Origin of the sequence: Asanoa ishikariensis, assembly GCF_900107455.1 — a bacterium.
Lineage (GTDB): Bacteria > Actinomycetota > Actinomycetes > Mycobacteriales > Micromonosporaceae > Asanoa > Asanoa ishikariensis.
On sequence record NZ_FNQB01000004.1, the window covers coordinates 570,340 to 793,155 of the forward strand.

Here is a 222,816-nt window from a genome sequence, read left to right on the forward strand (position 1 = left end):
CGAGCAGCGCGGCGAAGATCCCGGTGCGGGTGCCGAAGCGGCGGAAGACGGTGCCCTTGCCGAGCCCGGAGCGCTCGGCCAGCGCGTCCATGGTCAACTGCTCCGGGCCGACCTCGGCCAGCATCTCCCGCGCGATGGCGAGCAGGTGCTGCCGGACGAGCAGACCCTGAAGGCGACCGTGGTCGCGCTCGAGGAGCACGGCTTCAGCGTGGAGGTCGTCGACGACCTCGACGCCGCGCGTGCCGCCACGCTGGCCCGCATCCCGCACGGCGCGTCGGTGATGACCAACACCTCGGTGACCCTCCAGGAGTCCGGCATCGAGGACGCGATCAACGACGGCGGGCCGTACGACTCCGCACGCGCCAAGCTGCTCGCCCTGGACTGGCAGACGCAGGGCCAGGAGATGAAGGTGATCGCCAACCAGACCGACTACGCGCTCGGCAGCGTGCACGCGATCACCAGGGACGGCACGTTGGTCATCGCCTCGGCGTCCGGCAGCCAGTTCGCCTCGTACGCCTGGGGAGCCGCCAACGTCATCTTCGTGGTCGGAGCCCAGAAGCTCGTGGACACGCTGGCCGATGCCCACGAGCGGATCTACCAGCACAGCCTCAAGCTCGAGGACGTCCGCGCCCAGGCCACCTACGGCCAGCACAGCAGCGTCGGCAAGGTCCTGGAGATCCACCAGGAGCTGCCCGGCCGGATCCACATCGTCCTGATCCGGACGCGGGTCGGCTTCTAGGCGGCCACCGACGACGAGACCTCGAAGGTCAGGGCGCCCTCCCGTTCGCCGACCGTGACCTTCTGGCCCGCGGAGACCCGCCCGTCGAGCAGCATCTCCGAGAGCCGGTTGTCGACCTCGCGCTGGATGGTGCGGCGCATCGGGCGGGCGCCGTACGCCGGCTCGTAGCCCCGGTCGACCAGCCACCGGATCGCCTCCGGGGTGAACTCGGCCGTGATGTCCTGCGCGTGCATCCGCCGCCGGGTCTGCTCCAGCATCAGGTCGGTGATCGCGACGAGCTGCTCCGGGTCCAGCCGCCGGAAGATGACGATCTCGTCGATCCGGTTGATGAACTCCGGGCGCAGCTCCTCGCGCAGCCGGCGGGTGACCCGGTCCGCGAGGTCGCGGTCCGCGTCGCCGCTGCCGGCCGTGGCGAAGCCGACCGACGGCTGCTCCGCGGTGATCAGCTCGGAGCCGAGGTTGCTCGTCATGATCAGCACGGTGTTCTTGAAGCTGACCGTGCGGCCCTGGCTGTCGGTCAGCCGGCCGTCGTCGAGCACCTGGAGCAGCAGGTTGAACACGTCCGCGTGGGCCTTCTCGATCTCGTCGAGCAGGACCACCGAGTACGGGGCCCGGCGCACCGCCTCCGTGAGCTGACCGGCCTCGTCGTACCCGACGTAGCCGGGCGGTGCGCCGACCAGCCGGCTGACGGTGTGCCGCTCCTGGAACTCGCTCATGTCGAGGCGGATCATCCGGTCCTGGTTGCCGAACAGCGTCTCCGCCAGTGCCCGGGCGAGCTCGGTCTTGCCGACGCCGGTCGGCCCGAGGAACAGGAAGCTGCCGATCGGCCGGTTCGGGTCGCCCAGCCCGGTCCGCGAGCGGCGGATCGCCTGTGCGACCACCCGGACCGCCTCGTCCTGCCCGACCAGCCGCTCGTGCAGGCGCGACTCCAGGTTCGCGAGGCGCTCCTTCTCCTCCTCGCTGAGCTGGCGGGCCGGGATGCCGGTGGCCCGCGAGACCACGTCGGCGATGTCGTCGGGCGTCACCTCCGGCACCCGGCTCTGCCCGTCGGCGTCCCGCTCCTCGATCTGCTTGCGCAGCCCGGCGACCTCGTCACGCAGCTCGCTGGCCCGCTCGAAGAGCTCCGCCGCGACCGCCTGGTCCTTGTCGCGGCAGAGCTGGTGGATGCGCTGCTCCAGGTCGCGCTCGTCCTTCGCCACCGACCGGCTGCGCAACTGCACCCGGGCACCGGCCTGGTCCATCAGGTCGATCGCCTTGTCCGGCAGGAACCGGTCGGCCAGGTAGCGGTCGGACAGCTCGGACGCCGCGATCAGCGTCTGGTCGGCGAACCGCACGCCGTGGTGCGCCTCGTAGCGGTCGCGGAGCCCGCGCAGGATCTCGATGGTGTCCTCGACGCTCGGCTCCGGCACCAGGATCGGCTGGAACCGCCGCTCCAGCGCGGCGTCCTTCTCGATGAAGCGCCGGTACTCGTCGAGCGTGGTCGCGCCGACCACGTGCAGCTCGCCGCGCGACAGCGCCGGCTTGAGGATGTTGGCCGCGTCGGTCGCTCCCTCGCCACCGCCCGCGCCGACCACCGTGTGGATCTCGTCGATGAACACGACCAGGGCGTCGGAATGGGTACGCACCTCGTCCAGCAGGTTCTTCAGCCGCTCCTCGAAGTCGCCCCGGTAGCGGGTGCCGGCGACCAGCCCGGTCACGTCGAGCTGCACGAGGCGCTTGCCCGTCAGCGTGCGCGGCACCTCGCCGTCGATGATCCGCTGCGCCAGCCCCTCCACGATCGCGGTCTTGCCGACCCCGGCCTCGCCGATCAGCACCGGGTTGTTCTTGGTGCGCCGGGCCAGCACCTCGACGCACTGCTCGATCTCGTCCGACCGCCCGACCACGGGGTCGATCCGGCCTTCCCGCGCCATCGCGGTCAGGTCCCGCCCGTACTGGTCGAGGGTGGGTGTCTCGGTCTCCTGCTGCTGTGGCGCGGGCTTGGGCACGGTCTGCGCGCCGGGTCGGGACGCGGCCTGCAGCGACTCCGGGTTGATCCCGTGCATCGCGAGCAGCCGGCCGGCCTCGGTCTCCTGACTGAGGGTCAACGCCAGCAGGATGTGCTCCGGACCCAGGTACGAGGACCCGAGCCGCCGGGAGATCTGGTGCGCCTGGAGCAGCACCCGCTTGGCCGCCGGGGTCAGCGCGGGCATGCCCTCGACCGCGTTGCCCCGCCGGTCGCGCTGTTCGATCTCGCCGGCCAGCGTCGCCGGGTCGGCGCCGGCCCGGGCCAGCAGCTCGTTGAGCGGAGGTTTCTGGGTCATCGCCCAGAGCAGGTGCTCGGTGTCCAGGTCGGTGCTGCCGAGCTGGGCTGCCTCACCCGCGGCCGCCTGCAGCAGCTCGCGGGCGTCCTGGCTCATCACCTTGCCCAGGTCGAGCCGGGCCCGGGGTTGCCCGGGGGAAAGGAACTGGGCCATGAACTCGTCGAACGGGTCGCCGCCGAATGGCCCGTTTCCCCAGTAACCGGTAGACATCTGACTCTCCTCGGGTCGAAACCACGATTGCCGGCGCCTACCCGTTCAGGGGGCCGGCAAACCGGCAACGCGGCGGGCGGGAAGCGCGGTGACACTGAGTCGAAAGCGCACGATCCGGGGCGTGTAGCGCGCGGTGCAGCGGGCACCCGACCCGCATGGCCCCAAAAGAGATGGAGGGCGACAACCGTCGCCGTCGCCAGTTGGCCCGGGAGGCCCGCAACGCGGACCGCAAGCCCAGCGCGGAGGGCGTCACACTGGGTGCCTCGAAGCAGCAGGAACACCAACAGGAGAAACGCCGGTCGGGACCCCAGCCCGTCGGCCGGCACAAGCCCCGTGCCGGGTCCGCCGAGATCACCGAGCCCGCGACGCCGGAGGCCACGTGGCCGCGTCGCCCGGCCGGGGTCGACGACAGCACGGACGCCGGCGCCGGCCCCCGGCTGCGCTACCGGGAGATGGTCACGGAGATCGCCAGGCTCACCGGCGACGAGTTCGCGGTGGCCCGGGAGCTGACCCAGGCCGTGGTCGGGGTCACCGCCCGGTCACTCGACGAGCCCGACGGGAAACGCCTGGTCGCGGTCCTGCCGGGTGAGCTGGAGGTGCCGCGGGCGCTGAGCGGCCCGCCGGAACGCGACCTGACCATGTTCCTGCGCGAGGTCGGCCGGCTGGTGGAGCGGCGGCCCGAGCAGATAAGGGTCAAGGTGCAGGCGGTGTTCGCCGTCCTCGGGGACGCCGGGGTCGACCTGCCGCTGCCGGCCGAACTGAGCGAGCTGTCCGACCCGCTGCCGCCGGAGGAGCGCACGACGGCCGGGCGGCCGTTGCCGCTCAGCGACGCCGACGTGGTCGCCGCGCTGCGCGACCTGCCGGAGTGGTCAGGTGACCAGCACGCCATCAGCCGCACGATCGAGCTGCCGCCGGACAACCTCGACCGGGTGCTGCCGAGGATCGAACGGCTGCGCGCGACCGGGCGGGCACCGCACATCGCCCGGCCGAACGCCCGGACGGCGACGCTGACCGCGTACACGTCGGCGACCGGCACCGTGACCGACGCCGACGTGACGCTCGCCCACCGCGTGAACAGCGCGATCGACGAGGCCGGAGCGGGGATGGCCGGCTGATCCGACAAGGCGGCGTGCGAGGATCCCGGCATGCTCCAGGAGTCGGTGTTCGACAGCGGTGACCTCGCGGTCGGCGACCGGTTCGACGCCTGGTGCGAGCGGATGGGCTCGACCCACGCGCCGATGCGGCTGGAGAGCGACCACGCCGCCGACTACCGCGCCCACCAGCGGCTGATCGACCTGGGCGCGGTGTCGATCTGGCCCACGACCTTCGACCAGCTCGTGTTCGTGCGCACGCCGGAGCTGATCCGGCGGTCCGACCCTGAGGTCTATCACCTCTCGCTCGTCCGGGCCGGTGCCGCCAAGGCGTCCTGGGGCGAGAGCCGGGCGGCCTACGGCGTGGGCGACTTCCACCTCAACGACTCGTCGCGACCGTACGAGATCTGGACCGGGCAGGGCCCGACCTCGGCGGTGGGCGTCGAGATCCCGAAGGCGCTGCTGCCGCTGCCCGCGCGCACCGTGCAGCAGGCCGTCGGCCGGCGCTTGTCGGCCCACGCCGGCCTGGGGGCGCTGCTCGCGCATTTCCTGACCGACCTGGTCGCCGACACGAGTCCTTACGGGCCGGCCGACGGGCCACGGCTGGCGACGATCCTGGTCGACCTGGTGGCCGCGCTGGTGGCGCAGGCGGTCGAGGCGGACGGGCCCTGTGGGCACGCGCTGCTGCCGCGGGTCAAGGACTTCATCCGGCGGAACCTGCACGACCCGACCCTGACCCCGGCCCAGATCGCGGACCGGCACCACATCTCCCGTGGCTATCTGCACCGGATCTTCCAGGCCGAGGGCGAGACGGTCGCCGCGTACATCCGGCGCAACCGTCTCGAAGGCGCACACCGGGACCTCGCGGACCCGGCCTGGGCCGGCTCACCCATCCACGTCGTGGGCGCCCGGTGGGGCTTTCCGCGCGCGACGGACTTCACGCGCGCGTTCCGTTCGGCGTACGGCATCGCGCCCTCGGAGCGCCGCCGCATGGGTCCCCGGCCGGAGCCGGGGACCCCGCACCTCAGCCCTGGCGGTTGAACAGTCGCTTCGACCAGAGGTAGCCACCCAGCGCGATGACGGCGCACCAGGCGAGCGCGATCCAGGCCTTGTTGCCGACCGGCTCGGCCATCAGCAGGGCACGGATGGTCTCGATGATCGGCGTGAACGGTTGGTACTCGGCGAACCAGCGCAGACCGGCGGGCATCGAGTCCGTGGGCACGAACCCGCTGCCGAGGAACGGAAGGAAGGTGAGCGGCATAGGCAGGTTGCTCGCGGTCTCGACGCTCTGGCTCACCTGGCCGAGCGCGACGGCGAGCCAGACGAGGGCGTAGGCCACCGCGATCAGGAAGCCGGCCGCGGCCAGCCAGCCACCCGGCCCGGCCTTGGGCCGGAAGCCGACCAGTATCGCCGCCCCGATCACCACCACCAGGCTGAACACCGCCTGCAGCACACTGCCCAGCACGTGCCCGGTCAGCACTGAGACCCGGGCGATGTGCATGGTCCGGAAGCGGGTGATGATGCCCTCGGTCATGTCCATGGCGATCGAGATCGCCGTGCCCTGGATCGTCGCCGTCACGGTCATCAGGATGATCGCGGGTGCCACGTAGTTGGCGTAGGCGGCGCGGCCGCCCGCGCCCGCCACCGTCCCGTCGAGTCCGGCGCCCAGCGTCCCGCCGAGCACGTAGACGAACAGGAGCAGGAAGACGACGGGCATCGCGATGAGCGTCACGGTCATCGACGGGTACCGCAGCATCCGCTTGAGGTTGCGGCGCAGCATGGTCGCCGAGTCACGCAGCGGATAGGTGCGCAGGTCCAGCGCGGTCGTGCTCATCGGGCGGTCACCTTGTCCTTGGTGGGGTTGCCGGTGAGGGCGAGGAAGACATCGTCGAGGTCGGGGGTGTGCACGGACAGCTCGTCGACCTGGACGCCCCGGTCGTCGAGCAGGCCGATCAGGGACCGCAACGAGCTCAGGCTGCCGTCGCTGGGCACCCGCAGGGCGAGCGCGTCACCGTCCCGCGCCGCCTGGGCCAGGACGCGCCGTGCGGCGTCCAACTGCTCCGGGTCGCCGAACCGCAGGAGGACGTGCCCACCCGGGATCTGCCGCTTGAGCTCCTCCGCGGAACCCTCGGCCACCACCCGGCCCTGGTTCAGGACCGCGATCCGGTCGGCGAGCTCGTCGGCCTCCTCCAGGTACTGGGTGGTCAGGAAGATGGTGACGCCGCCGGCCACCAGGTCCCGGACGATCTGCCACATGTCCCGGCGGCTGCGCGGGTCCAGTCCGGTGGTCGGCTCGTCAAGGAAGATCACCTGCGGGCTGCCGACCAGCGTCATCGCCAGGTCGAGCCGCCGCAGCATGCCTCCGGAGTACGTCGAGGCGGGCTTGCCGGCCGCGTCGGTCAGGTCGAACTGCTCCAGCAGGTCGGCGGCCCGCCGGCGGCCCGCGTCGCGGGCGAGGTGGTGCAGATCCGCCATCAGCCGCAGGTTCTCGGCGCCGGTGAGCAGCTTGTCCACCGCGGAGAACTGACCGGTGACGCCGATCGCGGCCCGCACCGCGTCCGGCTGGCGGACGACGTCGTACCCGGCGACCCGGATCTCGCCGGCGTCCAGACCAAGCAAAGTGGACAGTATCTTGACCGTGGTGGTCTTCCCGGCGCCGTTGGCGCCGAGCAGCGAGAAGACCGTTCCGCGCGGGACATCCAGGTCGATTCCGTCGAGTACGACCTGGTCACCGAAGGACTTCCGTAACCCGGTCACGGCTATCGCAGGGGAGTGTGTGCTGGCCATGGTTCTCTTCTCTGGGCATCGCGACAGGACCGGCGGCGAGGTGGGCGGCGATGCCGTCGTCCAGGTCCCCCCGTGCCAACCTGGACGACGGCCGTGCTGCGCGCACCCGCAGCGACTGCAAGGTTGCCGGCCCGATGCCCGGATGTCCTTAGCGCACAGTGCCCAACCGCCTTGGCACTGGATGCACCAGGTCAGCGGCGGGTCGTGCCGAAGCGGCGCTGATACGCGGACGGGCTGACGGTGTGGGCCTCTCCCTCGTCCGGTCGGGGGCCGCCAAGGCGTCGTGGGGCGAGAACCGGGCGGCCTACCGCGTGGGCGACTCCACCTCAACGACTCGTCGCGACCGTACGAGATCTGGACGGGGCAAGGGCCGCACCTCGGCGGTGGGTGTGCCTTGGTGCGCTGTTCTCCGCACTTCCTGACCGACCTGGTCGCCGACACCAGCGTGTACGGGCCGGCCGACGGGCCACGGCTCGGGACCGTGCTGGTCGCGCGTTCCGTGCCGCGTACGGCATGCCACCCTCGGAGTGCCGCCGCGCGAACGTCTAGCGGCGGTGCCTTCGGCGCTGCCGAGGTCCAGGTTGCCCCGTGCCGACCTGGACGACGACCGTGCCGTGCGCACCGCCGCCACGCGCCCACCACGGCAGCCGTGCGTCCGCGCCGGTGATCACCGTTAGCGCGGCCCCGGTGACAGCGGCGGAGATGACCGCGTTCGTCATCCTCATCGACTCTCCCGTGGTGGTGCGGCCTGACGTCGACAACGGTGCCGGGCCGCCGACCGAATGTCGTTAGCGCACAGTGCCCAACCGGCTTTGCCCTGGATGCACTGAACTACCGATCTTTCCCCCGGACCGGACAAGTCGGCCCGGCGGGACAGCGGGCCAATCATGAACCCCAATACGCTCACCCCTGCTCTGGTCATCGAAGCATGGGGGGACGTCGATGAAATTCAAGAGACGGATGCGGCATGCGCTCGCCGCGGTCGTCGTCGCGGCCGTTGCCGCGCAGGCCTTCGCGACACCGGTCCAGGCCGGCCCGAAGTCCTGGGAAGCCGAGGTCGCGAAGATCCCGACAACGGCGTACACCCGCGACGCCCTGACGTCGATCACCGAGTCGCTGAATGCGCTGATCCCGCATCTCGGCAACGGGCCTGGGCAGGCCCGCGTCGACGCCGTGCTGGCCGACGTGGAGACCGCCTACTTCGACGGTGCGCGCCTGAAGGGCACGGCCGAGGGCGATCCCGCCTTCGACAACCTCAAGCAGCTCGCGACGTTCCTCAAGAGCCGGATGGGCGGCGCCAGCGCGCCCAACGGCGACGCGGAGCTGGCCCACCTGGCCGCCCTGGTCGAGACGCTGACGGCCACCCGCCTGCTCGCCGATGCCGCGATCCAGGACGCCGAGGCGACGATCGGCCCGTTCCGGGCCAGCCCGCCGCCCGGCCCGTCGCCGCCGGGTCTGGCCGCGGCGTTCGCCGACCTCGACGCCGCGCGCGGCGACCTGGCCAAGGCCGACGACATGCTGCGCAAGGCCAACCCCGCGCCGGCGACTGTCAACGCCGGCCGGGCCTGGCAGCAGGGGTTCAACGTCCTGACCCGGCTCGGCATCACCTACGAGGGCGACCACGACGCCGACGGACTGGTCGACGTCGTCGAGCTGCGGTTCGGGGCCAGCCCGCTGCTGGTCGACTCCGACGGTGACGGGCTCACCGACAAGACCGAGATCGAGCAGCTCGCCACGGACACCCGGCCGAACAATCCGGACTCCGACGGCGACGGCGTCAACGACGGCGCGGAGGACACCGACGGCGACGGCCTGACCAACCTTCGTGAGCAGGAGCTGGGCACGAAGCTGACCGACCCGGACACCGACGGTGACGGCCTCGCCGACGGCGCCGAGGTCGAGCGCGGTCGCGACCCGCTCGTGGCCGACAACCCGCCGCCGCCCGTCAGCGAGCCGACGTCGCCGGTGCAGACCACGCCGACCGACGTCGACACCGACGGCGACGGCATCGCGGACACCACCGAGCGCGACGACTCCGAGACCGATCCCGCGAACCCCGACACCGACGGTGACGGCCTCAGCGACGGGATCGAGATCGGTGAGCACCTGACGAACCCGCTCGCCGCCGACACCGACGGTGACGGGCTCGCCGACGCGTACGAGCTGGCGCACGCCGAGGACCAGGGCCTGGATCCGCTCACCCCGGACGAGCGGGTCAGCAAGTGGACCTACGTGACCGACTTCGTGGTCGGTCTGATCGCCGGTGACTTCTCGCCCAAGGACTCGATGGCGTGGCTGGCGGGCTACCTGTGCTCCGGCGGGCTGAGCCTGATCCCGGTGGTGGGCTGGGTCCTGGGCGGCCTGGCCGACCTGCGCGACACCGTCGCCGGGCTGATCAACCAGGACTGGGTCGGCGCCGGGCTGAGCGTCATGGGCCTCGTGCCATACGTCGGTGACGCCATCGCGATCCCGGGCAAGGCCGCGAAGTTCGTGGCCCGCTACTTGCACCGGCTCGACAAGGTCATCCATTTCGTCGCCAAGTACGACAAGATCCCGGACAGCGCCAAAGAGGTGACGTTCCGGCTGATCCTGCTCGGCAACTACGGCCGGCTGACCGGCGCGGGCTTCTCGCGCGAGGTCATCCTCCGGCTGGCCCGCCGGGCCGACAACAGCCTGGGGCGGCTCGCCGACGCGTTGACCACCGCGGTCACGCCACCGCCGTCACCGATCCCGTGGATCCGGGGCGCGGACCGCGGCGAGGACTACTTCGCCGACGTGCTGATGAACGGCGTGCCGGGTCTGCGCAACAACGCGGGCCGCATCGAGACCCCGGGCGTGCCGAGGCCGGGTTCCGCCCGTGAGCCGGACTTCCTGGAGACCGGCCCGCCGCGCAAACTGCACGAGGTGAAGACCGGCAAGCCGTATCCCGGCCACTATCTCAAGCAGTGCGACCAGGACCGGCATCTGCTCGACATCGGGGAGGTGGCCGAGGCGACCTGGCACTTCCTGCCGCACGCCAACGGCTCGCTCGACATCCCGCAGGACCTGCTGGACTGCCTGCGGCGCAACCGGATCCCCTACAAGATCTACGCCTCGATAGATCGCGTCTTCTGGCCGTGACCCGTCGCTCTGGAGCCCGGCGGCGACGCCGGGCTCCAGACCTGGAGCTAGTTTGGATCCCATGAGCTGGTTGCGACGCTCCCGCCCGGCCTACGCGGTCGACGGTGTCGAGCCCGCGCGCATCGACGGCTGGGACGTGTTCGAGGGCGACGCGCTGGCCGGGCGGTCCGTGGTCGCCGAGGCCGTGGCGCGCCTGCCGCAGGACCCCGCGCTGGCGGACCTGCCGGCCTACCTGTCGGTGTCCACGAAGGACGGCGGCGAGTGGACGCTCAGCTTCGACGACGGCATGCTGGTCGTCTTCGGCCTGTCCCGTCCCGGCAGCGACGTGTTCGAGCAGGCGCTCACGGCCGTGCCCTGGACCGAGGTGGTCGAGCGGGTCGACCGCGAGGTCTTCCTGTTCACCACCACCGAGCCGCTGGCCGCCGACGTGGTGCTGGCCCACTGCCTCGACGTCTGCGGCGAGGTCTTCCGCACGCCCTAGTCAACGGCGGGTCGTGCCGAACCGCCGCTGGTACGCGGACGGGCTGATCGACAGCCGTCGGGCGAAGACCCGCCGCATGCTCTCGTAGCTCGGGAAACCGGCCATGGTCGCCGCCTGGGTCGCGGTGTAGCCCTGGTCGAGCAGCGTGCGGGCCAGGTCGAACCTGATGCTCTCCACGTAGCGGGCCGGGGTGGTCGACAGCTCGTCGTGGAAGAGCCGGTTCAGGTGCCGGGTGCTGACGTTGAGGTGTTTCGCGAGCTCACCCAGTGAGTGCTCGCCCTGCGGGTTCGCGCTGACCAGGTCCGTGACCTTGCGGAGGGTCGGCGAGCGTGGCGGCGGCCCTTGCAGTGGCGCCGAGAACTGGGACTGGCCGCCCGTCCGCTGCATGTAGACCACCAACCTGCGGGCCACCTCGCGGGCCACGTCGGCGCCGAGGTCGTCCTCGACGAGGGCCAGCGCCAGGTCGATCCCGGCCGTCACACCCGCCGAGGTGTACGTGGTGCCGTCGCGCACGTAGATCGCGTCGGGCTCGACCTGGCACGTCGGGCACCGGAGGGCGAGCTCGTGCGTGACCTTCCAGTGCGTGGTCGCCCGCTTGCCGTCGAGCATGCCCGCGGCGGCGAGGATGAACGCACCGGTGCAGACCGACGCGATCCGGTCGGCCACCGGCACGCGCACGGCGTCCACGAGGTCGGCCGGGACCCGGGCACGCGGGTAGCGGTCGGAACCGGGCACCAGCAACGTATCGAAGGCCGACTGGACGGAGACGCCGCCGTCGACCGACATCCGGAACCCGAGGTTCGACGTGACCTCCGCGCCGGTGGGCGACAGCAGCACGATCGTGTAGTCGGCCCCGAACCGGTTGGCCTCCTTGAACACCTCCGCGGGACCGGCGATGTCCAGCATCGTCACTCCGTCGTAGACGAGGATCGCGACGCGATGGCTGGACACCGTTCATTCGTAACACACCGTAATGAGCCGGGATTTCGCCCTGTCCGGATGCGAGGGGTTCCTGGCCGGAGAAAGGCAGCGCTGCCGCCGGCCGGGTGGGCAGCATGGAAGCCGAGCACACGTACCTTTCTCGGGGGAGTCACAAGGTAATGGCTGAGGTCATCGCGGGAATTGAGATTCCTGAGACAGCCGCGGTCGCGGAAGCGACCACGCACATCCGGGAGACGACCGCACCGGTCATCTACCACCACTCGCGGCGGGTCTACTTCTTCGCCCAGCTCTTCGCACAACGCCTCGGACTGAAACCGGACCCGGAGCTGCTCTACGTCGCGTCGCTGTTCCACGACTACGGGCTGCTGACGCCGTTCTCGGCGGTCGAACAGCGCTTCGAGGTCGACGGTGCGGACCACGCGAGCACGTTCCTCCTCGACCGGGACTTCTCCGCCGCCGCCGCGCGGACCGTCTGGGAGGCGATCGCGCTGCACACCACGCCAGGCATCCCCGGCCGGATGGGTCCGGAGATCGCGACGACCCAGCTCGGCGTGATGACCGACGTCATCGGCGCGGGTCTGGACGGGCTCGAGCAGGACCGGGTGGACGAGATCCTCGCCGCCCACCCGCGCGGGGACTTCAAGAACGAGTTCCTGCGGATGCAGGTCGACGGGATGAGGAACCGCCCCGACACCACGATCGGCACCTTCAACGCCGACCTGCTGGAGCACTTCGTCCCCGGCTACCAGAGTCCGTCATTGGTCGACCTCACCATCCGTTCGCCCTGGCCGAGCTGAGAGGACACGAACATGCGAGCAATCACCGTGCGAGACCGGGACGCGGGCGTCGGCGGCCTCACCCTGACCGACATGCCGCACCCGCACGCCGCGGAGAACGACGTCATCGTGCGCGTACACGCCGCCGGGTTCACTCCTGGCGAGCTCGACTGGCCGGCGACGTGGACCGACCGCGCCGGCCACGACCGCACACCGACCATCCCCGGGCACGAGCTGTCCGGCGTCGTGGCCGAGCTCGGCTACGGCACCACCGGCCTGTCCGTGGGCCAGCGGGTGTTCGGGATGACCGACTGGGCCCGCAACGGGTCCCTGGCCGAGTTCACCGCGGTGGAGGCGCGCAACCTCGCGCCCCTCCCGGCCGACATCGACCACACCGTGGCCGCCGCGCTGCCCATCTCCGGGCTGACCGCGTGGCAGGGACTGTTCGACCACGCCCACCTCACGACCGGCCAGCGGGTCCTCGTCCACGGCGCCGCGGGCGGCGTCGGCTCGATCGCCGTCCAACTCGCCCGCGAGGTCGGTGCCCACGTGATCGGCACCGGCCGGGCCGCCGCCCGTGACGCCGTGCTCGGCCTCGGCGCACAGTCCTTCGTGGACCTCGGCGCTGACTGGGAGGGCGTCGGCGAGGTGGACGTGGTGTTCGACGTCATCGGCGGCGACATCCTCGCGCGGTCGACCGCGCTGGTCGGCCCCGGCGGCACCGTCGTCACGATCGCCGAGCCACCCACCGTGCGGCCCAAGGACGGGCGGGCGGTGTTCTTCGTGGTCGAACCCGATCGGGCCCGGCTGGCCGACCTGGCCGAGCGCGTCCGGGCCGGCCGGCTCACGCCCGTCGTGGGTGCCGTGCGACCACTGGCCGAGACCGGCGACGCGTTCGACCGCCGGCACCACGCCGCCGGCAAGACGATCATCAAGGTGGCCGACGAGTGAGCAAGATAGTTGTCTGCGCGACCCCGTTCCAGGGCCACGTGACCCCGGTCCTGACCGTCGCGGCGGACCTGGTCGGGCGCGGCCACGAGGTGGTCGTCTACACCGGATCCCGGTTCGCGGACCGGGTCGCGGCGATCGGGGCGCGATTCGCGCCGCTGCCGCCGGACGCCGACCTCGACGACCGCGAGCTCGACAGCCGCTATCCGGTGCGGGCTACGCTCCCGCCGGGACCAGCCCAGCTCTCCTTCGACTTCGAGACCTTCTTCGTCGGCCAGCTACCCGCGCAGCTATGCGGCCTGCGGGAGTTGCTGGCGACGTTCCCCGCGGACGTGGTGATCGGTGAGCTCGGGTTCTGGTCGATTCCGGCACTGAGCCTGACCATGGCGCGGGAAGAACGCCCGACGCTGGTGACGCTGGGCGTGGTGCCGCTGCTGTTCCAGAACGAGGAGCCGCCCGCGCTCGCCCACCTCCAAAGGTTCGCCGAGGCGACGCTCGAGTCGTTGGGGGCGTCGTTGTCCGGCTTCGCGCTCAGCGCGCCGTTCCGGCACACGGACCACTACCTGCAGCTGACCGTGCCCAGCTTCGAGTACCCCCGCGACGGCCTGCCGGCGCACATCCGGTTCGTCGGTGCGCTGCCACCGCACGCCGGTGGTCAGTTCGACGAGCCGTCGTGGTGGCCCGAGCTGTCGGCCGGGCGGCCGGTCGTGGTCGTCACGCAGGGCACGGTCGCCAGGACGGACCTGACCGAACTGGTCGTCCCGACGGTGCTGGCCCTCGCGGACCAGGACGTCCTGGTGGTCGGCGCCACCGCCGGCGAGGACGGGCCGGACCGGGTGCGCCGCGCGCTCGGCGTGGTGCCGGACAACCTGCGGCTGGCCGGCTTCGTGCCGTTCGACCGGCTGCTCCCGCACGCCGACGTGCTGGTCACCAACGGCGGCTACGGCGGGGTACAAACCGCCCTGTACTACGGAGTTCCGCTGGTGGTCGCCGGTGCCAGCGAGGACAAGCCCGAGGTGGCGGCCCGCGTCGCGTGGAGCGGCACCGGCGTCGACCTGCGCACCGGCCGGCCGGAGGCGGCGGACCTGCGCGTCGCGGTGCGGACGGTGCTGGACGACCCCGGCTACCACGACCGGGCCGGAATCATGGCCAAGGAGATCAGCCGGTACGACCCGTTCGAGGCGATCGCCGAGATTGTCGCGCGCTGATCACGGCGCGGTCTCGAAAGGACGGACAATTTCCCTGACGCCGGAGCGCGGTTAGGGTGACCACATGCACCGCGCCAGCCGGACGCGCGTGGGTCGCGGCCCACGATGACCGACGAGGGCGTCCCGCCGCCCCGCCCCCGCTGGTCACGGCGGGGCGCTTTGGCCGGTGCGGGCGTCGTCGCGCTGCTGGTCGTCACCGCCGTGGTCGCCTTCCAGGCCGGAGGCGGGGGAGAGGCCCGGCCGGGAGCCGCACCGAGCCCGTCGCCCACCAGCAAACCGCCCCTGACCACCGCGCAGGTGTACGCCACGCTGGCGCCGTCCGTCGTCAGTGTCGAGGGCGCCGGCAACGGCACCGGCGTGGTCGCCAACGCCGACGGGCTGGTGGTCACCGCGCTGCACGTGGTCGACGGCGCGAAGCGGATCGCGATCACGTTCGCGGACGGCACCGAGGTGCCGGCCACCCTCGCCGGCAGCGACCCCGAGAGCGACATCGCCCTGCTGATGCCGAACAGCCCGCCCGGCATCATCGTGCCGGCCGTGCTCGGCAACGCCGGCCGGCTCGTGGTCGGCGACGACGTCGTGGCCATCGGCAACCAGCTCGGTCTCGTGCACAGCACCACCGCCGGCGTCGTGTCCGGTTTGGAGCGGGCAGCGACGGGCACCGACGGCACCCGGCTGCGCGGGCTCATCCAGTTCGACGCCGCGGTCAACCCGGGCAGCTCCGGCGGCCCGCTGGTGAACACCCGGGGCGAGACCGTCGGCATCGTCGTCGCCCTGCTCAACCCGACCCCGGCCGGCACCTTCGTCGGTGTGGGCTTCGCCGTGCCGATCGGGGCCGCGCTCGGCGGCGGCTCCGACGGCACCGGACCACCCGGACCGATGCGATAGGAGCGTGGATGGACACCGAGCAGATCCTGTACGAGGTCAAGAAGACCATTGTCGGCCAGGACGCGCTGCTGGAACGGCTGCTGGTCGCCCTGCTGTCCCGCGGACACATCCTCGTCGAAGGCGTGCCGGGCCTGGCCAAGACCCTCGCCGTCAAGGCGCTCGCGGGAGCCATCGGCGGCCAGTTCCACCGGGTGCAGTTCACCCCCGACCTGGTGCCAGCGGACATCGTCGGCACCCGCGTCTACCACCAGCACAGCGGTGAGTTCCAGGTGTCGCTCGGTCCGGTGTTCACCAACCTGTTGCTCGCCGACGAGATCAACCGCGCACCGGCGAAGGTGCAGAGCGCGCTGCTCGAGGTGATGCAGGAGCAGCAGGTCACCATCGGCCGGGAGACCCACCGGGTGCCGCGCCCCTTCCTGGTGATGGCGACCCAGAACCCGATCGAGTCCGAGGGCACCTATCCGCTGCCGGAGGCCCAGGTCGACCGGTTCATGATGAAGGTCCTGGTCGGCTACCCCAGCCCGACCGAGGAGTTCGTCATCGTCGAGCGGGCGATCGCCGCGACCGCCGTCGGCCAGGCCGTGTCCGACCCGGAGAAGCTGGTCGCGATGCAGGACCAGGTCGACCGGGTGTACGTGGACCCGGCGCTGATCGAGTACGCGGTGCGGCTGGCGAACACGACCCGGGACCCCGCCGCCGCCGGGCTCGGCGACCTGGCCCGCTATGTCAGCTTCGGTGCCAGCCCCCGCTCCTCGATCAACCTGATCCTGGCCGGGCGGGCGCTGGCCTTCATCCGTGGCCGCGACTACGTGGTGCCGGCCGACGTCACGGAGCTCGTCCTCGACGTGTTCCGGCACCGCCTGGTGCTCTCCTACGAGGCGCTGTCCGACGACGTGACCGCCGACCACGTCCTGACCACCGTGATGTCCGCCGTCCCGGTCCCCGAAGCGCCGTTGCAGCGGGCCGGACGCCCATGAGGAGTGCCCCGGACCGCCTCCTGCGCCGCCTCGAGTGGCGGGTCATCCGCCGGCTCGACGGCCGGTTGCAGGGCGCCTACCGCACGGCGTTCCGCGGCACCGGGATCGACTTCGACAGCCTGCGCGAGTACGCGCCCGACGACGACGTCCGGCACATCGACTGGAACGTCACCGCCCGGCTGGACCAGCCGCACGTCCGGCAGTACACGGAGGAGCGCGAGCTGACCGCCTGGCTGGTGCTCGACCAGTCGGCGTCCATGCGGTTCGGCGAGACCCCGCAGGGTAAGGACTCGATGCTCACCGACCTGGCCGTCTGCCTGGCCAGGCTGTTCACCCGGGGCGGCAACCGGGTCGGCGCGATCCTCTACGACAACCGGGCGCACCGGGTCGTCCCGCCGCGCACGGGCCGCGACCACGTGCTGCGGCTCACCGACCTGGTCACCGCGCCGACTGCCGACCGCGGCGGCGGCAGCACCGACCTGGCGGCGATGCTCCGGTTGGCCGCCGGCAGCGCCCGCCGCCGCTCCCTGGTGTTCGTGGTCTCGGACTTCATCGGCGAGGGCGACTGGGCCGGCGAGCTGACCCGGCTCGCGCTGCGCCACGAGGTGGTCGCGATCCGGGTGGTGCACCCGGCCGAGCTCGACCTGCCCGACCTGGGCCTCGTGCTGGTGGAGGACGCGGAGACCGGCGAGCAGCTCCTGGCCGACACCGGGGATCCCCTGTTCCGGGAACGGCTGCGGGCCGAGGTCGAGGCACGTGAGTCCATGGTGGACGAACGGATGGTCCGCACCGGCGTCGCCGCCCACCGGGTACGCACCGACGAGGACCTGGTCGAGGTGCTCGTCGAAATGGTCCGCCGGACCCGCCGCAGGCGCCGATGAGCGTCCAGCATCCCGTGATGGTCGCGGTCGCCGTCCTGGTCGGCGCCGGCTGCGCGCTCGCGTTGTGGCGGCTGCACCGCGAACGGACCCGGGCGTACGCGGCCGCCGGAGTGACCGCCCAAGGTGGCCTCCGCCGCTACCTTCCGCCGCTGCTGTTCCTCACCGCTGTCGTCTTCCTGCTGCTCGCCGTCGCCCGTCCACAAGCCACACTCGGCGTCCCGCGTACCTCCGGGACCGTGATCCTGGCCTTCGACGTCTCCAACAGCATGGGCGCCGACGACATCGCGCCGAGCCGGCTGGCCGCCGCGCAGGCCGCCGCGACCGCCTTCGTCGAGGGGCAGCCCGACACGGTCGACATCGGCGTCGTCGCCTTCAGCCAGGGCGCGCTGACCACCCACCAGCCGGCCAACCGCCACGTCGAGACCGTCGAGGCGATCAAACGGCTGCGGGTCACCGGTGGCACCTCGCTCGGCCAGGCCATCCTCGGCTCGCTCACCGCGATCGCCGGCCGGCCCGTCGCCCTGCCGGAGCCACCGGCCCCGCCACCGGACATCGGCTACCACGCCGACGCGACCATCGTGCTGCTCACGGACGGCGAGGACACCGGTGGCCCGGACGCGTTGCAGGCCGCCGAGCTCGCCGCCAATGCCGGCGTGCACATCCAGACCATGGGCGTCGGCACGGTCGAGGGCGACACCGTCGACGTCGACGGTTACCAGATCTCGACGTCGTTGGACGAGGACCTGCTGTCCCAGATCGCCGCGACCACCAGCGGCGCCTACCACCGGGCCCAGGACGCCGGTGCGCTGGACGCCGCGTACCGCGACCTCGACCTGCGCACCACGATCGAGCCGCAGCCGATCGAGCTGACCGGTTCGATCGTCGTCCTGGCGCTGCTGCTGCTCGCGGCCGGCGCGCTGCTCACCATCCGCTGGTTCGGGCGGTTGCTCTGATGTCGCTGACCTGGCCCTTGGCCCTCGCCGCGCTGCTGGTCTTCCCGGCCCTGCTCGGCTATCGCTGGTGGACCCGCCGCCGCCGGCGCCGCGAGACGGTGCGGCTGCCCAGCATCGCGCTGGTCCGCGCCGCGTTGCCGGGCCGGTCGCGCTGGCGGCGCCGGATTCCACTGTGGCTGTTCGCGGCCGGCCTGGTCGTGCTCGCGACCGGCGCCGCCCGACCGCAGGCGTCGGTGCCGGTGCCGGCCAACTCGACCACCATCATGCTGGCGATCGACTCGTCCGGCTCGATGTGCTCGACCGACGTGCCACCCAACCGGCTCACCGCGGCACAGCAGGCGGCCAAGGAGTTCGTCGAGAGCCAGCCCGAAGGGGCCAGGATCGGCCTGGTCACCTTCTCCGGCAACGCCGGCCTGCTGGTCGAGCCGACCGAGAACAAGCAGGCGCTGACGGCCGCGATCGACGCCCTGCGCACGGCCCGGGGCACCGCGATCGGCCTGGCCATCCTCGCCTCCGTGGACGCGATCGCCGAGGTCAACGCCGACGTGCCGCCGACCGGCGTGGAACTGCCGGCCGACGGCGCGCCAGGTGACTTCCAGGCCGACACCATCGTCGTGCTGACCGACGGCCGCAACACCCAGGGCGTCGACCCGACCACCGCGGCGGAGCAGGCGGCGGCCCGTGGGCTGCGCGTCTACACGATCGGCTTCGGCACCACCCAGCCCTCGTCCATGGTGTGCAACCCCGCCCAGATCAGCGGCGACGCGTCGATGTTCGGCGACAGCTCGCGCTTCGGCGGCGGCGGGTTCGGTGGCCGGCGCTACCAGAACATCGACGAGCCGACGCTGCGCGAGGTCGCCGACCTGACCGGCGGCGAGTACTACCAGGCGCAGGACGCGGCCGCGCTCAGCCGGGTCCTCCGCGACCTGCCCAGCAACATCGTGCTCCAGCGGCAGGACATGGAGCTCACCGGCTGGTTCGCGCTGGCCGGCGCCCTGCTCGTGCTCGCCGCCGTGGCGCTGGCCCAGTGGTGGGCGCGGCCCCCGGTCAGAACGTCGACTTCGGCACCGGCTTCCCACCGTTGACCTTCGCCGGCCCGGACGCCGACGGGCGCACGTCGATGTCGAAGATCTCGGTCGGGAGGTAGACCGTGGCGCACGAGTTCGGGATGTCCACGACGCCGGAGAAGCGCCCCTCGATCGGTGCGGCGCCGAGGATCATGTACGCCTGCTCCCGGCTGTAGCCGAACTTCTCCAGGTAGTCGATCGCGTGCAGGCAGGCCCGCTGGAACGAGAGCTGCGAGTCCAGGTAGCGCTGCTCGCCGTCGAGCGTCACGGACACACCGGAGAACGCCAGCCACCGGCTGTACTGCGGGTTGTTGTTGCCGGGCAGGAAGATCGCGTTCTCGGCCACGCCGTACGTCGTCATCCCGCCCTTGATCACGTCGACGTGCAGGTCGATGAAGCCGCCCATCTCGATCGCGCCGCAGAAGGTGATCTCGCCGTCGCCCTGCGAGAAGTGCAGGTCGCCCACCGACAGGTTGGCGCCCGGCACGAACACCGGGTAGAAGACGCGGGAGCCCTTGGTCAGGTTCTTGATGTCCTGGTTGCCGCCGTTCTCCCGGGGCGGCGCGGTGCGGGCGGCCTCGGCCGCGGCGTCGTCGAACGGGCTGCCGGTCAGCGAGCCGAGGATGGCGTCCTGCGGCAGCGGCGGCAGCGACAGCGGCGGCACCCGGTTCGGGTCGGTCTCGCGCAGCGCCGTCTCCCGCCGGTTCCACTTGCGCAGCAGCTCCATCGAGGGCGCGGTGCCCATCAGGCCCGGGTGCACCAGGCCGGTGAAGGAGACGCCGGGGACGTGCCGGGAGGTGGCCACCTGGCCGCTGAAGTCCCAGATCGCCTTGTACGCGTCCGGGAACTGGTCGGTGAGGAACCCGCCGCCGTTCTGCTTGGCGAAGATGCCCGTGTAGCCCCAACCCTGCCCGGCCAGCGGCCCGGAGTCCTCCTGCGGGATCGGACCGACGTCCAGGATGTCCACCATCAACAGGTCGCCGGGCTCCGCGCCCTGCACCGCGAACGGACCGCTGAGCGCGTGCACGGTGGACAGTGGCGCGTCGCGTACGTCGTCGGCCGAGTCGTCGTTGTGGATGGCACCGTCGAACCATTCCCGGCAGTGCACCCGGAACGTGGCCCCGGGCTTGACGGTCGCCACCGGTGGAACGGCCGGGTGCCACCGGTTGTGGCCTACCTTCTCCTGGTCCTTGAACCGCTTCGTCGAGTCCAACCCAAAGATGACCTCGGGCATGCCCACTCCTTTTGCCGCCGCGCCGCGCCCCCGTGGCGCGCGCCGTCCTGGGTCCCGGCTAGAGCCGTGGCAAGCCGCGCGGGACTACTGCCGGCGTGCGCCGCGTGCCGGGCAGCCGCGAGACCACCTGAGGCGCTTCGGCGCTGCGGCCGGCCCGATCGATGGCATCGGTCAGTGGGCGGGGCGTCCGGCCCAGGTGCGGCGCCGACCAGACCCGGCCGGCAGCGCCGGCGCACTGTGCACAGGGGACACTCGCGGTGGCCGCGCCGAGCGGGATCCGCACCTCGAAGTCGCCGTCACTCGGGCAGCGGTAGACGTACGTCGCCATCGCCGTCTCCTTCCCCCAGGGGACGGGCTCCAGCATCGAACGCCGGCCGGGTCGGCCCCCGCAGGCGCGCGGCCGATGCACCCGATCGGGTGATGATCAGTGCGGCGCGAGCGGGTCGAACCCGTAGAGCCAGTCGATGTCGGGGGACAGGCCGTACGTCGAGGCGATCGCGGCGTCGCGGGCCCGCTGCTCCGGCCCGTCCGGCAGGTGGAACCGGGTCGCGTTGCCGCGCGAGAGCTCCTGCACGCGGGCGGTGCGGTCGTGGCGGAGGAGCTCGTACCGGGCCAGTGCGGCGGGAACGTCGGCGCCCGCGTCGCGCAGGCACGCGGCCAGCACCGCGGCGTCCTCGATCGCCTGCGCGGCGCCCTGCGCGCCGTACGGCAGCATCGGGTGACACGCGTCGCCGAGCAGCGTCACCGGGCCCTTGCTCCAGCGCGGGAACGGCAGGCGGTCGAACAGCGCCCACTTGAGGGGTGCGTCGAGCGCGTCGACCAGCGCCCGCACCACCGGGTCCCAGTCGGCGAACGCGGCGCGCAGTTCGGCCGGGTCGCCGTGGTCGGTCCACGACTCCCGGGTCCAGGTGTCCTCCTCGATCACGCAGACCACGTTGAGCAGCCGCCCGGCCGAGACGAAGTAGTGCACGCAGTGCCGGCCCGGTCCCATCCGGACGGTCGAGGTGTGCCCGACCGGCAGCCCGGCCACCCGGGATGCCGGGATCAGCCCGCGAAACGCCACGTGGCCGGTGAAGCGGGCGTCGCCGGTGCCGAGGATCGCTCGCCGGACGACGGAATGGATGCCGTCCGCACCAACCACCAGGTCGGCTCGCTCCCGCCGCCCACCGGCGAGACGCAACTCCACGTCGCGCTCGCCGGGCAGCACGTCGACGCAGCGGACGCCGACCTCGACGGGCACCGCCGCGGCCTGCACGGCTGAGGCCAGCACGGCGACCAGGTCGCCGCGGTGAACGTGCAGGTACGGCGCGCCGTAGGCGGACTCGACCGGGGCGCCCAGCGGCGTCGACGAGAGCACCCGCCCGTCGTCCCAGCGCCGGAACTCGAACGCGGTCGGCTCGACCGCGACGGCGCGCACCGCCGGCAGCACGCCCAGCGCCGCGAGCGCTCGGGTCGCGTTAGGTGCGAGCTGGATGCCGGCGCCGACGGTGCCGACCGCCGGTGCCTGCTCGAAGACCCGGACGTCGAGCCCGGCCCGGCGCAGCGCCAGCCCGGCCACCAACCCACCGATCCCGCCACCGACCACCGCCACCCGCACCGCCATCGGCCACCCCCGATCGCATCATCCCCGATCTATGCCGCTGCGGTCACCACTACGTTCGGTTTACATTCAATGACGATGCGTGCTCGCTGGTCAGATCTCGCGCTGGTTCCCTTGGTGTTCGGGGTGGCGTTGTTCGTCCGGCGGTACGCGCTCCACACGCCGCTGTGGCTCGACGAGCAGATGATCGCCCGCAACATCCGCGACCGTGACTTCGGCGAGCTGGTCGGCCGGCTCGGCAACAACCAGAGCGCGCCGCTGGGTTGGCTGTGGAGCCAGCGCGCGCTGGTCTCGTTGTTCGGCACCGACGAGTACGTGCTGCGGTTGCTCCCGTTGCTGGCCGCGATCGGCACCCTGGTGCTGGCGTGGTGGGCCGGCCGCCGCTGGCTCGGCCCGGTCGGCGCGGTCGCGCTGGTCACGTCGGTCGCCACGAGCTCGGCCGCCATCCGGTACGCGGCCGAGGTGAAGCAGTACTCCGACGACCTGTTCTGGACGATGCTGCTGCTGGTCGCGACGATGGTGCTGCTGGAGCGGCCACGCCCGGCCCTGCGGTCCTATGTGCTCTGGTGGTCGGTGGCCGCGGTGGCCTGCCTGTGCAGCATGGGCGCGATGCTCGCCACACCGGTGTGCGCGATGGTCGTCGTCGGCGCGGGCTGGCGGCGCGCGGGCCTGCGCGCAGTGGCGCCGTTCCTGATCTGGCTCGCCGCGTTCACCGTCCACTACCTGGCCTCCCTGCGCTACGTGGTCGGCAGCGACTACATGACGGCATTCTGGGGCCGGCGCGGCTACCCGCCGGCCGACGCGGGTCCGCGCGAGCTGGCCGGCTGGGCCTGGGACCGGCTCGTGGTGCTGGGTCGCGACCCGCTCGGCCTGTCGCCGCATGACCTCGAGCTCGTGTCGCACCTGTTCTGGCTGCTGGTCGTGCTCGGCTGCCTGGCCGCCGCGTGGCGCCGCCGCTCGTTCGGCGTGCTGCTGGCCGGTGTCGTGGTGTTCGGCTACGTGCTGGCCGTCGCCGAGATCGTCCCGCTCTACATGCGCATGGCCATCTGGATCCTGCCCGCGGTGTACGTGGCGATCGGGTTCGCCGCCGACGCCGGCGCGCGGTTGGTCGTGGCGTCCGTCCGGGCACGGCGAGTCCACGCCGGCGGTCTGGCCGGCGCCGCCGCCGTGCTGTTGGTGGGCGCGCTGCTCGCTCCGCTGATCGTCGCCCGGGCCGGCCCGCAGCGGGTGGCCGCCTCCGACGAGCGCGCCGCGACCCGTTGGCTGGCCGGCCTGCACCGGCCGGGCGACCTGACGCTGGTGCTGTCGTCGAGCCGGCACACCGTCGGCTGGTACGCCGACTCCCTGCGCCCCAGGCAGGAACCGGTGTTCGCGCCACCACCGGCCGGAGCGCCCTGCACGGGCACCGAGTTGAGCGCGGTCGTCGACGGCTACCGGCGGGTGCTGATCTACGGCAACCCGAAGCCGGGCCAGCCGACCAGGACCGGCGAGCAGTTGCGCGCCGACGCGGCGGCCGTCGGCACGGTGGTCGCGACGGGCTCCTACGGACCGGCGGTGATCGCGCTGGTCGTCGACGTGCGCCCGGCCGCGGAGCGCGCCCCGGCGGGTTGCTACCGGTTGCTTTAGCCGCGATTGATCCGTCCGTCCTCCGCGTGCGTACCCCCACGTGGTCACGTGTGGGAACCCACCGCCGGCCGGGTTCGAGGGAGGACTGGTATGCACGCGGTCACCGCCGCGCCACTCGGTGTGATTCCACCGAACTGGACGTTCCGGCCCTCGGCACGCATTCCTGGGGCGGCTACTGACGGGTCGGGGGCAGCACGACACAATGATCGGGTGCTGCCACGTTCGGAATCCGGTAAACCCTCAGCCGGGTCAGGGGCCCCCGGTGACGCCGACGAGCTCATGCGGGTGCTCTACCGGGAGCATGCCGGCCCGCTGCTGATGTTCGTCCTCCGGCTGACCGGGGGCGACCGCCAGCGTGCCGAAGACGTGGTGCAGGAGACCCTGCTGCGAGCGTGGCGCAACGCCGACCGGCTCAACACCTCGACGCAGCCCTCGTTGCGGCCCTGGCTGGTGACGGTCGCCCGCCGGATTGTGATCGACGAGCATCGCAGCGTGCAGGCCCGGCCGCAGGAGATGTACGACCAGGACCTGACGCGCTTCGCGGAGGCGGACGAGACCGACCAGGTCGTCCGCCGGATGACCATCACCTCCGCGTTCAAGACGCTGAGCCCGGTCCACCGCGAGATCATTCTGGCGACGTACTTCCGGGGCCGGACCGTTCCGGAAGCGGCCGCGGAGCTCGGGGTGCCGCTGGGGACGGCGAAATCCCGCGTCTACTACGCGCTGCGCGCCCTGCGCGAGGCGCTCGAGGCACGCGAGGTGACCGAGGCATGAGCCGCGAGGAGCACTGGGACGTCGCGTCGTACGCGCTGGGCGTCCTCGACCAGGCCGACAGCGAGCGCTTCGAGGAGCATCTCGCCACCTGCTGGGTCTGCGCCGGTGAGCTGGAGTCGTTCCTGCCGGTGGTGGACGCGCTCGGCGCGGTGAACGGCAACGACCTCGCGGTGACCGAGCAGGTCGACAAGGACGGCGTGTTGCTCGGCCGGATGCTGACCGCGGTCGGCGACGACCGCCGCAAGGTCCGCCGGCAGCGCGTGCTGAGCCTCGCGGCCGGCGTGGTGCTGATCGCTCTGGTGGGCGCGTTGGCGCTCTTCGCGGGCGCCAACTGGGTGGCGGAGCCGCAGGTGGCCGCGGGGCCACCGCAGTCGACCGCGGCCGCGAAGCCCGACGTCGGCCCCGGCGAGCCGCACAGCGCCACCGACGCCAAGACCGGTGTGCACGCCGACCTCGCCGTCGACTCGCGGCCCTTCGGCACCCGGATCTCGTTCGCGCTCAGCAACCTGAACGGTCCGGCCACCTGCCGGCTGGTCGCCCTGACCAACGACGGCGCCGCCGAGGTGCTGTCGAGCTGGCAGGTGCCGCCGGAGGGCTACGGCACGCCGGAGCGACCCGAGGCGCTGAAGCTGCAGGCGGCCACCGCGTCCCCGCTCAAGGACCTGAAGGCCGTGCAGGTGCAGGTGATGCAGGCCGACGGAGCGACCAGCCCGCTGGTGACCGTGCCGGTCTAAGGGCAGAACCGACCGAGCACCTCGGCGGCCACCGCGTGCAGCGTGTGGCCGGACCCAGTGTCGAGCAGGGCCGCGACCACGCCGTCGGCGGTGGCCGGGGTGAGCACGTCGTGCGCGTTGCGGCGGAACTTCGCCGCCACCTCGTCGGCCGTCAGCGGGTCGGACGGGTTGCCGCGGGCGTTGCGGACCGACGCCGTCTCCGCCGAGCCGTCCTGCCAGCGGACCGTGACCGTGGTCGGCCGCTCGCGGGGCAGGGCCGCGGTGAACGCCGGCTCCTCGCGCATCCGCACCAGGGCGGCCAGTTCACCCACCCGCGAACGGGCCAGCCGGTCCGGCAGGAAACCGGCCGCGTTCAGCTCGCCGTCGAGCGCGAAGGTGGCCAGGCTGACCGGCACCGAGAACCGCGCGTGCAGGTCCGAGGTGACCTCGGTGGCCGACAGCGACGCGGCGAAGGCGAACGTGTCGACCTCGATCGCGGCCAGCGCTGCCCGGTCGGGGACGCCGGCGACGGCCAGGCGGAACGCGTCCAGGGCCGGATGGATCCAACGGGCGCAGGCGTACGGCTTGAGGTAGCTGTCCGCCAGTCGCCAGCGCTCGCCCAGGCCGCCGATGAGTTCCGATGTGGACAGGTCGGTGGTGACCAGCCCGTCGAGCAGCTGGGCCAGCAGGGTCGCTGACCCGGCCGCCCCGTCGGCGGCCCGCCCGGCGGCCGCGGCCCCGTAGTAGGCGCCGAGCCCCGTCCAGAGGTTGCGCACCGTGCCGCCGTGCATGGGCACGGCCAGCGTCGCCGCCAGCGGCACCGAACCGGCCAGCTCGACCGCGGTCGCGGTGGCGGCGGGGGACAGGTCGTGCAGCAGCGCCGTGGCGACGGCGGAGGCGATCGGGCCGTGGATCCCGTGCGGGTGCAGGCCCGGCCGCAGCGTGGTGCCGGCGCCGAACCGCATGCCGAGCTCATTGGCGATCAGGAAGATCTCCAGCAGCCGGCGGTCGTCGACGCCACCGGCCGCGGCGTGCAGCAGCACCGGCAGCGAGTGCGGCGCCGGGTGCGCGGTCGGCACGGGCGGCAGGCGGTGGCCCTGCGGGTGGAACGAGCCACCGGAGTCGGCGTCCAGCCAGGTGGCGGCCGTGCCGAGGGTGACCAGCCGACCGAACGGGAGGTCCCGAGGCCCGGCCGGTTCCGCCGCGCGCAGGCCGTCACCGAACGCCTTCACCTCCGGATAGCGCAGCCCGCCGAGCAGCACACCCAGGGTGTCGAGCAGCAGCCGGCCCGTGAATCCGACGACCTCCTGCGGCGCGTCGTCGAGGCGGGCAGCGTGTGCGAACGCGGCGATCCGCGCGGTGTCGATCATGATTCCCTCATCCCGGTGCGGACGGCGGCTCCCAGCTCGTCGAGCCGGTCCCACACGCCGTCGAGGGCGCCGGCCAGCACGACACCGTCCACTCCGAGCGCGCCGAACTCGGCGAACCGCTCGGCGACGGCGTCCGGCTCGCCGGTGACCACGAAGCGGTCCCGTACGAACGTGTCGGCGCCGGCCGGCACGTCGCCCTGGCGGGCGTCGGCGGTGCCGTGGCGCCGGTAGTCGTGCGCGTCCGCGACCGCCGCGACCGCCGGGCGCAGCTCGGCCGGCACATCGAACCAGTCCGGCGCGCGGACCAGCCGGGCCGCGCACGACCCGAGCACCGGCGCGGCGGCCGCGTCCGGGTCGTCGGTCACCACCGCGCGGACGAACATCCACACGGTCGCGTCCGGCCGCGCCGAACGGGCCAGCGCGACCGCCTTGGCGACGATCGCCGGGTCCGCGCCGGCGTCGACCAGCACGCCACCCAGCAGCGCCGCGGTCGACGCGATGGTGCGCGGGCCGGAGGCGGCCCCGAGCAGGAGGGCCGACGCCGGCACCAGCTCGCGCAGGGTGCGCAGCGACTCCTCGTACGCGCGCAGGGACGGCGGAGTCAGTCCTTCGTTGCGCACCGAGCTCTCGCCCCGCCCGACCACGGTGAACATCCGGCCGGGGTGGTGCCCGTCGAGGGTGCGCACAGCGCCGGCGACCGTGGCCGGGTGGCGCAGCCCGAGGCTGAGCACGCACGGCCCGGCCAGCCGGGCGGTGGTGTCACGCAGCACGCGCTCGGTCTCCACGAGGCAGTCCGGGAACAGCCGGGGACTGTCGGCCAACGCGATGCCGTCCAGGCCGGCGGCGAGCGCGGTGCCGGCCAGCTCGACCGGGTCGGCCGTGCCGATCGGCCGGGCGATGTTGAGCAGGATCATCGCAGCGCCCTGACCAGCTCCGCTACGTCCACATCGGACGGCGCGTCGGGAAGCAGGGAGACGGTGTGCGCGAGTCCGCCCGGCATCCCGACGATGCCGGCGTCGCGGGCGCGCAGCGCGAGCCAGGCGGCGGCCGGGTCGTGCCCGGGTGCCACGCCGGGTGGCCCGATCACCATCAGGCTGGCCGCCAGGTCCAGCAGCGCGGGCAGTTCGTCGTCCGGCACGCCGGCCAGCCGGGCCGCGCACACCGTGGCCGCCAACACGCCGGTGCTCACCGTCGCCCGGGGCGCGGTGTATCCGGCCCCGGCGGCGACCGCGTCGGACAGTTCGGCGGCGGTCCGTCCGTGTGCGGCGCCGACCGCGAGCCCGACCAGGGTCAGCGCGCTCTCCTGGCCGAGGCCGGCCCGCGCGCAGCGCTCGCCGTTCCACAGCAGCGCGACGTAGGTCTGCGCCCGGGCGCCGGCGCCGATCAGCGGGAAGTCGCCGTCCGGCGTGCCGACCCGGGCCGCCCAGGCGGCCAGGTCGGCGTCGGGAGCGGGCAGCGCGGCGAACGCGGTGAGCATCGTGCCGACAGTCATTCGCGGGTCACCTCGGTGCTCTCGGTGACGAGGTAGAACTTGAACTTCGTGCGGCCGGCCGGCCCGCGCTCCACCGGCAGCGGGTTCTCCTCGAACCACTTCAGGTAGTTCGCGTACGCCTCCTCGTCGGCGTAGTACATCTCGGCGATCCGGTAGAACGTGTAGCCCTCCGGCACCGCCGCGGTGTTGCCGGACGCCTGGCGCACCGGGCGCAGCACCTTGTTGAAGACGATCCGGTCCAGGTGCGGGTTGGCCAGCAGGTCGGGTGCGTGCACCTCGAAGAGCCAGCGCTCGTACTCCTCCGGGCTGACGCCCTCTTCGATCTCGTACCCGAGGATGTTCTTGATCATGAGGTTTCTCTCCCTACCGTCCAGAGGTGGGACTCCGCACCGGTGCCGAATCCCTCCAGCCGCACCCGGACCGGGACGATGCGTACTCCGGCCAGTTCGGCGACGACTTCTTCGTCCGTCCGCAATGGAGCTTTGGTATGCCCGGCGGCCCGTTGCCGGGTCACCTCCCGCCGGTAGACCGCCACCGTCCAGTCCGCCGGCATCACCGTCGCCGTGCCGCGCACCGCGACCACGCGGGGCGGGAGCAGGTCGAGGTCGAAGACGTGCGGGCGCTCGTTGCTGGCGCCGGGAGCCGGCGTGCCGACCCAGGTGACCAGCGTGTGCGGGTCGCGGCGCCACTGGTCGAGCCGGCGGTGCCCGGCCCGCTGCACCAGGCTGACCGACCAGTCCGGTTCGAGGAACGCGGTCATCGTGCGAGCGACCGGGAAACCGCCGCCGTCGATGGTGGTCACCTGGGCGAAGCCGGCCTCGCGGAGCACGAAGTCGTGCGCGGCGGCCCGGGCGGTGGAAAGGTCCATCAGTCGCTCCACGGCGCGAGGCGCCAGGTCGTGACGGTGGCCGGCGTGCGGCCGACGCGGGAGGTCAGCTCGGCGTGGCTGGACGGCCGGTCGGGGACAGCGGTGCTGACCACGTCGACGCTCAGGGCGGCGGCGAAGGGGTACGGGTCGAGCCAGAGCACGCCCGGCGCGCGGACGCCGATGGTGATCCGGTGGGCCGGGCCGAACGGGTTGCCGCGCACCGACGGCAGCAGCACGTCCTCGGCGGCGTGTTCGAGCGCCGCGAGCTGCGGACCCCACGGCGTGGCCGGACCTGGCGCGGCGGCCGGCTGCTGCGGCATCACGCACAGGTATAGCGAGAGCAGGTCCCAGAGCTGGAGCAGCTCGAAGTTGTGCCAGAGCCGGGTCTCGAAGGCGGCCCGCGGCTCCTGCGCCGTCCAGGCCAGGCGCTTGGCCGGAACCCAGCGCCGTTCCTCGGCGTCCACGGCGGCGTCCTGTGCGGCGCGGCCGTCGGCGCCGAGGTCGAGTCGCCCGCGCGCGCCGGGTGCGGACCAGCGACCCCGGTAGAGGCCGGTCCAGTGCATGCCGACCAGCACGCCGGCGTACACGTCGCCGAGCGAGACCCGCTCGACGCCCTGCCGGTAGAGCTGGACGTGCTCGCTCGCGTCGATCTCGAGGAAATGCAGCGGGCGGCGGTCGAGCTCGTGGAAGAGCACCCGGGCGTCCCAGGCCCGCCAGCCCTCGTCGTGCCGGGTCGCCGCGGTGCGCACCGGCTCGCCCGGTGTGGGCGCCTCGAAGCTGTCGTTGCCCCAGGCCGCCGCAAGGACGCCGGCGATCCGGCCGTGCTCGATCTGCTCGACCAGGTGCAGGGCGCCGTCGCGGCGGGTGACGATCACGCGGCCGCCGCCCGCAACGCGGCACCCAGATCCCGGGCGGAGCCGCCGGTGGCGAGGCCGTCGACCGCGGCGAGCACGGCGCCGGCGTGGCCGGGGAAGCGGTGGCCGATCAGGCGGCGGGCCTTGGCTCGCAGGGCATCCCGGTCGAACGCCCGGGTGTCGTCGCCGCGCGGAAGGTCGGCGGAGGCGGTCAGCTCGCTGCCATCCGCCCGGACCACCCGCACGCGGGCCGGGCGGCCGGCCGGGTAGCCGGCGTCCAGCGCCGGGTCGTGGTGCACGTCGACCCGGGCGGCGAGCTCGCGGACCGCGGGCGAGCGGACTACCTCCGCGGTCATCGTGGTCTCGTCGAGCCGGCCGGTGAGCAGGGCTACGGCGACCGACGTGGGCACGCTGAACCGGGCGGCCAGCTCGGTGTCGGCGACCTTGTCGAAGGCGGCCGCGTGTGCGAACGCCCGCACCTCCACGCGATCCACGTCGGACAGTGGGCCGGTGGTGGCCACGATGTCGGCGACCGCGTCGTTGACTCCGTGCAGGTGTGCGCAGGTCGGGTGGGCCTTGGTGTAGCCGCCCAGCACCGCGTAGCCCTCGCCCGGCGCGAGACCGGACCAGTCGCGGGCCGCGACGGCAGCGAAATGGCGGTCGAGCGCGCCCGGCTCCGGCTCCAGACCACTCACGGCGGCCGCTCCCAGGCTCGCGCCGAGCTGCACCGAGGCGCCCAGGAACGCATGTCCGCCACTGCGTCCCGCGAAGATCGTCGCGGCGTCGCTGAGCAGCACGGCGGACGCCGAGAGCTCGACGGCCCGGCCCATGGCGGCGGGGTCCCCGGGCGCGAGCAGCCGTGCCACGCCGACGGCCGCGCCGACCTGCCCCCACGTGCCGATGTCGTGCACGCCGTCCGGCGTCCCGCCCATCGCGCGACCGAGCCGGACGCCCGCCTCGTAGCCGGCGAGCACCGCCGACAGCAGCTCGACGCCCGAGCGGTCGCGGTCCTCGGCGAGCGCCAGCACCGCCGGCACGACGTGCGAGGCCGGGTGACCGCGGGCCAGGCGGTGGCCGTCCTGAAGCTGGTCGGCGGCGATGGCGCTGCCGTTGCGGAACTGCGCGTCCGCGACCGGCCAGCCGTGCGGTGACCCGACCACAGTGGACGAGCCCGACCCGCCGCCGGACAGCGCCTGAAGCTCCGGCCGTGCGCTGCCCAGCGCGGCCACCGCGACCGTGTCGGCGACGAGGTCGACCACGCGGTCCCGCACGGACGCCGGCGCCGCGGCCCAGTCCGTCGCGGCCAGCCGCTCGATCATCCCCGCACCCGGGCCATCAGGCCGGCCACGTCCGGCGCGGACGCGAGGTCGAGCACGGCCGCGGCGATGGCGTCGCGGTCCGGCACGGCGGCGGCGTTGAAGGCGAACTTCGTGGCCAGCTCCGCCGAGCTCAGCGGGTTGCCCGGTCCGCCCCGGTTGACGTCGACCCGCTCCTCGTGCCGCGTGCCGTCCCGCATGACGACGCGCAGCACGGCCGGGAACTGGTTCGGGAAGATCTCGTCGCAGCGCGCGTCCGGCACGCAGGTGACCTTCGCGGCCAGCGCCAGCCGGGACTCGTCGGCCGCCGCGGCGTCGGTGAAGTCGTCGTGACCGAGGCCCAGGCCGCCGCCGCCGAGCAGGGCCGCGGCCACCGTGTACGGGCCACTGAACGCGGCGTGGTAGCCGGACTTCGGCCGCGCCTTGTCCTCGGGCGGCTGGGCGATCGTGCGCAGCACCGGCGAGGGCACGCCCAGTTCGATCGACTCGATGTCGGCCGGGTCGACGCCTCGGGCGCGCAGGGTCAGTGCGGCGTCGATGCCGGCCTGGGTGAAGTGGTTGCACGGGTACGGCTTGAAGAAGATGCCGGGCAGCTCCCAGTGCTCGCCGAGCCGGTCGACCACCGCGTCGACGTCGGCCCGCTCGCCGCAGAAGGCGTGCAGGAAGCCGAAGCGGCCCTCGACCACGGTCGGCGGGCCGGTCAGCCCGTGCCGGGCCAGCTCCGCGGCGACCACACCGGCGTGCGCGGCCCACCCGCAATGCACGCGCTTGACGGTGCCGCCGGTGCGGTTGGCCTCCAACAGGCCGGCGCCCATGCTGGCGGCGATGCCGGACGCGTGCGCGATGCGCTCGGCGTCGGCGCCGCCGACCATGGCGGCTGCCACCGCCGCGCCGACCGCGCCGCAGATCGAGGTGGCGTGCTGGCCGCGCTCGAAGAACTCGGAGTTGCCGAGGGCGCGGTCGTAGCCGCCCATGCCGAGCCGGACCGCGACCTCGATGCCCATGCCGGCGGCGTCGAGCAGCGCGGCGCCGGACGCGCCGCGGGCCTCGGCCATGGCGAGGGCGGCCGGCACGACCGGCGAGGACGGGTGCAGCACCGACGGCAGGTGGGTGTCGTCGAAGTCGAGCGAGTGCGCGAGGGTGCCGTTGACCAGCGCTGCGTTGGCGGCCGGCACCCGCAGTCCGGTGCCGATCGCGACCGCCTCGGGGGTGCCGCCGGCCTCTCGGACGTACGCGGTGACGGCGCGCGCGGGCGGCAGCCCGGTGGCGGCGAGGCTGTTGCCGATCAGGTCGAGCACGCGGCGGGCGACATCCTGCCGCAGGTCACCCGGCAGCCCGTCACGGCGCACGTCCTCGGCCACGGCGGCCAACCGCTGCACGACGGTGGGCTGGGTCATGCCGCCACCGCCGCGAACGGCCGGATCGGTGAGCCGGTGCCGCCGACGATGCGCAGGGGCGCCATCCCGAAGACGAACTCGGTCAGCCCCTCGGCGGCCGCGTCCTCCAGGTTGAGGTGCTCGATGATGTAGATGCCGGCGTCGACCAGCAGGACCCGGTGCACCGGCAGCACGCTGTGCCCGGCGCCGGGGCGGATCTGCTCGTACGCCGTGGTGTCCGAACCGGTGGCGACCACCTCGCGCGCGGCCAGCCACTGCGCCGCCTCGGTGGTGGCGCCGGGAACGCCGGAGGCCTGCCCGAGGTAGGTCGGCGCGTCGTCGAAGTGTCGTGCCCAGCCGGTGCGGACCAGCGCGACGTCGCCGCGGCCCACCGGGACTCCGGCCCGTTTGGCGGCGGCGTCGAGGTCGCCCGCGGTAACGCCGTAGCCGGCGGGCAGCACCTCGACGCCGTGCACCGCGGCCACGTCCAGCAGGACGCCCCGGGTGAGCAGGGCGGGGGTGTGCTCGGCGCCGAGCACCGTGAACCGGCCGCCGGTCTGCGCGGCGGCGGCGTCGACACCGCCGTGCAGCTTGCCGTCGTGGCTGACGTGGGAGAGCGCGTCGACGTGGGTGCCCACGTGCCCGCCCGTCACGATCATCTCGTTGGCCGCGGAACCACCGTCGGGGCGCACCATGTCGCCGTGCCGACGGATCAGGCTCATCCGGAAACCAGGGTGGTTCGGCGAGCACGGCATGCCCGTGAAGTGCGGGTGCCCGAGCTCGACGAGCCGTACGCCGGCGGTCACCGCAGCGAGCAGGGCGTCAGGCGCGGGGCGGGCCTGCGGCTCGGTGGTCAATTCGTTCCTCCTGGTGAAAGGTCGTACAGGTCGAGGACGAGTCGGGCCCGGCGCACCACAGCGGGGTCGACGAACCGGCCGTCGGCGTCGAGCACCGCGACCTCTCCGCGCTCCTGAGCGCGGGCGGCGGCGTCGAGCACCGCCCGGGCGGCGGCCACCTCGGCGGGGCCGGGGGTGAAGACGTCGTGCACGACCGGGATCTGCCGCGGATGCACCACCGACCGGCCGACGAAGCCGGTCACCCGGGCGCGTTCGGTGCTCGCGCGCAGGCCTTCGAGGTCGGCGACGTCGGTGTAGACGCTCTGCACGGGTGAGGGCAGGCCGGCGGCGCGGGCGGCGACCACGACCCAGCCACGGGCCCAGGCCAGTCCCTCGTCGCCGGTCACCCGCAGGTCGGCCGACAGGTCGGCCTCGCCGAGCCCGATTCCCGTGACCAGCGGGTGCGCGGTGGCCAGGTCGGCCGCCCGGGCCAGGCCGGCGGCGCTTTCCACCAGGAGCTGGAGCGGGAGCCCGGCGCGGTCGCCGACCTCGCGAACCACGGCCGGGTCCTCGCACCGTGGCAGGCGCAGGCCCGCCAACGGAAGGCCGGCCAGGGCCTCGACGTCCGCCGCGCCCCACGGGCCGGCGGGGTCGTTCACGCGTACCCACACTGGATGGTCCTGCGTGGCCAGTCGCACCGCGGTTTCCCGGGCGGCCAGCTTCTGGTCCGGCGGCACGGCGTCCTCGAGGTCGACGACGACCGCGTCGGCGCCGGCGGTCAGGGCCTTGGTCACCCGGTCGGGGCGGTGCCCGGGCACGTAGAGCCAGGAGCGCGGGGTCACTTGGGCAACCCGCCGGACCAGCCGAGGGCGCGGGAGATCCGGTCGGCGGCCTCGCGCACCAGCGGGCCGAAGCGCTCGCGGGCCTCCGCGTCGACGCGATGCGCCGGCCCGCAGACCGAGATCGCGCCGATGACGGTGCCGTCGATGCCGAACACCGGGGCGGCGACGGAGCCGGCGCCCTCCTGCCGCTCTCCGTCGGACCCGGCGATGCCGGTCTCGCGGATCTCGGCCAGGCGGGCGCGCAGCAGGTCGTGGTCGGTCGTCGTGCGGGTGGTCAGCGTCGGCAGGTCGGCGCTCAGCACGGCCTCGCGCTCGCTGTCCGGCAGGAACGCCAGGATGCACGTGCTGGAGCTGCCCGCGTGCAGCGGGTAGCGGCGGCCCACCTCGACGGTCATCTTGATTTCCCGGGTGGACTCGACCTGGTCGAGGTAGACACGGCCGCTGTGCACCCGCGCCGAGACGGTGGTCGTCTCGCCGGTGGCCAGTTGCAGCTCGCGCAGCACCGGCATGGCGACGGTGCGAAGCTGCGACTCGCGCAGGGCGCGGGCGCCGAGCGCCGCGGCCGCGGGGCCGAGCTGGTAACCGCGGCTGGCCGGGTCGCTGACCAGGAGCCGGCGCTCGACGAGGGTCTGCAGGATCCGGTGCACCACGGCCTTGGACAGATCGAGGCTGCGCGCGATGGCGGTGACCCCGAGGAAGTCCGGCCCGTCGGTGAACAGGAGCAGCACGTCGGCCACGCGGGTTGCCGCCTCCGTGCCCTGACTTTCTGCCACGTCCACATCCCTCAGTACGGTGTTTCAGCCAGCGGAACACGATTTCAACACCGACCAGGCCAGGGGTCAACCCCTGAATGTGGCTCTGTACTGGGTTGAAGAAGATTCTGTAACGGAGTCTTGACCCGCTGAACGGGCAGTGCCAGAGTCAGCCTTCATGCGACGTTCCGTGCGGCGGAACACAGTCACCCCCAGGAGCTGACATGAGGAAGACCTGGACCCTGAGCCTTGCCTTAGCCCTGCCGCTGGCGCTCGCCGCCTGCGGCGGATCCGCTCCGGCCGGCACCACCAACGGCGGCGGCGGGCAGTCCGGCGGCACCATAAAGATCGGTTCCCTGCATCCGCTCAGCGGCTCGTCCGCGGCTGACGGGCAGCAGATGGACAACGGAGCCAAGCTGGCCGTGGAGGCCATCAACGACGCCGGCGGCATCAAGTCGCAGGGCGGCAAGAAGCTCGAGCTGGTCAGCGCCGACACCCAGGGCAAGCCCGAGGTCGGTCAGAGCGAGGCCCAGCGCCTCATCCAGGAGGGCGCGGTCGGCCTGGTCGGCACCTACCAGAGTGCCGTCAGCGCCAACGTGTCCACCGTGGCCGAACGCAACAAGGTGCCGTTCGTCATCGACGTGTCCAGCGCCGACTCGATCCTGGCGCAGGGCTACAAGAACACGTTCCGGGTGCAGCCGAGCTCGACCGTGCTCGGCACCTCCGGCGCGCAGTTCCTCGACCAGGTGAGCAAGGCGGCCGGCAAGCCGGTCAAGTCCGTCGCGATCCTGCACGAGCAGGGCCCGTTCGGCACCGCGGTGCGGGACGCGTTCAAGGCCGAGGCGGAGAAGTCGGGCATCAAGGTCGGTCCGGCCATCGCGTACGACGCCGCCAGCGTCTCCGACCTGACCACCCAGGTGACCCAGGTCAAGGCCAGCGGCGCGGACGTGCTGATGGTGGCCGGCTACTACCGCGACGGCGTGCTGGCCGCGAAGGCGGTCGACACCGTCAAGCCGGCGCTCAACGCGGTCTACGGTGTGGCCAACGGCGCCTTCGACCTGCCGCAGTTCCCCAAGGAGGTGGGAGCCGCGGGCGAGGGCTACTTCGACGCGAACTACCACGCCGACATGACCAAGCCGGACATGCAGGCGCTGGCCCAGCTCTACCAGTCGAAGTACAACGACGCGATCCGGACCGGCGCCGTGCTGGCGTACGACTCCGTCCAGGTCATCGCCGCCGCGCTGGAGAAGGCCGGCAGTGCCGAACCGGCCAAGGTGCGCGACGCGATCGCCAGCGGTGAGGTGCCGACCCTGATCGCCGGCCCCGGCACGATCAAGTTCGGCCCGACCGGCGAGAACCTGAACGCCACGCCGATCCTGATGCAGGTCCAGGGCGGTGCGCCCAAGCAGGTGTTCCCGGCCGACAAGGCGGAGGCTCAGCCCGTCTACCCCGCCTTCAAGAGCCAGTGACCTCGACACCCGACCAGGACCACGTCGCCGCCGGCAACGGCGGCGGCGTGGCCACCCTGGACCCCGACGAGCTGCCCACGGCCGCGACCCGCACGGTGCCGTGGCTCCGGATCGGCGTGATCGCGGCGCTGATCGTGGTCGCGATCGTGCTCGCCTACGTCCGCGCCGGCAGCGGTGTGGTCGTCGTGCAGGCGGTCACGACCGGCATCCTCATCGGCGGCATCTACGGCCTGGTCGCGATGGGCCTGACGTTGATCTTCGGCGTCCTCGACATCGTCAACTTCGCGCACGGCAGCTTCCTGGCGCTGGCCCTGTTCCTCACCTTCGGGTTGACCCAGGCCGGCCTGCACGTCTATCTGGCCCTGGCGGTCAGCGTGCCGGCCATGTTCCTGCTCGGCGTGCTGGTGCAACGCGGCATCCTGGCCGGGGCGATGGGCAAGCCGCTGGAGAACCAGTTGCTGATCACGCTGGGCATCTCGCTGATCATCGAGAACGCGCTGCTGCTGTTCTTCGGCGCCAACCCCCGCTCGGTGGCGCTGTCCGGCGACCGCGGTGTGCCCATCTTCGAGGCCGTGGCCAACCTGTCCCGGATCCTCGCGTTCGTCGGCGCCCTGCTCCTGGCCGGCCTGCTCTACCTGCTGCTGCAGCGCACCCGGCTCGGCACCGCGATCCGCGCGGTGGCCGCCAACGACACCGGCGCGCAGCTCGTCGGCATCGACACCCGGGTGATCTACGCGGTCACCTTCGCGCTCGGTACGGCCTGCGCCGGCGCCGCCGGCACGCTGGTGGCCCCGCTGGTCACCATCGAGCCGACCACCGGCTCGCTGTTCAACATCGTGGCCTTCGTGGTCGTCGTGCTGGGCGGCATGGGCAACGTGGTCGGCGCGCTCGTCGGCGGCCTGATCATCGGGCTGGCCGAACAGCTCGGCGGCATCTACCTGCCCGGCCAGTCGCCGCTGCTGTCGGTCTTCATCGTCTTCGTGCTCGTGCTGTTCCTGCGACCACAGGGACTCTTCCGGAGGTCGGCATGACGACCACCACCGCACCGGCCGCCACCACCGCCGCCGGGAAGCCGTTGCCCCGCCAGCCCTGGAACCGGCACCTGTTGGCGATCGCGGTGCTGACCGTGCTGCTGATCCCGCTGCCGCTGATCCTGCCGCCGGCGCAGGCGTCGGTCGCCGTACGCGTGCTGATCTTCGCGCTGATGAGCATCGGCTGGAACATGATGAGCGGCTTCGGCGGCATGTTCAGCTTCGGTCACGCGGCCTACTTCGGCATCGGTGCGTACGCGGGCGGCTTCCTGCTCGTCGAGCACAATGTCTCGCCCTGGATCGGGATGCTCGTCGGCATGGTGATCGCCGCGGCCTTCGCCACGCTGATCGGTTTCCTCGCGCTGCGCTACAAGCTGCGCGGCGCCTACTTCGCGCTGGCCACCTTCGCCTTCGCGGAGATGCTGCGGTTGTGGGCGACCAACAGCGAGTTCGTCAACCGGGCGGTCGGCTACCACGTGCCGCTGCGGCCCGAGAGCTCCTGGTGGTGGATGCAGTTCGAGCCGGCCTCGGCGAACTACTTCTGGATCGCGCTCGGGCTCACCGTGATCGCGCTCGTGGTCAGCGTCCAGTTCGTCCGGTCCCGGGCCGGCCAGTTCACCAAGGCCGCCCGTGACGACGAGGACGCGGCCGCCGCCGTGGGCATCCCGGTGATGCGCTACAAGCTGCTGACGATGGCGCTCTCCGCCGCGATCACCGCAGTCGCCGGCGCCTTCTACGTGCAGTACTTCCTGTTCATCGACCCCGACCTGGCGTTCGGGTCCAGCGTGTCGATCCAGGCGATCCTGCCCGCGGTGATCGGCGGCGTCGCGACCATCTGGGGACCGGTGATCGGAGCCGTGGTGATGGGCCCGCTCAACGACGTGACGGCGACGATCCTGCGCAACCCGCCACCGGCGCTGGAGTTCCTGCAGGGCCGGGGCGGTCTCGACGTGATCGTCTATGGCGCGCTGCTGATCATTATCGTCCTGCTCCTGCCGCAAGGCATCTACGGAGCGCTGCGCAAGAGGTGGTCCCGGCGATGACCCTGCTGCGAGTGGAGAACCTGGCGAAGTCCTTCAAGGGACTGCGCGCGGTCGACGACGTCAGCTTCGAGGTCACCGAGGGCAGCATCCTCGGCGTGATCGGTCCCAACGGCGCCGGCAAGACCACCATGTTCAACCTGGTCGCCGGCGCGCTGCGCCCGGACACAGGCAGGGTGCACCTGGGCGGCAAGGAGATCACCGGGCACGCACCGCACCGCATCACCGCCGCCGGCATGACCCGGACGTTCCAGTTGATGCGGCCGTTTTACTCGATGACCGTGCTGGAGAACGTCACGGTCGCCGTGCTGGCCGGCGGCGCGGCCAAGCGCACTGCCCGGGAGACGGCCGCCGAGGTGATCGCCCGCGTCGGCCTGGACAAGTGGCGTGACGCGCCGACCGAGGGCCTGCCCACCGCCGCGCTCAAGCGGCTGGAGCTGGCCCGGGCCTTGGCCAGCAAGCCGCGGGTGCTGCTGCTCGACGAGGTGCTCGCCGGGCTCGTGCCCGCCGAGCGCACGCCGGTGATGGAACTGCTGGAGCGGCTGCGCACCGAGGACGGCGTGACGCTGGTGTTCGTCGAGCACATCATGGCGGCCGTCATGCGGCTGTCGGACTCGGTGCTGGTGCTCGACCTGGGCCGGGTGCTCACCTCGGGCGCGCCGGAGGAGGTGACCCGGGACCCCCGGGTCATCGAGGCCTACCTCGGGGAGGACCCGCATGCTAAGGCTTGAGGGGCTGAGCGCCGGCTACCACGGGCTGCAGATCCTGCACGAGCTCGACCTGCGGGTCGACGAGGGCGAGATCGTGGCGATCGTCGGTGCCAACGGCGCGGGCAAGACCACCACGCTCAAGGCCGTCTCCGGGTTGGTGAAGCTGACCGCGGGCACGATCACCTTCGACGGCAAACGCGCCGACGGGGTACGTCCCAGCGAGCTAGTCTCCCGCGGCCTGCTGCACGTGCCGGAGGGGCGGGCGTTGTTCGGCCCGCTCAGCGTCGAGGAGAACCTGCGGATGGGCGGCTGGACCCGCGGCCGCAAGCCGTTGGACGCACCGTTGCGCGAGGTCTTCGAGCTGTTCCCGATCCTCGCGGAGCGGCGCTCCCAGGCCGCCGAGACCCTCAGCGGTGGCCAGCAGCAGATGCTCGCGATCGGCCGGGCCTTGATGGCCGCGCCGAAGCTGCTGCTGCTCGACGAGCCGTCCACCGGCCTCTCGCCGAAGCTGACCTGGACGGTGCTCGACGCGGTCAAGGCCATCCGGGAGAAGGGCGTGTCGGTGCTGCTGGTCGAGCAGAACGCCGCGCACGCGCTCAACCTGGCCGACCGGGCGTACGTGCTGGAGAGCGGCAGCCTGGTGCTCGACGGGCCAGGACCCGAACTGGCCCGCGACGACCGGGTCCGGGCCGCGTACCTGGGGCTGTGATGTCTACTGTGGAGGCCGTCGCGCGGCTCGGTGACTGGGTCGCCGGGCTGCGCTGGGCCGACGTGCCTTCGGCCACGAGGGACCGGCTCGGGTTGGTGCTGCTCGACTCGCTCGGCGTGACCGTGGTCGGTGCCCGCCAGCCGGAGCAGCGCGCGCTGGCCGCGGCGTGGCGGCCGTCTGCCGGACCGGCCCCGCTGGTCGGCGGCGGCGTTTGCACGACGGTCGAGGCGGCCGCCTGGCTCAACGCGACCGCCATGGCCCGGCTCGAGCTCGACGAGGGACACAAGTACGCCAAGGGTCATCCGGCCGCGCACGGTCTGCCGGCGGTGCTCGCCCTGGCCGCGGACCTCGGCGCGTCCGGCCCTTCGACTCTGGCCGCCCTGCTGGCGGCCTACGAGGTGGCCGCCCGGTTCGGCCGGGCGACCACCCTGCGGGCCGGGATGCATCCGCACGGAAGCTGGGGCGTGGCCGGCGCGGCGGCCGGGTGCGCCAAGTTGCTCGGGCTGCCCGCGGATCAGGTGGCCGCCGCGATCGACGCCGGCGCCGGGCTGCCGGTCGCCGGCCACTTCGCCAGCGCGCTGGACGGCAACCCGGTCCGGGACGCGTGGCTCGGGGCGTCCAATGTGTCCGGTCTCGCGGCGGCCAGGATGGCCGCGGCCGGAGTCGCTCGCAATACCGGCACACCGGCGCTCTCTCTGGGCGACGTGCTCGGTTCCTTTGACCCGGGACCGTTGACCGACGCGCTCGGTGAGCGCTGGGACGTCGATCTCGGCTACTTCAAGCGCCACGCCTCCTGCTCCTTCACCCACCCGGCGGCCGACGCGGCGCTGGCGATGCGCGGTCTGGACCTCGGCGCCGTCGAGGAGATCGTCGTCGAGACGCACTCGCTGGGCGGCGGCCTCGGCCGCACCACCTGGGACAGCCGGCTGGGCGCTCTGTTCTCGACGCCGTTCGTGGTCGCCGCCGCTCTGGTGCACGGCGCCGTCGACCCCGCCGTGTCCGCCGACGAGGGGCGCGACGACCCCCGGGTCCGGGCCCTGGCCGCCAAGGTGGCGTTGCGGGTGGCGCCCGACCTCGACGCCCGGCTGCCCGACGAGCGGGCGGCCCGCGTGACCGTGCGCATGGCGGGCGCCGAGCCACGCGTCGTCGAGGTGCCGAACCCGATCGGCGACGCCGCGCACCATCCGATGGCCGAGGACGACGTGCTCGCCCTGCTCGGCCGCCTGCTCGACCCGGGCACCGTCGCGACCGTGCACGACGTGGCGACCGGTCTGCCCGACAGCCCCGACATCGGCCCGGCGCTCCGGCGGCTCGCCGACATCTGAAAGGAACCCGTTGTGCGCATCTACGCCGTGACCCCGATCCACGTCGACACCGACGAGCTGGCCCGCCGGCAGGCGCGCTATGCCGCGCTGTCGCCGCCCGGAGTCCAGGTCCTGCTGCACGACATCGGGCCGGACGCCCCTCGCGCGCTGGACACCGACGGCCAGGTGCGCGACAGCGAAGCCCTCGTCATCGACGCGTTGAAAGGTGCGCCGGACGGCTTCGACGCGCTGCTGCCCGACTGCGTGCTCGACCCGGGTGTCGCGGACCTCGCCGGCACCCTGCCGGTCCCGGTCTTCGGCCTGCTGCGGCTCAGCCTCGGCTGGTCGGTGCTGACCGGCCGCAAGTCCGCCGCGGTGGCCCGCAACAAGGCGATCGCCGACGAGATCCTGGCCCGGGCCGCCGTCTACGGCTGGTCCGCGGACCTGCTCGGCGTCGAGGTGCTCGACCTCGACGTCCACGCGATCGCCGACACCGACCGCTGGGCGGGCACGCTCGGCGGCGCGGTCACCACGCTCGCCGGGACCGGCGCCCGCGACGTCATCAACGGCTGCTCCGCCGTCGACGTGCCGGCCGACGTCGTGCTGCCGGCCCGGGTGGTCGACCCGACCGCCCTCGCGCTGCGGCTGATCGGGGCCGGGCGATGAGCCTCGACCTGGTCGTCGCCGGCGCGGGCGGCGGCCTCGTCGCCGCGCTGCGCGCCGCCCAACTGGGCCTGCAGGTGCTGGTGGTCGAGGCCAGCGAGCACTTCCGGCGTGGCAACAACACCTCGATGTCGACCGCGATGATCCCCGGCGCCGGCTCCCGGTGGCAGCGGGACGCCGGCATCGAGGACTCGGCCGAGCTGTTCGCCGCCGACGTCGCCCGCAAGACGCACGACGAGGGTGACCAGCGACTGGCGCGCACCCTCGGCGCGGTCAGCGCGCCCCTAGTCGAGTGGCTGGCCGACGACATCGGGCTCGGCCTCTCGCTGGTCACCGACTTCCACTACCCGGGCCACTCGGTCGACCGCTGCCACACCGTCGAGGGCCGGCACGGCACCGTGCTGCTCGACCACCTGGTCGAGCGGGTCGAGCAGGCCGGCATCGACCTGCTCGTGCCGGCGCGGCTGGTCGACGTGCTGGTCGATGCCGGCGGTGCGGTGCGGGCCGCGGTGGTCGAGCGCCCGGACGGCTCGCGTGAGGAGATCCCCACCCGCGCGGTGCTGCTGGCCACCAACGGCTACGGCGCCGACCGGGCGCTGGTCGCCGAGCACCTGCCGGAGATCGCCAAGGCCGTCTACCACGGCAGCGAGACCTCCCGGGGTGACGCGCTGCGGATCGGTGCCGCGCTGGGCGCTTCGTCGGCGTTCCTGGACGCGTACCAGGGGCACGCCGCCCTCGCCGCCCGCTCGGCGACGCTGGTCGGCTGGGCGACGGTGATGCACGGCGGGTTCATGCTCGACACCACCGGCCGCCGCTTCGGCGACGAGACCACGGGCTACTCCGAGTACGCTGCCGCCCTCGCCGCCCGCCCGGACGCGTTCGGCTGGTTGGTGCTCGACCAGCGCATCCACGACGCCTGCCTGCCCTTCACCGACTTCCGGCAGAGCGTCGAGTCCGGCGCCCTGTTGACTGCCGCGTCCGACGCCGATCTCGCTTCCATCACTGGGCTGCCGGCCGACGCCGTGGCCGCCGAACTGGCCGAGACCGCCGCCGTCGCGCGCGGCGAACAGGCCGACCGCTTCGGCCGCACGTTCTTCGAAGCGCCGCTCGCACCGCCGTACCTTGTCGCACGGGTGGTGCCGGCGCTCTTCCACACGCAAGGCGGCCTGGTGGTCGACGAGCACGCCCGGGTGCTGCGCCCGGACGGCGCGCCGATCCCCGGGCTCTACGCCTCGGGCGGTGCCGCGTCGGGCATCTCCGGGCACGGCGCGGCCGGCTACCTGGCGGGCAACGGACTGCTGCCTGCCCTCGGCCTCGCCTACGTGGCTGCAAACCACATCGCGACCACCAAAGTGGCCGCAACCACGGAAGGAACCAAATGAAACCGCTAGAGACCCTGATCAAGAACGTCACCGTGGTACGGCCCGACGCCGGCTCTCCGGACGGCGACCAGCTCGACATCGGCATCGCCGGTGGCAAGGTGGTGCGGCTGGAGGCCGACATCCCCGCGTCCGACGCCGAGGTGGTCATCGACGGTCGCGGGCGGCTCGCGTACCCGGGTGCGGTCGACGCGCACCAGCACTGGGGCATCTACAACCCGCTGGACGCCGACACCGCCACCGAGAGCCGGGCCAGCGCGCAGGGCGGCGTGACCACCGGGCTGACCTACATGCGCACCGGGCAGTACTACCTCAACCGGGGCGGCTCGTACGCGGACTTCTTCCCACACGTGCTCTCGGCGTCCGAAGGACGCTCCTACATCGACTACGGGTTCCACCTCGCGCCGATGAGCAAGGAGCACATCGACGAGATCCCGTCGATCGTCGAGAACTTCGGCGTCACCTCGTTCAAGATCTTCATGTTCTACGGCAGCCACGGCCTGCACGGGCGCTCGTCCGACCAGAGCTCGTTCCTGATGATCCCGCCGGACGAGCGCTACGACCTGGCCCATTTCGAGTTCGTGATGCGCGGCGTGCAGGCCGCCCGCGAGAAGCTGGTCGACGCGGCACCGCACGTGTCGCTGTCGCTGCACTGCGAGACCGCCGAGATCATGACCGCGTACACGAAGCTGGTCGAGCAGGACGGCTCGCTCTCCGGCCTGGCCGCCTACAGCGCGTCGCGGCCGCCGCACTCGGAGGGCCTCGCGGTCACCATCGCGGCGTTCCTGGCCGACGAGACCGGGCTGCCGAACATCAACCTGCTGCACCTCTCCTCGCGCAAGGCGCTCAAGGCCGCCATGGCCATGGCGAACACCTTCCCGCACGTCGACTTCCGCCGCGAGGTGACGATCGGCCACCTGCTGGCGTCGGTGGACACGGCCCACGGGCTGGGCGGCAAGGTGAACCCGCCGCTGCGACCCCAGGACGACGTCGAGGCGCTCTGGGAGCACGTGCTCGCGGGCGACATCGACTGGGTGGTCAGCGACCACGCGTGCTGCAAGGACGAGCAGAAGTTCGGCGACCCGCGCGACGACATCTTCGCGGCCAAGTCCGGTTTCGGCGGCGCGGAGTATCTCCTGCCCGGCCTGGTCTCCGAGGGCCGCAAGCGTGGCCTGTCGCACCAGCGGATCGCCCAGCTCGTCGCGCTGAACCCGGCCCGCCGCTACGGCCTGCCCGGCAAGGGCACCATCGGCGTCGGGTTCGACGCCGACCTGTGCCTGGTGGACAACACGTCCTGGACCGTGCACGCCGCTGACTCGCAGTCCACCCAGGAGTACACCCCGTTCGAGGGCTTCGAGCTCGGCGCCCGGGTGACCGACACATGGGTACGGGGTCAGCGCGTGCTGGAGGCCGGCAACGTCGTCGGTTCGCCGGGCGGCCGCTACGTGCACCGTCCGTACCAGGGGTGAGTGTGACTACTGCAGAAGACGGCCCGCTGGCGGGCCTGCGGGTGCTCGACGCGTCGACCATCCTCGCTGGTCCGCTGGTGGCGCAGGTCCTCGGCGACTTCGGCGCGGAGGTCATCAAGATCGAGCACCCGGCCCGCGGCGACGGCATGCGCGGGCACGGGCTGGCCAAGGACGACCAGTCCCTGTGGTGGAAGATGGTGGCTCGCAACAAGCGGACCGTCGGGCTCTACCTCGGCGACCCGGCCGGCGCGGAGGTCTTCCGCAAGCTCGCGGCGACCGCCGACGTGGTGATCGAAAACTTCCGGCCCGGCACACTGGAGCGCTGGGGCCTCGGCTATGACGTGCTGTCCGCCGACAACCCCGGGCTGATCCTGTTGCGGGTCACCGGTTTCGGGCAGTCCGGCCCGTACGCGTCGCGACCGGCGTTCGGCACGCTGGTCGAGGCGATGAGTGGTTTCGCGCATCTCACCGGCGAGCCGGACGGCCCGCCGACACTTCCCGCGTTCGGGCTGGCCGACTCGATCGCGGGGATGGCCGGGGCTGCGGCGGTCTCGATGGCGCTCTTCCAGCGGGAGAAGGACGGTCACGGGCAGGAGATCGACCTCGACCTGCTCAGCCCCATCATGACCGCCGTCGGCCCCGGTGTGATCTATGCCGACCAGCTCGGCATCGACCAGCAGCGCACCGGCAACCGGTCGGCCAACAACGCGCCGCGCAACACGTACCGCACGTCTGACGGCCATTGGGTCGCGATTTCCACGAGCGCGGACAGCATCGCGCGGCGGGTGTTGACGCTGGTCGGCCACCCGGAGGTGATCGACGAGCCGTGGTTCGCCACCGGGCGGCAGCGGGCGGCCCACGCCGACCTGCTCGACGGCTACGTGGGCGCGTGGATCGGGGAGCGGACGCGCGAGGAGGTGCTGCGAGCGTTCGCCGAGGCGGGCGCCGCGGTGGGTCCGGTCTACAGGCCCAGCGAGCTGCTCGACGACCCGCAGGTGCGGGCGTTGGAGCTCGTTACCACTGTGGACGATCCGGACCTGGGCGAGATGCGGATGCAGAACCTGCTCTGGCGGATGGGGCGCACTCCGGGCCGAATCCGGTTCACCGGGCGGGCGTTGGGTGCGGACACCGACGCGGTGCTCGGCGACGAGCTCGGGCTGTCGGCGGAGGAGCTGGCGGACCTGCGGGAGCGCGGCGTGGCCGGCTAGGTTCCGCGCCGTCGGCTACCCCTCCACGGTCACCGCCGCGACGACCGCGTCGACGGCCGCCGGGACGTCCTTCTGCGACGTGCGGGCCAGCATCACCGTCGGCGCCCGCGACGGCAGCACCTCCGTCATCCAGCTCCGGCTGCAGGCGCCGACCGACTGGAACCGCCGCTACGTCCAACTCGGGGGCGGCGGCTTCTGCGGCAGCATCCCGACGGCCGGCACCTCCGGCAGCGCCAACGTGGACCTCGGCTACGCCGTGGCCTCCGACGACACCGGCCACGTCGGCGGCGGCTCGGACGCCTCGTTCGCCCTCGACAACACCGCGGTCCAGAGCACCTGGGGGTTACCTCTCCGAGCACCTGACGGCGCTCGCGTCCAAGACGATCCTCAAAGGACTGACCCGGCAGTCTCTCGCGTACGCGTACTTCGTCGGGTGCTCCACCGGCGGGCGGCAGGCGCTGATCGAGGCGCAGCGCTGGCCCGACGACTTCGACGGCATAGTGGCGGGCGCACCGGCCAACCGGCAGAACTACCTGGCCACCCTCTCGCAGGGCGTGCGTGAGCAGCAGAACCGGGACGCTTCCGGGAACCAGGTCGTCGACGCTGCCGCAGCCGCGGTGGTGGGTGCGGCCGTGGTCGCGACGTGCGACGGCGTCGTCAAGGACGGCGTGGTCGACGACCCGCGTACCTGTCGCTTCGACCCCGCTGCGGTGGCGTGTCCCTCCGGTCTTGCCGCACCGGGCTGCCTGAGCGCCGCTCAGGTCGCGGTGGTGAAGGACTGGTACGACAGCCCGCGCGACAACCGCGGCCATGAGCTTTACCCCGGCGGCCTGCCGGTGGGCTCTGAAGGTGGCTGGGTCGGCTCCGACATCAGCACCGACCCGACCAGGCTCAGCGGCGGAGGCGCGTACGCGGAGCAGGTCCTTCGCTATCTCGCCTTCCCGACCGACCCGGGCGCCGGCTACACGCTTTTCGACTTCGACCCGAGCCGGGACGCGAAGAAGCTGGGCACGATGGCGAAGGTCTACAACGCCGACACCACCGACCTCGACGCGTTCCGCAAGGCCGGCGGCAAGCCGATGCTCTACCACGGCCTGGCCGACCCGGGTCGCTGGACCGCACGCAGCAGTTCGCCCGGCTGTTCCTGCTGCCGGGTGTCTACCACTGCAACGGTGGCCCCGGCGCCGACCGGGTCGACTGGCCGGCCGGCATCCGCGACTGGACCGAGCGGGGCAAGGCGCCGGCGTCGGTGCTGGCCACCAAGGTCAGCGGCGGCCTGACCACAATGGAGCGTCCGGTGTACGCGTACCCGCTCCAGGCCCGCTACGACGGCACCGGCGACCCGAACGTGGCCGCCAACTGGAAGCCGGCGCACGGCCCCCGCGGCCGCGACGTCGCCGTCCGGAACTGAGCACGGCGAAGGGCCCGTCCCTCGTGGGGCGGGCCCTTCGGCGTGATTGCGCAATCACTCGCGCGACGGTCCACCGGACGGGTGCCACCTGCGGCTTTTAACCCGAAACAGCCGTAGGGTCGGTCCGTTCGAGAACCGCTGCGACAGGACACCCAGACCGTGCACACCGCACCTTCCCGCGGATACGACGACGAGCCATTGCTCTTCGACCACTCCGCGCCGCCGGAGCAGCCGGCCGGCCCGCTCAACGCGATCACGCGATACCTGTGCGGCGCCTCCTATGTCGACCCCGGCTTCGGCGACCGGGTCGTGGGCGAGCTCACGGAGGACGCGCACCGGGCCGTCGTGCCACCGACCGGCTATGACCTCGGCCCCGTGCTCCGGCACGCGTACCGCGCCCGCCGGATCTGGCTCACCCAACACGCGTTGGTCACGCTGGTGCTGCTGGCCGGGCTCTTCCTCGCGCCCGTGGGCACGATCCTGCTGGTCGGTGCGGGACTGGCGCTGGCCCTGCCGGCCCTGATCGGCGGGCGGATCGGCCGCGCGAAGTCCCGCCGGGTCGCGGTGGTCGCCGTGGCCGTCCTCCTGGCGCTGGCCCTGTTCGGAGTCCCGATCGTCATGGCGATCAACTCCCTGGTCGACAGCTTCGACTCGAGCGGCGACAGCTACGACTACGGCGGTGGGTACGGCGGGTACGACGAGTCCACCGAGCCCTCCGGTGCGGGGTTGTGGTTCCTCGGCATGGGCCTGGTCGGGGTTGCCGCGTTCCTCGTGGTGCTCGTCTGCAAAGGCCAGGCGGTCAGGGTGCTCGCCACCGAGTTGGCACCGGGCGCGCCGGTCGGGCGGCATGGCACAGGCGTCGGCGGCCCGGCCGGGCAACGGGTCCAGGCCGTGGCGGCCGCGCAGCACGGCAACATCGTGCTGCACTCGGGATACAACCCGTTCCTCGGCGCCGGGCGGGTCACCGACGCCTGGTCGGTCGCGGTGGAGCTGAAGCCGGCCCGGCCGCTCGACGGCCTGCTGGCACCGCGCCGACCACCGGACGAGCCGGCTCCGCCACCGGTGGCCATCGACCCGGTCGCGCTCAACCGGCACGTCAAGGAGCGGGTCGCGGCGCTGAGCTCGCCCGACCTCCCCGAGGGCGCCGCGTTCACCAGCCTGCAGCTACGCGACCAGATCATCGCCGACGGCACCCGGTGGCGTGACTTCCCGCTGGTCGACCAGGCCCTGCGGGTGCCGTACTCGGTCGCCACCCGCGACGCCATGGACGAGATCGTCCGCCATCCACAGTCGAGTGCACGGCACTTCCTGCGCGTCAGCGTCGGCGCGGAGAGCCGGGCGATCAGGCGTCCGGACCGGACGGTGGTGATGCCGGCCGAACACCAGAGCGTCATGGTCACCACGTTCACCCACATCGCCGTCGAGGGCGGCATGTTGTACGTCGAGAACGTCGCCGCGATGCTCGGCCCGATCCGGCGCAAGTACCTCGACATCGACCACTTCCCGCGCAGCGCGGACGTGTGGTGGGAGGCGCTCAAGGAGAGCCTGCGCTCCGCCGGCGCCGACATCGCCCTGGCCGCGCCGCGCCTGCTGACCACGCTCGTGCGGCGCGTGCGCGCGTGGTGGCGCGGCGGCCGCGCGGACCGGTTGAGCATGGAGGACGAGGTCTACGACTTCGGGGCACGGGACGAGGTCCGCCAGATGGCCTCGTTGACCACGCCGATGACGTACCTCCAGCGGCTGGACTCCACCAAGTACGCCAAGCTCGTGCAGCGCCGGATCAACGACGCGGTGGTCGACTACCTGCGCCGCAACGGCGTCGACACGTCCGAGTACGAGGAGCGGGTCAGCTCGTACACCAACAACGGCGTGGTGATCGCCGGCGACAACTACGGTGCCGCGGCAGCGGGCGAGAAGGCGAAGGCGACGACCGGCGGCGGGGACGGGAAAGCGCGATGAATCAACCCACGTACGGCATCTCGATCGGTCGCGACAACCATGGCGCGGTGGCGGCCGGCGATCATGCCCAGGCGGTGCAGAACACCGCCGCGCCGGCAGTGGCGGGTGTCGAGTCGATCCTCGCGGAGCTCGCGAAGATTCGCGCCGTCATCGAGAACGACGACGGGGTGACCGACCGCCACAAGGCCGTCCGCGACGTCGACGCGCTCTTGGACGAGGTGCGCCAGGACGACCCGGACACCGACGCGATCCGGGCGGCGTTCCTGCGCCTGATCGGTCGGGTCACCCCGGTCGCCGCGGTCGCCGCCGCCGTCTACCAGGTCTGGGCGCTCGTCGAAAATATGGTCGGTGGCGCCTGACCGCACCGCCCTACACTCGGCGGTGTGGATGATCGACTGATCGAGGCGAAAAACCGCTACGAGGCGGCGGTCTTCGGCGGCGCCGACGACGGGCTGGACGTCGCCGACCGGGCACTCGACGGTGTCGAGGCCGACACGACGCTGGCGCGGGGCCGGATCCGGCACGCCCGCTACCTGTCCGCCCGGGCGGCGGGGGAGCAGCCGGCGGAGGACCCGACCGAGCTCGCGCTGTTCGAGCGGGCGCTGGCGCTCTACGAGTCCCTCGGCGACACCCGGGGCACGGCCGAGGCCCAGTTCCTGGTGGGCCTTTACCACCAGGTGGTACGCGGCGACATGGACACCACGGAGGCGATGTTCGTCCGCGCCCGCGACCTGGCCGTCGAGGCGGGTGACGACCTGACCCGCTCGTACGTGTTGCGACACCTGGCGTTCGCGGCCCAGCACACCGGACGCACCGACGAGGCCCGCGCGGCCCTGGCGGAGTCCACCAGCCTGCGGCGCGAGCTCGGCTTCACCGCGGGCGTGGCGGCCAACCTGGTCGCGGAGGCCTACTTCGCGGCCGAGACGGGCACCCGCAACCCGAGCGCACTGCTCGACGAGGCCGCCACGCTGGCCACCGACGCGGGCGCGCACGCGGTGGCCGGCTGGGTCAGCGAAGCACGCCTGTCCATCGGTTAGGCCAGTGCTTCGGTGACCCTGCTCAGGTGGGCGTCGACCTGGCCGCGGTCGTAGCCGCGGAACGAGACCGGCAGCCGCGCCTCGGCGATCGCCCGCAGAGCAGCCGCCCGGCGGAACGGGTCGTTCTCTCCGATCGCGGCCTCGGCCTTGGCGAACAGCGCGTCCGTCTCCGCGATCCGGTAGCCACGCAACACGATCGTCGGCCGGAACGACGAGTCGGGCGTCGGGGCGGGCAGGAGCGTCCGGCAGGAGGCCAGCCAGGCGTCGACCTGAGCCCGGTCGTAGCCCCGCAGCGCCATGGTCAGCGGCTCCGCGCCGGCGATCAGAGATTCGATGCGGTCGGGGTCGCCCGCCGCCGCGTGCACGGCCCGCACGAGAGTGTCCACGGTGTGCCGGTCATAGCCCCGCAGGCTGATGTCGAAGTCGGTCACGCGGGACATTGTCGTCGCCCTCCGCCTGTTGGCAAGGGTCCCTTGTTATGCGGAAAGCGTTAACAAGGGACCCTTGCTTAGCATCGGCCGTCAGGCGGACCAGTCGGAGCGGCGGCCGAGGTAGGCCAGGAGGACGGTGACGTCGTCGTCGGTCGGGTTCGTCGCGATCGCCGGTGCGTAGGCGAAGGCGCGCAGCGGCTCCACGATCTCCACGGCGACCTTCATCAGCGACCGGGCGAGCTCCGGGGTCAGCGGCGACGGCTGGCCCGTGGCCACGGCGATGTCCCACGCGTGGACGGCCGCGTCGAGGGCGGCGGCGCCCGAGCCGACCCAGGTCGGCAGCGGGCCGAGGGGGAGCGGGGTCGGTGCGGTCTCGGCGCTCTTGTCGACGGTCGCCCAGGCGGCGGCCGCGGCGTCGAGGTGCGGGTTCAGATAGGCCGTCGGGTCCTGGGTGAGGACGCCGGAGGGTGCGAACGGGTTCTCGGTCGGCGCGTCCCCGCCGGTGATCGCCCACGCGAAGCCGCGCTGGTCGCCGGCCGCGTGCTGGAGGACCTGGGTGGCGTTCCAGTCCGTGCACGGCGTGGGGCGGTCCCAGTCGCCGGCAGCGACGCCGGCCACCGTCGCGCGCAGCACGCGGTGGGCCTCGTCCAGCACGTCCCAGCCGCTGATGGTGATGTTCTCGCTCATGCCTGACTCCATCCGAAGGAGGAACGGATCGGACCGTTCCGCTAAGACCGAGCTTAGCGGAACGGATCCTTCCGTTCAAGTCTTAGAGCGCGGGCTTCGCGTGCTCCAGCCACAGGGTCGCGAGCAGGTCGTGCCCGCGGTCGCTCGGGTGGACGCCGTCGGGTGCCATCTCGGCTGGGGTGCCGGCGCCGGCCAGAGCGGTGTCCGCCGGCACGAGGGTCGCGCCGTATTCCGCCGCCAGCTTGCGTACGACCGCCAGCTTCGGGTCGAGGTCCTCGCGCCAGGTGACCTGCTCCTCGTTGATCGGCAGCAGGAACGGCTCGATCAGCACGACCGGGACGCCGGCCAGCGGGTCGAGCAGCGCGCGGTAGTTCTCCTCGAACTCCTCCGCCGTCGTCACCGCGCCGCTGTCGTAGCGACGCCAGGTGTCGTTGACGCCGACCAGGATGCTGACCAGGTCCGGCCGCTCCGCCAGCACGTCGGCGGCCCAGCGGTCGCGCAGGTCGCGGGCGCTGTTGCCGCTGATCCCGCGGTTGACCACGCGGACGGCGTCGCCCAGGGTCGTGGCGATCCGGCGGACGTAGCCGTCGCCGAGGCCGGTCGGGTCGTCGCGGCGTTCGCAGTCGGTGATGCTGTCGCCGGCGAAAACGATGGTGGTCATGAAATCCTCTCGATGTCGAACAGCATGGCCTGTTGGGGATTGAGCGTGGGCAGGGGCACGCCGGCCACGGTCAGCACCGCGCCGGAGAGCTCGATCGGACCGGCCGCCACCCACGCCGGGTCGGCGGCCTGGTGCCGGCTCGCCGCTCCCAGCTCTTCGCGGATGGTCACGCGGTAGCGGGCGGACGCGTCCAGACCCGGAAAGCGGACCCGCCCGGACTGGCCCGCCGCCGACGTCTGGAAACGGATCCAGGTGAACAGCGCCCGCGAGCCGTCCTGCGCGACGGTGCCGTAGAGCGCGGTCGCGTCGTCGGCGACGTCGGCGTTGACCACCCGGCCCGTGTGCAGCAGCGGCCGGAACTCGCGGTACAGCGCGGACCAGGCCGCGACCCTCGCGAGCGTGGCCGGGTCGGCGGCGGTGAGGTCCTGCTCGATGCCGGCGTGCGCGGTCAGCGAGGCGACGAGCCGGAACGACAGGTCGGTGGTCCGCGACGTGGTGTGCGCCCGGGCCGCGCCGAGGTGCGAACCGACGAGCTCCGGCGGTACGAGTACCCGGGTCCAGCGTTCGATCTGGGCACGTTCCACGGGGTCGTTGCAGTCCGAGGCCCACACCCGGTCGGTGCGGTCGAGGATGCCGAGGTCGACCCGGCCGCCGCCGCCGGAGCACGTCTCGATCTCCAGGCCCGGGTGCCGTTTCCGTAGCTCGTCCAGCAGTCGGTAGAGCGCGAGCGTCTGGCGCCGCACGCCGGGCCGTTCCTCGCTGACCGCCTCGAGCAGGTCCCGGTTGTGGTCCCATTTCAGGTAGTCGATCGAGTACGCCGACACGAGCTCGTCGAGCCGCGCCAGCAGGTAGTCGTAGGCCTCCGGGCGGGCGATGTCCAGCACATACTGGCGGCGGGCGGTCGGTCCGAGCCCCGCCCGCGGCCCGAGCACCCAGTCCGGATGCGCGCGCGCCAGGTCGGAGTCGAGGTTGACCATCTCCGGCTCGAACCACAGCCCGAACTGCATGCCGTGCGCGCGGACCACCTTCACGAATGGTTCGAGCCCGTCGGGCCAGACGTCGCCGTCCACGAACCAGTCGCCGAGGCCGGCGTCGGCCTCGCGGCGCCCGCGGAACCAGCCGTCGTCCAGCACGATCCGCTCGACGCCCACCTCGGCGGCCCGCTCGACCAGGTCGGTGAGCCGGTCGAGGTCGTGGTCGAAGTACACGGCCTCCCAGGTGTTGAGCACGAGCGGCCGCGGCGTGCGGGGATGCCGCTCGCGCGCCCGCAGCCGGCGGTGCAGGCGGTCGGCGACACCGTCGGTGCCGGCGTCCGACCAGACGAACAGCACCGTCGGGGCGTCGTAGCGCTCGCCCTCGGCCAGGATGACCTCGCCCGAGCGCAGCGACTCGCCGGCGCCGATGACGGCGGAGAAGGTGCCCGCGCCCTCCGGCAGCCGTTCGGCCAGGTAACGCTGTTCGCCGCTCCAGGCCAGGTGTGCCGCCCACACCTCGCCGTGCCCGAACCCGAACGCGGCCGTCCCGGCCAGCAACAGATAGGGCGAGTCGTGACCGGGCTTGCCGCGCCGGGTCGAGCGCAGGTGCGTGCCGAAACCGAACGGCGCACGCTGCGGCGCGCGTTCCCGGCACCACTTCCCGGTGAAGTCGAGCAGCTCGACGGCGCGCTCGGGCACGGGCAGCAGGGCGACCAGACCGTCCAATGTGTACGCGGCAGCGCCGGGCGCCGCCCGCTCGACGCTCATCGTGACCGCCAGCACCCCGAATCGGTCGAGCTCGTAGCCGACCGTCGACCGCAATCCCGAAACCTCGTCGACGAACCGGAAGAACATCCGGCCGCCGACGCCGTCGGGCGGCACGTCCGTCCAATGTGACTCAAGCTCCGGGCGCGGCGTGGTGCCGAAACCGGCCGCGTGGCCCGACTGTGCGGGCGTGCCCGACCAGCCGTCGCGCTCGCTCGGCCACACCGACAGCACCCGTGGCACGTCGGGGGAGTTGTTGAGCACCGCCGGCCCGGCGGTGAGCCGAAGGTCGTCCGCCGGGGCGTCGAGGTCGGCACCCCAGTGCAGCACCCGGGGCACGGGATGGCACACCTCCACGACGAAGGCGGTGCCTCCGGCTCGCAGGGCGAGGACGGCTTCGGCGCCGGACAGCATGTGCAACAGCCTCCGTGGACGTTACGACCAGGTTACTTGACGGCGTTAATTAACCATGCTTAGTCTGTCGCCGCAAGCGCCGGGGCGCAGGCCACAACGTGCGGGAGCAGGCAGACCAATGGCGGTCCTGGAAACAACCGCCCGCGATCAGCGGGCATCGGGAGAGGCGACGCGGCGGCGGAAGAACGCCCGCCGCACGACGAACCCGTACTCGCCCGCGCACCGCGGCGACGCGAAACTCGCCTGGGTGCTCATCGCCCCGGCACTGGTCGGATTCGCCGTTTTCGCGGCCTACCCGACCCTGCGAGGGATCTATCTCAGCTTCACCGACTTCGCGGTGCTTTCCCCGCCCGAGTGGATCGGCCTCGACAACTACCGGCAGCTCCTGGGCGACGAGGTCTTCTGGTCCTCGCTCGGCGTCACCGTCTACTTCGTACTGTTGTCGGTGAGCCTCGGTCTCGTCGTCTCGGTCGTCACCGCGGCCGTGCTGCACCGGATCACGTCCTCGACGGTCATCCGCGGCCTGATCATCCTGCCGTTCCTCATCTCCGGCGTCGTGGCCGGAACGGTGTGGTGGTGGATGCTCGACAGCCAGCTCGGCATCGTCAACATCGTCATCAAGGCGTTCGGCGGTGACGGCATCCAGTTCCTGACCTCGCGAGACTGGGCCATCCCGTCGGTCGCGCTGATCAACGTGTGGAAGCAGATGGGCTACACCGCGATCATCATCTTCGCGGGGCTGCAGACCATCCCGGCGACCATCTACGAGGCGGGCCGGGTCGACGGGGCCAGCGAGCTGCGGATGTTCCGCACGCTGACGCTCCCGCTGCTGCGCCCGATCCTCGCCCTGGTGGTCGTCCTGAACGTCATCAACGCGTTCCAGGTGTTCGACATCGTCTCGGTGACCACCAAGGGCGGCCCGGCCAACGCCTCCAACGTGCTCCAGATGTACATCTACAGCAAGGCGTTCGGGCAATTCGACTTCGGGTACGCGGCGACGATGTCGCTGGCCCTCTTCGTGATCCTCATTGCCATCACCTTCCTGCAGATGCGGCTGCTGCGGGCGAGCGAATCGGACACCAACTGATGACGGCCACCGCCACCCGCCGGCGCCGGTTCAGCGTCGGGAAGGGCTTCGCCTGGGCGTACCTCATCGGTGTGCTCGTCGTGACGATCTTCCCGTTCTACTGGATCCTGCGCACCGCGCTGTCCGACAACTACGCGCTGAGCGCCGACCCGGCCTCGCCGCTGCCCGTCGGCTTCACCTGGGGTCCGTTCAAGCGCGTGCTCGGCCTGGCGACCACCCAGGAGTCGATCGCGGAGGGCGGCTCGGGCGCGTCGATCGAGATCGGCCACTTCCTGGTGAACTCGATCGTCTACGCCACCGTCTCGACGGTGCTGGTCGTGTTCTTCTCGACGCTCGCGGCGTACGCGTTCTCGCGGTTGCACTGGCGCGGCCGCAACCTCATGTTCAGCCTCTTCCTGACCGCCCTCATGGTGCCCGGCATCCTCACGCTGCTGCCGAACTTCGTACTCGTGAAGGAACTCGGTCTGCTCAACACCTTCGCCGGCATGATCCTGCCCTTCGGGCTGTTCTCGGCCTTCAACATCTTCTTCCTGCGCCAGTTCATGCTCGGCCTCTCGACGGAGATCGAGGAGGCGGCCCTGATCGACGGCGCCGGCCGGTTGCGGGTGCTGTTCGGCATCACGCTGCCGATGACCAGCGGCCCGATCTTCACGCTGTCGATCCTGGGCTTCATCGGGATGTGGAACGACTACTTCTGGCCGCTGCTGGTCACCAGCGACGAGTCCGTGCAGCCGCTGACGCTCGCGCTCGCCGTGTTCAAGCAGTCCTCGCCGCAGGCCCAGCCCGACTGGGCCGGGCTGATGGCGGCGACGCTGGTCGCGGCCGTGCCGATGCTCGCGCTGTTCATGGCGTTCGGCCGCCGCATCGTCAACTCCATCGGCTTCTCGGGGATCAAATGAGCCTCCGACTCTCCTGGGACTCGCCGGCGCGCGACTGGGTCGAGGCCACCCCGCTGGGCAACGGCCGGATCGGGGCCATGGCGTACGGCGGCGGCCCGTCCGCTCTCATCCAGGTCAACGACGCCACGGTGTGGTCGGGTCACCCGTCCGGGCCGGCTCAGGCGCTTGATGCCCTGGTCGCCGGCGGGGCCGGCCCTGCCCGGCTCGCCGAGATCCGGTCGGCCATCGACGCGGGGGACCTGCGCCGCGCCGAGTCGCTGCTGATGAGCTTCGAAGGGCCGTACTCCCAGGAGTTCCTGCCGTTCGTCGACCTGACCCTGCGCACTCGTGGGGTGGATGCTCGCCCGGCCCGGGTTCTCGACCTGGACGAGTCGCACCTGACCGAGTTTTTCGAGATCGACGGGTCGGCGGTGACCCGGCGTACCTTCGTCTCCGCGCCGGCCGGTTGCTTGTTCGTCGCGTACACAGCCGACGCGCCTGTGCTCGACGTTCACATGAGCCTGTCGACCGTGTTGCGGGAGGCGGGCCGGGGTGGCGGCTCGGCGGACCTCGCTCTCGACGTGCTCGCGCCCGTCGACGGCGCACCGCTGCACGAGCCGGCGGTGCCGGGCCACCGGTACGAGACGGACGGCTTCGACCATTTCGCCACCGCGGCGCTGGCGGTGGAGAGCGACGGAACCCAGGGTCGGGACGGCGACTTCCTGTGGGTCCGTGGGGCGAGCCGGCTGCTGATCGCCCTGTCGACGTCGAGCCGGGCCGCACTGTGGTGGGGCGACCCGGCCGGCTCCGACTGGCGGACCTCCTCGCGTGAGGAGATTCGGGAGCGCGCACGCTCGACCGCGCGGGAGGCCTTGCGGCGGACCGCGTCCGAGCGGCTCGCCGAGCACGTGGCGGATCTGCGGGACCACGTGTCGGGAGCGCGCTTCGCGATCGGCGGCCGGCGCGCCGGCACCTGGGACGTCGCGCGCGACGTCCTGCGGGGGACCGACGAGGGCCTGCGGGCGACGGTTCTCGCCGAGTACGGGCGCTACCTGCTCGGTGCTTCGTCCCGCGCCGGGAACCCCGCGGCGAACCTCCAGGGGATCTGGAACGCCTCGCTGCGGCCGCCGTGGTCCTCCAACTACACGATCAACATCAACACGCAGATGAACTACTGGCCGGCGCCGGTGGTGGGGCTGGAAGACTCCGCCGCACCGCTGGCGGCCATGGTCCGGCGGCTCGCGTCGACCGGCAGCGACGTGGCGGCGCGGCTCTATGGCGCGCGCGGCTGGGTGGCGCACCACAACAGCGACCTGTGGGGCTGGAGCCTGCCGGTCGGCATGGGACACGGCGCGCCGAGCTGGGCGATCTGGATGATGGGCGGCGTCTGGCTGACCCACAACATGTGGGACCAATACGAGTTCTCGGGCGACCGCGCTCTGCTGGCCGACACCGTGTGGCCGCTGATGCGCGGTGCGGCGGAGTTCTGCCTCGACTGGCTCGTCGACGACCCCGCGACCGGTGGGCTGCGGACCATCCCGTCGACCTCGCCGGAGAACCTGTACGTGGGCGCGGACGGGCGCCCGGAAGCGCTGAGCGCACTGACCACGACGGACCTGGCGCTGATCCGTTCCTTGTTCGAACGCTCCCGCAAAGCGATCGCGACGCTGGCCATGGCTGATCCGCTCGATGCCGAGATCGCCTCCGCGCTTGATCGGCTGCCAGTCGTGGCCCATCCGCTCGATGCGGTAGCCGCATCCACGGTTGACCAGCTGCCGGCGGTGGTTGATCCGCTCGATGCGGAGCTGGCCGCTGCCGTCGATGGCTTGCCAGGCGTGGTTGATCCGCTCGATGCGGAGCTTGCCGCAGCGCTCGATCGGCTGCCGGGCCTGTCCGTCGGCCAGGACGGCCGGCTGCGCGAGTGGTCGGCGGACGTGGCGGACGTGGACCCGCACCATCGGCACCTGTCGCCGCTGGTCGCCCTCTATCCGCTGGACCTCGTCGACCCCGTCGAGACCCCCGACCTCGCCAAGGCGGCCCGGGCCTTCCTCGAAGGCCGCGGACCCGGGGCGATGGGCTGGTCGTGGGCCTGGAAGATCGCGCTGCGGGCCCGCCTGGGCGACGCTGCCGAGGCGCGGGAGCTGTTGTTGGAGGCGCTCACCCCCTACGACCGCGACCACAGCGAGCACGCCCCCGTCGACGGATCCGAATGGGGCGGGCTCCTGCCGAACCTGTTCAGCACCCACCCACCGGTGCAGCTGGACGGCAACTACGGGTTCACGGCGGCGATCGCCGAGATGCTCGTGCAGAGCCACCGGGGGCGCGTGCGGTTGCTGCCCGCGCTTCCGGCGCAGTGGCCGGACGGCTGGGTGACCGGCCTGCGGGTCCGCGGCGGGCTCGAGGTGGACCTTCGCTGGGCCGGATGCGCGGTCTCCAGCGCGGTGTTCCGCGGACTACCGCAACACATCGTCGTCCAGCACGGCGGCGACCAGTTCGAGCTCGACGTGCCCTCCCACGGCGAGGTCGCCCTCCACATCTGACAACCCCAACACCTGCCGGGCATCGGACGCGCACCCTCGTCCGATGTGGATGAAGCACGCCCCGGCGCACCCCTTGGACCCACCACGCCCCCGAGAAACCACAGTGAGGAATCGATGAAAGCGAAGCGAATCGCGACCGCGCTCGCGCTTGCCCTGGCCGCCACCACCGCGCTCGCCGCGTGTGGCAGCGACAAGGACAGCGCCGACTCCGCCGGCGGCAAGACCGTCAACTGGTGGACCTGGGACGAGCGCCAGGCGGCCTCGTACAAGAAATGCCTTCCGGGCTTCGAGGCGGCCAACCCGGGCATCACCGTGAAGATCTCGCAGTACGCCGTCGACGACTACTTCACCAAGCTGACCGCCGGTTTCGTCTCCGGGGCGGCGCCCGACGCCTTCCAGAACAGCGTGCCGCTGCTGGGGGCGTACGCCGGTCAGAAGCAGATCATGGCGCTCGACGACCAGATCAAGAAGACCAACTACGACCTGTCGGTCTTCGACATCGGCGTCGAGTCGTGGAAGTACACCGACGGCAAGCAGTACGGCATCCCGCTCGACTGGGCCGGCGCCGCGATCTACTTCAACGAGGACAAGGCCACCAAGGCCGGTGTCACCGCGGACGACATCGCCAACATGACCTGGAACCCGGACGACGGCGGCACGTTCGACACCATCGTCACCAAGCTGACCGTCGACAAGAACGGCAAGCGGGGCGACCAGCCCGGCTTCGACAAGACCAAGATCGCGACGTACGGCATCGCCTCTCTGGCCTCCGGTGACTTCAACGGGCAGACCTCGTGGAACCCGTTCGTCTCCACGACCGGCTGGCGGCTCGGCGACAAGCCGGCCTGGCCGACCAAGTTCCCTTACGACGACCCGAACTTCGTGAAGACGCTCGAGTACATCAAGGGCCTCGGCGACCGCGGTCTCATGCCCAAGTTCGGGCAGCTCACCGTGGCCGGCAGCCAGCAGATCGGTTCCGGCCAGGTCGCGATGGCGCAGGGCGGCACGTGGGACGCCACCTCGATGACCAAGATCCCCGGCGTCAAGGTCGGTGTCGCGCCGACGGTCAAGGGTCCCCAAGGCCGCTCGATGATCAGCAACTCGAACGCCAACAACATCTACGCGGGTACGAAGAACCTCGACTCGACGTGGAAGTGGGTCACCTACATGGGCTCGGAGGCGTGCCAGTCGACCGCCGGCGCGGACGCCACGTTCCTCCCGTCGATCGCCAAGTCGCTCCAGGCCGCGGTCGACGCGCAGAAGAAGGACGGGCTCGACCTGACCGGCTTCGTGAACGCGCTGAACAACGGCGAGCTGTACCCGGCCCCGCCGACCGCCAACGGCCAGCAGCTCGTGGACACGATCCAGCCGCTGTTCGAGGCGTACTTCAGCGGTGAGAAGGACAAGGCCGTGTTCCCCGAGATGGCCGCGAAGACACAGGAGATCCTCGCGAAGCAGTAGCACCCGGTGCCGGGGGCGGGCGCTGTTCCGCCCCCGGCGCGCCGGCTGCCGTATCGTCCATGTGCGACCTAGCGCCGGCTCTTTGAGCAAAGGATTCCAGCAATGCATCAACCAGGCGCCGCCGTCGCGCTCCTCAAGGGAGCGTCCGCGGCAGCCGCCGACGTCTTCCGGGCCATCCTGACCCGGGGCCCGATCAGCCGGATCGACATCGCGCGGCTCCTGGGCCTCTCGCAGGCGGCGGTCACCAAGGCGGTCGGCCCGCTGTTGGACGTCGGACTCGTCTCCGACGAGCTCGAGCTTCCGCGCGACGGCCAGCCGGGCCGTCCGGCCAACCCGCTGATGGTCGTCGCCGACGCGCTGCTCTCGATCGGCATCAAGGTCAATGCGGACGAGATCGTGGGCGTGGCGACGGACCTGCGCACGACGGTGCTCGCCGCCAACCGGCGCGCGCTGAAGACCACCACACCGCAGGCGACCGTCGACGCCATCGCGGCGACGGTGGCGGACCTGGCCGACGCACTCGGCGACCGCGCCGACCGCCTCTGCGCGGTAGGGGTCAGCGTCTCGGGCGACGTCGACGCACACAGCGGCGTCGTCCGCGAGTCGGCCATCATGGGCTGGACGGACGTGCCGTTGGGCGCCCTACTGGCTGGCCGACTGGACCGCGAGGTGCTGGTCGAGAACGACGTCCGCGCGCTGACGATCGGCGAACACTGGTTCGGCGTCGGTGTCGGCACGGACCTGTTCGCGATCGTCACGATCGGCCGAGGCATCGGCAGCGGCCTGCACGTCAACGGCGAGGTAGTCGAGGGCGCCTACGGCGTAGCCGGCGAGATCGGTCATCTCCCACTCACGTCGCCGGACCGGATCTGCCCCTGCGGCCGCCGAGGCTGTGTCGAGGCGGTAGCCGGCACACCCGCGATCGTCGCCGAGGTGTCCCGCGCCCACGGCCGAGACCTGTCGATCGGCGAGATCGTCGAACTGGCACACGAAGGCGACCCGGCCGCGGTCCAGACGTTCGAACACGCGGCGACGGTGATCGGCACCGCGATCGCGACGTTGGTCAACCTCACCGGCCCCGAACTGGTCATCATCGGCGGCGAGGCGGTCAGCAACTTCGACCTCTTCGAGCCGCACCTGCGGGCGTCCTTCGCCGAACACGCCTTCGGAGCGGCCGGCCGCTGCCAGATCGTCACCAGGCCGCACACGTTCGAGGACTGGGCGCGCGGCGCGTCGGCCGCCGCCATCCGGCACCTCGCCGAAAACCGATAGGTCACGGACGGGCCGACCGCTGATACTGGCCCTCGTGGCGAAGGAAGACGTTCTGGCCAAGGTCGAGGCCGACCTGCGCCGCGGCCACTCGCATCCCGCGATGCAACGCCTGTCCAGCCTCACGGCCGCGTACCCGGACGACCTGGATGTGCGCGCCGCCCGGGCGGCGCTCTGCCGGCAGGTCGGCAACCTGACCGAGGCCGGCCGGTGGGGCTTCCTCACCGAGGACACGGGCGAACAAGAGATCGCCGCGTTCGAGCGGGCCTATCCGGTCGCCTGGACGCGGCTGCGCGCACTGAGGCTCATCGCCGACCCGATGGACCGGCTCGGGCCGGTGGCCAAGGCCCGCCTGAGCCGGCTGACCGCCCAGGCCGCCGACGAGCCACCGGGCCCCGTGCTGTGGACGGCGTCCGGCCCCGCACCCCACGATCCCGCCGCACCACGGCGCGACGCCGTCTGGGCGTTGGCGATCGCGGCGGCCCTCATCGCGGTGTGTGGTCTGGCCGGCCTAGGGCTGGTCACCCTGGTTCGCTGGGTCTTCTAGGCTCTTGCGGAGGCCGACGAGCAGCGCCTCTCCTGCCGCGTCGTTGGACCACAGCGACGTGCTCAGATCGGACAGGCTCAACAGCCGTCCCACCGCCACGCTGAGGGCGTCGGCAGGGCCGGACAACCACCAGTCGCACTGGCCGGCGTCCGACCACAGCAGGATCATGACTCCGTCGCGCTCGAACCTGAACTGCGTGTGTCCGGGCCAGCCGTGCGTGGCGGGTTGTTCGTCGAAGTCGGCTCGCAATCGCGCCAGCGAGTCGTCGTCGAGCTCGGCCGCCTGAGCTTGAAGCAGCGGTCCGCGGTGGACGCACCGACGATCCCACCGCCGGGCCGCGAGATAGCTCGCGACGTCCGGCGTGTAGACGATCGTGCCTCCGCTGTCGCCGACCACGACGGGGAGCGCCGGGTCGTCCAGCGGCACTCCCCAACTGCACACGCCCTGGTTCTCGACGGCGATCACCAGCACGGGTGTGGGCCATTCGGGGAAGCGCCGGTCCGGGTCCTCGTGGAGGTCGATGACCACGTGACGCGGAAAGACCACCTGGTCGTCGTACGTTGTGGCCAGCTCGTCGGCCACCGCCGCGGTGATCAGCGACCTGACCGCCGCGGGGACGTCCTCCACGGCGTTCAGAGGGCCGGCGGGCGGCAGCGGATCAGTTCGACGTCGCCCTCCACGTGGACGCGGCCGGTGTTGTGTGCTGTCAGGACGGTCATCCCGGGGCGCAGCGGCAGGGACTCGTTGGTCGACCAGGTCAGGCGGCCTTCACCCGAGAGGACCGCGGCGATCGAGAAGCTGGGATCCCACGTGGACGGTCCACTGTGGCGGTTCGCACGGAAGAACTCGTCCGCGTACCTCGGGAAGATGTGCGGGTCGTCGAGGCGCCCGCGGAGTTCCTTGAGGGTTTCGGCCGGGACGGCCTGGCGGCGGACGCAGGGGAGCGCCGCGTCGAAGCCGATGCCCAGATGGCCGTCGCGGGGGCCGTCGACCGCGAAGCCGTCGTACTCCAGGAGCAGTGAGAGGTCCGCGGCCTGCTGGAGTTCGAGGAGCAGGATGCCGGGTCCGATCGCGTGCGGGTAGCCGGCCGGCACGAAGATCGTGTCGCCGGCTGTCACCTCGACGGTGTGCAGGGCCTCGAGCATCGCCGGGCGGTCCTGGCGGGCCACCCAGTCGGCCAGGGTCGCCGGTGGGACGTCCGCTCGGAAGCCGAGGTGCACCTTGGCGCCCGGTTCGGCGGACAGGATGATCCAGGACTCGGTCTTGCCGTTGCGGCAACCCAGGTGCGACTGCGCGAACGCGTCGTCAGGGTGTGCGTGCACCGGCAGCCGTTCGCCGGCGTCGAGCAACTTGACCAGCAGGGCCGGGTCGGCGCCGAAGCGGTCGACGTGTGCCGCGCCGAGCCAGTGCACCGGGTCGTCGGCGATCGCGGCCCGCAGCGACCGGCCGTCCGGCAGCACGGTCAACCCCAGCGAGTCGAAGCCGGCGACGGTGGTCGCGGAACCTACCCAGTCCTCCGGCACGTGGTCGCCCGTGGGAGCGGAGCCACGGAACGCGGCGATCCGGTCGCCGCCGAGGTAGAACCGGTCCGCCGGCTGGTTGGCGGGTAGCGCGATGACGGTCATGTGGATCTCCTCCGGGTTACGGGGGCTGGCGGTGATCATTGGTGCGGATGCTCCGGCGCGTCAAGCCCTGCCAGCACGGCGCGGACCTGTGCGGCGGGGGAGTCGGCGGCGTCGACCGCGAGGTGCGGGGCATTGGGCGGGTCGAGGTCGACCCGGTCGAGGAACGCCCCGAGGTCGGCGAGTTTGCGCCGGTCGCGGTCGGCGCCGCGCCCTTCCATCCGGGCGCGGAGCAGGCTCGGCGTGACCCGCAGCCAGACCAGAAGTGGGCGTCCGTCGACCGCGCTCCATTCGGTCCGGCGACGGTCGCGATCGTGGGTGGGCGTGGCGGCACCAGCGCGGCCGGCGCCGCCGGCGCGGTCGGCACCGAAATGGGCGGCGGCGCAGGCGGGGTCGGCGCGGGCGCGGGACGCGGCGGACTGGTCGGCGGGCGCGGGCCGGTCGGCACCGGCGCGGTCAGCGTCGGCGGGCCGGTCGGCGGCGGCAGACCGGTCAGCACCGGAGAAGGCGGCGACACCGCGGCCGCCGGCACTGGAGCGGTCGGAGGCCGCGGGCCGGTCGGCACCGAAATGGGCGGCGGCGGCGCCGTCGGCACCGGAGTGGGCGGCCCCGGCGTGGTCGGCACCGGAGCGGTTGGAGGCGGCGGTGAGTCGGTCGGCGATGCGATGCCACGCCGCCGGGTCGCGTCGTTCGGTGGTGAACGGGGCGACGAGCACGACGGGGTTGCCGGCCGCGAGGTTGTCGACGGCGGCGGCGTAGAGAGCTTCATACCGAGCGAATCGCGTCGCCCCGGCGAGGCGAGGGTCATCGAGGTCGTCGGTGCCCAGCAGGTCCGCGATCACCGAGGTCAGAGGCTGGGTCAGCACGTCCTGGTCGAGCAGCGTCGCACCGAGTCGGCGGGCCAGCGCCGCCCCGAGCACGGTCTTGCCGCTCGCCGGTGGACCGGCGACGAGCAAAGTGGACAAACCCACCGCGCAGCACGCTCCTCTCGCCGCGACGCAGCGTGACGAACAGGTCACGCTCGATATCGCACAGCCGTTTCAGGAAACGATCCAGTCACGAAACCTGCCTGAAAACTCTTCGTCATCTTGACAGTCATGAAGGCGAGTGCACATAGTGCGAACACCGCTGTGACATCGATTACCTCGTCCGGTGACAACGATTACCTGGCGAGCCCGAAGAGGGGACCGATCAGTGCTGATCGCGACGCCCAACCTGTGTCTGGATAGGACACAGCTCGTCCCAGAGTTGGTGCTGGGCGGGGTGATGCGCGCCCGTTCCGTGGAGGTCACGGCCGGCGGCAAGGGTGTCAACATCGCGCGGGTCGCCCGGTCTCACCAGCGAAAAGCCACCGTCGTCGGCCTGGTCGCCGACCGGGACCGGGAACGCCTGCTGCGCCTGCTCGCAGAGGAAGGCGCCGACGTCGTCGACGTGCCGATGCCGGGCGACACCCGCAACGCGATCATCATGATCGAGCAGCCCGGCGGCCGTACGACGATCGTCAACGAGCAGGGCTCCACGATCGACGCCGACATCTGGGAACGCTACCGGGACGCCGTCGCGGCCAACCTCCCCGCCCACCTCACGCTGTCCTGCTCGGGCAGTCTCCCGCCGGGAGCGCCGGAGGACGGCTACGGGCAGCTCGTCGAACTCGCACACACCGCCGGTGTGCTGGCCGTCGTCGACACCGCGCCCGGTGCCCTGCGCGCCAGCCTGGCCAGCGGCCCCGACCTGGTCAAACCCAACCTCCAGGAAGCCGAGGCGGCGATCTCCGGCACCTCGGGCCTGGTACTCACCGACGCCGACGGCGACGTCCGGGAACGCGCGATGGACGCGGCGGCCACGCTGTGCGCGCTCGGCGCCCGCAACGCCGCGGTCACCGCCGGCGCCCACGGCGCCGCCCTGGCCGAAGGCGCGGCAAACCGGGTGCGCTGGTTCCCGGCGATGAAGGTCCAGGTGGTCAGCGCGGTAGGCGCCGGCGACTCCTTCCTCGGCGGCGTCCTGCTCGAGCTGGAAGCCAACGACACGCCCGACTGGGCCGCCGCGATCCTGCGCGGCTCGGCCACGGCCAGCGCCTCCTGCGAGCAGCTACGCGCCGGCGGCGTCGACCCGAACCGCGCGGCAGAACTGCTGGCCCAACTCCGCAAACAGCCCACCGAGCCCGCCCGGCGGTTGTCGTGAAGGCCCCACGGCCCCGGTTGCGGGATGTCGCGGAGGCCGCGCAGACGAGCACCAAGACCGCGTCGCGGGTGATCAACGGGGACGTTCGCGTCTCGGCCAGCACCCGGGCCCGGGTCGAGCAGGCCGTCGTCGACCTCGGCTACCGGCCGGACCCCCTCGCACGGTCGTTGCGGCTCGGCCAGGACGAGACCATCGGCGTGGTGGTCGACGAGGTCGGTGACCCGTTCTTCGCCAGCGTGATCGGCGAGATCGAGCGGATGGCGCTCGACCGGGGCGTCTCGGTCATCATCGCCAGCACGCGCCGGCTCGCGGAGCGGGAGCGGATCGTGCTCGACGGCCTGCTCCAGCGCCGGGTCGCCGGGCTCATCATCGCGTCCATTTCGGACACTCACGCGTACCTGCGTACCTCACCCTGCCCCTTGGTCTTCATCGACCGGGCGGCCGAGGACCTCGCGGCCGACGCGGTGGTCGTCGACGACCGTGGTGGTGCCCGGATGGCCATCGAGCATCTGATGCGGCACGGCCACCGGCGGATCGCCTACATCGGCGACCGGCTGGACACAGCGACGGCGCGGTACCGGCTGGCCGGCTACCGGGACGCGTTGGAGGCCGCCGGCATCGCCCCCGACGAGGATCTGGTCGCCGAGGTCGAGCCGGCCAAGGGTGACGCCGGTGTCGCGGCCGAGACGTTGCTGCGCCTGGCAAACCCACCGACGGCCATTTTCAGTGCCAACACCCGGTGCTCGCTGGGTACGTTGCCGACCGTTCACCGGCTGCGCCGGACCGACATCGGCTTCGTCTCGTTCGGTGACTTCGCGATGGCCGACACGATCACCCCGGCGATCACCATCATCGAGCACTCGCCGGAGCTGATCGGCCGGCTCGCGGCGGAGCGGCTGTTCAGCCGGTTGGCCGGCGAGGACCCGCCGGTGGAGACGATCCTGGCGCCGCTGCGGGTGGTGCCGCGCGGCAGCGGAGAGCTGGGGCCGGCATGACCGAGCTCGTGGCCGGGGTCGACCTCGGCACCACCGACACCAAGGCCGTCCTGACCCGCCCGGACGGCGAGACCGTCGCGTTCGCCCGCAAACCGACGACGTGGACGCACAAGCCGGACGGCCGGCTGGAGACCACCGGCGCCGCGCTCGCGAACGACGTGCTGCGCGCCCTCGCCGCGGCGGTCGACGAAGCCGAGAAGAGCACGGGTGGCCCGGTAAAGATCACCGGCATCGGCATCGCCGGCCTCGCCGAGAGCGGCGTCATCCTCGACGAGCACGGCAACGAGACCTCCCCGGTGATCGCCTGGTTCGACGAGCGGGGCATGGCCGAGCTGACCGCGCAAGGGCCCGCGTTCGTCAGCGAGTTCCCGCGCCGCACCGGGCTGCCGTTCGGCACCCAGTGGAGCCTGCCGAAGCTGCTCTGGATGCGCGATGCCGGCATCCGCCTGGACCACGCGTCGCGGTGGCTGAACATGCCGGAGTACGTGGCGTACGCGCTCACCGGCGAACGGGTCAGCGAGCCGTCGTTGGCCTCCCGCACCGGCCTGCTCGACCAGGCGACCGGGCGGCCGTGGTCGGAAGCGCTCGAGCGGATCGGCGTCAAAGCGGCGTTCCTGCCGGAGCTGCTGGCGGCCGGTCAACGAGCCGGCACAGTAAAGATCAATAACCACGCGTTGAACGGCGCCGCGGTCACCGTCGCGGGGCACGACCACCCGGTCGCCGCGATCGGAGCCGGTGCCACCGGCCCCGAGGACCTGTTCAACTCGTGCGGCACCGCCGAGGTCCTGCTGCGCTCGGTGCCCCGGATCCTGACCGACGACGAGCGTTCGACCCTGGTCGGGCTGGGCGTCGACGCGGGCCGGCACGTGCTGCCGGGGCATGGCGTGCTGATCGGCGGGATGCGGTCCGGGTTGGTGATGCGCCGCGTCCTGGCCCTCGTCGGCGCCGACGAGCCGGCGCGGCGCGACGAGCTCGACCGGCGATGGCGACCCGACACCGCCAAGGGCGACGGCGTCACCGTGTTGCCCGCCGCGCCGCACGACAACGACGTGACGCTGCGGCTGCGCGACGGCGCGGGCCCGGACCAGTTGTGGGCGGCCACTCTCGCATACCTCAATGAGCAGACCGAAGCCCTGCTCGCGGCGGTCAACTCGGTGGTCGGCGAGCACCGCACGGCGGTCGCGGCCGGCGGGTGGACCCGGATGGACAGCGTACGAACAGCGAAAGCGGCGGTGATCCCGCGTCTGCGGATCTCCGCGCTCGAACAACCGGGTGCCCGTGGTGCGGCGATGTTCGCCGCCTGCGCCGCCTACGACGTCCCGTTCGACAAGGTGACGCGGCAGTTCCAGAACCCGGCCGTCGCCACGGAAAGGACCACACATGACAGCCCGAAATAGCGGCCTCGGGTCGATCGCGGACGCCGACGGCGTGTTCTCGATCGTCGCGATGGACCAGCGCAACACGCTGCGGCGGATGTTCGCCGCGGTCGGCCAGGAGGCCACCGACGCCGACATCCGGCAGGCGAAGATCGACGTCGCCGGTGCCCTCACGCCGCTGGCCAGTGCCATCCTGCTCGACCCGACCTACGGGGTGCCGGCCACGACCGAGGCGGGCGCGCGGGCGGCTAGCTGCGGCCTGCTGGTCGCGGCCGAACCGGCGGACCGGGGCAACTACAACGGCGAGCCGCGTACGCACCGCGACCCGAAGCAGGACGCCGAGTGGGTCCGGGCCCAGGGCGGCGACGCGGTCAAGTTCCTCGTGCAGCTACGCCCCGGCCGGCCGGTCGGCGACGGCCCGGACATCTCGGCGGAGGTGCTCGACATCGTCCGCGAGGTCGCCGCCGACTGCCGGGCGGCCGGCGTGCCGTCGGTCGTCGAGAACCTGATCTACCAGTTGCCCGGCGAGCAACTGACCGAGCAGCAGCGCGAGGACCTGATCGTCGAGGCGGCCGTGCAGATCGCGGACACCGGCGTCGACCTGGTCAAGATCGAGTACCCGGGCTCCGCCAAGGGCTGCCGCCGAGTCGCCGAGACGGTCAAGGCGCCGTGGGCGGTGCTCTCGGCCGGCGTGGGCTTCGATGAGTTCCAGAACGTCCTGCGGGTGAGCTGCGACGAGGGCGGCGCGTCGGGCTTCATCGCCGGACGCTCGATCTGGAAAGAGGCCATCGGCCTCGAAGGGACGGCACGGCAGGAGTTCCTGGACACCGTTGCGCGCCAACGGTTGCAGACCTGCCTCGACACGGTCGCCGGGCGGGCACGGCCCTGGCACGAGGCGGTGAGCAAAGCATGACTGCGGTCCTCGAGGCGCGCGGCATCACCAAGCACTATGGACACGTCGAGGCGCTGACCGATGCCAACTTCGACGTGCAGGCCGGTGAGGTGGTCGCCCTGATCGGCGACAACGGCGCCGGCAAGAGCACGCTCGTCCGGATCCTCTCCGGTGCCGAGTCCGCCGACGGAGGCGAGGTGCTCTTCGACGGCAAGAAGATAACCCTGACGTCGCCGACGGACGCCCGCGAGCTCGGCATGGAGACCGTCTTCCAGGACCTCGCGCTGGCGCCGCACCTGTCGCCGGTGCAGAACATGTACCTGGGCCGCGAAGTCATGCGCAAAGGCCTGCTCGGCATGCTCGGCTTCATGGACAACAAGGCGATGCGCGACGGCAGCCGCAGCGCGTTCGACCGCCTCGGTGCGACCGTGCGCGACCTGAACGGCACGGTCGGCGGGATGTCCGGTGGTCAGCGCCAGGGCATCGCGGTCGCCCGGGCGGCCGCCTGGGCGCAGAAGGTCATCTTCCTCGACGAGCCGACCGCGGCGCTGGGCGTGGTGCAGACCCAGAACGTGCTGGACCTGGTCCGGCGGGTCAGCGGAGAGGGCATCGGCGTCGTGTTCATCAGCCACTCGATGCCCCACGTGATGGAGGTCGCCGACCGCATCCAGGTGATGTGGCGCGGTCGCCGGGTGGCCACCTACAACAAGGCGGACACCTCGATGGAGCAACTGGTGTCCGCGATGACCGGTGCCGTGGCACAGGAGGCATCATGAGCACGTCCACCACCAGCGCACCGGCCTCCACTGAGGACGCACCCACCAGCCGCCTGTCGCGGATTTCCCGTCTCCAGGCCCTGCAGATCCTGATCCTGCTGGTGGTCACGATCGCGGTGTTCACGGCGCTGCGCCCGGACACCTTCCTCACCGGGTTCAACATCCGCGGCATCGTGCAGAACACGGCCATCTACGCGGTGCTCGGCGTCGGCATGACGTTCGTCATCATCACCGGCGGCATCGACCTGTCCGTCGGCAGCGTGCTGGTGTTCAGCGGCGTGGTGGCGGACAAGATCATGGTGGCGTACGGCGGGCAGGGCTGGGGGACCGTCCTCGTCGGACTCGTCGCCGCCCTCGCCTCCGGCCTGGCCTGGGGTCTGCTCAACGGCATCCTGGTGGCCAAGGCGAAGGTGCCGCCCCTCGTGGTGACGCTCGGCTCGCTGAGCGCCGCACTGGGCTTCGCCCAGATCATCACGAAGGGCCTCGACCTGCGCGACGCGCCGCAGACCCTGGTCAACGACATCGGCTTCGGCAACATCGTCGGCCAGGTGCCCACCATCGCCGTCGTCTCCGCGGTGGTCGTCATCCTCGGCATCGTGCTGCTGCACCGCACCCGCTTCGGCCTCTACACGTACGCCATCGGCTCCAACGCCGAGGCCGGCCGCCGCGCCGGCGTCAAGGTCGACCGACACCTGATCAAGGTGTACGCGTTCGCGGGGTTGCTGGCCGGGTTCGCCGGCCTGCTCAACCTCGGCTTCTTCCAGTCCACGACGATCGGCGGCCAGTCCAACACGCCGCTGAACGTCATCGCCGGCGTCGCGATCGGCGGCACCAGCCTGTTCGGTGGCATCGGGTCCGTGTTCGGCACCGTCATCGGACTGTTCATCCCGATCGTGCTGCAGAACGGGTTCATCCAGACCGGCGTCCAGCCGTTCTGGCAGCAGGTCGTCGTCGGCGCGGTGCTCGTCGCCGTGGTCTACGTCGACCAGCTCCGTCGCGCAGCGGCAGTGAGAGGCACAAAAACACGCCTGCCATTCCTGTCCCGTGCAGGAAGCACATCGAGAAAGGGTTCAGCATGAAGCGCAAGTCAACCGCCATAGTCGCCGCGTTGGCCGCCGTCGCGCTCGGCGCGGCCGCCTGTGGCTCCGACACCGACAGCGGCGGTACGACCGCCGGCGGGGCGAAGGACGGCAACTACAAGCTGGCATTCGTCCAGGGTGTAGCCGGCGACGCGTTCTACATCACCATGGAGTGCGGCATCAAGGAGGAGGCGGCCAAGGAAGGCGCCACCGTCACCACCCAGGGTGCCCAGAAGTTCGACCCGACGCTGCAGACCCCCGTGCTGCAGTCGGTCATCGCCTCCAAGCCCGACGCGATCCTGATCGCACCGACCGACGTCTCCGCGATGCAGCAGCCGATCGCGCAGGCCAAGGCCCAGGGCATCAAGATCGTCCTGGTCGACACCACGCTCAACGACCCGTCGGTCGCCGTGTCGGCGATCTCGTCCGACAACACCGCCGGTGGCAAGGCGGCGTTCGAGGCGATCCAGAAGCTCGCCCCCAACGGCGGCAAGGTGCTCGGCGTCGGCGTGCAGCCCGGCATCAGCACCACTGACGCCCGCGACAAGGGCTTCGCCGACGCCGCGAAGGCCGACTCGAAGTTCACCTACCTGGGCGTGCAGTACTCGCAGAACGACCCGGCCAAGGCCGCGTCGATCGTGAGCGCTGCGCTGCAGAAGGACCCCGACATCGTCGGCATCTTCGCGTCGAACCTCTTCTCGGCGCAGGGTTCGGCGACGGGCATCCGCCAGGCCGGCAAGCAGGGCAAGGTCAACGTCGTCGGCTTCGACGCCGGCCCGGAGCAGATCAAGGCGCTCCAGGACGGCACCGTGCAGGCGCTGATCGCCCAGCAGCCGGGCGACATCGGCGTCCAGGGCGTGCAGCAGGCCATCAAGGCGCTCAAGGGCGAGTCGAACGAGGCCAAGATCCAGACCGGCTCGACCATCATCACCAAGGACACCATCGACAGCGCGGAGGGCAAGGCGGCCGCCTACAAGGCGAGCTGCTGACGCTGTCCGGCAGCCGGCCCGGCACCCCGCGCCTCGGGGTGCCGGGCCGCACCTTCACCGGTCGAGGGTGACCGCGATGTCGGTGACGGGAGCCTGGCCGGCGAACGAGCCGATCACGTCAGCCCGGCCGGTCAGCAGGGAGATCTGATAGAAGCGCTGGCGGCCGTCGACCTTCAGCGTCGCGTACGCCGTGTTGGCGCGGGTCTTGCCGGCCCGCAGGTCGCTGACGATGTCGAGGCCGGCGTCGCCGGTCGCGTCGACGCCCAGCGCGCCGGTCGGCGCGAGCTCGCCCTGGTTCGCCGGCGATTGCACCACGATCTGGTCCGTCGTCGTGTTCAGGTCGAACAGGGTGGTCGCCGTCGTCGCGTCCAGGTCGTTGTTGGTGTACGCCGCCGCCGTCACGCCGACCGCCGCCGTGGAGGCCGGGGGCACCGTGAGCGTCGTGTCCGTGGCCGTCGTGCCGGCCGCCGGTGCGCCCGCGGGGTCGTCGATGTTGTGGCGCAGGTTCTGTCCGGTGTCGCTGACGACCCGCAGCCGGTTGGCGGCCGGATTGAAGTCGACGCCGAAGCGCGTCCCGAGCAGCGGCACGGTGAGCCGAGAGACCTGGGCCGCCCGGGCGTTCGTCGTGTTCAGGGTGTAGACGCCACCCTGGTTCCCGACTCCGTACAGCTTGCCGTCCTGCACCCGGAAGTCGATGCCGACGAGGCGCGTGTCGCCGGTCAGGCCCTTGACGACGCCGACCCGGCGCGCGTCGCCGGGGCGGTCGGCCCGGAAGCTCACCAGGTCGCCGCCACGGGTCAGCCCGACGACCCGCGGCGCCGCGTCGGACTGCCGCGAGCTGCCCACCAGCAGTGCGTCGGCCGGCGCGGAGCCGGACGACCCCCGCAGCGCACCGATCGCGAGCGTGCCGACGGCGACCGCGCCGACGGCGGCGAGCACACCGGCGATCATCTTCTTCCGCATCCGATCCTCCACTCAGGTCACGCCGCCCGGAGTGGGCCGGCATACCCCTGATTCGGAGTCCGGCGGGGAGTGGACAGGTGCCGATACCCGACACCGCTCATTCCCGTTCGTACACGGTGACGTGCCTGGTGCTCTTGCCCGTGAACGGGGAGCGGTCCCAGTCGGTGTAGCGCGCCGTGCGTCGCAGGCCGGCCAGCCGGGCCATCAGGTCGAGCTCGCTGGGCCAGGCATAACGCAGGAGCAGGGGCCGCAGCGTCGTGCCGGCGGCGTCGATCGTCACCCGCTGGTAGGTGACCGTCTGGGCCACCGGGTCGTGGATCTGGTACTCCATGTCGACCGACTCCTCGGTCAACGCCCGCGCCGCCACCCGCTGCCCGTTGTCGAACGCGGCCACGTCCTGGACGAACGCCTCGATGACGAACCGCCCGCCCGGCCTCAGCACCCGGGCGACGTTGCGGAAGCAGTCGACCTGCCGCTCCTGCGAGGTCAGGTTGAACAGGGTGTTGAAGACCAGATAGGCCATGTCGTACGGCCCGTCGATGCCCTCCAGGTCGGCCATGTCACCGACGACGACGGGGATGCCTGCCCCGCCGGGCCGGGCACGCATCCGTTCGACCATGGCGGCGGAGCCCTCGATGCCCTCGACCCGGACGCCGCGTGCCGCCAGGGGGAGCGTCACCCGCCCGGTGCCGGCGGCCAGCTCGAGCACCCGGCCGCCGGCCGGGACGAGCGCGGCGAGGAAAGCCACGGCAGCGGTCGGGTCCAGCTCCGTGCGGTCGTCGTACTCGTGTGCGTAGCGGTCGCCGTAGAAGTCAGGGTCGCCGAAGCTGCTCATGCCGACCGAGCCAACCAGCGGCCGCCGGGTTTGGCCATCGAATTGCGCGGGCTCGGTAAGATCAGGATCTTGACGGCGGAAGGCGAGACAACGTGGACGGTCCGAACGAGACAGTGCGGAAGCCGGCCACGTCGGCCCGGATGTACGACTTCTACCTGGGTGGCGCCCACAACTTCGCGGCGGACCGGCGGGCGGCGCTGAAGGTCATCGAGCAGTACCCGACGGTGCCCGCGGTGGCGCGCACGAACCGGGCGTTCCTGGGCCGGGCGGTGCGGTTCCTCGCCGACGCCGGCGTGCGGCAGTTTCTCGACATCGGCTCCGGGATTCCCACGTCCGGCAACGTCCACGAGATCGCCCAGCGTTCCGTGCCCGAGGCCCGGGTCGTCTACGTCGACATCGACCCGGTGGCGGTGGCGGAGAGCCGCGAGATCCTGCACGGCAACGACCTCGCGACGGCGATCCACGGCGACCTGCGCGACCCCAAGGCGATCCTCGACGACCCCGGGGTGCACGGGATGCTCGACCTCACCCGTCCCGTCGCGGTGGTGCTGGCCGCGGTCCTGCACTTCGTGCCCGACGACACCCAGGCGCACGGGGTGGTCGACGAGCTACTCACGGCCCTGCCGGCGGGCAGCCACCTGGTCATCTCGCACGGCGCGGCCGAGACGTTCCTGCTGGGCGACGAACGCACGGCCGCGGCGCGGTCCGTCTACACGCGACAGACCTCGACGGCGGGCAAGCCCCGTACCCGGGAGGAGGTCTCGCGTTTCTTCGGCGCCCGCTGCGAGCTCGTCGAACCCGGAGTGAGCTGGGCTCCGGACTGGCGACCGGCAGCGGACGACCCGACGGACTTCGAGAACGACACCCGCCGCAGCGGCATGTGGGCCGCCGTCGGCCGACTGCTCTAGTCGTCGTCCTCGGCGGTCAGCACCCAGGACACCCCTTGCTCGGGGTCTTCCATCGCCAGGCGCACGTACATCATCGGCTCGGCGGGCTGGCGCCAGGCGACGCAGCGCAACCGGTCGACGAAGCCAGTGACGAGTCGCGGGTCGTGTGTGCCGGCCATCGCGATCAGCGCCGTCCACAGCGCGACCCGTCCCACGGCCCGCCCGGACGCTCCGCCGTACGCCCGGTCGCCGCTGGCTAGGTGCACCAGGTCCGAGTACGCCGAGGAGAACGGAATCTCCCAGGCGGAGCACTCGTCCGGCGCCGTCGCCGACGCGGCTTCCCAGGCGGTGGCACGGAACGCTCTGGCCTGCGCGGCCGTCGACAAACCGGCCAGGACCGGCACGGCCGGATGATCAATGCTGGCCGCCGGCGTGGACGGCAACCGCGCCGGGTCGGCCAGGTCGGGCGGACAGGCCCACACGGAGCCGCTCCTACCGCGCCGGGCGTATCCGGGAACCTCGTGCTCGTCCCAGCCCGCCGCCTCCCACGGTTCGAGGCACAGCGGGGCGGCCGGCCGCATCGACGTCAGGTCTTCGCTGCCGCGCAGGTCCTCGCCCCACAGAACGCGCATCTGAGTGACGAGAGAACGGATGCGCGGATCGGTGAGATGCGGGTCGAGATCCCGCCATGGGTGGTGGGAGGCGACCTCCCACAACGGTCCGAGATATCCCCGGTCGTCCGTGAACAGCTCGGCCGCAGCGGCGGCGGCGGAAGCCGGAGCCTCGAATGCCACGAGGTGCGCCGCCTCACGGCGTGCATCCTCGGGCGCTGGGCCGGCGGCGAAGTCGAGCAGGTCACCCCAACGGCCGGCGTCGGCCATCCGGTTCAGGTCGCGGGTAGCCACCCGCCCATTCTGCCGGTGGTCAGTCGAGGCAGTGCAGGGCGACCTCGGCGGAGCGCATCAGGGCGGCGCGGTCCGAGTTGATGGCGCCCATCACGCGCAGGCCCTGCAGGGTGCTCACCAGAAAGCCGGCCAGGTCGCCGGCGTTGCGGTCGGCCGGGATCTGGCCGCGTAGCTGCGCCTCGGCGATCAGGTCGTAGAGCGCCAGCTCCAGCGATTGGGTCGTCGAGCGGAGTCGGTCGACCACCCGGGGATCGAAGTGTGCCCGCTCCATGGCGGCGCCGACGATGAGGCAGGCCATGCGTTGCCCGTCGCCGACGATGTCGTCGATCACGCCGACGAAGACCGCCCGGATGACACCGCGGGCGTCGTCGCTGGAGCGCAGGATCTCGACCAGGGGTGTCGCGTAGCGCTGCCGGTAGCGGTCGAGCGCGGCCAGGTAGAGGCCTTCCTTGCTGCCGAACGCGGCGTACAGCGAGCCGCTGCCCAGGTTCGTCGCCTCGGCCAGGTCGCGCATGGAGGCGCCTTCGTAGCCCTTGGCCCGGAACACCCCCATCGCGGCGTCCACGGCGGCGTCGAGGTCGAACTCCCGGGTGCGTGCCATGCCCTGAACGCTACCTCTATCTGGAACGATTGCCAAAGTTGTTTGCGCGCCTAAGACCCAGGTGAGCCCCGACTTCGTGAGCCCAATGTCCGGTTCGATCCCGCCGCTGTGGCTGCCGTTACTTTGCCGATCGTTCCAGAAACGATTAGCGTCTCGACCCGTACAGCGAACGACTGCGACGGGAGAGCGTGATGTCTGGAACGTTGGAATCGAAGGTGCTCGTGGTGACCGGTGGAACGCAGGGCATGGGCCTCGCGTTCGCGCGTCGCGCCGCCGCCGAAGGCGCCCGCGTGGTGATCGGTGCCCGCGACAAGGAGCGCGGCGACCAGGTGGTCGACGAGCTAAGGAGCGCGGGCGGCAGCGCCGTCTTCGTGCCGACCGACGTGACGGTCGAGGAGGAGATGGCGCGGCTGGTCGACACGGCGGTGTCGGAGTTCGGGCGGCTCGACGGCGCGTTCAACAATGCCGGCGGCGGGCCGATGGCCAGCATCCGCGAGGCTGACAGCGGGATGTGGCACCGGTCGCTCGCGCTCAACCTGACGAGCGTCTTCTACGGCCTCAAGTATCAGCTTCCCGCGATCGTCGCGGCCGGCGGCGGGGCGATCGTCAACAACGCCTCGGTGTCCGGCGTCAAGGGTGACCCGACGCAGGCCGCCTACAACGCCGCCAAGCACGGTGTCATCGGCCTGACCCGGTCGGCCGCGCTCGACGTGGCCCGCTCGGGTGTCCGGGTGAACGCCCTGGTCACCGGCCTGATCGACACGCCCATGTGGCAGGGGGTCGTCAATCGCGATCCGGTGGCCGCGGAGCGCTACCTGTCGACGCAGCCGACCGGGCGCGCCGGCACCGCCGAGGAGGTCGCGGCGCTGACCGCGTTCCTGCTCAGCGACGAGTCCGCCTTCGTCAGTGGCGCGGCCATCGCGATCGACGGCGCCTTCAGCGCCTGACGCACGCGACGGCCCGCCACCCGTGAAGGGTGACGGGCCGCCGCCTAGCGATGGGTCAGCCGAACTGGACCCAGTTGAGGTTGACGAGGCCGGTCGTCGGGCCGCCGGTGACGCCGCCGAAGACCAGGTAGAGCTTGTGCGGGCCGGCCGGCTGGCTGACCGCGACCGAGGTCTCGACGAAGGCGCCGTTGCCCGTCGTCGCGTTCAGGGTCGCTGTGCCCACCACCGGACCGGTCGGCGAGTCGAACCGGAGCTCGACCGTGGCCCGCGGGGTGCCCGCCGTGGCCGCCGAACCGCCCGAGTGCCGCAGTGTCACCGTCGACACCCCGCCCAGGTTGATCGGGTCGAAGGCGATGTTGTCGCCCGGGTCGATGCCGTTGACGTGCTGGCCGCCGCCGGTGTCACCGGTGTTGCCGATCGTCACGTTGGTCTGCACCTGCGCGAACTCGGCCTGCTGCCGTGGCGTCTGGATGATCGCCTGGCCGACCGTGGTCAGCGGCGGCTGGCCGCCACCACCCAGGTCCGTGTACGACGCGCTGATGCCGCCGTAGAGATAACCGCCCGCGTGGTCGGCGCCGTCAGCGGGGGACTGCACCGTGCCCGTGCACCCGGTGGTGGAGCTGTCCGGGTGGCCGTGCGTGTCGTGGCCGAGCACGAACGTCACCACGACGCGCGAGCAGTCGATCGGACCGTCCTCAGGATCCGAGACCTCGACCGTGTACGGAATCGGGTCGCCCCAGTTGAAGAAAGTGCCCGCCAACGGCGTGGTGACCCGCACCGTCGGCGCGGTGTTGCCGACCACGATGACCGTCGTCAGGACGCCGGTCTTGCCGCTCGAGTCGGTCACTGTCAGCTTGGCCACATAGGACCCGTTCTGGGTGTACGTGAAGGACGGGTTCGGGTCGGCCGAGTCGACCGTGCCGTCGTTGGTGAAGTCCCACGCGTACGAGATGGACTCGCCCGGGTCCGGGTCGAAGGTGCCGGCCGAGGAGAAGGCGACGTTCAGTGGTGCCTGCCCGGAGGTCGGCGTCGCGGTCACCTTGACGACCGGCGACCGGGTGCCCTTCACGTAGCGGATGACGGAGAGCTGGGCGTCCGGGTTGGCGTTGAAGAAGCCGTCACCGTACTCGAGCACGTACAGCGCGCCGTCGGGGCCGAACTGCATCTCCATCGGGTTGTCGAACAGCGTGCCGGGCAGGAACTGCTCGACGCCGTTCAGGTTGCCCTTGCCGTCCGTGCGCATCATGAACAGCTTGTCGCGGGTGAACTCGCCGAAGACGACCGCGTTGTTGAAGTACTCCGGGAACTTCACCTGCGAGGTGCTGTCCGCGTCGTACTTGTAGATCGGGCCGCCGTGCGGTCCGACGCCGCCCGTGCCGATCACCGGCCACTTGAAGTCGCAGGCGATGGGCGGGTTCTGCAGGTACGCGCTGCCGCACGGCGTGCGGGCCTCGTACGTGTACCAGAACTGGGGCTGCTGCACCGCGGGAAGCACGGTCAGGCCCGTGTTGTGCCGCGAGTCGTTGACCGGCGCACCGCAGTTGAACGGCTCGCCCGACGTACGCGTCGCGAAGTCGAAGTCGAAGTAGGGCAGGCTCGGCGAGACGCACAGCGGCCAGCCGTAGTTGCCGGCCTTGTTGGCGCTGAACCACCGGCCGGTGCCCTCCGGCCCACGCGTCGGGTTGGAGACCCGCGAGTCGGGGGAGTAGTCGGCGATGTAGAGCCGGCCCGTGCTGTCGACGTCGAACCGGAACGGGTTGCGCAGACCCATCAGGAAGATCTCCGGACGGGTCTTGCTGGTGTGGTCCTGTGCCTCGGGGAACAGGTTGCCGGCCGGCGACGTGTAGGTGCCGTTCGCCTTCACCTTGATCCGCAGCACCTTGCCGCGCAGGTCGTTGGTGTTGGCCGAGGAGCGCCGGGCGTCGTAGCCGGGACCCTGGTTGGCCGAGTCGTTGATCGGCGTGAAGCCGTCCGAGCCACCGGCGTTGGTGTCGTCACCGGTGATCAGGAACAGGTTGCCCTTGCCGTCGAACTTGACCTGGCCGGCGACGTGGCAGCAGATGCCGCGGTCGACGTCGACCCGGATGATCTGCTGCTCGGAAGCCAGGTCCAGGTGCGGTGCGGGGCTGTCGACCAGCTTGAACCGGGAGAGCTGGTTGTAGCCCTTGAACTTGTCCCACGTGGTGGGGTCGGCGTTGGTGGCCGGAGCGTCGCCCTCGTTGACGCCCGGGGTGGCCGGGTTGTCGACGGGCGTGTTGAGCTGCGGCGCGTAGTAGACGTAGACCCACTTGTTGGTGGCGAAGTCCGGGTCGATCGCCAGCGTCTGCAGGCCGTCCTCGTCGTGCGAGTAGACCGGCATCGTGGTGATCACCGGGCTGGCGTTGGTCGCCGGGTCGTAGAGCCGGATCTGGCCGCCGCGGGTGTTGTGCAGCACCCGGCCGTCGGGCAGCACGGCCAGCGACATCGGCTCGCCGGGCTCGTCGTTGAGCGTGACCTTCTCGTAGTTGGCCAGCACGGTCGCGCCGCAGTCGCCCTCGACCACGCCGGACGCCCACTGGATGCCCCCGAGCAGGTGCTTCTTGTAGGCACCGGCCCGGTAGGTCTCGATCGAGTGGCCGAGGCCCGTGTAGAACGACCGGCCGCCCTGGTAGTCCTTGCACCAGCTGATCGGGTGGTCGAAGCCCATCGTGCCGCCGGTGACGCTCTTCTCGTCGACTGTGGCGAGCACGTGCGACTGGCCGCGGACGTTGGCGGTGAAGTTGTACCACTCCTCCGTCAGGGTCAGCGCGCGCGGCACCGTCTCCGTGGCCGGGTGCACCCGGTCCGCGACGTCGACATTGCCGGGCTCGACGCCGGTGACACTGGCCACCTTGGCGCCGACGAGGGTCTGGTAGAACGGCCAGTCCGGCTCGGTCTCGGCCGCCGCGTGCACGCCGACGTAGCCGCCACCGGCCTTGATGTAGGCCTCGAACGCGCCCTGCTGGGTCGGGTTGAGGATGTCACCGGTGGTGTTCAGGAACACCACGGCGCGGAAGTTGGCCAGGTTCGCCGCGGTGAAGTCGGCCGCGTTCTGCGAGGCGGTGACCGTGAAGCCGTTGTCCTGGGCCAGAGCCCGGATCGTGGCCACACCGTCCTGGATGGACGGACGGCGTACGCCGGCGGTCTTCGTGAAGACCAGCACCTTGTAGTTCTTGGGCGCCCGGGCCTCGGAACGTAGGGCGGCCGGGCCGTTCTCGGCCGCGACCAGTGGCTCGGGGGCCGTCGCGGGATCGGTTGGGCGGGGGTCCGCTATGGCGCTGGCCGGAGCCAGCGCCACGAGCGGCAGCCCGATGGTCGCCGCGGCCAGCACAGCCAGCCGTCGACGAAGGGTGGTTGGCATTTCTTCCTCCGGGGTGGTGGGTTGCCTTGCCTCGGAGGCCGGGCGCGCGCCGCCGCGCCCGGCCCGTTTCACAAATGAAGCGGGGTGTAGCCGAAAATCAGTGGCCGCGCTTGTAGATGGTCAGCTCGGACATGTTCTGGTAGGAGATCTCCGCGAACTGCAGCGACTGGCCGGGGTTGGCCGCGCCGCCGGGTGCGCTGTCCTGCTCCCAGTTGGCGTGGCGGTAGTCAGCGTCGCCGATCGTCTCGAAGAACTGCTGGAAGTTGATGTCGCCCTCGCCGAGCGGCGTCATCTCGTACCCGTTGGCCAGCGCGTTGTTGCGATTGCCGTCCTTGGCGTGGAACAGCGGGAACCGGTCGCCGCGCGAGGCCACGTTGAGGATCGGGTCGAACAGGTCGGTGCGCTCGACGCCGCGCTTGTCGATGAACTTCTGGTGCTTGTACCGGGCCACGTACGCCCAGTAGATGTCGAGCTCGAAGAAGACGTACTTCGGGTCGGCCTTGCCGAAGAAGTACTCCAGGCGCCGCATGCCGGACGACCGGGTGGGCTTGCCGTTGGCGTCCAGCGGGCCCTCGTCGAGCAGGAACGAGTAGGCCGCGTCGTGGTTGTGCGTGTAGAGCTTCATGCCGCGCTTGCGGGCCTGCCGGCCGAGCTCGTTCCAGACGTCCGCCGCGGCGTCCCAGTCCGCGCGGTAGTTGGAGTTGGTCGGGTCGGAGCCCGTGCCGATGTGCTTCATGCCCAGCGCCTCGGCGATGTCGAGCTGCGCGGTGAAGGTGGTGGGGTTCACCGACGCGTGCGTGCCGTTGGCGATCAGCCCGTTGTCGTCGAGGATCTTGCGGATCTCCGCCGGGGTGATCTGCCGGCCGAGGATCGAGGTGTGCTGGTTGTAACCGGCGAACTCGACCTCCTTGTAGCCGAGCTCGGCGATCCGGGCCAGGACCCGCTCGAAGCCGTAGGGCACGCCGCTGTCGTCCGGCGCCGCCGAGATCCGGTCCCGCACCGAGTAGAGGATGATGCCACGCCGCTTCTCCGGGATCAGCTCCTCGGAGTGCAGGCCCCGGGTGCCGATGGCGGGCGTGCTGGTGGACAGCACGGGCAGTCCGGCGGCACCGATCGCGGCGCCGGCGGCGGCTGAGGCCTTCAGGATGTTGCGCCGGGTCAGGCGGCGGCGCTCGGCGGGGTCCATCGGAGTTTCGGTCATCGTCGTCCGTCCTCTCGGCGGCAGGGTCTGCCGCCAACTGCGCGCCGGCAGGTGAAGCCGTCGCGGGGGGATGAATCGATTCAGGCGCCGCCGATGCGCCTGTACAGGCGTGGTCAGATCTGACAAGGGGCAGGTGCCGCGGTGCCACGCGCGGCGGGCGACCGGCTCTGGGATGACCGGGCGTCCCGTGGTGTGTCCTGTGTGTTACGGGAGACGATAATGTCAGTCGATGGCAAAAGATAGATGGTTGCGAACGAAAGTTCTTTGTAGATCACCGGAACTTTTGCACGATCGGCAGAAAGCCGTGCCGCAACGAAACTGAACTCACGCTAGTGAATATTTACGCAGGTCGTCAAGGATGTTTGCGCCATCGCAACGTGTTCGCATAGCGAACGACCCGTTCACCAGCTGTGCAGGGTGCCGTCTTCGAGGCGGTTGACCGGCAGCGCGGCGGGTCGGTAGGGGAACGCGGCGGCCAGGTCCTCGTCGATGTCGACGCCCAGGCCGGGCTCCTCCGACGGGTGCAGGTAGCCGTCGGCGAAGTGGTAGCCGTGCGGGAACACCGCGTCGGTCTCCGCCGTGTGTCGCATGTACTCCTGCAAACCGAAGTTCGGGATCGCTACGTCGAGGTGCAGCGCCGCGGACATGCACACCGGCGACAGGTCCGTCGCGCCGTGCGAGCCGCTGCGCACCTGGTAGAGCGCGGCCAGGTCGAAGATCCGGCGAAGGTGGGTGATGCCGCCGGCGTGCACGACGGTGGCCCGGATGTAGTCGATGAGCTGCTCGGTGATGAGCTGCTGGCAGTCCCAGATGCCACTGAAGATCTCGCCGATGGCGATCGGTGTCGTGGTGTGCTGGCGAATCAACCGCAGGCTGTCCTGAAGCTCGGCCGGCGTCGGGTCTTCCATCCAGGTCAGCGCGTACGGCTCCAGGCTCTTGCCGAGCCGGCCCGCCTCGATCGGGGTCAGCCGGTGGTGCACGTCGTGCAACAGCCGCAGGTTCGGACCGAACTCGTCACGGACCTGGGCGAACACGCCCGGCGTGTGGGCCAGATAGCGCTCGGTCGACCAGACCGCCTCGGTCGGCACCGCCGCGTCGGCCGGCTCGTAGAACATCTTGTCGCCGCTGACGCCGTACGTGGTGGCCAGCCCCGGTACCCCCGCCTGCACCCGCACGGCCTTGTAGCCGAGGTCGACATAACGGGCGACCTCGGCCAGCACGCCCTCGACGGTCTCGGCGTTGGCGTGCCCGTACACCGTCACGCCCTCTCGGCTGCGACCGCCGAGCAACTGGTAGACCGGCATGCCGGCGGCCTTGCCCTTGATGTCCCAGAGTGCCGTGTCGACCGCCGCGATCGCGGTCATCGTCACCGGCCCGCGTCGCCAGTAGGCACCCTTGTAGAGGTAGTTCCAGGTGTCCTCGATCCGGGACGCGTCGCGGCCGATCAGGGCGGGCACCACGTGGTCGCGCAGGTAACTGGCCACCGCCAGCTCACGCCCGTTGAGCGTGGCGTCGCCGACGCCGGTGAGGCCGTCGTCGGTGACCAGCTTGAGGGTGACGAAGTTGCGACCGGGGCAGGTGACGATCACCCGCGCGTCGACGATCTTCACGGCTGCCTCCGTGGGTCAACCCGCGAGGGTACGCAGGTAGGCGAGGTTGTCCCGGGTGCGCTCCGCCAGCGGTAGCGCCGTCGAGAAGTCTTCCACGGTCACCCAGCCGTCGTAACCGACCTCCCGCAGCGCGGTGAAGTACGCCCCGAGGTCGGCCTGCCCTTCGCGCAGCGGCGCCCAGTCCGCCGCCCATGCGGTCGACCCGTCAGCCCGAGTGCCGACCGGCCGCCAGGCGACGTTCTTGACGTGCACGTGCGCGAGGTACGGCCCGAGCAGCTCGAACGCCGCCCGGTGCTCCTCGTGCCCCTCGATGACGAGGTTGCCGACGTCGTGGATGACCGCTACGTGGCCCGGGTCCAACCCTTCGACCAGGCGCAGCGCGGCCGACGCGGACGCGGCGATGGTGCCGTGGTGGAGCTCGACCAGCGCCGTGACGCCGTGCGTCGCCGCCCGCTGCGCGGCCCACGCCAGGTCGTCCCGGGTCGTCGCGAACAGGTCCGGGTACGGCGCCATGCCCAGTTTGGGCATGGTCACCCGGACCCGACCGGCGCCGAGCGCCGCGGTCGCCGCCAGCACACGTTCGATGCCGTCGTGGTCACTGGCGGGCACGTACGCGCCGACGCCCGAGAAGTCGAGCCCGGCCGCTCGGGTGATCCGGGAGATCTCCGGCAGGCTCTCCTCCAGCCCGCGCAGCGGCCAGGTGGCCCGGTTGCCGGCCCAGAAGCCCGGCACCTCGGCGTCGTCCTGGTCGGTCACCCGCCACTCGACCCCGTCCCAGCCCTGCGCGGCCAGCTCCCGGGCGGCCTCCTCGGGCGTCCATTGTGGTGTGGAGGCGGTGAACACCGAGAACCGCATCAGGAGACCTCCGCGACCTTGACGGGGCGGCCGAGCGTGGCCGACAGGTACACCGCGTGCACGACCGCGACCGCGAGCAACCCGTCGCGCAGCCCGACCCCGGGTGGCCGCCCCCCGTCGATGGCGGCCACCACGTCGTCGTACTGGCGCAGATGGCCGAGTACGAAGCTGTCCGGCGGTTTCGGCGCCCCGCGCAGCTCACTGACCGGCACCGCGTCGGAGGCCCTGGCCGGCCCCGCACCGGCGTGCAGGTACTCGAGCTGGTCGTCGTGGATGACCGCTGAACCGTCGGTGCCGTGGAGCTGGAGCCGCACCCCGATGCCAGGACGGCCGGCGGTGGTGGCGTGCAGCGTGGCCAGCGCGCCGGACGCGAACCGCAGCGTCGCCACGGCGACGTCCTCCACCTCGATGTCCTCGTGCGCCAGCCGGGCTGTGTACGCGAACACCTCGACCGGCTCGCCGAGCAGCCACAGCAGCAGGTCGACGGTGTGCACGCCCTGGTTCATCAGCGCGCCACCGCCGTCCAGGGCCTGGGTGCCGCGCCAGGCGGCCGAGTCGTAGTAGGCCTGCGCCCGCCACCATGGCACGGACGCGACCGCGGAGGTGAGGCGACCGAGCCCGCCGCCGTGCGCAGCCGCGGCGACCGCGACGCTGGCCGGGTCGAACCGGTGCTGACTGACCACGGAGGCGACCAGCCCACGCGCGGCGAACTCGTCGGCGCGGTCGGCGAGCCGGCGGGCCGGTCCGACCGCGGCGTCGAGCGGCTTCTCGACGAGCACGTGCGCGCCGGCGGCCAGCGCCTGCTCGGCGAGCTCGGCGTGCAGCCCCGACGGCGTGCAGACGGTGACCAGCCCACCCGGGGTCAGCGCCTCGGCGAGGTCGGCGAACGGCTCGGCGCCGCCCGCGCGGGCCGCGAGTCGCTCCCTGGCGACCGGGTCGGTGTCGACGACCGCGGCGACGTGCAGTCGGGGATGCCGGAGCACGGCGTCAGCGTGGGTCTCGCCGATGATGCCGGCACCGACGACGGTGACGGGGATGGTGGTCATGCCGTCTGCACTCCGATCTCGTTGGTGAGTGCGGCGAACGCCCGGGCGGCCCGGCCGAACTCCGCCGGACCCGAGAACCCGCCGGTGGCACTCTGCATCGCGAGGTGCGGCTCCAGCGAGGCGAAACCGGCGTAGCCGTCGTCGCGCAGCGCGGTCAACGTCGCCCGCAACTCACCGTCGCCCTCGCCCGCCGGCACGACCTCGCCGGTCGCCGCGATCGCGTCCTTGACCTGGAGATATTCGAGGTGCGGCCGGAGCATCGCGTAGCCGTCGGTGAACGGGCGCACGCCGACTTGCACGAAGTTGGCGTTGTCCCAGGCGACCTTCAGCGCGGAGGAGCCGACCGACTCGACCAGATCGCGTACCCGGTCCGGTATGTCGCCGTAGATCTCCTTCTCGTTCTCGTGCACCAGCACGACGCCTTCCCGCTCGGCGACGGTGGCCCAGTCCCGCACGCGGCGCAGCACCTCGTCGCGGATGTCGCCGGCTTTAGTCCCTGGCGGGCGGTAGAACGAGAACAGCCGGATGTAGCGGCAGCCGAGCCGGTGCGCGGCCGCGATGGCCCGGCCCAGCCGGTCGAGCTCGCCGGCTGGGTCCTCGGTGATCAGCACCTTGCCGATCGGCGACGCGATCGCGGAAACCTCCATGTCGCGCTCGGCGAGCAGAGTCGCCACGCGGTCGAGCTGCTCCGAGGAAAGGTCGACCACGTTGACGTCCCAGGCGCTGCGCAGCTCCAGGTGCCGGGCGCCGAGGGCGGACAGCACCGCGAGCTGCACCACCGGGTCCGGGTCGATCTCGTCGCCGAAGCCGGACAGGTGCCACACCGTCACCGCACGCCTCCCGTGGTCAGGCCGGCCACCAGATATCGCTGGAACACAAGGTAGAGCGCCACCACCGGGACGGCGCAGACCAGCGCGGCCGCCATCAACTGCCCGTACACCGGAAGCGCCCCGCCTTCCTGGCTGGCGCCGAAGATCTGCAACTCGACCGCGGCGGTGCGGGTGTCCGGGTTGGTCAGCACGGAGGCGAACAGCACGTCGTTCCAGCCGAGCAGGAACGCGAACACCCCGCTGACCACCAGGCCGGGCCAGCTCAGCGGCGCGATCACCCGGGTCAGCACCCGCCACGGCGAGGCGCCGTCGACCCGGGCCGCCTCGTCGAGCTCCGGCGGCAGCTCACGCAGGTAGGTGACCATCACCCAGGTGGAGAACGGCAGGGCGAAGGTGAGGTACGTGATGAGCACCGCCCACCGGGTGCCGATGATGGTGACGCCCAGGGCCGTGGCGGCGCTGGCGAACAGCACGAACACCGGGAGCAGCAGCAGCGTGCCAGGGATGCTCTGCAACGCGAGCAGGGCGCGCAGCACGGCGATGCGGCCGCGGAAGGCATAGCGCACGAGCACGTACGCGGACAGCAGCGCGACGAACGCGCTCACCACGGCCACGGCACCCGCCACCAGCACGCTGTTGACGAGGCCCCGGCCGAGGTTCGTGGTCGACCAGATCTTGGCGTAGTTGTCGATGTGGAAGCCGTCGGGCCACAGCGCGCCGCGGGCCACCGCGAGGTCGGAGCTGACGCTCGCGAGCGCCATGTAGGCCAGCGGGCCGAGCACGACCAGCAGCAGCACGGTGAGCACGACCGCGCGCAGTGGCCCGGGCAGCAGGCGGGCGACCTCTTCGGAGCGTCTCATCGTCGCCCCAGTCCCGTGTCGAGCCGCACCGCGCGCAGGTAGACCGCCATCGGGATGGCCACCAGGATCAGCGAGACCACGGCCATCGCGACGCTGAGGCCGAACTCGAAGTTCTGGAAGCTCTCCACATAGGTCAGCACGGGCAGCACCTCCACGTCGTAGGGGCTGGGCACGCCGAAGAGCACGAACGGCAGCGTGAAGCTGTTGACGTTGTGCAGGAACGAGATAACGAGCGCGAGCGAGACCGGGCCGCGCAGCTGCGGGAGGATGACATGGCGCAGCTTGGCCCACCAGCCGGCGCCGTCGAGCGCGGCGGCCTCGTGCACGGTGGCGTCCAGCGACTGCAGGCCCGCGGCGGCCAGCAGGTAGACCAGCGGCCAGCCGGCCCAGAGCTGCACGATGACCAGCGCCCAGAAGCTGCGTGGACCGTTGAGCCACAGCCCGCTCGTGCCGAGCACCTCGTTGGCGACGCCGTCGGGCTGGAAGATGATGCGCCAGGTGCTGCCGACCACGAAGGCGGGCAGCACGTACGGGACGAGCAGCACCGAGCGGACCAGACCGCGGCCCTTGAACCGGTCCTGGGTCGCCACCGCCGCGGCCAGCCCGATCGGCAGGCAGCCGACCGTGACCAGCGCCGAGTAGCCGACGCTGAGGCCGATCGCGTGCACCAGGTGTGAGTCGCGGACCGCCTCGACGTAGTTGGCGAACCCGATGAAGTCGGCGCCGACCCACTCGCGGATCGAGTACTGGTCGAGGTCGAGCAGCGAGATGTAGAGGGCGAGGGCGAGCGGGACGAGGATGACCAGGAGGGTGAGCACACCACCCGGCAGGAACATCCAGAGTGGACGTCCCCGCCGGGTGGCGGTGCGGCGCGGCCGGGTCACTTCGCCTTGTCGAGCGCTTCTTGCGCGGTGCTCTGGGCCTGGCCGAGCAGGCCGGCCAGCTTGCCGTCGTCGACCTTTCCGGCGGACAGGTCGGGGATCGACTGGACGACGACGTTGGTCAGGGCGAGCTGCACCTGGCCCCAGCCGCCGGTGAAGGGCGTGTTCAGCGACTTGCCCGCGGACTCGACGATCGCCGCCAGGGCCGGGTCGCTGCCCAACGCGGTGGCGGCGGCCTGGTTGGTCGGCAGCTCACCGAACGTCTTGTAGTAGCTGGTCTGCGACTCCTCGCTGGTCAACTGCTTGAGCAGGGCGAGCGCGAGGTCCTTGTGCTTGCTGTATTTCGCGACCACCACGTTGTCGCCGGACAGGATGCTGGTCGCGGCCACGCCACCGGACGGGAGGCTGGTCGCGCCGGGCGGGATCGTCGGCATCACGGCGTACGCGTATTTCCCGGCGACCTTCGACTTGTCGAGGCTCACCTTGGAGCTCGCGGAGACCATCGGCAGGTACGCGGCCTTGCCCTCACCGAACGCGGCGATCGCCTGCGCGTTCTTCCAGCCGACGGCGGCCGGGTCGACCACCTTGTCGGTGGCCAGCCAGCCCAGGTAGGCCTGGTAGGCGGCCTTCGTGTTGGGCCCGTCGAGGGAGGCCTTGCCGTCCTTCACGACCGGGGTGCCGGCCTGCGTGGTCATCGCCCAGATGAACTTCCACGGGTCGAAGCCGTCGGCGTAGCCGACCGCCAGCCCGTACGCGCCGTCCTTGGTGAGCTGCTTGGCCTGGTCGCGCAGGCCGTCCCAACTGTCGGCCGGCTTGTCGATGCCGGCCGCGGTCAGCAGGTCCTTGTTGTAGGCCATCACGAACGGCCGGCTGGCGAACGGGATGCCGACCTCGTGCTCCTTGTCGGGCCCGGAGATGCCCAGCGTGGCCGGCAGGAACCGGTCCCGGCCGCCGACCTTGTCCCAGTCGTCCTTTGTCAGTTCGACGAACGCGCCGGTGGCGTACGCGGTCGGGGTGAAGGTCGTGCCGAGCGCGTAGATGTCCGGGCCCTGTCCGGCGACCACCGACGTCTGGATCTTCGTCAGCTCGTCGTTGGCGGACGCGAACGTCTCGAACCGTACGCTGGCGCCGGTCTCCGCCTTGAACTTGTCGGAGACCTCGGTGAACCACGCGCGTTGCTGCTCGGGGTAGATGTTGTTGACGCCCATGAGCATGGTGAGGGTGACACCGGAGTTGTCACCGGACGCTGTGTCGTCGTCGGAACCGCAGGCCGTCAGCGTCGAGCCCAGCAGGAGCGCGCCGGCCAACGCGGCGAGTTGTCGTCTGTTCATCGGAACTCCTCGGGGCGGCGAGGGAGTGGGGGTGATCGATGTTGTTTCCGGACGCTAGTCAGGCCCGTCCGGCGGTGACAACCGTTTGCCATGTGTTGCCATCGATGGTTGGCTGGCGCTCGTGGAGAGCGGACGCCGACGGCCGGTCACCATCGCCGACATCGCGGCGGCCACCGGCGTGGCCGTGTCGACGGTCTCGCGTGCCCTGTCCCGGCCGTCCAGGGTGAGCCCGGCGACCCGGGAGCGGATCCAGGCAGCGGCCCGCTCGATGGACTACGTGCCGCACCCACCGGCCCGGGCGCTGGCCTCCGGGCGCACCAGGACGGTCGCGCTGGTCGTCTCCGACGTCACCAACCCGTTCTACTTCGGCATGATCCGCGGCACCCAGCAGCAGTTGAAGGCCGCCGGTTACGCACACCTCTTGATCGACACCGAAGACTCGGCCGAGCACGAGATCGAGATGCTGCACACCATGCGGCGGTCTTTGGATGGCGCGATCCTCGGCGCCTCCCGGCTGCCGGCCCGGGCACTCGTGGCGTTGGCCGGCGAGATCCCCCTGGTGACCGTCAACCGCAACGTGCGCGGCGTGCCCAGCGTCGTGATCGACACTCCGGCGGGCATCGCGCAGGCGGTCGAGCACCTGGTCTCGCTCGGACACCGCGACATCGTGTACGTGTCGGGCCCGACCCAGTCGTGGTCCAACCAGGCGCGCTGGCAGGCGATGCGGGGAGCGCTGGAGCGGCACGGGCTGGGCGCTCAGCGGGTCGGCCCGTTCCCGTCCGGCCGGGGCTCCGGCACCGCGGCCGCCGACGCCGTGCTCAACAGCGGCGCCACCGCCTGCGTCGCGTTCAACGACCTGTTCGCGCTCGGCATGCTGACCCGGCTGCGCGAGCGCGGCGTGCGGGTGCCCGCCGACCTGAGCGTGGTGGGCTGCGACGACATCTTCGGCGCCGACTTCAGCAACCCGCCGCTGACGACGTTGACGGCACCGATCGAGCAGGCCGGCCGCATGGCGGTGTCGCTGCTGGTCGCCGGCCTGGACCACCGGGCGCCGCAGCCACAGCGCCGGACGGTGGTGCTGCCGACCTACCTGACCGTACGCGAGTCGACCGGGCCGTTGACCGATTAACTCTAGCTATATAGAGTTAACGCATGGTCCGCAGCCGACGCCCCTCCGCACAGACCACGGCCGTCGTCCTGGCGCTGGCTTCGGAGCCGTCCGCCTGGCGCTACGGCTACGAGCTCTGCCAGCAGCTCGACCTCAAGCCCGGTTCGCTCTACCCGATCCTGATGCGACTGACCGACCGCGGCCTGCTCGAGGCGACCTGGGAGACCAACGGCCCCGCCGGGCGGCCGCCGCGTCACCTCTACCGGTTGACCGGTTCGGGGAGGACGCTGGCCACCGAGCTCGCGGCAGCCCCGGCGCCTCCGTGGAGAGCCGGGTGGCAGGCGACATGATTCTTCTGCTCGCGTGGACGATCGCCTACGGGGTGGTGCTCACGCTGGTCGACGAGCGACCCGGGCCGGTCTCCGTCGTCGTGGGATGGGCCGTCGTGCCGCTGCTGTGGGTGGCGCTGTCCCAGCTCCGCTGGGCCGTCGGCCGGGTGTCCGTGACCGATCCAGCGACACGGTTGCTCTCCGCCGCGGTGGCGGCGCTGCCGACCGGTCGGCGGGGGTGGGGCCGGGCGATGCTCGCCGAGCTTGCCTCGCTGGAGGGGCGAGCGGCCCGCTGGCGGTTCGCGCTGAGCTGTGTCCGGGCCACCCTGTCGCTGCCACCGGCGGGCGGGTGGCCGGTGCCCACGGCGGTGGTCGCTCTGGCGGTGGCCGCGGTCGCGGCGGTCGGGCGCGCGGCGATGCCCGGGCTGACGGTGTTCGCGATGACGTTCACGGGGCTGGTCGGCGCGCTCGCGGCGACGGCGGTCGCCCGCTCACACCGGCCCCGGCTCGCGGTGCCCGCGGTCGTTGTGACGCTCGGCGTGGCGGCGGCGATCGCCGCGACCGTGTACTTCCTGCGCCACGAGCCCGCCACCCACCTTGCGGCGCCGGCTGCGGTGGCCCTCGCGGTCGCGCTGGCAGGCTGCCTGTTCGTCGCGCTCGCCGGCCCACGCTCATCCCACCTCGGCGCCGGCGCGGGGGTCGTGTTCGCGGCGTGGTTCCTCCTGTCGAACCGCTCCGGTGAGCCGCCGGCGGTCCTCGTGCCCCTGCTGGGCGCGGTGCTGGTGTTGGTGCCGATGGCCGCCTTCTTCGTCCCGGCCTTCGTGGCCGGCCGCTCCGGCCGCTCGTTCCGGCCGGGCCTGCGGGCGGCAATGTGGACGGTGGCCGTCGCGATGCCGCTCACCTACGCGGTCTGGCTGCCGGAAGCGCTGCGCCGCCACGCGATCGACGGCCGAACCCTCGACGGCGAGCTACTAGCCCCGGCCAGCGCGAACCTGGCCGACGCCCTGGCCTTCTGCCTAGCCATCTTCCCGATCTTCGGCCTCGCACTCGGGCTGGCCGGAGCCGCCCTCGGCGCCCGCAACGCGCCGGCGGTGCGTCGGTAAGTTCGCCGTCGGCGTTGGCCACGCGCCGGCAGGGTCACGGTGAGTTCGTCGTCGGCGCGGTCGGGGTGCCCCCATCGTCCCGTCCGCGCCGACGCCGCCGCAACAAGGACGACCCCCCGTCGTCCTGTGCGGGTGTCAGCCTGCCAGCGGGGCGGGGTCGGGCTCATGAGCCCGGGTACTCAGTGAGCGCCGCGTAGCCAGTCGGCCGCCCTGCGCACCAGGGCGACGTGCCCCGGCGAGGCGTAGGAGCGCAGGTCGTGCCCGAACGCGTCATAGACCACCCGGCCGCCGCCGACCTCGCGCGCCCAGACGGCGGGTCCGCTGGCGTGCACGTACACCGGCGTTAGGTCGTCGACCAGGTCCAGGTCGGTGTAGCGCTCGTCGATGACCTCGAAGTCGCCCAGGCCGTCGGCGATCGGGTGGGCGACCTCGGTGCGCCGGACCAGGTTCGGCTCGATGTCCGGATGGAACGTGCGGCCGTGCTCCCAGACCGCTCCGATCGTCGCGCGCCAGGTCGGGTCGCCGGGGAACGCGACCGTCGCGCTGTGCATCGCGAGCAGCCCGCCGCCGCCGGCCAGGAAGTCCGCCACGGTGGCGGCGAACACGGCGTCCTCCGGCACGGGCTCGAGCCGGTACGCGGTCGCGTTGACGACGAGCAGGCGGGCTCCGGCCAGCGCCGTCTTGAGCTGGTCGACCTCGGTGACGACCGTCACTGAGCCGGGCGGGCCGAGCAGATCGGCCAGCGCGGCACTGGTCGCCGGCAGGTCGTGCCAGGGATCGGCGTGGTCACCCTGGCCGCTGAAGATGACGGTGTCACTGCGCATGAGAGGCCTGATTTCGATGATTGGCGAAACGTCGAAGCCAAGGCTAGCATGAGGCGATGCGCGCCCTGCACCATCCAGATCTCGCCTCGATCGAGCTCGCCACGCTGCTCGCGGCGCTCTCCGATCCGGTGCGGCTGAGTGTCGTGCGCCAACTGGCGTCCTCCGGCGGGGTGGTGTGCGGCAAGTTCGACGCGCTCTCCGAGGTGAGCATGTCGACGCTCTCGCACCATCTCAAGGTGCTCCGCGAGGCGGGCGTCCTGCGGGTCACGCCGAGCGGCAGCTTCCGCCTCCACGAGCTACGCGCGGCCGAGGTCGACGCCCGCTTCCCCGGCGTGCTTCCCGCCGTCACCGCCAACCTCGACGTCCGGGTGCCGGCCTGACGCTCTCGCTCAGCCCCGACGAGGTGCCGACCACGACCCGTCCCGAGCGCTCGGCGAAGGTCCCAGTCGCCCATGCGGTCGGCACGGACTTCAGGCCCGGTCCGCCGGCTGAGGCTGAGGCGTTCGTGCACTGGGACCGCTGGCAGCGGTTCGGCCCAAGGAGACACCGGTGAGCAGCGCGGCGAAGCCGAAGAGCAACGCGATGACGGTCAGTGCCCGCAGCACGGTGATCTGGTCGCCGAGCAGGCCGAGCAGTGGGGGACCGGCGAGGAACGCGCAGTAGCCGATGGTGGCGACCACGCTGACCCGACCGGCCGCCCGGTCCGGGTCCTCGGCAGCGGCGGTCATCCCCACCGGGAATCCGAGCGCGGCGCCCAGGCCCCACAGCAGCGCACCGGCCAGGGCCAGCGGCAGCACCGGCGCGAACACGAACAGGGCGGTGCCGGCCAGACCCAGGACGGCGAGGACTCGCAGCACGGGGACCTTGCCGTAGCGGTGTAACAACCACGGGCCGCACCAACGGCCGATGGTCATCGCGGTGAGGAAGGCCGCGAAGGCCAGCGTGCCGATGGCCGGCGCCGCGCCGTGGCCGTCGACCGAGGCGATCACGATCCAGTCGTTGCCGGCGCCCTCGGCCAGGGTGAAGGCGAGCACGAACAGTCCGATCAGGATGGTGCGCGGCTCGCGCCACGCGCCGAACCCGGTCCGCGCGGCCGGTGCGCCCGGTTCGCGGCCGTCCGGGAGGAAGCGGCGGGCGTAGCCGGGCACGACCGTGGCGACCAGCACGGCGATGGCGGTGAGGTGGATGGCGACCGGCACCTTCAGGGCGACCATCGCGGCGCCGACCAGCGCGCCCACGACCGTGCCGACCGAGAAGCCGGCGTGCAGGCGGGACATGATCGTCCGGTCCAGGTGCCGCTCGACGTTCGTGCCCTGGAGGTTCATCGCGACGTCCCAGGCACCGGTGCCGACGCCGAGCACGAACAGCCCGACCACGACCGGAGCGACGCCGACCAGCGCGCCGAACGCGGCGGTCGCGAGGCCGACGGCGAACAGCACGGCGCTGACCTGGACGACCCGCCGGGAGCCGAACCGGGCCACGACCGAGCCCGACAGGATCAGCGCGAGCACCGAACCGGCGGAGCCGGACAGCAGGGTCAGACCCAGCCCGGCGGGGTCGAGGTGGAGTTGGTCGCGGATCTGGGGGATCCGGGCGAACAGGCTCGCGAACGCCAGGCCCGACGCGCCGAACGCCGCGAACGTGGCGACTGTCGCGCGGCGGACCGCCGGGTCCGGAGTCACCTGAGCCGGCCGTCCGCCGCGTCCCACGCGGTGGCATCGGCGCGCGGCTCGAAGCGGTGCAGCTCGTGCGTCTCGCGGACCAGCTTGCGCAGCGCGGCCAGGTCGCCTCGCACGGCGCCGGCCGCGCGGGCCTGCACCAGCACGTTGCCGACCGCGGTGGCCTCCACCGGACCGGCCAGCACCGGCAGGCCGCAGGCGTCGGCGGTGAGTTGGCAGAGCAGCGCGTTGCGGGCGCCGCCACCGACCAGATGCACCACGGCGATGTCCCGCCCGGACAGCTCGGCGGCCGCCCGCACGGCCCGGCGGTGGGCCAGGGCGAGACTGTCCATGATGCACCGAAGCACAGCCGGCCGGGTCGACGGTGGCGCCTGCCCGGTGCGCCGGCAGTACGCGGCGATCCGCTCGGGCATTCCGCCCGGCGGCAGGAAGACGGGGTCGTCGGCGTCGACGACGGCGCCGAACGCCGGTGAAGCCTCGGCCGCGCGCAGCAACGGCTCGAGGTCGGGGTCGCCCCACTCCCGCAGGCACTCCTGGAGCAGCCAGAGGCCCATCACGTTGCGCAGGTACCGGATCGTCCCGTCGACGCCGCCCTCGTTGGTGAAGTTGGCCAACCGGCTCGCCTCGGTGAGCACCGGCGCGTCGAGCTCGACGCCGACCAGGGACCAGGTGCCGCAGGAGATGTACGCGAAGTCCGTGCCGTCGGCCGGCACCCCGACCACCGCCGACGCGGTGTCGTGCGAGCCGACCGCGACGACCTCGGTGGGGTAGGGGAGTCCGGCGTCGGCCCGCACCTGGCCGATTCGGTCGCCCGGCCGGCGCAGCGGCGGGAACAGCCCGGCGGGCAGGCCGGCGTCGGCGATCAGCTCCGTGGCCCAGGCGCGCGTGCGGACGTCGTACAACTGGGTGGTCGAGGCGTTGGTCTCCTCGGCGCCGAGCTCGCCGGTCAGCCAGTACGCGATCAGGTCCGGGATCAGCAGCAGGTGCCGGGCGGCCGCGAGCTGCGGAGTGCCGGCCGACGCGACGAGTTGGTAGAGCGTGTTGAACGGAAGCTGCTGAAGCCCGGTGGTGGCGTAGAGCCGTTGCTCGCCGAGGCGTTCCGCGGTCGCCCGCCAGCCGTCGGTGCGGGCGTCGCGGTAGTGCACGGGGTTGCCGAGCAGCGCACCGGTCGCGTCGACCAGGCCGTAGTCGACCGCCCACGAGTCGATGCCGACGCTGTCGACGGGGCCGGCGGCGCGTAGGCCCGCCAGGACACCGGCGTGCAGCGCCAGCACGTCCCAGTGCAGCGTGCCGGCCGCGCGTACCGGCTGGTTGGGGAACCGGTGCGCGGTCGTCAGGTCCAGCCGTCCGGCGCCCACCCGGCCGACCACGACGCGCCCGCTGGACGCGCCGAGGTCGACCGCGGCGAACGCGTTCACCGCAGGAACGCCGCGGGGACGCCGGCGTCGACGGGGATGTGCACGCCGGTGGTGTGGGACAGGTCGCCGGCGGTGAGGGCGAAGACGGCGTTGGCGACGTTCTCCGGCAGCACTTCTTGTTTGAGGAGGGTGCGTTGGGCGTAGTAGGTGCCGAGGTCTTCTTCTTTGACGCCGTAGACGGCGGCGCGTTTGGCTCCCCAGCCGCCGGAGAAGATGCCGGAGCCGCGTACGACACCGTCGGGGTTGATGCCGTTGACCCGGATGCCGTGCCCACCGAGCTCGGCGGCCAGGAGGCGGACCTGGTGGGCCTGGTCGGCTTTGGCGGCGCCGTAGGCGACGTTGTTGGGTCCGGCGAAGACGGAGTTCTTGGAGGAGATGTAGATGATGTCGCCGCCCATGTTCTGGGCGACGAGGATCCGGGCGGCTTCGCGGGAGACGAGGAAGGAGCCGCGGGCCATGACGCCGTGTTGGAGGTCCCAGTCGCCGTCGGTCGTCTCGAGCAGGGGCTTGGAGATGGACAGGCCGGCGTTGTTGACGACCAGGTCCACGCCACCGAACGCGATCGCCGCTTCCCGGAGGGCGGTGACGATGGCCGCGGTGTCGGTGACGTCGGCCGTGACCGGGATCGCGACGTCGGTGCCGCCGATCTCGGCCGCTACGCGCGCGGCGGCGGTGCCGTCACGGTCGGCCACGACGACGCAGGCGCCTTCGGCGGCGACGCGGTGGGCGATGGCACGGCCGATGCCGGAGCCGCCGCCGGTCACGAACGCGACCCGGGTCGCTAAGGGCTTCGGCTTGGGCATGCGCTGGAGCTTGGCTTCTTCGAGGGCCCAGTACTCGATGCGGAACTTCTCGGCCTCGTCGATGGGTGCGTAGCGGGAGACGGCTTCGGCGCCGCGCATCACGTTGATGGCGTTGACGTAGAACTCGCCGGCGACCCGCGCGGTCTGCTTGTTGGCGCCGAACGAGAACATTCCGACGCCGGGTACGAGGACGATGGCCGGGTCGGCGCCACGCATCGCCGGCGAGTCGGCGTTGGCGTGCCGCTCGTAGTAGGCGCGGTAGTCGTCCCGATATGCCGTGTGGAGCTCCTGGAGCCGGGCGACGACGGTCTCCAACGGTGCGTCCGGCGCCAGGTCGAGGACCAGTGGGCGGACCTTGGTGCGCAGGAAGTGGTCGGGGCAGGACGTGCCCAGGGCGGCCAGCCGCGGGTGCTCCGCGCGCGCGAGGAAGTCGAGGACCACGTCCGCGTCGGTGAAGTGGCCGACCATCCGGCGGTCGGTGGACGCCAGGCCGCGGATGACGGGGGCCAGCGCGGCGGCCCGCTCCCGGCGGGCGTCCTCGGGAAGCGACTCATGGACCACAGGGCCGAACGGCTCGGGCCGGCCGTGCTCGGCGATGTAGGCGGCCGCGGTGCGGATGATGTCGAGGGCGTTGGCCTCGCACTCGTCGCTGGTCGCGCCCCACGCGGTGATGCCGTGCCCGCCGAGGATCACGCCGATCGCGGCCGGGTTGGCGCGCTTGACCGCGGCGATGTCCAGGCCGAGCTGGAAGCCGGGCCGGCGCCACGGCACCCACAGGACCCGGTCGCCGAAGATCTCCTTGGTCAGCGCCGGCCCGTCGGCCGCGGTCGCGAGGGCGATCCCGGAGTCGGGGTGCAGGTGGTCGACGTGTGCGACGTCGACCAGGCCGTGCATCGCGGTGTCGATCGACGGCGCCGCACCACCACGCCCGTGCAGGCAGTAGTCGAACGCGGCGACCATCTCGTCCTCACGCTCGACGCCCGGGTAGACGTCGACCAGCGCCCGCAGCCGATCCAGCCGCAGCACCGCCAACCCGGAAGCCGTCAACGTGCCCAGATCGCCGCCGGAGCCCTTGACCCACAACAGTTCCACGTCGCCGCCGGTCACCGGATCGGTGTCGGTGCCCTTCGCGGACGTGTTCCCGCCCGCGTAGTTCGTGTTGCGGGGGTCGGCGCCGAGCCGGTTCGACCGCGCGATCAACTCTTCGACAGCGGACACGCTCAGGCTCCCCATCCGGCGGCGTTGCCACCGACACGCTCGGCTTTGACGGTCTCGTAGTAGCCGGACCGCTTGTAGGCGCCGACCGGATCGGAGTCCAGGCCCAGGTCCGCGCGCAGGTCGCGCAGCAGCGGCCGGACGTCGGTGTGATAGGCGTCCATCAACACGTCGTTGGCTTCGAGCACGTCACCATTCTGCTGTGCGGCGGCGAGCGCGTCAGCATCCACGAGCAGTGCTTTGGCGGTCGCTTCCTGCACGTTCATCACCGAGCGGATGACGGCCTGGATCTTCGGTTCGAGGTTGTGGCACTGGTCGAGCATGAATGCGATGCCCGCCTCCGGCTTGAGCACGTCGGCGCTCACGATCTCGCACATGATCCGGAAGAGCTGGAACGGGTCGGCCGCGCCGACCATCAGGTCGTCGTCGGCGTAGAAGCGGGAGTTGAAGTCGAACCCGCCGAGCTTGCCGGCCCGCAGCAGGATCGCGACGATGAACTCGATGTTCGTACCCGGTGCGTGGTGTCCGGTGTCGATGACCACCTGTGCCTTGTCGCCCAGGGTCAGGCAATGCGCGTACGCGGTGCCCCAGTCCGGCACGTCGGTGACGTAGAACGCCGGCTCGAAGAACTTGTACTCCAGCAGCATCCGCTGGTCGTCGCCGAGCCGGTCGTAGACGGCGGCCAGCGCTTCGGAGAGCCGGTCCTGCCGGTTCCGGATGCTGTCCTGGCCCGGGTAGTTGGTGCCGTCGGAGAACCACAGCTTGAGGTCGCGGGACCCGGTGGCGTCCATGATGTCCACACACTCGACCAGATGCGCGAGGGCCTTGGCGCGGATGCGGGCGTCAGGGTTGGTGACGGAGCCGAGCTTGTAGTCGTCGTCCTGGAAGACGTTGGAGTTGATCGCCCCCAGCCCGACGCCGCGCTCCTTGGCAAAGGCGGCCAGGGCGGCGTAGTCGTCGACCTTGTCCCACGGGATGTGCAGCGCCACGGTCGGCGCGACACCCGTGAAGCGGTGCACGGTGGCGGCGTCGGAGATCTTCTCGAACGGGTCCCGCGGCACACCTTCCTGGGCGAACACCTTGAACCGCGTGCCGGAGTTCCCGAACGCCCACGAGGCCGTCTCGACTCGCTGATCGCGCAACGCCGCCAGCACGCGGCTGCGGGTGGACGGGGCAAGCTCGGTCATGTTCGGTCCTCCGTGCGCGGCCTCTTTGTGAAACGTTTCATGGAACGAATCGAAGATATCCGTCCCCGCACGGGGGAGTCAAGGTATGAGACGTTTCAGAAGGTCGCGTACGCTGATCCACCATGGCGGCGAGCATCAAGGAGGTCGCGCAGCGGGCTGGCGTGTCGCTCGGCACGGTGAGCAACGTGCTCAACCGCCCCGACATCGTGTCACCGCAGACCCGCAAGCGCGTGCAGGAAGCGATCGAAGAGCTCGGCTTCGTCCGCAACGACTCGGCCCGGCAGCTCCGCGCCGGCCGCAGCCGCACGGTGGCGATCGTCGTCCTCGATGTGTCGAACCCGTTCTTCACCGACGTGGTCCGCGGCGCGGAGTCGATCGTCGAAGGAGCCGGCGGCATGGTGGTCGTCTGCAACAGCGGCGGCGACGCGGCCCGCGAACACCGGCACCTGGACGTCCTGGAGGAGCAACGGGTCCAGGGCATCCTGGTCACCCCGGTCAGCGACGGCAAGCAGCCCCGGCTGGACCGCATTGTCACGCGCGGCATCCCGGTGGTCCTGGTCGACCGCGGCGCCGGCCTGGCCAACCAGTGCTCGGTGGCGGTCGACGACGTCCTCGGCGGCCGCATCGCGGCGGAGCACCTGGCCGAGCGCGGTCACCGCCGGATCGCCTTCGTCGGCGGCCCGATGGCCCTGCGCCAGGTCACCGACCGACGCACCGGCGCCGAGGCGGCCCTGGCGGAGCAGGGGCTGCCGGCCCCGCTGGTGGTCGAGACCCCGATGCTCTCGGTCTCCGCCGGCCGCCAGGCCGCCGACGAGATCGTCGGGCTACCCACGACCCGCCGCCCGACGGCCATCTTCTGCGCCAACGACCTGGTCGCGCTGGGGGTGCTCCAGGCGCTGACGGCACACGGGCTGCGGGTGCCGGACGACATCGCCCTGGTGGGCTACGACGACATCGAGTTCGCGGCGGGCGCGGCCGTGCCGCTCTCGTCGGTGCGCCAGCCCCGGGAGCAGCTCGGCCGCACCGCCGCGCAGCTCCTCCTGGAGGAGTCCACGGACCCGGAACACCACGAACACCGCCACGTCGTCTTCCAGCCGGAGCTAGCCGTTCGTCAATCCAGCGAACGCAAACGCCGCCGAACCCGATAACCAAGCTTTCTTACTCGGGTCCGCGGTGGTCCGGACCGTTCCTCCCGCGAGGGACCGCTGCGCTGCGCTCCGCTCGCCAGGCCCGTCGTGGGACCTCCCGATGTGGTCACGCCCGTGGTAGGCCCGCTCTCGCGGGCCGTACATGCGAAAGCATGTCGCCACATGCTTTCGCATGTACACGCCCAGGACGGGCACATCGTCGGCGCGCGACGTCGACGGGACACTGATTGCAACGCTGGAACAACGCGCCCGGGCCGGCCCGCGCGAGCTGTCGCCGGCCTCGGTCGCGGCAGGCGAGAACTCCGCTGCCTATGTGGTCTCTTCGCGCCGGCCGACGCAGTCGAACTCCCAGAAGGCGCTGGAGTAGACGAACGTCCCCGTCATCCAGGGCTCGTAGGCGGACAGCTTCAGAACCTGGAAGGCCGCGTCCGGGATCCGCAGCGAGGGCTTGCGGAAGCCGTGGTCGACGGCCGGGGTGAAGCCCGCGCGCGAGTAGTAGGCCGGGTCGCCCTCCAGGAACACCAGCGGGACGCCGCGCTCGTCGAGCCGCCGCAGACCCTCGTGGATCAGGGCGGAGCCGACCCCGCGGCGTTGCCACCGCGGCGCTACCGAGAGCGGGCTCAGCGAGCGCACAGGGACAAGGCGCTGCGGCGCGTCGACCAGCCCTCGGCTGAACATGACGTGCCCGACGACCTCGTCCGCCTCCTCGCACACGAGCGACAGCACGTCCGGGTCGTCGCGCCGCAGCGCACCGACGAGCAGAGCCACGGTGTCGCCGTGCGCACCTCCAAAGGCGGTGCGGACAACGGAAGCTATGGCGTCGTGGTCACGCACCTGCTCGACACGAAGAGGCATGGCGCGCAACCTAACGACGAGCATCACAGGCTGCCAACCGAATTAACCCACGAGATTCAGCCTTTGATCGCTCCGCTCGTCATACCCGCGACGATCCTGCGGTTGAAGAACAGGAACATGACCAGCGGGGGGATGGTGATCAGGAGGATGTTCATGAAGAGCAGGTTGTACTGGGACGTGAACTGGCTCGAGAAGTTGTAGAGGGTTAGCTGGACCGTGGCGTTCTGGTCGCCGGGCAGGAAGTACAGCGGGTTCACGAAGTCGTTGAAGACCGTGACCGACTGGACCACGATGACCGTGATCGCTACCGAGCGCAGCAGCGGGAAGATGACCCGGAAGAACAGGCGGAACGGGGACGCGCCGTCGATGATGGCGGCCTCGTCGAGCTCTCGGGGGATCGTCGCGATGAAGGCGCGGAAGAGCAGGATCGCGAACGAGATGCCGAACGCCACCTCGACCAGGATCAGGCCCGGCATGGTGCGGAACAGCCCGAGCTTTTGCAGGACCCAGATGGTGGGTACGACCGCCGGCGGGATGATCAGGCCCGACAGCACCAGGAAGTTGATCAGGATGTTCCACTTCGACTTCCGGCGCTGCCACACATAGGCGACCATCGCGGCCAGCACCACCATGATGGCCACGCTCGCGACCGTCAGGATCGTGCTGTTGATGAACGCGATGATGAGCATGTAGTCGCGGGCCCGGACCACGTCCACGAAGTTCTGGACCACCTGGAAGTTCTCCGGCCAAGAGAAGTCCAGCAGTGCCGCCTGTTGCCGGTCTTTGACCGCGGTCAGCACGATGAACGCGAACGGCACCAGGAAGACCACAATGGACACCGGGATCGCGACGATGCTGAGCCAGTAGTTGCGCCGAGGACGCCGACGGGCAGCGGTCACAGCTCGACCTCCTTGCGCGACAGGAACCAGTACAGCGGCAGGATGATGGCCGTCACGACCAGGAATAGGATCACGTTGCCGGCGGTGGACAGGCCGTAGAACCCCGCCTGGTACTGCTTGTAGATGACCGACGCGATCACGTCCGACGTGAAGCCTGGGCCGCCCCGCGTCATCGCCCAGATCAGGTCGAACGAGCGCAGGCCGCCGATCAGCGACAGGATGACCACCGTGACGGTGGCCGGGCGGGCCAGCGGCAGCACTATCTTGAAGAAGCTGGCCGTCGCGCTGGCGCCGTCGACGCGGGCCGCCTCGAAGTACTCCTGCGGGATCGAGACGATGCCCGCGATGAAGATGAGCGTCGCTAAGCCCACGCCCTTCCAGACGTCGACCAGAGCCACCGAGAGCAGCGCGTACGAAGGGTCGGTCAGCCAGCCCGGGCCCTGGACACCGATGGCCGCAAGCGACTCGTTGATCAGGCCGCGTTCCGGGTTCATCAGCACCGTGAAGGTCAGCCCCACGCCGATGGTGCTGACCAGCACGGGGAAGAAGACGACCGAGCGCAGGTAGCCCCGGCCGATGATCTGCGAGGTCAGCAACACGGCCAGGAGCAGGCCGAGTACGACCTTCAGGCTGGACGTGACCACCGCGTAGACCAGGGTGTGGGTCAGGCCCGAGACCAGCGCCGGCTCGCGGAAGAAGTTGACGAAGTTCTCGAAGCCGATGAAGTGCGAGTCGAAGATCGTCCAGCGGGTCAGGCTGAAGTAGAACGACGCGAACGTCGGCACCAGGAAGAGCACGCCGTAGATGAGCGCGGCGGGCAGATAGAACCAGGAGGGGTACGGGCTGCGTTTGCGCTTGCGTCGCGCCGGCAGCTCGGTCCCTTCTCCGTGGTGCGCGCGTTGAGCCTCGATCGTCGTCATCGCACGGCCTCTCGTCGCGGACGCCGCGCGATCACAGGGGATCGCGCGGCGTCACATCCCTACCAGCCCGGCAGACCGAGCTGTTGGGCCTGCTTCTCGACGTCCCGGTCGTACAGCGCGGCACCGTCCGGTGCCTTGCGGATGCCGGAACCCACCTCGACGCAGATCTGCTCGAGCGACGGACCCTTCACCGGGGAGAGGAACTCCAGCGCCAGGCTGGACCCACCCGGCTTGTCGATGTAGGGCTGCATGTCCTTGATCGACTGTGGCACGTCGGCCGGCAGGTCACAACCCTCGACCGCGAACGGGCCGGTCGGCGGGGTGGCCTTGGCCTGCGAGGTGCAGCCGTCGGGGCTGGCGATGAAGGCGAGCAGCTTCTTGGCCGCGTCGAGCTTGGCGCCGCTCGTCGAGGTCGGGATGTAGGCGCCGGCGGGTGCCCACACGGTCAGGCCGTTGGACGCCGCGTCGTCGCCGGGGAGCGCGAACAGACCGATGTCGTTGACCTTGTCCGCGTTGTTGATCGCGATGTTGGCGATGGCCGCCGTCAGCATCGGGTAGTGCGCGCCCTCGCCGAGGGCGAGCATCCGCTGGCCGTCCTCGTACTTGGCCGAGGCGAAGTCCTTGTTGAGGTAGCCGGCGTCGTGCACGTCCTGGAGGTGCTGGAAGCCCTCCAGCGCCGCCGGGGTCGTCGCGTACTTGGCCTGGTTCTTCGTGTACTTGTCGGCCCAGCCCGGGTCGGCCGCCGAGATGTTGTGGAAGTCGCCGAGGATGAACAGTTGCGAGGTCCAGGTCTCCTGGTACGTCTGGATGACCGGCGCGACCTTGCCGTCCGCCTTGATCTTCGCGTTGTTGGCCATGAACTCGGACCAGGTCTTGGGCACCTGCAGGCCCAGCCGCTCGTACACCTTGCGGTTGTAGAGGACCGCGCCGCCCATGAAGGTGCCGAACGGGGAGCCGTAGAGCTTGCCGCCCGCGCTCACCGTGGTCTTGAAGTTCTCGTCGAGTTGGCCGGCGTAGGACTGGTCGTCGAGGGAGACCAGGTTCTGCTCGGGCTTGAGGGCCTGGAACAGCGATCCGGAGTTGTAGAAGAAGACGTCGCTCATGTCGCCGGTGGACAGCCGGGTCTTGACGATGTTGTCACCCTCGGTGCCCTGCGGCCGGGTCTCGACCTTGACGGTGATGTCCGGGTTCTTCGCGGTGAAGTCCTTGACGACCTGCTCGGCCGTCTTGACGGTCGCTTCCGCGTTGTCAACCAGGAGCGAGATGGCGGTCTTGCCGCCTTCCTCGCTGGAGCCGAGGCTCCCGGCACTGCACGCGGTGAGCGCGACGGCGCTGACCACGGCGGCCGCGCACGCCAGCAGGCGCCGCGGCGGGACGTCGAACATGGCCTACCTCCGAGAGGGGTGTATGAATCGTTTCAGTTGAAGTAACCAGACATTAACGGGAGCATCCATCGCGGTCAACCCCCTCGTGTGCTAAGCCAGCAGCGCGGCCAACCGGTCACGGAACGCCTCGGCCCGGGGTGCGAGCCCGGCCGGTGCGAGCGCCTCCGCGACCTCGATCGCGGGCGCGTCCAGATAGGGCAACGTGCGGCCGGCCGCGTCCCGGTCGTCGCCCGTGACCTCGAACTCCGCCGCCAGTGCCAGGACCGCCGCCCAGGTGGGCTCGTGGTCGAGCACGTCACGGACCGTCGGGTCACCAGCCAGTTCCTGATCGCGGGGGTACGGGTCGGCGCACTCGAACTCGTGACTGCCGTGCCCGACCTCGACCGGGTCGCTGCCGTCCGGCAGGTGGACGGTCGCCCTGCTGCCCACCGGCAGCCGCACGGTCAGCGTGAACCGGCCGTCCGCCCTCTGCCATCCCACCGCCGCCTCGCCGTACGGCGTGAGATGCCGGGCGGCGGCCGAGCTCAGCACGGGACCGGGCAGCGGCCGCACGGTGATCTTCCGGTAGCCCGGCGCGGCCGGTGCCAGACCGGCGACCGCGCGGTGCAGCCAGTCCGCCACCGCACCCAGGGCGTAGTGGTTGAAGGAGGTCATCTCGCCCGGGTTGATCCGACCGTCCGGCAGCATGCTGTCCCAGCGCTCCCAGACCGTCGTCGCGTCCATCGTGACCGCGTAGAGCCACGACGGCACGCCGGTCTGCATGAGCAGCCGGTGCGCGACGTCGACCGCGCCGGCCGAGGTCAGCGCGTCCGCGATCAGCGGGGTGCCGACGAAACCGGTGCTGATCCGGAAGCCGGAGGTACGCACCAGGTCGGCCAGCCGCCGGCCGGCACCGGCCCGCTCCCGCTCGCCGGGCAGCAGCGCCCACTCCAACGCCAGCGCGTACACGGTCGGCGCGTCGCTGATCACCCGGCCGCCGGCGGTGACGTACTCGCGGGCGAACGCCTCCCGGGTCCGCGCGGCCAGGTCGGCGTAGTGCTGTTCGGTGTCGTGGTCACCCAGCACGGCGGCGGCCCACGCGACGAGCTCGGCCGAGCGGGCCAGGTGCGCGGTGGCGATGACGTCGGGGTCGGCCTTCGCGGCGGCCGGCGCCTCCGGTGGTGCGGTCGGGTCGAGCCAGTCGCCGAACTGGAAGCCGCCCGTCCACAGGCAGTCCTTGCCGGCCAGCCCGGCGAGCCGGTCGACCCAGGCGCGCATGCTGGGGAACTGCTTCTCGAGCACGCCGGCGTCGCCGGTGCGCTGGTAGATCACCCAGGGCACGATCGTCGCGGCGTCACCCCAGGCCGCCGCCGCCGGGCGTTCGGTGCGCAGCACGTCCGGGATCACGAACGGCACCGAGCCGTCCGGGTACTGCTCAGCGGCGAGGTCGGCGAGCCAGTTCGTGAGGAAGCCGGCCGCGTCGAAGAGGAACGTCGCCGTCGGCGCGAACACCTGGATGTCGCCGGTCCAGCCGAGCCGCTCGTCGCGCTGCGGGCAGTCGGTCGGCACGTCCAGGAAGTTGCCCCGGGCGCTCCACACCACGTTGTCGTGGAACCGGTTGAGCAGCGGGTGCGACGACTCGAACCAGCCGGTCCGGCGCAGGTCGGTGCCGACGACGACGGCCTCGATGTCGGTCGCTTCGAGCGAGTCGACGCCGCTGATTTCCGCGTAGCGGAAGCCGTGGAACGTGAACACCGGCTCCAGGGTCACCTCGTCGGGGCCGGCGAGGACGTACGTGTCGGTCGCCTTGGCGGTCTTGAGCGGGCGCACGCCGAGCTCGCCGTTCTCCAACACCTCGGCGTGGCGGATCGTCACCTCTTTGCCGGCCCCCAGGTCGCGGACCCGCAGGCGGACCCAGCCGACCAGGTTCTGACCGAAATCGACCAGGGTACGACCGGACGGCGAGGTGGAGACGGCGACCGCCGGCAGCACCTCGGTGACCCGCACCGGCGGGCCCTCGGGCGCGACCAGCCGGCCGAGGTCGGCGTCGAGCACGTCGACCGCGTCGGTGGTGTCCGCCGGGCGGGCGGGTCGGCGCAGGTCGGTGCGCTGGCCGTCGTAGTTGTCGTTGGCCAGCACGTCCGTCTCGCCGGCCGTCCAGCTCTCGTCAGTGGCGAGGGTGTGCGTCCGGCCGTCCGCGGTGGTCACCTCGAGCTGGGCCAGCAGGGCCAGGCGCTCGCCGTAGAGCGCACGGCCGCCGCGCCAGCCGAGCCGCCCGCGGAACCAGCCGTTGCCGAGCGCCACGTCGAGCGTGTTGGCACCGCTCTTCAGCAGACCCGTGACGTCGTACGCGCGATAGCGCAGCCGGTGCGGGTAGCTCGTCCAGCCGGGTGCCAGCTCGTCGTCGCCGACCCGCTGCCCGTTGAGCTCCGCGCGGTGCAGTCCGTGGCTGGTCACGTAGAGCCGGGCCCTGGTGATCTCGCCGGGCACGTCGAGGCGCCCGCGCAGCAGCGGCGCGGGCTGGTCGGGGGCGCCCAGGGTGCGCGGGCTGACGAACCGGGCGGTCCAGTCGCCCTGGTCGAAGAGCCCGCCCTCGGCGTGGGCGGCCGGGCTCCAGTCGGTCCACTCGCCGGCGGTGTCGCGGACCCGGACCCGGACCGTGACCCGCTGCCGGGACGCGATCGGGGCCGCGGGCCACGGCACGAGAACCTGCTCGGGGGAGTCGACCAGGTGGGTCTGCGGCGAGTCACCGTCGACGGTGGTCTCGAGCTCGTAGGCGACGGCCGCGAACTCCGCCGGCGCCTCGGGGATCTGCCAGGACAGGCTCGGGGTCCGGCTCGGCACGGCGAGGACGGTGCCGTCGTCGGTCCGGTGTGCGAAGCGGACGGGGGTGGGTGCGGCAGTGCGGACCATGGGGGCTCCCAGTGGCTCTGTGAATCGATTCAAGCCTCTCATCTTCCAGCCCTCGCGCTCGGGTCGTCAACCCCTCACTTTTCGCGAGGCCCGGGGTTGACCCATCGACCGCTGTGCTCCTAACCTGGCGGGCGGTTGAATCGTTCAAAGCCCCATCCGTCCTCCGGAGGCTGACGATGCACATCCGCTTACCCATCGCGCGGCGCCGCCTGGCGCTGACGCTGGCCGCCCTGCTCGCACTGCCGGCCGTGCAGTTCGTGAGCGTGCCCACCGGAGCCGCGGCCGAGGCCGACTGCGCCCGCGTGCCCTGGATGAACCGGCACAAGTCACCCGAGCAACGCGCCCGCGCCCTGCTGGCGGCGTCGACTCTCGACCAGAAGCTGCGCTGGCTCGACGAGCAGTCGGCCAACAACCCGGCGCAGACCACGTTCACCACCGCCCGACCCCGCGAGGTGCCGGCCGACCAGTTCACCCCGATCACCTTCACCATGCCGGCGCAGGTGGCCTGCACGCCGACGATCCAGTACAGCGACGCACCGTCGGCGATCGCCGGGGCCGGTGCGGGCGTCACGGTGTTCCCGGCCAACGTCTCGCTCTCGGCGTCGTGGGACACCGCGCTGGCCCGCGAGAAGGGCGTCGCGATGGGCCACGAGGCGTGGCGCAAGCAGCGCAACGTGCTGCTCGGGCCGGGCATCGCCAGCGGCCGTGACCCGCGCAGCGGGCGCACCTCCGAGTACCTCGGCGAGGACCCCGTGCTCTCCGGGCTGATGGCGGCCGCGTACAGCCGGGGCGTCGGCGCCAACCCCGCCGAGCCGGTCGAGTCGGTGCTGAAGCACTACGTCGCCAACGAGCAGGAGATCGACCGCAACAACAGCTCGTCCAACGTGGACCCGCGGACCTTGCGGGAGCTCTACACACTGCCGTACGAGATCGCCATCGACCGCGGCGACGTCGGCGGCGTGATGTGCGCGTTCAACCAGGTCAACCACGAGTGGTCGTGCGGCAGCAAGCTCCTGCTCGACCAGATCCTCAAGCGGGAGATCGGTTTCGACGGCTGGACGGTCACCGACTTCGGCGGCCGGCACGGGCTGACCGACAACCCGCCGTCCCTGCGCGCCGGCCTCGACCAGGAGCTCAACGCCTGGCGCTACTGGACCCCGATGGCGATCAAGGACCTGATCTCCGCGGGTACGTTGCGCGTCGCCGACGTCGACGAGGCCGCGTACCGGATCGTCCGCGCGCACATCGCGGCCGGGCTGTTCGACGTGCCGCGGATCGCCGCGCCCGACGCCGACGTCTCGACCCCGGGCAGCGTCGCCCTGGCGCGGACCTTGGCCGAACGTGGCTCGGTGCTGCTCAAGAACGCCGGCGACGTGCTGCCCCTGACCTCGGGCGCTGAGCGGATCGCGGTGATCGGACCGACCGCCGTCAACACGGCCGCGACCGGCGACATCGACGCGTCCAGCGTCTGCCTGCACACCGCGCCGAACATCCCGTGCAGCGCGGCGGCGCCGCTCGACGCGATCACCGCCCGTGCCCCCGGCACCGTCACGTACGCGTCCGGCAGCGACCTGACCGTCGCGGCGCAGACGGCCGCCGCGGCCGACGTCGCGGTCGTGTTCGGCTACTACCAGGAGGGCGAGTTCGCGGACCGGCCGAACATCGCGCTCGACGGCAACGGCGACGCCCTCATCGCGGCGGTGGCGGCGGCCAACCCGAACACGGTCGTCGTGCTCCAGACCGGCGGACCCGTGCTGATGCCGTGGCTCGACGACGTCAAGGGCGTGCTGGAGGTCTGGTACGCCGGCGAGCAGGTCGGCCCCGCGACCGCCGCGTTGCTGTTCGGCGACGCCGCGCCGAGCGGGAAGCTGACCCACTCGTTCCCACGCGCCGAGGCCGACCTGCCCACCGCCGGACACCCGGACCGCTATCCCGGCGTGTTCGCCGACGGCTCCGTGGTGCGCCCGCCGGGCAACACGGACCCGCGACAGGTGAACTACGGCGAGGGCCTCCAGGTCGGGTACCGCTGGTACGCGGCGCAGGACGTGGAGCCGCTGTTCCCATTCGGGCACGGGCTCTCGTACACCTCGTTCGCGTACCGCGACCTGCGGGTCGAGCGCGGGAAGGACGGTCTTCGGGTCCGCTTCAAGCTGACGAACACCGGTCAGCGGACCGGCACCGAGACCGCGCAGGCCTATGTGGAGTTGCCGGCGTCGGCGGGCGAGCCCGCCAAGCGGCTGCTCGGCTGGCAACGGGTCACCCTGGCACCGGGCCGCTCCACCACCGTCGAGCTCAGGCTGAGCGCGGCCGACCTGGCCGACCTGCACCTGCTCCAGCACTGGGACGGCCGGTGGACCACGTCGAAGGGCCGGTACACCGTTACCGTCGGCGGATCGTTCGACACCGCTCTCACCGACCGCTTCGTCCTACGCTGACGGTCATGGACTATCGATCCCTGGCCGAGTCGCTCGACCTCGCGGACAAGGTTCGGCTGCTGACCGGCGCGAGCGTCTTCACGCTCGCGCCGGCTCCGGCGATCGGCCTCGGCGAACTGCGCATGTCCGACGGACCCACCGGTGTACGCGGCCTGAGGTTCTCCGGCGGCCCGGTGGTGACGCTGTTCCCCAACGCCACCCTGCTCGCCTCCGCGTGGAGCTCGGAAGCCATGTACGAGGTCGGTCGGCTGCTGGCCGAGGAGGCGATGGCACAGCGGATCCACGTGGTCCTCGGCCCGACGATCAACCTGCACCGCTCACCACTCGGCGGCCGGCTGTTCGAGGCGTTCTCCGAGGACCCGCTGCTGACCGGCAAGCTTGCGGCGGCGTACGTCCGCGGCATGCAGGACAGCGGGGTCGGCGCCTGCCTCAAGCACCTGGTCGCCAACGAGTCCGAGACCGACCGCACCACCGTCGACAGCGTGGTCGACGAGGCGACGCTGCGCGAGCTCTACCTGCTGCCGTTCGAGATCGCCGTGGCGGAGGCGGACGCCTGGTCCGTGATGGCCGCCTACAACGACGTCAACGGCGTGCCGGCGACCGAGCACGACCACGTGATCAACGAGATCCTCAAGGGTGAGTGGGCGTACACCGGGCTCGTGGTCTCGGACTGGTTCGCCACCAAGAGCGCCGCACCCGCCGCCAACGGCGGTCTCGACCTGGTGATGCCCGGTCCCTCCGGGCCTTGGGGGGACGCACTCGTGGCGGCCGTCGCCGCCGGCGAGGTGCCCGAGGCGGTCGTCGACGAGCACGTCGCGCGGTTGCTGCTGTTGGCCGACCGGGTCGGTGCGCTGGGCACGCCGCGCACCTGGCCGGCCGCGCTGCCCGCGCCGGACAGCCCGGCCCGGCGTGCGCAGTTGATCCGGCTCGCGGCGGCCGGGATGACCGTGCTGACCAACCGCGACGACGCGCTGCCGTTGGCCCGCGGCGGCAGCATCGCCCTGGTGGGCCGGCACGCCGTCGAGACGATCTGCATGGGCGGAGGCTCGGCCCAGGTCAACCCGCCCTATCAGGTCAGCATCGCCGAGGGGCTGACCGCTGCGCTCGGCGAAACGGCGACCTTGACCGTGGCCGACGGAGTGGAGGTCAGGTCGCGCGCGGTGCCCGCCCGGCCCGGGTTCCTGACCGACGTGCGGTGGACGCTGTTCGCCGCCGACGGGACGGTGCTCGACACCCGCCTGTCCGCGACGTCGACGGTGGTCGGCTTCGACGACGGGCTGGCTGGGCAGGTCGCCACGGTGTCCTTCACCGGCCGGTTCGTGGCCGGCGGCCCCGTCGAGGTGGGCGCGATCGGTGCGGGCTCGTGGCAGTTGCGGGTCGGTGACCAGAGCCTGGCGTACGAGCTCACGGTGCCGCCCGGCGGCATCGGCGCGGAGATCCTGGCGCCACCGTCGGCGACCGGCGTGCTCACCGCCGCGCCCGGTGACCTGCTGACCGGCTCGCTCACGCTGCGCGCCGGCGACGGACCCATGGGTGGAGTCGGCCGCTACGGCGTCGTTGCCCGGCCGGCGCCGGCCGACCCCGACGAGGTAATCGCCACCGCGGTCGCCGCGGCGGCAGCGGCCGACGTCGCGGTGGTGGTCGTCGGCCTCACCGAGGAGGAGGAGACGGAGGCGGTCGACAAGCACACGTTGCGGCTGCCGGGGCGGCAGGACGACCTGGTCTTCGCCGTCGCGCGGGCGGCCCGGCGGACCGTGGTGGTGGTCAACGCCGCGACACCGGTGCTGATGCCGTGGCTGGACGAGGTCGCCGCGGTCCTCTGGATCGGGCTGCCCGGGCAGGAGGGCGGTCACGCGGTCGCGGCCACGTTGCTCGGCGACATCGAGCCGACCGGGAGGCTGGTCACCACCTTCCCGGCGGCGGACGAGGCGAGCCCGGCCTGGTCGGTGACGCCGGTCGCCGGGAAGCTGCCGTACACGGAGGGCACGTTCGTCGGCTATCGGGGCCATCACGCCGGCCGGGCGCCGTCGCCCGCGTTCTGGATGGGGCACGGCCTGGGCTACAGCCGCTGGGCGTACGCCGACGCGTCCTGGTCGGGGACGACCGTCCACGTCACCGTGACGAACACCGGTTCGCGGGCGAGCCGCGAAGTGGTCCAGGTGTACTTCGCACCGTCCGAAGAGGACCAGCCGGTACGGCTCGTGGGTTGGTGGGCGGTGCAGGCGGAGCCGGGCGCGTCGGTGCCGGTCACGGTGCCGTGCGACAGCCGGCTCTGGCGGCGCTGGGACACCGCGACCGGCGGATGGACCATGTTGGCCGGTGGGCGGCTCCTCGTCACGCGGGGCCTCGGCGACGTCCGCGCCACCCTCGACATCTAGGCCCGCGCGATCAGGATGCCGCCCGGCGGTGGGTCGTCGGGTTCGAGCAGCATTTCGGCCTCGACCGTGAAGCCCGCGTCACGCAGCCAGCCGCTGACGCGGGCCAGGGGGCGGCGGTACACGTACACGTTCATGGGGTGTCCGCCGTAGCCCTCGGTCTTGTGCTTCGCGCGGTCACCGACGTGGAAGCCGAGGAGCACCGGGCCGCCGGGGCGCACCACCCGGTGGAACTCGCGCAGGATCGCGGGCACCTCGGGCTCCGGCACGTGCACCAGCGACCAGAAGGCGAGCAGCCCGGCCAGGTCGGCGTCGGGGAGGTCGAGGGCGGTCATCGTGCCCACCTCGAACCGCAGGCCCGGATGGTCCCGCCGGGCCACCTCGACCATCGCCGGCGACAGGTCGATGCCGAACGCGTCGACGCCCAGGCCGGCCAGGTGCGCGGTGACGTGGCCGGGTCCGCAGCCCACGTCCGCGACGGGTCCGCCGCCGGCCCGGTCCACCAGGTCGGCGAAGAGCGCGAGGGCCGCCCGTAGGTACGGGGCGCCGTCGAGAGAGCCGATCATGTGCTCGGCGTAACTCACGGCGACCGTGTCGTACGAGGTTCGGGTGTCCGCCAGCCAGGTGTCCGTCACCCGGACAGGGTAATGGTGGGTAGGTTCAGGGAAGGTCACAGCGGGAGGGCGCATGGCGGTGCGAACGGTCGACGCGGTGGTGATCGGTGCGGGGCACAACGGCCTGGTGGCTGCCAACCTGCTGGCGGACGCCGGGTGGGAGGTGCTGGTTCTGGAGGCCACCGACACGGCCGGGGGAGCCGTGCGGACCGCCGAGCTGACCGTGCCCGGCTTCCACCACGACGTCTACAGCGCGTTCTATCCGCTGGGTGCCGCGTCGCCGGTGTTGCGCGAGCTCGACCTGGAGTCACACGGGCTGGCCTGGCATCACGCGCCGGCCGTGCTCGCGCACGTGCTGCCCGACGACCGGTGCGCGGTGCTGTCCCGCGACGTGGACTCGACCGCGGCCTCGTTGGCGGCGTTCGACGAGCGCGACGCGGAGGCGTGGACCGCCGAGGTGCGGCGCTGGGAGCGTGTTGGCTCCCCGTTCCTGGAGGCGATTCTGCGACCGTTCCCGCCGGTACGCGCGGGCGCGCGCCTGGCGGCCCGGCTCGGCCCGGCCGGTGCGCTGGACTTCGCCCGGTTCTCCGTGTTGCCGGTCCGCGAGTTCGGCCGGGAGAGGTTCCACGGCGAGGGCGCCCGGCTGTTGTTCGCGGGCGGCGCGTTGCACACCGACCTGGGTCCGGAGCAGGCGGGCAGCGCTCTCTACGGGTGGCTGTTGGCCATGCTCGGCCAATCCATCGGATTCCCGGTGCCGGTCGGTGGCGCGGGACAACTGGTCTCGGCGCTGCTGCGCCGGTTGTCGGCCCGTGGGGGCACCGTCGAGTACGGCCGGCCGGTCGCTCGCGTCTTGCATGCCCGCGGGACCGCGGTCGGTGTCGAGGACGTGCACGGCGAACACGTGCGGGCGCGACGGGCGGTGCTGGCCGACGTGCCGGCGCCCTTCCTCTACTCGGAGCTGGTCGGGCTGGACGCGCTGCCGGCCGGATTCACCCGGCACCTGCGGGGGTTCCAGTGGGACAACAGCACGATCAAGGTGGACTGGGCGCTGTCGGCGCCGGTGCCCTGGACGGCTGCTGGCGCGCGCGGAGCCGGGACGGTTCACCTGGGCTCCCTGGCCGGGTTGACGGCGTACGGCGCCGCGTTGGCGCGGGGTGAGGTGCCCTCCGAGCCGTTCGTCCTGATCGGACAGATGACGACGTCCGACCCCAGCCGGTCGCCGGCGGGCACGGAGTCGCTGTGGGCGTACACCCACGTGCCGCAACAGGCGGCCGGCGATGTCGACCGTCTCCAGGCGCAGGCGGAGCTCATGGAGGACCTGATCGAACGCCACGCGCCCGGGTTCCGCTCGTCGATCCTCGGGCGGCACGTGCAGCTACCGGGCGATCTGGAGCACGGCAACCCGAGCCTGTTCGGCGGTGCCATCAACGGGGGCACCTCTGCGTTGCACCAGCAGCTTTTCTTCCGGCCGGTGCCGGGGCTGGGCCGCGCTGACACGCCGATCGACCGGCTCTACCTGGCCGGCTCGTCGGCGCATCCGGGCGGGGGAGTGCACGGCGGCCCCGGCTCCAACGCGGCCCACGCGGCGCTGGCCCGCAACGGTGCCGCGGGTCCGGCGTACGCGGCGGTCGTCGGCGCACTCCACCGCCGCCTCTACCGCTGAGGCGAGTCCGCGGGCGTGAGCTACGGAAGCTGAAAAAGCCGTCAGAAAGCGGCCTCCGACAGGATCAGCTAGTCGAACTCTCAGCCACGTGGACAAGGAGTGCCTGCATGATCCGTCGAATCCTAGGAACGTTACTGGCCGCCACCTTGGTAGCCGCCGGCTTGACGGCTTTCGCCGCCACCCCCGCGGCCGCGGCCGCGGTGTGCAACGACAACGACCCGCTGCGCGGTCCCTACTGGTGGGCCGGCGTCGACGCTGTCGCCGACAGCGGGACCCGGAAGGTCCTCGCGGTCAGCGATCCGTGGGCGCAAAACTCCACCACGTACATCTGGGACTACAACAACGACAACCGGCAGAAGTGGTACATGGACTGCACGAGCGACGGCGTCTACTTCATGCGTCTCGCGTCGAACACGGCGCTCTGCCTGACCGACCGGGGCGCCGGGTTCGCGGCGGTGATCTGGCCGTGCGGGTGGTCAGATCCGGGAATGTACTGGGAACAGCACGGCGCGGGACAGGCATACACGGTCTACGACGGCTTCGCGTCGAGCTACCGGTTCGTCAGCTTCCACTCACGACGCTGCCTCGACGTCTTCAACGGCGACTCCGGCAACGGCACGATGGTGACCACCTGGAACTGCAACGGTCTCAACAACCAGCGCTGGTACTGACGGCGACGCACCTGACCGACCGACCTCCGGACATCAGGGGGCCGGTGCGGTCGGGCGCGCCGAGCGGGACCTTGCCTGCGTCGATCCTCAGCTGCGATTCCGAGAATGCCGGACATGGGAACGCGATCGCGATACAGTGAATGATTGCTCCGGTTCGGCGGCCCGCCGCCCGTCCGATGTGGACCATGCGGCTGGCGTTCCATGCTGTGAGGATTCGACATGACGACAATCGCGATGATCGGTGCGGGACAGATCGGCAGTCAGCTCGCCCGCGAGGCGGTGCGGCACGGGTATGACGTCGTGATCAGCAACTCGCGTGGTCCCGAGACGCTCGCCGGGCTGGTACGGGAGCTCGGCCCGTCCGCTCGGGCCGCGTCCGCACGCGAAGCGGCCGCGGCCGGGGACTTCGCCGTGGTCGCCGTGCCGCTCAAGAACTATTCGCAGGTGCCCGTCGATCAGCTCGCCGGCAAGATCGTGATTGATACCAACAACTACGACGCCGACCGCGACGGCCCCATCGAGGCGATCGACGACGGCACGGCGACCGTCTCCGGCCTGCTGCAGGAGCACCTGCCCGCCAGCAAGGTCGTCAAGGGGTTCAACCTCATCCTGGCGCCGGACATCACCACCGATGGCAGGCCCAAGGGCGCGTCCGACCGCCGTGCGCTCGCGACGGCGAGCGACTACCCGGAAGCGGTCGCGTTCATCACCGCGTTCTACGACGAGCTCGGGTACGACACCGTGAGCTCAGGAGACCTCGACACAAGCTGGCGCTTCGACCGCGACGACGATCCCGCCTACACGGTGGCTCCGCAAACCGTCGAGGAGCTCACGGCCAACCTCGCGCGCGCCGAACGCGCCTGACCTCGACGCAGCCGCGGGTGAGGTGCCCGCCGAGCCGCGGGCCGACCTCGGCGTACGCGGCGTCGAGGTCGCGGATCAGTCCGTCGCGGTAGAGGGGGGCTAGCGGTGGCGCAGCACGGTGTCGCGGTCATCGGTGCCCCCACCGGCGGCTCTATCGCTGAGCGGGAGTCCAGTCGTCGTACTCCCAGCTGAACTTCCGTGCCCGGTTCGCCGGGACCCAGTGGACGCCGACCGCCTCGGCGAAACGCGCATCCGCCGCACGCGTCTGGGCGCGCGCGGTCAACAGCTCGCCCGAGCCGCGGACCGCTACGGCCCACATCAGCTCCCGCGCGTTCGGCTCGCCTCCGTGCCTCTCGGCGTCGTCGACGCGTTTCGCCGCTGCCCGCAACGCCTGCCGACCTGCCAGGGTCGGCCATGGGGCCTTCAACAGCAGCCAGCCGACGACCGCGCAGGTACCGACCACCACCAGGATGCCGGCGGTGGCGCCGCGGGCCGCCTCGGCGCGGTTGCCGACCAGCGAGAGCAGCCGGAGGACGCCGAACGCCGCGGCCAACCAGAGCGGGACGGTGGTCACCTGGAACCAGCGCCGCCGCTCGGGTGAGGAGAGCAGCCCGCGCCGGGCGAGCTTGAGGTGCAGGGCGGCGGCCGCGGCCCGTACGTCCCGGTCGGCCAGTGCCCGTGGCCAGCTCGACGGTTCCCGCAGCCGAGCATGGATGGCGACCATCAGCGGCGGCGCGCCTGTGGGGAGTGGACCCGTCACGTCGAGGACTGACGCGGGTCCGAGGTTGATGGCGCCCTTGCGGTGCAGGCCGACCGCGCAGGTGAGCGTCGCGAGGTGGAACCCGCCGTTCAGATAGGCGAGGTCGACGGCGCCGGGTGTTCGGCGGCCCGGGTCGCCGCCGGGCCAGAGCCACACCACCGCCCGGGCCGCCAGCGCGACCACGAGGGCAGCGCCGGCCAGGGCGACGTAGAGGGAAAGGAAGTAGGCGCCGCCGGAGTTCCACAAAGACACGACCGTCATTGTGCGGTGCCGGCGCACGCCGCCGCTTCAGCCGTTGTGAGCGATGTTCACAACAAGGGCGGCCACCACGGTAATGAAGAAGACGCCCCACCCGACGAGGTTGCGGGACCCGACGCGCAGGTGGGCGACGAGCGCGCCGACGAAGTACAGGACGAGGCCGATCGAGGCGAGGATCCCCAGCAGCGGCACCGCGAACCCGGCCAGCAGCCCGACGGAACCCGCCGCGAGGAACGCGCCCAGCATCGGCATCCAGCTGTGTGGCAGGCGCTTCATGTCGAGCTGCGCCTTGGGATAGTCGTGGCCGGCGAAGTAGGTGACGGCGGCGATCGCGGTGAAGACCGAGGCGAGAATGGTGACGGTGACGTAGGCGCCGAACATGGGTTCTCCTCCGGGTGTGGTCCCACAGAGGACGGCACAGCCCCGACGGATGTGCCGCGTCGTGACCCGAGTCACAACAAGCATGGAACCACCCAACGATGGCCGGTCCTCTTATCCGGTGAGGGGGTCACCATGGCTGCACGGTCGGACCGGGAACGGGAGTTCGCCGAGTTCGTCGCGCTGCGCTATGCCGACCTGGTCCGCACGGCGGTGCTGCTCACCGGCGACCGCGGGCACGCGGAGGATCTCGTGCAACGGGCCCTGCTGGCGGTGTTCCGGTCCTGGGACCGGCTCGATCGCGTCGCCAACGCGGAGGCCTACACCCGCACGACCATGGTGCGCCTGGCATCGCGGTGGTGGCGGCGCCGGTGGCGGGCGGAGGTACCGACGCAATGGCTGCCGGACCGGCCGATCGGCGACCACGCGCCGGATGTGGACACGGCCGAGGTCGTACGCCAGGCATTGGCGTCACTGCCGTGGGCGCAACGGGCCGTGCTGGTGATGCGCTATTTCGAGGAACGGTCCGAGGCGGAGATCGCCGAAGTGCTCGGCTGCTCGCCGGGCACGGTGAAGAGCCGGGCCAGCCGCGGCCTGGCGGCATTGCGCGCGGTCGTCCACATCGAGGGGGTGTCGGGTCGTGAACGAGGCTGAGTCGGTACGCGCTCTGCTGGTCACGGTGGCCGAGCGCGGGGCAGGGGAGCAGATCGTCCCACCGGTCGCTGACCTGATCGGGCGGGCGCGCCGATCTCGCCGGCGGCGTCAAACGGTCGCCTGCGCGGTCGTCCTAGCGGTGGCGGCCGCCGTCGCGGTGCCGCAGGCGGTCCTGGACCGGGGGCCGGCGGAGCGATCGGTTGCCCCTTCCTGGCAGGGATATCCGGCGACCGGTCCGGGCACGGCGATCGCGCTGGCAGCCGGGCGTTGGAGCAGGTTGCCGTCAGCGCCGATCCCCGGGCGGTCGGACGCGGCGACGGCCTGGACCGGCACCGAGATGCTTGTCTGGGGCGGCCGAGTGGCGGACTCGGCGCGCGCCGACGGGGCCGCCTACCGGCCTTCGGATCAGCGGTGGACGGTCCTCCCGCCGGCGCCGCTGACGGCCCGCTTCGGCATGGCGTACACGTGGACCGGCGCCGTGTTGTTCGTCTGGGGTGGGGGCGACACCACTGCGGACGGCGCTGTCTACGACCCGGCGGCGCGGATCTGGCGGCTCCTGCCGACGTCGCCGCTGTCCCCGCGCACAGATGCGACAGCGCTCTGGACCGGACGCGAGGTGCTGGTCCTCGGCGGACGGTCCGAGGACGGACGCGCCCTGGTCGACGCGGCCGCCTACGACCCCGCTACCTCGCGGTGGCGGTCGCTGCCCGCGTTGCCGGCGCCGCCCGACCACCCCGTGGACTATCTCGTGCCGGTGGTCACGGGCGACCAGGTCTACGTGTGGGCGCCGTGGGCGCACCGGGTGCACACGTCCCCGAACACCATCCACACGAACTACGCCGTTGATCTGTTCCGCTTCGACACCCGGACCGATACGTGGTCCACGCCCGAGCTGACCGGCGATGCTCCGGCTGGTGCGCGCCAGCCCCTCTGGACGGGGCGGGAGATCATCGTCCCGGCCGCTTTCCCGTACCGGCCAGGCTCTGGCCCCATCGTCGTCAACCTCCGCGGCAGCCGCCTCGACCCGGCCGACGGGCGATGGCGAACCATGACCCACGGCCCGATCGACGACCGGAACGGCCAATACGTCTGGACCGGCGCGGCTGTCATCTCTTTCGACAACGCGGGTGCGGGAGCCGTCTGGGATCCCGGCGCGGACCGCTGGACCACAATCCCGGACGCGCCGCGGGCACCCGCCGAGAGCGCTTCGATGGTCTGGACCGGAACGCACCTGTTGATCTGGGGAGAGCTCGGCCCGCCCGAGAGCGCCGGCCTCAGCTACGGAAGCTGAACCCCGCGCAGAAACGTCGTTGACAGCCCATTGATCATTTTCGGTACGATCGCCGCAAGGTAGGGCCTGTAGCGCAGGGGTGGTCGCGCCGCATTCCACTAGGCGGAGGATGCCGGTTCGAGTCCGGTCGGGCCTTACCCCTCGCGTGGTGGCCGGTAGCGCAGTGGTTGACGCGCCGCACTCCAAATGCGGAGGACGCCGGTTCGAGTCCGGCCCGGCCACCCCCAGGCGCAGAGGTGAACAAGGCGATGAACGGTGACGAGCTCGAGGCCCTGCTGCGGGCGCTCGGTGAGGTTCGCGAGCTGCCCGTCGACGATCCTGCCCGGCTGCGCGTCCAGCGTGCGGTCGACGGCCTGGTCAAGGATGCCCAGCGGCAGCGGCGAGCCAACCGCCGGCGACAGACCTCGGCCGCCGACCGGGCGGTAGTTGCCACGGCGGCCACTGGTGCGGCGGACCGGGCCGACGGCGAACCGGTCCCCGCCGCCGAGCCGGTCGATCGCGGCCGGACGCGCCGGGAGCGGCGTTGCTATGCCTGCTTCGGCCGATTCCGCGACGTCGACGCGTTCTACCACGCGCTTTGCCCGAGCTGTGCTGACCTTCACCGCCAGCACCGCGATGCCAGAGCCGATCTGCGTGGCCGGCGTGCGGTGGTGACCGGTGGTCGGGTCAAGATCGGTTATCAGGTGGCCCTGAAGTTGCTGCGTGACGGCGCGGCGGTCACGGTGGTGACGCGCTTCCCGGCGGACGCCGCGCGCCGGTACGCGCAGGAGCGGGATGCCGCGACCTGGCTGCCGGCACTGCGAATCATCGGTGCCGACCTGCGTGACCCGCGCCAGGTGCTGGACCTTGCCGAGCGGTTGGCCGAGGGCGGCCTGGACATTTTGATCAACAACGCGGCCCAGACGGTACGGCGGCCGCTCTGGGCGTTCCAGCCGCTCGTGGCGACGGAGCTCCTGGCGGTCGGCGCGGTCGAGACCGTGACCGGCTACCGACCCGGTGCGGCTCCACCCGAATGGCAGGCGGCGCTTGAAACGGCGGGTTCGGCGCTGGCGGGCGACACCGACGCCACCGGCGCGTTGGTGGTCCGCGGCTCCGCGAACTCCTGGACGGCCCGGATCGGCGAGATCGACCCGGTGGAACTGCTGGAAGTACAGCTCGTCAACGTCGTGGCCCCGTTCCTGCTGGTCGACCGGCTCCGCGGGGCACTGAGCAAAGCCGGCCCGAGCTACGTGGTGAACGTGAACGGCCGCGAGGGCTGGTTCGGCGAGAACGGCCCCGGCCCCGAGCGCCACCCGCACACCTCCGTCAGCAAGGCGGCGCTCAACATGCTGACCCGGGTCGGCGCGGCCGACCTGGCGCGACACCGGGTGTACATGTGCGGTGTCGACACAGGATGGGTCACCGACGAGAACCCGGCCGACATCAAGGCGCGTCGCGCCTCCTCCGGCTGGCGACCGCCACTGGACGTGGTGGACGCGGCAGCGCGGATCTACCACCCGATCATCAGCGGTGAGTCCGGAGCACCCTTGCACGGCGTGCTGCTGAAGAACTACGCCGTCGTGCCGTGGTAGGTCAGGCCGCCTCCGAGACGGTCTTGAGGCGGCCGAGGCCCTTCTCGAAGTCGGGGCCGATCATCTGGTCCATCGACTTGAAGATGCCCATCAGCCGGATGCCGAGGCTCTTCGGGCCGATCATCGTCCAGGTGACCCGGGACCCGTCGGCCGCCGGCTCGACCCGGAACATGATCTCGTTGCGGGACTTGAAGGGCTTCTCGAAGGCCAGGTCGATCTTCACGTCGGACGGCTCCTGCGCGGAGACGATCTCCATGCGGCCGACGCCGGCCTGCTTGTTGCCCGACCACGAGTAGGCCGCGCCGGGTCCGGCCGGGGCGCCCGAGTAGTGACGCTGCAGCGCCGGGTCGACATCTTCCCACGGCGACCACTGTGTCCAGTTGTGAAAGTCCGCGATCTTCTCGTAGATCCGGGCCGGCGGCGCCGCGATCTCGATCGATCTCACTACCGTGTACGTTTCGGTCACGGCCCGTCAGCGTACGCCCGAATGAACGTCCATGGTGGTCATTCACCCGTAGAAGCTACGGCGCTTCCAGGTAGTTGAGGACCGCCAGCACCCGCCTGTTGTCGTCGCCGTCCGGAAGCAGGCCCAGCTTCCCGAAGATGTTGTTGATGTGCTTGTTGACCGCCTTCTCCGTGACGCCCAGGCGGCTCGCGATGCCGGCGTTCGCGCGGCCCTCGGCCATCAGTCGCAGCACCTCGCGCTCGCGTGGCGTCAGGCGGGCGATCGTCTCCTCCTGGCCCCGCCGGGAGAGCAGGTCCGCGACCACGTCGGGGTCGAGGACCGTGCCGCCGGCGGCCACGATCCGGACCGCCTCGACGAACCGGGCCACGTCCGCGACCCGGTCCTTGAGCAGGTAGCCGAGGCCGCCGCGGCCGTCCGACAGCAGCTCCCGTGCGTAGAGCACCTCGACGTGCTGGGAGAGGACCAGGACCGGGAAGCCGGGGGTACGCGCCCGCGCCTGCGCCGCCACCCGCAGCCCTTCGTCGGTGAACGAAGGTGGCAGCCGGACGTCGACGATCGCGACGTCGGGGGACAGGTCGGCGATGGCCGTGCGGAGCTCCGGGGCCGTGGCGGCCGTGGCCACCACCGTCTCGCCGTACGCGGTCAGTATCCGGGCCAGGCCGTCCCGCAGCAGCGCCTGGTCCTCGCCGATCACGACCCGCACGGGACCTCCATCGCGAGCACCGTCGGGCCGCCCGGCGGGCTGGTCACGGCCAGGCGGCCGTCGAAGGCGCCCAGCCGCTTGCACACGCCGGCCAGGCCGCCGGCCGGTGGGATGCCGGCGCCGCCCGCGCCGTCGTCGCCGACCTCGACCAGCAGGTTCTGGGCGCGAGCGCGCAGGTTGACCCAGGCGCGCGTCGCGCCGCTGTGCTTGGTGACGTTGGCCAGCGCCTCCGCGATCGCGAAATAGAGCGCGGCCTCGACCGGTGCCGCCGCACGCACCCCTGGGTCGGCGAAGACCGTGGTCGGCACCGGCAGCACCACCGCGAGCGCGCGGACCGCCTCGACCAGCCCGCGTTCGGCCAGCACCGGCGGGTGGATGCCGCGGACCAGGCGGCGCAGGTCGGCCAGCGCCTGGCCGCTGGTGTCGCGGGCCTCGGCGAGCAGTGCCTCCGCCTTGGCCGGGTCGGTGCGGATGAGCTGCTCGGCGAGGCCGATCGTCATGCCGAGCGCCGCGATCCGCGCCTGCGCGCCGTCGTGGAGGTCCTTCTCGATGCGGCGTAGCTCGGCGGCGCCGGAGTCGAGCGCGTCCGCGCGGGTCACCTCGAGCCGGTCGACCCGGGCCTCCAGGGCGTACCGGGGCGGGCTGAGCAGCGCGGCGCTGAACCTGGCGTGCAGGTCGAGGAAGGCGGGCGCGCCGGCGATCAGGACGGCCACCGCGAGCACGCCGATGCCCACCGCCACCGGCCAGAACTGGTGCTCGGTGCCGACCGTGAGCACCACCGGGGCGATCACCAGGCCGAGGCCCGCCCACGCCGTCAGCGCGACCGGTACGAGGCCCATCGCGGTGCCGACCGGCACGTTGAGGACGAGCCAGAGCAGGTCGCGCCAGGTCGCCGGGTCGGCGAGCTGGCGGAGCCCGTGCGCCGGCCCGCGGTAGGGGCGGTCGATCCGCACCCCTGACCAGGCTCGGCCGCGTTCCCGCTGCTCGTCGGCGTAGCGCCGGACGGCCGCCAGCGCGCGGGGTGCGAGCACCAGGCCGATGCCGAGGGGCAGCAGCGCGATGGAGATGGCGGCGGCGATGAACAGGAGGAGGCCGCCGAGCGAGCGTGCCGCGAGCTCGATGCCTCGCAGACCCGCCTCGCGCGCAGCCGCGATCCGGTCTTCCCACTCCATCGTTCGCCCATTCTCCCGCGCCGCGGCGCCGCTGTCGGTAGGGGAAACCCCACCTTCGTGCCCATCGATCCAAGTCGTTTTATGTGGGCCGTCGACATATCGACCCACACCCATCCGCTCGTAGGTTTTGCACCTCGCCGCGGTGTGGCGCGCGACACAGACAGGAGGCGCGATGGTCGAGACAGTGCTCGCCACCCACGCCCTGACCCGCGACTTTCGCGGATTCCGGGCGGTCGACGGTGTCGACCTGGCCGTCGCGGCCGGCACCGTGCACGCGCTGGTCGGCCCGAACGGTGCGGGCAAGACTACCTTGTTCAACCTCTTGACCGGATTTCTGCGGCCCACCTCAGGACGCATCGAAGTGGGTGGCCGCGACATCACCGGGCTGCCGCCGGAGCGGATCGCCGGGCTGGGGGTGGCCCGCTCGTTCCAAATCACCAGCCTGTTCCCGATGCTGTCCGCCCGCGAGCACGTGGAGCTCGCGCTCCAGAGCCGGGGCCGGCTCGGCTGGCAGTTCTGGCGCTCGGCGAAGCTGCTCGGCCGGTTCCGGGAGCGGGCCGACGAGCTGCTCGCCATGGTCGGGCTCGAGGGCCTGGCCGACGTGCCGTCCGACGCCCTCCCGTACGGCCGCAAGCGCGCCCTCGAACTGGCTCTCGCGCTCGCCCTCGACCCGGTGGTGCTGCTGCTCGACGAGCCGACCGCGGGGATGGGCCTGGAGGACGTCGACCGCACCGTCGACCTGGTCGACCGGGTCCGGGCCGGGCGCACGGTCGTGCTGGTCGAGCACAACATGAGCGTCGTCGGGCGGCTCGCCGACCAGGTCACCGTGCTCCAGGCCGGCCGGGTGCTGGCCGAGGGCGGCTACGCCGAGGTGCGGGCCGACGAACGGGTGATCACCGCCTACCTAGGAGCGCCTGATGCTGCGGGTTGAGGGACTGCGCGCCTGGTACGGCGAGGCCACCGTGCTGCGCGACGTCGCGTTGACGGTCGCTCCCGGCGAGGTGGTCACGCTGGTCGGGCGCAACGGCGCCGGCAAGTCCACGCTGCTGCGCTGCCTGATGGGCCTGCACGCGGGCCAGCGCGGCACGGTCACCCTCGACGGGCGCGACCTCGGGTCACTGCCGGCGCATCGGAGGGCCCGCCTCGGGCTCGGTTGGGTGCCCGACGACCGCGGCGCGTACGCCTCGCTGACCGTCACCGAGAACCTCACCCTGCCGCCGGCGGTCGGGCCGAACCCGTGGCCGCTGGCGCGGGTCTACGAGAGCTTTCCCGTGCTGCACGAGCGCCGGGACTCCGCGGCCACCCAGCTCTCCGGCGGCGAGCAGCAGATGCTGGCGCTGGCCCGGGTGCTCCGGATGGGCGCCCGCCTGCTGCTCTGCGACGAGCCGACCGAGGGGCTCGCCCCGCTGCTGGTCGCGCGCGTCGGCGACATCATCCGGCAGGTCCGCGACCAAGGCACCGCGGTGCTGCTGGTCGAGCAGAACCTGCGCTTCGCGACCGGGGTCGCCGACCGCCATCACCTGCTGGCCGAGGGCCGGGTGGTCGAGACGCTCCGCAACGAGGAGGTACGCGAGCGCGAGAGCGAGCTGCTCACGTACCTCGGCATCTGATTCGAGATTTTGGAGGCGGCTCATGGATAGACGTGTTGGCGTAGCGGTGGTCGGTGCCCTCGGGCTCCTGCTCTCCGGTTGCGGAGGTGGGGGACCGCAGAGCTCGGGGGACAGCAAGCTCTCCGGCGACCGGATCGTGCTGGGGGTGCTCAACGACCAGTCGGGCGTCTACCTGGCGCTCTCCGGCACCAACTCGGTCAAGGCCGTGGAGATGGCGATCGCCGACTTCAAGGCCAAGCACGGCGGCGACGCCATCACCGACGACATCACGGTGGAGACCGCCGACCACCAGAACAAGCCGGACGTGGCCAACACCAAGGCCGCTGAGATGTACGACCGGCTCGGCGTCGACACGATCCTCGACGTGCCCACCTCGTCGGCGGCGCTGAAGGTGGCCGACGTGGCGAAGGAGAAGAAGAAGCTCTACTTCAACATCAGCGGCGCGACGACGGACCTGACGGGCAAGTCCTGCAACAAGTACACGTTCCATTACGCGTACGACACGTACATGCTGGCCAACGGCACCGGTCGGGCCGTCACCGAGCAGGGTTCGAAGAACTGGTACATCGTCTACCCGAACTACGCGTTCGGTCAGGACATGGAGAAGAGCTTCTCGACCGCGGTGACCGGTGCGGGCGGCACCATCGTCGGCAAGGACGCGACGCCGTTCCCGAACGACAACTTCTCCACCTTCCTGCTCAAGGCGCCGACGCTGAAGCCGAAGCCGGACGTGCTCGGCACCATGCAGGCCGGCGGCGACCTGGTCAACCTGGTCAAGCAGTACAACGAGTTCAAGCTGCGGGAGAAGGGCGTCGGGCTGTCGGTCGGCCTGATGTTCCTCACGGACATCCACTCGCTGACCCCGGCGGCGCTGGCCGGCACCACGTACACCGACGCCTGGTACTGGAACTTCGACGCGGAGAACCGGGCGTTCGCCGACCGGTTCCTCAAGGAGACAGGGTCGCGGCCGACGTTCGCGCACGCGGCCAACTACTCGGCGGCGCTGCAATACCTGGAGGCGGTGCAGGCGGCCGGCACCGACGACGCGGACGCGGTGGTCAAGCAGCTCGAGGGCAAGAGCATCAACGACGTGTTCCTGCGCAACGGCAAGATCCGGGCGGAGGACCACCGGGTCATCCACGACGCGTACCTGGCCCAGGTGAAGCCGGCGGCAGAGGTCACGGAGGACTGGGACTACGTGAAGATCCTCAAGACGATCCCCGCCGCGGAGGCCTTCCGGACCCCGTCGGCTGACTGCAAGCTATGAGCTCTTTTCTTCAGCACACGTTCGACGGGTTGGTGAGCGGGGCGTTTCTCGCCCTGCTCGCCCTCGGCCTGGCGGTCATCTTCGGGATGCTGCGGGTGGTGAACTTCGCGCACGGAGCGTTCTACATGCTCGGCGCGGTCGGCACCTACCTGTTGCTGACCGAGTTCGGCGTGCCGTTCTGGTGGGCGTTGCTGATCGTGCCGGTGGCGCTGGGAGTGCTCGGCATGGGCGTCGAGCGGGCGTTCGTGCACCGGCTGGCCCGGCTCGACCCGCTCTACAACTTCCTGCTCACCTTCGGCCTCACGCTGGTGCTCCAGGATCTGGTCAAGCTGCGGTACGGGACGCAGTCCAGCCCGTACGCCACACCGTCCGCATTGGCCGGGACCGTCGACTTCGGACTGTTCGACTTCCCGGCGTACCGCGTGTTCGTCCTGGCCTTCGCCGTCGTGGCCTGTGTCGCGGTCTGGTGGCTGCTCGGGCACACCCGGGTCGGCATGGTGGTGCGGGCCGCGACCGAGCGTCCGGAACTGAGCCGGGCGCTGGGCATCGACGTCGGGCGGTGGGTGATGCCGGTGTTCGGCTTCGGGATCGCGCTGGCCGGCGTCGCCGGGGTGCTGGCCGCGCCGATGCGGGCGGTCAACCCACTGATGGGCGCCGACCTGGTCATCGTGGTCTTCGCGGTCGTGGTGATTGGCGGCCTCGGCTCGATCTTCGGCTCGGTGGCGGCGGGCTTCGGCATCGGCCTCGTCCAGGCCTGGGGAGAGTCCTATCTGGACCAATGGCCGATCGTGGCGCAGACGTCGGTCTTCGTCATCATGGCGGCCGTTCTGCTGTGGCGACCGGCCGGGCTCTTCGGCCGCGAGGAGGCGCCGGCATGAGCGTGGCACCTTCGGTGGTGCGGGCGGCGGCCGCTGCGCCGCGTCGCCTGCGCTGGGCGCTGCTGGTCGCCGGGCTGGCGATCGCGGTGTGGTTGCCCAACGGGCTCTATCCGGCGGTCGCCGTCGACATGCTCTGCTGGGCGTTGTTCGCCGTGGCGGTCGACCTGCTGCTGGGCTACACGGGTCTGCTCTCGTTCGGCCATGCCGCGTTCTGGGGCACGTCCGCGTACGCGACAGGGTTGGTAGCCATTCATCTCGGCGCGCCGTTCCCGGTCGCCGTGCTGTCGGGCGCGCTGGTCGCGGCCGCGCTGGCCGTGCCGATCGGGTACCTGGCGGTCCGGCGCACCGGCATCTACTTCGCGATGGTGACGCTGGCCTTCGCCCAGATGATCTACTACATCGCCAACAACCGACGTGGTCTGACCGGTGGCGAGAACGGCCTGCAGAGCGTGCCGCGGGAGCTGTTCGGCCTGGACCTGACGGACGCGTACTACTTCTACTACGCGGCCCTGCCGGTGGTGCTGCTCGGTTTGTGGGCGGCGTGGCGGATCGTCAACTCACCGTTCGGCCGGGTCCTCGTCGGCATCCGCGACAACCCGGCGCGGGCGCGGGCACTCGGCTACCCGGTGCACCACTACAAGCTGCTGGCGTTCGTCCTGTCGGCCTTCATCGCGGGGCTGGGCGGTGGCCTGTTCGCGATGGCGCACCGCTTCGTCACCCTCGACACCCTCCACTGGACCACCTCGGGCAAGGCGGTGGTCATGGTCGTCCTGGGCGGCATCGGCACGCTCTGGGGCGGAGTGCTGGGCGCGGGCCTGCTGGTGAGACTGGAGGACTGGCTGTCCTTCTCGGGCTTCGAGGCGGTCGGCCTGGTCACCGGCGGCCTGTTCGTGGTGGTGGTCCTGGTCTTCCGGCGCGGCCTCTGGGGCACGGCGGCCGACCTGCTCCGTCGCCGGTTCGGCCGCCCCTAGCCGCACCGGCGGGTCGCGCCCGCCCCGTCCCGGGCGCGACCCACCGGTGCGGGGGCCTCAGCAGCTCGCGATCTTCTTGCTGCCCACAAAGAAGCCGGTGCTGTTGACTCGCGCGTTTCCGCTCTGGCCCACGGTGTTGCTGGTCCAGGACACGTTGCCGGCGCTGTTGATCGTCACGAAGTTGCCGTCGCGCTGGTAGACGGCGTGGCTGGCATTGATCTGCAACCAGCACAGCTTCTGGACGCCCGCGGTGGACTTGCGCAGATAGAGCACCCCGGCGCCCGAGACCCCGCGACGTCGAACAGCTCGCCGACGGTCTGGAACTGGTGGGTGCCGCGCGCGCGGCCTTCGTCCGGGCGGGCGCCGACCACGCCTGGTCGGCGCGGACCGGTGCGGCACAGCGAGGGCCACGGCAACTGCCGGCGGCGGTGCCCGGGTTCGTCGGCCGGACGAGACAGCTGGCCTTTCTGGACTCGACGGACGCCGCCGTCGTCGTGATCGCGGGCATGGCCGGTGTGGGCAAGACCGCACTGGCCACGACATGGGCACGCCGCCGGCCAGACCGGTTTCCGGACGGCGAGCTCTACGTCAACCTGCGTGGTCACGACAGGTTGGGGCCGCTGGAGCCGATCGACGCGGTGACCCGGTTCGGCGTGCCGGCGCCCGACGTCCCTCTTGACCTCGACGAGGCGACGGCGCTCTATCGCAGCACAGTGGACCGCAAACGCTGCCTGATGCTGCTCGACAACGCCGCGCACGCCGAGCAGGTGCGCCCGCTGCTGCCCGGTGGCGCCGGCTGCCGGGTGCTGGTGACGAGCCGGGACACGCTCGCCGGGCTCGTGGCGATCGAGCACGCCCGCCGCCTCGCCCTCGTTGTGCTCGACGACGACGAGAGCGTAGACCTGTTGACCCGGATGGTCGGCCGCCGTGCGCAGCCGCCGCCGTGCGCGGTCAGCCGGTTGGCGACGGCGTGCGGCAACCTTCCGCTGGCGCTGCGGATCGTCGGTGCCGCGATCGCCGACCTGGCGGCCACGGACATCACGGACTACGCCGAGACGGTGGCGCTCGGCGCTCTCGACGTCGACGGTGACCCGGCCGCATCGGTCCCGGATGGCGTTCGAACGCTCCTACCGCACGTTGTCGTCGCCCGCCCAGCGCGCGTTCCGTCTCCTGGGCGAGCACCCCGGTCCCGTCATCGACCTGGCCGCCGCCGGCGCGCTCCTCGACGGCCCGGCGGCCGGTCGGCTCGACGAGCTCGCGGCGGCACACCTCGTCGTCCGCGAGGCGCCGGAGCAGTTCGGCATGCACGATCTGCTGCTCCAGTTCGCGCGCGAACGACCTGACGCGGACGGCGAGGCGGCGCGGGAGCGGTTGTTCTATCACTACCTCACGACCGTGCGGGCGTCCGGCGCGCTGGTGGCGCCGCGGATGGTCACCATTCCGCACGCGCCGGGGCCGGCCGGGCCGTTCACCGACGGCGAGGCCGCCGCGCGATGGATCGACCGCGCGTTGCCGAACCTGGTCGCCGTGGCCGGTTCGGCCTGCGGCGCCGACGCGTGGCTGATCCCGGACTCGTTGCGGGGCTACTTCTGGCTGCGCCGGTCGTACGGCGAGTGGTTCAGCGTCGCCCGCGCCGGTCTCGCGGCGGCGGAGGCCGCCGGCGACGGACACGGCCGCGCGGCCATGCACCTCAGCCTCGGCCTTGCTCATCGGGTACGGGCGGAGTTGCGCGCGGCGGCCGCACACTTCGACGAGGCCGCGCGCATCGCCCGCGACATCGGCTGGCCCGAGGCACAGGCGTCGGCCGCGAGCAGCATGGGTGTGATCCACACGGAGCTGGGCGAGCCGCGCATCGGCGTGACGCGGATCGCGGAAGCGGTCGCCATCTACCGGGCGGTCGGCCGCCAGGCCAGCGAGGCGGTCGCACTGGCCAACCTGGGCACGCTGCACTCCGCGATGGGTGACCTCGAGCTCGCCAACGAGGCGTCCACGCAAGCGCTCGCCCTCTACCGGGAGACGGGCAACGTCGCGACCGCCCTGACGGCTCAGCTCGGCTCGGCGCCGGAGGACGGCTCGTGGACCGGCCCGAGCGCGGCGCGGCAGGCGCTGGAGCGGGCGCGAAGCGCGGCCGCGCGGGAGCCGGAGATCGCCGCGTTGACGGCCCTGGCCCACGCGCTGCGGGTCGACGGCCGAGCGGACGAGGCGGTGAGCCACGCGACGTCGGCCGTGGCCCTGGCCCGTGAAGGCGGGTTCGCCCTGTTGGAGAAGAAGGCCCGAGAAGCGCTGCGAGCTATTCGACGATGATGCCGTCGGGCCGCGCGGCCCTGGGGCGGAGGGTCGCCGGGTCGGTGGCGGCCAGCACGGCCAGCTCTCGCGCGAGCTCGTCCTCGGTGGTGACCCGGGAGGCGAACGGCAGACGTACGTCGCGGTGCTCCTGCCGCGTCTCGGCCCGCACCGTCAGCCCGTCGGAGTCGATCGCGACCGGAACGAGCCGGGCGCTCGGGGACGGCAGCCGCCAGCCGGCCGGCAGGGTCAGCCGCTCGATGTCGAGCTGGTGGAGGAACGCCGCCTCGACGGCGGCGACGGGATCAGGCGAAGCGGCGCGGTAGTCGGAGACGGACACGTCACCGGAGGTCGAGTGGCGCTCGATGTGCACGCCGACCGGCTCGACCGCCCACAGCGCGACCGGCGGTAGGTCTAGGAGCGACGCGACGGTGTTGGCGTCGCAGCCGTCGAGAGCCGCCGGGTCCAGCGCCCGCACGGTGCCCGTGACGGTTACCCGGGCGCGTACCCGGCACCGCACCCGCACCGGCACCACCGAGGTCACCTGGAGTCGCACGCCGCCCGGTCGTCCTCGGGCGGCGACGAGCTGGCCACCGATCGGCGTCATGGCGTCGACCGCGAGCGCCACCGAGCCGTCGGGGAGAACGGCGTGGGCGGCCACGAGCTCGGAGGCCGTGCCGTCGGTGCAGAGCAGCAGCGAGCTGGACAGCGCGAGGACGGACCGCGCGGCGACCGCGTCGGTGGCGGGAACGCCGTCCGACATCCGGCTGGCGTCCGGCGGCATGCGGCCTCCTTCGTCGGGATCAGGGAGGCTTCGAGCTTAGCCTTACCTAACTCCCGATGGGAAGGAGGCCGTGCCTGGTCAGGCTGGCTGGTAGGTCAGGCAGTCGCTCACCGTGGCGCCGGGACCGATCTCCACGGACTTCGCCGTGCACGCCAGGTTGGTGTTGTGCACACACTGCGTGCGCGCGCAGGCGCCGACTGTGCCTGTGACGTCCGCGATGCCGCCGCGTACGGACGACTCGACGAAGGTCGCACAGGAAGCGGTGTCGCCGGCGGACGCGACGGTCACGGCCGGGGCGTGGCAGCCTCCGTCGTTGAAGCTGCACGCGGTGGCCGCACATTCACGGATGGCCGGCATCTGCAAGAGAGTTCTCATGTGACGTCCTCCGTTTAATGAATTGTTCAGACCTATGAATCAGGCCGCGACCAACGGTATCAACAAACGGCTGTACGCACACTCGCAACGATCCGCACCGCGCCGGATGTCGGACTATCACCGCAGGTCAGAGGCTGTTTCCGAAAACGCGAAAGAATGGACCAGAAAGGCGGCTGAGGCAGTTGGTGCGCCCATTCCGAGGTAAGCCTAGGCTAATTCAGGAAAGGCAACGCTAACCCGTCAGCACGCGCTTTCTGTTTCGCGCGTCGGTCAAAGTGGTGCGCGACCAAGGTCACGCGGCGGACGTTGTGGGTCAAATCACCTATCCATGAATTTATGCCACCGATACGACCGCGAAACGTCCCGGGGTGACGCTGGGTGGACGAGGGAAGGAGACGCCATGCAGCCGCGCAGCGGTATCGCGCTCGTCGCGCACGACAGTTGTAAGCAGGACATGGTCGACTGGGCTCGGTTCAACCGCAGGACGCTGTCCGCGCACCGCCTCTACGCCACGGGGACGACCGGCGGCCGGCTCATCGACGAGGTCGGGCTCTCGGTCACCCGGCTGCGCAGCGGCCCGCACGGCGGCGACCAACAGATCGGCTCACGGATCGCCGAGGGCGACGTGGACCTGCTGATCTTCTTCTGGGACCCGCTCACCGCTCAACCCCACGAACCCGACGTGCGCGCCCTCCTGCGGCTCGCGGTCCTGTCCAACATCCCGGTCGCCTGCAACCGCGCGACGGCCGACTTCGTCATCTCGTCGCCGCTGCTGACGGGTCGCGACCCGTGGACGCCGGAGCTCGTGCCCGCCTGACTCTCGCGTGCACCTCCGCGGCCTTCGGGGACCCCAGGTCCTCGAGCAGGGTGGCGGCCCGCAGCCAGGTGGCCCGCGCCCGGTCCGGGGCGCCGGCGGCTTCGAACGTGTCGCCGAGCTGGACCAGGGTCGTCGCCTCGTATGTGCGGTCTCCAATCTCCCGGAACAGGCCGATCGCGCGCTCGTAGGCGGCGACCGCGTCGGCGTGGTCCGCCCGGCGATGGTGGATGTAGCCCAGGCTGTCCCAGGTCACCGCCTCACCGAACCGGTCTCCGGCGGCGGCCAGCAGCGTCAGCGCCTCGCCGGCAGTGCCCGGCGGCCCGGTCGTACTCGCCCACCAGCGCGTACTGCCAGCCGACCGTGTTCAGCGCGTTCGCCTCCATCGTCGTGTCGCCGAGCAGGCGATAGAGCGCCAGTGCCCGCTGCGAGTGGACGAGGGCTGCGGCGTACCGCTGCTGCCTCTCCTGGAGGAACGACAGGTTCCCGTGCACCTGCGCCTCGCCGGCGTGGTCGCCCAGTTCCTGGAAGAGCGTGAGGGCCTGCTCCAGACGCGGCTCCGCGTCGGCGAAACGCCTCAGCCGGGTGTACGCCCGGCCCAGGTTGCGCAGAGTGTGCGCCTGGCCCACGCCGTGCCGCAGGCGATTGGCGGCACCGAGGGCGGTGAGGTGGGACGCGACGTACTCGTCCCAATGCCCCTGGCGGTCGAAGAACGTCACGAGCGACCACGCGAGCTGCCACGTGTGGGTGGGGAAGTCGGCCGCGCTCCGCTCGACAAGGGCCACCAGGGTCGCGTACTCGGCGGTGAGCCAGGCCAACGCGCACCGATGGTCGGCCAGCTCTTCCCGCGCCACGCCGGGAGCGGCCGCGGCCACCGTGATGGGGTCGCGCTGCGGGTTCAGCAGACGTTCGGCGTGCAGCGCCGTGTGCAGGTAGTGGTCGAGCAGCCGATGCCACGCCGCCGGCAGTTCCGCCGCATGCGAGCCGCCGTCGGCGAGGTCGGCGGCGTACCCGCGCAGCAGGTCGTGGAACGTGTAACGGCCGAGGACCCGCTCACTCAACAGGTTGGCCCGGGTCAGCTCGACGACGGCCCGGCGAGCCTGGCGCAGCGGGACGCCGACCAGGCTGGCCACGGCCGGCACCGCGAAGTCCGGCCCCGGGTGCAGGCTGAGCAACTGGAAGACCCGGGCCGCGTCAGGACCCAGCGTCTGGTACGACGTGGACAGCACCGCGCGGACGTCGTCCAACACGTCCGCCTGGCTCGTCAGCTCGCCCGCGATGGCGGCGAGCGGGAAGTCCGGATGGTTGGCGGCGCGGGCGGCGACGATGGCGAGGGCCAGCGGCAGCCGGGCCGAGGCGGCGATGATGTCCCGCACCGCCTCCGCCGAAGAGGTGACCCGGGCGATGCCGAGGCGCCGCACCAGCATCTCGCGCGCCTCGTCGGTGGAGGGCAGGTCAAGACGCAGCTGGTACGCGCCGTCGTGCGCGACCAGGCCGGTGAGGTCGGTGCGGCTGGTCACCAGCACGAAGCAGCCGGACGCGCCGGGCAGCAACGGCTGGACCTGCGCGGCGTCGCGGGCGTTGTCCAGCACGATCAGGATGCGCTTGTCGGCGATGACGCTGCGATACAACGCGGCCTGCGCGTCGGCGCCGGCGTGGAGCCGGTCGGGTGGCACCGCGAGCGCCGCCAGGAAAGCGTGGACAGCCTCGGCCGGGTCGACCGCGCCACCGCCGGGGTCGAAGCCGCGCAGGTTCACGTACAGCTGCCCGTCGGGGAACCGTTGCCGCACACGATGGGACCAGTGCACCGCCAGGGTTGTCTTCCCGACCCCGGCGGTGCCCACGATGGCGGCGACGCGCACGCCCGGGGCGATGTCGTCGAGCGTGGTCAACGCCTCCGTCCGGCCGGCGAAGCTGGGCAGGTCGGCGGGGAGCTGGCGGGGGATCGGGGAGCTTTCGTCCGTGCTCCGCAGGACCCGCGACCGGACCTCCCGCAGTTGGGCACCGGGCTCGACGCCGAGCTCGTCGGCCAGATCGTCGCGCAGCGCCGCGAAGACCTCCAGCGCCTCCGCTGTGCGACCGGAGCGATGCAGGGCGGTCATGAGCAGCCCGTGCAGGCGTTCCTGGAAAGGGTTGTCGCGGGTCGCCTGCACCAGCTCACCGATCACCTCGGCGTGGCGGCCCGCGGCGAGCTCCGCGCCGTACAGTTCCTCCAGCACGCCCAGCCGGCGTTCCAGCAGGGCCGGAGCGGCGGTCGTGCGCAACGACTCCGGGGTGCCGCCCAGGACCGGGCCGGGCCACATCGCCAACGCCGCGCGCAGCCCGTCGGCCGTTCGTCCGGCGTTGCCGGCCGCGGTCCGGCGGGTCCGTTCGAGCGCCTCGGAGAAGACGTCGAGATCCAGTTCGCCCGGGTGTACGGAGATGAGGTAGCCGGGCGGACGCCGCAGGATCCGATCGGCACCGAGCAGCTTGCGTAGTCCGGAGATGTGCGCCTGGAGCTGGCCCCGCACCGTCGCCGGCGGGTCGTCGCCCCAGGCGAGCGCGATGAGCCGCTCCTCGGAGACGACGCGGTTGGCGTCCAGCAACAGCGTCGCCAGCACGGCACGCGGTTTCGGTCCTCCCAACTGCTGGGACACCCCGTCCAAGTCCACCGCGGTCACCGGCCCGAGCACCTGGAAACGCACCGGCTGATCATGCCAGTGCGTTCCCAGGCCGCGGGCCTATGTGGACTCAGTCGACCGGTGTTCCCGCGGTGTTCAGGTTCAGTACACCTGTAGCCCGCGTGCGTTGAGCACTTCCTGGACCGGCTGGTGATAACCGCGCTTGTCGCTCACGCTCGAGTTGCACGGTGAGTCGCCGGTGTTGCTGCCCGAGTGGATGCCGATCGCGATCGTTCCGTTGTAGACCGGGCCGCCGCTGTCGCCGCCCTTGCCGCACAGACTCGTCTTGATCATGCCGTACAGCGTCTCGCCGCTGCTGTAGGTGACCGTCGTGCTGGTCAGCAGCACCTGGCCGACGAGGTCGTTGCTGGTCGCTCCGGCGCGGGAGACCGACTCGCCGTCGATCGGCCAGCTCGACGCGGTGATCTGCCGGGTGTTGTCGTTGACCGTGCCGTAGGCCGTGACGTCGCTCTCGGTGTAGTCGATGTCCGCGTAGTCGTTGCCCGGCCAGCTCACCGCCACCCGGTGGCCGAGGTACTCGCCGCTGGCGGTGTCGTACCACTGCTGGGTGCCGGTGGCGCAGTGGCCGGCGGTGAGGAAGTGCTTGTTGCCGCCGGGCGTCTGCACGTTGAAGCCGATCGAGCAGTACAGGCTCGAGTGCACGTTGCGGATCGAGTCCCCGCCCGCGGTGTAGATCTCGTCCTTCTTGATCACACCGGACACCCGGTCGATGCGGACCGCGCTGCCGTACCTGCTCGCCGCCGCCTTGAGCTTCATGGTGTTGGCCGCGCTGACGGTGCTGTCGAGCTCGATGGACACCCGGTTCGTGGACGGGTCCACGCCCCACGAGGTCCCAGGGATCCCGGCGAGCTTGTCGAGGGCGGTGTGGATCGACGCGAGCTCGGCGGTGCTGTGTGTGACCAGTCGGGCCACGCCGCCCGCGGCCTCGACCTGCTGGACGCCGGCCGAGTCGGTGACGGCGACCACCATCTTGCCGCTGTCGTCGATGTAGACGCCGCCGGTGCGCTCGGCGCCCAGGATGGTGGCCAACGCCTGTGCGCGGGCGACGCTGAGGCTGCCCGCCACCCGTGGGTCGGCCATGATGGACGGTGCCGCCGGGGCCGCCTGGGGTACGACCAGGAGGCCACCGAGCAGGCCGAGCGCGGCCGCGGCACGGAGGCGGCGCTTCGGGACGGTGGTGGGATCGGGTGCGCTCACGTTCACTCCAGGGGTCGAGGAGACATCGATCGGCCGGAGGCTATTGAGCGGCACTTCGAAAACGCTTCGGAAGCTCCTCGGGATGGTGCAACCGGTACGGTGCGGTGGACGTCGAAACCAGGGTGGCGATGAAGAGGCGTGGTTTCTGGGTGTGGGGCGCTGCGGCGGTCGCCGTGGTGCTGCTCGTCGGTGTGGTCTGGTGGGTGCGGGCCGGCTCGGGTCCGGGCGAGCGGCTCACCGACGCCGGGCGTGAGCTCAGCAAGGACGGTGTCAGCGTCGTGGTGCCGGCGGCCTGGCCGAAGAACCGGCTGGAGTGCGGCACTCCGGTGGCCGACACCTACGTGCTCGATCCCGGCAAGGTGCCGACCTGCGCGCTGAGTCCCGAGCCGAAAGTCAGCTACGTGGCACTGCGTGAGTCGGACCTGTCCGCGGACCCCGCGAACGCGGCGGCCACGACGGCGGCCGAGATCGGTGGCGTGCCCGTGCGCACCGGTGAGGGCACTCTGCCGGACGGCCGCGCCCGATGGCTGGCGGTGGTTCCGGATCGCGACATCGTGGTCGAGGTCGTCTCGGCCGACCCGGCCCTGGTCGCGTCGATCTCCGAGTCGGTGCGGATCGACTAGCCCGGCGGAGCGCGGGGCTCCGCCGGGCCGGTCCTGTGTGGAGGGAAACGTCAGCCGACGGTGATGGTGAACCCGGTGTGGCCGACGATCTGGGTCATGTCGGCGAAGTAGAGCCGCCAGAAACACGTGGTCGCGATGCCGGTGCAGGTGGTCGTCTTGCTGGGGTCCGCGGCGGACTGCACGCCGAGGGCGATGACCCGGTTCGGGTCGCTGTGCAGGCGGAAGACGGGCCCGCCGCTGTCGCCCTTGCCGACCGCGTTGGCCTGGTCGTCGCGCTGTGCCTCGACGCCGTTGGTGACGATGGTGCCGGCATCGAGGGCGTACGTGACCCACTTGAGCGTGATCCGGATGCTGCAGCGGACTCCGGAGTAGCTCCCGGACTGGCAGATGTACTGACCGACCTCGGGCGGCGCCCAGCCGGCGACCCCCTTGGAGAACTCGCCGATTCCCTGGCCGGTCGGGTCGACCCCACCGTCGTAGATCCGGCCGCGGTGGTCGGACACGGGGATGAACAGCGCCTCTAGGTCGGCCTTCTTGTAGTTGGCGGTGCCGACGGAGATCTTCGGGAAGTAGGTGCCGCTCGGTGTGGTGAACGCGTTGCCGGTCGAGCCACAGTGCCCGGCGGTGAGCAGCACGTTCTGGTTGTTGCGCCGGCCCGCGAACGCGGTTGTGCAGCGCGAGACGGTGTTGGCGTTGACGGGTCGTTCGATGGTCGAGCCACCCCAGAACGGGACGGTGTCGGCCCATCGGCCGGTCGGCGTCGGCGCGTCGCCGACCTCCACGGACGTCGGAACCGCGGTCATCGTGCGCGCCGCCGTCATCGTGGCCGTCGACGTGACCCGGACCCGCAGGCCGCTGCCGTCGGCGAGCGGTGCGGCCAGGACGACTCCGGACGCGTTGCCCGTGGTGACGAGTCGCGTGGCCTCGGCCTTGAGCTCGCGCAGCGCGTACGCCGCGGGAATGACCTTGACCGGGACGCTCTGTCGCAGCCGCTTGACGACGGTGCCCACCGCGGCGGGCGGCGTGCCCTTCCAGTAGAGGCGAAGCTCGGTCGAGCCGACGAGCTCGATCCCGGCGAAGTTGGACCGGTCTTCGTCGACCACCGCACGGAGCGCCGTGGCGGCATCGACCAACGGCCGTTGACGGACCTGAAGCTCGTCGACGGCGCCACTGCCGGGCCCGGGCTTGGGCGCGGCCGAAGCCGGCCCGGTGACGCTGACCAGCGTCACGATCGCCACGGTCGTAGTGACCAGCGCGCTGCGTACGGCGCGCGACACGGACGTGGAACTCACTGCCAAGACGGCCCCCAACCACTCATTGAGCGTGAATTCATGAGTGGAAGAGTATCGATGTCGGAGAGCGCTCCACGTACCCGAGACCTGATTAGTTCGTATTGACCGATCTTCGGGCCGAGCGTGCTTCTTAGTACGCGACGGAACGGGTGCCGAGGCGTTCCTCGAGGTCGCCCGGTTGTTGCAGGCCGGCGGCGAAGGCGTGCTCCGCCCAGGTCTGGTATCGCGGACCACCGATGCGGCCGGCGAAGGCGGCGGACTGGGGTGGGAACTCGGCGTCGTCGGGCAGGGTGATGGCGTCGACCCAGCCCTTGAGCTCGGCCAGCACCTCACGGTCGAACGTCGCCACGCGGCTGGCGAAAGCGGTGACGAAGCCGTCGAGGTCCGCGTCGGGGACGGCGCGGTTGACGTAGCCGTAGCGTTCGGCCAAATCGCCGTCGAAGTCCTCGGCGCCGGCGAGGATCTCCAGGGCGCGGCCGCGACCGACGAGCCGCGGCAGGCGCGCCGGCGCTCCGCCGCCCGGTGGGACGCTGCCCGCGCCCATTTCGAACTGGCCGATCAGGGTGCGTTCCCGGCTGGCGAAACGGATGTCGGTCGCCAGCAGGAACTCGCTGCCGGCCCCGCGCGCCCGGCCCCGGATCTTGCTGATCGTCAGTACGGGCAGCCTGCTCACGCGCACGCAGATGTCGACGAAGGGCTGCTGTCCGGTCGGTGCCGGCGGCTGGTTCGCCAGGGCGGACAGGTCATCGGCCAGGTCCCAGTGCGCGATGAAGTAGTCCGGAATCGCGCTCTCGAACACGATCACGGCCAGGTCCGGGTCGTTCTCGGCGGCATCGAGCAGCGCGCGCATCTCGATGATCATTTGTGCGCCGAAGACGTTGACCGGTGGGTTGTCGAACGAGGCGCGCCAGAACGATTGCGACTCCTTCGTGATGTCGATCTGTGCCATACGGATCACCCCTCGGGCTGGACGGGCGGGACGACCACCTCGATCAGTCCTGTGTGGACGTCGTAGACGAGGCCGGACACTGCGATCCCGGGCGGAAGGGCCTGCTTCATGAGGTCGACGTCGAGCCTGACCGAGGTGTACGGGTCGAGGACCGCCTTCGCGGGCAGCTCGGCGGCCGGGATCTCGAAGTACTCGGCCAGCAGATCCGGGAAGGCGGCCAGATCCGTTATCCCGCAGTCGGTGTGGTGGAGCACCACCAGGTGCCCGCCGGCCCGGGGGAGCCCGGCGCCGCGTGCCTGGGCCACCTTCGCCAGCATCGCCCACGAACGCAGTGCCTCGGGTGTGACGCGGCCGCCGACGTTGCGCATGACCACGGCCTCGGTGTTGTGGAGACCGAGGACGTGGGCGGGGTCGACCCGCGGGTCGACGCAACCGATGAGGCGCAGCGCGCCGGCGGACCGGAGTGGGACGTCGGCGAACGCTTCGCCTGCGGCGAACGCGGCGTTCCGCCGGACCAGTTCGTCAGTGTCGATCACAACAGACTCCTGATCGTCCAGGGTGTCGTTCTCGATCGTAACGAGGTCGGCACAAACAGAATGAGTGCTCTTTTTAGTGGCCGTAATCACACCTGGTCAGCACGCGTGCGCGAGGGATACTGGTGCGGGCGTTAGGCATGACGAAGGGGCCAATGATGCGGGTGCTGATGGTCGCACCACCGGGTGCCGGCAAAGGAACGCAGGGCGCGGTCATCGCCACGCATTTCGGCATACCGCACATCGCCACCGGCGATCTGCTGCGGGACCACGTGGCGCGCCGGACACCGCTGGGCCAGGCGGTCCAGGCACACCTCGACCAGGGCGAGCTCGTGCCGGACGAGATCGTGCTGGACATGGTCCGTGAGGCACTGGCCGACGCGGCCGCGACCGGTGGCGGGTACGTGCTCGACGGCGTGCCCCGCACCATGGCGCAGGCGCGGGCCACGTACCAGATCGGCCTGGAGCTCGGCATGACCGCGGACGTGGCCCTGCACCTCAAGGCCGACGACCGGGAGCTCGAACGGCGGCTGTTGGCGCGCGCCGCCCTCGAAGGCCGGTCCGACGACACCGAGGAGACCATCCGCCGCCGGCTGCGGGTCTACCACGAGCTGACCCACCCCATCGTGGCCTGGTACGGCGACCGCGGCATCTTCGTCACCGTCGACGCCATGCGCCCGGCGGACCAGGTCGGCCGCGAGATCCTCGCCGCGCTGGAGGTCATGCGGTCCTTCGTGCACCGTTCGCCCGACCAGCCCAGGCGCGCCGTCGACCTCAGCGGCCTCGGCGCGGCCTTCGGCGAGCTTCCCGCCCCGACTCCCTAGGAGGCGCAGCGCTCGCGCAGGATCGGTGCCCCGGGGCCGGTCAGCTCATCGGCGTAGACCGCGCGGCCGGCCATGGCCATCGTCAGTGCGAGCGTCGTCCCGCTCACCACCTGGCCGGTGCCGGTCGCGAACGGCCCGTCCGTCGCTTCCAGGCGCAGGCCCTTGGCCATCGTCTTGCCGGAGACCGTGAAGTCGCGACTGGCGAAGAACCGCGCGACCTCGGTGACGGTCGCCACCGGCGGCGTGTACGACAGCCCGAGCGGCCGGCGGATGTCCTCGCCGTGGACGACGACCTCACCCAGCCAGGCGGCGGTGTCCCGGGTCGGCGCCGTGGTGCTGGTGCTCACCTGGCGGAACAGCTCCAGGGTCTCCGCGGGCGTCGCGCCGCGATGCTCGGCCATCCGGCGCTGGTTGTGCAGGTCGGCGTTGAACCGGGCACCCACGATGCTGACCAGCCAGCGCGCCATGTTGATGCGCGCGCCCGCGGTCAGGTGGGCGACGACCTCTTCGACCACCCAGTCGCCGCAGAGGGTCGGGTGGGCCCACTGCTTGTCGTCGAGGCCGGCGAGGTCCGCAGCGAGAGCGGCGCGCTCCGCGTGGACGGCGGGCCAGAGCGTGCCAGCCATGGAGTCCTCCAGCCGGTGGTCACGAGGGCCACGCCGAGGCTTCGGCCGCGCCGTGCCCGATCGTGTCACACCCGGGCGGCGGCCCAGGTCCCGAAATCAGCGCTTGCGGTCGTCGGGTGCGTCCTTCTTGCGGGTCCGGCGTGGCTGCTCTAGGTCCTCGTCGTCCTTGAGGTGGTTGAGGTCCTTGAGGATGGGCTTGAGCAGGATGTCGTCCGTTTTCGAGGTCTTCTCGTAGCTTTCCTCGGGTTCACTCATGGTGTTGCACCTACCCGCGAAATGTCCCTCCTCACGCGGGCAGGCTCTCGCCGATCTCCCGGCGATGGTGACGGCCGACGGGGGCGGGCTCGTCGGCGTCGTCCAGGTGGAGGTCGAACGGCGTGCGCCTCTTGTGCCGGCGGCCGGCGAGGTAATAGGCAACCAGACCCAGGACCGCCCATGCCACGAGTACGACGATGGGTCGCGCGATGGCGGCGCCGTCGAAGAACGAGACGTTGCGGAGCAGGGTGCCGGTCGCGCCGGGCGGCAGGAACTGGCCGAGTGTGCCCCAGGGGTGGGGCAGCATCTCCGGCGCGCTGGCCTGGCCGGACAGCGGGTTGCCCAGCAGGATCAGGGTCAGTGCGGCGATGGCGATGCCGCCACCGCGCAGCAGCCGCTCGAAGCCCAGGACGAAGTAGCACGTGGCGGCCAGACCCAGCGCGGCCGCGGCGGAGGTCGCCCAGTAGTTGGTGTCGAAGGTGCCGATGGCGAAGAGCGTTCCGCTGAGTACGAACCCGCCGGCGACGCCGAACGCGGCGGCCGCGATGAGGCGTTGCCAGGCACCGACGACCAGGGCGATGATCCCCATCGCGGCCAGCCAGCCACCGAGGGCGATCGGCAGCGCCCCGGCCGCCAGCCCGAGCCCCTTGGGGTCGTCGGTGGTCAGCGGTCGGAGGTCGTGCACGGTCACGGGGAGCTTCATCGCCGCGCCGAGTTGTTGGGCCACCTGGGTGAGGGAGGTGGCGACGGCGGAACTGGCGGCCGAGGCGGTGTCCAGGGTCAGGCCGTCGTCGTCGACGATGAACGCGCCGTACACGTCGCGGTCGAGGATCTTGCGCTCGGACGCTTCCGCGGAGCCGACCAGGCTGACGTCGAACGCGCCGGGAGCGGCCCGGTCGAGCGTCGCCTTGAGCCGCACCGCGGCCGGGCCGGTGCCGGTGGCGGCGACCGGCACGTCTTTGACCGCCGTGTTGACGCCCGGTAAGGCGAAGGCCGTCAACAGGATGACCATGACTATCAGCAGGCCACCGACGGTCACCGCCATCTTCCGGGCCGTGCTGTGCTCGGTCGGTCCCGGGCCTCCTGGAGCGAACAACGCCATGCTTCGACTACCTCCACGCTTAGATACGGATCGTATCTAAGCCGACCCGGGAGTGCCTCGCAAGCTGCGGGAAGTGAGTAACGGCACGGCGATCTCGTCGACGATGATGTCGAGCGTTTCCTCCGTCAATGCGCCGACGATGACGACCTCGTGGCGGACGAGATTCAGGGCGAGCGTGATCACCCGCGGTGGCAAGGGGGAGTCGCCGAGCTCGCCGCGCGCCCGCGCGCGGTCCAGCAGCGGTTCGATGATGTCGGCGCCCCGGGCGAACAGCAGGTCGCGCAGCGACTCGCCGGCGGAGCGGTCGAGCTCGGCCAGGAGACTCAGCAGCGTCTGCCGTCCGGCGCGCTCCATCATGGACTGTGCGGTGCGCAGGAACGCCTTGAGGTCCCCGGAAAGGCTGCCGGTGTCCGGCGGCAGCGTCAGGCCGGGGCTGGCCTCGAGCGACGCGTCCAGGACCATGGCCGCCTTGGTGGGCCAGCGCCGGTAGAGGACGGGTTTGCTGGTGCCCGCCCGGGCCGCCACGCCGTCATAGGTGGTGCCGGCGTAGCCGTGCTCGGCTACCTCGGCGAGGACCGCCTTGTGAATGGCGCTCACAAGCTCTTCGCCGCGTCTGCGTCTCGGGGTCATTCCGGCCTCTAGGGAACGTTTCGTATCTTGCCTGGCCGAGCGTATCAGCGGCACTACGCTTGTAGTCGATCGCACTACGGACGTAGTCTGACGGGGTGAGCCGTCGCACCGAGGTCCTCGACGCCGCAATCGCCCTGCTCGGCACCGGCGGGGTCCGCGCCGTCACCCACCGCGCGGTCGACGCCGGGGCCGGCCTGCCCGCCGGCGCCACGTCCAACCTGTTCCGCACCCGCGACGCCCTGCTCGGCGCGGTGGTCGAGCGGTTCGCCGAGCGGGAGAAGGCCGCCTGGGACGACCTCGCGGCGCGGGACACACCGGGGTCACCGGCCGAGCTCGCCGCGGTGATGGCCACCGTGGCCCTTGCCGCCGTCGGTCCACACCGGACGCTCACGCTTGCCCGCTACGTCATCCTGGTCGAGGCCGCGCACCACCCGGCGTTGCGCGCGCCGCTGCTGGCGGCCGGCAGGCGGGTCGACGCCTGGTTCACCACGTGGCTGCGGGTGGCCGGGTCGACCGACGCCGAGCGGGACGCGCCGATCCTGATGAACGCGTACAGCGGCCTGATCCTGCACGAACTGGCCAACCCCGACCCGTACTTCGACCCTGCCGGACGGCTGACACCGCTCGTGGAGGCGTTGCTGGGAGGCACCGATGGACCGTGACGAACTGTGGCGCGTCGTGGACGACCAGCGTCGCGCGCTGACGGACCAACTCGAAGAGCTGTCCGACGCGGAATGGCGGGAGCCGTCGCTGTGTACTGAGTGGACGGTGCGGGACGTCGCCGCGCACCTCACGCAGCAGCACATGACGCTCGGTGCCGCGCTTGTCGGGGTGGTCCGTGCCCGGGGCAACGTCGCCCGGGCGAACCGGCTGGCCATCGACGCCAAGGCGGCCGAGCCGACCGCCGCGCTGATCGCGGAGATACGTGGCCACATCGGCTCGCGCCGGCACGTGCCGGTCATGACCGACAACGAGGCCCTCATCGATGTCGTGGTGCACAGTCAGGACATCATGACTCCGCTGGGTCGCCGGCACGACGTGCCGGCGCACGCGGCCGCCGCGGCAGCCGCCCGGATCTGGTCACGCCCGTGGTTGTTCCGGGCCATGAAAGGCCTGCGGGGGCTCGAGTTCGCCGCCACCGACACCGCGTTCCGCGCCGGTTCCGGGCCGGTGGTCGAGGGTCCCGCCATCGACATCCTGCTGCTGATGACCGGGCGACGGGCGGGGCTGCGGGGGCTCACCGGTGCGGGTGCGGATGCCCTGCGCGCCCGCATCCCCGCCGAGTAGCGTCGAAAACGACGGAGGAGGTTGCCATGGAGCGCAGAACCTTCGACAAGCCCGACGAGAAGCGGATGTTCGAGGGCAACGGTTTCGCCGAGCTCGTCTCGATTGCCGGGCGGCCGGTCAGCCGGGGCACGTTCGAGCCCGGTTGGCGCTGGACGACCAACCTGGGGCCGATCGCCGGCACACCAACGTGCCAGACCTCGCACCTCGGCTACGTCCTGTCCGGCCGGATGCGGATCATGACGGACGCCGGTCAGACGCTGGAGTTCGGCCCGGGCGACCTGCTGGCCGTCGAGCCGGGCCACGACGCCGAGGTGATCGGCGACGAGGCCTGTGTGATGGTCGACTTCGGCGAGATCGGCGACTACGCCAAACGCGGCTAGGAGTGTGTGGCGCGCCAGTCGGCCAGGCGCGTGTCGGCGATCCGGGCACCAGGGCCGGGCACGAGCGAGTTCTGAGCCAGCACGGCACCGAAGTAGTCGGCGGTCGGGTCGGCCAGCACCTCGCGCGGGTCGTCGGCGGGAAGGTTCGACCGGATCACCTCGTCGAACCGGGCCTGTTCGGGGCCGGCCACCTCGACGACGCCGTTGACCGGCTTGCCCAATGCCACCTCGGCCACCGTGCGGGCCGTGTCGTCGCCGGCGATCGGCCGGAACGCGACCGGTGCCAGGTGCACGGTGGCGCCGTCGGTCGCGGCGTCGGTCATGGCGTTCAGGAACTCGAAGAACTGGGTGGACCGCACCACCGTGTACGGCACGTCCGACTCGCTGATCATCCGCTCCTGCGCGACCTTGGCCCGCATGTATCCACTGTCGAGCATCCGGTCGGCGCCGACGACCGACAGCGCCACGTGGTGACGTACCCCCGCTGCTGTCTCGGCACTGCGCAGGTTGCCCATGGAGGTCTCGAAGAACTCCAGCGCCGCGTCTGCGTCGAACGACCGCGAGTTCGACACGTCGACCACCACCGTCGCGCCGTCCAGCGCCTCGGCCAGGCCCTCGCCGGTCAGTGTGTTCACCCCGGTGTTCGGTGCCGCGGCGACCACCTCGTGGCCCTGCTCCCGCAGCAGTGTCACCACTTTGGAACCGATCATCCCGGTCCCGCCGATGACGTCGATCTTCATCCGGACCACCCCCGTTCGGAATCTCCATCGTAGCGAGGAGTTACCCGGACGGTGGATGTGCTGTGACCGCGCGTGATCGCGGTGGATACTGCTGTTGTGGTTGGTACCCGAGGTGAGCAGGGTGGAGAGCTCGACAGGCAGTTCTCCGCGATGTTGGTGAAGAGCCCGGCCAAGGGCGGACACACCTATGTGGTCTGGCCGGAGTCGGTGGGCTTCTTCGGCACACGGGGTCTGGTGAAGGTGCGCGGCACCATCGACGGGCACCCGTTCCAGAGCTCGTTCATGGCGATGGGCGACGGCCGGCACAAACTCCCGGTCAAGGCCGAGGTCCGCAAAGCGATCGGCAAGGAGGCCGGCGCCACGGTCACGGTCGTCCTCGCGGAGCGCCTTACCTGACGCGCGCCGCACGTATGAAGATCGGAAATGGTTTACCGTTTCGTCATGCGGGTGGGCTGGCGGGACGTGGTGGCTGTCGGATGTGCGGTCGGTGCGGCGGTTTTCTGGGGAATTGACCTGGCGTTCTGGCAGCCGTTGACCGAACGGTCCGGCGAGCTGGTGCTGTTCTCGTACGCGGAGAACAACACGTACTGGGCTCGCGATCTGCGGTTCTGCGCGGTCGTCGCGATCGTGCTGGCGGTGCTGCTCGCCGGGCGCGGAGGCCGGCTGGCGCGCTGGGCCGCCTTGGCGGTCGGCGCGGCCTGGATCGGCGCCGATCTGCTCCTCAACCGGTCCGATGTCCGGGGTGACGTGGCCGCGGTGGTGCTGTCCGTGGCCGCGGCGGCCGCGGCGCTGGCGGCGATTCTCGTCGTGCGCCGCCGGACCCGTGGCGACGAGCCGGACCACCGGCCCCTCGTGCTGGGTGCGGCGGTCAGCGCCGCGCTGGCCCCGCTGGTCGCCGGCATCGAGTCGCCGACCGACACAGAGGCGGCGCTGACGCCGGCCGCTGTGACGCTCGGTGCGCTGCTCACGGTGCTGACGCTGGGCCTCGCGCTGGCCGCGGCCCCGGACCTGGAGACCATGCACCGGGTCACGACAGGTGTGGTCGCGGTCGCGGCTGCCGGCGGGCTGACCCTGGCCCGGGTGCTGGAGCCCGGCAGCCAGCTCGGATCGATGATGCTGCTCGGCACCGTGCAACTGACCGGAGTGGCCCTGCTGACCGGTGCGGTGCCGCGCGGTGCGCTGGCGTGGCTGAAGCAGTTGCCCAAGCTGCTGGTCCCGCTGGTGCTCTATCCCGCCCTGGTGCTGTTCATCGTGTTGATCACCGCCTACCTGGTGCCGGTGCCGTCGTGGTTCACCGCCCTCGGCGGCAACGTCCCCGTCAATGCCGCCGACTCCGACACGCTGTACGCCTTGACGGGCGTCGTGACCGGGCTCCTGATCGGCTGGCTGTTTCTGATCATGGAGCGCGCGCTGGTCGTACGCCAGGCGGTCGACGCTCCTCGAACGGTCGCGGCCGTCGCCCATTCGTGACCAGTGCCACTACGCGCAGTCAGAACCACACCGCGCCTTTCTTGACTCAATCCAGAAAAGTGTCCAGACTTTCCCCGGCACCTTTTTGATCTCGAGGAGAGCAACGTGGCACGTGATAACCAGGCCCAGGCGAGGTCGAACCGCGACTGGTGGCCGAACCTGCTGGACCTGACCGTCCTCCACCAGAACCCGCCGGCGGGTCACCCGATGGGCGGGAGCTTCGACTACGCCGCCGCGTTCAAGACCGTCGACCTCGCCGCGCTCAAGACCGACATCAACGAGGTCATGACGACGTCGCAGGACTGGTGGCCGGCGGACTACGGGCACTACGGCCCGCTGTTCATCCGGATGGCCTGGCACAGCGCCGGCACCTACCGGGTCAGCGACGGCCGCGGCGGTGCCGGTTCCGGCGAGCAGCGTTTCGCGCCGCTGAACAGCTGGCCCGACAACGGCAACCTGGACAAGGCGCGGCGGCTGCTGTGGCCAGTCAAGAAGAAGTACGGCAAGTCGGTCTCCTGGGCCGACCTGATGGTGCTGGCCGGCAACTGCGCACTCGAGTCCATGGGCTTCAAGACGTTCGGCTTCGCCGGCGGTCGCGAGGACGTCTGGGAGCCGGAGCAGATCAACTGGGGTACGGAGGACACCTGGCTCGGTGACGCCCGCTACAGCGGCAACCGCCAGCTCTCCAACCCCCTCGCCGCGGTCCAGATGGGCCTGATCTACGTCAACCCCGAGGGCCCGAACGGCAACCCGGACGCGCTCGCGGCCGCCCGCGACATCCGCGACACCTTCAGCCGGATGGCGATGAACGACGAGGAGACCGTCGCCCTCATCGCCGGCGGACACACCTTCGGCAAGGCGCACGGCGCCGGCCCCGCGCACAAGGTCGGCATCGAGCCCGAGGGCGCGGCGATCGAGCAGCAGGGCCTCGGGTGGAAGAACGCCCACGGCACCGGTCACGGCGCCGACGCCATCACCAGCGGCCTCGAGGGCGCCTGGACGGCCACGCCGACCACCTGGGACAACACCTTCTTCGAGACGCTGTTCAGCTTCGAGTGGCAGCTCACCGAGAGCCCCGCCGGCGCCAAGCAGTGGGAGCCCACCGACCCGGCCGCCGGCGACCTCGTCCCCGACGCGCACGACCCGGCCAAGCGCCACGCGCCGATGATGCTGACCACCGACCTCGCGTTGCGCGTCGACCCGATCTACGAGGAGATCTCGCGGCGGTTCTACGAGAACCCGCAGGAGTTCGCGGACGCGTTCGCCAAGGCGTGGTTCAAGCTGACCCACCGCGACATGGGCCCGATCCAGCTCTACCTGGGCGCCGAGGTGCCCGCCGAGCCGCAGCTCTGGCAGGACCGGGTGCCGGCCCTCGACCACGAGCTGGTCTCCGCGGCTGACATCGCGGCGCTGAAGGAGGCCGTCCTCGCCTCCGACCTGACGGTCGCCGAGCTCGTCGGCACCGCCTGGGCCTCGGCGTCGACGTTCCGCGCGACCGACAAGCGCGGTGGCGCCAACGGCGGCCGCATCCGGCTCGCGCCGCAGCGCGAGTGGGAGGTCAACGACCCCGCCCAGCTCGCCCGGGTGCTCGGCACGCTGGAAGGCATCGCGCGGGAGTTCAACGCCGCGCAGACCGGCGGCAAGCGGATCTCGATCGCCGACCTGGTCGTGCTCGCGGGTGGCGCCGGCGTCGAGCGGGCCGCACGGGCCGCCGGCCAGGAGGTCGTGGTGCCGTTCACGCCGGGTCGCACGGACGCCACCCAGGAGCAGACCGACATCGAGTCGTTCGCCGTCCTGGAGCCGACCGCTGACGGTTTCCGCAGCTACCTCGGCAAGGGCCAGCAGCGGCCGACCGAGCAGTTGCTGGTCGACCGGGCGCAGCTGCTCTCGCTGACCGCGCCCGAGCTGACCGTGCTGGTGGGCGGCCTGCGGGTGCTGGGCGCCAACGCCGGGCAGTCGACGCACGGTGTGCTCACCGACCGTCCGGGCGCGCTGACCAACGACTTCTTCGTCAACCTGGTCGACTTCGGCGGCACGACGTGGACGCCGTCGGAGGACGAGGAGACGTTCGAGGGCCGCGACACGGTCACCGACGCACCGAAGTGGACGGCCACCCGGGCCGACCTGATCTTCGGCTCCAACTCGGTGCTGCGCGCGCTGGCCGAGGTCTACGCGTGCGACGACGCGGAGGAGAAGTTCGTGTCCGACTTCGTCGCCGCCTGGGTCAAGGTCATGAACCTGGACCGGTACGACGTCGCCTGACGTTCTTCGCGAAAGAGGCGCCGTGCGAGCTCGCACGGCGCCTCTCTCATAGGTGTGGGCTCGGTCGGTGCCGAGCGCCGCGAAGGTTGGGCGTCAGCCCTCGCGGTCCGCGGCCCGGCCCAGGGCTATCAACCGGACCGACTGGTCGCGCCACTGTGCCAGGGCGATGCCGAGGGCGAGTGTGGCCAGCGGCACGACGACGAGCAGGGTCCATTGGATCGGAACCAGGTAGATCGGGTGCCCGATCCAACTGTTGGAATAGGCCCAACCGCTCAGGGTCAGTTTGACCGTCGCCACGAGGGTGACGACCGGGGCCGCGAGCACGACCAGTCGCCAGCGAACCGTCGCCGGCAGCGTCAGTGCCGCGAGGCCCGCCGTCAGGACCGCCAGGGCGAGGATGGCCAACAATGTCGTCAGCACCGCGTCGGACGAGTGTTCCATGCCCCAGGCGACATAGACTTGTGTGGACTGGAGGTCGTACCACGTGTTCCTCTGCTGCCAGTGGTTGTAGACCGGGATGGCCTGCAGCACGGTCAGGGCCCCTGCGAAGGCCGCGAGCCGGGGCAACCGCAACACCGTCAGTGCGTGCCGGTGGGGAGCCGGCAGGACGAGCGCGCCGGCGGCGACCGCGCCGAGCGCTACCGGCCAGAACAGGTTGACCGCACCGACAGGGTCCGTCTCGTAGGAACGGGCTACCAGCACCGCCTCGTAGACGACGGCGGCCCAGGCCAGCGCGGCGGCCGGAAGTCGCCGGCCGACGACGATCGCCAGCACGACCGCTGCCCAGCCCGCGGCGCGAATCCAGAGATGAGCGTTGTCGAAGCCGAACGGGTCGAGCAGCCGGGCGATCCGTTGGGACAGCAGCACCAGCGCGGCGAGCAGGCCGAACACCGCCGCGGCGTCCTGCCAGGCCGGTGCGGTCAGGGCGGACGAGGCCGCTCCGGCGCGGTAGCGCAACCCCGACGCGACGAGGTTGGCGGTCTCGCCGAGGGTCGGCCGGCGCTGGCCGGGCCGGGCGCCGGCGACCAGCACCGCGAGCATCTCCTCCTCGTAGACGCGGCGGTGGGACCACGGGTACCACACCAGCAGCCGCCGGTAGCGCTGCTCCAGGCTCATGCCAGCCCTTCCTTCGGCAGCAGGCCGCTGCGGCGCAGCCGGGTGGCGGCCGCGGTGGCGTTGCGCCGCATCCGGGTGGTCTCCTCGGCCAGCGCCTGGGCGCCCACACCGGTCAGCCGGTAGTAGCGGCGCAGCCGGGACTGGACGACCTCTTCGTGGTCGACCTCGATGAGTCCGTCGACGCGCAACCGGTCGAGCACGCCGTAGAGCGTGCCGGCGCGCAGCCGCACGCGGCCGTCGGAGATGCGCAGCACGTCCTCGACCACGCCGTAGCCGTGCTGTGGTGTCGCGGCCAGCGCGGTGAGGACGAGGAACGTCGGTTCCGTCATCATGCCCGAGAGCATATATCGGCTCGCGGTATATATCGAGGGTTAGCTCGCGGGGTCGTGCCAGCCGCCGTGGCTGGCGGTCAGGGCGCTCGCCTGGTCCGGGCCCCAGGTGCCGGGCGCGTAGGGGAGTGGTGCCGACGACTCGTCGATGATCGGCTCGACGACCGCCCACGCCGCTTCCACGCCCTGCTCGGTGGTGAACAGCGACGCGTCGCCCATCAGGGCGTCGCCCAGCAGCCGCTCGTACGGCGGCAGGTCCGCCGACGCCGGCCGGTCCATCGCGGCGAGCTCGACGGCGGTGCCGCGCATGGCCTCGCCCTGGGCCTTGACCATGACGCCGAGGCAGATCGCGCCGTCCGGGCCGAGCTTGAACCGCACGTAGTTCGGCGGCTGGTCACGGTCGGTCGAGGCCAACGCCGCCGGTGGCCGGCGCAGCCGGACCACGACCTCAGTCGCCGTGACCGGCAGCTCCTTGCCCGCCCGGATGAAGAACGGCACTCCGGCCCACCGCCACGTGTCGACGTGGGCGCGCAGCGCGACGAAGGTCTCCACAGTGGAGTCGGGTGCCACGCCGTCTACGGACAGGTAACCGGAGAACTGGCCGCGGACCACGTCGTTGTGGCGCAGCGGCGGCATCGCCCGGAGCACCTTGGTCTTCTCGACCCGGATGTCCTGGTGGCCGTACCCGCCGGGTGGCTCCATCGCCACCAGGCTCAGCACCTGGAGGAGGTGGTTCTGCACGACGTCGCGGACCACACCGGTCTTGTCGTAGAAGGCGCCCCGGTCGCTGACGCCGAACGTCTCCGCCATCGTGATCTGCACGGAGTCCACGTAGAAGCGGTTCCAGAACGGCTCGAGCAGGGCGTTGGCGAAGCGGAAGTAGAGCAGTCCCAGGACGGCGTCCTTGCCGAGGAAGTGGTCGATCCGGTAGATCGCGTCCTCGGGGAAGATCCCGCTCAGGAGCGTGTTCAGCTCGCGCGCCTCGGCCAGGTCGCGACCGAACGGCTTCTCCACGACCACCCGGCCGCCGGTCGCGCAGCCGGACTCGTGGAGCGCCGTCGCGACCGTGCCGAACATCGCCGGTGGGATGGCCAGGTAGAACAGGGGCGCCTTGGCGGATCCCAACTCCGTCTTCAGCGCCTGGAACGTGGCAGGGTCGCGATAGTCGCCGTCGACGTACCGGAGCCGGTCGACGAGGCGCCCCAAGGTCGCCTCGTCGGTGACACCCGCGTCCGCGAGGCTGGCGCGGGCACGCTGGGCCAACTGGTCCCGGTTCCAGCCGGCCTTCGCGACCCCGATCACCGGCATGTCCAGCCGGCCCTGGGACGTCAGGCCCGCGAGGGCAGGGAAGATCTGCTTGTACGCGAGGTCGCCGGTGGCGCCGAAGAAGACCAGAGCGTCCGCTGTGCCCACCCGCGCTCCTCCTCGCCCCCCGCCGACCGAGTCACGCTCATTCTCGCCCGCACGGGGGGCGCCGCGGCGCCGTTTGGGCCGATCAGCCCTTCAGCGCGAGGTAGCGGCGGATCAGCTCCCGGGTCGACGAGTCGTGCTCGGGGTTCGGAGCCGCGGCGCCGGTCAGCTCCGGAATGATCTTGGCTGCGAGCACCTTGCCGAGCTCGACGCCCCACTGGTCGAAGGAGTCGATGCCCCAGATCGTGCCCTGGGTGAAGACGCTGTGCTCGTAGAGCGCCACCAGGGCGCCGAGCACCCGCGGCGTGAGCCGCTCCGCCAGCAGCACGTTGCTCGGCCGGTTGCCCTCCATGACCCGGTGCGGCACGACGTCGGCCGCGGTGCCCTCGGCCCGTACCTCCTCCTCGGTCTTGCCGAAGGCCAACGCCTGCGCCTGTGCGAACACGTTGGACGAGAGCAGGTCGTGGTGGTCGCGGAGCGGGTTGAGGGTCTGGCCGAACCCGATCAGGTCGACCGGGATGAGCCGGGTGCCCTGGTGGAGAAGCTGGTAGAAGCTGTGCTGGCCGTTGGTGCCCGGCTCGCCCCAGTAGACGGGGCCGGTGTCGTAGTCGATCGGGCGGCCGTCGCGGGTGACGTGCTTGCCGTTGGACTCCATGGTGAGCTGCTGCAGGTAGGCCGGGAAGCGCTTGAGATATTGCTCGTACGGCATCACGCCGACGCTCTGCACGTTGAAGAAGTTCACGTACCAGACGGTCAGCAGGCCCATCAGCGCCGGCAGGTTCTCGCCCAGCGGTGCGGTGCGGAAGTGCTCGTCCATCTCGTGGAACCCGGCCAGCAGCTCGGCGAAGCCCTCCGGCCCGACGGCGAGCATCGTGGACAGACCGATCGCGGAGTCCATCGAGTAGCGACCGCCGACCCAGTCCCAGAAGCCGAACATGTTGGCGGTGTCGATGCCGAACTCGGCGACCCGGTCGGCGTTGGTGGACACCGCGACGAAGTGCTTGGCGACCGCGGCCTCGTCGCCGAGCTGGCCGACCACCCAGTCGCGGGCGGAGTGGGCGTTGGTCAGGGTCTCCAGCGTGCCGAAGGTCTTGGAGGAGATGATGAACAGCGTCTCCTCGGCGTTCAGGTCGCGGGTCGCCTCCACGAAGTCGGTGGAGTCCACGTTGGACACGAACCGGAACGTCAGGTCGCGCTGGGTGTAGTGGCGCAACGCCTCGTACGCCATCACCGGTCCGAGGTCCGAGCCGCCGATGCCCACGTTGACGATGGCGCGGATGGGCTTGCCGGTGTGCCCGCGCCACTGCCCGGAGCGGATCCGGTCGGCGAACGCGGCCATCCGGTCGAGCTCCCCGTGCACCTGCGCGACCACGTCGACCCCGTCGACCACGAGGGGGGCGGTCTTCGGCATCCGCAGCGCCACGTGCAGCACGGAGCGGTGCTCGGAGGTGTTGATCGGCGCGCCGGAGAACATCAGGTCGCGCTGCTCTTCGAGCTCGCACTCGCGGGCGAGCTGGACCAGCAGCCGCAGCGTCTCGTCGGTCACGCGGTTCTTGGAGTAGTCGAGGTAGAGCCCGGCGGCCTCGGCGCTCAGTCGTTCCCCGCGCGACGGGTCCTCCGCGAAAAGCTCTCGCAGATGCTTCCCGCCGATCTCGGCGTGGTGTGCGGCGAGGGCCTTCCAGGCGGCGCGCTCACGCAGCGACATGCTTCCTCCAACAGGGTCCGATTCACCCCAGATGTTACCGGCCGTCAGCCGATAGGATCACGGATCATGGTCGTGCTCACGTTGCCGTTCCGCGGCACCTGGCTGGCCCGCAACAGCCCGGCGCGCCGGGTGCCGAGCCACGGCACCGACCTGTTCGCCACGACGTACGCTATGGACTTCATCGCTGTCCGTAACCGCCGCACGGCCCACGTCCGCGACTGGCGCGCGCTGGTCGGCACCGAGCCGGTGGAGCGGTTCTTCGCCTTCGACGAGCCCGTCCTCGCGCCGGCGGCCGGCCGGGTGGTGGCGGTCTTCGACGGCCGGTCCGACGAGGAGGCCCGCCGGTCGCTGGTGGCCAAGGTGCCCTACCTGCTGACCCAGGCGCGGCGGGCGCGGGCCGGCGCCGGCGCGATCGCCGGCAACCACGTGGTGCTCGAGGTCGACGGCGGCCACGTGCTGCTGGCCCACCTGCGTAAGGGCTCGCTGCGGGTGAGGGTCGACGACGTGGTCGCGGCCGGCGATGAGCTCGGGTCCTGCGGCAACTCCGGCAACTCCACCCAGCCGCACGTACACATCCAGGTGATGGACGGACCCGACGCGTACATCGCCCGCGGGCTGCCCATCGCCTTCCGGTCCTACCGTGCCTGGCGGCGCCGCGGCGCGCGACCGGTCGACGTGGCGGAAGGCATCCCCAACGAGCGCGAGGTCGTCGAGGCGCTATGACGCCCGCTGTTAAGAAGGGTCCCTTGCGCTGCGGAAAGCGTTAACAAGGGACCCTTTCTTGGCCAAGAATCGGGTGTATGGCAGAGCTGGCTGGTCAGACCGTCGTCGTGATCGGCGGGAGTGCGGGCATCGGCCTGGAGACCGCCCGCCGGGCCGCCGCCGAGGGCGCCGACGTGGTGATCGCCGGCCGTGATCCGGGCCGGCTGGAGCGGGCCGCCCGTGAGGTCGGGTCGCAGCGCACCGCGGCCTTCGACGCCACCGACCCGGCTGCGCTGGCCGCGTTCTTCCACGACCTGCCGGATCCGTTCGACCACGTGCTGGTCACCGCCGGCGGTCCGCGCTACGGCCCCATGCTGGAGATGGCGCCCGCCGACGTGAGCCGGGCGCTCAGCGACCACGTGCTGGTGGCCATCGAGGTCGCGCGCAACGCAGTCCCTAGGATGCGGCCGGGCGGCTCGCTGCTGTTCATGGGCGGCACCGGCGGCCGGAAGATCAGCCGTGAGCTCGGCATCGCGTCGGCGGCCACGGCGGTGCTGCCGCCGTTCGTCGCCGCTCTCGCGCTGGAGATCGCGCCCGTGCGGGCCAACCTCATCGCGGCCGGGTTCGTCGACACCCCGCTGTCGGCCACGCTGCTCGGTGACCAGCTCGACGCGCGCCGGGCCGAGCTGCGGGCGACCCTGCCGATCGGCCGCGTGGTCGGCCCGGCCGACGTCGCCGCGCTCGCCGTGCACCTCATGGCCAACACCGCCCTGACGGGAGCGACCTACGACATCGACGGCGGCCAGCAGTTCGTCAGCTGAAAAGTTGGACATTGCCTCGGCGGCTCACGCCCGGGATCGTGGTCGGCGACCTGTCGGTTCGTCGAGGGGTGCAGCCGTGAGTGCACACGTACCACCGATCGAGGTTGCCGGTTGGAAGGTCCTGGAGCCGTTGGCGGTGGTGTCGGCGTACTGCCGCGACCACGCCACCACACTGCGGCGCTACGACGGGCTAGCCGGTGAGCAGGAGACACTGACGCCCGACGTCGTGCGGGCGAGCTGGCTGCTGAACAGCCGGATCAGCTACGCACAGCAGCGGTGGCTGCTCGACCGGTCGCCCGACGCACCGTGGCACCACGTGGCCGCCGGGGCGCTGCTGCGTGACGCCGACCCGGAGGTGGCGGGCGGCGACTACGACAACGCGGAGCGGCTGTACGCGCACTTCTACCGCGACCGGCCACGGGGCGTCGACCACGCGAAGATCAGCAAGTGCCTGCATCTGACCCGGCCCGGGCTCTTTCCGATCCTCGACCGCCGGATGCTGCGGCTCTATCACCTGCCGGCCCGGCTGGCGGCGCGGGACCTCGAAGACGCGCGGCGCGACAAGCGGGCCGTGCGGCGCGCCTACTGGGCCGCGATCCGGCTCGACCTGCTCCAGGCCGAGGAGGCCCTGGCGGCCCTGCGGACAGCGCTGCGGGAGACCGGGGACGGCGGGCAGCTCAGCGACGTCCGGCTGCTCGACATCCTGGCCTGGTCGGTGGTTCGTCACTGAAGGTCTCGCACCACGTCGTGCAGGAGGTGCAGGAACGCGTCGACCAGCGGCGTGGGGGTGGTGTCGGTGAGGGTCGCCGCGTAGATCCGCCGATGCAGGCCACCCCGCGCCAGTTCGCGGTGGACGGTGCCCGGCGCGAGGCCGAGCGTCAGCCGCGACACCAGGGCGACGCCGATGCCGGTGCCGACCAGGGCCTGGGCCACGTCGTACGACGCCGTCTGGAACCGCACCCGCGGGGTGAACCCGGCGGCGGCCGTGGCGCGGTCGAACTGGGCCCGGGCCGCGTGCCCGGCGATGATCGTGACCCAGGCCTCGTCGCGGAGCCGTTCGAGTCGCAGCGGCCCGGTGCCGGCGGCCAGCGGGTGGTCCTCGGGCAGCACCACGACCATCGGGTCGGTCAGCAGCGGGTGCAGCCGGACGTGCTCGGGCGCCGTCAGCACCTCGTCCCAGGCGGCGATCACCGCGAGGTCGAGGTCGCCGGCCGCGACCAGGGGGATGCCCTCCTCGGAGCCGATGTCGACGACGGAGAGGTCGGCGTCGGGGTGCCGGTGCCGCAGGGCGGTCAGCGCCGGCGGCAGCAGCCGCAGCGCGGCGGCCTGGAACCCGCCGATCCGCAGCCGCAGCGACAGCTCGCCGAGCAGCGCCGCCAGCCCCGCGCCGGCCTCCCGGGTCTGCTCGTCGATCACCTGGCCGTGCGCCGCGAGCAGGGCGCCGGCCGACGTCAGTGACGCACCCCGGGGGCCGCGCCGCACCAGCGAGGCGCCGCAGGCCCGCTCCGTCCGGGCGACCTGCTGAGTCACGGCGGCCGCGGTGATCCCGAGGGCGCCCGCCGCGGCCGACAGCGAGCCGTGCCGGTCGATCAGGGCGAGCAGCCGGAGCTGCCCCGGATCCAGGCGCATTAAGCAATCTTACTGCTGAGCCATGGAACCTTTACTTCTGTTGAGGCGTGCGCTGGCGGCAACCTGAAGGCATGCCGACCCGCGTGCCCGTCTTCGTCGTCACCACCTGGCTGCTCGCGATGCTGCCCGGCGCGGGCCAGGCGCTGATGCTCCGGCAGACCATCGAGGGCGGTCGCCGCCGCGCCTGGGCCAGCGTGGCCGGCACCTGCACCGGGCTGGTGGTCTGGACCACGGCCGCGGCGGCCGGGCTCTCCGCGGTGCTGCTGGCCAACCCGCACGCGTACGCCGGCGTCCGGATCGCGGGCGGCGTGCTGCTCGCGGGCCTCGGCGTGAGCACCCTGTGGAGCCTGCGCCGACCGGTCGCGGCCAGTCTCGTCGCCGCGCCCACGACCGGTTACGGCCGCGCGTTCGCGGCCGGTCTCGCGACGAACCTGGGCAACCCGAAGGCCGGCGTCTTCGCGATCTCGCTGCTGCCACAGTTCCTCACCGACGAGGGTCCTGTCTTCCTCTCCAGCGTCGGCCTCGGTGTGCTCTGGGCGCTCGTCACCGGTGCCTGGTACCTGCTGTTCACCTGGGCCGTCGACCGAGGCCGCGCGCTCGTCGCCCGCCCGGCGATGCATTGGCGCCTCCAGGTGGTCACCGGCTGCACCCTGATCTGCATCGGCGCCGCAGTGGCAACGGGTCTCTAGAAATCGACGGCGATCACTAATAGTATTCGTGCGGATACCGTCCGAAGGGAGATCGCTGTGTCGCTCACCGTCTCGCCCCACCTGCTCGCCGAAGCCGAACGAGGTGAGGTGGCGGCCGCCGACTTCGTCGCGTGCGTCCGCTCGTCCTTGCCGTACGCCTGGGAGCTGATCAGTCGGGTGGTCGACGACCTGGCACACGGCGACGCGGACTTCGCCGACAACGTCATTCCGCCACCGTCCGAACAGGAGCGTGGGCAACTGTTGCGCGCGCTGGCCAGCGACGCCATCCGCAGCGGCCTGGAGCAGCACTTCGGCGTGAAGCTGGCGTTCCAGAACTGCCACCGCGTCGCCGCGTTCCGCCCGTCGGCGGTCGGCGGTGAGAGATACCGGCGGTTCACCTCGGCGCGCGGCCAGCTCCTCAACCAGTCGCCCGAGCTGCGTGACTGCTGAGCCGCAGACCCACCTCTTCCTGCTCGCGGGGCGTGTCCCCGGCACCAGCCACGCGGAGACCCTGGCCTCGGCGGTCAGCTACGCGCTGGCCGCCGAGCGGCTGGGGTTCGCCGGTGTCGCTCTGGCCGAACACCATTTCATCTCGTACGGGACGTGCCCGTCCGCGATCGCCCTCGCCGCGAACCTGTTGGGTGCGACCAGCCGGATCCGGGTCGGCACGGCCGCCTGCGTGCTGTCGACCCGGCACCCGGTGGCGCTCGCGGAGGAGGCGGTGCTGCTCGACGAGGTCTCCGGCGGGCGGTTCGCACTCGGCGTCGCCCGCGGCGGCCCGTGGGTCGACCTGGAGGTGTTCGGCACGGGCCTGGACCGCTTCACCACCGGCTTCCCGGAGTCGCTCGACCTGCTGCTGGCCTGGCTCTCCGGCGCACCGAGGGTCGGCGCCGACGGCCCGCTGTTCCGGTTCCGCCCGGTCGCCGTCGTGCCCCGGCCACGCCGTCCCCTGCCGGTGTGGGTCGCGGCGACCTCACCCTCCACGGTGGAGGCGGCGGCCGCCCGCGGGCTGCCGGTGCTGCTCGGGATGCACGCCTCCGACGCGGAGCACGCGGACCTGCTGGGTCGCTACCGCCGGGTCGCGGCCGCGCACGGGCACGACCCGGCCCTCGCGCCGCACGCCAGCGCACATCTCGCCCAGGTCGGCGCGGACGCCGCCGCGCTCGTGCGCACCCGGCTGCCGGCGCTGCTGGCCGGCACCCGGGAGTACGTGCGGGTCGACGGTTCACCGCCCGCGCACCGGGACCTCGCCGCGTACACCGAGCACCTGATCCAGATCGGTGCCGTGGGTGACGCGGCGGAGGTCCGGCGCCGGCTCGCCGCCTCGGCCGCCGCCACCGGCGTACACCATCAGCTCCTCATGGTGGAGGCGGCGGGGACGCGGCCGGAGGTGACCGCGAACATCGAGGCCCTCGCGGCGGCCCTGGGCTAGTAGCGAACGGTGCTCTGCAGGAGCGGCGGGTAGACCTCGGACGAGCGGCCGTCCACCGTGGTGCCGGCGAACTGGAGCATCGCCTGCTGTGCGCCGTGCATCGGTGCCGGGTAGTCCAGGTCCGGTGTGGACACCTCGTCCAGCGTGCGCAGGTGCTCGTCGGTGAGGCGCACCGTCAGGCCCGCGAGGTTGTCCTCCAGGTGGCCCGCCTTGCGGGCGCCGATGATCGGGACGACGGTGCCTTCGCGGGCGCGCAGCCAGGCCAGCGACACCGCGGCCGCGGTGGTGCCCAGCTCGTCGGCGATCGCGGTGACCGCCTCGATCACGTCGTAGTCGGCGTCGCTCGGGCCGCCGACGTAGGCCGACCGGGCCGAGTCGGTGACCTGACCGCCGCGCCGGTACTTGCCGGACAGGAAGCCGTTGCGCAGCGGGCTCCACGGCACCAGGGCCATGCCCTGGTCCAGGGCCAGCGGGCCGATCTCGCCCTCGACGGTGCGGGCCAGCAGCGAGTACTCGACCTGGAGCGCGACCAGCGGCGTCCAGCCCTTCAACTGCGCCATCGTCTGCGCCTGCGCGGTGACCCAGGCCGGCGTGTTCGAGAAGCCGACATAGCGGATCGTGCCTGCGCGGACCAGGTCGTCGAGCGTGCGCATGGTCTCGTCGATCGGGGTGTGCCGGTCCCAGTTGTGCATCCAGTACACGTCGAGGTGGTCGGTGCGCAGCCGGCGCAACGACTCGTGGAGCTGGGCGATGATCGAGCCGCGTCCGGCGCCGCCGCCGTTCGGGTCGCCGGGGAACATGTTGAAGAAGAACTTCGAGGCGAGTACGACGTGGTCGCGCAGCCCGGGCCGGGCGGCGAGGTAGTCGCCGAGGATCTTCTCCGAGTGGCCGTTGGTGTAGAAGTTGGCGGTGTCGACGAAGTTGCCGCCGCGCTCCAGGTAGGTCGCGAGGATCTTCTCCGACTCCGCGACGTCGCAGCCGGCCCCACCGGGGTCGCTGCCGAAGGTCATCGCGCCCAGCGCGAACGGGCTGACGCGGAGGCCGGATCGGCCGAGGGTCACGTAGTTGTCGAGTGCCATGCCTTCAGTTCACCGCCGTCACGGCGCCGGGCGTAGACCGTTAGGCGCGAGGTCTTGCCTGATCCTGCTTTTCTACGGCAGGGCGGCTTCGAGGCGGCCGGCGTGCTGGCTCGGCGGGGCACCGAACGCGCGCCGGTACTCGCGGCTGAACTGGGACGGGCTGTCGTAGCCGACCCGCGCGCCGACGCCGGCGATGTCACCCGGATCGGTGGCCAGCAGCAGCCGGGCCTGGTGCAGCCGGATCCGCTTCTGGAACTGGATCGGGCTCATCGCCGTGACGGTCTGGAAGTTGCGGTGGAACGCGGACACGCTCATCCCGGCCAGCCGCGCGACGTCCTCGACCTTGAACGGTTCCGCGTAGTTGTCGCGGATCCAGCGCACGGCCCGGTCCACGTGCCGCAGCCCGCTGTCCGGCAGGCCGAGCTGACGGACCAGGCCGCCCTGCTCGCCCGTGACCAGCCGCCAGAGGATCTCGCGGATCACCAGCGGGGCGAGCACGGCCCGGTCGCGGGGCGTCTCCAGCAACCGGACCAGGCGCAGCACCGCGTCGAGCAGTTCGTCGGGCGCGTCGCTGACCGCGATGCCGGGCGGTGCCGCCGCCGGCACCTCGCCCGGTCCGGCGCCGAGCAGCAGTTCGGCGATGTCGTCCGGGCGCAGGACCAGCCCGAATCCGAGCGCCGGCCGCTCCGCGCTGGCGTCGACGAAGTGGCCGGTCACGGGCAGGTCGACCGAGGCGACCAGGTACTGGCCGGCGTGGTACTCGTACACCCGGTCGCCCAGCGACAGCCGTTTCGCACCCTGCGCGATGACCGCGAGGACCGTGCCCGACATCGACGGCGACGGCGGGAGTGACCGTTCGACCTTCGAGATCAGCACACCGTCGATCGCGGTCGTCCAGTCGGGCCGCGCGTGCCGGGCCAGCAGGGTCCGGAGCTCGTCGAGCTGTCGCATCATTCGATTTCAGCACACACCGGGTCGGCCCAGCCCGGCAGTGGGATCAGACAGAACGGGTGGCCGGCGGGATCGGCGTAGACGCCGTCGCCGGCGAGCTTGCGGGCGCCCAGGGCGAGCACCGCCGCTCCGGCGGCGGCCGGGTCGTCGACCATCACGTCGAAGTGGATCTGCTGCGGCACCGCGGGGTCCGGCCAGGTCGACGGCGGATTGTCCGGCGCCCGTTGGAAGGCGAGGCCCGAGGTCCGGTCCGAGACGGCGACAACCGCGAAATCATCGTCCTGGTACGTGATCGGCAGGCCGAGCAGCGCGCTGTAGAACCGCGCGACGGCGTGCGGATCGGGGCAGTCGAGGATCGTGTGGTGCAGGCGTCCGATCATGCCCAGACGCTAGACCGTGATGACGACCTTGCCTCGCCCGTGGCCGGTCTCGACCTCCCGGTGGGCGTCGGCGGCGGACGCCAACGGGTAGGTCCGGCGGACGTGGATGCGCAGCTCGGCCCGCACGAGCTCGGCCAGGCGGGCGGCCGAGCGCAGCGGGGGAGTGACCCGGATGCCGAGGTCGGCGGCGCGACCGTGGTCGACCAGGGTCAGGATTCGTCGGCGGTCCGCCACCAGGTCGAGCGAGACGTCGAGGGCGGCGCCGCCGGCACCGTCCAAGGCGGCGTCGACGCCGTCCGGCGCGGCCGCGCGCACCCGGTCGGCCAGACCATCGCCGTACGCGACCGGGATCGCGCCCAGCTCCCGCAGGTAGTCGTGGTTCTCCGGGCGGGCGGTGCCGACCACCGTGGCGCCCGCCGCCGCCGCGAGTTGCACGGCGACCGTGCCGACCGCGCCCGCCGCGCCGTGCACGAGCAGCGTCTCGCCGGGTTTGGGCGCCAGTTCCGCGAGCGCGATGTGCGCCGTCTGCGCACCGGCCGAGAAGCCACCCGCGACCTCCCACGGCATCGCGGCCGGCTTCGCGACGAGCTGGTCGGCCGGCACCGCCAGCAGTTCCGCGTACGCGCCGAGCTGACCGAAGCCGAGCACCTCGGCGCCGACGTCGACACCGGACACACCCGGGCCGAGCGCGGCGACCACGCCGGCGAACTCGTTGCCGGGGATGCGCGGGAACGTGGGCGGCACGCCGGCCGGGAGCCAGCCCGCCCGGACCGCGCAGTCGTACGGCTGGACGCCGGCCGCGCGGATCCGGACGAGCACCTGACCCGGTGCCGGCACCGGGTCAGGCAGCTCGAACACGCGGAGCACGTCGGGACCACCGGGCGAGTCGAAAGCAGCGGCACGCATGCGAAGCAGTCTGTGACCTCAAGCCGCCTTGAGGTCAAGCGTCACTGCGTGGGCAGGTCCGGCTCGTTCGAGTCCTTCGGCCGCGGGCCGAAGATGCGCCGCTCCGACTCGTCGATCCGCAGGTCGTTGATGCTCGCCTCGCGGCGGCGCATCAGCCCGTGCTCGTCGAACTCCCACAGCTCGTTGCCGTAGCTGCGCCACCACTGCCCGGTGCCGTCGTGCGACTCGTACTGGAAGCGTACGGCGATCCGGTCGTCGGTGAACGCCCACAGGTTCTTGCGCAGCGCGTAGTCGAGCTCGCGGGACCACTTGTCGCTCAGGAAGTCGACGATCGCCGGACGCCCGACGAGGAAGGTGTCACGGTTCCGCCAGACCGAGTCCGTGGTGTACGCCATCGAGACCTTCTCCGGGTCCCGGGTGTTCCAGGCGTCTTCAGCGGCCTGCACCTTGGCCATCGCCGAGGGCCGGTCGAACGGCGGCAGCGGGGGTCGATCGGTCATCCCCCGACCGTAACCCCGGCTAGGACTCCTCGGGAGCGAACTGGGCCAGCGCCATCTGCCGGCCCGCCGCGGTCTCGTCGGCGGTCGCGGTGCCGGACGCCGCGACCACGGCCTCCCAGGCGTCGACCGAGCCACGGGAGAACTCGCGGACTTCGGGCGAGTTGGCGTACGCGATCGGGTCGCCGTTGATCTCTCCGGCGAAGAAGAGCGCGAGGCCGAGCAGCGCGCCGTCCCAGCCGGGGCCGACGAACAGGGCGCCGGCGCCGCTGCCGGCCATCTCGATCGGCACGGTGTGCGTCAGCTCGAGCTCGGTGTCGTCGGCAGTGCCGGGGGACAGGCGCAGGTGGACCACGCTGGTCGGGCCGCCGAAGGTGACGGTGAGCCGGTGCGGTGCTTCGCAGTGCCGGATCTCGCCGCCGGCGTTGCCCTCGAGCTGGAAGGTGCCGCCTTCGCGCAGGTCTCCGGTGAGCGGGTAGAACCAGCGCTTGATCCGGTCGGGGTCGGTCAGCGCGTCCCAGACGTCCTCGACCGGCGCCGCGTACGTCCGGCGCAGGACCACGGAGACCTCCTCGCCGCCGCCCTCGGCCGGGCCGACCCCGACCTCGCGGTGGATCGCCTTGAGATGGTTGGCGATGTCGATCATGCGGCTGTCCTCTCGCTGTGGCGGCGGGCCGGGTGCCCGCCACATTCTGACAGTCGCGGCTTATATAAGTCCAGAGTTAATCCAGGGCGGCGAGCAGCGCGTCGAGGCGGTCGGTGTCCAACCAACCGTTGACCGCGACGGTGCCGGACCGGTCGACGTCGACCTGGAGCCGGTCGACCGCGCCCTCCCGCCAGTGGACGAGGTCGGGGAAGCGGTCGCCGAGCACCACGAACTCCTGGTTGGTCGAGCCGGCCCATGGCCGCTCGTGGTCGATCCGGTCCCGCTGGAACGGACCCGCGATCAACAGGTCGGTGGCCGCGAGCAGACCCGCGACACCGGGCCGGCCGGCCGCAGCGGCCCGGCGCAGCGACGCGTGCGTGTAGCCGGAGAAGGTCAGCACCGAGCGGCCGCCGGCGCGCACCTGACTGGCCACCGCGGCCAGCCCCTCGGCCTGGTCGAACGGCTCGCCGCCGAGCAGAGTCAGGCCGCCGGACGGCTCGGAGAGGACCCGGGCCGCCAGCTCCGCGGGCGACCAGGGGACCCCGCCCTCGACCGCGAACAGGTGCGGGTTGAAGCAGCCGGCGCAGCGGATCGTGCAGCCCTGCACCCAGACGGCGGTACGCACGCCCGGCCCCTCGGCGGTGGTGGTGCCGAGGTAGCGGGCGACGGTGACCGCCGGCTCAGACATCGAGGATGCGACCCTGGTGGCCGCCCGGCCCGGGCGGCTGGGGTGGCGGCGGCTGCGGCGCGGAGACAGGAGCGGCGTACACCAGCGGCAGGATCCGGACGTACTCGTGCGGTTGCAGGCCTAGCGCGTCGCTGAACGCGTGCACGTCGGGGAAGCCGCCGCGGCTCTCCCGCTCGGCGACCGCCCGCAGCGCCCGCCACTGGTCGAAGTGGGGAAGGGTCGCCAGTTGCGCGGCGCTGGCCGAGTTGACGTCGAGCGGCGTCGCCGGAACGGGGGGAGAGGTCGGCACGGGCATCGCGGCAGGCATGTGCGGCGGGGCCGGAACGGGCGCGTATCCGAACGGCGCGGCCGGATGGCCGGGCGGGGCCGGGTGGCCGGCGGCGGCCGGGTAGCCGGGGCCGGATGGGTAGCCGGGCGTCGCGGGATAGCCGGGCGCGGCCGGGTAGCCGGGCGGCGGCGCCAGCGGTGTGGCGTGCCACGGCACGTAGGTGGCCTTGAACCGCAACCACGAAGGGTTGACGGAGAAGGCGTGCAGGATGACGACCAGCCAGGTCGCCAGCCACAGGCCGACCGCCCAGTTGCTGAGGGCCGTGTCCTGCTCAGACTCGCCGATCACGATGAACAATGCCGTCGAGACCACGAAGTAGCCGATCCCCGCGATCCACAGGGACCGGCGTTTCATCCGGATCCCGAGAAAGATCAGGGCGCTGGAACCGAGGCAGCCAAAGCCCGCCACCGGCAGTAGCAGCCAGAGACTGTGCAGCACCCGCCAGGACAGTTTGCGGGCCGGGCCAGGATCAAAGGCGGTCGACATCGTGCACCGTTTCAGTGGTCTCGACCGTGGCGCGTGCCCGCGTGTAGTCGGCGGTGTGGGCGCTCGACACCGTGGTCGCGTCGAGCAGGTCTTCGAGCACGGCGATGTAGTCGAGGCAGTCGGTGCCGTGGATGCCATGCGTCTCGGCGGTGACCGTCCCGTCGGGAGCCACCACCACCGTGACCGTCTCGCGCGTGCTCATGCCCGCTCCCGCTGTTCGACCGCGAAGACCAGCCGAACGGACGCGTCGTCCGTGACGGTCTCGGACGCCAGGCGCAGCCCGGCCGCGGGTGCCTGGGTGCGCAGCCGGTCGAGCACCGCCGCCTGCACCTGCCGGCCGTACGCGGCGTCGAGCCGTCGGACGATCTCGACCGCGCGGGTCTCGTCGACGTCACCGGCGAAATGCGCGGCCCAGATGCCCTCGGTGTCGCGGGTGAACCGGGCGGTAACGCCCTGCCACACCGCGTCGACCAGGTCGGTGCCGGTGGTGACGACGGCGCCGGTCTCGCGCAGCGCGGTGGACAGCAGCGCGCTGTCGCGCATCCGGGTCGACACCGTGCAGACCAGGCCGCCGGACCCGCCCGACTGACCGGCGCTGCGGGCCTGGATGGCCGCCGCGGCGGCCAGTGCCGCCGGAATGAGGAGCAGGGAAACGCTCATCGCATCATCCAACCATCGGGGTCGTACATCAGAACTCGACGGGCCGGCCGCCGTGCGAGCGGTGCGGACCGTCCGCCTCGGGCCGCGGCTGCGGCACGTCCAGATCCCAGTCCTCGGCGGCGGTCGCGGCGACCGCGCGGGCATCGGCCCACGCCCGGACGGCGGCGATCCGCTCGGCCTGGGTGCGGCTCAGCGGCACCATGTTGACCAGCGCCCGCACCACGTCGTCCTGGCGCAGGGGGCGCCGCTCGGCGAACGCGTCGTACACCGCGGCGACCAGTGCGTGCTCGATCTCGGCGCCGGAGTAGCCCTCGCTGAGCGAGGTCAACTCGGCCAGCACCGCGGCGTCGACGGTGAGGGCGCCACCGACTCGCGGGTTGCGCATCCACCGGGCGAGGTGGACCTGCCAGATCGAGCCGCGTTCCGCACGGGTCGGCAGGTCGACGAAGAACACCTCGTCGAAGCGGCCCTTGCGGAGCAACTCGGGCGGGAGGCTCTCGATCTCGTTTGCGGTCGCGATCACGAACACCGGCCGGCTCTTCTCCTGCAGCCAGGTCAGGAACGACCCGAACACCCGCGACGAGGTGCCGGAGTCGCCGGCGCCGGTGGCGGCGAAGCCCTTCTCGATCTCGTCGATCCAGAGGACACACGGCGCGACCGCCTCGGCGGTGCGGATGGCGCTGCGCATGTTGTGCTCGCTCGACCCGACCAGGCCGGCGAAGACCCGGCCGATGTCGAGGCGGAGCAGCGGGATGCCCCACGCGGCGGCGACCGCTTTGGCGGTCAGCGACTTGCCGCAGCCAGGGACACCGGTGATCAGCACGCCGCGCGGTGCCGGCAGGCCGTAGTCGGCGGCGTCCGCCAGCCACGCGCCCTCCCGACGGCCGAGCCAGCGTTTCAAGTTCTCGAGCCCGCCGATGTCGGACAGCCGCGGGCCGGTCTCGATGAACTCGAGCAGCCCCGCCTTGCGTACCGTCTGCCGCTTCTCCTCCAGGATCACCGGCAGGTCGGCGACGCTGATGACTCCGTCGTTGACCATCGCGCGGGCGAACGCGTTCTCCGCCTCGTGCAGTGTCAGCCCGAGCGCGGCCTTGGCGAACCGTTCGCGTCCGCTGTCGTCGAGGTCGATCCGAAGTCGCGGCGAGGCGGCGTTGGCCCGCAGCATCCCGTCGAGCACGCCGCGGATGTCGGTTTCGGACGGCAACGGAAAGTCGACGACGGTGACGTCCTTCTCGAGCTCGACCGGCACCCGGTTGACCGGTGAGACGAGCACGAGGCTACGCGGGACCGCACCGGCGCGGAACGCGGTCGCCAGATCGCGCATGCGGCGGATCACCGCCGGATCACCAGGCTGGCCGGTCGCGCCGAGCACAGGGTGCAGGTCGCGGAAGACCGCGACGATCGGCTCTTGCATCCGGAGCAGCGCGTCGAGCGCGTCGGCCGGGTCCTTTGTGCGGGCCTGCTCCTCGCCGTCGTCGCGCCGCAGCCCGTCGGTCAGCGACCAGGTCCACACCCTGCGCGGGGTGCGCACGAGTCCGGCGTCGCCGGCGACCGCGCGCACCTCGAACAGCACCCGGAGCTCCTCGTGCGACTCGACCGCCATGATCGGGAATCGGGCCTTGAGGAGTTGGGCGAGGGTGGTGCGGAAGGACTCTGCCACGCGAGGCAGTCTGCCCTATCCCCACCACCCTCGACGATGCTCCCTTACGGTGTCGTGCTCGGGAAAAGGACTACCTGGTCGGTGCCGACCTGGCCGTCGGCGTCGGTGTAGGTCGCCACGAAGACGCCGGAGAGGTCGTCGCCGGGTCCGTGACCGGGTGCCGAGGTGGAGATGCTGCCGGAGCAACCCGTCGCCGAGGTGATCGGGTGGCCGTGCTCGTCGTGGCCGAGGATGTAGTTCACGGTGACCCGCGAGCAGTCCGTCGGCTCGTTGTCGACCACGGTCACCTGGAAGGGCACCGTGTCACCGAACTCGAACGGCTGGCCCTCCTCCGGTGCGACGATGGTGACCGTCGGCGGTCGGGCGCCGACGACGAACGGCAGTTCGGCCGAGGCCGAGCGACCGGTGCTGTCGGTGACCTTCAGCGTGACCCGGTAGGAGCCGTTCGCGGCGAACGTGTACGTCGGGTTCGCCGCCCTCGAGTCCACCGTGCCGTTGGCGTCGAAGTCCCACGCGTAGCGCAGCGCGTCGCCGTCCGCGTCGGTGGTGCCGGCGCTGGAGAACTGGACGGTCAGCGGTGCGTCACCGGCGAGTGGGTCGGCGCTGATCACCGGAACCGGCGTGCGGTTGCCGCGCACGAAGTCGAACCTGGACAGTTGCGCGTCCGGGTTCTCGGCGAAGAAGCCGTCACCGTATTCCAGGACGTAGAGCGCGCCGTCGGGGCCGAACTCCATGTCCATCGGGTTGTCGACCACGAAGGAGCCCAGCACCGGCCGGATGTCGGCCACGTTGCCGTGCCGGTCGAGGCGGAACTCCTTGATGTAGTCACGCGTCCACTCGTAGAACAGCGGCACACCGTCGTAGTAGGCCGGCCACTTGGTCCGCGAGTCGTTGCGCTTGTCGTACTCGTACGCCGGGCCGCCCATCGGGCCGATGCCACCCTCGCCGAGGCCAGGGAACTGCGCCGACGGACCGTACCCGTAGAAGACTTCCGGCTTCTCGACCGCGGGCAGTCGGGTCAGGCCGGTGTTGCGCGGCGACTCGTTGACCGGGCGCCGGCAGTTGAACGGCGCCCCCGACGTGCCGGTGGCGAAGTCGTAGTCCACATAGGGCAGTGTGTCGGTCGCACAGTACGGCCAGCCGTAGTTGGCGGGCTTGTCGATCCGCAGCCACCGGCCCTGGCCGGCCGGGCCGCGTGCCGGGTCGGCCTCGCCGGCGTCCGGCGAGTAGTCGCCCACGTACACGTCGTCGGTCCGCTGGTCGACCGCGAACCGGAACGGGTTGCGCAGGCCCATCGCGTAGATCTCGGGACGGGTCTTCGCCGTGCCCGCCTTGAACAGGTTGCCGGACGGCACGGTGTAACCGCCGCCGTTCTTGACCCGGATCCGCAGCACCTTGCCGCGCAGGTCGTTGGTGTTGGCCGACGTGCGCTGCGCGTCGAAGGCCGGGTTGCGGTTGGCGCGCTCGTCGATCGGCACGTACCCGTCGGAGAAGAACGGGTTGGAGTCGTCGCCGGTGGACAGGTAGAGGTTGCCCTTGCTGTCGAAGTCGATCTGACCGCCGACGTGGCAGCAGATGCCGCGGTCGGTGGCCACCTGGATGATCTTCTGCTCGCTGCGCAGGTTGAGGGTGTTGCCCTCCAGCTTGAACCGGGAAAGCTGGAGGTGGCCCTTGAACGGCGCGAAATCGGCCGCGGTGCCCTCGAACGGCGCGTCGCCCTCGTTGAGGTCCGGCGTCGCCGGGTCGTCGGTCGGCGTGTTCAGCACGGGCGAGTAGTAGAGGTAGACCCACTTGTTGCGGGCGAAGTCGGGGTCGATCGCGACGCCCTGCAGGCCTTCCTCGTCGTGTTCGTAGACGGGCACGTCGGCGGCGAGGATGTTGCGCCCCGAGCGTGGGTCGTGGATCCGCACCTCACCGGTGCGGGCGGTGTGCAGCACCCGGTTGTCGGGCAGCACGGCGAGGCTGACGGGCTCGCCGGGGAAGTCGTTGAGGGTCACCTTCTGGAAGTTGCTGTCGGCGGGTGGCCCGCCGGGTGGTGCGGCCGCGGCCGGTGACAGCGATATGCCGCCGCCGGCTACCGCGAGGAGCGGCGCGACGACCAGGGCAAGCTTCTTGCGCAACTGACGCCTCCTGTGTCTGGGTGAACAGAGCGCACCCGGACCGGGTCAGCGTCGCGTGTCGTTCGTTGCCGACACGAGGGCACGCCAGACGCACGGTCGGTCACGGGTGACCAGGCGTTCGTCGGCTGGTGCCACGGGGCCGACGAGGGATGAGCACGGCGAGACCGGACTCGCGTGGCGGCGCGCACAACGTCGCGGCCCGTGCCAGGGGCCGACGCGCCGACGAACGGCGAGGATCTCGCACAGCGTTGTGAGGTTCCGGACCCCCCATCGATTGATCGGAACATCTCGATCCTTCTCGGGCCACCCTACGCGATTTAATCGATGGCCGCCCGCGGGGAGGCTTGCTAATTTGCGGCATGACCTCACCCCCGCCGGCGGGCAACGGCGCGCGACTCACCTACATGGCGCCGCTGTCCGCGACGCGGGCCGAGCGCCTCGTGGCCGACCTCGCCGTGCGATCGCCGTCCACTGTGGTCGATCTCGGCTGCGGTTGGGCAGAGCTGCTGCTGCGGGTCCTCGCGGCCTGCCCCGGTGCCAAGGGCGTCGGTCTGGACACCCACGAGCCCGACCTGGCCCGCGGTCGCGCCAACGCGGGCGCCCGCGGCCTCGACGGGCGCGTCACGTTCGTCGACGGCCCGGCCGCCGACCACCGCGATCCGGCCGACCTGCTCGTCAGCGTCGGCGCCTACCAGGCGTTCGGCACGATCGCCGAAGCCCTGAATGCCATGCGGGCGATGGTCAACCCGGGTGGGCGGGTGCTCTTCGCGGCCGAGTTCTGGGAGAGTCCGCCGCCGCCCGACAGGCTCGCCCGGATGTGGCCGGGCATGTCCGCCGACGACTGCACCGACCTGGCCGGGCTCGTCGACCAGGCCATCGCCGCCGGCTTCCGACCGTTGCGCGTCGAGACCGCCACCCGTGACGAGTGGGACGAGTTCGAGTCACTGCTGGCCGCCGACCGCGAAGAATGGCTGATCACCCATCCGGACCACCCCGAGGCGGCGGCGGTACGCGCGCAGGCCGACACCCAACGCGACATCTGGCTGCGTGGCCACCGCGGCCTGATGGGCTTCGCCTACCTGACCCTCGGCCCGATCTAACGACGGCCCTCCAGCGCGACCAGTGTGGCGTAGGTGACCGCGCCGTACACCAGGTGGGGAATCAGGTCGCTGAGCCAGTCGGTGGCCGACCAGGTGCGCGGGTCCGACACCTTCAGCCCAGCCAGGGTCCCGTCGCTGACGACCATCGCGCCGAGCCCGACCGCGGCCGCACCGACCGGCAGCGGCGGCCGCCAGCCATATCCGTGCAGCAGGCCGAACGCGACACCGACCGACACACCCGACAGCACACCGGAGAGGCCGCCGAGTCCGTTGAAGCGGTTCTGCCGGCGTGAGTTCTGGCCCGGTACGTCCACCGGGAGGTGCTTGACGATCGCTTCGGCGGTTTCGGCCGGCACGTCACTGGCCGGGCGGCCCCGCACGGCCATGTCGATGTAGGTGGTCGCGTCGAGCGCCGCACAGCCGGCCGCACCAGCCGCGGCGCCGGCGGTCGCACCGGACAGCAAGGTCAGGTCCATGCCCCGCACATGCCCCGCGAGCCCAGGGCCAAACGGATTAGCGTGCCGGCGAGTAGCAGGATGTGACCGTGGACATCCCCAGCCCGGCCCTCGCCCGCACCCTTGACCTGTCGGCCGTCCAGCGGTGGCTGCGGGGCCGCCGCGGCGACCTGCTCGCCGAGCTCGGCGACTACGTGTCCCGCGAGACGCCCAGCGACAGCAAGCCGCACCTGGACGCCGGCCTGGACTGGCTCACCGTCCGGCTCACCGAGGTGCTCGGGTCGCCCGAAGCGGTCCGACGGGTGCCGTCCGCGACCCACGGCGACACCCTGGTCGCCGACTTCGCGGGGGTCGGGCCGCGCCGGCTGCTGGTGCTCTGCCACTACGACACCGTCTGGGACGCCGGCACGCTCGCCGAGCGGCCGTTCGTGGTGGAGGGCCGGCTCGCCCGTGGGCCTGGCGTCTTCGACATGAAGGCCGGCCTGGTGCAGGCGCTGTGGGCGGTGCGCGCGCTGGACGCCGCCGGGCTGCCCCGGCCGCCGCTGCGGTTCGTCCTCAACGGCGACGAGGAGTTGGGCAGCCCCGCCTCCCGGTCGGTGATCGAGGCAGCGGCCGACGGTGTCACCGCCGCCCTGGTCCTGGAGCCCGGGCTGGGCGGCGCGCTCAAGACCGCCCGCAAGGGCATCGGCATGTTCCGGATCGACGTCACCGGCGTCGAGGCGCACGCCGGGCTCGACCCGGAGAAGGGGATCAGCGCGATCGACGAGCTCGCCCGGATCGTGCTCACGCTGCGGGCGGTGCAGGACCTCGGGCGCGGCACGAGCGTCAACGTCGGCACCATCTCTGGCGGTACGCGCGGCAACGTGATCGCCGGTCACGCCTGGGCGGCGGTCGACGTGCGGGTCGCCGCACCGGCCGAGGCACAGCGGGTCGATGCCGCGCTGAGCGCGCTGCGGCCCGCCGACCCGCGCCTGACCGTCACGGTCGGCGGCGGCTGGAACCGGCCGCCGATGACGCGTACACCCGGGATCGCGGCGATGGTCGACCTGGCCCGTGCCCTGGCCGTCGGGCTCGGCGAGGACTTGTCGGAATGCGCTGTTGGCGGCGGCAGCGACGCCAACTTCCTGGCCGCGCGAGGCGTGCCGTTGCTCGACGGCCTCGGCGCGGTCGGGGCCGGCGCGCACGCCCGCGACGAGCACATCGACGTCGACGCGACGCTTGCGCGCGCCGCGCTGATCGCCGCGATCGTCCACGCGTTCGCCCGGTAGGGACACCGTCGGATCGCCGACCGCCCGATTCGAGGGATGTAAACATTCCGTAGTCTCGATGTCACTGCGGGTATTTCCCTGCCCGCACGGGGGCTATGCAGGAGGTCGGATATGAAGGGACTTTTCCGCGTGGGTGCCGTGCTCGTGATGGCGGCGGTGGTGTTGACAGGTGTCCCGGCCGTGGCCGCGGAACCCAGTGGTGCGCCGGGATCGGCGACGTTCGACGGTCGCGTCATCGACCTGGGCAAGAGCTGGCAGGGCGCGCAGTCCTGCCTGGTGTTCGCGGCGGCGGACACACGTTGTTTCGCCTCGCACGCCGAGGCCGACAAGGCGTCGGGCTACCGGCGTGACGCGGACCCGCTGGTCGCCCAGACAGCGCGGGCGCAGGGAGCGGTCGTCGCGGCGGCGGTGCCGGCGTGCGGGTCCGGCTGGCTGTGCCTCTACGAGAACGTCAACGGCGGCGGGCGGCGGCTGCAGTTCAGCGACGAGTACTGGCACTATCTGGCGGACTGGGGCTTCAACCGGTCGACGTCGTCGTGGCGCAACAACCAGGGCGCCAGCGACGGAGGCCACCTGAGCCTCTACAACCTCACGTCCGTCTACAACTGCGGTGCCCGCTCGTACGCGCTTTCGATGGGCTCCTACAACGACCAGGCGTACGCCGTCTGGGGTTAAAGGTAGGTGTCGTAACCGATCACGGCCGGAGCGGTGACCTCGAGCCGCCCGACCTCGGTGGCCAGGACGCGTTCCTGCGCCAGGACGCGTCCGCTGCCGGGGTCGACGACGAACGTGTGGGTGACCGGCAGGCCGGTCCCATCGACGATGGCGGTGTACGCCTCGCCGGTGCGGCCGGCCCGGTCGGTGAGCGCGCCGATGTAGCGCAGCCCGGGCAGGCCGGCCAGGAGGGTCAGCGTCGCGGCCCGCTCCGCGGCGGTCAGCGCGCGTTCGTGGAGCAGGTCGGTGATGCCGCCGACGATCGTGGTGGCCGGGTCGGTGCCCGGCCGGGTGGCCGCCAGCCACTCGCGGAGCCGGTCGGGGTCGGTCGGCGGCCGATCCGGCCAGACGGCGACGAACTGGCCCGCCGTGTATTCCTCGGTGCTGCGGGTCTGGTCGGCGCCGGGCGATCCTTCGTCGCGCCATTCGTCGAGTTGGGCCCGCGTGGGTGACTCGGGTGGGAGGTAGGCGACCGTGCGCGTACCGGCGTTGTCCGGATCGCGCCAGATCTCGGTCTCGGTGGGGATGACGACGCAGGTGACCGTCGTGCCGGCGATGGCGCTGTTCAACGCCCAACTGCGGATCAGCACGTGGTCGCGGGTCGGTGTCGCGGCCGAGGGCTGGGCCGCGACCGTGGCGGCCAGCGCGAGCAGGCGGGGAGAGCCCGGCTCGGATGCGGCCGGACGCGGGCTGGTCAAGGGCGCCGGCGTCGCCCACGCGGTCGACGCTGCCTGGGGGAGGGCGACGACCACGACAAGCCCCGTGATCGCGACGAGCACCACGGCCGCCGCGGCGGCCACCCAGCCGGTGAACGCCCGGCGGGCCCGCGTGGGGGTCGGCGACGAGGCGAGGATGGTCCGCAGCGTGCGTTCACGCCGGTCGAGGTCGGCCACGTAGCCGTCGTCGGCGATGGGGTCGGTGGGACCGAAGAGCTCCCGCAGCCGGTCGGCGTCGTTCATCGACGGGTCCTCCGGCCGAGGAGCGTGACAAGCTGGTGCGCCCGGTTGGGCTGGGGATCCCACAGCTTGCGCAACCGGGCGACCCGGTTGCTGACGGCGGTGCGGCCGAGGCCGAGCACCTGGGCGACCTCGGGGACGGTGAGCCCTTCCCAGGCGATCAGCTCCAGGATCTCCCGGTCGCGGTCGCCGAGCTCGGCGAGGGCCTGCCGCAGCGCCATCCGGTCGACGATGCCGCTGGGCCGGTCGTCGCGGTCGGCCATCGTGGCGAGCGGGTCGCTGCCCGGGTCGTACGGGTCGTTGCGCTCGCGCTTACGGCGCCGGAACTCGTTGGCGAGCACGTTGCGGGCGGTGCGGTAGAGCCACGGCAGCGGGTGGTCGGCCGGAACGTTCTCCCGGCTCTGCCACGCGATCGTCATCACCTGGCCGACGATGTTGTCACAGTCCAGATCGGCCGCACGGCGGCGGACGAAGCGCCCGACGGCGTCGTAGTGCAGCCGATACATCGCTTCGAACCTCTCGTCATCGCTCGTCGAGCCCGTCACCGCCGTTGTGTCCACCTCCCTACGAGTCGTCACACCCGGCAGAGAAATTAGCGCCAACTGAGGAGACGGCCATAGAGCCGCGCCGCTGCGTCCACAGTGACCGTCCCTTCGCGATCGAACTGTTACCTAATTGCCCTGCCAGGAATGTGACGTCCAGGCCCCCGCCGGACACAAGCGGATCAGGATTCAGTCGACGAGGATGCATCCGAGGAGCGGCGATGACCGCACGGCAGCAGGCATCGAACCAGGTGACACATCGCCCGCGTCCGGGGCTGTTCGTCGTGCCCGCCGAGTGGCCGGCCGGGTTCGACCCGACCCGTCAGGTGTCCGGCCTGTTGATGACGCTTGACTGGTGCGACGGAAGAGTGGTCAGCGAGGAGCGCATCGAGCACGTCGGGCCGTGCTGGTCCGCGGTGCGACGCCCGCTCGTCGTGTCCGGCGTCCACTTCCTCGCCGAGCATCGACATGAGCAGCGACCGTGGCCGGTCACTCCGGGTCAGCCGGCGGCGTAGTCGTCCGGGTCGATCTCGATCATGAGGCCGTCCGGGTGCTCGAAACGGACCTCGGCCACGTCCATCCGGTGCAGCGTGTGGCCGTGCCCGACGTCGAGCAGGTCGGGCAGCGGATTGTGCGCGGCGAAGTCGAGCACCGCCCCGCGCAGGAGCGGCTCGCGCAGCCTGGTGGACCAGCCGGAGATCCAGAGCTGGCCGCCGTCGGGTGCCGTGATGGCCAGGACCGTGGCCACGTCGTAGTCGTCGCACGAGGTCAGGGCCTTGTCGACGGGGTCGCCGGCGGCGGCGAGGAGCAACGGTGAGCCGGCCCGGTCGAGCGCGTGCCGGACCGGGAACGGCCCGGGGCCACCGCGGGCCGTCGCGCGCCTGGCGACCTGGACCATGCCCGGCAGGTGCCCGGACGCGAGCGTGCGCACGAGCGCGACGAGAACGGTGGACTGCGCCATGACGGACCTCCCGGGGTGTGCCTGTTTAGTTAGGTTAGGCTAACCTCTCGGCAGATCCAACTCGTGGAGGCAACGTGAACCAATCGCGGCCGAAGGCGAAGCTCTCGCGGTCCCTCGGCATCCCGCTGACGCCCAAGTGCGTGAAGTACTTCGAGCGCCGGCCGTATCCGCCGGGCGTGCACGGTCGCGCGCGTCGCAAGGAGACCGACTACAAGGTCCGACTGCTGGAGAAGCAGCGGCTGCGCCATCAGTACAACGTCAGCGAGGTGCAGATGCGCCGGACGTTCGCCGAGGCGCACCGCAGCACCGGGAAGACCGGTGAGCGGATGGTGGTCGCGCTCGAGTGCCGGCTCGACTCGCTGGTGCTGCGGGCCGGCTTCGCGCGCACCATCTACCAGGCGCGCCAGGCCGTCGCGCACGGGCACATCGCCGTCGACGGGCGCAAGGTGGACCGGCCCTCGTACAAGGTGGCGCCGTTCCAGACCATCGAGGTGCGCGAGAAGAGCCGCGACAAGACCCCGTTCCAGGTCGCCGCGGCCGGCGCGCACGTCGGTGCCCGCACGGCGCCCTACCTGTCGACCGCGATCACGGACCTGCGTACGACGCTGATCCGGCTGCCCGAGCGGCCCGAGATCCCGGTCCTCTGCGACGAGCAGCTCGTCGTCGAGTTCTACAGCCGCTGACACGAAGCAGGGTCCCTTCCCCGAAACCGGCCGGAAGGGACCCTTCTTTGCGATCTTCAACATCCATTCATTTACATTCCTGAGGGTACGACCGCACCATAAGCGGTATGCCTCGTCGGTTGCTCACCCTCATCTCCGCGGCCACCCTTGCCGCCGTGATGCTGCTCGGCATCGCATCCCCCGCCGCCGCCGTCACCAACGCCGAGAAGCTCGCCGTCCTGTCGAGCTTCACCCAGACCAGTGCCAGCAGCTACAACGCGTGGAACGCGGCCCGCCTCAATCGCGGTCCGTGGCAGGCCTACAACTTCGACTGGTCCACCGACTACTGCTCGACCAGCCCCGACAACCCGTTCGGGTTCGCGTTCGAGCTCTCCTGCTACCGGCACGACTTCGGCTACCGCAACTACAAGGCGGTGGGCCAGTTCAGCGCCAGCAAGTCGCGGCTGGACAGTGCCTTCTACGAGGACCTCAAACGTTCCTGCGCGCGTTACAACGTCGCGCTGAAGCCGATCTGCGACGGCCTGGCCTGGACGTACTACCAGGCTGTGCGCGCGTTCGGCAAGGTCGTGGTCAGCCAGGCCGACCTGGACCGGGCCGCCGCCCAGATCGCCGAGGTCCGGCGCCAGGAGGCGCGGGCCCGCCGCTCCTGACCCACCGGTGATCGACCCGCCGCGCCCTGCCGCGGCGGGTCGATCACGGCGGCTGGGTTCCGGGCACCTGGTCGGTCACGGCCAAAAGGAGCGCGGTCAGCGCGGGGGCCGGCGGCGTGTCCCGGGTGACGGCGACCAGCCGGCGCCGCAGCGTCACCTCGGCGACGTCCCGGACGGCGACCGACGGGTCGTCGGCCGGCAGGGCCAGCACCGGCATCAGGGCCACCGCCGCACCGGCGCGGACGATCTCGAGCTGGACGCCGGCGTCGCTGGAGCGGTGGCGCAGGTCGGGCTCGTAGCCGCCGAGGGACCGGCAGGTGCCGACCACCATGGCGTGGTGGCCGGTTCCTTCGGCGGACGCGGTCCACACGGCCGACCGCAGATCGGCGACCGCGACGGGTCCGCCGGTGCCGGCCAGCGGATGCGCGGCCGGCAGCACGATCTTCATCGGCTCCTCGATCAGCACGGTGAAGCGCAGCCCGGCCGGGCGGGGGCGGGGCTGGCCGTCGTACTCGTCGCCGATGACCAGGTCGACCGCGCCCAGTCGCAGGCTCGGCAGGGACTGTTCGAGCTCGTACTCGAAGATTTCGACGCGTACGCCGGGATGGTCGGCGTTCATCCGGGCCAGCGCCGGGACCAGCAGCTTGCGGGCGGCGGACTGGAGGCCGCCGGCCCGGACGGTGCCCCGGATGTCGCCGCTGAGCGCGGCCAGGTCCGCCTCCGCCGACTCCGCCGCGGCCAGCAGGACGCGGGCGTGCTGCGCCAGCAGGCGTCCGGCGTCGGTGAGTCGCACGCCCCGCCCGGCCTTGGCGAAGAGCGGAGTGCCGACCTCCCTCTCCAGAATGGACAGTTGCTGGGAGACGGTCGACGGGCTGTAGCCCAGGGCCGTGGCGACCGCGGCGAGGGTGCCGCGCTCCTCGACCTCCCGGAGGAACCGCAGCCGGCGCAGGTCCAGCACAACCATGCGGGAATCCTAACGAGTTGGATCCATGAATCATCGCTGGACCTGATGACTTCCGCCACTGATCATGGTTCTCGTGGGTCCCGCACTGTGCCTCCTGTCCGCCGCGTGCTTCGGCGCCATGGCGATCTTCGGCAAGCTCGCGTACGACGCCGGGGTCTCGCCCGGTGCGCTGCTGCTCGTCCGCTTCACCCTGGCGGCGGCGCTGCTCGCCCTGCTCCTGCTCCTGCGGCCGGGCCTGCGCCGCACCCGAACGGATCGGCCGGCGACCGCGCGCGTGCTGCTCGTCGCGGTCGGGCTCGGCGCCATCGGGTACGCCGCGCAGGCGAGCCTGTTCTTCGCGGCCCTGGAGCGGATGGACGCCACGCTGCTGTCGCTGATCCTCTACACGTTCCCGGTCCTGGTCACCGTGTCGGCGGTGCTGCTCGGTCGGGACCGGCTCACCCCGGCCCGGGGCGCCGCGCTGGTGGCCGCGTCGAGCGGCACGCTGCTGGTCCTGCTCGGCGCCGGCGCGGTCAGCTTCCAGCCGACCGGGGCGGTGCTGGCCTTCGGCGCCGCGCTCACGTACACGGTCTACATCCTGGTGGCCGACACCATCGTGCACCGCCTGGCGCCGGTGGTGCTGTGCGCGCTGGTGATGGGCGGCGCCGCCGTCACTCTCGGCGGACGGGCCGTGCTGGCCGGCGGCGTGGACCTGACCTTCGGGCGGGCGGGCTGGCTCTGGCTGTCCTGCATCGCCGTGCTCTCCACGGTCGTGGCCATGCTGACCTTCTTCGCGGGCCTGAAGCGGACCGGCCCGTCGACCGCCGCCATCCTGTCCACCTTCGAACCCGTCGTCACGACCGCGTTGGCGGCCCTCACCCTCGGCGAGTCCCTGACCCCGCTCCAGCTCGCGGGCGCGGCCCTGGTGCTGTCCTCGGTCGCCGTGCTGCAGGTGCGCGTCGGCCGGCCCGGGACGTCCCGGGCCGGCCGCACGTCGGTCAGCCGTTGGTGGGGTGGCAGCTTGTCGTCGGGTTGGCCGGGGAGCCGTTCGGGCACTTCACCCAGACCTTGACCGAGTCGACGCTGAACACCGACGGGAAGGTCGCCGCGTTCGGGTTGTTGTTGTTCGAGCCGCCGGTCGCCAGGTTGACCAGTAGCTGCGGGTCCGAGCCCTGCCAGGTGAAGTTGGTGCCCTTCACCCAGGTGTTGTCGACCCACTTCTCGATCTGGCCGTTGCGCCAGACCAGCGTGTAGGTGTGGTAGTCGGACGCGAAGTCGAAGCCCGGGTGCCACACCCACTGGTTGGTCATGATGCTGTGGTAGTTGGAGCCGACACCGGCGCCGTGGTCGTAGCCCGTCCAGTCGAAGGTGTTCTGGGTGGGCGTGTCGAAGAACTCGACCACGTCGATCTCGGACGAGGTGTTCGGTGCCTGCTTGGCGTAGAGCCAGAACGCCGGCCACGCCCCGCTGCCACGTGGGATCTTCGCCCGGACCGAGAAGACGTACGTGCGTCCGTCCCGCGGATAGAACGTCTCCTTGGTGGTGATCTGGCCGCTGCTGATGCCGCCGTTGTAGACGCCGCCGAGGTTCGGCAGGGCGGTCAGTTCGAGCCGGTCCGAGGTGATCTTGTGGTTGGTGCCGTTGAACGGCTGATAGCGCTGCCACTCGTTGTTGATGACCGCCGTGCCGGCGATGCCGTACGGGTTGAAGTTCGTCGCCAGGTTGCTGACGTTGCGACCGGAGCCGGTGCCGAAGCGGTAGTCGCGCAGCAGCCCGAAGCCGCTGAGGTCAGGGCCGCTGCCGGTGGGCGGGGGAGTGGTGCCGCCGCCGACGAGCTCCCAGCGCTGGTGGCTGCCCGCGGAGCAGTCGTAGAGCTGCACGACGGTGCCGGCCGCGGTCGCCTGGCCCTTGACGTCGAGGCAGCGCCCGGACGCCGCGCCGCGGATGGTGCCGTCGCTGTTGACGGTCCAGCGCTGGTTGGCGCCGCCGTGGCACGCGTACGTGATGACCGGGGTGCCGTTGGCGGTCAACTCGCCCTTGGCATCGAGGCACTGGCCGTTGATGGTGATCTGGCCGGCGTCCGTGGTGGACCAGCGCTGGGACGCGCAGTTCTGGATCGTCGCGCTCGCGGTGCTGCTGGCGGGCGGGGTCAGGCAGCGACCGGAGCCGACCCCGCGGATCAGCACGTTGCTGACGGCGGCGGACGCGCTGCCGCCCGGCACGACGAGCAACGCGCTCGCGAGGACGGCGACGATGACGCCGGCAAGGCGTCTGGGCATGGGGACCTCCCGGATTGGACGGATCGATGGAGGTGCATGAACCGGTTCACGTCGCACTGTAGGGCATCTACTGAACCGGTTCAAGTCGCTGTATCGTCCGTACCCATGACGATCCGCGCCGACCTTTCCGACGGCTGGGTGCTGCGGCTCGCGGCGCCGGACGCGCCCGCGGTGCCGCCCGCCGTGCGTGCCGCCCTCCCGATCCCCGCGACCGTGCCCGGCACCGTGCACACCGACCTGCTCGCCGCCGGCCTCATCCCCGATCCCTACCTCGACCGCAACGAGCTCACCCTGGACTGGATCGGTCGGGTCGCCTGGGTCTATGAGCGCGACCTGCCCGCGGTGGGAGACGGACCCGTTGACGCCGTGCTGGCCTTCGCCGGCCTCGACACGGTGGCCACCGTCAGCGTCGACGGCGTGGTCGTCGCCCGCACGGCCAACATGCACCGCCGCTACGAGGTCCCGGTCCGCCTGCCGGCCAAGCTGTCGGTGCGCTTCGACTCCGCCTGGGACTACGGCGAGGCGGAACGCGACCGGATCGGCGCGCTGCCCAACCAGTACCCGGCACCGTTCAACTTCCTGCGCAAGATGGCCTGCAACTTCGGCTGGGACTGGGGACCGACGCTGGTCACCGCCGGCATCTGGCGCCCGGTCACGCTCATCCGCTCCGGGGAGGGGCCGCGGATCCGCGAGGTGCGCCCGAGCGTCACGGTCGAGGGCGCGCACGGCCGCGCGTCCTTCGACGTCCGGCTCGCCGCCCCAGCGGACGAAGCCACAGAGGTGACGGTCTCGGTGGAAGACATCTTGGCGACGGCGACCCTCGCGGCCGGGCAGGAGCGGGTCACGGTCGAGGTGACCGTCGCGGACCCGGACCTGTGGTGGCCGCGCGGCCTCGGCCCGCAGCCGCTCTACGACGCCGTCGTGCGGGTGCCCGGCGACGAGTGGAGCGCCCGGATCGGCTTTCGCAGCCTGCGCCTGGACACCACCGAGGACCCGGAGGGCACGCCGTTCACGCTGGTCGTCAACGGCCTGCCGGTGCCGGTGCGCGGCGCCAACTGGATCCCCGACGACTGCTTCCCGAGCCGGGTCACCGCTGACCGCCTGCACACCCGGATCGACCAGGCGGTCGACGCCGGCATCAACCTGCTGCGGGTCTGGGGCGGCGGCACCTACGAGAGCGACGAGTTCTACGCCGCCTGCGACGCCCGGGGCGTGCTTGTCTGGCAGGACTTCCTGTTCGCCTGCGCGGCCTACCCCGAGGACGAGCGGCTCGCGGCCGAGGTCGACGCCGAGGCCCGCGACAACGTCGCCCGGCTCATGCCACACCCGAGCCTGGTGCTCTGGAACGGCAACAACGAGAACATCTGGGGCTTCTTCGACTGGGACTGGCAGCAGGCGATCGCCGACCGCACCTGGGGTCTCGGCTACTACCTCGACGTGTTGCCGAAGGCGGTGCGGGACACGGACCCGACCCGGCCCTACTGGCCCGGAAGCCCGTACTCCGGGTCGATGGAACGCCATCCCAACGACCCGGACCACGGCCCGATGCACGTCTGGGACGTGTGGAACACCGCCGACTACACCGTCTATCGCGAGTACCGGCCCCGGTTCGTCGCCGAGTTCGGCTGGCAGGCGCCGCCCACCTGGTCGACGATGACCGGGTCGCTGCACGACGATCCGCTCACCCCGACCTCGCCGGGCATGCTGCACCACCAGAAGGCGTCCGATGGCAACGGCAAGCTCGAGCGGGGGCTGGCGCCGCACTTCCCCGTGCCGACCGACCTCACCGACTGGCACTTCGCCACCCAGCTCAACCAGGCCCGCGCGCTCGGGCTCGGCATCCGGCACTACCGCTCGCTGCGCCCGCGCTGCTCCGGCACCGTCGTCTGGCAACTCAACGACTGCTGGCCGGTCACCTCGTGGGCCGCGGTCGACGGTCAAGGACGCAAGAAGCCGCTGTGGTACGCGCTGCGCGCGGCGCACGCCGAGCGGCTGCTGACCGTCGAGCCGCGCGAGGCCGGCCTGGCCCTGGTCGCCGTCAACGACACCACGGCGTCCTGGCGGGTGCCGGTGACGGTGCGCCGGCTCTCGTTCGACGGGACGGTGCTGGCCGAGCACCGCACCCGCTTCGCGGCGGACCGGGTCGGCGCGGTGACGGTCCCGCTGCCTTCGGAACTCACCACGGCCGGCGACGCCGCACGAGAACTGCTGGTCGCCGAGGCCGACAGCGGCGAGCGGGCCCTGTGGTTCTTCGCGGAGGACAAGGACCTGGCCTACCGGCCGGCCGACCTGGACGCGCGGGCCGATCGCGACGGCGACGACATTGTGCTGACCCTGACCGCCCGCAACCTCGTGCGCGACCTGTGCGTCTTCGCCGACCGGGTCGACCCGGCCGCCGAGGCCGACGACTGCCTGGTCACCCTCCTGCCCGGCGAGCGGCGGGAGCTACGCGTCCGCGGCGTGCCGGCGGGCCGGGAGAAGGACCTGCTGGCCGCCCCGGTGCTGCGGACGGCCAACGACCTGATCGCGGGAGTGTGAGATGGGCGAGACGATCCTGTTCATCGGTGACAGCATCACCGACTGCTCGCGCGGCGCCGACAAGCTCGGCCTCGGTGGCGGCTACGTCGACGCCGTGGCGACCCGGCTGCGCGAGCGTGGAGACGACGCCGTCGTGCGCAACACGGGCATCGCCGGCAACCGGATCGCCCATCTCCAGGAGCGTTGGCAGGCCGACGTGCTCGACCACGCGCCGACCGCGCTGTCGGTCTACATCGGCGTCAACGACACGCTGGTGGCGTTCTGGGAGGGCCGGCCGACACCGCCGAAGCTGTTCGAGGAGCGTTACGCCGACGTGCTCGCACAGGCGGTCGCCGCCGGGGTCCCGCGCATCCTGCTGGTCGAGCCGTTCTATGTGGACACCGAGCAGGCGGCCGCGCCCTGGGCTCGGGGCAACGCCTTCGTGCGCGAGGATCTCGATCGCAAGCGGCCCATCGTCCGGGCGCTCGCCGAGCGCTTCGGCGCCGCGTTCGTCCCGCTCCAGGCGCCCGTCGACGCGGCCGTGGCCGAACGCGGGCCGGCGGTCCTGGCGCAGGACGGTGTGCACCCGTCCGCGCTCGGCCACCGACTGATCGCCGAGCGCTGGCTCGCCGCCTACGACGCGTTGACCGCGCCCGGCCGCTGACGGTCCGGCGCGGACAGCGCGAACCACTCCGACGCGAACCCGGCGAGCCGCGCGGTGCGGCCGCCGGGCAGCGTGAACGCGACGGGGTCCGGTCCGGTGTTGGCCACCGCGACCGTGACCCCGCCCGCGTCCCGCACGGCCAACGCGGCCAGCGGTGGTGGCGCCGAGACGGCCAGCACGGCGGCACCCGCCAGCGCGGCCAGCCGGGCCACGGCCCGGGCGGCGGGCGCGTCCGCCGGCAGCCGGACGTCCAGATAGGCCAGCGCGTCCGCGCCGGCCGGCACCGCCCGCGCCACGCTGGCCAGCACCCAGGTGGCGGCCAACGGGCCGAGCAGGCGGGCGGGCAGTGGGCCGGGTGGCGGTTCCGGTGCGTACGCGCCGGTCTCGTCGCGCCAGTCGCCGGCCACGTCGAGGAAGCTGACCGGTGCCAGCCGCACGGGCAGCCCCGTCGCCCGTGCCTGGGCGACCAGGTCACCGTGGGTCGCGGTCGCCTCCAGCACCGAGTCGTCGTCGGCCGCGTGCACCGCCCCGTTGAGCGGCAGCTCCACCGAGTCGCAGCCGGCCAGCGCCGGCGGGGTGGCGTTGAGCTCGTGGAAGCCACCCGCGGGCCGGAACGAGCGCGGCGAGAGCCGACCGTCATAGAGGGTCACCGGTGGGAGCACGCCGATGGGGGCTCCGAGTCGGACGGCGAGGCCCGGTGGCGCGGCGGCCCCGAGCAGCGGCGCGACCGCCCGGATCCGGATCCGCTGCGCGAAGCGGTCGCCGGGGTCCGCGTGCAGCCGTCCGGGCGGGGACGAGTACGCCTTGTACGAGGCGTCGGTCCAGTTGCGCTGGTCCTCGAACTCGAACGCCTCGCCAAGGAACCCGAAGGCGACTCGGGTCCCCCCGGACAGGCTGGCGTCCAGCCGGTCGAACCGCCGGTGGAACCGCCGGGCCGGCGCGTCGGTGTGGTCCCGGGTGACCACGCGCTCCGGGAACACGAACGTCGTCGGTGCACCGCCCAGCCACGATGTGGCCGCCCGGCCCTGATAGCCGGCGGCCGGGAACAGCACACAGAAGCCGATGCGGGCGTAGTCGAAGCCGTCCCGGGCGGTCGCCTCGAACTCCGCGTCGAGCTCGTCACCCTCGGCGGTGTACCTCAGCCGCACGTCGAGCGGGTGCGACGGCCACAGCGTGCTGGCCGTCGCCTCGAACCGGAACCCGCCCGGCGTCTGCGTCCGCGATCCGGAATGGACGGTCAGCGGCACCGTGCGCCAGAACCGGTCGCGGACCGCGAAGTAGATCCGGGACACCACCTCCTGGTCGCCGTAACGGATCGTGCGCAGGTCGAGTCCGTCTCCCCGGTCGGCCCGCGTCGTGAACCGCGCCACCCTCAGCCTTTCAGCGCGCCCTGGACCAGCGCGCTCTCCATGCGGCGGTTGAGCACCGCGTAGACGACGAACACCGGCAGCACCGAGATCAGCGTGCCGGCGCAGACCAGGGCGTAGTCGGTGATGCCCTGGTTGCCCTGGAGCGTCGGCAGTGCGACCTGCACCGTGCGGACCTTGGCGTTCGCGCCGACGATGACCAGCGTGTAGAGGTAGTCGTTCCAGAACGAGATGAAGTTGAGGATCGAGATGGTGGCGATGCCGGGCATCGTCAGCGGCAGGTAGATGCTGCGCAGCACCCGGAACCGGCCGGCGCCGTCGATCGTCGCGCTCTCCTCGAGCTCCTGCGGCACCGTACGCATGAACTGGGTCAGCAGGATCACCGCGAGCGGCTGGGCCGACGCCGGCAGGTAGAGGATCATGAATTCGCGGGTGTGGAACAGGTCGAGCTGGATGGCCAGCAGCAGGGTCGGGACCAGCGCGGCGAAACCGGGGATCAGGAAGCCCAGCGCGTAGATCCGCTCGAACACCGTGGCGATCCGGCCCTGTGAACGGGCCAGCGCGTACGCGGCGGGAATCGCGATGACCAGGGTCACCGCCAGCGACGCGGCCGTGATGTAGAGCGAGTTGAGCATCGCGTCGCCCAGGTTGAGCAGGTCCCAGACCCGGGTCAGGTTGTCGAAGCCAGAGGAGAACGTCGGGGCGAACGGCGCGTCCACGGCGTCGAGCTGTGACTTGAAGGCCGAGATGAACAGCCAGTAGAGCGGCAGCACCAGCGTGGCCGCGTAGACGAGCACGAGCGCGTAGGAACCGACGAGCCCAGGCGTGAACCGGCTGGGACGCTTGCGCCGCGGTGCGCGTACCACCGGGCGCGCCGGCTGGTTGTCCACTGTGGTCGATGTCGCGACAGCCATCAGTACCTCGCCCGGAAGACTCGCCGGATGATGACGAGCCCGACGATGCCGAGCACGAAGAGCACGAGCCCGATGGTCTGGCTGTAGCCGACCTCGGGGGAGCGGAAGCCGAACCGGTAGACCAGCCAGGCCAGTGTCGAGGTCGCCTCGCCGGGTCCGCCGCGGGTCAGCAGCAGCACCATGCCGGCCGAGCCGAACAGCGTCCAGAGATACTGCAGCATGGTCAGCACGCCGAAGTAGTCCCGGGTGATCGGGTACGCGACCCGCCACATCTTCTGCCAGTGGTTGGCGCCGTCGAGCTCGGCGGCCGCGTAGATCTCGTCGTCGATCGCCGACAGCCGCGCGGCGAACAGGATGCCGGTTAAGCCGAGGCCGGACCAGATGGTGACCAGGATCAGCGACGGCATCGCCCAGGTCGGGTCGGCCAGCCAGGCGGTGGCGTGCGCGCCCAGGCCGACCTGGTCGAGCGCCGAGTTGACCAGCCCCGTCGGGCCGAGCACGGCGACGAACAGCATGCCCATCGCGGAGAGCGAGATGAGCGCCGGCACGAACATGATGACCCGCAGGATGCGGTGGCCGGGCAGCTTGAGGTTGAGGAAGTACCCGAGCATGAACGCGCCGACCATGATGACCGGCAGCGAGACGGCCAGGTGGACGGCCGTGTTCTTCAGCGCGGTGAGCACCCGCTCGTCGTCGAGCAGCCGGGTGACGTTGTCGGCGCCGTTGAACGAGGCCGGTGCGGCCAGCCCGGCCCAGTCCATGAAGGCGACGACGAACATCGCCACCAGCGGGCCGATGGTGAACAGGACGTACCAGACCACGGAGGGCAGGGCGAAGACGATCAGCCCGCGGTCCCGCGTACGAGCGCGTTTCTTGCCGCCGCCGGGACGGGCGACGACGGGTGAGTCGAGGATGGCGGTCATCTACGGCCTTCCGCGTCATGGCGGCCCGCCCGGAGCACCGGGCGGGCCGCTCCGATCACTTCTGGTAGAGCTTGTCGAGTGTCTTGCAGAACTCGGCTCCGGTCTGGCCCTTCTTGCCGAGGAAGGCACTGCCGGCCGGCGCGTAGTCGGTGCCGGACGGGATGTAGGAGTCCGGCAGCACCAGGTAGTCGACCTTCGGGGCGAGCTCGTTGCCCTTGACCACCAGCGGCTGGGTCGAGGTGACGCTGCCGAGGATGTCGTTCTTCACGCTCATGATCTGCGAGCCCTCGGACACCCAGCCCTGCAGTGTCGTCTGCTCGTACATGAACTTGATGAACTTCTCGACCGAGGCGATCTTCTTCTCACCGTTGGGGGAGAGGAAGAAGCCGTTGGAGTGCCCCTGGAACGCGGTGGGCTTGGTGTACGCGCCCCCGGAGGACACCGGGAAGCCGGCGAGCTCGGTCGCGGACGCGATGGCCGGCGGCGCCTCGGTGTAGCTCCACGACCCGGACGGCATCATGGCCGCCTTGCCGTTGAAGTATGCCGAGGTCATCTGGTCGGCGGTGTAGCCCTGCACGTTGTCGACGAAGACGCCGGAGTCGCGCAGCTTGCCGAGCAGGTCGAGGCCCTGGACCGCGCCGGGGCTCGCGCAGTAGCCGCCCTTGGCGAAGATCTGCTTGGCCTCATCGGGCCGCACGAACTGCTGGACCATCCAGGTGATGAAGTTCTGCACCGGCCACTCGGCGCCGCCGAGCACCATCGGCGGGATCTTCGCCGCGCGCAGCTTGGCGGAGGCCGCGACCAGGTCGTCGACGGTCGCCGGCACCTGCGTGACGCCGGCCTGCTTGAGCAGGTCGGTGTTGTACCAGACGGGCCAGTTGAAGCTGGTGTAGGGGAAGCCGGCCACCTGGTTGTCGGCCTGGGTCCAGAAGGTCATCGCCTCGGGGACGATCTTGTCGGTCAGGCCCCATTCGTCGAGGTACTTCTTGACGTCGACGACCTGGCCCTGCGGCAGCCAGTCGCTGGTGTCCGGGGTCAGGTTGAGGATGACCAGGTCGCGCTCCTCGTCGGCCAGCTTCGAGGCCTCGTAGTTGTTCGCGATGTCGGTGGTGTTGGCCTCCTCCACGTCGATCGCGATGCCGGTCTGCGCGGTGAAGTCCTTGGCCAGCTTGTTGAAGTGGTCGCCGGTCGCGTTGCCCGTGGTGAACGACGACAGGATGGTCAGTGTCTGCGTGTCGGTCTCGGCGGCGTCGTCGCCCGAGCAGGCGGTCAGCGCGCCGGCCGCGAGCGACGCGGTGGCGAGCAACGCCGCCAGCCGGAGCCGCCGGTGGGTGGAACGAATCATGTGGACACTCCTCGGTACGGCGAACGAAGGGGAGTGGGGGGAACGGGGTCCGGTGTCGCCTGAACCGGTTCAGACAGATAGTCGTCCGCTGCCCGGCCAGGTGTCAAGGAAGAAGTTGCGCCGACGTTGCAGAAAGGTGTCAGGCGGAGGCGGGGCCGCTCGACTCGCGCGGCACGAAGCGTGGGTTGGGCATCCACACCGGCTCGACGAACTCCTGCCCGCCGATCGCCTCCAGCAGCAGGGTGGCGGCCACCTTGCCATCGTCGAACGGGTGCTGTGTGACGGTCGACAGGGCCGGGTGCAGGTACTGCGAGATGGTGATGTCGTCCCAGCCCACGATCGAGATGTCGGTCGGCACGCGCAGGCCGCGCGAGAACGCGGCGCTCATCCCGGCCACGGCCATCAGGTCGTTGGAGTAGACGATCGCGGTCGGCCGCGGGTCGGCGTCGAGCAACGCGGCGGTGGCCGCACGCCCGCCGGCCGCGGTGTAGTCACTCTCGATCCACCGGGACGCGTCGATGCCGTGTTCCCTGAACCGCTTCTGGTAGAGCTCGCGACGCAGCCGGGCGGGCGCGTTGGTCTGCGGACCGACCACCTGTGCGACCCGGCGGTGGCCCTGGTCGACGAGGTGCTTGACGACGTCGGTGATCGCTTCGCTCTCGTCGTAGACCAGCACCGGCATGGTGGTGCGCTCGGGCGGCCAGCCGAGGCTGACGAAGGCCAGCCCGGCCTCGCGGACCAGCGCGAACCGCGGGTCGTCCTGGCGCAGGTCGACGATCACCATGCCGTCGACCCGGCCGTCGTGGGCCAGCCGCAGATAGGCCTCGCGTTCCGCCTCGGTGCTCTCGACCACCTCGGTCACCAGCGAGTAGCGCGAGTGGGACAACACGCTCTGCAGGCCGGCCATCAGGCTCGTGTAGTACTGGTCGCTGGCCAGCGCCTCGGGCGACTTCTCGAAGACCAGGCCGATGGCGTACGCCCGGGACACGGACAGCGCGCGCGCCGGCAGGCTGGGCGTCCAGCCCAGCTCCCGCGCCTTCGCGACGATCCGCTCGCGGGTCTCCTCGCGCACGCCCGGTCGGTTGTTGAGCGCGTACGAGACCAGGGTCTTGCTCACTCCGGCGGCCGCCGCGACATCACTGATCCGAACGGTCCGTCGCCGGCCCGAGGCTTCCTTCATGGACGTTCGCTTTCTCGATTGGTCGACCTGAATGCTAAGGGTTGCCCGGTCACCATTCGGCGAACCCGCCGTCCCGATATCGCCACTGCGGGTTACCGACAGGTATGCCCGGTTCGCCTGCCGCCGCGCGGACCCTGTCCTCGTCGACCTCGATGCCCAGGCCCGGCCCGGTGAGGCGCGGCAGGTGCCCGTCGACCGCGACCAGCACCTCGGGGTTGCGCAGGATCGCCAGGTCCGGCGAGGTGGCCGCGTTCAGGTCGATGACGTGCTCCTGGGCGAAGAAGTTGGGCACGGCCAGGTCGAGCTGGACGCAGGCAGCCAGCGCCACGGGTCCGAGTGGGCAGTGCGGCGCCAACTGCACGTCGTACGACTCGGCCATGGTCGCGATCCGGAACACCTCGGTGATCCCGCCCGCGTGGGCCGGGTCCGGCTGGGCGATCGCGATGCCGGCCTCGAGCACGGGCACGAACTCCTCCCGCCCGAACAGCCGCTCGCCGGTCGCGATGGGCACGGACGTGCCGGCGGTGAGCTGCCCGATCAACCGTGAGTGCTCGGGCCGCAAGGGCTCCTCGAGGAATGCCGGCGCGGTGTGGGCGACCGCGTCGGCCAGCCGGCGGGCCTGGTGCACGGAGACCCGGCCGTGCAGGTCGATGCCGAAGTCCGCGGCGTCGCCGATCGCCTCTCGCAGGGCGGCCAGGTCGTCGGCGAACCGCGCGGTCATCGCGGGGGAGTCGAGGAACCCGACCGGCCCGGCGACGGACGCCTTGACGAGCGTGTAGCCGTTCTTCACCAGCGTGCGTGCGCGCTCGGGGTTGCCGGTGCGCTCCGGTGTGCCCCAGGCGTGCGTGTAGAGCCGCACCCGGTCCCGGCACGGGCCGCCCAGCAACACGTGCACGGGCGCGTCGAAGAACCTGCCGCGGAGGTCCCACAGCGCCATGTCCAAGCCCGCGACCGCGCTGGAGAGCACGGCGCCGCCGCGGTAGAAGCCGCCCCGGGTCAGCCGCTGCCAGTGCGCGGTGACCGGCAGCGGGTCCTCGCCGACCAGGTGCCCGCTGAGCTCGTGGACGGCGGCGGCGACCGTGCCGGGCCGGTGCTCCAGCGAGGCGTCGCCCCAGCCGACCAGGCCTTCGTCGGTGCCGACCCGCACGAGCACCTGCCGTTCGCCGAGCACGAACGTCTCGACGGTGGTGATCCGCATGTCAGTCCTCCCCGTGGCGCGGTGTGAAGCCGAGCAGCTCGCGCGCCCGGGTGGTGTCGATGGGCGCGGTGCGCCCCGGGAACCTCTCGGTTCTCGGCACCTTGGGCGCGTGCCGCGCCAGCAGTTCCTCGGTCGGCGCGTCCTGGAACGTGGTCGTCGCCGCGACGTGCACCACTTGGGCGCCGTCGCACGGCACGGTCAGGGCCAGCCGGAACGCCTCCGCGCCGTCGCGGACGTCGAGCCAGCCCCAGCCGTCGCCCCGGCCGCTTGCGGCGTTCTCGGCGGCCCAGGCGCGCAGTCCGGCCCGGTTGGCCTCCGAGATCATCAGCGGCAGCCGCAGGGCGAAGCCGGCCGCGCCGAACCGGCGACAGACGGCCCGCAGGGTCAGCTCGTCGACCTGTTTGGACAGCGAGTACGGGTCGGCCACGTCCGCCGGCGCCGTCTCGTCGATCGGATAGCGCGCGGGCGGCGGTGCGTGCGGGTTCATGATGAGGCCGGTCGCGTTGACGCTGCCGGCGACCACGAACCGTCGGACACCGAGCTCGGCGGCCGTCCACAGCACGGTGAACGTGGCGAGCGCGTTGTTGCCGAACACCTCGTCGGCCGGGTGGTGGAACGGGCTCGGGATCGCCGCGAGGTGGGCGACCCCGTCGACGCACTCGGCGGCTTCGGCGACCGCGGCCCGGTCGCGCGCGTCTCCGCGCAGCAGGGTGACGTCGTGGCCGTGCGCGCGCAGGTGGTCGACCACCGCCGTGCCGACCAGCCCTTCGCCGCCGGTGACCAGGACTCTCACGCCCGTGTCCGTTCGGCGACGACCGGCTCGCGGGCGTGCAGGATCGGGATCGCGGCGACTTGGACGGCGGTCAGACGGGACATGGGTGGCTCCTTGAACCGGTTCACGGCAAGCTCGGATAGGCTATCGCGATCTCCTGCCGAAACGTTAGGGAGGACCTCGATGGTCGAGCCGTACCAGGACACCGCCCTGCCGTTGGAGACGCGGGCCGACGACCTGCTGCGCCGGATGACGCTGCGGGAGAAGGTCGGCCAGCTCAACCAGCGGCTGCTCGGCTGGCAGACCTGGTCGCCGGGGCCGTCCGGCTATGAGCTGACCGAGGTCCTGGACGAGGAGGTCGCCCGCTGGGGTGGGCTGGGCGCGCTCTACGGCCTGCAGCGGGCCGACGCCTGGTCCGGTCGCGACTGGGAGAACGGCGTCGACTTCGCCGGCGCGCCCGAACTGGTCGCGATGGTCCAGGAAAAGGTGGTGGCGGCGTCCCGGTTCGGCATCCCGGCGCTGATGGTCGAGGAGGCGCCACACGGCCACCAGGCGCTGGGTTCCCAGCTCTTCCCCACGAACCTCGGCGCCGCGGCCACCTTCCGCCCGGATTTGGTTGAGCAAGCCGCGGCGCACACGGCCCTCGAGCTGCGCGCCCGGGGCGCCCACGTGGCCCTGGTCTCCGGCCTCGACATCCTCCGCGACCCGCGCTGGGGCCGGTCCGAGGAATGCTTCGGCGAGGACCCACTGCTCGCCTCGCTCTGCACCCGGGCGCTGGTGCGCGGCATGCGCGGCGTGGCCGTCGTGCTCAAGCACTTCGCCGGCCAGGGCGCCGGGATCGGTGGCCGCAACAGCTCCGGTGGCCCGATCGGCCCGCGCGAGCTCGCCGAGCTCCACCTGCCGGCGGCCCGCGCGGGGATCGAGGAGGGCGCGCTGGGCGTGATGGCCGCCTACAACGACATCGACGGCGTGCCGTGCGTCGCGAACGAGTCGCTGTTGACCGACGTCCTGCGTGGACAGTGGGGCTTCGAGGGCATCGTGATGGCCGACATGTTCGCGGTCGACCGCCTGCTGCGCGCGGCGCCGTCACCGGCCGCGGCGGGAGCCCTCGCGCTGCGGGCGGGCGTGGACCTGAGCATGTGCGACGTGTCCTACGCGGCGCTGGAGGAGGCCGTCTCGCTCGGGCTGGTGCCGGAGTCGCTCGTCGACCGGGCCTGCCGGCGAGTGCTGCTGCTCAAGCTGCGGTTGGGTTTGCTCGACCCGCCGGAGCCGCTTCCGGAGTTTCCCGAGGTGTGGCCGGCCCTGGCCCTCGTCGCCGGCACGACAGTGCTGCTGCGCAACGACGGCGTGCTGCCGCTGACCGCGGTGCCGCGCCGGGTCGCGGTGCTCGGTCCCAACGCCGACGACCTGTCCGCCCTGCTCGGCGACTACGTGCCGCCGGTGCGCGGGGGAGCGACGGTACTCGGCGCGCTGCGCACCCGGGTCGCGCGCACGGAGTACGAGCCGGGTTGCGGTCTGACCGGGCCGATCGAGGGCGGCGTGGAGCGCGCGGTCGCGCTGGCGGCGGAGGCCGACCTCGCGGTGCTGGTGCTCGGCGGCAGCAGCGTGCGGCACTACGACGACGACTTCGCCGCCAACGGCGCCGCCGCGCTCGGGGGCCGCCGCCCGACGGCGACCACGGGCGAGGGCTTCGACGCGGCCGAGGTGCTCCTGCCGGAGGCACAGCGCGCGCTCGCGGCGGCGGTCGCCGCGACCGGAACGCCCACGGTGGCGGTCATCGTCTCGGGCCGCCCGCAGGGCGTCGGCGCGGTCGTCGCGAACGCGCTGCTTTACGCCTGGTATCCCGGCCCGACCGGTGGCCGGGCGATCGCCGACCTCGTGCTCGGCGACCGGGAACCGACCGGGCGGCTGCCGGTCTCGCTGCCCGGCTCCAGCGGAGTCCTGCCGGTCGCCTACAACGAGCGCACGGAGACCACGGTGCGCTACGTGGACGCCGACGCCGCCGCCGAGTTCCCGTTCGGCCATGGCCTCGGCTACACGACGTGGGACCTCGGCCCCGCCACGGTGGAGGGTTCCTGGCCGGCGGTGACGGTCACGGCCGCGCTGCGCAACACGGGCCGGCGGCGAGGCACCCAGGTGGTGCAGCTCTATGCCCGTGCCCGCGTCCCGGGCCTGCTGCCCCGCAAGGCGGTCCTGGTGGGCTTCACCCACGTCACCCTCGATGCCGGCGGAACGGCGGACACCGCGGTCCCGGTCCTGGGCGACGCGCTGCCAGGCCTTGGCCGGCCCGGCGAGGTCGACCTCTGGCTCTCCGTCACCGGGGCTGGTGAACCCGTCGCGCCACTGACGGTTTCATCCTAGGACGCCTTAGAGGGTGTGCGCGGCACCAAAAGGGGAATGCGGCGGCCACGCAGACCACGTCAGGACGGGGCCGTCGTGAGCGATTCCTCTCGCCGGGTGGTGGACGCCGCACCCTTGGGGCTCGCCGCTTTCGGCGGCACCACGTTTCTGCTCAGCTTCTTCCTCGCCGGGACCGACGCGCTGCTGACCCCGACCGTTTTCGCCATGGCGCTCTTCTTCGGAGGTCTCGTACAGCTCGTCGCGGGCATCGTCGAGTTCAGACAGGGCAGCACCTTCGGTGCCACCGCGTTCTCCGCGTACGGCGCGTTCTGGATCGGTTATGGCCTCTTCGGTTGGCTCATCCGACCAACCCTGCCCACGGACGACGTGAACGTGGCCGACGGCCTGTTCGCCTTACCGTGGGCCATCCTGACCCTCTATCTGGCGGTGGCCACCCTGCGCATCTCCGGGGTGTTGCTGGCGCTGGTCAGCGGAGCGTTCGTCACGCTGTCCCTGGTCACCGCGGGCAGCTTCGCGGACTCGACGGCGGTGCTGCGGGCGGCCGGCGCCGTCGGGTTCGTGACGGCCGCGATCGCCTGGTACGGGTCGTTCGCGGGGCTCATCAACGGCACCTGGGGCCGGCACCTCATCCCCATCTTCCCGGACCCGGGCAGGCGGCTGGCTCATCTGGGCCGCGGACGCCCCCGCGTCCACTCAGTCACCTCGTCCGCCGGCGAACGCGAGCTCGACGCCGACCGGCAGGAAGGATCGGCACAGTGAGCGCTCTGACGCTGCGAGAGGCGACGAACCGCACCACGGCCGCCATGAGAAAGGCCGCCGAGCTGGGCGTCGCCGAGAACATCGCCGTGGTCGACGCGGGCGGTCACCTGGTGCACTTCGCCCGGATGGACGGCGCCTGGCTGGGAACGATCGACATCGCGATCAAGAAGGCGAGAACGGCCGCGCTGTTCGAGCGGCCGACGGCGGCGATCGGCGAAGTGTCCCAGCCCGGCGGCGAGCTCTACAACGTAGAGCTCACCAACGGCGGCCTGGTGACCTTCGGCGGCGGCCTACCCATCATCGCGGACGGGCACGTCATCGGCGCGGTCGGCGTGTCCGGCGGCGGAATCTCGGAGGACACCGCGGTCGCCGAGGCATTTCTCGCATGACGAAGGTCCGCTACGGGACCCAGCGGGTCGGTCCGGTCGACGTCTTCTTCCGCTGTCAGTGTGCGAGGACCCGGCTGACCGGATGTCCCAGGAGCGCGGCCGCGTGGGCGGGGGTCGGGTCCGGGTGAAGACGCCACCTGGCCGAGCCTCGGAAGCTATGTTCCTAGCAGGGAGGGGGTTCCTGATGACGTCTATTGCCATCGCGCTCGTCCTTGCGATTGTCGGTGTCGTGGCCATGGTGTTCGGGGCACGTGACGACTCGTCGGGCCTCGTCCTCGTCGGCGTCGTTCTCCTCATCGGTTCGGTCGCCATGGGCGGGCGCGCCGTCTATCGACTGTTGCAGGTCACCAACCGTCAATGAGTGGCGCCTGCCCACGGGCGCGGATGTACCCGTCGCTCGTGGGCGTCCATCGTGCCCGGGGTCAACGGTCGCAGCCGCCCTCCCGGTCCGGGCGGACGCCGGGGTGGGAGAGGTCGGCCAGTCCCTTGTACGCGTACGGGTCCGTGCCCGCGACCAGGACGACGTCGCGGTAGTCGGCCTCGGCGAAGTGGGTGCCGGCCGCCGCTTTGCCCCAGGGCAGCGGGGAGGTGGCGCTCATGTAGTGGTTGACCAGGGCGCGACGGAATCCCCGTTTTCCGGTGTTGGGCAGGGAGCGGTGCAGCAGGTAGCCGTTGAACACCACCGCACTGCCCGCCGGCACCTCGACCGGGACCGCGTCCTGCTCGCGGTGCGGGAAGCCGTACGACTCGGCGGTGCAGTCCCAGCGTGGGTCGTCGTGCTCCCGGTTCGGGTAGATGACACCGCGCCGGTGTGAGCCGGGCAGCACCCACAGGCAGCCGTTGTCGACGGTGGCGTCGTCGAGGGCGACCCAGACCGCCGTCAGCGACCGGTCGCGGGTCGGGATGAAGAACTCGTCCTGGTGCCACGCCTGGCCGGGCCTCCCCTCGGCCTTGACGAACAGCATCGACTGCATCGCCTTGACGTCGGGGCCGATCAGCGTGGTCAGCGTGTCGACCACGGCGGCGTGCTGTTGCATGGCGGCCATCACCGGCGACAGCTTGTGCGGGTGGTGGATGCACAGGTATCGCCGGATCACCTCGTCGTCGGGCTCCGCCGGGTCCGCCGGGGTCACGCCGTCGACGTCGCCGCGGTCGCCGCGGCACAGGGCGACCGTCTCGGCCCGCAAAGCGGAGACCTCCTGCGGGGTCAGCAGGTCCCGCAGCACCGCGAAGCCGTCCTGCCGGTAACTGTCCATGATGGTTACTCCAAGGGGCAGGGGTGCGGCGCCCGGCGGACCGGGCGCCGCACAACCGACTACTTGCGGTAGACGCGGACGTGGTCGATGTCGTACGTCATCGGGAACTTCGTGGTGTCGACGCCGTCGGCGCCAGCCCACGGGCCGCCGACCGCGAGGTTGAGCAGCAGCGTGGCCGGCGTGGTGTCCTGCGGGCCGGCGTTGGCCACCCACTTGTAGTCCTTGCAGGCGAACTTGAGGCCGTCCAGGTACCAGCAGACGCTCGTCGGCGTCCATTCGGCGGCGACCTCGATCCACCGCACGCGGATCGAGGAGTCGGCGTGGAAGGCGTTGCCGTCGAAGGACGGGTGGGCGTACGTCGTGCGGACCGGTCCCTGCGGCGGGCCGTCCGGGAACTCGTCGTGGTCGTAGTAGGTCTGCACCGCAGTCCAGAGCACGTCGGCGCCGTTGCCGCCCTTGTTGTACGGGGCTTCCAGGATGTCGATCTCCGGCGGCCACGGCGGCCGGACGTGCCCGTCGCCGTATCCGCCCGCGAGCCAGAACGCCGGCCAGCTCCCGAGCACGTCGGGCAGCCGGACCCGGGTGGTGAGGTACAACGGGTGCGAGACGGTCGGCAGGAACTCGCGCTTGCTGCGGATCATCGCCGACTCGTACTTGAGGTAGGGCTGGTCCAGGCGGGTCGCGGTGGCGTGCAGGCTCAGGTAGCCGTCCTGCACCGTGTGCATCCGCTTGCCGCCGGCGTTGACGTCCCGGTAGACCTGCGCCTCCTGGCCGGGCGCGGTCCCGTTGCCGCCCAGCGTGTCGAGGGTGCCGAGGGTCGTGCCGGTGACCGGGTCGCGGCCCAGGCAGCTCGGGTCGATCTTCGCCTGCTCGGCGGCGGACTCGGTGCCGCCGTCGTACATGTAGCGCGTGCACCACTTGTCGCGGTCGAGTGCACGCCCAGCGAACTCGTCGCCGTAGACCAGCTTGTAGCCGGCGGGATGCTGGTCGGCCGTCGCGTTGCCGACGCGGACCAGCAGGGTGGCGCTGGCCCGGGGGAGCAGTGACCCGCGACCCCAGGCCAGGGCGCTCAGCACGACTGGCCCGTCGCGGAACGCGGTGGTGTCGACCTGTGAGGTGGCGGCCGTGCCGTCGGCGGTGACGGTGGCCGTCGCGACCAGGTGGGCGAGCCGGTAGACCCGCACGGTCGCGAGGTTGGTGCCGGTGAAGCGCAGCTCGGTGGTGTCGTGGACGGTGCTGCCGGAGGTGGGTGCGGCGACGGCGAGCGTCACCCGGGGTGCTGCGGACGCCGGTTGGGCGGCGCCGAGGACGAGGGCTGCGGCGCCGGCCGCGGCCAGGAGCGCGCGTAGGGGGCGGCCTCGCGACCGGCCCATGTGAACCGGTTCAGAAGATTCCATGCGTTCTATCTACCACAGCGCTTGGCTCCCCGGCTAGGCTGAGCGGCGACATCTGAACCGGTTCAGATCCATCCTGAAGGAGACGTGGATGTCACCCACCGAAGTGCTCACCGCCGACGACCGGGCGCAGTTCCTGGACAAGGGATACGTCAAACTGACGGGCTGCTTCAGCGCGGAGGAAGCGCAGTCGCGCACCCGTTACATCTGGGACCGCCTCGGCTATCGCGCGGACGACCCCACCACCTGGGCGAAGGCGTCCGTGCACATGGCCGCGCACGAGGACATCGACGTCAGCACGTTCGCGCCCAAGGCCTGGCAGGCCGCCTGCGAGCTCGTCGGCGGCGCGGACCGGCTGACCGCGGCGAAGAACCCGTTCCCGTGGACCGACGCGTTCATCGTCAACCTGCGCCAGGAGACCGACGGGCCGTGGCAGCCACCGTCGCCGGCCACCCCCGGCTGGCACGTCGACGGAAGCTGGTTCCGGCACTACCTGGACTCGCCCGAACAGGGGCTGCTGGCCATCGTGCTCTGGTCCGACGTGGTGCACGAGGGCGGCCCGACGTTCGTCACCACGGACTCGGTCGCGCCCGTCGCCCGGTTCCTCGCCGACCATCCCGAGGGCGTGCTGCCGAGCGGGCACCCCGACGCGACGGTCTTCGACTACGCCGACCTGGCGGGCCAGTGCCACGAGTACGTCGAGGCGACCGGCCGGGTCGGCGACGTCTACCTGCTGCACCCCTTCGTGGTGCACGCCAAGTCCGAGAACGCGCTGAAGGTGCCGCGGTTCATCACCAACTCGACGCTGTTCCTCGCCGAGCCGATGAGGTTCAACCGGCCCGACCCCTCATTGGTGGAGCAGGCCGTCCTGCGCGCGCTCGGCGTCGACAGCTACGACTTCGTCGCCACCGGCCCGCGCGAGCGGGTCGTCCCGGACTCGGCCGGCGCGTACGACGCGCAGGCTGTGGAGGAGCGGCGGCGGCTGGCGGCGGCCGGCCACCCGAACTTCCTCTGAGACGGGAGCGGCCCCCGGTCATGGCGTTGACCGGGGGCCGCTCCGCTTGTCGTTACGGCTGGATGGCTCCGTCGGCCTGCATGTCGCGGGCGACCCGGACCAGTTCGACCAGGCCGGACGCGTACTCCTGCGACTCGGCGTGTGCCTCGTCGTACGGCGGCTGGAAGCCGACGCCCTCCCACTCCTGGGTCTCCGCGTTCCACAGGTCGTTGCCGACCTCGAAGTCCCAGGCCAGGATGCCCAGCTCGTAGTAGAGCTGGTCGGCCGAGTTGCCGGCCGCGGAGTAGAGCACGTCAGCGACCGGGCCGGTGTACGACGGCCAGGTCACCGTGCCACGCGAGCTGCGGATGGCGCCGATGATGCGCTTGGCGCTGTCCATGAAGTACGCCGACTCCTCGATGGACGGACGCGGCAGCGTGATGCGGCCGTCCGCCTTGTAGGCGCCGGGCGGCCACATGAAGTAGCCGCCGTAGCTGTGCACGTTCATCGCGAACTTGATGTTCGCGTGCGCCCTGGCGAGCGCGATCACGTTGCCGCTCTCCGCCTCGGACAGCTCCGAGGTGCCGGAGTACGTGCCCGAGGTGCAGTTGGCGCTGCCGCCGACGTACCCGTCGAAGTAGGAACCGACGGTGTAGTTGCGGTTGATGTCGACGCCCCACGAGTTGGCGAACCGCGGGTCGCGCTGGGCGCCCGTGCAGTGGTTCACCAGGTTCTTGCGCTGGAAGTTGTAGTCGTTGAAGGCGTAGTTCGCGCCGTCCGGGTTGACCATCGGGATCACGAAGATGTCGACGTTGTCGAGCAGGCTGCGGGTCTCCGCGTCGGTCGCGTAGTTGGCCAGCAGCCGCTCCGCGAACTCCAGGGTGACCAGCGGGGTGGCCCACTCACGGGCGTGCTCCTGCGAGTACGCCATGACGCCGATCTTCGAACCGTCACGGACCTTGCCGATCCGCAGCGCCTGCACGGTCCACGGCTTCTTCGACACCTCGGTGCCGTCGAGGCCGTCGTCGAGCCGGGCCGGGCCGGCGATCGGCATGACCTTGCCGGCCGAGCCGTCCTCGACGAACGCGTTGAACACCTGCGGGTAGCCGGCGTCGATGAACGCGGCGACCTGGTCGGTGGTGCTGATGACCGCGCCGGTGCTGTCCGTCGCGAGCGAGACGGTCAACACGCGGTCCTTGTACGTGGTCTTCAGCGGCTTGTTCTTCTTGCCGGGGTCGACCGTCTTGACCTGGACGCCGTTCATCTTCTGGTCGCCGAACTTGACCGAGTCGACGACGATCGCGGCGGTGGCCGGGTCGCCGAGGTAGGCGGACGCCGTGCGGCGGTAGCCCTGGGTCTTGTTGGGCAGGTCGATGACGTCGACCAGGCTCTTGTACTGCCGACCCAGCCGCTTGACGCGCGCCTGGATGTCGGTCGGCGTCATGTAGGCGGCGATGAAGTCCTTCTGGTAGCCGGCCGGGTTGGGCGGCGGGACCGCGCCCGGCCACGCCGTCGGCCGGATCGCCCGGGTGGTGCCGCCCAGGCTGGAGTTGGCCGTCACCGTCACCGGCTGCGCCGGCACGGGCTGGGGGAGTGCGACGTGGTACTGGTACTCGCCCGAGTCCTCGAACCGGGAGAGCGGGAAGGAGCCGGTGGTGCCGTCGGCGGTCTTCCACGTCACGGTGATCTCGACGTCCGGGTCGGCGGTCGCCGTCGTCGCCACCTGCACCGCCAGGAAGCTCTGGCCCTCGGACGTCCACCAGTACGACTGGAGGAACTGGAGGGTGTCGGTGTTGGCGGCCAGGGCAGCACGGGCGCCGGCGGCCTCCTTGCTGGCCATGACCCGCGCCGAGCCTTCGGACGCGGTCTGGATGAGCTGGGTGGCCACGGCACCGCGGGCGGTCAGCGCCGCCAGCTCCTGGTCGGTCACGACGAGGTCGACCTGCACCTGGCCGAGCGTGGTGCGCGGCCGGGCGGCGACGTCGGCGCCGCTGGCGACCAGGTCGCGCAGCATCGCCTCGTCGGGTAGGCGGAATCGGACGAGTGCGGTCTCGCCGGCGGCCACCTTGACAGCGGGGCCGGCGGCGGGTTTGGCGGTGTCGGGCGGGGCGGCGATGCTCGACCCGGACGGGGCGAGCAGCCCGACGGTCAGAACGGCTGCGGTGGCGCCGGCCACCCAGATCCGTCTGTTCGACATGGAACCTCCTGCGGACATCGAAGGACGCTGGGTCCTACATCAGTCCACAGATCGATCCGTGTCAACCGTTCGAAAGATACGCCAAGATAACTTCCGGTTGTGAGTCCCAGCGCCCGGTGAGCGCGGCGGCTGGAAGGTCACCGTCGGTAATTCGGCGGAGGATGACGATGCGTAATGACCCCACGTGGACCACAGTGTGGTCGCCGTGCTCCTCGATCCGGCGGATCTCCTCGACCTTGGGCGCGGCGCGGTCGGGTACGCCGGTGCCCCGGGCCGTCATCGCCGGCTCACGTTGCTCCAGCGTGCCGGCGCCGTCGACGTCGACGAACTCCTCGGCCTCGCCGGTGCCCGTGATGATCGCGCCGGCCAGGGCGGCGAGGTAGACCGGGTCGCCGGCCGCGTCGTACACCCAGCGCTTGCCGAGCACCTCGTGCTCGGTGGTGCCGACCAACCAGGCGTCACATCCGGGCAGCGGCGCGTCACGGTAGGTGAGCGGCACGTGGTGCACCGACCCGACGCCGAATCGGACGAGCATCGTCTCGATGCCGACGGCGCCGGCGGGGTCGTCGAACCGGAACGCGGCGACCCGCTCCAGCTCGCCGGCGGCGGCCTCGTGCCAACGCCGGCCGGGCAGCCAGCCCGCGAGCAGCTCGAGCTTGGTCGGGGTCAGGGTGGCTTTGTGCAACAGCGCCATTGCCGGATCGTACGCCCGTCCCTGCGGCTCAGGTTGTGCTGGTCAGCCCGACCGTGACCAGCAGGCCCGGGTGGTCGGTGCTGCGGTCCAGGTCGACCGGGCGCATGGTCGGCTGAGCGAGGTCGGAGGTGGCGAGCACGTGTTGCAGGCCGCCGTCGCCGAGCCACCGGTAGCCAGGGGGGATGCAGGGCCGCAGGTCCGGCGGCGCGCCGTAGCGGAGGTTTAGGTCGCCGGCCACGATCGTCGGGCGGTAGCCGGCCCGCCGGTGCAGCGCCGGCAGAGTGACGCCGAACAGGTGCTGGCACTGGCGCAGCGCGGCCTCGCTGTCGAAGCCGGCCAGGTGGGTGGTGCACACGTCGACGGCGGCGAGCAGGCACAGCCAGACCCGCTCCTCCGGGTCGACGGGGTCCTGCACGGGGTACTCGCCGCCGACCACCTCGTGCGGCGTCGTCGGCCGGCGGGCGATCAGTCCGATCCCGTACGCCTGGCCGTTGCGGCCGCACCGGGTGGGTCCGCCGGACGGGCGGTCGGGCGCCGCCCGGAAGCCGGACGTCACCAGGTCGCCGTGCACGCCCGCGAGCACCGAGCCGAGGGTGTCGACGTCGCCCTCGCAGATCTCGTTGAGCGTGACCACGTCGGGCCGGGTGTCCCGGATGACCTGGGCCGCGACGTCGATCGACCGGCCGGTGTAGCAGCCGGCCTGCCCGCTGGCGCACAGGTTGAGCTGGAGCAGCCGGACGGCGCGGGCGGGCGGTGCCACCGAACCACCGAGCAGCGCCGTGGCCGCGAGCAGCCAGGCGACGAGCACGAACCACCGCCGGGACGCCATCGCTGCACAGTCTAGGGACTGGCGGGTTGACACGGTGCCCGGAACTGTTCCACGATTCCACTAATCGCTTAGTGGAAGGTGGGAGATGATCGGCTTCCGGCTCGACGCGCGCTCCGGCGTGCCGACCTATCTCCAGCTCGTCAACCAGGTCAAGCACGCGCTGCGGCTGGGCCTGCTGGAGCCCGGCGACCGGCTGCCGACCGCGGCCGAGGTGGTCGCCGCGCTCGCCATCAACCCGAACACGGTACTCAAGGCCTACCGCGAGCTCGAGCGGGAAGGGTTGGTGGCGGCCCGGCCCGGCACGGGGACGTTCGTGCAGCGCACGCTCGGCCGGGTCGGCGCCGCCGACCGCGCGCGCCTGCACCGCCAGCTCGTGACCTGGATGCGGTCGGCGAACGCGGCCGGGCTCGACCGCGAAGACGTCGAGGCGCTGTTCGAGGCCGCCCGCCAGGACGTGGCGGAGGACGTCGCATGAGCAACGCGGTCGAGACGGTGGGGCTGGGGCGGCGCTACGGGCGGCACTGGGCGCTCCGGGAGTGCCGACTGTCCATCCCGGAGGGTCGGGTGGTCGCGCTCGTCGGACCCAACGGCGCCGGGAAGACGACACTGCTCAACCTGGTCGCCGGGCTGATCCGGCCGTCTGCCGGCAGCGTGCTGCGGTTCGGCGAGCCGGTCCGCGACGACCCGGCCTCCCTGGGCCGGTTCGCCTACCTGGCCCAGGACTCCGCGCTCTACCCGGGGTTCCGGGTCGCCGACCTGCTCACCTTCGGCCGCAAGCTCAACCCGCGCTGGGACGACGACCTCGCCCGTGACCGGCTCGCCCAGCTCGGCATCCCGCCGCGCAAGCGGGTCCGCCAGCTCTCCGGCGGCCAGCGGGCGCAGTGCGCACTGGTCCTCGCCTCGGCCAAGCGGCCCGACCTGCTGCTCCTGGACGAGCCGCTGGCCAGCCTCGACCCGCTCGCCCGTCACGACGTGATGGCGCTGCTGATGGAGACGGTCGCCCTGCACGGCACCACGGTCGTCCTGTCGTCGCACATCATCGCGGACCTGGTCGACACGTGCGATTGGCTGGTCGCCGTCAACCGCGGCCGGATTCAGGTCAGCGGCGAGATCGACGAGTTGCTGGCCGGGCACGCTGTGGTCAGCGGCCCGGTGGACCGGCGCGCGCACCTGCCCGACCGGCTCCCGGTGGTCACCGAGAGCGTCAACGGACGCCAGGTCGACCTGCTGACCCGCGCGACCACCGACACGTTCGGCCCGGCCTGGAGCGTCCGGCCGCCGTCCCTCGACGAGCTGGTCCGCGGCTACCTCGGCGCACCCGACGCGAGCGCGTTGCCCGGCCCTGTCGCCCTAGCCCGCTGACCATCCACTGGAGACGCACGCATGCTCTGGCTCGTCTGGCGCCAGCACCGCTGGCAGTTGCTCACCGTCGCCGCCGTCACGGCCGCGTACTGCGGATATCTGATCTGGGTCGCGTGGGGTGTGCCGGCCGCGATCGACGAGTGCCGGACCCTCGGCGGTGCCTGCGACGCGTTCAACCTGGCCAAGTCCCGCTGGGACAGCGCGATCCTCGTGGGCAACCTGCTGCCGCTCGCTGCCGGCGTCTTCTGGGGAGCGCCGCTGCTGGCCCGTGAGGTCGAGCAGGGCACCATCCGGTTGGTGCTGACCCAGTCGGTGAGCCGACGCGGCTGGCTCAGCGTCAAGCTGGGTGTGCTTGCCGCCGCCGCGGGTGTGTTCGGCGTCGCCGTGGGCTTGACGGTCAGTTGGGCGGCGCCGCGCCTGGGTTCGCTCAGCAACGACTGGCCGTTCGGCAACGACGTGCTCTTCAGCCAGGCGGGCGTGGTGCCCGTCGCGACCTGGGTGTGCGCGCTGCTCGTCGGCGCCGCGCTCGGAGCCGGCGTGCGCCGCCTCATGCCGACCGTGGCGGTGACCTTGGCCGTGCTCGTGCTCGGCTTCGCCGGCCTGGTCGCGCTGCGGCCACATCTGATCCCGCCGGTGGTCGCGGTCGCCGGCGCCGAGCGGATGATGCCCGACCCGTGGTTCGAGGCCAGCGAGCGCGGCTGGCTCTATCGCGTGTCCTATCTGGACTCCGGCGGCCGGGAGCTGACCTCGACGACGGCCGGAGAGCTCTGTGCTGACCCGGCGAACAGCTATCCGACCGCGGAGTGCCTGGCCCGCACCGGGCTTCGACAGCGGGCGGTATACCAACCCCTCGACCGTTATGTCTGGTTCCAGGCGGCCGAAGCCGGCCTGTTGCTGGTTGTCTCCGCCGGGCTCGCGCTGGCCATCCGGCGCAGGCTCGTCAACGCGGTTTAGCTCCTAGCTCTTCCGCTCCGCGCGTAGGGTCGAAAAGACGGAAGACACGCGCGACGCGGGAGACGGCCTTGACCGATCAGCTGCGCGGCGACGTGGTGCTGCGCGTCAACGGTGAGGACCGGGTCGTGAACCTCGACAACCGGTCCACCCTGCTCGACGCCCTCCGCGAGCACCTGCGCCTCACCGGCACCAAGAAGGGCTGCGACCACGGCCAGTGCGGAGCCTGCACGGTGCTGGTCGACGGCGAGCGGGCCAATAGCTGCCTGCTCCTCGCCGTCGCCGCCGAGGGCCGCGAGGTGACCACCGTCGAGGGCCTCGCCGACGAAGACGAGCTCCACCCGTTGCAACGGGCGTTCATCGCGCACGACGGCTTCCAGTGCGGCTACTGCACACCCGGACAGCTCTGCTCCGCGATCGGCATGCTCGCCGAGGTCGCGGACGGCATGCCGAGCTGGATCAGCGCCGACCTCACGGCCACGCCGGACCTCGACGACGACGAGATCCGCGAGCGGATGAGCGGCAACCTGTGCCGGTGCGGCGCGTACGCGGGGATCGTCGCCGCCATCCGCGAGGTGGCCGACGGATGAGGGCCTTCCGGTATGCGCGGGCCACCGACCCCGGCGCGGCGGCCGCCCTGGTCACGAGCCAGCCGGACGCGGTCTACCTGGGCGGCGGCACCAACCTGGTCGACCTGATGAAGCTCGGTGTCCTTCGCCCCGGCCTGGTCGTCGACGTCAGCCGGCTGCCGTACGACCGGATCGAGCACCTGCCCGACGGCGGCGTGCTGATCGGTGGCGCCGCCCGCAACCGCCGGGTCGCGCACGACGAGGGCATCCGCCGCCGCTACCCCGCGCTGGCCCGGGCGTTGCTGTCCGGAGCGTCCGGGCAGATCCGCAGCCAGGCCACGGTGGCCGGCAACCTGTTGCAGCGCACCCGCTGCCCGTACTTCCAGAACACCGCCACGCCGTGCAACAAACGGGACCCGGGCAGCGGCTGCTCGGCGATCCCCGGCGCGCACCGCGACCTCGGCGTGATCGGCACGTCGGAGCACTGTGTGGCGACCCACCCGTCGGACCTCGCGGTGGCGCTGGCCGCGTACGACGCGGTGGTGGAGGTGCGCCGCCCCGACGGCGCCGAAGTCCTGGTGCCGATCGGCGACCTGCACCGGCTGCCCGGCGACACACCGTGGATCGAGACCGTGCTCGAACCCGGCGACCTGGTCACCGGCGTCCAGCTCCCGCCACCGCCGGACGGCGCGGTCGCGACGTACCGCAAGGTGCGCGACCGCTGGTCGTTCGCGTTCGCGACGGTCTCCGTAGCGGCCGTGCTCAGCACCGACCAGGTCAGGCTGGCGCTGGGCGGTGTCGCCCCGAAACCGTGGCGGCTGACGGCCACCGAGCGGATGCTGGCGGGCACCGACCCGAGCGACGACGACGTCCGGGCGGCGACCCGCGCGGCGTTCACCGACGCCCGGCCGCTGCCGGAGAACGCGTTCAAGATCGAGCTCGCCGCGGATCTCGTCGCGGCGGTGCTGCGTGACCTGCGCACGGCGGGAGCCGTCCGATGACCGCCGGCAGCGGGCTGTCCCGGCTGGAGGGCCACGACAAGGTCACCGGCGCGGCCCGCTACGCCTACGAGTACCCCGTCGAGGATGTCCTCTACGTCTGGCCGGTCGGGGCGACCGTGGCCAGTGGCACCGTCACCGAGGTCGACAGCACCGCCGCGCTCGCCGACCCGGAGGTGGTCGCGGTGATCGACCACACCAACGCGCCCCGGCTGCTGCCGGCCGTCACCGCCGACGAGCTCGTCCTTCAGTCGCCGACCGTCGCGTACCGCGGTCAGATCGTCGCCGCTGTCGTCGCCACCACGATCGAGGCGGCCCAGGAGGGCGCCGAGCAGGTCCTGGTCCGCTACGTCGAACACGGGCACAAGGTCGTGCTCGACCCGGAAGACCCCGATCTGGAGCAACCCGAGACCACCAACGCCGGCTTCCCGGGTACGTCGATCAAGGGCGACGTCGACGCCGCGCTGGCCGCCGCCGACGTGGTGGTCGACACCGTCTACACGACCCCGGCGCAGCACAACAACCCGATGGAGACGGTCGCGATCATCGCGCGTTGGGACGGCGAGCGGTTGCTGCTCCACGACTCCAACCAGGGCCCGTGGGCGGCGGCGACCGCATTCGGGATGCTGTGGGGGATTCCGCCTTCGCAGGTCGACGTGGTGACGGAGCACGTCGGCGGCGGCTTCGGCAGCAAGGTCTGGCCAACAGCGGGCGCCGTGGTGGCGACGGTCGCCGCGCGCGTCACCGGCCGGCCCTGCAAGCTGATGCTGACCCGGCAGCAGATGTACACCATGGCACCGGCCCGCACCGCGACCCGCAGCCGGATCCGGCTCGGCGCCCGCAGCGACGGCACCCTCACCGCGATCGACCACGACGCGCTCCAGTACAGCTCGGTGATCCACGAGTTCGTCGAACAGACCGGGTCGGCCACCCGCACGATGTACGCGAGCGACAACCTGCGGATCCGGCACCGCCTGGCCCGGCTGAACCTGCCGACGCCGCGGGTGATGCGGGCACCGGGCAAGACGCCGGGCATGTTCGCGCTCGAGTCGGCGATGGACGAGTTGGCGTACGCGCTGGATCTCGATCCGCTCGCCCTGCGACTGCGCAACGAGCCCGCGACCGAGCCGGCGAGCGGGCTGCCGTTCGACGGGCGGCACCTGGTCGATTGCCTTCAGGCCGGTGCCGACAAGTTCGGCTGGGCGTCCCGCGACCCGACGCCGGGCGCGCGGCGGCGCGGCCGCTGGCTGTTCGGCACGGGACTGGCGTCCGCGATGTACCCGGTCTACCAACAGGGCGGCAAGGCGACGGCCCGCGCCGAGCCGGACGGCACGTTCGACGTCTGGGTCGCCGCGGTCGACATCGGCACCGGCTCCCGCACCGCGCTCTGGCAGGCGGCCGTGGACGCGCTCGGCGTACCACCGTCGCAGGTTTCGATCCACATCGGACACTCGGCCTACGGTCAGGCCGCGCTGGCCGGCGGTTCGGCGGGCACGGCGTCGTGGGGCGGCGCGGTGCGCAAGGCGTGTCTTGAGCTGAGCCGTCGGGTGGCCGAGCACGGGGGCGCGGTGCCTTCGGACGGTCTCGAGGTAACCGCGGACACCGCGGAGGACCAGCTAGCGCCGGACCGGGCCCGGCACTCGTACGGAGCGCACTTCTGCGCGGTCCGCGTCGACGCCGACACCGGCCAGGTGCGGGTGGATCGGCTGCTCGGGGTGTTCGCGCACGGCCACGCACTCAACGCCCGCACGACCCACTCACAACTACTCGGCGGCATGGTGATGGGCGTGTCTATGGCCCTGTGCGAGCAGACCGTGGTCGACCCGCGGCTGGGCCTGTTCGTCAACCACGACCTGGCGCAGTACCACGTCGCCACGAACGCCGACATCCGTGGCCTGGAGGCGCACTCGCTGGAACGTGCCGACGACGACGTGACCCTCGTCGGTGGCAAGGGCATCGGCGAGCTCGGCATCGTCGGGTCCGCGGCCGCGGTGGCCAACGCCGTCTTCCATGCGACCGGCGTACGCGTCCGCGACCTCCCGATCACCCCGGAGCGGGTCCGCGCGAGGTAGCCGACGTCTCGCGTTGCTCTTCTCGACGAACGAGGGCAGTCGAGAAGACCGCGGCGAACACGCTGAGTCCTCCCGCGATCGCGACAGGTATTCGCCGCCCCTGCTCCTTCAAGGTCAGATATTCGTCCTCGCTGATGACCGTCACGATGCCGTGGTTGTTGGTGACGTACTCCCCGGCGCGCTGCTCGGGCACACCAGCGCCACCGACGGATTGAACTCCGACCAGCCAGAACCCGGCGAACAGCAGCCCGCCCGCGATGAGGAGCCCAGCCGGCACCGTTTCGCCCACCAGCCGGAACATCGCTCTGGAAGCACGTGCGCGGTTGCCCGTCTGGCGCACGTTGAAGAGCAAGCATGCGAAGAGGGTGATGACAAAGCTCGGCACCGCCAGCAGCAACGCCGACCCCGCAATGGCGGCGGTGGGCAGCGGAAGGGCGCCCGGAAGTGCCGATGCTGCGAGCAGCACCACGCACCAAACGATCGCGGTCACCGCGATCCGGCGAATCCATCTCACGACGGGACGCTACCTCAGGTGGGAAGCTGGGCGGGTTCCGGGCGGAGGGCGCCCACGAAGGACACGAAGTCGGGCGCCAGGACCGTGATCCCGTAGTCCCAGTCCTGATCGACGTGGACCACGCGGGGCTCGCCGTCAGGGCCGCATTCGCGGTAGTCGAACGCGATCAGGTCGTGTCCTCCGGACGGGCAGGTGCCGAAGTAGACGCCGATCGGCGGGTACTCCCATTCTCCCAACCACAGCCGGTAGCCGCCGGCACCGGCCAACGAATAGCGCTTCGTCCGCCCGATCCCCATGATGCCGTCCACGAATACGTGGTCGTCGGCCCAGGTCGTCGGGCTCGGCGCCGGGCACCAGGTGTTGCGCGGGATCCCGCCGTTGTGCCACCGCATGAGCGTCACGTAGGACGCCGGCAGCCGGTATCCGAGCTCGGCCTCCACCGAGGCCACCAACTCCGCCGAGGGCGGGTCATCGACGAAGGCGTCGAGCGCGTACTCACTGTCGTCCCAGAACGACTCCAGCGCGACACCTGGAAAGGTCCGCTGAATATCCATCAGGCTCCCTACCGTCGGTATACCACCGTACCGGCCCGCCGTCGCTAGGTTGCCGCGCGTGACGTCCACGACGAGCAGTGGTCCTTCCACGTCCAGGCGATGTTCGAGGACGGGAAGCAACTGACGTCGACCGAGCTGTGGCAGCCCAGCTCTGGGTGTGCGTGCAGGTCCCGGTAGATCGCCGCGAGCTCCGTCGTCGTCCCTTTCGTCCACCAGGGATTCGTGCCGGAGGCGGGGGCGGACGGGTGCTGACCTGGGGAGATCACGACCTCGCAACGAGGGCATTGACGGACGGGGCGAGAAAAGTACACTCCCAGTGTAAATACACTCCCAGTGTAAATACCTGATCGGCAGTCGTTGATCTCGTCGCGTAGAGGTGACTATGACGCCGCAACACACCGGCACCGTCCTCGAGCTTCGGGGGATCGGCGTCAGCTTCGGTGGTCTCGTCGCGCTCGACGACGTGTCGATGACGGCCGCCACCGGCACCGTCGTCGGCGTGATCGGGCCCAACGGGGCCGGCAAGACGACCTTGTTCAACGTGATCTGCGGGTTCGTCGAGCCGAACACCGGCTCGGTCCTCTTCGAACAGAAACCGCTGCGGCCACGGCCACATCAACTCGCCGCCAAGGGCATCGTCCGCACCCTCCAGGGCGTCGGGTTGTTCCGTGGCCTCACCGTGCTGGAGAACGTGATGGCCGGCGCCACCCACACCGCGCGGGCCGGGCTGGTGTCGGCGCTGCTCGGGCTGCCGCGCAGCGACCGCGACGAGCGCCGGCTCCGCGACGAGGCGATGACCCTTCTCGACGAGCTAGGCATCGCCGAACACGCCCAGGCCTGGCCGGGCACCCTCCCGTACGCGGTCGGCAAACGGGTGGCCCTGGCCCGCGCGCTGGTCGCCCGGCCGCGGCTGCTGTTGCTCGACGAGCCGGCCGGCGGTCTGGGCGGTGAGGACGTCGACGAGCTCGCGGCCCTGATCGTCGACCTGCCGCGGCGCTCGGACTGTTCGGTGATGCTCGTCGAGCACCACATGGACCTGGTCATGAAGGTCTGCGACCAGATCGTCGTCCTCGACTTCGGCCGAGTGGTCGCCTCCGGCACGCCCGCGCAGGTGCGCGACAACCCGGCGGTGGCCGAGGCCTACCTGGGTGCGGAGGTGGGGTCATGACCGACGTCCTCGTGGTCGACAAGCTCAACGCCGGCTACGGCGCGGTGCCCGTGCTGCGCGACGTCGACCTGACCGTGCCGGCCGGCACCATCACCGCCGTCCTCGGCGCCAACGGCGCGGGCAAGACCACCCTGCTGCGCACGATCACCGGCCTGGTCCGACCGACCGGCGGGCGGATCCTCTTCTCCGGCGCCGATCTGCGCGCCGTCAAGGTCGAGCAGCTCGTTCGCCGGGGGATCGCCCACGTGCCCGAAGGGCGTGGCGTGGTCGCCGAGCTGACCGTCGACGAGAACCTGCGGCTCGGCGGGCTGTGGCGAAAGGACAAGGCAGACGCCAAGAAGGCGACCGCCGAGGTGTACGAGCTGTTCGAGCCGTTGGCCCGCCGCCGCGCGCACCTCGGGCACCAGCTCTCCGGCGGTGAGCGGCAGATGCTCGCCCTCGGGCGCGCGTTGGTCGCCAGGCCGACCCTGCTGCTGCTCGACGAGCCGTCGCTCGGTCTCGCGCCGAAGGTGACGGCGCAGATCATGGCGCTGCTCAAACAGCTCCGCGACACGACCGGGCTCACCGTGCTGCTGGTCGAGCAGAACGTCCGAGGTGCACTGTCCATTGCGGACCGAGGCGTCGTGATGTCGCTCGGCCGGATCGTGATGTCCGCCGACGCGGACCAGCTACTCGCCGACGACGGCCTGCGCCACGCCTATCTCGGCTTCTGACCTGCACCTGCCCACCCACCGCACGAAAGGAAACGCGGTTTGGAACGCTTCGTCTTCCTCACCTTCGACGGGCTGTCGCGGGGAGCCGTCTACGCCGCCTTCGCGCTCGCGTTGGTGCTGATCTGGCGGGCGGCGCGGGTGGTCAACTTCGCGCAGGGTGCGATGGCGGTCGTCACCGCGTACGCCGCGTACATGGTCTCCGACGCCGTCGGCTCGTACCTCGTCGGCTTCGTCGTTGCCCTGGTCGGTGGTCTGCTGCTCGGCGCCCTGGTCGAACGCGGCCTGATGCGGTTCGTCGGGCACGCCAACCCGCTCAACGACGTCATCGTCGCGCTCGGCCTGGTGCTGCTGCTGACCGCCGTCGTCGGCATCATCTTCGGCGGGGAGTTCCGCGCCGCCAACCAGCCGTTCGACACCAGGGCGATCGAGGTCGGCGGCGTACCGCTGATGAGCCGGTACGACCTGTTCATCTGGGGCACCGTCGCCACCATCGTGGTGCTGCTGGCGCTGCTGTTCACCCGCACCGCCGTCGGCCTGCGGATGCGGGCGGCGGCGTTCGCACCCGAGGTGTCGCGGCTGCTCGGCGTCAACGTGGGCCGGATGCTCACGTTGGGCTGGGCGCTCGCGGCGGTCGTCGGCGCGGTGGCGGGTGTGCTGATCCTGCCGACCGAGCTCGGCCTCCATCCACATGCGATGGACATCGTGTTCGCCTCCTCGTTCGCCGCGGCCATCGTGGGCGGCCTCGACAGCCCCGTCGGCGCGGTGGTCGGCGGCATCATCGTCGGCCTGATCCTGTCGTACGTCAGCGGCTATCTGGGTGCGGCCTTGACCCCCGTCGCGGTGCTCGCCGTGCTGCTCGCGGTCCTGCTGCTGCGGCCCGGCGGGATCTTCTCAGGTGTACGGGCGAGGACGGTATGAGCACAACGCAGGTGCGGCCGGCCCGGTCGCCGATCAGCCGCCTGATCACGCCCCGCAGGACCGGCCCCCGCCGTGGGTCGACGCTGCTGCGCCATCTGCTCTGGGTGGCGATCGCGGCGGTGGCGGTCTACTTCGTCAGCTACGGCATCGACCCGTTCCGCAACTACCAGCTCGCCACGGTCGCCGCCTACCTGTGCGTGACGGCCGGCCTGACGATGCTCACCGGCCTCAACGGGCAGCTCTCGCTGGGGCACGGCGCGCTGATGGCCTGTGGCGCGTACACGGTGGCGTTGGCCCAGAACGAGTTCAGCGACCGCGGTGTGCTCGGTGCCTGGGCGCTGCCGGTCTCGCTCGCGCTCGGCGTGCTGGTCGCGGCGCTGGCCGGCGCACTGATCGGCGTGTGCGCCGCCCGGCTCCGCGGCCCGTACCTGGCGGGCGTGACGCTCGCGGTCGCCCTCGTCGTGCCGGCGTTCACCACGCGGTTCGCCGGCCTGTTCAACGCCGATCAGGGCCTTTCGGTGTACGTGGACCCGGCGCCCGCAGCCCTCGGCCAGTACTTCCCGCCGGAGCGGTGGCAGGCGTGGATCGCGATCGGCGCGGCCATGCTGTCCCTGCTGATCGTCGCGAACCTGGTGAACAGCCGGTTCGGCCGGGCGTTCAAGGCCGTCCGCGACGACGAGGTCGCGGCCAAGCTGGCCGGCATCCACGTCGCCCGCACCCAGGTGCTCGCGTTCGTGGTGAGCGCGGGCTGCGCGGGCCTCGGCGGCGGCGTGCTGGCGGTCATCTCGCAGAGCGTGTCGCCCAGCGTCTTCGGCCTGACGCTGTCGCTCAACCTGTTGCTGGCGATCGTGCTCGGCGGGCTCGGCAGCCTGTTCGGTGCGGCCTGGGGTGCGCTGCTGCTCGTGCTGCTGCCCTATCTCACCACCGAGGTCACCCGCGGACTGTCACTGAGTCCGGGGCTGGCGAACAAGTTGGAAGGCAACCTCCCACTGGCGATCTTCGGCCTCACATTGATCATCGTGATGCTGGTCGCCCCCGGCGGCATCCAGGACGCGTTCCGGGCCCTGGGCCGCACGATCCGCCGCCGGTTCTGAAATCCCCCTGTCCCAGTCCACCATCCGAACAGGAGAGCCATGCTTCGCATCGCACGTCGCGGCATCGTGGTCGCCGCATGTCTCGCGTTGGTCGCGGCCAGCTCCGCGTGTTCCGACGAGGCACCCAGCAGCAGTGGCGGCGGGACCGCCGCGAGCGTGCCGGGGGTCACCGACACCGAAATCGTGCTCGGCACGCACATGCCGCTGACCGGGCCGGCCGCCGCCGGCTACTCGAAGATCTCGCCGGCCACCAAGGCGTACTTCGAGTACGTCAACGCCAACGGCGGCGTGCACGGTCGCAAGATCAAGTACCTGGTCGAGGACGACGGCTACAACCCGGCGAACACCCAGACCCTGGTGCGCAAGCTGGTGCTCGAGGACAAGGTCTTCGCGATCCTCAATGGACTCGGCACGCCGACCCACACCGGCGTGCTCGACTTCCTGAAGACCCAGGAGGTGCCGGACCTGTTCGTGGCCTCGGGCAGCCGAAGCTGGAACCAGCCCGAGAAGTACCCGACCACGTTCGGCTTCCAGCCGGACTACACGGTCGAAGGCAAGATCATCGCTGACTTCGTGAAGAAGACGTACCCGGGTCAGGTCGTCTGCCACATGGGTCAGGACGACGACTTCGGCCGCGACAGCCTGGCCGGCGTGGAGCAGGTCCTCGGCGCCGACGGCGTCAAGGAGAAGCAGAAGTACGTCACCAGCAACACCAACATCACGCCACAGATCCAGGCGTTCAAGGCGGCCGGCTGCCAGGTCGTCATCTCCGCGACCATCCCGGCGTTCACCGCGCTGTCGCTCGGCACCGCGGCCAAGCTCGGCGGCTTCAAGCCGCAGTGGGTGCCCTCCAGCGTCGGCGCCGACTACACGACGCTGTCCGGTCTGCTGGGCGAAGGCAAGGTGCTGCTCGAGGGCCTGGTCGCGCCCGGCTACCTGCCGGTCTCGACCGACGCCAGCAACCCGTGGGTGCAGCTCTACCAGAAGGTCAACAAGGAGTACAACGGAGACGCACCCTTCGACAACAACATCATGTTCGGCATGACGGTCGGCTACCTGACCGTGCAGGCGCTGCTGAAGGCCGGCAAGGACCTGACCCGCGAGGGCCTGATCTCAGCGGTCGAGTCGGGCGGCTTCAAGAACGCGGCCGTCGGCCCGTACCGCTACTCGGCGTCCGACCACTCCGGCATCGGCGGCATGCAGATGGGCCGGGTGACCGGCGGCGTGCAGGCGGCGTTCGGCCCGGTCGTGCAGACCGACGACGGCGCCGGCCCGGTCCAGGAGTACACCGAGGCACCCGCCACCCCGACGAGCAACGGCATCCCGGCCGTCTGACCGCTGCTGTCCCGAAAGGCCGCCCGGCTTACTCGGGCGGCCTTTCGCCGTTGGGAGCTGTGCGGTCACCGAAGTGGCGGCCATGGCCGCGATCCGCTGGCCCCCAGTCGTGGACCCGACCCTCGACACCGGCGTCCGCGCCCTCACTCCGGCGGTGCAGACCTGGCTGCCGTGCCGAGAAGCATGATGGCGGTCGGGACCGGGTCGAGGTCGGGCTGGACGGCGAGCCAACGGCGTAGCTCTCCGGCGAGGTCCGGGTCCGCGATGAGGTCGACGAACGGTGCGAGGCAGGTCAGCATGCGGTCGAAGTCGAACAGGCGGTGGTAGTCGCGGTAGTCATCGGTCTGCGTGAGTGCCTCAAAGATCGCCGGGTCTTGGCCGGGCTGATACAGGTCGTCCTCGGTCAGAGGCTTCGCTCGCAGGCTCGCCGCGCGGGCGATCGCGTGTTCTCTGGTCATCGCGAAGCCGTCGAGCGCGAGGCGGGCGATCGCATCAGGTCGGACGTTGACGGGCAACTCTTCCACCATCTGGCCAGCGTCGAAAGCGATCGACAAGAGCTGGGCAAGCCTTTGGACGGCGATCACGAGCGGAAAGGGCCGTTCCAGGGCCCAGTCGATGAGAGCGGCAGCGAGTGCCTGGTCTGCCTGCGGTCGCGTGCTGGCAAACCCCAGGTGCTGATGCCGCACATCCGAAACGGCCGAGTCGATCAGCGAGAACCACCAGTGTGCCGGGCTGACGTCAGCCGGCCGATTGTCGAGCAGCCATCCCTTGCGCAGCGCGGGATCGAGCAGGATGAGGTGGTAGTAGCTCTCTTCGAACGGCGTCACGTCGCATCGCCTGCGGGCTAGAGGGTGACGGCGATCGCGACCAGTGGCGGCCGGCGCAGGTGCAGGAGTCGCGCGAACCAGTTGCCGACCCGCGAGCTCACGTACTTGCGGGCGAGCTTCTCGCGCGCTGCCGCCGTCCCGGCCTCGTCCAGCAGCCGCGCGGTTCCCTTCGCCGAGGCCGCACCGGGAGCGATCCGCCCGCGTAGGTCGCAGACTGTTACCTCGGCCCGGCCGGTGTTGCGGACCCGCTTGACCTTCCACGCCTTGGCCTCGGAGACGACGTACAGCTCGTTTCCCTCGGTGACGTGCCAGACCGGTGTCGCGACGCCGGTGCCGTCCCTCTTGAAGGTCACCAGGCTGACGTGCTTGCTGCGACCGATCTCGTCGATGACGCTCATCCCGGAAGCGTAGCGACGCCGGCAACACGTTCCAGGAAGTACGTGCCATGGAGCTCCGTGGATCACCGAAATCACTGTGAAATTCAGCACCACCGATGCGCTCATCCATGTTCCGTCGACCCTCGTACTTCCCGGCGACCCGCCGAGAAGGAGAGCCAATGGCACCGCTCACCCGCACCCTGTTCAGCGTCGGCGCCGTGGCGGCCATGGCCGCCCTCGCCGCCTGTGCACCCACGTCCGACGGCGGTGCCGCGCAGGTGGCGGCCCAGCTGCAGATCGCCGCGACGCCGACGCCGACCGCCGCCCCGCCGGAGGAGCCGGCGCCCGACGCGCCTGAAGCGCCCGACGTCGCACTCACCACCGAGCTCAACGGCAAGAGCGTCCCGAAGATGGGCCAGGTCGTCACCGACCAGGACGGCTTCGTGCTGTACCGCTTCGACAACGACTCGGCGGATCCCTCCGCCACCACCTGCGAGGGCAACTGTGCGAGGGTCTGGCCGCCCGCGTACACCGACAGCACCCCCAAGCTCTCCGGTGTGGCCCTGGCGAAGGTCGGCACGGTCACCCGCAAGGACGGAACCCAGCAACTGACCATCGGCGGCTGGCCGCTCTACCGCTACATCGGCGACAAGGAGCCGGGCCAGTGGAAGGGCCAGAAGGTCGGCAACGTCTGGTTCGTCGTGAAGCCCGACGGCAAGAAGAACCTGAGCTGCCTGCCGAAGGGCACCCCGAAGGCGGTCGCCCCGCCGCCGCTTGAGGAAGACGCGGTCGAAAGCACCGAGCCGCCGGCCGAGGGCGACGACGGGTACGACACCGGCACCGGCGGCTACTGATCCGTTCGCTACGGGCGAACGATCATGACGGGCGCTGCCCGCCATCGAGGCGCTAGCGTCGGTGGTGGGTAGTGCGCCTGCCCGCGCCTCGTGTGGTCGCCCACGCCGACCACCGACCTGGCCAAGAGGCTTCGACTCAGCGCCCTCGTTCGCTGCGGCTCTGCCGCGTCCGGATTGGGGTGCGTGGGGCCTCGTGAGGGCGTGCGGCATGTTCGAACGGTTCACCGACCGGTCCCGCCGGGTGGTCATCCTGGCCCAGGAAGAGGCGCGGATCCTCAACCACGCGTCGATCGGCACCGAGCACCTGTTGCTCGGCATTCTCAAAGAGGGCGAGAACGTCGGAGCGCGGGCGCTGACCGCGCTCGGGCTCTCCCTCGTCACCGCCCGTCAGCAGGTCGAGGACGTGGTCGGCCTCGGCGGGCAGGCGGCCGGCGGCCACATCCCCTTCACGCCGCGGGCCCGGCGGGTGCTCGAGCTCGCCCTGCGCGAGGCGCTCCAGCTCGGGCACGCGCACATCGGGCCCGAGCACCTGCTGCTCGGGTTGGTCCGCGACGGCGGCGGGGTCGGCGCCCAGGTGCTCGAGCGGTTCGACGCCGACCCGGCCGCCGTCCGGCGGAGCGTCATCGAGGCCCTGACCGCCAAAGCCAATGCCAATGCCGACGACGGGGCCGCGCCGGCGAGCAGTGCCGTGCTCGACCAGTTCGGCACCAATCTCACGGACGCGGCGCTGCGCGGCACGCTCGACCCCCTCGTCGGGCGGGACACCGAGATCCAGCGGGTCATCCAGGTGCTGTGCCGGCGTACGAAGAACAACCCGGTCCTGCTCGGCGAGCCCGGCGTGGGCAAGACGGCCGCCGTCGAAGGGCTGGCCCAGCGCATCGCCGCCGGTGACGTGCCGCAGCGGTTGCGCGGCACGCAGGTCTACACGCTCGACCTCAGCGCCCTGGTCGCCGGCTCGCGCTACCGCGGCGACTTCGAGGAGCGGCTCCGCAAGGTGCTCCGGGAGGTACGCGGCCGCGACGACATCATCCTGTTCGTCGACGAGATCCACACGATCGTCGGCGCCGGTGCCGCCGAGGGTGCCCTCGACGCCGCGTCGATCCTCAAGCCGCTGCTGGCCCGGACCGAGCTGCGGCTGATCGGCGCCACGACCACCGACGAGTACCGCCGGATCCTGGTCCGCGACCCGGCTCTCGAAAGGCGCTTCCAGCCCGTCGCGGTCGCTGAGCCCACGGTCGCGCAGGCCATCGAGATCCTCACGGGGCTGCGGCGCCACTACGAGGCGCACCACGGCGTCGAGTACACCGACGCGGCCCTCGTCGCGGCCGTGACCCTGGCCGACAGGTACGTCGCCGACCGGTTCCTGCCGGACAAGGCGATCGACCTGATCGACGAGGCCGGCGTGCGCACCCACCTGCGCGGCGCGACGCAGGTGGGCGAGGACGACGTCGCCGAGGTGCTGGCCGACTGGGTAGGTGTGCCGGTGCGCCCGCGCAGCGACGCCGAAACCCGTCGCCTGGCCCGGATGGAGGACGAGCTGCACCTGCGGGTCGTCGGGCAGGACGAGGCGGTCGGTGCGGTCGCGCGCGCGGTGCGCCGTACCCGGGCAGGATTGAAGGATCCCCGCCGGCCCGCCGGGTCGTTCGTGTTCGCTGGCCCGACGGGTGTCGGCAAGACCGACCTGTGCCGGGCGCTCGCGGAGTTCCTGTTCGGCACGGAGGACGCGCTGATCCAGTTGGACATGTCGGAGTTCCACGACCGGCACACGGTGGCCCGGCTGGTCGGTGCCCCGCCCGGGTACGTCGGGCACGACGAGGGCGGCCAGCTCACCGAGCGGGTAAGGCGGCGTCCGTTCTCGGTCGTGCTGTTCGACGAGGTGGAGAAGGCCCACCCCGACGTCCTGCTCACCCTGCTCCAGATCCTCGAGGACGGCACGCTGACCGACGCGCAGGGGCGCAAGGTGGACTTCCGGAACACCGTCGTCATCCTGACCACGAACCTGGGCACGGCCCGGGGCGCGCCGGTCGGGTTCGTCGACTCCATCGTGGATGGTCACGACCAGGTGCGGGCCGCGGTACGCGAGGAGCTGCGCCGGCACTTCCCGCCGGAGCTGCTCAACCGGCTCGACGAGACGGTGGTGTTCCGGCACCTGGCGGAGGCCGAGTTGCTCGCGATCGCCGACCTCATGCTGGCGCGGGTCGCGCGGCGGTTGGCCGTCCAGGACATGACGCTGGTGGTCACCGACGACGCCAAGCGGCACCTGGTGCGCCAGGGGACCGATCCCGCCTACGGCGCGCGCCCGCTGCGCCGCGTCATCCAGAACGCCGTCGAGGACGCGTTGTCCGAGCGCATCCTGCTCGACGAGCTTCGCCGCGGGCAGACGGTCGTCGTCGACCTCGTGGGAACGGAGCTCGCCTATCGCGTCGAAGAGCAGCAGGCGCTGGCGGGTTAGGGCGTCTCCTGCCGGGGCAGCACGACGATGTCGCCGGGCCGCACCCGCCGCGGCCCGGCGGCGCCGTCGAACCAGACGTCGTAGCCGACGGGCGGACCGGTCGCGGCCCACCACAGGCCGGTCACCGAGCCGGCGGCGAGCCCGGCCCGGACCCGCGTGCCGGGCGCGTGCCCGTCGTCGGCCACGACGAGCAGGGCGTCGAGGACCTGCCGGGCGCCCGTCCAGGGTGCGCCGGCCTCGTCGCGGAAGGCGCGGAACACCGAGCGGAGCCGGGGGTACGCGCCGGCGGTCAGCGCGCCGTCGATGCGGTCCCACAGGATCGTCCAGTCGCCGTCGAGGAGCCGGCGGGCGGCCCGGTCGACGTCGGCACAGACCAGGTCGACCGCCGTCTCCTCGCCCGTCGCGGCCGCCCGGTCGCGCTCGCCGCAGGAGGGTGCGCCGCTTACGAGGTAGAGCATCGCGAGCAGCGCGGCGCGGCCGTCGCCGGCGTAGAGCGGGCCATGGGCGGCCCGAGTGGGTGGGAAGCGGTCCACCAGGTGCCCCGCGCGACCGCCGGGCAGCCCGGCTCCGCGTCGGGCGTCCGCCAGGCGCACGTCGGCCGGACGAGCGGCCCGGCTGCCGAGCGACCAGCGCCCGTCGCCCCGGACGGCCAGGGGATAGACGGTGCGGCCGAAGTCGCCGAGGGTCTCGCCGGCCGCCAGCCCGGCTGCGGCGACCTGGCGGGCGGCGACCGAGTAGGCCACCCCGGCATGCGCGGCGTGGGCGCGGACGAGGCGCTTGCGCGCCCGCCCGGACCGGGGCCGCTTACGGGAACGTTCGTCGGTCATGGCGGTCCCTCCTGCGGTTCCTCCCGAACGTAGCCCTGTGCGGCCACCGCGGTCAGGGGCGGGTCCAGCCGAAGTGGTCCAGGGGGCCGTGGCCGGCGCCCAGATGCCAGCGGGCGCCACCGGCGATCGCCTTGGTGACGTAGTCCTTGGCGGAGGCGAGGGCCGTGCGCAGGTCCTCGCCGTGTGCCAGGTAGGCGGCGGTGGCGGCCGCGAAGGAGCAGCCGGTGCCGTGCGTGTTCGGGGTGTCGACCCACGGCGCGCGCAGCTCGTAGGTCTCCTTGCCGTCCCAGACCACGTCCACCGCGGTCCCGGGCTCGTTGCCGGCGGGGTGCCCACCCTTGACCACGGCCGCGCCCGCACCGAGGTCGCCCAGGGCGCGGGCGGCGGCGTGCTGGTCGTCGCGGTCGCGGATCGACGAGCCGAGCAGCACCTCGGTCTCGCGCAGGTTGGGCGTGACCACGGCCGCGTGCGGGAACAGGCCGTGGCGGTAGGCGTTCTCGGCGGCCGGTTCCAGCAGCCGGTCGCCGCTGGAGGAGACCATCACCGGGTCGACCACCAGGTTGGGCAGGCGGCCCTGGGCGGCGAGGGCCGAGACGGCCTCGACCGTCGCCGCGGTGGCCAGCATGCCGGTTTTGACGGAGGCCACGGGCAGGTCGTCGAGGACCGCCGCGATCTGGGCGATCACGAAGCTGGCCGGTGCCGCGTGCACGCCACGTACGCCCAGGGTGTTCTGTGCGGTCAACGCGGTGATCGCGCTGGTGCCGAACACCCGCAGGGCCGCGAAGGTCTTGAGGTCGGCCTGGATGCCGGCGCCACCGCCGGAGTCGGAGCCGGCGATGGTCAACGCGACGGGCGGGTTCACGGTTGGTCCTCCACGGTGTTGTGCAGTGCGCTCAGGTATTCAGCGACGGAGTGGGGGTCGCGCATCACACCACCCATCACGGCGACGCCGTACGCACCGGCGGCGCGGCAGTCAGCGACGTGCTCGGGGCCGACACCGCCGAGGGCGTAGACCGCCGGTGTGGCCCGGGCCAGGGTCGCGAGTCCCGCCGGCCCCAGCGGTGGGCCGTAACCGGGCTTCGAGGCGCTCGGGTAGACCGGCGACACGGTCACGTAGTCGCAGCCTTCAGCGGCGGCCGCGGCCACCTCGGCGAGGTCGTGGCAGGACCGACCCACCAGCGCCGGCCGCGGCCGGCCCGGGAAAGCGTCCCGGGCCGCCAGGTGCACGGCGCCTCCGCCGGCTCGGCCCGCCACGATCAGCGTGCCCCGGACGGGCGCGAGGATGCCCGCCAGCTCCGCCGCCAACGCCGCGCGCGCGTTGCCCGGCAGGTCCTTCTCGCGCAGCACCACGGCCCGCGCGCCGGCTTCGACGGCGGCCTCGACGGCGCGTGGCAGCGGCCCGGCGCACTGGGTGCGGTCGGTCAGCACCAGCAGCCGAGGCAGGGTCACAGCGCCGCCAGGCCCGCGTCCTGCGTGGACGCCTGGGCGTGCCAGCGCCGCTCGATGCGTCCGGCGCCGAACGCCAGCCGGCCCGCGTCGACCGCGTGCCGCATCGCCAGCGCCATCTTCTCCGGGTCGCGGGCCCGGGTCACCGCGGAGGCGAGCAGCACGCCGTCGCAGCCGAGCTCCATCGCCAGGGCCGCGTCGGACGCCGTGCCGAGCCCGGCGTCGAGGATCACCGGCACGTCGACGGTCTCGCGGATCAGGGAGATGTTGTGCGGGTTGCGGATGCCCAGGCCGCTGCCGATCGGCGAGCCGAGCGGCATCACCGCGACGCAGCCGGCGTCGGCCAGCCGGCGCGCGGTGATCGGGTCGTCGTTGGTGTACGGCAGCACCTGGAAGCCGTCCGCGACGAGCTGTTCGGCCGCGTCGAGCAGCTCGATCGGGTCGGGCAGCAGGGTCCGCTCGTCGCCGATCACCTCGAGCTTGACCCAGTCGGTCTCGAACGCCTCGCGGGCCAGGCGGGCGGTGCGCACCGCCTCCCGGGCGGTGAAGCAGCCGGCGGTGTTCGGCAGCAGCCGCACGCCGCAGCGCTCCAGCACGTCGGCCAGCGCGCCACCGGTGGACGCCTCGACCCGGCGCAGCGCGACGGTCACCAGCGCGGTGCCGGACGCGGTGATGGCGCGGGCCAGCACGTCCAGACTGGGCACGCCGCCGGTGCCGAGGATCAGCCGGGACGGCAGCGTCTGTCCGGCCAGGACGAACGGGTCCTCGGTCATGGCCGTCACCCGCCCGCCACCGCGGCGAGGATCTCGACCTCGTCGCCCTCGGTCAGTGCCGTGGCCGCCCACGCGCTGCGGGGCACCACCTCACCGTTGCGGGCCACCGCGATGCGGCGCTGGTCGGTGCGGGCCGCGACCAGCTCGGCCACCGTGACCGGCGCCGCCACCTCGACGGCCTGGCCATTGACGGTCAGGGTCATCCAATCCTCCCGTCCGGAGCGAACGGAGCCGCGAACGACGGCAGCGCCCCCTCAGTCAACAGCTCGGCGATCGCGTCCGCGGTCGCCGGGGTGAGCAGTACGCCGTTGCGGTGGTGCCCGGTCGCCAGCACCAGGCCGGGCAGCGACGAGGGGCCGAGCAGCGGTGCGTTGTCGGGCGTGCCCGGTCGCCAGCGGGCCAGCGTCTCGACCAGTTCGAGCTCGGCGACGTCGGGCACGACCTCGATGGCGTCGCGAAGCAGGATGTGCACGGCGCCCGCGGTGACGGTCGGGTCGAAGCCCAGCTCCTCGCTGGTGGCGCCGACGACGAGACCGCCGTCCGTGCCGTGCGGCACGAGATAGACGTGCTGGCCGCGGACCAGCGCCCGGATCGTCCCGTCGAGCAGGGTGTCGCCGCGCAGCCGCAGGATCTGGCCCTTGACCGGGCGCACGGGCAGCGGGGGAGCGCCGGGCAGGCTGCCGCTCCACGCGCCGAGCGCGAGCACGACGGTGTCGGCGGTCAGCTCGGTGCCGTCGGCCAGGCGAAGCCCGATGGCCCGGCCGCCGTCGACCGTCAGCGCGGCGATCCGCGACCGGTCGATGTGGACACCCGCGTCGACGGCGGCGGCGAGCAGCGCGGCGTGCAGGGAGCGCGGTTCGACCGAGTGGTCGCTGGGTGCGTGCAGCGCACCGCGGACCCGCGGGCTCAGTGCCGGTTCGCGGCGCCGGGCCTGGCTGCCGGTCAGGCGCTCGACCGGCAGGCCGGACTCGAGGTAGTAGGCGTGCAGCCGGTCGAGCGCGGCCATGTCGTCGGCGTCGAAGCCGACCTCGAGCGTGCCTGCGGTACGCAGGTCGACGTCGCCGCCGAGGTCGGCGAGGAAGGCCGGATAGCGGGCCAGCGACTCCCGGCTCAAAGCGCGCAGCGCCTCCTCGCCGTACGCGGCCTCGGTCAACGGGGCCAACATGCCGGCGGCGGCCAGCGAGGCACCGCTGCCGGGCGCCTCGTCGACCACGGTGACGTCGAGCCCGCGTTGGGCGGCCCGCCAGGCGACCGCGAGCCCGATCAGCCCGCCGCCGGCGACCAGCACCGTCATTGCTCGTCTCCCAGCGCGGCGATCAACGCCCGGGCCGCGGCGGCCGGGTCGGGAGCGGCCGAGACGGCGGACACCACCGCGACGCCGTGTGCGCCCGCCGCCTTTAGCACCGGCACCCGCGACGCCGTCACGCCGCCGATCGCGATGACGGGCACCCGCACGGCGGCCGCGACGGCCGCGACACCGGCCGGACCGATCGGGTCGGGCAGACCGTCCTTCGTGGACGTGGCGAACGCGGGACCGACGCCGAGGTAGTCGGCGCCGGCGGCCACCAGCGCGGCGGCCCGTTCCGGGTCACGGGCGGTGCCGCCGATCAGGTGGGCCGGTCCGGCGATCCGGCGGACCACCTCGACCGGCAGGTCGTCGGCGCCGACGTGGGTGCCGTCGGCCCGGGCGGCGAGCGCCAGGTCGACCCGGTCGTTGACGATGCACTGCGCGCCGGCGGCCCGGCACAGCAGCACCACCTCGCGGGCGAACGCCAGCCGGTCGCGGTCGCTGCCGACCTTGGTGCGGACCTGGATGACCGGGGTGCCGCCGGCCAA

General features: G+C 71.6%; 223 protein-coding genes, 2 tRNA genes and 2 pseudogenes (2 of these 227 cut by a window edge). 111 read left to right on the forward strand and 116 right to left on the reverse strand.

The genetic code is table 11. The features are described from left to right. On the reverse strand, positions 1-199 hold the 5' portion of the coding sequence (locus tag BLV39_RS43325) for a TetR/AcrR family transcriptional regulator (protein WP_204082688.1). The gene continues 401 nt to the left of window position 1, outside the view; the window shows 199 of its 600 coding nt (coding positions 1-199); its start codon is at positions 197-199; its stop codon lies off the left edge, out of view. On the opposite strand from BLV39_RS43325, the gene BLV39_RS43330 reads away from it, so the two are divergent. Continuing rightward, a complete protein-coding gene (locus BLV39_RS43330) occupies positions 179-739 on the forward strand; it encodes an LUD domain-containing protein (protein WP_176985239.1) in 561 nt (186 codons plus the stop codon). The genes BLV39_RS43325 and BLV39_RS43330 overlap by 21 nt on opposite strands. Here the strand turns inward: BLV39_RS43330 and BLV39_RS35270 are convergent. Continuing rightward, complete coding sequence (locus BLV39_RS35270; protein ID WP_090801932.1) at positions 736-3,249, reverse strand: ATP-dependent Clp protease ATP-binding subunit; 2,514 nt, start codon at positions 3,247-3,249, stop codon at positions 736-738. The two genes, BLV39_RS43330 and BLV39_RS35270, sit on opposite strands and share 4 nt — an antisense overlap. Positions 3,250-3,404: 155 nt before the next feature. Between BLV39_RS35270 and BLV39_RS35275 the strand changes: the two genes are divergently transcribed. Together BLV39_RS35275 and BLV39_RS35280 are read left to right on the forward strand one after the other, a co-directional pair. Further along, positions 3,405-4,364: a DUF2267 domain-containing protein gene (locus BLV39_RS35275; protein ID WP_143050023.1), complete on the forward strand. Its 960-nt coding sequence runs from the start codon at positions 3,405-3,407 to the stop codon at positions 4,362-4,364. Positions 4,365-4,394: 30 nt separating this feature from the next. Next, positions 4,395-5,381, forward strand: coding sequence for an AraC-like ligand-binding domain-containing protein (locus tag BLV39_RS35280; protein WP_090801936.1), 987 nt, complete (start codon positions 4,395-4,397; stop codon positions 5,379-5,381). On the opposite strand, the gene BLV39_RS35285 is transcribed toward BLV39_RS35280, so the two are convergent. The 3 genes from BLV39_RS35285 to BLV39_RS42645 all read right to left on the reverse strand — a co-directional run bounded on the left by BLV39_RS35285 (position 5,365) and on the right by BLV39_RS42645 (position 7,852). Then, complete coding sequence (locus BLV39_RS35285) at positions 5,365-6,174, reverse strand: ABC transporter permease (RefSeq protein ID WP_090801939.1); 810 nt, start codon at positions 6,172-6,174, stop codon at positions 5,365-5,367. The genes BLV39_RS35280 and BLV39_RS35285 overlap by 17 nt on opposite strands. Beyond that, complete coding sequence (locus tag BLV39_RS35290; protein WP_090801941.1) at positions 6,171-7,127, reverse strand: ATP-binding cassette domain-containing protein; 957 nt, start codon at positions 7,125-7,127, stop codon at positions 6,171-6,173. Before BLV39_RS35290 ends, BLV39_RS35285 begins: the two co-directional genes overlap by 4 nt. A gap of 545 nt (positions 7,128-7,672) precedes the next feature. After that, positions 7,673-7,852 (reverse strand): hypothetical protein, encoded by a 180-nt coding sequence (locus BLV39_RS42645; protein ID WP_143050024.1) that lies wholly within the window; start codon positions 7,850-7,852, stop codon positions 7,673-7,675. A gap of 217 nt (positions 7,853-8,069) precedes the next feature. On the opposite strand from BLV39_RS42645, the gene BLV39_RS35300 reads away from it, so the two are divergent. Continuing rightward, the gene (locus BLV39_RS35300) at positions 8,070-10,247 is read left to right on the forward strand and encodes a hypothetical protein (RefSeq protein ID WP_143050025.1); all 2,178 of its coding nucleotides are present in this window, start codon (positions 8,070-8,072) and stop codon (positions 10,245-10,247) included. 61 nt (positions 10,248-10,308) lie between these two features. After that, the gene (locus tag BLV39_RS35305) at positions 10,309-10,728 is read left to right on the forward strand and encodes a hypothetical protein (RefSeq protein ID WP_090801948.1); all 420 of its coding nucleotides are present in this window, start codon (positions 10,309-10,311) and stop codon (positions 10,726-10,728) included. On the opposite strand, the gene BLV39_RS35310 is transcribed toward BLV39_RS35305, so the two are convergent. Next, positions 10,729-11,679, reverse strand: a complete 951-nt coding sequence (locus BLV39_RS35310; protein ID WP_090801951.1) for a GlxA family transcriptional regulator — start codon at positions 11,677-11,679, stop codon at positions 10,729-10,731. It abuts the gene before it with no gap. A 149-nt stretch (positions 11,680-11,828) separates the two neighbouring features. Here BLV39_RS35310 and BLV39_RS35315 point away from each other — a divergent pair, with 149 nt between their 5' ends. From BLV39_RS35315 to BLV39_RS35350, 8 genes are all read left to right on the forward strand, one after another. Beyond that, complete coding sequence (locus BLV39_RS35315; protein WP_090801954.1) at positions 11,829-12,467, forward strand: HD domain-containing protein; 639 nt, start codon at positions 11,829-11,831, stop codon at positions 12,465-12,467. A 12-nt stretch (positions 12,468-12,479) separates the two neighbouring features. Then, positions 12,480-13,397: an NADP-dependent oxidoreductase gene (locus BLV39_RS35320; protein ID WP_090801957.1), complete on the forward strand. Its 918-nt coding sequence runs from the start codon at positions 12,480-12,482 to the stop codon at positions 13,395-13,397. Continuing rightward, entirely contained in the window at positions 13,394-14,602 is a 1,209-nt protein-coding gene (locus tag BLV39_RS35325; RefSeq protein ID WP_090801960.1) for a glycosyltransferase, read from the forward strand. The genes BLV39_RS35320 and BLV39_RS35325 overlap by 4 nt, the downstream gene beginning before the upstream one ends. 105 nt (positions 14,603-14,707) lie before the next feature. Next, complete coding sequence (locus tag BLV39_RS35330) at positions 14,708-15,490, forward strand: S1C family serine protease (protein ID WP_090801964.1); 783 nt, start codon at positions 14,708-14,710, stop codon at positions 15,488-15,490. Between the two features lie 8 nt (positions 15,491-15,498). Continuing rightward, positions 15,499-16,467, forward strand: coding sequence for an AAA family ATPase (locus tag BLV39_RS35335; RefSeq protein ID WP_090801967.1), 969 nt, complete (start codon positions 15,499-15,501; stop codon positions 16,465-16,467). After that, complete coding sequence (locus BLV39_RS35340; RefSeq protein ID WP_090801971.1) at positions 16,464-17,348, forward strand: DUF58 domain-containing protein; 885 nt, start codon at positions 16,464-16,466, stop codon at positions 17,346-17,348. Before BLV39_RS35335 ends, BLV39_RS35340 begins: the two co-directional genes overlap by 4 nt. After that, positions 17,345-18,301 (forward strand): VWA domain-containing protein, encoded by a 957-nt coding sequence (locus BLV39_RS35345; RefSeq protein ID WP_090801974.1) that lies wholly within the window; start codon positions 17,345-17,347, stop codon positions 18,299-18,301. Before BLV39_RS35340 ends, BLV39_RS35345 begins: the two co-directional genes overlap by 4 nt. After that, positions 18,301-19,386 (forward strand): VWA domain-containing protein, encoded by a 1,086-nt coding sequence (locus BLV39_RS35350; RefSeq protein WP_090801976.1) that lies wholly within the window; start codon positions 18,301-18,303, stop codon positions 19,384-19,386. Before BLV39_RS35345 ends, BLV39_RS35350 begins: the two co-directional genes overlap by 1 nt. On the opposite strand, the gene fmdA is transcribed toward BLV39_RS35350, so the two are convergent. From fmdA to BLV39_RS35365, 3 genes are all read right to left on the reverse strand, one after another. Further along, the gene (fmdA, locus tag BLV39_RS35355) at positions 19,349-20,602 is read right to left on the reverse strand and encodes a formamidase (protein WP_090801979.1); all 1,254 of its coding nucleotides are present in this window, start codon (positions 20,600-20,602) and stop codon (positions 19,349-19,351) included. The genes BLV39_RS35350 and fmdA overlap by 38 nt on opposite strands. Before the next feature lie 58 nt (positions 20,603-20,660). Then, the gene (locus tag BLV39_RS35360) at positions 20,661-20,930 is read right to left on the reverse strand and encodes a zinc ribbon domain-containing protein (RefSeq protein ID WP_090801982.1); all 270 of its coding nucleotides are present in this window, start codon (positions 20,928-20,930) and stop codon (positions 20,661-20,663) included. A gap of 96 nt (positions 20,931-21,026) precedes the next feature. Further along, entirely contained in the window at positions 21,027-22,205 is a 1,179-nt protein-coding gene (locus BLV39_RS35365) for an FAD-dependent monooxygenase (protein WP_090801985.1), read from the reverse strand. A gap of 75 nt (positions 22,206-22,280) precedes the next feature. On the opposite strand from BLV39_RS35365, the gene BLV39_RS35370 reads away from it, so the two are divergent. From BLV39_RS35370 to BLV39_RS35380, 3 genes are all read left to right on the forward strand, one after another. After that, positions 22,281-23,828 (forward strand): glycosyltransferase family 39 protein, encoded by a 1,548-nt coding sequence (locus tag BLV39_RS35370; protein WP_176985240.1) that lies wholly within the window; start codon positions 22,281-22,283, stop codon positions 23,826-23,828. Positions 23,829-23,918: 90 nt separating this feature from the next. Continuing rightward, entirely contained in the window at positions 23,919-24,602 is a 684-nt protein-coding gene (locus tag BLV39_RS35375) for a sigma-70 family RNA polymerase sigma factor (protein ID WP_090801989.1), read from the forward strand. After that, positions 24,599-25,336: an anti-sigma factor gene (locus BLV39_RS35380; protein ID WP_090801991.1), complete on the forward strand. Its 738-nt coding sequence runs from the start codon at positions 24,599-24,601 to the stop codon at positions 25,334-25,336. The genes BLV39_RS35375 and BLV39_RS35380 overlap by 4 nt, the downstream gene beginning before the upstream one ends. Here BLV39_RS35380 and BLV39_RS35385 read toward each other — a convergent pair. From BLV39_RS35385 to BLV39_RS35435, 11 genes are read right to left on the reverse strand one after another with little or no spacing between them, the layout of a single operon-like run. Then, complete coding sequence (locus tag BLV39_RS35385) at positions 25,333-26,685, reverse strand: MmgE/PrpD family protein (protein ID WP_090801993.1); 1,353 nt, start codon at positions 26,683-26,685, stop codon at positions 25,333-25,335. The two genes, BLV39_RS35380 and BLV39_RS35385, sit on opposite strands and share 4 nt — an antisense overlap. Then, positions 26,682-27,599, reverse strand: coding sequence for an LLM class flavin-dependent oxidoreductase (locus BLV39_RS35390; protein ID WP_090801996.1), 918 nt, complete (start codon positions 27,597-27,599; stop codon positions 26,682-26,684). The genes BLV39_RS35385 and BLV39_RS35390 overlap by 4 nt, the downstream gene beginning before the upstream one ends. Beyond that, positions 27,596-28,177, reverse strand: a complete 582-nt coding sequence (locus tag BLV39_RS35395) for a hypothetical protein (protein WP_090801999.1) — start codon at positions 28,175-28,177, stop codon at positions 27,596-27,598. The genes BLV39_RS35390 and BLV39_RS35395 overlap by 4 nt, the downstream gene beginning before the upstream one ends. After that, complete coding sequence (locus BLV39_RS35400) at positions 28,174-28,527, reverse strand: EthD domain-containing protein (protein WP_090802002.1); 354 nt, start codon at positions 28,525-28,527, stop codon at positions 28,174-28,176. Before BLV39_RS35400 ends, BLV39_RS35395 begins: the two co-directional genes overlap by 4 nt. After that, on the reverse strand, positions 28,524-29,045 hold the full coding sequence (locus BLV39_RS35405; protein ID WP_090802005.1) for a hypothetical protein: 522 nt from the start codon (positions 29,043-29,045) through the stop codon (positions 28,524-28,526). The genes BLV39_RS35400 and BLV39_RS35405 overlap by 4 nt, the downstream gene beginning before the upstream one ends. Then, a complete protein-coding gene (locus BLV39_RS35410) occupies positions 29,045-29,920 on the reverse strand; it encodes a DUF3891 family protein (protein ID WP_090802008.1) in 876 nt (291 codons plus the stop codon). The genes BLV39_RS35405 and BLV39_RS35410 overlap by 1 nt, the downstream gene beginning before the upstream one ends. Further along, entirely contained in the window at positions 29,917-31,218 is a 1,302-nt protein-coding gene (locus BLV39_RS35415) for an MmgE/PrpD family protein (protein WP_090802010.1), read from the reverse strand. The genes BLV39_RS35410 and BLV39_RS35415 overlap by 4 nt, the downstream gene beginning before the upstream one ends. Then, a complete protein-coding gene (locus tag BLV39_RS35420; RefSeq protein ID WP_090802013.1) occupies positions 31,215-32,612 on the reverse strand; it encodes an MmgE/PrpD family protein in 1,398 nt (465 codons plus the stop codon). Before BLV39_RS35420 ends, BLV39_RS35415 begins: the two co-directional genes overlap by 4 nt. Beyond that, a complete protein-coding gene (locus BLV39_RS35425) occupies positions 32,609-33,448 on the reverse strand; it encodes a cyclase family protein (RefSeq protein ID WP_090802016.1) in 840 nt (279 codons plus the stop codon). Before BLV39_RS35425 ends, BLV39_RS35420 begins: the two co-directional genes overlap by 4 nt. Beyond that, on the reverse strand, positions 33,445-34,269 hold the full coding sequence (locus BLV39_RS35430) for an HpcH/HpaI aldolase/citrate lyase family protein (RefSeq protein ID WP_090802019.1): 825 nt from the start codon (positions 34,267-34,269) through the stop codon (positions 33,445-33,447). The genes BLV39_RS35425 and BLV39_RS35430 overlap by 4 nt, the downstream gene beginning before the upstream one ends. Beyond that, a complete protein-coding gene (locus tag BLV39_RS35435) occupies positions 34,266-35,042 on the reverse strand; it encodes an IclR family transcriptional regulator (RefSeq protein ID WP_090802866.1) in 777 nt (258 codons plus the stop codon). Before BLV39_RS35435 ends, BLV39_RS35430 begins: the two co-directional genes overlap by 4 nt. Positions 35,043-35,245: 203 nt before the next feature. Here BLV39_RS35435 and BLV39_RS35440 point away from each other — a divergent pair, with 203 nt between their 5' ends. The 16 genes and pseudogenes from BLV39_RS35440 (at position 35,246) to BLV39_RS35515 (ending at position 50,410) form a co-directional block, all read left to right on the forward strand. Beyond that, complete coding sequence (locus tag BLV39_RS35440) at positions 35,246-36,490, forward strand: ABC transporter substrate-binding protein (RefSeq protein ID WP_090802022.1); 1,245 nt, start codon at positions 35,246-35,248, stop codon at positions 36,488-36,490. Further along, positions 36,487-37,521, forward strand: a complete 1,035-nt coding sequence (locus BLV39_RS35445) for a branched-chain amino acid ABC transporter permease (protein ID WP_204082687.1) — start codon at positions 36,487-36,489, stop codon at positions 37,519-37,521. The genes BLV39_RS35440 and BLV39_RS35445 overlap by 4 nt, the downstream gene beginning before the upstream one ends. Continuing rightward, positions 37,518-38,564, forward strand: coding sequence for a branched-chain amino acid ABC transporter permease (locus BLV39_RS35450; RefSeq protein ID WP_090802024.1), 1,047 nt, complete (start codon positions 37,518-37,520; stop codon positions 38,562-38,564). Before BLV39_RS35445 ends, BLV39_RS35450 begins: the two co-directional genes overlap by 4 nt. Beyond that, positions 38,561-39,292 (forward strand): ABC transporter ATP-binding protein, encoded by a 732-nt coding sequence (locus BLV39_RS35455; RefSeq protein ID WP_090802870.1) that lies wholly within the window; start codon positions 38,561-38,563, stop codon positions 39,290-39,292. The genes BLV39_RS35450 and BLV39_RS35455 overlap by 4 nt, the downstream gene beginning before the upstream one ends. Next, on the forward strand, positions 39,279-39,980 hold the full coding sequence (locus BLV39_RS35460) for an ABC transporter ATP-binding protein (RefSeq protein ID WP_090802027.1): 702 nt from the start codon (positions 39,279-39,281) through the stop codon (positions 39,978-39,980). The genes BLV39_RS35455 and BLV39_RS35460 overlap by 14 nt, the downstream gene beginning before the upstream one ends. Further along, a complete protein-coding gene (locus BLV39_RS35465; RefSeq protein WP_090802029.1) occupies positions 39,980-41,305 on the forward strand; it encodes an MmgE/PrpD family protein in 1,326 nt (441 codons plus the stop codon). Before BLV39_RS35460 ends, BLV39_RS35465 begins: the two co-directional genes overlap by 1 nt. A gap of 12 nt (positions 41,306-41,317) precedes the next feature. Beyond that, positions 41,318-41,950 carry an aspartate/glutamate racemase family protein gene (locus tag BLV39_RS35470; protein ID WP_090802033.1) on the forward strand — a complete coding sequence of 211 codons (633 nt, stop codon included), beginning with the start codon at positions 41,318-41,320 and terminating at the stop codon, positions 41,948-41,950. Continuing rightward, on the forward strand, positions 41,947-43,329 hold the full coding sequence (locus BLV39_RS35475; RefSeq protein WP_090802036.1) for an FAD-dependent oxidoreductase: 1,383 nt from the start codon (positions 41,947-41,949) through the stop codon (positions 43,327-43,329). The genes BLV39_RS35470 and BLV39_RS35475 overlap by 4 nt, the downstream gene beginning before the upstream one ends. Next, a complete protein-coding gene (locus BLV39_RS35480) occupies positions 43,326-44,795 on the forward strand; it encodes a dihydroorotase (protein WP_090802039.1) in 1,470 nt (489 codons plus the stop codon). Before BLV39_RS35475 ends, BLV39_RS35480 begins: the two co-directional genes overlap by 4 nt. Before the next feature lie 2 nt (positions 44,796-44,797). Beyond that, positions 44,798-46,003, forward strand: a complete 1,206-nt coding sequence (locus BLV39_RS35485; RefSeq protein WP_239083516.1) for a CaiB/BaiF CoA transferase family protein — start codon at positions 44,798-44,800, stop codon at positions 46,001-46,003. 79 nt (positions 46,004-46,082) lie between these two features. Next, positions 46,083-46,271, forward strand: a pseudogene (locus BLV39_RS45195) (tannase/feruloyl esterase family alpha/beta hydrolase); the annotation flags it as partial. A gap of 85 nt (positions 46,272-46,356) precedes the next feature. Further along, positions 46,357-47,100 (forward strand): annotated as a pseudogene (locus BLV39_RS44905) (tannase/feruloyl esterase family alpha/beta hydrolase); the annotation flags it as partial. Between the two features lie 50 nt (positions 47,101-47,150). Then, positions 47,151-47,414, forward strand: coding sequence for a tannase/feruloyl esterase family alpha/beta hydrolase (locus tag BLV39_RS45340; protein ID WP_275414248.1), 264 nt, complete (start codon positions 47,151-47,153; stop codon positions 47,412-47,414). A gap of 159 nt (positions 47,415-47,573) precedes the next feature. Then, positions 47,574-49,373, forward strand: coding sequence for a hypothetical protein (locus BLV39_RS35505; protein ID WP_143050027.1), 1,800 nt, complete (start codon positions 47,574-47,576; stop codon positions 49,371-49,373). After that, positions 49,370-49,732 carry a DUF5955 family protein gene (locus tag BLV39_RS43335; protein ID WP_090802053.1) on the forward strand — a complete coding sequence of 121 codons (363 nt, stop codon included), beginning with the start codon at positions 49,370-49,372 and terminating at the stop codon, positions 49,730-49,732. The genes BLV39_RS35505 and BLV39_RS43335 overlap by 4 nt, the downstream gene beginning before the upstream one ends. A 24-nt stretch (positions 49,733-49,756) precedes the next feature. Beyond that, positions 49,757-50,410, forward strand: coding sequence for a hypothetical protein (locus tag BLV39_RS35515; RefSeq protein ID WP_090802056.1), 654 nt, complete (start codon positions 49,757-49,759; stop codon positions 50,408-50,410). On the opposite strand, the gene BLV39_RS35520 is transcribed toward BLV39_RS35515, so the two are convergent. From BLV39_RS35520 to BLV39_RS35535, 4 genes are all read right to left on the reverse strand, one after another. Further along, complete coding sequence (locus BLV39_RS35520) at positions 50,407-50,841, reverse strand: DivIVA domain-containing protein (RefSeq protein WP_176985241.1); 435 nt, start codon at positions 50,839-50,841, stop codon at positions 50,407-50,409. The two genes, BLV39_RS35515 and BLV39_RS35520, sit on opposite strands and share 4 nt — an antisense overlap. Positions 50,842-50,931: 90 nt before the next feature. Next, the gene (locus BLV39_RS35525) at positions 50,932-51,528 is read right to left on the reverse strand and encodes a TIGR03086 family metal-binding protein (RefSeq protein WP_090802062.1); all 597 of its coding nucleotides are present in this window, start codon (positions 51,526-51,528) and stop codon (positions 50,932-50,934) included. Between the two features lie 82 nt (positions 51,529-51,610). Continuing rightward, positions 51,611-52,189, reverse strand: coding sequence for an SGNH/GDSL hydrolase family protein (locus BLV39_RS35530; RefSeq protein ID WP_090802064.1), 579 nt, complete (start codon positions 52,187-52,189; stop codon positions 51,611-51,613). Next, the gene (locus BLV39_RS35535; protein ID WP_090802067.1) at positions 52,186-54,342 is read right to left on the reverse strand and encodes an alpha-galactosidase; all 2,157 of its coding nucleotides are present in this window, start codon (positions 54,340-54,342) and stop codon (positions 52,186-52,188) included. The genes BLV39_RS35530 and BLV39_RS35535 overlap by 4 nt, the downstream gene beginning before the upstream one ends. Positions 54,343-54,460: 118 nt before the next feature. Here BLV39_RS35535 and BLV39_RS35540 point away from each other — a divergent pair, with 118 nt between their 5' ends. From BLV39_RS35540 to BLV39_RS35565, 6 genes are all read left to right on the forward strand, one after another. Continuing rightward, positions 54,461-55,429 carry a carbohydrate ABC transporter permease gene (locus BLV39_RS35540; protein WP_090802070.1) on the forward strand — a complete coding sequence of 323 codons (969 nt, stop codon included), beginning with the start codon at positions 54,461-54,463 and terminating at the stop codon, positions 55,427-55,429. Continuing rightward, positions 55,429-56,328, forward strand: a complete 900-nt coding sequence (locus BLV39_RS35545) for a carbohydrate ABC transporter permease (protein ID WP_090802073.1) — start codon at positions 55,429-55,431, stop codon at positions 56,326-56,328. The genes BLV39_RS35540 and BLV39_RS35545 overlap by 1 nt, the downstream gene beginning before the upstream one ends. Beyond that, positions 56,325-58,847, forward strand: coding sequence for a glycosyl hydrolase family 95 catalytic domain-containing protein (locus tag BLV39_RS35550; RefSeq protein ID WP_204082686.1), 2,523 nt, complete (start codon positions 56,325-56,327; stop codon positions 58,845-58,847). Before BLV39_RS35545 ends, BLV39_RS35550 begins: the two co-directional genes overlap by 4 nt. A gap of 114 nt (positions 58,848-58,961) precedes the next feature. Then, a complete protein-coding gene (locus BLV39_RS35555; protein WP_090802076.1) occupies positions 58,962-60,308 on the forward strand; it encodes an ABC transporter substrate-binding protein in 1,347 nt (448 codons plus the stop codon). 102 nt (positions 60,309-60,410) lie between these two features. Continuing rightward, positions 60,411-61,580, forward strand: coding sequence for an ROK family transcriptional regulator (locus tag BLV39_RS35560; RefSeq protein WP_090802079.1), 1,170 nt, complete (start codon positions 60,411-60,413; stop codon positions 61,578-61,580). A 34-nt stretch (positions 61,581-61,614) separates the two neighbouring features. Then, positions 61,615-62,124, forward strand: a complete 510-nt coding sequence (locus BLV39_RS35565) for a DUF6584 family protein (RefSeq protein WP_090802082.1) — start codon at positions 61,615-61,617, stop codon at positions 62,122-62,124. Here BLV39_RS35565 and BLV39_RS35570 read toward each other — a convergent pair. Genes BLV39_RS35570 through BLV39_RS35580 form a run of 3 tightly spaced genes read right to left on the reverse strand, consistent with a single transcriptional unit; the run spans position 62,089 to position 64,717 of the window. Next, positions 62,089-62,751, reverse strand: a complete 663-nt coding sequence (locus BLV39_RS35570) for a hypothetical protein (RefSeq protein ID WP_090802084.1) — start codon at positions 62,749-62,751, stop codon at positions 62,089-62,091. The two genes, BLV39_RS35565 and BLV39_RS35570, sit on opposite strands and share 36 nt — an antisense overlap. 5 nt (positions 62,752-62,756) lie before the next feature. Continuing rightward, a complete protein-coding gene (locus BLV39_RS35575; protein WP_090802872.1) occupies positions 62,757-63,749 on the reverse strand; it encodes a class I mannose-6-phosphate isomerase in 993 nt (330 codons plus the stop codon). A gap of 35 nt (positions 63,750-63,784) precedes the next feature. Beyond that, the gene (locus BLV39_RS35580; protein ID WP_143050028.1) at positions 63,785-64,717 is read right to left on the reverse strand and encodes a P-loop nucleotide/nucleoside kinase family protein; all 933 of its coding nucleotides are present in this window, start codon (positions 64,715-64,717) and stop codon (positions 63,785-63,787) included. Positions 64,718-64,940: 223 nt separating this feature from the next. On the opposite strand from BLV39_RS35580, the gene BLV39_RS35585 reads away from it, so the two are divergent. From BLV39_RS35585 to BLV39_RS35620, 7 genes are read left to right on the forward strand one after another with little or no spacing between them, the layout of a single operon-like run. Beyond that, on the forward strand, positions 64,941-65,927 hold the full coding sequence (locus BLV39_RS35585; protein ID WP_090802090.1) for a 1-phosphofructokinase family hexose kinase: 987 nt from the start codon (positions 64,941-64,943) through the stop codon (positions 65,925-65,927). Next, positions 65,924-66,922, forward strand: a complete 999-nt coding sequence (locus BLV39_RS42650) for a LacI family DNA-binding transcriptional regulator (protein ID WP_176985242.1) — start codon at positions 65,924-65,926, stop codon at positions 66,920-66,922. The genes BLV39_RS35585 and BLV39_RS42650 overlap by 4 nt, the downstream gene beginning before the upstream one ends. Next, positions 66,919-68,319: an FGGY-family carbohydrate kinase gene (locus BLV39_RS35600; RefSeq protein WP_090802095.1), complete on the forward strand. Its 1,401-nt coding sequence runs from the start codon at positions 66,919-66,921 to the stop codon at positions 68,317-68,319. The genes BLV39_RS42650 and BLV39_RS35600 overlap by 4 nt, the downstream gene beginning before the upstream one ends. Continuing rightward, a complete protein-coding gene (locus BLV39_RS35605; protein ID WP_090802098.1) occupies positions 68,303-69,211 on the forward strand; it encodes a hypothetical protein in 909 nt (302 codons plus the stop codon). The genes BLV39_RS35600 and BLV39_RS35605 overlap by 17 nt, the downstream gene beginning before the upstream one ends. Continuing rightward, entirely contained in the window at positions 69,208-69,966 is a 759-nt protein-coding gene (locus BLV39_RS35610) for an ATP-binding cassette domain-containing protein (RefSeq protein WP_090802101.1), read from the forward strand. The genes BLV39_RS35605 and BLV39_RS35610 overlap by 4 nt, the downstream gene beginning before the upstream one ends. Further along, the gene (locus tag BLV39_RS35615) at positions 69,963-71,045 is read left to right on the forward strand and encodes an ABC transporter permease (protein ID WP_090802104.1); all 1,083 of its coding nucleotides are present in this window, start codon (positions 69,963-69,965) and stop codon (positions 71,043-71,045) included. Before BLV39_RS35610 ends, BLV39_RS35615 begins: the two co-directional genes overlap by 4 nt. Further along, a complete protein-coding gene (locus BLV39_RS35620) occupies positions 71,042-72,034 on the forward strand; it encodes an ABC transporter substrate-binding protein (protein WP_090802107.1) in 993 nt (330 codons plus the stop codon). The genes BLV39_RS35615 and BLV39_RS35620 overlap by 4 nt, the downstream gene beginning before the upstream one ends. A 54-nt stretch (positions 72,035-72,088) precedes the next feature. Here the strand turns inward: BLV39_RS35620 and BLV39_RS35625 are convergent, their stop codons facing one another. Together BLV39_RS35625 and BLV39_RS35630 are read right to left on the reverse strand one after the other, a co-directional pair. Then, entirely contained in the window at positions 72,089-72,997 is a 909-nt protein-coding gene (locus tag BLV39_RS35625; protein WP_090802110.1) for a DUF4394 domain-containing protein, read from the reverse strand. A gap of 97 nt (positions 72,998-73,094) precedes the next feature. Next, the gene (locus BLV39_RS35630) at positions 73,095-73,832 is read right to left on the reverse strand and encodes a class I SAM-dependent methyltransferase (protein ID WP_090802113.1); all 738 of its coding nucleotides are present in this window, start codon (positions 73,830-73,832) and stop codon (positions 73,095-73,097) included. A 92-nt stretch (positions 73,833-73,924) separates the two neighbouring features. Here BLV39_RS35630 and BLV39_RS35635 point away from each other — a divergent pair, with 92 nt between their 5' ends. Beyond that, the gene (locus tag BLV39_RS35635) at positions 73,925-74,740 is read left to right on the forward strand and encodes an SAM-dependent methyltransferase (RefSeq protein ID WP_143050030.1); all 816 of its coding nucleotides are present in this window, start codon (positions 73,925-73,927) and stop codon (positions 74,738-74,740) included. Here the strand turns inward: BLV39_RS35635 and BLV39_RS35640 are convergent. Then, complete coding sequence (locus tag BLV39_RS35640) at positions 74,737-75,624, reverse strand: hypothetical protein (RefSeq protein ID WP_090802118.1); 888 nt, start codon at positions 75,622-75,624, stop codon at positions 74,737-74,739. The two genes, BLV39_RS35635 and BLV39_RS35640, sit on opposite strands and share 4 nt — an antisense overlap. A 19-nt stretch (positions 75,625-75,643) precedes the next feature. Further along, complete coding sequence (locus BLV39_RS35645) at positions 75,644-76,225, reverse strand: TetR/AcrR family transcriptional regulator (protein ID WP_090802124.1); 582 nt, start codon at positions 76,223-76,225, stop codon at positions 75,644-75,646. A gap of 191 nt (positions 76,226-76,416) precedes the next feature. Between BLV39_RS35645 and BLV39_RS35650 the strand changes: the two genes are divergently transcribed. Then, a complete protein-coding gene (locus BLV39_RS35650; protein ID WP_090802127.1) occupies positions 76,417-77,172 on the forward strand; it encodes an SDR family NAD(P)-dependent oxidoreductase in 756 nt (251 codons plus the stop codon). Positions 77,173-77,227: 55 nt separating this feature from the next. On the opposite strand, the gene BLV39_RS35655 is transcribed toward BLV39_RS35650, so the two are convergent. The 9 genes from BLV39_RS35655 to BLV39_RS35695 form a co-directional block, all read right to left on the reverse strand. After that, positions 77,228-80,551: a ThuA domain-containing protein gene (locus BLV39_RS35655; protein WP_090802129.1), complete on the reverse strand. Its 3,324-nt coding sequence runs from the start codon at positions 80,549-80,551 to the stop codon at positions 77,228-77,230. Positions 80,552-80,648: 97 nt separating this feature from the next. Beyond that, the gene (locus BLV39_RS35660; protein WP_176985243.1) at positions 80,649-81,752 is read right to left on the reverse strand and encodes a sugar phosphate isomerase/epimerase family protein; all 1,104 of its coding nucleotides are present in this window, start codon (positions 81,750-81,752) and stop codon (positions 80,649-80,651) included. A 401-nt stretch (positions 81,753-82,153) separates the two neighbouring features. Next, a complete protein-coding gene (manD, locus tag BLV39_RS35665) occupies positions 82,154-83,362 on the reverse strand; it encodes a D-mannonate dehydratase ManD (protein WP_090802132.1) in 1,209 nt (402 codons plus the stop codon). A gap of 15 nt (positions 83,363-83,377) precedes the next feature. Further along, positions 83,378-84,217 carry a sugar phosphate isomerase/epimerase family protein gene (locus BLV39_RS35670; RefSeq protein WP_090802135.1) on the reverse strand — a complete coding sequence of 280 codons (840 nt, stop codon included), beginning with the start codon at positions 84,215-84,217 and terminating at the stop codon, positions 83,378-83,380. Beyond that, on the reverse strand, positions 84,217-85,263 hold the full coding sequence (locus tag BLV39_RS35675; protein ID WP_090802138.1) for a Gfo/Idh/MocA family protein: 1,047 nt from the start codon (positions 85,261-85,263) through the stop codon (positions 84,217-84,219). The genes BLV39_RS35670 and BLV39_RS35675 overlap by 1 nt, the downstream gene beginning before the upstream one ends. Then, entirely contained in the window at positions 85,260-86,093 is an 834-nt protein-coding gene (locus tag BLV39_RS35680; protein ID WP_090802142.1) for a sugar phosphate isomerase/epimerase family protein, read from the reverse strand. The genes BLV39_RS35675 and BLV39_RS35680 overlap by 4 nt, the downstream gene beginning before the upstream one ends. Then, entirely contained in the window at positions 86,090-86,953 is an 864-nt protein-coding gene (locus tag BLV39_RS35685) for a carbohydrate ABC transporter permease (RefSeq protein ID WP_090802146.1), read from the reverse strand. The genes BLV39_RS35680 and BLV39_RS35685 overlap by 4 nt, the downstream gene beginning before the upstream one ends. Beyond that, entirely contained in the window at positions 86,950-87,837 is an 888-nt protein-coding gene (locus tag BLV39_RS35690; protein ID WP_239083515.1) for a carbohydrate ABC transporter permease, read from the reverse strand. The genes BLV39_RS35685 and BLV39_RS35690 overlap by 4 nt, the downstream gene beginning before the upstream one ends. Then, positions 87,834-89,165 carry a sugar ABC transporter substrate-binding protein gene (locus BLV39_RS35695; protein WP_090802151.1) on the reverse strand — a complete coding sequence of 444 codons (1,332 nt, stop codon included), beginning with the start codon at positions 89,163-89,165 and terminating at the stop codon, positions 87,834-87,836. The genes BLV39_RS35690 and BLV39_RS35695 overlap by 4 nt, the downstream gene beginning before the upstream one ends. Positions 89,166-89,286: 121 nt before the next feature. Here BLV39_RS35695 and BLV39_RS35700 point away from each other — a divergent pair, with 121 nt between their 5' ends. From BLV39_RS35700 to BLV39_RS35710, 3 genes are read left to right on the forward strand one after another with little or no spacing between them, the layout of a single operon-like run. After that, positions 89,287-90,294, forward strand: coding sequence for a LacI family DNA-binding transcriptional regulator (locus tag BLV39_RS35700; protein ID WP_204082685.1), 1,008 nt, complete (start codon positions 89,287-89,289; stop codon positions 90,292-90,294). A gap of 23 nt (positions 90,295-90,317) precedes the next feature. Continuing rightward, entirely contained in the window at positions 90,318-90,623 is a 306-nt protein-coding gene (locus BLV39_RS35705) for a PadR family transcriptional regulator (RefSeq protein ID WP_090802153.1), read from the forward strand. Then, positions 90,620-91,705, forward strand: coding sequence for a hypothetical protein (locus tag BLV39_RS35710; protein ID WP_143050031.1), 1,086 nt, complete (start codon positions 90,620-90,622; stop codon positions 91,703-91,705). The genes BLV39_RS35705 and BLV39_RS35710 overlap by 4 nt, the downstream gene beginning before the upstream one ends. A gap of 179 nt (positions 91,706-91,884) precedes the next feature. Here BLV39_RS35710 and BLV39_RS35715 read toward each other — a convergent pair whose 3' ends face one another. Then, positions 91,885-92,529 (reverse strand): ThuA domain-containing protein, encoded by a 645-nt coding sequence (locus tag BLV39_RS35715; protein WP_090802159.1) that lies wholly within the window; start codon positions 92,527-92,529, stop codon positions 91,885-91,887. Between the two features lie 56 nt (positions 92,530-92,585). On the opposite strand from BLV39_RS35715, the gene BLV39_RS35720 reads away from it, so the two are divergent. After that, positions 92,586-92,909 (forward strand): ArsR/SmtB family transcription factor, encoded by a 324-nt coding sequence (locus BLV39_RS35720; protein WP_090802161.1) that lies wholly within the window; start codon positions 92,586-92,588, stop codon positions 92,907-92,909. Positions 92,910-92,999: 90 nt separating this feature from the next. On the opposite strand, the gene BLV39_RS35725 is transcribed toward BLV39_RS35720, so the two are convergent. From BLV39_RS35725 to rhaI, 4 genes are read right to left on the reverse strand one after another with little or no spacing between them, the layout of a single operon-like run. Then, on the reverse strand, positions 93,000-94,211 hold the full coding sequence (locus BLV39_RS35725; RefSeq protein WP_090802876.1) for an MFS transporter: 1,212 nt from the start codon (positions 94,209-94,211) through the stop codon (positions 93,000-93,002). After that, a complete protein-coding gene (locus tag BLV39_RS35730; protein WP_090802164.1) occupies positions 94,208-95,626 on the reverse strand; it encodes a rhamnulokinase in 1,419 nt (472 codons plus the stop codon). The genes BLV39_RS35725 and BLV39_RS35730 overlap by 4 nt, the downstream gene beginning before the upstream one ends. Then, the gene (locus BLV39_RS35735; protein WP_239083514.1) at positions 95,623-97,647 is read right to left on the reverse strand and encodes a bifunctional aldolase/short-chain dehydrogenase; all 2,025 of its coding nucleotides are present in this window, start codon (positions 97,645-97,647) and stop codon (positions 95,623-95,625) included. Before BLV39_RS35735 ends, BLV39_RS35730 begins: the two co-directional genes overlap by 4 nt. A 2-nt stretch (positions 97,648-97,649) precedes the next feature. Next, the gene (gene rhaI, locus BLV39_RS35740; protein WP_090802168.1) at positions 97,650-98,831 is read right to left on the reverse strand and encodes an L-rhamnose isomerase; all 1,182 of its coding nucleotides are present in this window, start codon (positions 98,829-98,831) and stop codon (positions 97,650-97,652) included. A gap of 122 nt (positions 98,832-98,953) precedes the next feature. Here rhaI and BLV39_RS35745 point away from each other — a divergent pair, with 122 nt between their 5' ends. Continuing rightward, positions 98,954-99,979 carry a LacI family DNA-binding transcriptional regulator gene (locus tag BLV39_RS35745; protein ID WP_090802171.1) on the forward strand — a complete coding sequence of 342 codons (1,026 nt, stop codon included), beginning with the start codon at positions 98,954-98,956 and terminating at the stop codon, positions 99,977-99,979. Between the two features lie 309 nt (positions 99,980-100,288). On the opposite strand, the gene BLV39_RS35750 is transcribed toward BLV39_RS35745, so the two are convergent. The 5 genes from BLV39_RS35750 to BLV39_RS35770 all read right to left on the reverse strand — a co-directional run bounded on the left by BLV39_RS35750 (position 100,289) and on the right by BLV39_RS35770 (position 106,930). Then, on the reverse strand, positions 100,289-100,834 hold the full coding sequence (locus tag BLV39_RS35750; RefSeq protein ID WP_090802174.1) for a GNAT family N-acetyltransferase: 546 nt from the start codon (positions 100,832-100,834) through the stop codon (positions 100,289-100,291). Between the two features lie 56 nt (positions 100,835-100,890). Continuing rightward, a complete protein-coding gene (locus tag BLV39_RS35755) occupies positions 100,891-101,733 on the reverse strand; it encodes a carbohydrate ABC transporter permease (RefSeq protein ID WP_090802177.1) in 843 nt (280 codons plus the stop codon). Next, positions 101,730-102,653, reverse strand: a complete 924-nt coding sequence (locus tag BLV39_RS35760) for a carbohydrate ABC transporter permease (RefSeq protein WP_090802180.1) — start codon at positions 102,651-102,653, stop codon at positions 101,730-101,732. Before BLV39_RS35760 ends, BLV39_RS35755 begins: the two co-directional genes overlap by 4 nt. Positions 102,654-102,712: 59 nt before the next feature. Beyond that, the gene (locus BLV39_RS35765; RefSeq protein ID WP_090802182.1) at positions 102,713-104,038 is read right to left on the reverse strand and encodes an ABC transporter substrate-binding protein; all 1,326 of its coding nucleotides are present in this window, start codon (positions 104,036-104,038) and stop codon (positions 102,713-102,715) included. A gap of 90 nt (positions 104,039-104,128) precedes the next feature. Beyond that, positions 104,129-106,930, reverse strand: coding sequence for a family 78 glycoside hydrolase catalytic domain (locus BLV39_RS35770; protein WP_090802186.1), 2,802 nt, complete (start codon positions 106,928-106,930; stop codon positions 104,129-104,131). A gap of 176 nt (positions 106,931-107,106) precedes the next feature. On the opposite strand from BLV39_RS35770, the gene BLV39_RS35775 reads away from it, so the two are divergent. Together BLV39_RS35775 and BLV39_RS35780 are read left to right on the forward strand one after the other, a co-directional pair. Further along, positions 107,107-109,365, forward strand: a complete 2,259-nt coding sequence (locus BLV39_RS35775) for a beta-glucosidase (RefSeq protein ID WP_090802189.1) — start codon at positions 107,107-107,109, stop codon at positions 109,363-109,365. Between the two features lie 5 nt (positions 109,366-109,370). Further along, positions 109,371-111,743 (forward strand): glycoside hydrolase family 3 protein, encoded by a 2,373-nt coding sequence (locus BLV39_RS35780; protein WP_090802192.1) that lies wholly within the window; start codon positions 109,371-109,373, stop codon positions 111,741-111,743. On the opposite strand, the gene BLV39_RS35785 is transcribed toward BLV39_RS35780, so the two are convergent. Next, entirely contained in the window at positions 111,740-112,429 is a 690-nt protein-coding gene (locus BLV39_RS35785; protein WP_090802195.1) for a class I SAM-dependent methyltransferase, read from the reverse strand. The genes BLV39_RS35780 and BLV39_RS35785 overlap by 4 nt on opposite strands. Before the next feature lie 4 nt (positions 112,430-112,433). On the opposite strand from BLV39_RS35785, the gene BLV39_RS35790 reads away from it, so the two are divergent. The 3 genes from BLV39_RS35790 (at position 112,434) to BLV39_RS35800 (ending at position 115,552) form a co-directional block, all read left to right on the forward strand. Further along, positions 112,434-114,017 (forward strand): phytoene desaturase family protein, encoded by a 1,584-nt coding sequence (locus BLV39_RS35790; protein WP_204082714.1) that lies wholly within the window; start codon positions 112,434-112,436, stop codon positions 114,015-114,017. A 107-nt stretch (positions 114,018-114,124) separates the two neighbouring features. Beyond that, positions 114,125-114,688 carry an RICIN domain-containing protein gene (locus BLV39_RS35795; protein ID WP_090802201.1) on the forward strand — a complete coding sequence of 188 codons (564 nt, stop codon included), beginning with the start codon at positions 114,125-114,127 and terminating at the stop codon, positions 114,686-114,688. Positions 114,689-114,907: 219 nt separating this feature from the next. Further along, on the forward strand, positions 114,908-115,552 hold the full coding sequence (locus BLV39_RS35800) for an NADPH-dependent F420 reductase (RefSeq protein WP_090802204.1): 645 nt from the start codon (positions 114,908-114,910) through the stop codon (positions 115,550-115,552). A 151-nt stretch (positions 115,553-115,703) separates the two neighbouring features. On the opposite strand, the gene BLV39_RS35805 is transcribed toward BLV39_RS35800, so the two are convergent. Further along, positions 115,704-116,564 carry a TIGR04222 domain-containing membrane protein gene (locus BLV39_RS35805; protein ID WP_176985244.1) on the reverse strand — a complete coding sequence of 287 codons (861 nt, stop codon included), beginning with the start codon at positions 116,562-116,564 and terminating at the stop codon, positions 115,704-115,706. Between the two features lie 36 nt (positions 116,565-116,600). After that, the gene (locus BLV39_RS35810) at positions 116,601-116,951 is read right to left on the reverse strand and encodes a DoxX family protein (protein WP_090802210.1); all 351 of its coding nucleotides are present in this window, start codon (positions 116,949-116,951) and stop codon (positions 116,601-116,603) included. A 132-nt stretch (positions 116,952-117,083) separates the two neighbouring features. Here BLV39_RS35810 and BLV39_RS35815 point away from each other — a divergent pair, with 132 nt between their 5' ends. The 5 genes from BLV39_RS35815 to BLV39_RS35835 all read left to right on the forward strand — a co-directional run bounded on the left by BLV39_RS35815 (position 117,084) and on the right by BLV39_RS35835 (position 120,464). Continuing rightward, a complete protein-coding gene (locus BLV39_RS35815; protein WP_090802213.1) occupies positions 117,084-117,602 on the forward strand; it encodes a SigE family RNA polymerase sigma factor in 519 nt (172 codons plus the stop codon). Then, positions 117,589-118,893 carry a Kelch repeat-containing protein gene (locus tag BLV39_RS35820; protein ID WP_090802215.1) on the forward strand — a complete coding sequence of 435 codons (1,305 nt, stop codon included), beginning with the start codon at positions 117,589-117,591 and terminating at the stop codon, positions 118,891-118,893. The genes BLV39_RS35815 and BLV39_RS35820 overlap by 14 nt, the downstream gene beginning before the upstream one ends. A gap of 62 nt (positions 118,894-118,955) precedes the next feature. Further along, positions 118,956-119,029: transfer RNA gene (locus BLV39_RS35825), tRNA-OTHER, on the forward strand. Between the two features lie 13 nt (positions 119,030-119,042). Further along, positions 119,043-119,115 (forward strand) — tRNA-Trp (locus tag BLV39_RS35830). A gap of 26 nt (positions 119,116-119,141) precedes the next feature. Beyond that, positions 119,142-120,464, forward strand: coding sequence for an SDR family NAD(P)-dependent oxidoreductase (locus BLV39_RS35835; protein WP_090802879.1), 1,323 nt, complete (start codon positions 119,142-119,144; stop codon positions 120,462-120,464). Between the two features lies 1 nt (position 120,465). Here the strand turns inward: BLV39_RS35835 and BLV39_RS35840 are convergent, their stop codons facing one another. The 3 genes from BLV39_RS35840 to BLV39_RS35850 are packed head-to-tail and all read right to left on the reverse strand — an operon-like array spanning position 120,466 to position 122,805. Next, entirely contained in the window at positions 120,466-120,930 is a 465-nt protein-coding gene (locus BLV39_RS35840) for an SRPBCC family protein (RefSeq protein WP_090802218.1), read from the reverse strand. Between the two features lie 55 nt (positions 120,931-120,985). After that, positions 120,986-121,633: a LuxR C-terminal-related transcriptional regulator gene (locus tag BLV39_RS35845; RefSeq protein WP_090802220.1), complete on the reverse strand. Its 648-nt coding sequence runs from the start codon at positions 121,631-121,633 to the stop codon at positions 120,986-120,988. Further along, positions 121,621-122,805 (reverse strand): sensor histidine kinase, encoded by a 1,185-nt coding sequence (locus BLV39_RS35850; RefSeq protein WP_090802223.1) that lies wholly within the window; start codon positions 122,803-122,805, stop codon positions 121,621-121,623. Before BLV39_RS35850 ends, BLV39_RS35845 begins: the two co-directional genes overlap by 13 nt. A 172-nt stretch (positions 122,806-122,977) precedes the next feature. On the opposite strand from BLV39_RS35850, the gene BLV39_RS35855 reads away from it, so the two are divergent. Genes BLV39_RS35855 through BLV39_RS35875 form a run of 5 tightly spaced genes read left to right on the forward strand, consistent with a single transcriptional unit; the run spans position 122,978 to position 127,531 of the window. Beyond that, the gene (locus BLV39_RS35855; protein WP_090802882.1) at positions 122,978-123,736 is read left to right on the forward strand and encodes an ABC transporter ATP-binding protein; all 759 of its coding nucleotides are present in this window, start codon (positions 122,978-122,980) and stop codon (positions 123,734-123,736) included. Further along, positions 123,723-124,415, forward strand: coding sequence for an ABC transporter ATP-binding protein (locus BLV39_RS35860; RefSeq protein WP_090802226.1), 693 nt, complete (start codon positions 123,723-123,725; stop codon positions 124,413-124,415). The genes BLV39_RS35855 and BLV39_RS35860 overlap by 14 nt, the downstream gene beginning before the upstream one ends. A 22-nt stretch (positions 124,416-124,437) precedes the next feature. Next, a complete protein-coding gene (locus BLV39_RS35865; RefSeq protein WP_090802228.1) occupies positions 124,438-125,682 on the forward strand; it encodes an ABC transporter substrate-binding protein in 1,245 nt (414 codons plus the stop codon). Next, positions 125,679-126,560 (forward strand): branched-chain amino acid ABC transporter permease, encoded by an 882-nt coding sequence (locus tag BLV39_RS35870; protein ID WP_090802231.1) that lies wholly within the window; start codon positions 125,679-125,681, stop codon positions 126,558-126,560. Before BLV39_RS35865 ends, BLV39_RS35870 begins: the two co-directional genes overlap by 4 nt. Then, positions 126,557-127,531: a branched-chain amino acid ABC transporter permease gene (locus tag BLV39_RS35875; protein ID WP_090802885.1), complete on the forward strand. Its 975-nt coding sequence runs from the start codon at positions 126,557-126,559 to the stop codon at positions 127,529-127,531. The genes BLV39_RS35870 and BLV39_RS35875 overlap by 4 nt, the downstream gene beginning before the upstream one ends. Positions 127,532-127,588: 57 nt before the next feature. Here the strand turns inward: BLV39_RS35875 and BLV39_RS35880 are convergent, their stop codons facing one another. After that, on the reverse strand, positions 127,589-127,804 hold the full coding sequence (locus tag BLV39_RS35880; protein WP_090802237.1) for a hypothetical protein: 216 nt from the start codon (positions 127,802-127,804) through the stop codon (positions 127,589-127,591). A 53-nt stretch (positions 127,805-127,857) separates the two neighbouring features. Here BLV39_RS35880 and BLV39_RS44525 point away from each other — a divergent pair, with 53 nt between their 5' ends. Together BLV39_RS44525 and BLV39_RS44530 are read left to right on the forward strand one after the other, a co-directional pair. After that, positions 127,858-128,874: an NB-ARC domain-containing protein gene (locus BLV39_RS44525; protein WP_090802239.1), complete on the forward strand. Its 1,017-nt coding sequence runs from the start codon at positions 127,858-127,860 to the stop codon at positions 128,872-128,874. Between the two features lie 340 nt (positions 128,875-129,214). Continuing rightward, entirely contained in the window at positions 129,215-129,835 is a 621-nt protein-coding gene (locus tag BLV39_RS44530; protein WP_275414247.1) for a tetratricopeptide repeat protein, read from the forward strand. Here BLV39_RS44530 and BLV39_RS35895 read toward each other — a convergent pair. Together BLV39_RS35895 and BLV39_RS35900 are read right to left on the reverse strand one after the other, a co-directional pair. Then, positions 129,822-130,598, reverse strand: coding sequence for a DUF2470 domain-containing protein (locus tag BLV39_RS35895; protein WP_090802246.1), 777 nt, complete (start codon positions 130,596-130,598; stop codon positions 129,822-129,824). The genes BLV39_RS44530 and BLV39_RS35895 overlap by 14 nt on opposite strands. Positions 130,599-130,676: 78 nt before the next feature. Beyond that, positions 130,677-130,973, reverse strand: a complete 297-nt coding sequence (locus BLV39_RS35900; RefSeq protein ID WP_090802250.1) for a DUF1540 domain-containing protein — start codon at positions 130,971-130,973, stop codon at positions 130,677-130,679. 400 nt (positions 130,974-131,373) lie between these two features. Here BLV39_RS35900 and BLV39_RS35905 point away from each other — a divergent pair, with 400 nt between their 5' ends. Continuing rightward, positions 131,374-131,790: a methylglyoxal synthase gene (locus BLV39_RS35905; protein WP_090802253.1), complete on the forward strand. Its 417-nt coding sequence runs from the start codon at positions 131,374-131,376 to the stop codon at positions 131,788-131,790. Here the strand turns inward: BLV39_RS35905 and BLV39_RS43795 are convergent. The 3 genes from BLV39_RS43795 to BLV39_RS35915 all read right to left on the reverse strand — a co-directional run bounded on the left by BLV39_RS43795 (position 131,729) and on the right by BLV39_RS35915 (position 135,665). Then, positions 131,729-132,043, reverse strand: coding sequence for a tetratricopeptide repeat protein (locus BLV39_RS43795; protein WP_204082684.1), 315 nt, complete (start codon positions 132,041-132,043; stop codon positions 131,729-131,731). The two genes, BLV39_RS35905 and BLV39_RS43795, sit on opposite strands and share 62 nt — an antisense overlap. Positions 132,044-132,047: 4 nt before the next feature. Then, positions 132,048-134,471, reverse strand: coding sequence for an AfsR/SARP family transcriptional regulator (locus tag BLV39_RS35910; RefSeq protein ID WP_204082683.1), 2,424 nt, complete (start codon positions 134,469-134,471; stop codon positions 132,048-132,050). Between the two features lie 78 nt (positions 134,472-134,549). After that, positions 134,550-135,665 (reverse strand): S1 family peptidase, encoded by a 1,116-nt coding sequence (locus BLV39_RS35915; RefSeq protein WP_143050032.1) that lies wholly within the window; start codon positions 135,663-135,665, stop codon positions 134,550-134,552. 128 nt (positions 135,666-135,793) lie between these two features. Here BLV39_RS35915 and BLV39_RS35920 point away from each other — a divergent pair, with 128 nt between their 5' ends. Further along, positions 135,794-136,288, forward strand: a complete 495-nt coding sequence (locus tag BLV39_RS35920) for a hypothetical protein (RefSeq protein ID WP_143050033.1) — start codon at positions 135,794-135,796, stop codon at positions 136,286-136,288. Between the two features lie 50 nt (positions 136,289-136,338). Here the strand turns inward: BLV39_RS35920 and BLV39_RS35925 are convergent, their stop codons facing one another. From BLV39_RS35925 to BLV39_RS35935, 3 genes are all read right to left on the reverse strand, one after another. Continuing rightward, positions 136,339-137,580 (reverse strand): trypsin-like serine protease, encoded by a 1,242-nt coding sequence (locus BLV39_RS35925; RefSeq protein ID WP_143050034.1) that lies wholly within the window; start codon positions 137,578-137,580, stop codon positions 136,339-136,341. A 130-nt stretch (positions 137,581-137,710) separates the two neighbouring features. After that, positions 137,711-138,529 carry an enoyl-CoA hydratase/isomerase family protein gene (locus BLV39_RS35930; RefSeq protein ID WP_090802264.1) on the reverse strand — a complete coding sequence of 273 codons (819 nt, stop codon included), beginning with the start codon at positions 138,527-138,529 and terminating at the stop codon, positions 137,711-137,713. Positions 138,530-138,534: 5 nt separating this feature from the next. Next, complete coding sequence (locus BLV39_RS35935; RefSeq protein WP_090802266.1) at positions 138,535-139,065, reverse strand: carbonic anhydrase; 531 nt, start codon at positions 139,063-139,065, stop codon at positions 138,535-138,537. A gap of 137 nt (positions 139,066-139,202) precedes the next feature. On the opposite strand from BLV39_RS35935, the gene BLV39_RS35940 reads away from it, so the two are divergent. Beyond that, positions 139,203-139,886 (forward strand): adenylate kinase, encoded by a 684-nt coding sequence (locus BLV39_RS35940; RefSeq protein ID WP_090802269.1) that lies wholly within the window; start codon positions 139,203-139,205, stop codon positions 139,884-139,886. On the opposite strand, the gene BLV39_RS35945 is transcribed toward BLV39_RS35940, so the two are convergent. The 4 genes from BLV39_RS35945 to BLV39_RS35955 all read right to left on the reverse strand — a co-directional run bounded on the left by BLV39_RS35945 (position 139,883) and on the right by BLV39_RS35955 (position 142,466). Beyond that, a complete protein-coding gene (locus BLV39_RS35945) occupies positions 139,883-140,512 on the reverse strand; it encodes a maleylpyruvate isomerase family mycothiol-dependent enzyme (RefSeq protein ID WP_090802272.1) in 630 nt (209 codons plus the stop codon). The two genes, BLV39_RS35940 and BLV39_RS35945, sit on opposite strands and share 4 nt — an antisense overlap. Before the next feature lie 96 nt (positions 140,513-140,608). Next, complete coding sequence (locus tag BLV39_RS43340) at positions 140,609-140,767, reverse strand: hypothetical protein (RefSeq protein WP_176985245.1); 159 nt, start codon at positions 140,765-140,767, stop codon at positions 140,609-140,611. Between the two features lie 31 nt (positions 140,768-140,798). After that, a complete protein-coding gene (locus BLV39_RS35950; RefSeq protein ID WP_090802275.1) occupies positions 140,799-141,869 on the reverse strand; it encodes a hypothetical protein in 1,071 nt (356 codons plus the stop codon). Between the two features lie 36 nt (positions 141,870-141,905). Continuing rightward, positions 141,906-142,466 (reverse strand): TetR/AcrR family transcriptional regulator, encoded by a 561-nt coding sequence (locus BLV39_RS35955; protein WP_204082682.1) that lies wholly within the window; start codon positions 142,464-142,466, stop codon positions 141,906-141,908. A 128-nt stretch (positions 142,467-142,594) separates the two neighbouring features. Here BLV39_RS35955 and BLV39_RS35960 point away from each other — a divergent pair, with 128 nt between their 5' ends. From BLV39_RS35960 to BLV39_RS35970, 3 genes are read left to right on the forward strand one after another with little or no spacing between them, the layout of a single operon-like run. Then, positions 142,595-143,161 (forward strand): TetR/AcrR family transcriptional regulator, encoded by a 567-nt coding sequence (locus BLV39_RS35960; RefSeq protein ID WP_090802281.1) that lies wholly within the window; start codon positions 142,595-142,597, stop codon positions 143,159-143,161. Then, a complete protein-coding gene (locus BLV39_RS35965) occupies positions 143,151-143,786 on the forward strand; it encodes a maleylpyruvate isomerase family mycothiol-dependent enzyme (RefSeq protein WP_090802284.1) in 636 nt (211 codons plus the stop codon). The genes BLV39_RS35960 and BLV39_RS35965 overlap by 11 nt, the downstream gene beginning before the upstream one ends. Before the next feature lie 26 nt (positions 143,787-143,812). Beyond that, a complete protein-coding gene (locus BLV39_RS35970; RefSeq protein WP_090802286.1) occupies positions 143,813-144,166 on the forward strand; it encodes a cupin domain-containing protein in 354 nt (117 codons plus the stop codon). Here BLV39_RS35970 and BLV39_RS35975 read toward each other — a convergent pair. After that, positions 144,163-144,906 carry an SDR family oxidoreductase gene (locus BLV39_RS35975; protein ID WP_090802289.1) on the reverse strand — a complete coding sequence of 248 codons (744 nt, stop codon included), beginning with the start codon at positions 144,904-144,906 and terminating at the stop codon, positions 144,163-144,165. The genes BLV39_RS35970 and BLV39_RS35975 overlap by 4 nt on opposite strands. A 96-nt stretch (positions 144,907-145,002) precedes the next feature. Here BLV39_RS35975 and BLV39_RS35980 point away from each other — a divergent pair, with 96 nt between their 5' ends. From BLV39_RS35980 to katG, 3 genes are all read left to right on the forward strand, one after another. Then, positions 145,003-145,302 carry a DUF1905 domain-containing protein gene (locus BLV39_RS35980; RefSeq protein WP_239083513.1) on the forward strand — a complete coding sequence of 100 codons (300 nt, stop codon included), beginning with the start codon at positions 145,003-145,005 and terminating at the stop codon, positions 145,300-145,302. 45 nt (positions 145,303-145,347) lie between these two features. Continuing rightward, entirely contained in the window at positions 145,348-146,376 is a 1,029-nt protein-coding gene (locus tag BLV39_RS35985; RefSeq protein ID WP_143050035.1) for a hypothetical protein, read from the forward strand. Positions 146,377-146,481: 105 nt separating this feature from the next. Next, a complete protein-coding gene (gene katG / locus BLV39_RS35990) occupies positions 146,482-148,638 on the forward strand; it encodes a catalase/peroxidase HPI (RefSeq protein ID WP_090802297.1) in 2,157 nt (718 codons plus the stop codon). 93 nt (positions 148,639-148,731) lie between these two features. Here the strand turns inward: katG and BLV39_RS35995 are convergent, their stop codons facing one another. The 4 genes from BLV39_RS35995 to pgi form a co-directional block, all read right to left on the reverse strand. Beyond that, a complete protein-coding gene (locus BLV39_RS35995; protein ID WP_090802300.1) occupies positions 148,732-149,754 on the reverse strand; it encodes a hypothetical protein in 1,023 nt (340 codons plus the stop codon). Beyond that, positions 149,751-150,083, reverse strand: coding sequence for a PadR family transcriptional regulator (locus BLV39_RS36000; RefSeq protein ID WP_090802887.1), 333 nt, complete (start codon positions 150,081-150,083; stop codon positions 149,751-149,753). Before BLV39_RS36000 ends, BLV39_RS35995 begins: the two co-directional genes overlap by 4 nt. A gap of 42 nt (positions 150,084-150,125) precedes the next feature. Further along, positions 150,126-151,496 carry a glucose-6-phosphate dehydrogenase gene (zwf, locus tag BLV39_RS36005; protein ID WP_090802303.1) on the reverse strand — a complete coding sequence of 457 codons (1,371 nt, stop codon included), beginning with the start codon at positions 151,494-151,496 and terminating at the stop codon, positions 150,126-150,128. Between the two features lie 82 nt (positions 151,497-151,578). Beyond that, the gene (gene pgi / locus BLV39_RS36010; protein WP_090802305.1) at positions 151,579-153,198 is read right to left on the reverse strand and encodes a glucose-6-phosphate isomerase; all 1,620 of its coding nucleotides are present in this window, start codon (positions 153,196-153,198) and stop codon (positions 151,579-151,581) included. A 66-nt stretch (positions 153,199-153,264) separates the two neighbouring features. Between pgi and BLV39_RS36015 the strand changes: the two genes are divergently transcribed. The 3 genes from BLV39_RS36015 to BLV39_RS36025 all read left to right on the forward strand — a co-directional run bounded on the left by BLV39_RS36015 (position 153,265) and on the right by BLV39_RS36025 (position 155,451). Next, entirely contained in the window at positions 153,265-153,921 is a 657-nt protein-coding gene (locus tag BLV39_RS36015; protein WP_090802308.1) for a M23 family metallopeptidase, read from the forward strand. 77 nt (positions 153,922-153,998) lie between these two features. Beyond that, the gene (locus BLV39_RS36020) at positions 153,999-154,721 is read left to right on the forward strand and encodes an SDR family oxidoreductase (RefSeq protein ID WP_090802311.1); all 723 of its coding nucleotides are present in this window, start codon (positions 153,999-154,001) and stop codon (positions 154,719-154,721) included. A gap of 76 nt (positions 154,722-154,797) precedes the next feature. After that, positions 154,798-155,451: a DUF6308 family protein gene (locus tag BLV39_RS36025; RefSeq protein ID WP_090802314.1), complete on the forward strand. Its 654-nt coding sequence runs from the start codon at positions 154,798-154,800 to the stop codon at positions 155,449-155,451. Here the strand turns inward: BLV39_RS36025 and BLV39_RS36030 are convergent. Further along, positions 155,445-156,350: a LysR family transcriptional regulator gene (locus tag BLV39_RS36030; RefSeq protein WP_090802316.1), complete on the reverse strand. Its 906-nt coding sequence runs from the start codon at positions 156,348-156,350 to the stop codon at positions 155,445-155,447. The two genes, BLV39_RS36025 and BLV39_RS36030, sit on opposite strands and share 7 nt — an antisense overlap. Before the next feature lie 71 nt (positions 156,351-156,421). On the opposite strand from BLV39_RS36030, the gene BLV39_RS36035 reads away from it, so the two are divergent. From BLV39_RS36035 to BLV39_RS36045, 3 genes are read left to right on the forward strand one after another with little or no spacing between them, the layout of a single operon-like run. Then, on the forward strand, positions 156,422-157,039 hold the full coding sequence (locus BLV39_RS36035; protein WP_090802319.1) for a LysE family translocator: 618 nt from the start codon (positions 156,422-156,424) through the stop codon (positions 157,037-157,039). 57 nt (positions 157,040-157,096) lie between these two features. Beyond that, positions 157,097-157,489, forward strand: a complete 393-nt coding sequence (locus BLV39_RS36040; RefSeq protein WP_090802322.1) for an SCO5389 family protein — start codon at positions 157,097-157,099, stop codon at positions 157,487-157,489. Next, a complete protein-coding gene (locus BLV39_RS36045) occupies positions 157,479-158,471 on the forward strand; it encodes an LLM class flavin-dependent oxidoreductase (RefSeq protein WP_090802325.1) in 993 nt (330 codons plus the stop codon). Before BLV39_RS36040 ends, BLV39_RS36045 begins: the two co-directional genes overlap by 11 nt. Here the strand turns inward: BLV39_RS36045 and BLV39_RS36050 are convergent. From BLV39_RS36050 to BLV39_RS36105, 12 genes are all read right to left on the reverse strand, one after another. Beyond that, positions 158,468-159,550, reverse strand: a complete 1,083-nt coding sequence (locus tag BLV39_RS36050; protein WP_090802327.1) for an aldo/keto reductase — start codon at positions 159,548-159,550, stop codon at positions 158,468-158,470. The genes BLV39_RS36045 and BLV39_RS36050 overlap by 4 nt on opposite strands. 72 nt (positions 159,551-159,622) lie before the next feature. Then, positions 159,623-160,501: an AraC family transcriptional regulator gene (locus BLV39_RS36055; protein ID WP_090802330.1), complete on the reverse strand. Its 879-nt coding sequence runs from the start codon at positions 160,499-160,501 to the stop codon at positions 159,623-159,625. After that, positions 160,501-160,881 (reverse strand): VOC family protein, encoded by a 381-nt coding sequence (locus tag BLV39_RS36060; RefSeq protein ID WP_090802333.1) that lies wholly within the window; start codon positions 160,879-160,881, stop codon positions 160,501-160,503. The genes BLV39_RS36055 and BLV39_RS36060 overlap by 1 nt, the downstream gene beginning before the upstream one ends. A 9-nt stretch (positions 160,882-160,890) precedes the next feature. Then, complete coding sequence (locus BLV39_RS36065; protein WP_090802336.1) at positions 160,891-161,787, reverse strand: NADP-dependent oxidoreductase; 897 nt, start codon at positions 161,785-161,787, stop codon at positions 160,891-160,893. Positions 161,788-161,828: 41 nt separating this feature from the next. Continuing rightward, a complete protein-coding gene (locus tag BLV39_RS36070) occupies positions 161,829-162,287 on the reverse strand; it encodes a nuclear transport factor 2 family protein (protein WP_090802339.1) in 459 nt (152 codons plus the stop codon). Between the two features lie 19 nt (positions 162,288-162,306). Further along, positions 162,307-162,930, reverse strand: coding sequence for an SRPBCC family protein (locus tag BLV39_RS36075; RefSeq protein WP_090802342.1), 624 nt, complete (start codon positions 162,928-162,930; stop codon positions 162,307-162,309). 76 nt (positions 162,931-163,006) lie between these two features. Then, on the reverse strand, positions 163,007-163,618 hold the full coding sequence (locus tag BLV39_RS36080; protein ID WP_090802345.1) for a 4Fe-4S single cluster domain-containing protein: 612 nt from the start codon (positions 163,616-163,618) through the stop codon (positions 163,007-163,009). Beyond that, complete coding sequence (locus tag BLV39_RS44915; RefSeq protein WP_090802347.1) at positions 163,611-164,432, reverse strand: ComEA family DNA-binding protein; 822 nt, start codon at positions 164,430-164,432, stop codon at positions 163,611-163,613. The genes BLV39_RS36080 and BLV39_RS44915 overlap by 8 nt, the downstream gene beginning before the upstream one ends. Continuing rightward, positions 164,416-164,634 carry a DUF2997 domain-containing protein gene (locus tag BLV39_RS36090; RefSeq protein ID WP_090802350.1) on the reverse strand — a complete coding sequence of 73 codons (219 nt, stop codon included), beginning with the start codon at positions 164,632-164,634 and terminating at the stop codon, positions 164,416-164,418. The genes BLV39_RS44915 and BLV39_RS36090 overlap by 17 nt, the downstream gene beginning before the upstream one ends. Continuing rightward, complete coding sequence (locus BLV39_RS36095; RefSeq protein WP_090802352.1) at positions 164,631-165,092, reverse strand: hypothetical protein; 462 nt, start codon at positions 165,090-165,092, stop codon at positions 164,631-164,633. Before BLV39_RS36095 ends, BLV39_RS36090 begins: the two co-directional genes overlap by 4 nt. A gap of 28 nt (positions 165,093-165,120) precedes the next feature. Continuing rightward, positions 165,121-166,752, reverse strand: coding sequence for an AAA family ATPase (locus BLV39_RS36100; RefSeq protein WP_090802354.1), 1,632 nt, complete (start codon positions 166,750-166,752; stop codon positions 165,121-165,123). 44 nt (positions 166,753-166,796) lie between these two features. Next, positions 166,797-168,872 carry a PQQ-dependent sugar dehydrogenase gene (locus BLV39_RS36105; protein ID WP_090802356.1) on the reverse strand — a complete coding sequence of 692 codons (2,076 nt, stop codon included), beginning with the start codon at positions 168,870-168,872 and terminating at the stop codon, positions 166,797-166,799. 359 nt (positions 168,873-169,231) lie between these two features. Here BLV39_RS36105 and BLV39_RS36110 point away from each other — a divergent pair, with 359 nt between their 5' ends. Continuing rightward, positions 169,232-169,972 (forward strand): SAM-dependent methyltransferase, encoded by a 741-nt coding sequence (locus BLV39_RS36110; RefSeq protein WP_090802358.1) that lies wholly within the window; start codon positions 169,232-169,234, stop codon positions 169,970-169,972. Here BLV39_RS36110 and BLV39_RS36115 read toward each other — a convergent pair. Continuing rightward, positions 169,969-170,448, reverse strand: a complete 480-nt coding sequence (locus BLV39_RS36115) for a hypothetical protein (protein ID WP_090802360.1) — start codon at positions 170,446-170,448, stop codon at positions 169,969-169,971. The two genes, BLV39_RS36110 and BLV39_RS36115, sit on opposite strands and share 4 nt — an antisense overlap. 68 nt (positions 170,449-170,516) lie before the next feature. Here BLV39_RS36115 and BLV39_RS36120 point away from each other — a divergent pair, with 68 nt between their 5' ends. Further along, complete coding sequence (locus BLV39_RS36120) at positions 170,517-171,695, forward strand: M20 family metallopeptidase (protein WP_204082681.1); 1,179 nt, start codon at positions 170,517-170,519, stop codon at positions 171,693-171,695. A gap of 111 nt (positions 171,696-171,806) precedes the next feature. Next, a complete protein-coding gene (locus BLV39_RS36125; protein WP_143050036.1) occupies positions 171,807-172,370 on the forward strand; it encodes a peptidase inhibitor family I36 protein in 564 nt (187 codons plus the stop codon). On the opposite strand, the gene BLV39_RS36130 is transcribed toward BLV39_RS36125, so the two are convergent. Together BLV39_RS36130 and BLV39_RS36135 are read right to left on the reverse strand one after the other, a co-directional pair. Further along, complete coding sequence (locus BLV39_RS36130; protein WP_090802365.1) at positions 172,367-173,368, reverse strand: CU044_5270 family protein; 1,002 nt, start codon at positions 173,366-173,368, stop codon at positions 172,367-172,369. The genes BLV39_RS36125 and BLV39_RS36130 overlap by 4 nt on opposite strands. Then, the gene (locus tag BLV39_RS36135) at positions 173,365-173,871 is read right to left on the reverse strand and encodes an RNA polymerase sigma factor (protein WP_143050037.1); all 507 of its coding nucleotides are present in this window, start codon (positions 173,869-173,871) and stop codon (positions 173,365-173,367) included. The genes BLV39_RS36130 and BLV39_RS36135 overlap by 4 nt, the downstream gene beginning before the upstream one ends. Positions 173,872-174,128: 257 nt before the next feature. Between BLV39_RS36135 and BLV39_RS36140 the strand changes: the two genes are divergently transcribed. Continuing rightward, complete coding sequence (locus tag BLV39_RS36140; protein ID WP_090802369.1) at positions 174,129-174,422, forward strand: hypothetical protein; 294 nt, start codon at positions 174,129-174,131, stop codon at positions 174,420-174,422. Here BLV39_RS36140 and BLV39_RS36145 read toward each other — a convergent pair. Beyond that, positions 174,407-174,868 (reverse strand): hypothetical protein, encoded by a 462-nt coding sequence (locus tag BLV39_RS36145; protein WP_090802371.1) that lies wholly within the window; start codon positions 174,866-174,868, stop codon positions 174,407-174,409. The genes BLV39_RS36140 and BLV39_RS36145 overlap by 16 nt on opposite strands. 74 nt (positions 174,869-174,942) lie before the next feature. Between BLV39_RS36145 and rpsD the strand changes: the two genes are divergently transcribed. Further along, complete coding sequence (gene rpsD, locus BLV39_RS36150) at positions 174,943-175,551, forward strand: 30S ribosomal protein S4 (RefSeq protein ID WP_090802373.1); 609 nt, start codon at positions 174,943-174,945, stop codon at positions 175,549-175,551. 107 nt (positions 175,552-175,658) lie between these two features. Further along, complete coding sequence (locus BLV39_RS36155; RefSeq protein WP_090802375.1) at positions 175,659-176,201, forward strand: phospholipase; 543 nt, start codon at positions 175,659-175,661, stop codon at positions 176,199-176,201. Between the two features lie 43 nt (positions 176,202-176,244). On the opposite strand, the gene BLV39_RS36160 is transcribed toward BLV39_RS36155, so the two are convergent. Next, positions 176,245-177,165: a LysR family transcriptional regulator gene (locus tag BLV39_RS36160; RefSeq protein WP_090802378.1), complete on the reverse strand. Its 921-nt coding sequence runs from the start codon at positions 177,163-177,165 to the stop codon at positions 176,245-176,247. A gap of 73 nt (positions 177,166-177,238) precedes the next feature. On the opposite strand from BLV39_RS36160, the gene BLV39_RS36165 reads away from it, so the two are divergent. Then, positions 177,239-178,216, forward strand: a complete 978-nt coding sequence (locus BLV39_RS36165) for a DMT family transporter (RefSeq protein WP_239083512.1) — start codon at positions 177,239-177,241, stop codon at positions 178,214-178,216. On the opposite strand, the gene BLV39_RS36170 is transcribed toward BLV39_RS36165, so the two are convergent. Beyond that, positions 178,143-179,423, reverse strand: coding sequence for a ricin-type beta-trefoil lectin domain protein (locus BLV39_RS36170; protein WP_090802381.1), 1,281 nt, complete (start codon positions 179,421-179,423; stop codon positions 178,143-178,145). The two genes, BLV39_RS36165 and BLV39_RS36170, sit on opposite strands and share 74 nt — an antisense overlap. Positions 179,424-179,528: 105 nt before the next feature. Between BLV39_RS36170 and BLV39_RS36175 the strand changes: the two genes are divergently transcribed. Both BLV39_RS36175 and BLV39_RS36180 read left to right on the forward strand, forming a co-directional pair. Next, positions 179,529-181,961 (forward strand): glycoside hydrolase family 2 protein, encoded by a 2,433-nt coding sequence (locus tag BLV39_RS36175; RefSeq protein ID WP_090802384.1) that lies wholly within the window; start codon positions 179,529-179,531, stop codon positions 181,959-181,961. Between the two features lies 1 nt (position 181,962). Beyond that, complete coding sequence (locus BLV39_RS36180; protein WP_090802386.1) at positions 181,963-182,604, forward strand: SGNH/GDSL hydrolase family protein; 642 nt, start codon at positions 181,963-181,965, stop codon at positions 182,602-182,604. On the opposite strand, the gene BLV39_RS36185 is transcribed toward BLV39_RS36180, so the two are convergent. From BLV39_RS36185 to BLV39_RS36215, 7 genes are all read right to left on the reverse strand, one after another. Beyond that, entirely contained in the window at positions 182,574-183,974 is a 1,401-nt protein-coding gene (locus BLV39_RS36185; protein ID WP_090802388.1) for a D-apionate lactonase family protein, read from the reverse strand. The two genes, BLV39_RS36180 and BLV39_RS36185, sit on opposite strands and share 31 nt — an antisense overlap. Positions 183,975-183,976: 2 nt before the next feature. Then, positions 183,977-184,885, reverse strand: a complete 909-nt coding sequence (locus tag BLV39_RS36190) for a carbohydrate ABC transporter permease (protein ID WP_090802390.1) — start codon at positions 184,883-184,885, stop codon at positions 183,977-183,979. Next, a complete protein-coding gene (locus BLV39_RS36195; RefSeq protein ID WP_090802393.1) occupies positions 184,885-185,808 on the reverse strand; it encodes a carbohydrate ABC transporter permease in 924 nt (307 codons plus the stop codon). Before BLV39_RS36195 ends, BLV39_RS36190 begins: the two co-directional genes overlap by 1 nt. 55 nt (positions 185,809-185,863) lie before the next feature. Next, positions 185,864-187,153 carry an ABC transporter substrate-binding protein gene (locus tag BLV39_RS36200; protein WP_090802395.1) on the reverse strand — a complete coding sequence of 430 codons (1,290 nt, stop codon included), beginning with the start codon at positions 187,151-187,153 and terminating at the stop codon, positions 185,864-185,866. A 139-nt stretch (positions 187,154-187,292) separates the two neighbouring features. Continuing rightward, a complete protein-coding gene (locus BLV39_RS36205; protein WP_090802397.1) occupies positions 187,293-188,333 on the reverse strand; it encodes a LacI family DNA-binding transcriptional regulator in 1,041 nt (346 codons plus the stop codon). A 49-nt stretch (positions 188,334-188,382) separates the two neighbouring features. Further along, positions 188,383-189,531 (reverse strand): galactonate dehydratase, encoded by a 1,149-nt coding sequence (gene dgoD, locus BLV39_RS36210; protein WP_090802399.1) that lies wholly within the window; start codon positions 189,529-189,531, stop codon positions 188,383-188,385. Position 189,532: 1 nt separating this feature from the next. Further along, positions 189,533-190,324, reverse strand: a complete 792-nt coding sequence (locus BLV39_RS36215) for an NAD-dependent epimerase/dehydratase family protein (RefSeq protein WP_204082680.1) — start codon at positions 190,322-190,324, stop codon at positions 189,533-189,535. Positions 190,325-190,486: 162 nt separating this feature from the next. On the opposite strand from BLV39_RS36215, the gene BLV39_RS36220 reads away from it, so the two are divergent. The 4 genes from BLV39_RS36220 (at position 190,487) to BLV39_RS43345 (ending at position 194,173) form a co-directional block, all read left to right on the forward strand. Then, complete coding sequence (locus BLV39_RS36220; RefSeq protein ID WP_176985246.1) at positions 190,487-192,664, forward strand: glycoside hydrolase family 3 N-terminal domain-containing protein; 2,178 nt, start codon at positions 190,487-190,489, stop codon at positions 192,662-192,664. Positions 192,665-192,739: 75 nt separating this feature from the next. Further along, a complete protein-coding gene (locus BLV39_RS36225) occupies positions 192,740-193,423 on the forward strand; it encodes an acetate uptake transporter (protein WP_204082679.1) in 684 nt (227 codons plus the stop codon). Further along, a complete protein-coding gene (locus BLV39_RS36230) occupies positions 193,420-193,812 on the forward strand; it encodes a GlcG/HbpS family heme-binding protein (protein ID WP_090802407.1) in 393 nt (130 codons plus the stop codon). Before BLV39_RS36225 ends, BLV39_RS36230 begins: the two co-directional genes overlap by 4 nt. A gap of 184 nt (positions 193,813-193,996) precedes the next feature. Then, positions 193,997-194,173, forward strand: a complete 177-nt coding sequence (locus BLV39_RS43345; protein ID WP_176985247.1) for a hypothetical protein — start codon at positions 193,997-193,999, stop codon at positions 194,171-194,173. Positions 194,174-194,234: 61 nt separating this feature from the next. On the opposite strand, the gene BLV39_RS36240 is transcribed toward BLV39_RS43345, so the two are convergent. Together BLV39_RS36240 and BLV39_RS36245 are read right to left on the reverse strand one after the other, a co-directional pair. Then, the gene (locus tag BLV39_RS36240) at positions 194,235-195,068 is read right to left on the reverse strand and encodes a phytanoyl-CoA dioxygenase family protein (protein ID WP_090802411.1); all 834 of its coding nucleotides are present in this window, start codon (positions 195,066-195,068) and stop codon (positions 194,235-194,237) included. Between the two features lie 59 nt (positions 195,069-195,127). Continuing rightward, positions 195,128-196,441 (reverse strand): glycoside hydrolase family 16 protein, encoded by a 1,314-nt coding sequence (locus BLV39_RS36245; RefSeq protein ID WP_176985248.1) that lies wholly within the window; start codon positions 196,439-196,441, stop codon positions 195,128-195,130. A gap of 112 nt (positions 196,442-196,553) precedes the next feature. Between BLV39_RS36245 and BLV39_RS36250 the strand changes: the two genes are divergently transcribed. Next, positions 196,554-197,477, forward strand: coding sequence for a phytanoyl-CoA dioxygenase family protein (locus BLV39_RS36250; protein WP_176985249.1), 924 nt, complete (start codon positions 196,554-196,556; stop codon positions 197,475-197,477). Positions 197,478-197,529: 52 nt separating this feature from the next. Here BLV39_RS36250 and BLV39_RS36255 read toward each other — a convergent pair whose 3' ends face one another. The 3 genes from BLV39_RS36255 to BLV39_RS36265 all read right to left on the reverse strand — a co-directional run bounded on the left by BLV39_RS36255 (position 197,530) and on the right by BLV39_RS36265 (position 201,176). Continuing rightward, entirely contained in the window at positions 197,530-199,653 is a 2,124-nt protein-coding gene (locus tag BLV39_RS36255) for a M14 family zinc carboxypeptidase (protein ID WP_090802416.1), read from the reverse strand. A gap of 61 nt (positions 199,654-199,714) precedes the next feature. Beyond that, positions 199,715-200,347 carry a CG0192-related protein gene (locus BLV39_RS36260; RefSeq protein ID WP_090802418.1) on the reverse strand — a complete coding sequence of 211 codons (633 nt, stop codon included), beginning with the start codon at positions 200,345-200,347 and terminating at the stop codon, positions 199,715-199,717. A 28-nt stretch (positions 200,348-200,375) separates the two neighbouring features. After that, a complete protein-coding gene (locus tag BLV39_RS36265; RefSeq protein ID WP_090802420.1) occupies positions 200,376-201,176 on the reverse strand; it encodes an endonuclease/exonuclease/phosphatase family protein in 801 nt (266 codons plus the stop codon). Between the two features lie 85 nt (positions 201,177-201,261). Here BLV39_RS36265 and BLV39_RS36270 point away from each other — a divergent pair, with 85 nt between their 5' ends. The 6 genes from BLV39_RS36270 to BLV39_RS36295 all read left to right on the forward strand — a co-directional run bounded on the left by BLV39_RS36270 (position 201,262) and on the right by BLV39_RS36295 (position 207,128). Further along, positions 201,262-201,651 (forward strand): GntR family transcriptional regulator, encoded by a 390-nt coding sequence (locus BLV39_RS36270; RefSeq protein ID WP_090802423.1) that lies wholly within the window; start codon positions 201,262-201,264, stop codon positions 201,649-201,651. Further along, entirely contained in the window at positions 201,648-202,538 is an 891-nt protein-coding gene (locus BLV39_RS36275) for an ATP-binding cassette domain-containing protein (RefSeq protein ID WP_090802425.1), read from the forward strand. The genes BLV39_RS36270 and BLV39_RS36275 overlap by 4 nt, the downstream gene beginning before the upstream one ends. Positions 202,539-202,559: 21 nt before the next feature. Continuing rightward, positions 202,560-203,492, forward strand: coding sequence for a hypothetical protein (locus tag BLV39_RS36280; RefSeq protein ID WP_090802428.1), 933 nt, complete (start codon positions 202,560-202,562; stop codon positions 203,490-203,492). A gap of 68 nt (positions 203,493-203,560) precedes the next feature. Continuing rightward, a complete protein-coding gene (locus BLV39_RS36285) occupies positions 203,561-204,079 on the forward strand; it encodes a 2Fe-2S iron-sulfur cluster-binding protein (protein WP_090802431.1) in 519 nt (172 codons plus the stop codon). Continuing rightward, positions 204,076-205,059: an FAD binding domain-containing protein gene (locus BLV39_RS36290; RefSeq protein WP_090802434.1), complete on the forward strand. Its 984-nt coding sequence runs from the start codon at positions 204,076-204,078 to the stop codon at positions 205,057-205,059. Before BLV39_RS36285 ends, BLV39_RS36290 begins: the two co-directional genes overlap by 4 nt. Next, positions 205,056-207,128: a xanthine dehydrogenase family protein molybdopterin-binding subunit gene (locus BLV39_RS36295; protein ID WP_090802436.1), complete on the forward strand. Its 2,073-nt coding sequence runs from the start codon at positions 205,056-205,058 to the stop codon at positions 207,126-207,128. The genes BLV39_RS36290 and BLV39_RS36295 overlap by 4 nt, the downstream gene beginning before the upstream one ends. Here the strand turns inward: BLV39_RS36295 and BLV39_RS36300 are convergent. Together BLV39_RS36300 and BLV39_RS36305 are read right to left on the reverse strand one after the other, a co-directional pair. Beyond that, positions 207,100-207,642, reverse strand: coding sequence for a hypothetical protein (locus BLV39_RS36300; RefSeq protein WP_143050040.1), 543 nt, complete (start codon positions 207,640-207,642; stop codon positions 207,100-207,102). The genes BLV39_RS36295 and BLV39_RS36300 overlap by 29 nt on opposite strands. 14 nt (positions 207,643-207,656) lie before the next feature. Then, complete coding sequence (locus tag BLV39_RS36305) at positions 207,657-208,196, reverse strand: SMI1/KNR4 family protein (RefSeq protein ID WP_204082678.1); 540 nt, start codon at positions 208,194-208,196, stop codon at positions 207,657-207,659. Positions 208,197-208,578: 382 nt separating this feature from the next. Between BLV39_RS36305 and BLV39_RS36310 the strand changes: the two genes are divergently transcribed. Genes BLV39_RS36310 through BLV39_RS36330 form a run of 5 tightly spaced genes read left to right on the forward strand, consistent with a single transcriptional unit; the run spans position 208,579 to position 213,424 of the window. Beyond that, positions 208,579-209,364 carry an ABC transporter ATP-binding protein gene (locus BLV39_RS36310; RefSeq protein ID WP_090802444.1) on the forward strand — a complete coding sequence of 262 codons (786 nt, stop codon included), beginning with the start codon at positions 208,579-208,581 and terminating at the stop codon, positions 209,362-209,364. After that, complete coding sequence (locus BLV39_RS36315; protein WP_090802446.1) at positions 209,361-210,077, forward strand: ABC transporter ATP-binding protein; 717 nt, start codon at positions 209,361-209,363, stop codon at positions 210,075-210,077. Before BLV39_RS36310 ends, BLV39_RS36315 begins: the two co-directional genes overlap by 4 nt. Before the next feature lie 39 nt (positions 210,078-210,116). Then, positions 210,117-210,995: a branched-chain amino acid ABC transporter permease gene (locus BLV39_RS36320; protein WP_090802448.1), complete on the forward strand. Its 879-nt coding sequence runs from the start codon at positions 210,117-210,119 to the stop codon at positions 210,993-210,995. Next, the gene (locus BLV39_RS36325) at positions 210,992-212,089 is read left to right on the forward strand and encodes a branched-chain amino acid ABC transporter permease (protein WP_090802451.1); all 1,098 of its coding nucleotides are present in this window, start codon (positions 210,992-210,994) and stop codon (positions 212,087-212,089) included. Before BLV39_RS36320 ends, BLV39_RS36325 begins: the two co-directional genes overlap by 4 nt. A gap of 39 nt (positions 212,090-212,128) precedes the next feature. Beyond that, a complete protein-coding gene (locus tag BLV39_RS36330; RefSeq protein WP_090802453.1) occupies positions 212,129-213,424 on the forward strand; it encodes an ABC transporter substrate-binding protein in 1,296 nt (431 codons plus the stop codon). Between the two features lie 143 nt (positions 213,425-213,567). On the opposite strand, the gene BLV39_RS36335 is transcribed toward BLV39_RS36330, so the two are convergent. Both BLV39_RS36335 and BLV39_RS36340 read right to left on the reverse strand, forming a co-directional pair. Then, entirely contained in the window at positions 213,568-214,251 is a 684-nt protein-coding gene (locus BLV39_RS36335; RefSeq protein WP_090802455.1) for a hypothetical protein, read from the reverse strand. Positions 214,252-214,268: 17 nt separating this feature from the next. Then, positions 214,269-214,649, reverse strand: a complete 381-nt coding sequence (locus BLV39_RS36340) for a PPOX class F420-dependent oxidoreductase (protein WP_090802457.1) — start codon at positions 214,647-214,649, stop codon at positions 214,269-214,271. A 158-nt stretch (positions 214,650-214,807) separates the two neighbouring features. Between BLV39_RS36340 and BLV39_RS36345 the strand changes: the two genes are divergently transcribed. Together BLV39_RS36345 and BLV39_RS36350 are read left to right on the forward strand one after the other, a co-directional pair. Continuing rightward, complete coding sequence (locus tag BLV39_RS36345; protein ID WP_090802460.1) at positions 214,808-215,482, forward strand: COG4315 family predicted lipoprotein; 675 nt, start codon at positions 214,808-214,810, stop codon at positions 215,480-215,482. A 208-nt stretch (positions 215,483-215,690) separates the two neighbouring features. Further along, the gene (locus tag BLV39_RS36350; protein WP_090802462.1) at positions 215,691-217,934 is read left to right on the forward strand and encodes an ATP-dependent Clp protease ATP-binding subunit; all 2,244 of its coding nucleotides are present in this window, start codon (positions 215,691-215,693) and stop codon (positions 217,932-217,934) included. On the opposite strand, the gene BLV39_RS36355 is transcribed toward BLV39_RS36350, so the two are convergent. The 7 genes in view from BLV39_RS36355 to thiE are tightly spaced (at most 52 nt apart) and all read right to left on the reverse strand, a layout consistent with a single transcriptional unit that may run on beyond the window. Then, entirely contained in the window at positions 217,931-218,761 is an 831-nt protein-coding gene (locus tag BLV39_RS36355; RefSeq protein ID WP_090802465.1) for a hypothetical protein, read from the reverse strand. The two genes, BLV39_RS36350 and BLV39_RS36355, sit on opposite strands and share 4 nt — an antisense overlap. A gap of 52 nt (positions 218,762-218,813) precedes the next feature. Continuing rightward, positions 218,814-219,623, reverse strand: coding sequence for a bifunctional hydroxymethylpyrimidine kinase/phosphomethylpyrimidine kinase (gene thiD / locus BLV39_RS36360; RefSeq protein WP_090802468.1), 810 nt, complete (start codon positions 219,621-219,623; stop codon positions 218,814-218,816). After that, on the reverse strand, positions 219,620-220,210 hold the full coding sequence (locus tag BLV39_RS36365) for a thiamine phosphate synthase (RefSeq protein WP_090802470.1): 591 nt from the start codon (positions 220,208-220,210) through the stop codon (positions 219,620-219,622). The genes thiD and BLV39_RS36365 overlap by 4 nt, the downstream gene beginning before the upstream one ends. Next, the gene (locus BLV39_RS36370; protein ID WP_090802474.1) at positions 220,207-220,980 is read right to left on the reverse strand and encodes a thiazole synthase; all 774 of its coding nucleotides are present in this window, start codon (positions 220,978-220,980) and stop codon (positions 220,207-220,209) included. The genes BLV39_RS36365 and BLV39_RS36370 overlap by 4 nt, the downstream gene beginning before the upstream one ends. Positions 220,981-220,985: 5 nt before the next feature. Further along, complete coding sequence (gene thiS / locus BLV39_RS36375) at positions 220,986-221,183, reverse strand: sulfur carrier protein ThiS (protein ID WP_090802476.1); 198 nt, start codon at positions 221,181-221,183, stop codon at positions 220,986-220,988. Next, entirely contained in the window at positions 221,180-222,274 is a 1,095-nt protein-coding gene (thiO, locus tag BLV39_RS36380; protein WP_090802479.1) for a glycine oxidase ThiO, read from the reverse strand. Before thiO ends, thiS begins: the two co-directional genes overlap by 4 nt. Continuing rightward, a protein-coding gene (gene thiE, locus BLV39_RS36385) for a thiamine phosphate synthase (protein ID WP_239083511.1) crosses the window boundary here: on the reverse strand, positions 222,271-222,816 show its 3' portion. It continues 72 nt past the right edge of the window; only the last 546 of its 618 coding nucleotides appear in the window; the start codon falls outside the window, past its right edge; it ends in the stop codon at positions 222,271-222,273. Before thiE ends, thiO begins: the two co-directional genes overlap by 4 nt.

Coding starts and splice junctions, on each gene's coding strand:
- BLV39_RS35390 (WP_090801996.1), bottom strand. CDS start 27,599: ATGATCCTGCTCAACATCGCCCGGCCGATCGGCACGGCCGACCCGGTC.
- BLV39_RS35480 (WP_090802039.1), top strand. CDS start 43,326: ATGAAACCGCTAGAGACCCTGATCAAGAACGTCACCGTGGTACGGCCC.
- BLV39_RS35305 (WP_090801948.1), top strand. CDS start 10,309: ATGAGCTGGTTGCGACGCTCCCGCCCGGCCTACGCGGTCGACGGTGTC.
- BLV39_RS35630 (WP_090802113.1), bottom strand. CDS start 73,832: ATGAGCAGCTTCGGCGACCCTGACTTCTACGGCGACCGCTACGCACAC.
- BLV39_RS35895 (WP_090802246.1), bottom strand. CDS start 130,598: ATGCCGCCGGACGCCAGCCGGATGTCGGACGGCGTTCCCGCCACCGAC.
- BLV39_RS36190 (WP_090802390.1), bottom strand. CDS start 184,885: ATGGCTGTCGCGACATCGACCACAGTGGACAACCAGCCGGCGCGCCCG.
- BLV39_RS36000 (WP_090802887.1), bottom strand. CDS start 150,083: ATGACGGAACCGACGTTCCTCGTCCTCACCGCGCTGGCCGCGACACCA.
- fmdA (WP_090801979.1), bottom strand. CDS start 20,602: ATGCCCGAGGTCATCTTTGGGTTGGACTCGACGAAGCGGTTCAAGGAC.
- BLV39_RS35975 (WP_090802289.1), bottom strand. CDS start 144,906: ATGAAGATCGACGTCATCGGCGGGACCGGGATGATCGGTTCCAAAGTG.
- BLV39_RS35850 (WP_090802223.1), bottom strand. CDS start 122,805: ATGGAGTGGGAAGACCGGATCGCGGCTGCGCGCGAGGCGGGTCTGCGA.
- BLV39_RS36205 (WP_090802397.1), bottom strand. CDS start 188,333: ATGAAGGAAGCCTCGGGCCGGCGACGGACCGTTCGGATCAGTGATGTC.
- BLV39_RS35870 (WP_090802231.1), top strand. CDS start 125,679: ATGAGCTCTTTTCTTCAGCACACGTTCGACGGGTTGGTGAGCGGGGCG.
- BLV39_RS36265 (WP_090802420.1), bottom strand. CDS start 201,176: ATGGCGTCCCGGCGGTGGTTCGTGCTCGTCGCCTGGCTGCTCGCGGCC.
- BLV39_RS35370 (WP_176985240.1), top strand. CDS start 22,281: ATGCGTGCTCGCTGGTCAGATCTCGCGCTGGTTCCCTTGGTGTTCGGG.
- BLV39_RS36135 (WP_143050037.1), bottom strand. CDS start 173,871: ATGTATCGGCTGCACTACGACGCCGTCGGGCGCTTCGTCCGCCGCCGT.
- BLV39_RS36035 (WP_090802319.1), top strand. CDS start 156,422: ATGCCGACCCGCGTGCCCGTCTTCGTCGTCACCACCTGGCTGCTCGCG.
- BLV39_RS35715 (WP_090802159.1), bottom strand. CDS start 92,529: ATGCGCAGTGACACCGTCATCTTCAGCGGCCAGGGTGACCACGCCGAT.
- BLV39_RS35945 (WP_090802272.1), bottom strand. CDS start 140,512: ATGGCTGGCACGCTCTGGCCCGCCGTCCACGCGGAGCGCGCCGCTCTC.
- BLV39_RS35655 (WP_090802129.1), bottom strand. CDS start 80,551: ATGCCAACCACCCTTCGTCGACGGCTGGCTGTGCTGGCCGCGGCGACC.
- BLV39_RS35610 (WP_090802101.1), top strand. CDS start 69,208: ATGACTGCGGTCCTCGAGGCGCGCGGCATCACCAAGCACTATGGACAC.
- BLV39_RS35905 (WP_090802253.1), top strand. CDS start 131,374: ATGCAGCCGCGCAGCGGTATCGCGCTCGTCGCGCACGACAGTTGTAAG.
- BLV39_RS35985 (WP_143050035.1), top strand. CDS start 145,348: ATGCGGGTGGGCTGGCGGGACGTGGTGGCTGTCGGATGTGCGGTCGGT.
- BLV39_RS35970 (WP_090802286.1), top strand. CDS start 143,813: ATGGAGCGCAGAACCTTCGACAAGCCCGACGAGAAGCGGATGTTCGAG.
- BLV39_RS42645 (WP_143050024.1), bottom strand. CDS start 7,852: ATGAGGATGACGAACGCGGTCATCTCCGCCGCTGTCACCGGGGCCGCG.
- BLV39_RS44915 (WP_090802347.1), bottom strand. CDS start 164,432: ATGTCGACCGCCTTTGATCCTGGCCCGGCCCGCAAACTGTCCTGGCGG.
- BLV39_RS35300 (WP_143050025.1), top strand. CDS start 8,070: ATGAAATTCAAGAGACGGATGCGGCATGCGCTCGCCGCGGTCGTCGTC.
- BLV39_RS35540 (WP_090802070.1), top strand. CDS start 54,461: ATGGCGGTCCTGGAAACAACCGCCCGCGATCAGCGGGCATCGGGAGAG.
- BLV39_RS35575 (WP_090802872.1), bottom strand. CDS start 63,749: ATGACCGTCATCGCGCTACCCGCCAACCAGCCGGCGGACCGGTTCTAC.
- BLV39_RS35395 (WP_090801999.1), bottom strand. CDS start 28,177: ATGACTGTCGGCACGATGCTCACCGCGTTCGCCGCGCTGCCCGCTCCC.
- BLV39_RS36175 (WP_090802384.1), top strand. CDS start 179,529: ATGACGATCCGCGCCGACCTTTCCGACGGCTGGGTGCTGCGGCTCGCG.
- BLV39_RS35560 (WP_090802079.1), top strand. CDS start 60,411: ATGCATCAACCAGGCGCCGCCGTCGCGCTCCTCAAGGGAGCGTCCGCG.
- BLV39_RS35810 (WP_090802210.1), bottom strand. CDS start 116,951: ATGTTCGGCGCCTACGTCACCGTCACCATTCTCGCCTCGGTCTTCACC.
- BLV39_RS36370 (WP_090802474.1), bottom strand. CDS start 220,980: ATGACCGAGGACCCGTTCGTCCTGGCCGGACAGACGCTGCCGTCCCGG.
- BLV39_RS35380 (WP_090801991.1), top strand. CDS start 24,599: ATGAGCCGCGAGGAGCACTGGGACGTCGCGTCGTACGCGCTGGGCGTC.
- BLV39_RS35785 (WP_090802195.1), bottom strand. CDS start 112,429: ATGCGCCCTCCCGCTGTGACCTTCCCTGAACCTACCCACCATTACCCT.
- BLV39_RS35535 (WP_090802067.1), bottom strand. CDS start 54,342: ATGCTGTCCGGCGCCGAAGCCGTCCTCGCCCTGCGAGCCGGAGGCACC.
- BLV39_RS35405 (WP_090802005.1), bottom strand. CDS start 29,045: ATGGACCTTTCCACCGCCCGGGCCGCCGCGCACGACTTCGTGCTCCGC.
- BLV39_RS36055 (WP_090802330.1), bottom strand. CDS start 160,501: ATGCGACAGCTCGACGAGCTCCGGACCCTGCTGGCCCGGCACGCGCGG.
- BLV39_RS35450 (WP_090802024.1), top strand. CDS start 37,518: ATGACGACCACCACCGCACCGGCCGCCACCACCGCCGCCGGGAAGCCG.
- BLV39_RS35440 (WP_090802022.1), top strand. CDS start 35,246: ATGAGGAAGACCTGGACCCTGAGCCTTGCCTTAGCCCTGCCGCTGGCG.
- BLV39_RS36345 (WP_090802460.1), top strand. CDS start 214,808: ATGGCACCGCTCACCCGCACCCTGTTCAGCGTCGGCGCCGTGGCGGCC.
- BLV39_RS36305 (WP_204082678.1), bottom strand. CDS start 208,196: ATGGATATTCAGCGGACCTTTCCAGGTGTCGCGCTGGAGTCGTTCTGG.
- BLV39_RS36125 (WP_143050036.1), top strand. CDS start 171,807: ATGAAGGGACTTTTCCGCGTGGGTGCCGTGCTCGTGATGGCGGCGGTG.
- BLV39_RS35710 (WP_143050031.1), top strand. CDS start 90,620: ATGATTCTTCTGCTCGCGTGGACGATCGCCTACGGGGTGGTGCTCACG.
- BLV39_RS36075 (WP_090802342.1), bottom strand. CDS start 162,930: ATGATCGACATCGCCAACCATCTCAAGGCGATCCACCGCGAGGTCGGG.
- BLV39_RS35685 (WP_090802146.1), bottom strand. CDS start 86,953: ATGAGACGCTCCGAAGAGGTCGCCCGCCTGCTGCCCGGGCCACTGCGC.
- BLV39_RS35350 (WP_090801976.1), top strand. CDS start 18,301: ATGTCGCTGACCTGGCCCTTGGCCCTCGCCGCGCTGCTGGTCTTCCCG.
- BLV39_RS35865 (WP_090802228.1), top strand. CDS start 124,438: ATGGATAGACGTGTTGGCGTAGCGGTGGTCGGTGCCCTCGGGCTCCTG.
- BLV39_RS35285 (WP_090801939.1), bottom strand. CDS start 6,174: ATGAGCACGACCGCGCTGGACCTGCGCACCTATCCGCTGCGTGACTCG.
- BLV39_RS36110 (WP_090802358.1), top strand. CDS start 169,232: ATGACCTCACCCCCGCCGGCGGGCAACGGCGCGCGACTCACCTACATG.
- BLV39_RS36260 (WP_090802418.1), bottom strand. CDS start 200,347: ATGGCGCTGTTGCACAAAGCCACCCTGACCCCGACCAAGCTCGAGCTG.
- BLV39_RS36315 (WP_090802446.1), top strand. CDS start 209,361: ATGACCGACGTCCTCGTGGTCGACAAGCTCAACGCCGGCTACGGCGCG.
- BLV39_RS36130 (WP_090802365.1), bottom strand. CDS start 173,368: ATGAACGACGCCGACCGGCTGCGGGAGCTCTTCGGTCCCACCGACCCC.
- BLV39_RS35545 (WP_090802073.1), top strand. CDS start 55,429: ATGACGGCCACCGCCACCCGCCGGCGCCGGTTCAGCGTCGGGAAGGGC.
- BLV39_RS36080 (WP_090802345.1), bottom strand. CDS start 163,618: ATGTCTGAGCCGGCGGTCACCGTCGCCCGCTACCTCGGCACCACCACC.
- BLV39_RS36250 (WP_176985249.1), top strand. CDS start 196,554: ATGTCACCCACCGAAGTGCTCACCGCCGACGACCGGGCGCAGTTCCTG.
- BLV39_RS36270 (WP_090802423.1), top strand. CDS start 201,262: ATGATCGGCTTCCGGCTCGACGCGCGCTCCGGCGTGCCGACCTATCTC.
- BLV39_RS35315 (WP_090801954.1), top strand. CDS start 11,829: ATGGCTGAGGTCATCGCGGGAATTGAGATTCCTGAGACAGCCGCGGTC.
- BLV39_RS35645 (WP_090802124.1), bottom strand. CDS start 76,225: ATGGCACGCACCCGGGAGTTCGACCTCGACGCCGCCGTGGACGCCGCG.
- BLV39_RS36275 (WP_090802425.1), top strand. CDS start 201,648: ATGAGCAACGCGGTCGAGACGGTGGGGCTGGGGCGGCGCTACGGGCGG.
- BLV39_RS35600 (WP_090802095.1), top strand. CDS start 66,919: ATGACCGAGCTCGTGGCCGGGGTCGACCTCGGCACCACCGACACCAAG.
- BLV39_RS36020 (WP_090802311.1), top strand. CDS start 153,999: ATGGCAGAGCTGGCTGGTCAGACCGTCGTCGTGATCGGCGGGAGTGCG.
- BLV39_RS35750 (WP_090802174.1), bottom strand. CDS start 100,834: ATGCCTCTTCGTGTCGAGCAGGTGCGTGACCACGACGCCATAGCTTCC.
- BLV39_RS35720 (WP_090802161.1), top strand. CDS start 92,586: ATGCGCGCCCTGCACCATCCAGATCTCGCCTCGATCGAGCTCGCCACG.
- BLV39_RS36220 (WP_176985246.1), top strand. CDS start 190,487: ATGGTCGAGCCGTACCAGGACACCGCCCTGCCGTTGGAGACGCGGGCC.
- BLV39_RS36280 (WP_090802428.1), top strand. CDS start 202,560: ATGCTCTGGCTCGTCTGGCGCCAGCACCGCTGGCAGTTGCTCACCGTC.
- BLV39_RS43340 (WP_176985245.1), bottom strand. CDS start 140,767: ATGAGTGAACCCGAGGAAAGCTACGAGAAGACCTCGAAAACGGACGAC.
- BLV39_RS36050 (WP_090802327.1), bottom strand. CDS start 159,550: ATGGCACTCGACAACTACGTGACCCTCGGCCGATCCGGCCTCCGCGTC.
- BLV39_RS35770 (WP_090802186.1), bottom strand. CDS start 106,930: ATGGTCCGCACTGCCGCACCCACCCCCGTCCGCTTCGCACACCGGACC.
- BLV39_RS35460 (WP_090802027.1), top strand. CDS start 39,279: ATGCTAAGGCTTGAGGGGCTGAGCGCCGGCTACCACGGGCTGCAGATC.
- BLV39_RS35965 (WP_090802284.1), top strand. CDS start 143,151: ATGGACCGTGACGAACTGTGGCGCGTCGTGGACGACCAGCGTCGCGCG.
- BLV39_RS35930 (WP_090802264.1), bottom strand. CDS start 138,529: ATGGCACAGATCGACATCACGAAGGAGTCGCAATCGTTCTGGCGCGCC.
- BLV39_RS35280 (WP_090801936.1), top strand. CDS start 4,395: ATGCTCCAGGAGTCGGTGTTCGACAGCGGTGACCTCGCGGTCGGCGAC.
- BLV39_RS35420 (WP_090802013.1), bottom strand. CDS start 32,612: ATGACCCAGCCCACCGTCGTGCAGCGGTTGGCCGCCGTGGCCGAGGAC.
- BLV39_RS36295 (WP_090802436.1), top strand. CDS start 205,056: ATGACCGCCGGCAGCGGGCTGTCCCGGCTGGAGGGCCACGACAAGGTC.
- BLV39_RS35615 (WP_090802104.1), top strand. CDS start 69,963: ATGAGCACGTCCACCACCAGCGCACCGGCCTCCACTGAGGACGCACCC.
- BLV39_RS35660 (WP_176985243.1), bottom strand. CDS start 81,752: ATGACCGAAACTCCGATGGACCCCGCCGAGCGCCGCCGCCTGACCCGG.
- BLV39_RS35800 (WP_090802204.1), top strand. CDS start 114,908: ATGACGACAATCGCGATGATCGGTGCGGGACAGATCGGCAGTCAGCTC.
- BLV39_RS36180 (WP_090802386.1), top strand. CDS start 181,963: ATGGGCGAGACGATCCTGTTCATCGGTGACAGCATCACCGACTGCTCG.
- BLV39_RS44530 (WP_275414247.1), top strand. CDS start 129,215: ATGCACCTCAGCCTCGGCCTTGCTCATCGGGTACGGGCGGAGTTGCGC.
- BLV39_RS35375 (WP_090801989.1), top strand. CDS start 23,919: ATGCACGCGGTCACCGCCGCGCCACTCGGTGTGATTCCACCGAACTGG.
- BLV39_RS36140 (WP_090802369.1), top strand. CDS start 174,129: ATGACCGCACGGCAGCAGGCATCGAACCAGGTGACACATCGCCCGCGT.
- BLV39_RS35330 (WP_090801964.1), top strand. CDS start 14,708: ATGACCGACGAGGGCGTCCCGCCGCCCCGCCCCCGCTGGTCACGGCGG.
- BLV39_RS35760 (WP_090802180.1), bottom strand. CDS start 102,653: ATGACGACGATCGAGGCTCAACGCGCGCACCACGGAGAAGGGACCGAG.
- BLV39_RS36290 (WP_090802434.1), top strand. CDS start 204,076: ATGAGGGCCTTCCGGTATGCGCGGGCCACCGACCCCGGCGCGGCGGCC.
- BLV39_RS35795 (WP_090802201.1), top strand. CDS start 114,125: ATGATCCGTCGAATCCTAGGAACGTTACTGGCCGCCACCTTGGTAGCC.
- BLV39_RS36195 (WP_090802393.1), bottom strand. CDS start 185,808: ATGACCGCCATCCTCGACTCACCCGTCGTCGCCCGTCCCGGCGGCGGC.
- BLV39_RS35320 (WP_090801957.1), top strand. CDS start 12,480: ATGCGAGCAATCACCGTGCGAGACCGGGACGCGGGCGTCGGCGGCCTC.
- BLV39_RS35780 (WP_090802192.1), top strand. CDS start 109,371: ATGGACTATCGATCCCTGGCCGAGTCGCTCGACCTCGCGGACAAGGTT.
- BLV39_RS36240 (WP_090802411.1), bottom strand. CDS start 195,068: ATGGACAGTTACCGGCAGGACGGCTTCGCGGTGCTGCGGGACCTGCTG.
- BLV39_RS35385 (WP_090801993.1), bottom strand. CDS start 26,685: ATGATCGACACCGCGCGGATCGCCGCGTTCGCACACGCTGCCCGCCTC.
- BLV39_RS36145 (WP_090802371.1), bottom strand. CDS start 174,868: ATGGCGCAGTCCACCGTTCTCGTCGCGCTCGTGCGCACGCTCGCGTCC.
- BLV39_RS35340 (WP_090801971.1), top strand. CDS start 16,464: ATGAGGAGTGCCCCGGACCGCCTCCTGCGCCGCCTCGAGTGGCGGGTC.
- BLV39_RS36325 (WP_090802451.1), top strand. CDS start 210,992: ATGAGCACAACGCAGGTGCGGCCGGCCCGGTCGCCGATCAGCCGCCTG.
- BLV39_RS35695 (WP_090802151.1), bottom strand. CDS start 89,165: ATGAACAGACGACAACTCGCCGCGTTGGCCGGCGCGCTCCTGCTGGGC.
- dgoD (WP_090802399.1), bottom strand. CDS start 189,531: ATGCGGATCACCACCGTCGAGACGTTCGTGCTCGGCGAACGGCAGGTG.
- BLV39_RS36115 (WP_090802360.1), bottom strand. CDS start 170,448: ATGGACCTGACCTTGCTGTCCGGTGCGACCGCCGGCGCCGCGGCTGGT.
- BLV39_RS36255 (WP_090802416.1), bottom strand. CDS start 199,653: ATGTCGAACAGACGGATCTGGGTGGCCGGCGCCACCGCAGCCGTTCTG.
- BLV39_RS35670 (WP_090802135.1), bottom strand. CDS start 84,217: ATGCGGTTCTCGGTGTTCACCGCCTCCACACCACAATGGACGCCCGAG.
- thiO (WP_090802479.1), bottom strand. CDS start 222,274: ATGACGGTGCTGGTCGCCGGCGGCGGGCTGATCGGGCTCGCGGTCGCC.
- BLV39_RS35950 (WP_090802275.1), bottom strand. CDS start 141,869: ATGGCGTTGTTCGCTCCAGGAGGCCCGGGACCGACCGAGCACAGCACG.
- BLV39_RS35465 (WP_090802029.1), top strand. CDS start 39,980: ATGTCTACTGTGGAGGCCGTCGCGCGGCTCGGTGACTGGGTCGCCGGG.
- BLV39_RS35775 (WP_090802189.1), top strand. CDS start 107,107: ATGCACATCCGCTTACCCATCGCGCGGCGCCGCCTGGCGCTGACGCTG.
- BLV39_RS36065 (WP_090802336.1), bottom strand. CDS start 161,787: ATGCGTGCCGCTGCTTTCGACTCGCCCGGTGGTCCCGACGTGCTCCGC.
- BLV39_RS36155 (WP_090802375.1), top strand. CDS start 175,659: ATGCCTCGTCGGTTGCTCACCCTCATCTCCGCGGCCACCCTTGCCGCC.
- BLV39_RS35360 (WP_090801982.1), bottom strand. CDS start 20,930: ATGGCGACGTACGTCTACCGCTGCCCGAGTGACGGCGACTTCGAGGTG.
- BLV39_RS35835 (WP_090802879.1), top strand. CDS start 119,142: ATGAACGGTGACGAGCTCGAGGCCCTGCTGCGGGCGCTCGGTGAGGTT.
- BLV39_RS35620 (WP_090802107.1), top strand. CDS start 71,042: ATGAAGCGCAAGTCAACCGCCATAGTCGCCGCGTTGGCCGCCGTCGCG.
- BLV39_RS36350 (WP_090802462.1), top strand. CDS start 215,691: ATGTTCGAACGGTTCACCGACCGGTCCCGCCGGGTGGTCATCCTGGCC.
- BLV39_RS36170 (WP_090802381.1), bottom strand. CDS start 179,423: ATGCCCAGACGCCTTGCCGGCGTCATCGTCGCCGTCCTCGCGAGCGCG.
- BLV39_RS35415 (WP_090802010.1), bottom strand. CDS start 31,218: ATGATCGAGCGGCTGGCCGCGACGGACTGGGCCGCGGCGCCGGCGTCC.
- BLV39_RS43345 (WP_176985247.1), top strand. CDS start 193,997: ATGACGTCTATTGCCATCGCGCTCGTCCTTGCGATTGTCGGTGTCGTG.
- BLV39_RS36200 (WP_090802395.1), bottom strand. CDS start 187,153: ATGATTCGTTCCACCCACCGGCGGCTCCGGCTGGCGGCGTTGCTCGCC.
- BLV39_RS36070 (WP_090802339.1), bottom strand. CDS start 162,287: ATGACCGATCGACCCCCGCTGCCGCCGTTCGACCGGCCCTCGGCGATG.
- BLV39_RS35855 (WP_090802882.1), top strand. CDS start 122,978: ATGGTCGAGACAGTGCTCGCCACCCACGCCCTGACCCGCGACTTTCGC.
- BLV39_RS35860 (WP_090802226.1), top strand. CDS start 123,723: ATGCTGCGGGTTGAGGGACTGCGCGCCTGGTACGGCGAGGCCACCGTG.
- BLV39_RS35900 (WP_090802250.1), bottom strand. CDS start 130,973: ATGAGAACTCTCTTGCAGATGCCGGCCATCCGTGAATGTGCGGCCACC.
- BLV39_RS35995 (WP_090802300.1), bottom strand. CDS start 149,754: ATGAGCCTGGAGCAGCGCTACCGGCGGCTGCTGGTGTGGTACCCGTGG.
- BLV39_RS35275 (WP_143050023.1), top strand. CDS start 3,405: ATGGCCCCAAAAGAGATGGAGGGCGACAACCGTCGCCGTCGCCAGTTG.
- BLV39_RS36340 (WP_090802457.1), bottom strand. CDS start 214,649: ATGAGCGTCATCGACGAGATCGGTCGCAGCAAGCACGTCAGCCTGGTG.
- BLV39_RS36015 (WP_090802308.1), top strand. CDS start 153,265: ATGGTCGTGCTCACGTTGCCGTTCCGCGGCACCTGGCTGGCCCGCAAC.
- BLV39_RS35605 (WP_090802098.1), top strand. CDS start 68,303: ATGACAGCCCGAAATAGCGGCCTCGGGTCGATCGCGGACGCCGACGGC.
- BLV39_RS35745 (WP_090802171.1), top strand. CDS start 98,954: ATGGCGGCGAGCATCAAGGAGGTCGCGCAGCGGGCTGGCGTGTCGCTC.
- BLV39_RS35400 (WP_090802002.1), bottom strand. CDS start 28,527: ATGATCAAGAACATCCTCGGGTACGAGATCGAAGAGGGCGTCAGCCCG.
- BLV39_RS35705 (WP_090802153.1), top strand. CDS start 90,318: ATGGTCCGCAGCCGACGCCCCTCCGCACAGACCACGGCCGTCGTCCTG.
- BLV39_RS36060 (WP_090802333.1), bottom strand. CDS start 160,881: ATGATCGGACGCCTGCACCACACGATCCTCGACTGCCCCGATCCGCAC.
- BLV39_RS35875 (WP_090802885.1), top strand. CDS start 126,557: ATGAGCGTGGCACCTTCGGTGGTGCGGGCGGCGGCCGCTGCGCCGCGT.
- rhaI (WP_090802168.1), bottom strand. CDS start 98,831: ATGACCGAGCTTGCCCCGTCCACCCGCAGCCGCGTGCTGGCGGCGTTG.
- BLV39_RS35345 (WP_090801974.1), top strand. CDS start 17,345: ATGAGCGTCCAGCATCCCGTGATGGTCGCGGTCGCCGTCCTGGTCGGC.
- BLV39_RS35940 (WP_090802269.1), top strand. CDS start 139,203: ATGACGAAGGGGCCAATGATGCGGGTGCTGATGGTCGCACCACCGGGT.
- BLV39_RS36095 (WP_090802352.1), bottom strand. CDS start 165,092: ATGAGCGTTTCCCTGCTCCTCATTCCGGCGGCACTGGCCGCCGCGGCG.
- BLV39_RS36160 (WP_090802378.1), bottom strand. CDS start 177,165: ATGGTTGTGCTGGACCTGCGCCGGCTGCGGTTCCTCCGGGAGGTCGAG.
- BLV39_RS35550 (WP_204082686.1), top strand. CDS start 56,325: ATGAGCCTCCGACTCTCCTGGGACTCGCCGGCGCGCGACTGGGTCGAG.
- BLV39_RS36310 (WP_090802444.1), top strand. CDS start 208,579: ATGACGCCGCAACACACCGGCACCGTCCTCGAGCTTCGGGGGATCGGC.
- BLV39_RS35270 (WP_090801932.1), bottom strand. CDS start 3,249: ATGTCTACCGGTTACTGGGGAAACGGGCCATTCGGCGGCGACCCGTTC.
- BLV39_RS36245 (WP_176985248.1), bottom strand. CDS start 196,441: ATGGGCCGGTCGCGAGGCCGCCCCCTACGCGCGCTCCTGGCCGCGGCC.
- BLV39_RS36330 (WP_090802453.1), top strand. CDS start 212,129: ATGCTTCGCATCGCACGTCGCGGCATCGTGGTCGCCGCATGTCTCGCG.
- BLV39_RS35675 (WP_090802138.1), bottom strand. CDS start 85,263: ATGACCACCATCCCCGTCACCGTCGTCGGTGCCGGCATCATCGGCGAG.
- BLV39_RS35765 (WP_090802182.1), bottom strand. CDS start 104,038: ATGTTCGACGTCCCGCCGCGGCGCCTGCTGGCGTGCGCGGCCGCCGTG.
- pgi (WP_090802305.1), bottom strand. CDS start 153,198: ATGTCGCTGCGTGAGCGCGCCGCCTGGAAGGCCCTCGCCGCACACCAC.
- BLV39_RS35290 (WP_090801941.1), bottom strand. CDS start 7,127: ATGGCCAGCACACACTCCCCTGCGATAGCCGTGACCGGGTTACGGAAG.
- BLV39_RS35625 (WP_090802110.1), bottom strand. CDS start 72,997: ATGCGGAAGAAGATGATCGCCGGTGTGCTCGCCGCCGTCGGCGCGGTC.
- BLV39_RS35455 (WP_090802870.1), top strand. CDS start 38,561: ATGACCCTGCTGCGAGTGGAGAACCTGGCGAAGTCCTTCAAGGGACTG.
- thiS (WP_090802476.1), bottom strand. CDS start 221,183: ATGACCCTGACCGTCAATGGCCAGGCCGTCGAGGTGGCGGCGCCGGTC.
- BLV39_RS35650 (WP_090802127.1), top strand. CDS start 76,417: ATGTCTGGAACGTTGGAATCGAAGGTGCTCGTGGTGACCGGTGGAACG.
- BLV39_RS35530 (WP_090802064.1), bottom strand. CDS start 52,189: ATGACCACCATCGTTTTCGCCGGCGACAGCATCACCGACTGCGAACGC.
- BLV39_RS35475 (WP_090802036.1), top strand. CDS start 41,947: ATGAGCCTCGACCTGGTCGTCGCCGGCGCGGGCGGCGGCCTCGTCGCC.
- BLV39_RS36090 (WP_090802350.1), bottom strand. CDS start 164,634: ATGAGCACGCGCGAGACGGTCACGGTGGTGGTGGCTCCCGACGGGACG.
- BLV39_RS36030 (WP_090802316.1), bottom strand. CDS start 156,350: ATGCGCCTGGATCCGGGGCAGCTCCGGCTGCTCGCCCTGATCGACCGG.
- BLV39_RS35335 (WP_090801967.1), top strand. CDS start 15,499: ATGGACACCGAGCAGATCCTGTACGAGGTCAAGAAGACCATTGTCGGC.
- BLV39_RS35555 (WP_090802076.1), top strand. CDS start 58,962: ATGAAAGCGAAGCGAATCGCGACCGCGCTCGCGCTTGCCCTGGCCGCC.
- BLV39_RS35365 (WP_090801985.1), bottom strand. CDS start 22,205: ATGGCGGTGCGGGTGGCGGTGGTCGGTGGCGGGATCGGTGGGTTGGTG.
- BLV39_RS35525 (WP_090802062.1), bottom strand. CDS start 51,528: ATGAGCGAGAACATCACCATCAGCGGCTGGGACGTGCTGGACGAGGCC.
- BLV39_RS36355 (WP_090802465.1), bottom strand. CDS start 218,761: ATGACCGACGAACGTTCCCGTAAGCGGCCCCGGTCCGGGCGGGCGCGC.
- BLV39_RS43335 (WP_090802053.1), top strand. CDS start 49,370: ATGAATCAACCCACGTACGGCATCTCGATCGGTCGCGACAACCATGGC.
- BLV39_RS35815 (WP_090802213.1), top strand. CDS start 117,084: ATGGCTGCACGGTCGGACCGGGAACGGGAGTTCGCCGAGTTCGTCGCG.
- BLV39_RS35920 (WP_143050033.1), top strand. CDS start 135,794: ATGAAGAGGCGTGGTTTCTGGGTGTGGGGCGCTGCGGCGGTCGCCGTG.